Genomic DNA, 175,647 nt, shown 5'->3' on the forward strand with positions numbered 1-175,647 from the left:
TGTCTTCTGCGCAAATGAGCAAAACAGACATGACAAACAGAAAAGTCCCGGTCACATTCAAAAGGATTCTTTCCCAGCGTTTGAGGCTGCGAAATTGGATTTCCCTTTTAAATTTTATCCGCCACTGTTTTCCTTTCCACCAGAAGATCAGGAGGGCAAGCCAGAAAATAGCGTCGACAGCGATTGCGGCTGGAAATGAAATGTCCAATTCCTTTTGTGTGACCATGTAAGAAATGCTGGATACGAGAGAGGCCAGGGCAAAAACCATTCCTGCCACAGGGACCACCACAAACATGCCGCGTATCCGTTTGGTCCGCCGAGCGAGAAACACATAGAGGCAAAGATATAAAAAAGGGATCAGGATATAGGTATCCTCAGGAACGGCACTGATGCACAGGGAAACCAGCAGGGTTGCAAGGAAACATCCAATAAAACCAATCCGGTATTTTTTGCTTTTGAGCTCCGGCTCCAGATAAATATAGTGCAGGATCAGCCAAAGCCAGAGCATTGTCTCAATTCCCGCATAAAAATTATAGATCACTTCTGTCCACATTCCCTATCTTTGCTCCCTTAGATAATGCATCATGTTTTCTTTAAATTCCCTAGACCGGCTGCTGCTAACCGGTATCCTGGTTCCTCCCCGAAGCAGAATCTGTTTTCCGTCATAAGACCGGACATGGAGAAGGTTCACGATATAGCTTCTGTGTACTTGGGAAAACAGCACTTGGGGAAGCTGCTGCAGCTGTTCCTTGAGTTTTCCCCGTATGAGATAACTTCTGTCTTTTAAAACAACCTGCAGGTATACGTTTTCGCTTTTGATATAATAAATATCCTGATAAGGCAGATATATCTCACCTCCGTCAGAGATAATCTTTATTTTTTTCTGATAAATCTTGGTTTTCTCCACCGCCTTCAGTGCCTCTTCCAGCTTCTCCCGCTGCAGTGGCTTGGATAAGAAACGGAATGCCTCTACTTCATAGCCGCTCATGGCGTATTCCGTATGGCTTGTTAACAGGATAACCGGAATATGGGCATGGCTTTTTTTTAATTGCCTGGCTGCTTCAAGCCCATCCATCTCATCCATTTCGATATCCAGGAATACACATAGATATCCTGCCGGATCATCATCGACAGCATTCAGCAGTTCCTGTCCGGACGCGAAAGTAAGCGCGCTGACATCCAGGCGCTTGTAATAATTTTCAATTTCTTTGTACATTTGCTGCCGTGTGCGATATTCATCATCGCAAATCCCTATTTTCATCCTGACACCATCCCAAGCTAACTTGATTCCCCGGCCTTTGACAAGAAGGGGCGTATTATATCTCACCTGAATTATATCATTAATGATTTGTTTACAAAAGCAAAATAAGCTGCCGGATACATTAAACGACCCGGACGCAGTCATAAAGTTAACAACACGCAGTCATAAAGTACTTGCGTCAAGCAGCCAAATCCGCTATACTATAAGAGTCGATTTTCTAATGCGACATGCAATTTCAAATTTTTTGGAGAGTTGTCAGAGTGGTCGATCGTGCAGCACTCGAAATGCTGTGTCCTTAACCGGACCCAGGGTTCGAATCCCTGACTCTCCGCCAATAAAAATATCCTCGTTTTGCGAGGATATTTTTTATTGGTGGAGAAATATCAAACAGAAGGGATTCGAACCCGAAAGGGTGCGAGCGTAAAGTGAGGCAGCCCGGCGGGCTGCCGAATAGGGAGCGGTCCAAAAAGTCTGCAAGAACTATCTGAAGCTAAGCAGGGAATGCAATTCTCTCGCCTATGATACAATTTATGAAATACACATTATTGTCATACTGTTGCAGAATAACCCATTACTGTTCATCGAGCGCATATTACATTTTTATAACAAAAATCAAAGCAAAGTCTGATTATCCCTTGAAAACACCGTGTTTATTGGCATTTCAGACGGGTTGAAAAGCCTCATTTTACTACAAATTTACTACTCACGAATGAGCCTTGACACGCCGAAAATCCGAGAAATGCAAAGTTATGGATACGGTACGGAAAATCGGAGGGCACACCGTCCTCCGCATGACAACTGAATATTGACCGGGTTAAGCCGGTTCAGTGCCATAGGTATTCATCCTGCTCCTATGGCACTTTTATTTGATTGCGCGGGTACAACAAACACGCAGACTATCTGGGGCTTCAAAAATGTATCAAAAAGGGTTGAAAATCCCTTCTTTTTTCCTCTGTAACGGTCCTTTGGAACAAGGGGCTTAGGATTTCCCACGCACGAAAAGAAAAGAGAACGGAGAGGTCGTTTAGAGCGAAAATCGACACTTTGAAATTGATCGCATATGAGTACGGTGAACCTATACGGGAAAATCCAATATAGGTAAACCCAATATAGGGTAAGCCTATATTGGAAAACCCCGCACAATTAAATACTAAAGAATAAAGTAACTAATAATCAAATAAAGAATTATCAAGTACGGATACATCAAATCCTATCCTATCCATCCGGGCACAAAGGCAAGGATGGGAAGGGATTGCATTAGAGGGTATGTAACGAACCGTTATGTGCCGTAGTGCGTAGCTTGATTACCGATAGCTGAGGGAGCCTTGAAATGGGGCTCCCTCAAATTGTTGCAATGATCTTCTTGGAATTGCTCCCATACTGTTCCGACATGGCAAGGGGAGAACGAAACGTGACACCCTTTATCTATGCAGCCGCATCAAAACTGTATCAATTAGGGTTGAAAATGGGCTGTAAAATCCTCTGTGTCGGCGTTGGAGGTGGAGACCCTTATGATTTCCTATGTGGAGAACGCCGGTCCGTTACGGACGAATAAAAGCTAATTTTTCAACACTTTCCATAACGCAAAGAGGGAGTACCGCTTCTCGGTAAAATATCCGTGAGCTGTACTCCTGTTTTTTGCGTTTATACCGGGGCACACCTGTACCCCATTTCCATTCGTAAGGGTTTGGGATTATCCCAACAAGCATTTTTCATTTTCGGGCAAGGGACCTGAAAATCCGAAAAATCGCAATCGGGTACTCGGTTGCTGTGCTTGCTATCGAAACCTACCTTCAATTTCTCCCTCTACTAATACTACAATTTGAAGCGTAGATTTTGGCTTTTTGGAGAAAATATATCAGATGAATTGACAAAGAAAACGCCAGAGAAAAGTCCCTGACGTTCATTGGCTATTACTTGTGTGCTATTTTCCGATAATCTATCGGCAAAATTCCTGTGCTTTTACGGAACAGCTCTGCAAAGCGGCTGGATGTGGAATAGCCGATCATTTCCGCAATTTGCCCCATCGTAAAATCTGTATCTATTAGTAAGTGCTCGGCCTGACTCATGCGGCGCTGTTGAACATACTCTGTGATTGTACAACCTTGTAATTGCTTAAAAGAGGTTTTTAGTTTGGTTGTTCCCATGCAAGCGATCTTAGCAAGCCGTTCTAATGGAACATCAAAGGCGTAGTGATCGTTTAGGTAGGCGATCACATTTTCCAGATGTGCTATGTCTTGATTGGTTAGTTGTTTCTCCTTGCGAGAAAGAAGGTTTTTCTGCTTTTCAACTACAAGGGAAACTGCCTCGGCAACTTTGGCTTCGTAAAATAAAGCCGCAGCAATGCCATCCCCATGATAGAGTTTTACTTCATGGAGCAACTTTGCCATAGATGGAAAATCTGTTGTCTGATCCACCTGTTTGAACGCCGCAAGAGGGCTGATATAGTCAACCGGATATTGCTTTTTCAGATAACCTTCATAATATGCAGGCATTACCTCAATGCCGATAGAACGAATAGGAATCTTCTTGTGAATCAACGCTTTATAAGGCTTATCCCCTCCGATAAAGGTTTTGATACAGCCAGCAGAAAGACGCCGGTATGGATTCAGCTCTTCCCCGGAGATGGATTCATATTGGGTAATACTTAAACATTCTGGTAAATTAAATTCCATAAAAAAGTCATCGTGGAAATAGAAATCGTGGATCTTTATGTCATAAAGGTCTTTTTGAGCATAGACCCAGTAGAAGCCCTCTCCAAACTCAGAAGAAAGCCTCCAACATTGTCCAGCAGAATTAAAGCTGTTGTTTTCATCTGCTGGAATAAAATGATTATCCGTTAAAAGCGGCTCATAATAGTCCGCAATAATTCCATTCTCCAAATAACAGCCTCCTTTGAAACGATTAGACAAACCTTTGCAACGAAAGGACGAACATCCCCTCGAATTATTGCATAGCGTTCGGTCTGTGAGTATTATAGGAACATGGTTAGCGACAACTAATCACACTATAACAGATTCGGGGCGAAAGGTCAATCGCTCTTGAAGCAAGGAGGAAAATTTTATGAACAATCAAGTAACTGTGAAAAAAGGATTGTCCGTTAAGGACTTGGTAACGACAGGAATCTTTACGGCGCTGCTGTTTGTTTTTACGATGGTGGGTGGCGTCTTTTTCGCAACAAACCCGGTACTTACTTTCTACATGCCAGCAGGCAGCGCCCTGCTCTGTGGGCCGATTTACTTATTGATGATTGCTAAAGTGCAAAAGCGCTGGAGCCTGACGATTATGGGGGTCTTGATTGGTATTGTTTGGTGCGTGACAGGGATGCATTGGGCTTTTGCTCTTGGATATATGATTATGGGTATCGTCGCTGATTTTGTCGCTGGCGCAGGACAATATAAAAGTAAAAAAATCAATATCATTTCCTATATTTTGTTCTCTCTCGGTGGAACTGGCTCGTATCTCGTATTCTTTGCAGACCCAGATGGTTGGGCGCAGACCATGTTGGGAAATGGAACGGAACAAGGTTACATTGATACTATGCAAGCAACAGCAAATACCGGGATTCTGATTGCAATGTTTATAGCTGTACTTGTGACGGCGGCAATCAGTGCCTTGTTGGGAAACCGGATGTTGAAAAAACAGTTTGAAAAAGCAGGTATTACAGCATGATGGGTGAAAACCGTAAGAAAGGGTTCTGGCTTGATCCACGAGCCAAACTCTTTCTTATTCTGATGTGTGTACTGGCATCTATGTTTGCCCCATCTCTTATATACCAGTTTGTACTTGTGCTGCTAATTGCACTACTGGGAGTAGTGTTTAGAAAGTGGAAGTATGCTGCAAAAGCAGTATGTTTCTATGCAGTTATTTGTGTTTTGACGATGTGGATCATGGCAGAAATGACCGGCACATTACGGACAATGTTCGTGGCGTTTCTTGGTCTGTTCCATAAGGTTTACGCCTGTGGTATGCTTGCTGGAATTGTGTTGTCCACAACGAAAGTTAGCGAATTTTTATCTGCTATGAACCAGCTTCACGCACCGAAAAAGCTAGTTATCCCATTGGCGGTCATGTTGCGATACATTCCAACCATTCAAGAGGACTGGCGCTTTATCAAAGACGCTATGCGTATGCGAGATATTTCTCCAACGCCAGCCGGGGTTCTTAAAAATCCGGTAATGACAATCGAGTGTGTTTATGTGCCGCTGATGATGGCGGCTTCAAAAGCAGCAGACGAACTTTCCATCGCTGCTATTACTCGCGGCATAGAGAATCCAAATCCTCGCACCTGTCTTGTCCAGATAAAATGCAGAGTTGGGGATTGGGTTGGAATGGGCGTTGCTGTTTCTTTCTTCATACTTGAATTATGTGTGCGGGGAGGTGTCATCGGTTGATTGAATTTGACAATGTATCCTTTTCTTATGATGGGCAGGAGCATGATGGTCTGCATGACATCAATCTAAAAATTACAGATGGAGAATGTGTTCTGTTTTGCGGGCGCAGCGGATGTGGCAAAACAACGATTACACGCTTGGTCAACGGATTGATCCCGCAGTTTTATCAGGGGGAAATTCATGGCCGCGTGCTGGTAGATGGTCAGGAAATCAGTAATCTTCCTATGTACCAGATTGCCGCAAAGGTTGGTTCAGTCTTTCAAAATCCACGGACACAATTTTTCAATGTAGACACAGATAGCGAGATTGCCTTCGGTATTGAGAATGAGGCCCTCCCTCCCTGGAAATTGGCCGAGAGAGTAGAACAGACAACAGAGAACCTGCATATCCAGAAGTTGCGGAACAGGAACATTTTTGAATTATCAGGCGGTGAAAAGCAGAAAATCGCTTTTGCTTCTGTCTACGCTATGAATCCGAAAATTTATCTACTGGACGAGCCGTCTTCTAACCTGGATATGACTTCCATTCAGGAATTAAAGGAACACCTGCGACTGATAAAAAGCCAGGGAAAAACGATTTTAATTGCGGAGCACAGGCTGTACTACCTAATGGAACTTGCCGACCGCATTGTTTATCTGGAAGAAGGGCAAATCAAAAAAATTTATACGCCGGAGGAATTTTGCAAGCTACCAGAATCCGAGCGTGAACACATGGGTTTGCGGGCAGTAGATTTAACAGAGGTACTTCCTCCGCAGAAGTGCCTGCCTGTTTCAGCTCCCATACTTGAACTTCAAGATGTAACACTCCGCTACAAAAAGAGAACGATTTTACATCATATTGCCCTCTCTGCCGCGAAGGGAGAAGTTATCGGAGTAGTTGGTCATAACGGGGCAGGCAAAACGACCTTTTCCCGCGCCTTGTGCGGGCTGCATAAGGACTGTGATGGACAATTCCTGTGGGATGGCAGGCCGCTGGATCGAAAAGCGAGGCTGAAGCAGTCTTATATGGTCATGCAGGATGTGAACTACGAATTGTTTGCTGATAGTGTTAAGGCAGAATGCTCCTTTGGTATTCGCAATCCCAATCAGAATTTAGTTGCGGAAACACTGGTGGAATTGGGGCTTGCTGCTTACCGGGAACGACACCCGAACACCCTGTCAGGCGGTCAAAAACAGCGGGTGGCTGTGGCGGTCAGTATGATCTGCGGAAAAAATCTTCTGGTATTTGATGAACCGACCAGCGGCCTGGATTTTGACAGTATGGCACAGGTGGCAGGGCTGATCCGGCGATTGTCTGACATGGGAAAGGTTATTCTCATCGTTACCCATGATTTTGAGTTTGTCTGCCGAACCTGCTCCCGCGTCCTGCATTTTGACGAGGGCGAAATGCCCGATGATGTACCTGTTGTAATGGATGCCCTCCCGAAATTGAGAGAGCTGTTCTCTGTTTCAGATGGAAAGGAGGGGTAATCTATGAAACAGAAAAAAGAAAACAGAGTAGTTTTGCTACTCCACTGGGCCGGTGAGCAAAAAATCTGGCTGTTCCTGGCGATTTTTCTATCGGCGGTCAGCGGCCTTTGCATTATCGTTCCTTACATTGGAATTTACCGGTTGATGGACGCCACATTCAATCATACCTGCACGCAGGAATTGGTTGTGCAGACCGTAGCAATGATTGCAGTGGCGGTAACCTTGCGGTTTGCCCTGTTTGGCTGTTCTGGTGTAGCAGCCCACAAAGGGGCCTATGGCGCTCTTTTCAAAGTGCGCTGCATGGTTGCAGAACACATGGCCAGAGCGCCTTTGGGGGCCTTGAATGAACGGCGCATCGGAGATATAAAAACGGTTCTGAATGAAGATATTGAAAAGCTGGAGCTGTTCCTGGCTCATAACCTTCCTGACCTTGTGTGCTATCTGGTTGGGCCGGTGGTCATCTTTATTTATCTGATGACCGTCAATATTCCTCTGGCATTGATTTCCCTGGTTCCGCTGATCCTTGCTGTTGTTGTAATGGGAATGATGTTCCGCAACACGGATGACCTGATGGAACGAGCCAATCGCTCCATTACCACACTGAACTCGGTTATGATTGAGTACATCAGTGGTATGAAATTGAGTAAAGCCTATAATATGGGAAGCAAATCGTTTCAAAAGTTTTCAGACGCTATCCAGGAAGAAAACGCCATGTGGAATGAAACTTCTCGGCGTATGGGGCCACCTTATGCGGCTTTCGTAGTTATCATCGAATGTGGGATGTTGCTGATGGTTCCAATCGGCGGAATGTTTTTCCTGAAAGGCTCGCTGGCGGCCAGCGCATTTTTGCTGTTCGTCTATGTAGGTTCCATGTATCTGACGGAAATCCGCCCCCTGCAGGAACTGGGGACTAATTTTGCCAATGTGCTGAACGCTGTTACTAAGGCCAAAGAAATCCTGGATATTCCTATTTATGAGGGTGGAACGGACTTTCCCCAAAATCACGATATTGAACTTCGGAATGTTCGGTTTTCCTATGATGGCAAGACCGATGTGCTGCAAGGCGTCAATCTTAAAATTAAAGATGGTGAACGCATGGCCCTTGTGGGACAGTCTGGTGCCGGTAAAAGCACCGTGATTGAACTGATCTCCCGGTTCTATGATGTGCAGGAGGGCGAGGTGCTGATCGGTGGGAAAAATGTAAAAGAACTGGACTACGATACCATTTTGAAAAATGTTGCTATTGTGTTTCAAAAGACCTTCCTGACCCGTGACAGCGTTTTAGAAAATATCCGCATGGGCAGCAACGCCACTCTGGAAGAAGTGCGGGCCGCCGCAAAAGAGGCGCAGATTGATGATTTCATCATGTCTTTGCCGGATGGATATGACACGAAGGTAGGCAGCTTCGGCTCCCGCTTCTCCGGCGGTGAAAAACAGCGGATTGCCATTGCCCGCGCTATCCTGAAGAACGCCCCCATTTTGATCTTAGACGAGGCCACAAGCGCCTCTGACCCGGAAAATCAGATGGAGATTGACAAAGCCATTCAAAATCTCTGCAAGGGAAAGACGGTCATTGTGGTAGCCCATCGTTTGAGCGCGTTGAAGATGTGTGAGCGTGTAGCAGTGGTTGAAAATCACACAATTACCTGTGTCGGAACCCATGAGGAAGTCCGAAAGAACAATGCTTACTATCGGAAGGCGTGGGAGGACTACGAAACAGCCCGGAATATTACTTATCAGTTGGAGGGAGGCGAGCAGCATGAGTGAGCATGATGTATTGAAAAAGAACCGTAATTTTTATATTGGCGTTGGCGGGACTGTTCTGGAAGGGCTTCTCTCCGGCAGCTTGTTCATGCTTCTTTACTCTGTCATGCAATTTCTGTGGTCAGGGCAGTTTGACATGAACCGGGCATTGATATTGACTGGTATAATTGCGGCCATTTTCCTGCTTCGTATTTTGATTTACAGTTATGGTTATACCAAAGCGCAGATTGGCGGCGCAGAGGTCAGCAAAAACATCAGGCTTTTTATGGGCGACCATTTGAAGCGTATCCCGCTGTCCCGGTTTACTCTGGGGCAGACCGGCGATTATATCAATACCATCACAAGCGATGTAAACAACTACGAAAAAATCCTGACCCATAAGATCGGTGATCTGGCAAAGAGTTTTGCGCTTTCGCTCATGCTGATTATTTTTGTGATGACCATTTATGTACCTGCCGGAATTATTCTGCTGATTGCCGACCTACTTTTGATCCCCGGACTGTGGCTTTCCTTCCGTATGGTTCGGAAGTATGGTAAAGAAAAGAATGATATTTGTGCGGAGAATGTCAGCAGCATTGTGGAGTATATGTCTGGTATTCAAACTTTCCGGGCCTATGGTGTAGGTGGATTGAAGAATAAAACCGTTATCAACGCCATGCGGGAGTTCTGTCGGATCAGCTTTGTGTACGAAGCGAAAGTCCTTCCTATCGGCGCTGGATTTGGCATTTTAAGCTGGCTGTCCTGCCCGCTTGTTATCTGGACAGCTTATGCGCCCTGGGCGGCCGGAACACTGGATACAGTATCTTATCTTCTGATCTGTATGCTGCCGTTGTTCTGTGCAAAGCTGGCAAACTCTATTTTTGTAGACCTGACAAGCTATAAGAGCCTGATGATTTCCAAAAACAAAATCCTGGGTGTGATGAACGAACCAGAGGAAACTGGCAGTATGGAGCTGCTTCAAACGGCCACCCATGAAATCACCTTCGACAGTGTGGACTTCTCGTATGTACCCGGAGAGCCGGTGCTGAAACACGCCACCTTTACGGTGCCAGACCAGAAGCTCACTGCCATTGTCGGGGACTCCGGTTCCGGCAAATCCACCATTCTGAACCTGATTGCAAAATACTATGAGGCGAATGGAGGAACCATTTCAATCGGCGGCAAACCGATTAACCATGTGGCCGCAGAGCGTGTACTGGAACAAATCTCTATGGTAGACCAGGATGTATTTCTCTTTGATGATACCATCCGGGACAATATCCGGCACGCCCGCCCCAATGCCACGGACGAGGAAATCGAGGCTGCTTGCCGGGAGGCTAATTGTGACGGCTTCATTCGCAAGATGGAAAAGGGATATGATACGCCGACCGGCGAGAACGGAAACCTTCTCTCTGGCGGTGAGCGTCAGCGAATTTCCATCGCCCGCGCTATCCTGAAAAACAGCCCGATCCTGCTTTTGGATGAAGCAACAGCGTCCCTTGACATCGAGAACGAGCTGGCAGTAAAGCAGGCCATCGCTAATCTGCTGAAAGAGAAAAAGACTGTGGTAATGATTGCTCATACCCTTTCCATCGTCAAAAATGCAGATCAAATCCTTGTGGTATCTAACGGGAAGATTGCTGAAGCCGGTACTCACGATGAATTGCTGGCTAAAGGCGGAAAGTATGCAGCTATGTGGAACGCTGAGCAGAAATTATCTGCATAAAGGAGGTTCAGATGAAGATTCATGCGTCCGGGGAGGATTATCTGGAGGCTGTGCTGATTCTCCAAAAGAAGCAGGGCATGGTTCGCTCCGTTGATCTTGCCCGGCACATGGGATTCAGCAAGCCCAGTATCAGCCATGCGGTGGGGGTTCTGCGAGAGGGAGGCTTTCTCACGATGGATGGGGATGGATTTCTCCATCTGACCGACATAGGCCGGGAAGTGGCAGAGAAAATCTATGAACGCCACTTGTTTTTTACGGAGCAGCTTGTGGCCGCCGGCGTTGATCTGGAAACAGCGGAACAAGAGGCTTGCCGGATGGAACACGCCATTAGTGATATTTCCTTTCAGAAATTGAAGGAAAAAATACAGAAAACCGATTAGCGCACATCGGCTCTGTACTACATAATGAATGATCTGCCCCCGGACGGGGAAAGAAAAAAACCGTTGGTTTGGGGCAGATGATTTTGTGCGCCCATTTTAGAAATACCATCCTAACCGGCGGTTTTGAAGAACATTTCAAGGCCGCCGTTCCTTTTGCCCTTAAAGGGGATGACGCGCTGACGCTGACAGATACGGCGGCTTACAGGAGGGAGCCGCCATGACACAACCTAACTGCCGACAAATTCTGACGGGATTTTTACTACCGTCAAAAAAAGCCTGACCGCAGAATGGGGGAAGTCTGGCAGCGGTTGCGAAAATCGTCGCTTTTTAACTGAATATCGTGCTTTTTGCGCTCGAATAGCTTCATGCTGTCCGGGCGCTTTTCTGTTGCCCCGGTGCCGCTCCCCGCCCCTTCGTTTCGATCCGGTCCTATCAACCCAAACGAAAGGAGCACATACCATGAGCGGTAAAGAAATTTTCTTGAAACTTTTCCAGGAGAACCAGCCAAAAGAGGCATCCAGCAGACGAGTAGTGGGCGAAAGGGGAAGAAATGACCTGCCTCCCGGCAAGAAGGGAGGTGAGACAATGACACCTGACCGCCACTATGAATACAAGCAGCATACCTTTGACAGCTTCTGCAAGAAAGTGTTGAAGTGCGAGGCCTACAACGGCTATCGGGAGATCAGCCGCAGGAAATCGCGCGAAGTCGCTTTCGGCGAGCTGCCGGAGGGAACGATGGAGCAGCTTGCATCCTATGACCGGTATCCCTGGGAATACACATCTTTCCCCATCGGGGGAGATGTGATCCTGATCGAAAACGACCGGCTGGCCGAGGCGCTGAACGCGCTGCCCCAGGATGGACGGGACATCCTCCTGATGTACTTCTTCCTGGATATGGCAGACCGCGAGATCGCCGAGCGTATGCACATGGCACGCCGGACGGTCAACGCCCGCAGGCAGAAAGCCTATCGGCTGCTGAAGGAGCTGATGGGAGGTGATGTGGATGCTTAAATCTGCAAGCACACGGGCGGCCCTGCTTCCTTACCCTGTTATCGCCGCCGCTGTCCGGGGAGAGCCGGATGCGGTAAATGCGATAGTCCTCCACTATTCCGGTTACATAGCCGCGCTTTCCACGAGGACAAGCTATGACGTTCACGGCTGCCCTCATTCCTATGTGGATGAAGAACTGCGCCGCAGGCTGGAAACGAAGCTGATTATCGCCATCCTGGATTTTGACCTGAACTGATCCGGGAATGGGGCATTGTGCGTTCCCCTTTCCGCACAACGCCCCGCACCTTGACAAAGAAAGCCCGGCGGGAGGCCGCCGCGCAGCATAAGGCAGACGGATACATTCTGTCCTGTATCGAGCCATACGGCCGGTGCGCCATGAACCTCCCTCCTGGGAGCGAGCGATCCACACCAGGCCGCAAAGCGGGCGTGGCAGCCTGCGGACGTATAGGGCAGGTCAAAGATACTCGCGCGTTGAACGCCCACAAAGCATTGCGCGCCGCACCCATCAGCATGGGCCGGGGTGAGATTCCCGTGGAGCTGCGCCAGCAGCCGTCCGTATTTGCCTCTTTAATAATCAACACCGTCCTCTTGAAAGGGGGACGTTACATTATAACAGGAGGTGTTGTATTTTATGAACACGAACGACATTCCTATCTGGGAAAAATACACGCTTACCATCGAGGAGGCGTCTAAATACTTTCGTATCGGGGAAAAGAAACTTCGCAAGTTAGCTGAAGATAACCCTGACGCGGGCTGGCTGATTATGAATGGCAACAGGCTTCAGATCAAACGCAAGCAGTTTGAGAAAGTGATCGATTCTATGGAGGTCATTTGAGAATAACGGCTGACAATGAGCCGAAAGCGCGGTATAATTTATGTATAGCGTATCAAGGCTCATTCCAGGAATGGAAAGGAGCTTACCATCATGTCAGAGAAAAGACGCGATAGCAAAGGTCGAATTTTAAGGACTGGAGAGAGCCAGAGAAAAGACGGAAGATACGCTTACAAATATACGGACGCATACGGGAAACCTCAATTCGTGTACTCCTGGAGGCTGGTCGCCACCGACAAGACTCCGGCCGGAAAGCGGGATGACCTCCCGCTCCGGGAAAAGGTGAAGGAAATCCAACGGGACCTTGACGATGGCATTGACACCATCGGGAAGAAAATGACAGTCTGCCAGCTCTATGCAAAGCAGAACAGCCACCGCAAGAATGTCAAGCGGAGTACCGAGAAGGGCCGTGAGTATCTGATGGCGGTGCTGAAAGCTGATCCGCTGGGAGCCAAAAGCATTGATACCGTGAAGCAGTCGGACGCCAAAGAATGGGCGATCAGGATGGACGAAAAAGGCTATGCCTATAAGACCATCAACAACTGGAAACGGTCATTGAAGGCGGCCTTCTACACGGCGATTGAGGATGACTGTATCCGCAAGAACCCGTTTAACTTTGCCCTGGATATGGTCCTGGAGGATGACACGGAAGAAAAAATCGCTTTGACTCAGGAGCAGGAGGACAGCCTTCTTGCTTTTGCAGCCGGTGATCCGGTCTATCGGAAGTATTGCGACGAGATCATTATTCTTCTGGGAACCGGCCTCCGTGTTTCCGAACTCTGTGGCCTGACGGTTAATCTTGATTTTGCCAACCAGCAGATCAATGTGGATCATCAGCTTTTAAGAGACAGTGAGACCGGCTACTATGTGGACGCGCCGAAAACCAAAAATGGTATCCGGCAAATCCCCATGAGCGATAAGGTCTATGAGGCGTTGAAACGGGCTGTGAAGAACCGGGGAAAGGCAGCAGCGGTCAATATTGACGGTTACAAGAATTTCCTGTTTCTCAATCAGAACGGTTATCCCAAAACGGCGTCCAACTATGAAAGCATGTTCAGGGGGCTTGTAAAAAAGTACAACAAGAACCACAAGGAGAATGAAGCTCTCCCGAACATCACTCCCCACACCATGCGGCATACTTTCTGTACTCGTTTAGCCAATGCGGGAATGAACCCGAAAGCATTACAGTACATTATGGGCCATTCCAATATCACCATGACGCTGAACTATTACGCACATGCGACCTACGCTTCTGCGAAGGCTGAAATGGATAGGCTGGCGGCATAGTAGTAAGGGCAGTTTTTACTACACTTTTACTACTTTTGATTGCCGAGTGAGGCTTGGAAATGCCGAGTTGTGCCGAGTATCTTCCGTAAACGAAAATGCCGGAAAAGCCTGAAATATCAGGCTAAACCGACATTTGCCACCTAATGCAAAGATAATCAGAAATTCGCTATAACTTTTGTTATAAAAAAATGTAATATTTGATGAGGTGCAAGAAGTCCCGAAGGCATTATCAAGCCTGAAATATTTTTTCGAAGACTCACCAGAATATCATGTCATCTGTGCAGGTTTATTGCTTGGCATCGCATTACATGGCGGAACATCTTTTCCTGTTGGAAAAGTAGAGTTCCTGAAGCTCTATCCATTATCCTTCAAAGAGTTTCTAATGGCAATGGGAAAGGAACGATATGTTGAACTGAAAGCAAAGAGCCTGAAAACATATAGAGAAAAATACTCCTCCATTATGTATTTTTACTGACTTTTGTTCCATCCAACTTCTGCCCAGAGATCAAAAATCGTTAAACTACGAACTCGTTGAAATCTAAGCGGGTTCTTTTGCTTTGTGCTGAAATCCTTTGACAATACAAATATCCATAATTTAAAAAAATGATCTTTTTATTGTTGACAGATTGCATATTTCGCATAAAAGAAATATAATGTGATGAAACTAACTTATAAGTTAGTAGATTAAGAGTTAGCTTTAAAGATAGGAGGGGACATTATGTTTTTTGGAAGAAGCGAAGAACTAGAGAGCATGAATAAACGATATAATAAAAATAGATTTGAGTGTGTTATTATCTATGGCAGACGTCGTGTGGGAAAAACTTCACTGATTAGAGAATTTTGCAAAGATAAAAAAGATATATATTTCTCGGCGATTAGAGGAACTGCGCAGGATAACTTGGAGGAGCTGTCAAAGGCAATCTATATGTACAAAGAGCCTGAAAGCCCACAAGCGCCAATTTATGCAAGCTTTGCGGATGCCTTTGATGAGATTACAAATATTGTAAAGAAAGAGCAGGTTGTCTTTGTAATAGATGAATATCCTTACCTTGCCGAGGCTGACGGATCTGTATCTTCCAGATTGCAGCATATTATCGATCATGTATGGCAGGACAGCAATCTTTATTTGATTTTATGCGGTTCATCTATGAGCTTCATGGAAAATCAAGTTCTTGGATATGAAAGCCCTTTGTATGGGAGAAGGACGGCACAATATAAAATCCAGGCAATGAATTACAGAGAAATTACCGTATTTAATCCGGAATTGGATGCGGGTGACCAGGCCTTAGTGTATGGGATAACTGGAGGAATACCCCACTACATCAATAAACTGGATGTGGTAAACGATGTGGATGAAGCGATCATAGAGAATATTTTTGATTCATCGGCTTATCTTTTTGAAGAACCTGAAAACCTGCTGAAACAGGAACTTAGAGAGCCTGCTGTCTATAATTCTATTATAAGCGCAATCGCAGGAGGTGCTTCCAGAGTAAATGAAATTGCGACGAAAGTTGGCCTTGCTACAGGTGCATGCAGCAAGTATTTGAAAGTTTTATTGGATCTTGAGATCGTGAGAAAAGAAACACCGATTACAGAAAAACCTGGAAAGAAAACGATTTATGTTATTGAAGATAATTTCTTCAGATTTTGGTACAGGTTTGTTTCTAAAAACCTGTCGTCTGTAAACGCAGGTAGAATCAAACTAATTTACGATGCGGCAATAAGGAAAAACTATCCTGATTATATGGGTTTAGTTTTCGAGAAAATGTGCAAAGAATATCTGTTATATTATGAAAACAACCCCGATTATGTTATAAAAGAAATCGGACAGTGGTGGGGAACAGATAAGAAAAATCGTAAAGAAATACAGATCGATATTGTTGGCACGGTAGCAGAAGGAAAAGAATATATCATCGGTTCGTGTAAATATAAAAATGAAAAAATTAACATAGATGAATTGCAGCTGCTTCAGGATTATGCAGAAGTATTCGGACTTGGAAATAAATATCATTTCTATATGTTCTCCAAAGGTGGATTTACCGATGCATTGATTGAAAAAGCGGATGCAGGAGAGGTTAAGCTGATATCTTTAGAGGATATGTATTTATAGTATTTTTACCATTGAATACGGCGTTGTCGCAAGGTATAAAATAGTGAAAGATGCTCGACGCGGCTCGCAAGTTATACTATTCTAACCATCGGAATGCGGCGTTGCCGCAAGGTATAGAATAGTGAAAGATGCTCGACGCGGCTCGCAAGTTATACTATTCTAACCATTGAATGCGGCGTTGCCGCAAGGTATAGAATAGTGAAAGATGCTCGACGCGGCTCGCATCTTATAATTTGTTTGCCACGACGAAAAAATTTCACGATATTCCACTTTGAGGCTATGCTGCACTCAATGGACAATAACGTATAACACATCGTGATCTGTGTCTGGCAGCTTTTCCCACGATGAAAAATCATCGCGAACTTAGAGCAAAACAAGCTCAAGCGATCATTTTACGTTTCACCTTTTATGAATCCGGGTCAGAAGGGCCCACTCCTTCGGAACCAGAATGGCGGAGCAACGCCTCTCCGAATGTTTCTGCTATGCTCCCTTCTAGGTAGACAAGTGAAATAACAAAAACTTGTCACTTAGGAGGGAGCATATTTTATGTCTGAAAAAGTAAAAGAACTATTACCAGAACAAAAACTTTGGTCTTTAACGGGCAGCTTCTGCCACTGATAAAAGAAGCTTATGAGGAAAAAAGTGGGATTTTAGGTTATCGTCAAATGACAAGAAAGCTGAACCGGGAAACTGATTTTTCACAGTGATCGTGGATACCAGTATACCTCAAAATCATTTAAGAAAAAGTTGGATAATGCCGGTATAACCCAGAGTATGTCCAGAGTGTCTTGCTGCATTGATAATGGTCCAATGGAAGGCTTCTGGGGGATGCTAAAATCTGAAATGTATTACTTAAAAACGTTTCATACCTATGAAGAACTAAAACAGGCAGTAACCGAGTACATAGATTACTATAATGGCTCACGATATCAAAAACGACTCAACTGCATGACGCCTTTAGAATACAGGCACTACCTGCAAACAATAGCTGCATAAAAATATCTCCAGCCGAACAACTACGGCTGGAGATAGAAAACTTTTTTTTCCATCTGTCTACTTGACAGGGGGGCGCTTCAAACGAATGCGACAGCCCCTCCTTTTTTTATCCTATGTAGCAATTAAGATTATATTCTACAAGTTATTAGCCACTTCAAAGGCATCCCATATGGCATACATAATATTGGAAACGTTGCGCGCATCCCCTAACAGATGCAGGTCCGCATAATCATACTGGATCTCTTCATAGAGCTGCCTGTTGGATTCATAGCCAACGGCAAGGATGACACTATCGCAAGGGAGAACCTTGCTGCCCTGGGCGGTTTCCACGGTAAGCTTTCCCGCCTCATAGGACTTTGCTGCAGCGCCTGTGAGCACTTCAATGCCATGGAACGGGATTAACCGCTCCAGCATTTCACTGTTTGCATGGCAGAGGGGCCCATTGACCGCCAGTACTTTATCCAGCGTTTCTACGATGGTCACTTTTTTTCCTTCCTTGGCAAGCCAAAGAGCCGTTTCGCATCCAACAAGGCCGCCGCCGATGATCACCACTGTATCCCCGCAAGCTTTTTCTTTCATCAGCACTTCTGATGCTGTATAAACGTTCTCCTCATCGCCAAGGCGAAACCGCTTCGGAGTCGACCCGGTGGCCAGAATCACAGCCTCGGCCTTTTCAGCGGCTATTACCTCAGAAGTTGCCTTGGTGTTTAAATGTACCGTAACATTATGAAGCTCCATTTGCTTGGCGAACCAATCGGCCAAGGCAAGGTCATCCTCCTTGAAATCCGGTGCTCCGCCGGGAAGAAGGTTACCGCCCAGCCGCCCGGCCGCTTCGTATAGTACTGGCTCATGGCCCCGAATAGCCAAGACGCGGGCTGCCTCGCAGCCAGCAACGCCGCCGCCGATGATCACAACTTTTTTCTTCTTCGTGATCGGATTATACGCAGCGTAACGCTCGCGGCAAGCTTGCGGATTCACCGCACAATTAAGGGCCGAGTACTCCTGGATCCTGCCCATGCAGCCTTCTTGACAGGAAATGCAGGGTCGTATTTCATCCACCTTTCCAGCACGAAGCTTATTGACGTATTCCGGGTCGGCAAGCAGCGGCCTTCCCAAGCTGACCAGATCACAAGTGCCTTCAGTGACAGCGGCCAGAGCCATTTCCGGGTCATCCATCCTGCCGGCGCAGATGATCGGCACCGCTACCGTCTCTTTCATCAATTTAGCATAAGGCCGGTAGAGCCCCTTTTCCTGGTACATAGGGGGATGGCTCCACCACCAGGAATCATAGGAACCTACATCTGTATCAAGCGCATCGTAACCGTAATCTACCAGCAGTTTTGCCGCTGCCACGCCTTCTTCCAGGTCCCGGCCTTTTTCCTCAAATTCCTCTCCCGGCAGGGCTCCTTCCCGCAAATCTTTAATAAAGCTCTTGGGTGAATAGCGCAAAGTCACAGGGAAATTTTCGCCGCAGGTTCTCTTGATTTCTTCGACGATCTCCTTCGCAAAGCGGAGCCGGTTTTCCAGGCTGCCGCCGTACTGATCGGTTCTTTGGTTAAACAAGGCGATGGCAAACTGGTCGATGAGATATCCTTCATGGACTGCATGGATCTGCACGCCGTCAAAGCCTGCACGCTTGGCATTGTAAGCGCCTTTTCCAAACTGTTCTACTATGGTTTTGATTTCTTCTGCCGTCAGCTCACGGCAAGTACGATCCAGCCAACGGTGTTGGATCGGCGAAGGTGCTACCGGCGGAAAATCGCCAAGGTTTGTGGGAATCGTCACGCGTCCAAAACCACCGGACATCTGCAAAAAAACGTTTGCCCCGTAAGCGTGGATGCGCTCGGTCATTTCCCGAGAGGTCCTGGTGAAGTGGACTGGGTTATGGGTCGAGCATGGGACATTGGGCATACCGTGTTCCTCTACCACATTGTCAACAAAGCTGACGCCGGTAATGATCAACCCGGTGCCACCTTTGGCCCGCTCTGTGTAGTAGTCAATCCCCCGTTGGTTAAAGCCGCCTTCGGCATCGGCAAGGCCCAGGGGCCCCATGGGAGCCATGGCAAAACGATTTTTGATTTCTAACTTTCCTATTTTTACAGGTGTAAAAAGCGTTCGATATCTGCTCATTTTAGAATCCTCTCTTTCTGGTTGCAGAATAACATATAACTTTGAACGTGTCAATATTTACATGTTTGCTTTGACAAAAAAGATTGCAGGCGGTGAAGCCCTTATGTTAAAATAGAACAAGTTCTAGGAGGAGATTGGATGCGTACATTAAAATATGCGATTTTAGGCCTGCTGAGCCGTGAAGATATGACCGGATACGATATAGCGAAAATTTTCAATGCCGAGTTGGCGAATTTTTGGAATGCAAAGCACAGCCAGATTTATCCGGAGTTGAAACGCCTGACAGAAGAAGGCCTGGTTACCTTTCATGTGGTGGTGGCCGGAGACGTGCTGGAAAAGAAAATGTATTCCATCAGCGAGCGCGGCCGCAAAGAACTGCACACCTGGCTCATAAAAGACGAACTATTAGAACCTACGCCCAAGGACAAGTTTCGGCTGCGGGCCTACTTTGGTGACCAAATGGATACGCAGGACCTGTGCCAGCTGGTAGAAAGCCAGCTCCGGCAGCGCCGCCTGAAGCTGGAATTTCTTTCGCAGCGATTAAGCGAATATGTAAAGGTTCCCAAAGCGGGGACGGACCGCTTTGGAGATTATATCCTATTGGAAGGTGCGGTCATGCGGGAAGAGACTTATATCGCATGGCTGGAAAAAGTCCAGGGGTATCTGCTTGTGTAGTTGTAGGGCAATGTATCGTTTGACTCAACAATTGGGGAAACAACTTAATTGTTGAGCTAATTGTTTCGCACCGTAGTGGACAGCGTTATAATATAGGGTTTGAAAAAATGTGTTTTTTGGCGGATAAATTCTAGGAAAAATGTGCAACGTAATGCGTTTTCAGATTTGGTAAAATGGAAAAACAGTGAAGAACGTAAGCCGCTGGTTATACTCTCTTGTACCGGATAAGCTGCTGGCTGCTCTGGAAGTCTATCACTGCGGAAAACTCTATCAAAAGACAGAATGATTTTGTGCTTCAAAAGAGATGGCGGCTGTTTGCACCAAAGAACTTAAAAGTACTGGCTGATCAAGGGGTAGGTGATTATGATGCAACAGTGCTGTCCCAATTGATCAAAAAAATATCCTGTTTTCATATTGACTAAAATTCGTGTGATCTAAGAAATAGGGCTGCTGCATGAAAAGCGATTTGCTTCATGCAGCAGCCCTATTGGTGTGCGTCCGGCAGCACATGCTTTTGCGAATTAAAGACGGCATATGTTTTTCGGAATAAACTTAATTCCTGCACCGGTTCGAGTATACTCACTATTTAAGATAATCAAATAAATAGAGCAATCCAAAAAAAGTTAACAAATTAATAGTTGACATATCAATTAAAATAGATATAATAATATTTAGAAAAATCAAACAACAGAGAGGGATACCAATGAAACGAGAACATAAAATACTTTTTACTCCTTTTAAAATCGGAAAGCTTCAGCTTAAAAATAGAATAGTCATGACCGCAATGACGGGGACCGCACTCATCAACAAAGGAAAGTTCAACAGCAGTGTCACCGAATATTACATAGAACGGGCAAGAGGCGGGGTCGGCCTGATCATTTCAGGCTGCTCTGTGGTATATGACATGTTTGGACGTGATTACTGGGTGAATGATGCTGTTGACGTATTTGAGGGACCCATAAAAACTCTGATGGAGCAAATACATGATGCCGGAGCAAAATTTTTTATGCAGATTGGAGCGGGGCTTGGCAGGGTTGCCAACCTGGAAGTGGGCCAGAAATTTGCAGGAGCAGATGTTAATAAAGTGCAATTTGCACCCTCGCAGCTTCCTAATGTTTGGAATAGACAGCGCATCCACAGAGAAATGAACAAAGAAGAGATCGAAAAGATCATCGCTGCTATGATCGAGACTGCTGCCTTGGCAAAGTCCGCCGGAATCGACGGTGTAGAAATACATGCGGTTCACGAAGGATACTTACTCGATCAATTTGCCATTGCAAATACCAATCATCGAAAGGATGAATATGGCGGAAGCCTTGAAAACAGACTGCGGTTTGCAACGGAGATTATAAAAGGCATCAAGAGGGAATGCGGAGCGGATTTCCCGATCATGGTAAGGTATGGCGCAGTAAGCAAAATGAAAGGCTTTAATTCGGGAGCACTTCCTGGCGAGGATTACGTGGAGTTCGGCAGGAACCTGGAAGAAAGTCCGGCAGTAGCAAGGCTTTTGGAAAAAGCAGGTGCGGATGCGCTCGATGCGGATAACGGATCCTACGATTCCTGGTACTGGGCGCACCCACCGGTATATATGCACAAAGCATGCAATCTGCCCGAGGCAGAATACATAAAAAACTTTGTCCGGATACCAGTCATATGCGCAGGCAGAATGGAGGATCCGGATCTGTCGGCAAAGGCGATTGAAAACGATAAGATCGATGCGGTTGGAATCGCAAGACAATTTCTTGCCGAACCGGAATACGTGGAGAAAATACGAAAGGAAGACTTTGAAAATATCAGACCATGCATCGCATGCCATAACGGATGTTTGGGATCATTGCTCGCCGGTGAAGGCGTTTCCTGCGCATTAAGACCTGCTACCATGAGAGAAAAGGAATATGAGCTGATTCCTGCAGAAAAGAAACGAAACGTCATGATAGTAGGAGGAGGTATCAGCGGCATGGAGGCGGCAAGAGTTGCCAAAAAGCGGGGACATGAGGTGGTGATTTATGAGAAGAGCGGTCGATTGGGCGGCGCCTTTACCGCTGCCGCAGCGCCGGCGTTTAAAGAAGCTGATAAAAAGCTGATCGATTGGTATAAACATCAAATGGAGGAAAACCAGATCCCAGTCGTGATAAACACCTGTGTCAATGAGGCACTGATCCGGGAAGTAAATCCGGACGTTCTGATCAATGCCTGTGGAGCTTTTCCAAGGCAAGTGCCAATCCAAGGGGCAGACAGCAGTCATGTTATAGAAGTCAAGGAGCTGCTGCTGAAAGGATGCTGCTTAGATGGGAAAACCGTGGTAGTTGGAGGAGGCCTGTCAGGATGTGAGGCGGCCTACCAGCTGGCCCTTAACGGAGGATGTGTGAGAATCATCGAAATGGCCGAGGATATTCTACAGGGAAAATTCCTCAGTATGGCAAACTCCTCAATGCTCCGGGATCTGATGAAGCGGCATGATATCGAAGTTCTTACATCGACCCGGCTGCGCAGAATTCTCAATGGAGAAATCGAAATCGAACAAGAGCATAAAATCATGAAGATTCCGGCAGATCACGTGGTCATGGCAACCGGGTATCTGCCGAAAGAAACGTTTTTTGACAGATCTGAAGTGAAAGAAGTATATACGGTTGGAGATGCGGTAAAAGCTGGCAGTTTAATGGATGCAATCAAGGATGCTTATCAAATCGCATTGAAGATATAAAAGGAAATGTATTTCTTGTATGAAGGAGGTTTTGTAATGAAACACAGTAACCAAATGACAGTCAGCAGCATCGATAAAAGACGCTGGATCGTTCTTGTTCTCCAGATGCTGGTGGGATCGGTAACGGCTTATGTATACAATCTGACGATTTACATAGGCCCGATGAATGAAAAGCTGGGCTGGGACCCAAGCGTGGTCATCCTTGTCTGGACCGTTATGATGGTAGTGGGGCTTCCGGGGTCCTTGATCGGCGGCAAACTCAATGCAAAATACGGAAGCAAATTCGCGCTCAAAGTCGGAGGCATCGCTTTCGGCGCCGCAGTGATCCTCAGCGCCTTTTCCACCTCGGCGATCATGTTTGTGATCACAGACAGCATCGCATGTCTGTGTATGTACGTGGTCTATGTATCCCAGCTGGCAAACGTAGGAGCTCTTTTCCCAGACAAAAGCGCTTTTGCCACCGGGCTCTTTATTGGCGCCACTTCTCTGGGCACCGCCCTGCTGGCTCCCTTTATCGAGTGGCTGACCAGAACCATGGATCTGATGCACGGGATCGCGCTTCAGGGAATCATCTATGGAGCAATCGTATTCATTTGCGGATTCCTGATCGTAGAAGCTCCGGAAGGCTATGTTCCGGCCAATATGGAAAAGAAACTGGATGAAGAGGAAAAATCCAAATATATCGATCGGCCTGATTATACAGTCGTACAGATCCTTAGGAAACCTTCTTTCTGGCTGCTGATTATAGGCGTTGTCGTAGGCACTGCATTTTGCAATGGCCTTTCCGCAAACTTGTCGCTGGTGGCGCAGAACGCGGTAGGAGTAGGGACGACCGCAGGAGCGCTTTTCTTCTCTGCCTGGCAGATTTCCTGCGGTGTTGGCGGCATCGTTGTCGGTTTTATGTCAGATAAGTGGTTTGGACCGGTCAAATCTTTTATGCTTTTGTGCATTGTCTGCGCAGCAGCGGCGCTGATCCTTGTGGCGGTTGGGGTTGATAAATACGCCTTATTCCTGATTATCATCATTATCCTGGGACTTGGCGCGGGTGCCATCCTCACATTGATCCCCGATACATCCATGCAGGTATTTGGCGAAAGGAATTTTGGATTTACTTACGGCATCCTGGTATTTGCAGGGGCAGGAGCTGCGTTGATCGGAACTCAGGTAACGACAAGATGCACGTCTGTCATGACCTTTACTTACGGCGCAATCCTTTGCCTTGCAGGTGCAGTGACCTTCTTCTTGATCACGATGCTGCTTAAAAAAGAAAGCAGGAAGGAAGAAGCTGTCAGGGTTGGTGCGGAAAAATGAGAAAAAAACTGCTTACAAATGGAAGGATATATACGGTAAAAGGAGATTCTTGGAACAAGAAGCCGCAAAAGAATATGCTGATCCGCGCAGACGGAAGAATCGAGCTTGTAGGCGAATTGCAAGCGCCAGTAACAGAGGATGTGGAAATCATCGATCTGCAGGGAAAGACGGTGCTGCCCGGGTTGATCGATTCCCATGTCCACGTTCCAGGCATGTCTCTGACAGAATTGTTGGAAGCGGATCTTTTTTCTTTAAAGAGCAGGGAAGAACTGAGGGAACGCATTGGCAGCTTCCTGAAAGAACATCCAAAGCAGGATACCCTTTATGGAACCGGGTTTGATATGAGCATCCAGGATGAAGAGGGGAATCCTCCCTGTGCAAAATGGATCGATGACCTGGCTGAAGATAAGATGATAATCCTGCAATCCGGTGATATGCACTCGATGCTGCTCAATACAAAAGCAATGGAAACGATCGGTCTTCTGAAAAAAGACTTTGTGTATGAAGGTCCGGGGCGTATTCATAAAGACGCAGCAGGCTGTCCCACCGGGCTTCTGACCGACACTTGGGACATCGATATTCCGAAGCATGTGTTTTCTAAGGAGGAAATAACAGAAGCTTTATTGGATTTCCAAAAGAAAATGCTGGCATGGGGCTACACGGGGATCATGGCCGCGGCGCCTTTTGCCAAGGGGCTGCCCATAGAAATCCTCCAATATCCAAAGGACAAACTGGGTATCCATATCAACGGCAGTATCTTGATCCGGCCGAAAGAGCGCAAATCACGGATGGACCAGCTAATCAAAGCGAGGGAGGAAATGAACCGCAGTGGACTGAAAATGACAACGGCAAAATATATGATCGATGGCGTTATAGAAGGCAATACGGCATATCTGAAACATGCGTACTGTAACAGAGAGGGCTTTACCGGAACTCCCGTGTGGAAATACAGTGAACTGACAGAATCCTTTGAGGAAGCCATAAAGAACGGGTTTCAAATACATGCGCATGTGATTGGAGATGCAGCAGTTCAGATGACCTTGGATGCGATTATTGAGGCCCGGAAAGCTGCAGGTAATACCGATCTGCGCCATGTTCTCACCCATTTGCAGCTTGTCGATGAAAAGGATTTCCACAAGTTCGGTGCCGCTGGTATCATTGCCGCGGTACAAACGTTCTGGCATTACAAAGAACCCGGATTTTATGAAAATATCGAAGTACCTGCCCTTGGCCGGCATCGGTCAGAGAACATGTACCCGCTCAGAAGCCTGAAAGAAAACGGTGCGGTTATTACAGCTTCAGGAGATTATCCGGTATCGCCGGACAATGATCCGCTCCTGGGAATCCAGATGGGAATTACGAGGAACGCCTGGAACATGGGAGTCGCGGATCCGGATGATACAGCTTATCTTTTGAGCAAAGAAGAGCGGCTGACTGTAAAAGATATGGTGGAAGCCTATACGATCAACGGCGCGTATCAATTGTTCAGGGAAAAAGAGATCGGAAGCCTGGAAGCTGGAAAATTGGCTGACTACATAGTCCTGAGCGACGACCCTTTTGAAGTGGAGCCTATGAAGATATCAAGAATTAAAGTTATGGAAACCTGTTTGTCCGGTAAAACAGTATATAAAATCAGATGACTATGTTATAATTGATATAACAACAATATCAATGTAAAAGAGGTTTGTTATGCAGCGAAATAGAACAGAATTAAACGCAATCATATACAGGATCAATAAACTGCTGAAAATGCAGACACAGGATGCAGTAAGGAAATTCGGCATCACCACCGATCAATGGATCGTGCTTGGGCGGATTTACAACTCAGAAGAAAATATGAATCAAAAGATGCTTGCTGAGTCCTGTTTTAAAGAGAAGGCAGCGATCACGCGGATCCTGGATATCCTGGAAAAGCAGGAGCTGCTGGAAAGGCGGGATTCGCCTGCAGACCGAAGGGAATATCTGATCTATATCACCAAAAAAGGCAGAGAACTATATGAGCAGAGTCTTGTGGAAATTGAAAAACTGGAGGGGTATGTGAACGAAACCTTCAGCAAAGAAGAACTGAAAGAAATCATGACACTGCTCGCCAGGCTGGAAAAGGCTTTAATGACCTGGAATTAAACAGGACCTAAAAGCCCATCGCCGTCAGGAACGTTAAACGGCGGTTATATTTTGAATTTATAGTTGATATATCAACTGAAAGGAACATAAAATGGATAAAAATGATTTTTATGAAACAAGCAGAATGCTGTGCTGTCAGGGTTATGGCAGGAGCATCGTGGAAACCCTGCTCAGTTATACATCGTCCCCCATCGGATTCAGACTGGGAGGCACGGAGGCAGAACATAAAACATCAAAGTTCATTGCAGACGAATTGAAAGAAGCAGGGCTGAAGAATGTCAAACTGGAAGAGATTCCGGTAGATGCATTTGAATTAAAAGGAGCCAGGATCCGGATCGACGGATCCCCCGGCTCAGATGGAAAAAGGATACCAAAACGGCTTCTGACAGCATCCCAGTTTGCAGGTTTTCAGGGAACGGCTGGAGAGATCAGGGCGCAGGCTGTTTATGTAGGCAGAGGATTTAAAGATGATTATGAGGCGATCAGCAAAGAACCTGATTTTTTCAAAGACAAAATCGTGGTGCTGGATGGCAGTTTTGATACTGTGTGGGTCGGCTGGCAATCTGCAGAGGCCACTGTGCGCGGCGCCGTGGCCGCAATCTATACCACATGTCCGGAAAACAAGGAAGGGACATATTTAACTTATGCACCGGATATGTTAATCGGAGCGGACGGGGAAAATAATTTTGAAGATATCCCTGCGGTATTTATCAGCCGGCAGGATGGTGCCTGGCTCAAAGACCAGCTGAAAGATTCGCCGGAAACGAGCATTACTTTGGAAAGTAAAGTACAGGTGACGTTAGCAAAAGAAGGCGGTATCGGATACAATGTCATTGCAGAAATTCCTGGGAAAAGAAGTGATAAAGTCATTCTTCTGGCTGCTCACCAGGATGCACATTTAAAAAGTGCGGCAGATGATACCGGAGCAGTAGCAACTGTAATGACAATCGCCAAGGCAATGATAATGTCCGGATATGAACCGGAGGCTACGATCAGGCTCCTGTTTACGTCTTCAGAAGAATACGGCAAGATCAATACTGTGTACGATTGGCAGCATGGTGCAGTTGAAGCCATGATAGCCCATCCGGAGTGGAGGGACGAAACGGTAATCGTCCTCAATTATGAGGTGATGCCGGAAAAAGGCGCAGTGACTATGTTTCGAGGAGTGCCTGAAGTAATGACACTTGTAGAAAAATGTGCGGAAGGCATGAAGGGTGAACATTACCCTGCTGTTGTTCGAACTCTGGAAATGCTCATTTCGATTGCAGATGAGTGGACCTTTTGCGCGCATGGAATCCCTTGCCTTTCTGTGACTTCTATGCGGGAGGATTATCTGGGCCGATACCATACGAATTACGACTGCGTAGAAAATCTTGATTATAAAGCCATGGGTCAGATCGCCAACGCCAGCTTCGATCTCATAACTGCCTTTGATGAGGGGCTGATTGATTTCAGTCTGGAAAGAAGAGTTGCAGATTTTGATGCCTGGTACAGCGATCCGGCGACTTCCTCACTGGAAAAGGAAGTTCAAATGGGCATGTCGAAAGAGGAATTTGAAAAAATCGATGTGGAGCCTTTACTTGTGGAGAAAGTCGATCAGGCTTTAACAGCATGGACCGCTTCTGTTGAAAAATTCAATACCGCTAAAGGGGATATGGCAAACATAATAGAAGCAAACCACAAGTTGATTCAGTATAACAAGCATGTTCTGAGCAGCTGCATCGCATCGAGCGTGGGACAAAATACCATCTATCCCTATATGCAGACCCAATCAGATGCCGCAGCTCTCAAAATGGCAATTGAGGAACTTGACAAAGACAGGCCGGAGAAGGAAGCTGTTTTGGCTGCCCTCGATAAAGTCAATCTGGATCTCTTTGGATGGGTGCCGCTTACAAAGTTTATCAACTGGTTCAGTCTTGAAACGTGCAGAAGGATGTTTGAGCTTTACAAACCCATGGAAGGAACCTGGGGGTATTACGGCAAACTCTCGCCTATGCCGGATATCTATGAAGAATATATCGAGGTGAGAGATTCACAATCGCCGGATTACAAAAAAATCAAAGCAGCGATGATCGAGCATTATCAGTTTCTTACAAAAGAACTCGCCCTTAGATTGGATAAAACAGCAGAAGATATGAAGAAAGCAGCAAAGCTGCTGGATGATATTAGATAGAGGTGAAATTTTGGATATTAGAAAAAACGCCAGAGGATGGGCCATCGTAGCAGTGTCATTTTTGATCCTGATGTTCATATTCGCGACCTGTATAAGCTGCATGGGGGTGTATGTAAAGCCTGTATCCGAGGATTTGGGAATCCCCAGAACTTCCTTTACACTTACCATTACCATACAAGCTTTTGCCATGATGCTTTCCTCTATGCTGGCAGGAAAGATGCTGGAAACGTATAATATGAAACGTTTGATGATGGCTGGAACAACAGCAAGCGCCGTATGTATGTTTATCTTTTCGGTTGCTCCTTCCATTACATACTTTTATCTGGCTGGCATACTTATGGGAGTATCGGTTGCCTTTACATGCAACATTCCCATTTCAATCCTTATAAAAAACTGGTTTGATGAAAAAAAAGAAGGCTTTGCCTTGGGGATTGCATTTGTGGGCAGCGGCGCCGGGGCAATGGTTTTAAATCCGCTGTATACGTTCATAATAAACAGCTACGGATGGAGAGCCTCTTATTTTACAGCAGGAGCTTTTATGCTGGTGGTACTTATCCCCTTGATCGGGTTCATTGTTGTAAAAAGTCCGGAAGAATTAAAATATACAAATGGTACTAAAACATTCACATCGGAAGAGAATCCTGCAAAGCAAATCAGAGAGGATGATTTTACCCTGTCAGACGCCTTAAAACAACCTCAGACCTGGGCCGTATATATCGGGTACACAATTCTAACCTTGGCCAGTATGGCCTTACTGAATCATGGTATTCCTTTTATGACCGATTATGGAATGCCGTCGTCTGTTGCGGCAGCAGTGATTTCGATCAGTTCCGCTGCGTTGATTCTTGGAAAAGTCATTTCCGGCGCATTGTATGACAAGTATGGCGTACGCAGGGTTACCATATTTGAAATGATTGTCGTTACGTTATGTATTACTGGTTTTTGGATTAATGGAATGATCGACTCGATGGCAATGATTGTGTTATTTGTTGTTTTATACGGAATTGGAATCCCGGTGGCAACGCTGTCTATGCCTTTGATCCTGCCGATTATGTATGGGAAATCTAATTTTGGCTCCATAATGGGAATGTTCAGTACAGCTTCCGGTTTGGGCGGGATGCTGCAGGTTATTATCAGCCTGATCTATGATTCCACCGGGAGCTATTACCCGGCATGGATTATTCTGAGCGTGCTGTGTCTGCTCAATGTGGTAATCTTCGCAGCTTATGCAAAGTCGCTGAGAAAACATGCAATCTGACCCCGCGGGAATCCAGGCAGGGAGTTTTTTTCAGGAACGAATGGAATAACTTGTCTGTGGCGCCACAAGACGAAGATTAAGAGTTTGGTTCAACAATTGAGGAAAACAACTCATTTGTTGAGTTAAAACACAGGCTTGTAGGCTGTCCAAATGGAAAACACCTCTTATATTAAAGCCTTTGTCAGGAATTGTAGCCTGTAGGCACTGGAAAAGTCTCAACAACAAGCAAAAAATAATACATTGTTGAACCAATTCTCTTATTCGACAATTTTCGACACCACTCTCGGCAGGGCTGTCCCAATTGCTCATTTTCATGGAAAGGTTAAAGCAGATAAAAGAAGCTTCGGAAGAAGGAAAATAAAGAACTTCTCAGACCGAGGTTGCCGGCCATACCCTTTAATGTGTGGGCCGTGTCAAAAGCAGCGGGGTAGTCGCCGGCCTGTAATGTCTGGCCCAGTTTATGTAGATTCTCATCCCGTGGCAGCATGGAGAGTATCCTCAAATACATCTGTTCGTTGCCCATAAATCGGGCCATTGTGGTTTCATAGTCTCCACCGTATTTCTGAAAGACTTCTCTTAGATCTGCCATTTTCTATTCCTCCTCCCGGCCCAAAATAAAGTCGTAGAGAACCTGATACAGCCGCTCCGGTTCAATGGGTTTGGCCAAATGCGCGTTCATGCCGGCCGCCTTACTCTTTTCCATGTCGTCGTCAAATGCATTGGCGGTCATGGCGATGATGGGGATGGTTTTGGCGTCGGCGTTGCTCATGTGGCGGATATTATTGGCTGCCGTCAGCCCATCCATCTGCGGCATCCGGATGTCCATCAAAATGGCGTCATAAAAGCCCGCCTCGGTTTTGCTGAACAGCTCGATTGCCCGCAGCCCGTTTTCCGCCGTGTCCACGGCAAAGCCCTTGCTCACAAGCAGGGCCACCGCTACCTCGGTGTTGATGGCGTTATCCTCAACCAAAAGAATCCGGCGCCCGGTAAAATCATAGACTGATGGCTTATTCCCTGCACTGATTTCCTCTTTTTCACCCAGCGCCTTGGAGAAGGCGGAGATTAGAGAGGACTTGAACATAGGCTTGCTCATCAGCAGATTGACGCCCGCCAGCGTGGCCTCGTGCTCGATGGAAGCCCAGTCGTAGGCCGTCATAATAATGATGGTGACATCCGGCCCCACGATAGCGCGGATGCGCCGGGCGGTCTCGATTCCATCGATATCCGGCATCTTCCAGTCGATGAGGATCATGTCGTAATGCTTTCCTGTGTCCCACATCGATTGTACCCGTTCGATGGCCTTGCGTCCGCTGTCCACCCATTCGGCGGTGATCCCCATTTCCTTGAGCGTGGCCACGGCGCTTTCACATACCGCCACGTCGTCGTCCACCACCAGAGTTTTCAGAGCGGAAAAATTGGGGAGTGCCTTTTTCCTGTTGTGACGGAGCAGCTCCTCCTCCGTGATGCCCAACTGCACATCCACCGTGAACTCAGACCCAATGCCTTTGATGGAGCGCACCGTGATTTTGCCGCCCATCATATCAATGATGTTTTTTGAGATGGACAGGCCAAGGCCGGTGCCGCCGAACTGGGCGGTGGTACCGATGGATTCCTGGGAGAACGGCTCAAACAGGTGAAGGAGGAAGCCGTCACTGATGCCCACGCCGGTATCGTTGACGATAAAGCGAAGCGTGGAGCCGTTCTTGCTCTTCCTGTGCAGTGCTGCAGAGAAGGTGACCTTGCCGCCCTTGCCAGTAAATTTAATGGCGTTGGACAGGATATTGAGCAGCACTTGCTGCAGTTTCATGGCGTCCCCAATATAAAAATCGTCCAGAGTGGGATCTACAATGCACTCGTATTCCATGCCCTTTGCCGCCGCCTGGCTGTAGCAAATGGCGTTGAGGCCGTTTATAAAGTCTTCTGTGGGGATTTTTTCATTTTTGAGCAGCATTTTTCCGCTCTCGATTCGGCTCATGTCCAGAATATCGTTGATGAGGGAGAGCAGGAATCGGGAGGAGATGCCAATCTTTGAGATGCACTCGGCCACTCGCTCGTCGTCTCCGACGGCTTGGGCGGCGATGGCGCTCATTCCGATGATAGCGTTCATGGGAGTGCGGATCTCATGGCTCATACGGGAGAGGAAGTCCGTTTTCGCCGCGTTGGCCTGCTCCGCTGCGGCAAGCGCGGCAGCCAGCGCCTCCTTTTGCTGCTGTTCCTGCCGGACGATGTTCGTCACATCGGCTCGGGTCATGCACACCCGTCCCAGCTCCTCGCCGATATAGAAAACTTGGAATCGTTTGACCCGTCTTTGGCCGTCTTGCCGCAGCTCCAGCACGAAGGTGTAGGAGCTTTGCCGGGCAAGCTCCCGCCGCATGTACGCAGGGTCCAGCTTCTCCAAAAATTCCTGCTGCTCCGCCTCATCCATACAGCGGGCCGCCACCTTTCGGATTTCCTCCTGAAAGTCCCCTTCCAGAGGGACGGTGGGACTCCACTCACTGCCACAGACCACCAGACGGTAGGCGCCGCTTGCCAGGTCGATCTCCGTAATGACGTCGTAATCCAGGCTGGAGACCCGCTCCAGCATCCGTTCCAGCATTCTCTGCTCCGTCACATCAAGGGTGTAGAAAAAGGCGATGACATCGCCGCTTTCCGGGTTGGTATGCAAGCGGAAGCTGGTGCTGCATAAAAAGACGCCGCCGTTCTTCTTTTTGCGGAGAAATTCAAAGTGGTAATCGGCTTTTCCATTGGAAAAATCGTTTAACACACAAGTCCGGTTAAGCACGGTGCGAATGTAATGACCATATTCGGGGTCCACGGCGGATTCAGCCAGCCGTTCCACGGCAGCCCCATAGGAATCCCCCCGCCGGAAGAGTGCCAGGCCTGTGGTGGCCTGGTAGCTCTCCACATAGTCTAGGGTGATGTTGAGCCGCCCTTGAATGCTCCCCTTCGCCGAGGCAGTCTGGGCAAAATAGGCCATCTCCTTCTCGTAGAGCTCCCTGACCCGCGCCTGTACCTGCTTTTCCTCTGTAATATCCACAAAGACGCCATAGAAATATTGATTTCCGTCGTCCTCTGTGAGCCGCTGGGCCTTTAGGGATATCCATTTGACGCTTCCGTCCCTGCAGATCAGCCGGTGCTCGTCCTGAATTGTACAGCCGCGATCCCGGTCCAGCTCCAGCCTAGCCTGCACAGAACCCAGATCCTCCGGGTGGACCACCTTTGACATCCGGTTTCCCAGAGCGGCAAATTCCTCTCTGGTATAACCCAGGAACTTGTAAAGGCCGTCGTTGGCGCTTACGACGGAAAATCCTTCGTCATACTGGCAGCGGAATACTGCGCCGGGGACGTTATTGTACAGGTGCATGACCTCTGCCTGGGCCATTTTCTGTGCGGTGATGTCAATGCACACCGATATAATGGCCGGCTTGCCGTTTTCCGCCGTGATTTGGCGCCCCATATCATGGACCCAGATGTAGGAGCCGTCCTGCTTCTTCATGCGGTATTCCACCACATATTGGCCGCCCCCGGCCATCTGACTGTCTACCTCGGCGTCCACCATGGCCCGGTCGTCCGGGTGCATGCAGTTTGTGACCAGCCCCCTGATGTCGGCGACAAAATCCGCCTCGTCCGCATAGCCAAGATGCTCCAACATTCGATTGTTGACGAAATAGAAGGGGAAGCCCTCTTCTATATACCCGCCCATCATGCCTCCGGGCAGGGAGTCGTTAAGCAGGTCCTGCCGCTGCTTGGCCATGTTTTCCATCACCAGGGTTTTAGGATAGTGCTCTTCGCCCCGTTGGCTGCTGCTGGGTTCGGAAAACCACAGGGTGCGCAGCCGCCAGGACTTTTGCCGCCGGACCAGAGTAAAGAATCCCCGCAGCCGCCAGCGATACTGGGTATTCTTGAGGATCATTCCCACGGACAGGTTGCGGATGTCCGCATCGATCTCCTGCTCCTGAAAGAGCGTAAGCTCCACCGTGAAGGGTTCAGGGATCTCCTGAATGTCCCGGGCCAGATAATCCCTCATTTCTTGGGGGCTGTGGGCGAACTCGTCCTCCCCGGTGCCCACAAAGCAGAACTCATCGCCTAAAAAGGGATAGACCTCCTCGGCGTTTCTCCGTTCGAACCAGGCGCTGCAAAAAGCCTGAAACGTCTCCCAGGCAGTCATCATTTTTTTCATCGATTTCATCCTTTCCAAGACCAACAATGGTCTTACTCGCGCCGGTCGCCTCCAGTACCTTGAAGCAGTCAGAAAAAGTCCTGCGCACCTGAGTACGGTATTCCTCGTTCTCGTCGGCCACCAAAAGAAGCCTGCCCATGTGGTCCACAGAGCTGACAGACCGGCTGCTTTCCACGTCTGCGGAAGGGGCCTGCGCTGTCAAGACCGAAACAAAATTCTCCACAGGCATGGGTTTGGCAAAATAATACCCCTGAGCGTAGTCGCATCCATTGTTTTGAAGTCTCTCCAGCTGTTCTCGAGTCTCCACACCCTCCGCCACTACGCTCAATTTCATCCAACGGGCCAGATCGACGATAAAGCGCAGGATGCCCAGGCCGGCAGGTTTTGTAATCTCCGTCTGGATAAACTTCATATCCAGTTTCAGCACGTCGATGGGCATTTCCGTGAGCATATTCAGCGAAGAGTAGCCGCTGCCAAAATCGTCCATCTCGATGACGAAGCCCAGTCTGCGCAGAGCGCCCAAGGTTTCGATCAGCTGTCGGGAAGTATCCGTGTACGCGCTTTCCGTTATCTCCAGGTGCAGACGGGAAGGAGAGAGGCCGTACCGCTGTATGAGCCTCGTGAGAAGGTCCACCAGGTCTGTGTTGTAAATATCCATCCGGGAGACGTTGACGGAAACGTTAACGCTGGGATAACCTTTCTCATCCCACGCCTGCATCAGGGCGCAGGCCCGCTCCCAGACATATTGGTCCAGCTTGGTGATAAAGCCGTTGCGTTCAAAGATGGGGATGAACTCCGCGGGCGACTGCAGGCCCCAGTCCGGATGATTCCAGCGCACCAGCGCCTCAGCTCCCGCCAGCCGGCCGTCCCGGATCTGGTACTTGGGCTGCAGGTAGACCTCGAACTGCCCCGTGGCCAGAGCCGTCTCCATGCCGTCCGTGATGGCCTGCCGGCGCAGCAGCGTGCCCCGCAGCTTGTCGTCGTAGAGGGCAAAGTGTTTGCCATACTTTCCCTTGATACTGTGCGCCGCCAGCAGCGCCCGGTCACACATCTGTTCTACGGAGATTTCCCGGTCCTCCACCGTGTAGATGCCGTATTTCATGGTCACATTTTGATCGCCAAAGCCGCTGTTGATCCTGCTGTCAGACTGGGTGAACATCTCGTCCGCATAGTCTTCACGGTGCTCCAGGAGGCAGGCAAACTGGTCTGCGTTCAGGCGGCCGCAGATTCCACGCTCTCCTAGCCGCTGGCCGCAGAGCTCCGCCACTTGCCGCAGTAGGCGGTCCCCGGCGGCTATGCCGAAGGTGTCGTTGATCAGTTTGAAGTCCTCAATGTCAGAACAGAGGATATCATATTTCACATCCGGGTTCCGAAACAAGATATCCCTGACCTGCTGGCAGAAATATTCCTTGCTGTACACCCCGGTGAGCCGGTCATACTGGATCTGGTGGATGAGGGCGGAGGTCTCCCGCAGGCGGATGATACCGGCTGCCCGGTGTAAAATGACCTGGGCGCGGTAGGGCTTGGTGATAAAGTCAGTGGCCCCGTGGGAAAGCGCAGCCCGGTTAATTTCATTGTCTTCAACCACTAATATTTTTCTCTCTAATAACATGATTCACACTCAATCCTTCAGGTTATCTACCTAATATATATACATAATATACATATTGCTCTGATTTCGGATGACATATATTTGTCATTTTCAATGACATGATTTTCAATTTAAGACTATCGTATTATAGGATACTTCTTTTTTAGGCAAAATTCAAGGGATTAGTCATAATTGACAATGACATTTATGTGTCATTTATAATGACACATAATGCGAATTTTGTTGCAAACTTATTCATTTTACGATACACTGGTATAAAAAAGGAGGATGAGACTTTGCAGTTCTATGAAAAGCTAATTTTTGTCATGAATTTGACACAAACGACGAACCGGGAGCTGGCTCAGGCAGCGCAGGTAGACCCCTCCATCATCAGCCGTTTCCGCAGTGGGAAGAGAGGGCTCCCACGCAATCTGGAACCGCTGCGCAGCATGGCGGATTTCCTTGCCGAACGCTGTACTGGCGAATACCAGAGAAGAGCTCTGTCAGAGATGGCGGGGATCAGACGGATCCTTATGGACAAGAAGGAACAGCTGTCAGAATTTCTGTTTTGCTGGCTGTGCGGTGACGCAGATGGAGTGGATCGCTTCATGCGCGGCTTTGAATCGCTGACCATTAAAGGTATTGCGTCCAACTCCACCTTGGAGGCTGCAACGATCAGCCGTAAAGGGAATTTTATTCATTTTGGAAATGAGGGAAAGCGTGCCGCGGTGCGGTCTATGTACCAACACCTGCTGGCCCGGCAGAAACCGGGTACGATCTGCATTCTTGCCGATGAGACCGACGACTGGCTGATGGAAGATTATGATTTTACCTCCCAAATGCAGGCCTGGCTGCTGGACTGTATCCGGCAGGGCTTTCAGATCTGCCATATCATACCGCCGATCTACTCGGGCGATCAGATTCTGGAATCCCTGGCCCGCTGGATCCCGCTCTACATGACCGGCAAGGTAAAAGCCTACTTTTATCCCCATATCCGCGACCGCCTTTACCGGCACACCATTATCATGGAGCCCGGACAAATCGCGATCGCGTCCCATTCCATGGCGGGCGATCCCACCAGCTACGCCACGATGCAGACCACAGACCCCGGGCTGCTCCGCGCGATGGAATCGGAGTTTGAGGCCTACCTTGCCCTGTGCCGGCCTATGCTGAATACCTACTCGGAGCCCCAACAGCTGTTCCAATGCTTTATGAAATTCCTGTCGCCCCAGGGATTCCGCATTCAAAAGCTGATCTCCTTGTCCGCAGTGACCGCGCCCTTTGAACTTGTTGCGGATTCCATAGGAAAAAGAGAGGATCCTGAGCAGAAACGCCTGGGCGAGCTTTATCTTCAGGAGATGAAGCGGTTGGAACAGGAGCAGGACCAGTACAACCTGATTGATATCGTTCACCTGGCCAGCGCCGATCAGGTCCGCTCCGGTACGGTTCCCATCACTGCTACCTGCTGGTCGAGCGGGGCTATTTACTATACCCCGGAGACCTATACCCTGCATTTGAAGAAGATCCTGCATATTTTGGACACCCATGAAAACTATCACTTCGTCCCCCTGGAAGGAAATGTTGAACAGGAGAGCTCCCTTTTGGTTAAGGAAAATCACAGAGCGCTTCTGGTGCATGCCTCGGAGCCCTTTACCGTCTTTGAGATCTCCCAGCCTGAGATCGTGGCACTATACCGGGAGTACCTGTTTCGCCTGGCGGAGAAAGTGGGATATAAGGGTATTCACCGAACGAAGATTAAGTCCCGGCTCCGGGAACTGATCCGGGAGCTGGAGGGGTGACACATGAAAACGTGACGATAATACCAGCCTTTATTGGCTGCCGTTAAAGCAGTAGGGGGAAAAATTGATATGAAAAACAACGATAATTCAATGAATTCCGGGCAGAAACATAAAGTGCGCCGAGCGATCCGTTTCCCGATGCTGCTTATGAGCTGTATCGCGGTTTTTTCCGTTGTTATCCTGTTAACGTTTTTGTTCTACCATTCCCTGGAGCGGGAAATCTACAAGGAGCGTGCTGCTTACATGACAGAGATTTCGGCGCAGGTGGTTTCCACCACAGACACGGTTGCCAACGCACAATGGAATCTTGCGGCGATCCTGGCAAATCGCATGAAAGCATCCCAGATATCCGGCACGGCGGAACTGACGGAGTGGATCGTCTCTGAGGTCAAGATCCACGATCAGGATGAGTTGAGTTTTCTCGTGTTTGACAATGCAGGCAATTATTATGACGCCGCTGGAATCCGGGTACGGTGGCAGGGAAACCTGATGTCAATCCAGAATGATTCACCAAAACGGCAGGTGGAGGTCATAACCCTGTCTACAACGCCCAAGAATACCGATGAGATGGTGTTTCTGCTGCGCATGGAAACTCCGGTCGTGTTAAAGGCCGAAGGCGTGACCCTCACACATGTTGCAGTGGTGCGGGATATGGATTTATTTTACGAACAGTTCCAGGTACCCTCCTTTGAGGGCTCAGGAGAGAATTTTTTTGTAAGCAGCGTGGGGACGCGGGTTTATCGGGGCAAGTCGTACAGCAAAGTGATTGGAGACGTTTACAACGTACTCAAGCCTCTGGAGAGGATGTCCTTTCGCTTTGAGGGCTCTTATGAGAAGCTGAAAGACATTATTGCAAGCCGGGAAAAGTGCTGTATGGAATTTTCGGACACGGAGAATACGCACTATTATGTCACCAGCGTGCCTATGGGCATAAACGACTGGTCCATTTTGAGCGTGGTGCCATCCTCTGTGGTCAGCGCACAGATGCAGCATTTTCTGAATATGACGCTCTTCGGCATGGGTGCCATCGCATTGCTGGTGCTTGCGGCAATATCCACGGCAATTCTGCTGATTGTCCGTTATCGGACCAGCCAGGAGCTGCTGCACCAGCAGGCGGAGATGAATGCCGCTCTGCAGGAGGCCGCGCAGACCGCGGAGGAAGCCAGCCGCGCCAAAACAGTATTCCTCTCCCACATGTCGCACGATATCCGTACTCCGATCAACGGCATCATGGGTATGACCGACATTGCGGTGCGCAATCTTGGCGACATCGGCCGGGTGGCGGATTGCCTAGGGAAAATTGCAGTATCTTCCAAACATCTTTTAAGCCTGGTGAATGACGTACTAGATATGTCACGGATTGAGAGCGGAAAAGTCAAGCTGGAACACAAGCCGTTTTATGTGGAGGCGCTGCTGGATGCCTGCTACAGCCTGGTGGCGGGTCAGGTACAGGAACGCGGCCTCACGATGAAAAAGGAGTTCTCCGGGGTGGGACAGCTGGTGCTGTCGGGTGACGAACTGCGCCTGCGGCAGATCATAATCAACATTCTGGGGAATGCCGTCAAATTCACGCCGGATGACGGGGAGGTTGTATTCACCGCCTGCGGCAAAGATGTGGGCGGTGGAATCTCTGAACTCACGCTGATCATTCAGGACAACGGGATCGGCATGAGCGAAGACTTCCAGCAGAAGATTTTCGAGCCCTTTACGCAGGCGGAGGACAGCCCGAAGAGCCGCTATAAAGGAACCGGGTTAGGCATGTCCATTGTCAAGCAGTTCCTGAACCTGATGGGCGGCAGCATTGAGTTGCAAAGCGCGCCGGGCCAGGGCAGCAAATTTGCCGTGAGGCTGTGCCTGCCCAACGTGACAGCCCCGCTCCGTCAGGAACATGCACCGGATGATGATGTGTCCTTATTAAGAGGATTGCGGGTGCTCCTGGTGGAGGACAATGAACTGAACATGGAGATCGCCCGGTACATTCTGGAGGAGTGCGGCATGGAGGTAACAGGAGTGGAGAACGGCCTGCAAGCTTTGGAAATTTTTGAAGACCGCCCGGAAGGAAGCTTTGATGTGATTCTGATGGATGTGATGATGCCTGTGATGGATGGTCTGGAAGCCACAAGAGCTATCCGCACCGGCAGTCATGGCGATGCAAAGACCATACCCATCATTGCCATGACTGCCAATGCCTACGCCGAGGACCGGAGGGCCGTGTTTGAGGCCGGGATGGACAGGCATCTGGCAAAGCCGATCGAACGCGAAGAGCTGCTTCATGCTTTAGTCGAACTGCGTACCAGAACAAAGGATTAGTATACAGAGCAAAAGTAAAAAGGCCGTACGAGGAGGATTAAAAAATGAAATTGAAAAAGCCGATTGCAATGATCACGGCCGTGATCATGATGTTATGTCTTGGTTTGACCGGCTGCCGGTCCACCGACGAAAACACTTCCGGTGACGAGCATGAGCCGCTGACGCTGCTTTCTCTCAATATAGATCAGCCAGCCTTCCTGGCGGCGTTGGAGGAGAACTGTCCCGGCGTCCGGCTAGAATTCATAAGTTATACCGGGGGCAGCGGCACCGGTTACTCACAGTATCTGCTGGACAAAGGGCATCCCCCCGACATTTATACGATATCGGTATTCGGGATGCTGGATAAGCAGAAAGAGTATCTTTTGGACCTGTCGGGATACGAATTTTTGAATAACTACAATACGGTCGATATCAATCAGGTCACACTGGACGGCGCCGTTTATATGCTTCCGACCAGCGCCGCAATCATGGGTTTATACTACAACAAGACGATGTTTGCGGAGCACGGCTGGGAGGTGCCGCAAAATTTTGAAGAGCTCAAGGCGTTGGTCAAGGTCATCAGGGAGGCCGGAATCGACCCGGTAGCGGCCCAGTTCAAACTGCCCGGAAACGGCTTCTTCGACGTATTTACTATGGCAAAGACAGGATTCCTGTCCACGCCGGAAGGCCGCCAGTGGGAGGAGGACTTTAAGAACGGAGACGCAACGGCGGCGGAGGGGCTGTCGACGGCGGTGGAAGCGATCCAGGAACTGATCGACTGTGGATTTCTGGATGCGGAGGACACAAAGCGCAGCAGCAGTGAAACAACCAATTACTTTTATGACCGCGGGGCGGCTATGTATCTGAATGCCGGCACCATTCCCAGATATACACAAAACGAAGACGGTACAGGTGATGTGTATGGCATTATGCCGTTTTATGGCCCGGGGACGGACAATATGGTGCTGATTCAACAGCCCCAGAGATATTTTGGCCTGTCGAAGGAACTGGAGGAGCCGGGCAATGAGCAGAAGCTTGAGGATGCGCTGAGGGTCATGGAGTTTTTCTCCACGCAGGAGGGCCAGACAGCTCTTCTATCGAAAAAGGATAACTATGTACCGCCATTGAAAAACAGTGAGATTCCGGAGGACTCTCCGTTTTATGAGGTGGAACAGGCCATACGGCAGAGATATGTCTCTACCCTTGCCTATGCAGGGTATGAGCCCGTCATTATAGGAGTCGGGAATAAGGTGCGTGACTGGGTGCAGGGAAAATGTACCAGAGCCGATGTGCTCGCCTGCATGGATAAGCTTCAGGCCGAATATCTCAGTACCGGAATGCCGGTTGAAGGTACCGCAGCTTGTGATTTTACCCATGAGGAAACCGTGCAGCTTCAGGCAGAGGCAATCCGGCTCGCGGCAGGGACGGATTTCGCCATGATCTCGATGGGCGTGATGCGCGGCGGCAAGGAGAATATGGGGGGTGCCTGCGGGCAGATCTTCGAGGGGGATATCAATGAGGACGCGCTCATCTCGCTGCTGCCAAATTATTGTACGGATGTACTCTATGTGCTGACACTGTCCGGCGCCGACATCACGGGCCTTTTAGAAACCGGATTGGTGACAGACGGGGGGACCGAGGGCTTTCCCTACATACCTGCGGGACTAACGGTCGAGATGAATAAGGACGGGACGGTGAAGGTGGTTACGCTGGCGGACGGCTCACGGCTTGACGAGAACGCCGGCTATACCGTGGCCTTCAACAAGAGGGGATTTGCCGATGAAATCGGAGAGAGAGGAAATGCATACGAGACAGATATCCCCATCATAGATGCCATGCGCGGGTACTTGAGCACCCACTCGCCGCTCACCCCGCTGGAGCCGTCTGTTATAAGGCCGTAAAACAGCAGATTTGAGGCCAGTCAAATGGCGCCATACATCAGTCTGAATGAATAGAGCAGCTGGGCGAGGTCCGAACATATTTGGAGATCGGCGCTCTAGGACCCTCGTGATTCTTGGAATAACTCGATGCTCTTTGTGGACAGTTCACGCTCTATACAAGTCTTTTCCTTTGAGTGGCCCGTTCCTGAGCTATTCCTGCCCTTCCAGCCACTTACAGCCGGAGATATTTACAGATTCTTCTGAAATCGATTGAGGCGGAAACGCTCCTATGATAAAATCAGAGCAGGAGGTGCGCCATGGACGAACAAACAAGAAAGGACCTGATCGATCAGCTGTACTTCGGCCGGGAGGCTGCTCAGTATCTGGGTGTAACCATGCAGAGGCTCGAAGAATTGGTTGGAGACGGCCAGCTGAGCCCGGTAAAAAGGAGCCCCGGCGAAATGATCTTTCTTCGTGATGACCTGGATGGATGCAGGACCCATCGGCCCAAGCCTAAGAAAAAAATAATTCACAAAGAAGAAATCGATTTAAGACAGCCCCATTTGCAAAAGGCTGTCAATTACTTTGCCCTACGCTGTTTTTGCCAGGGATCGGATCAAATCGCAGAACCAATTTTTCTCAGGGCTGTTGAAAAAACCCATCTGACCCGGCCCATTGAGGAGATCGGAGCTGTGCTGGCAAACGCGTTGGACATTTCTGAAGAAGCTATCATTATGAAAGGAAGGCAGATCCGCCAATCCTTTAAAACATTGGAGCAGGATGATCTGGTCATCGACCGGGACGCAGAAGAATACCCCAGCTTGATGCGCAGCAAAGAAAATGCTCCTGCCTATTTGTTTTTAAGAGGCGATGCCGGCCTGCTGAAAGAGACTATTGTCGCCATGAAGGACCGCAATCATCTTGGAACGGAAATCAGCGAAAAGGCGGCCCGTCTGGCAAGGGCGCTGGAAAATGCCGGTGTAGTGACAGCCAGCGCCGGGCGAACAGAAGGAGAGCGAGCTGTTCTTGAACACGGGCACCGGCCGATTTTGGCAGCCGGTACGCCCCTGCCCGATGAAGCCATGCAGCGGCAGGATGAGCTTTTGGGGCAAGTGGGAGAACGAGGCTTAATTGTTTCCATACTTCCGCCGCCGCTGTCAGAAAGCGGAACGACCGATCCGGCCGCCGCAGAAACGATTCTCAGTGCCCTTTCCCTTGCGGCTCTGGACCTGGAGAGCGATAGAACCGATGGGGAGATGGTGAGCAGACTTCAAGAGTATCTCATGCAGGCAGTAAAAAAGAACATGATCGATACCAGTGACAAACGTGCGAGGATTTTTTCGAAAGGAATAAGGGCAGAATATGTTTATAACATTAAATGATTGGAAGGGAATCGTTGTGGACATAGATGCGATTCCAGAAGAATGGGACTCCAAGTGGGAACTGCTGCCGGAGATCGGGAAAAAGAAAATTTTGCTTTGCGGAATAAACAAAGAACGTTTGAAAAAAATAAAAAGCAATGGAGAAGCGCTTCTTATCAGTGAAGAGACTCCTTTCGAACCGCTGCTCTTTTATCATAAAGCTTATGCCCATATCTTAGAGCTGCTTGGCAGCAAATCGGCTCAGACTGTAGTGATCACAGGCTCACGCGGAGCTTTAAAGCAGGCGCAGAACTGCGGAATTTCCAGCATATTCTACTGCAAGGAAGAAGAGATACCGGCGGAGCTGATTACCATGCTGCCGGACCATATTGCACAAAGCTGGGAAGATATTGAGAAAATCATAGGACAAGAGTGTGCGGGTTATCTGGCCGAGCGCCGTGTTCAACGGTACGCAAATCAGCAGAAAGACCAGGATACCTTGATGCGGACAATCCAAACAGAGCTGGAAATTGATGAAACGCACACCTGTCCGTTAATCGCAGCAGGCAGATATTTCAGTCAGAACGACCCCAGAGCTTACGGCCATCAGCTTTCCAAACGGGTTCTACTGCACAAATGGGAGGATACAGCGCAGACTGAAATCTTTACGGAAATTTATCGGGAGATTATCAAGAGCGCCGCTTGGGAGAGCATCGACGCCATTACCCGAATTCCGCCTAAGGATAGCCGGCAGTTCGACCGCTTTGCGGAAATTACAAAGGCAATTGCCGCGGATACCAGCGCCGAAGATCTGTCTGACAGCTTGATCTGTGTGAAAAAATACGGCTCTCAGCGGACCTTGAACCGAGCGGAACGGGAAGCCAACGTGCAGGGAGCCTTTGAAATGAAAAAAAGGGTCGATGGAAAACAGATCGTTTTGCTGGATGATATTTTAACGTCAGGGTCTACGGCGCAAGAGGCGGCCAAACAACTATACGTGGCAGGAGCCAAAAAGGTGACGGTCGTGGTACTAGCGATCAAGCAGGACATCAACCGTTTTTTGGAGGACGCTCTGCAGCCGATTCGATGCAGAAAGTGCGGCGGTGAAATGCAGCTTCGGATTAACCGGACGACTCAGGAAGCCTTCTTTGGATGCAGAGAACTCTATAATAAAGAGGCTCCGTGTACCTATATTGAAAGTTACCAAAAGGGCTTGGAACGGAGAAATCTGGACGCCGGGTTCTTTCATGAACAGGAAGACCGATACTTGTTCTGAAGACTGCCAAAAGGACGCTTTATATGAAAATAAGGTGTCCTTATTTTCATAATACCCTACAAAAAGCGCTTCAAAAATGATATCATAAAAGCTATGAAATTATTTTAAAGAAAGAAGACAGCAAAATGATTTATGATAATGTTTTAGCGGCAATCGGCCATACGCCTATGATACGCCTCAACCGGATGAACGACCCGGACAGCGCCCAGGTGCTGGTTAAGTTTGAAGGACTCAACGTGGGCGGATCCATTAAAACCAGGACCGCGTATAATATGCTTTTACAAGCGGAAAAACAAGGGCTCATCGACGAGCATTCCATCATCGTAGAGCCCACCAGCGGCAACCAGGGCATCGGCCTGGCTCTCATTGGAGCGGTCAAAGGGTATAAAACCGTCATCATCATGCCCGATTCGGTCAGTGAAGAGCGGAGAAAACTGGTGCGTCACTATGGAGCAGAGGTAAAGCTGATCCATGATAAGGGCAATATCGGCGACTGCATCGACGAATGCCTGAGGACGGCGCTGGAAATGGCAGAAGAAAATCCCAAAGTCTTTGTACCGCAGCAATTTGAAAATGAGAACAATCCTATGGCCCATAGGCATCATACTGCCCTTGAAATCATGGAACAGGTGGAAGGTGAGATCCACGGGTTCTGTTCCGGAATCGGTACCGGCGGCACGATCACCGGCATCGGAGAAGTGCTCAAGGCTCAGAATCCTAATTTGGAGATTTGGGCGGTGGAGCCTGAAAACGCAGCTATTCTAGCAGGTGGAAATATTGGAACTCATTTGCAGATGGGCATCGGCGACGGAGTGATCCCTAAGATACTCAACAAGGAAATTTATGACCATATTTATATCGTCACCGATGCTGAAGCGATTGACACTGCCAAAAAGCTGGCTAGCATGGAAGGGCTTATGTGCGGTATATCCAGCGGAACCAATGTAGCGGCAGCTCTCAAACTAGCGAAAAAACTGGGTAAGGGAAAGACTGTGGTTACAGTTCTCCCGGATACAGCTGAGCGATATTTTTCAACGCCCTTGTTTGAAGACTAAAAATTTACGAAAGAAAAAAGAGATGACCCAAGAAAAAAGAACAGAATTATTTAAGAAGCTCCCGGAGGCGCTGATTCCTTGGTATCGGGAAAACGCAAGAGAACTTCCTTGGAGAAAAGACAGAGAGCCCTATCATATATGGCTCTCTGAAATTATGTTGCAGCAAACCAGAGTTGAAGCAGTAAAAGACTATTATCATCGTTTTCTGAAAAAGCTGCCGAGGATCGAAGACTTAGCCCGCTGTGATGAAGCCGATCTTTTAAAATTATGGGAAGGCCTGGGCTATTATAATCGGGCCAGAAATTTGCAGAAATCCGCAAAGATGATCGTATTTGAAAATAACGGCGTATTTCCATCCGAATACAGTGAGATACTAAGACTGCCGGGAATTGGCGAATACACTGCCGGAGCAATCGCGTCCAACTGCTTCGATGAACCGGTTGCTGCCGTAGATGGCAATGTCCTGAGAGTGATTTCTAGAATTATAGAGATGTACGACGATATCCTCAAGCCTGCAACCAAAAAGTATGTAAAAGCAAAGCTGGAAAAGGTGTACCCAAAAAAAGATTGCGGAGATTTCACCCAGAGCCTCATGGAGCTGGGTGCGATTGTCTGCGTACCTTCCGGGCCTCCAAAGTGCAAGCTTTGCCCGGCAGAAGCATTTTGCCTTGCTCATCAGCATGGAACAGAGGCAGAACTGCCGGTCAAAGAAAAGAAAAAGCCGCGGCGTATCGAAGAGAGAACTGTTTTTCTTTTGTCTTGTGAAGGCAAAATCGCAGTGCGAAAAAGGGATACATCCGGCCTGCTGGCAGGAATGTGGGAGTTCCCCAATGTGGAGGGAAAACGATCGCCATCGGAGGCGGCGGCTGTGGCCGAAAGCTGGGGATGCAGTCTGGCTGAACTGGAAAGAGAAACCTTTCGCAAACATATATTCAGCCATGTGGAATGGCATATGTCCTGCTACTATTTTCGGTGCAATGAGGCTTCAGATAATTTTTACTGGCCCAAGATACATGAATTGTACAGCAGAATTGCGCTTCCCACCGCTTTTCGTCAATTCCTGACGGATGACCCTGAACATTACCTTAACAATGCTTAAAAAACGAAAAAGGTGGTATAAAAGAACATAAGTTTATGTTATAATGTGGGCGATTCAATAAAAGAAGATTTATAGGGGGAAAACATGGTAGAAACAAATGCAGAGACAAGAAAAGTAAACAGAATGCAGCAACAGCAGAAAAAGAAAAAGCTCCATAAAATACTCGCCGTTCTTTTGATCATTGTGTGTGTGATTGCAGCGATCGTAATTGTAGCAGCTTTATTTTCAAGTGACGGCTATAAAGATGAAAAGAGCTTTAAGGCGTATGCCTCGTCCTTTTTTAAAGAGATCGATGAACCGAAAGGCGTAGGTTCCGCAAAAGAAGTGGTAGAATACGGTACGCCCCTTTCCACAGCGATGGAATATCCGGTAGTGGGACAGGAGGTGACCGATACTTATATTAATGGCATCGTTAAAGATCTGCGTACCCAGTTTGCCGAGGCGCATAAAAAGGCTACGGATAAAGATAAGATCGCAATGCTCATGGACTATGATACTTACAAATCCGATCTGGGGGCGGTAGGCGTAGTTTTTTCACAGGAACAGAGAGCGGAAAAAGAACGGCAAATGCAGACCGTTTCTTCGAATGTATACACTTATAATTTTTCTTCTGCCACAGGACGGCCCCTGACGGCGATTCAAATTTTCAATCCGGGATACAGGAGCTTCTGTTCCCAGTACTTTAACAAGTATTTTCAGGACAAATACAAGGACAAATTGGTTAAGGGATATGAAAAAGCCCTTGCAGATTCAGAAGAGAATTTTAATAAATTTGTCCTCACCGATAGCGGTGTCAAATTTTATTTTGATGCGGGCAGCGTGATAAACGCAGAAGAAGGGTCGATATCCGCAGAGATCAGTTATAAGGATTTAAAAGGAACGATTCGAGAACAAATTGCCACCCGCGCGATTGATCCATCAAAGCCAATGGTGGCCTTGACCTATGACGACGGACCGCTACCTAAAAGCAGCAACCGGATTTTGGATTGCCTGCAGAAGTATGGCGTTGTCGCAACCTTCTTTGAATTGGGACAGAATGTGTCCATGTATCCGGAGGTTGTTAAGCGGGAAGCAGAGTTGGGCATGGAAGTGGGCAGTCACAGCTGGTCCCACCCAAATTTGAAAAAGTTGTCCGATAAAAAGGTGAAGGAACAGATCGATAAGACGAATGAGGCTTTGAAAAAAGCCTGTGGGCAGACCTCATCCGTATTCCGGCCGCCGTATGGTAACAGCAGCAAGGCCGTAGAAAAATATGCAAAGGCGCCGATAATACTTTGGTCTGTGGATACACTGGACTGGAAGAGCAGAAAGGCCAAAAGTGTTATAAAAGTCGTAAAAGGCGTCAAGAATTTAGATGGAAGGGTAATCCTCATGCACTCCATCTACGACTCGACGGCAGAAGCGACGGAAAAACTGGTCCCATGGCTGCTGGAAAGCGGCTATCAGCTGGTTACCGTCAGCGAGCTTTTACAGTACAAATATAACGAAACTCCTAAAAACGGAAAGCTATACGGATACGGATATTTTTACTTGAATAAATAGGACAGCCAGTTCCAGCATTTACAGGCAATGCGCGGCCGCACTCTGGAAAATGCTAAGAGTGCGCCGCGCAAAAGATATACAAGAGTGATAGAAAGGTATCGCCCAAAAGTTTCGCTAGTATTTTTGGACGATACCTTTCCTTGCGGGTAATTTTATGAGGAGTTGCATCCAGGCGGCGGACCGGCTTCACAGGTTCGAGACCCGTTGATACAAGGAGTTTTTTGAGCCACTTTTGCCGAAAAAAGGCACGTAAGAAAGTCTTAAGAAAGAATTAAACGAATATAACTTGACAGTGTATTACAAATAGTAGTACACTTGGAATAACAGAGAGGTAGTGTGCTCTGTCAGAAATTGTGTGAATGCAGATAAGTTGAAGGGAAGTGAATTAAGATGAATATTTTAAATCGTTTACATTTCTATGCCCAGAATCATGGGCAGGACATTGCAATCCAATCCGGAGACAGCTTTTTCACTTACGCGCAGCTGGACGATCTTTCCAGCCGTCTTGCAAGCTATATCGAGGAACGCTGTAGGGGCAGCAAAGCCCCTGTAGTTGTTTACGGCCACAAGGGGATATACATGATCCTCTGTTTTCTTGCGTCTGTAAAATCGGGCCGGCCATATTGCCCGCTGGATATTTCCATTCCGGACACAAGAGTGGAGGATACGATTAAAACTGCGCAGCCATCCATGGTTTTTGCCCTCGAAGAAATGACAGCCGACGTGAAAGGCGTTATTTCATTGGAGGAAACAAAAGCGATCATCGAGCGGACCAAGGAACCGATCGACGAGAGCTGCTATGTGAGCGGAGAAGATGTATTCTATATTATTTTCACATCCGGAAGTACCGGAACGCCTAAAGGCGTACAGATTACCACAGATAATCTAAACCATTATCTGGATTGGTCAGTGGGGCTGGGAACCTGCGCTGCGGACAAGTTGGGAAAAGTTTTTCTTAACCAGGCGCCGTTTTCATTCGACCTTTCCGTGATGGATCTTTATACGTGTCTGGCGAGCAGAGGCACCCTTTATCTTCTGGATAAAGAAGTGCAGCTGGACTTCAAGAGGCTCATTCCAGCTTTGAAGGAATCGGGAGCCGCAGTATGGGTATCCACGCCGTCCTTTGCAGACATGTGCATGGCGGATAAAAGTTTTTGCCAGGAACTGATGCCTAAGATGGAAACATTCCTCTTCTGCGGGGAAACGTTGACCAACTCAACGGCGCTCAAACTGCTGGAACGTTTCCCGCAGGCGGTAATCATGAACACCTACGGACCGACGGAATCCACAGTGGCTGTTACGGAGATACAGGTTACCAAAGAGCTGGCAGAAACGGTTCAGCCGCTGCCGGTGGGCGCTGCCAAACCAGGCACCTTCTTTGAAATACACAGGGAAGACGGCAAACTGGCCGATACTGGCGAGTCGGGAGAGATCATCATCGTCGGCGATACGGTCAGCGCCGGATACTTCGGAAGAGAAGATCTGAGCAGAAAGGCATTTTTCAACTGTATGAAGAACGGCAGAAGCTGCCGCGCATATCGTACCGGCGACAAGGGATATCTGGATGAACAGGGCAATCTTCACTATCAGGGCAGGATCGACCTGCAGATTAAGCTCAACGGATATCGAATCGAGATCGAGGACATTGAGAAGAACATTGCCCGTCTGGAAGAAGTATCCCATGCGGTCGTAGTACCCAACATAAAAGAGGGGAAAGTGAAGAGCCTGACTGCCTTTGTAACCGGATGTGCCAAGCCGGAGAGTGGTTTTAAATTTTCAAAAGAGATGAAAGAACGGCTCAAGGCGTTCCTGCCGGCCTACATGATTCCAAAGAAAATCGTACACATGGAAAACCTTCCCATGAACAATAACGGCAAGGTGGACCGCAAACAGCTGGGAGGACTTGCATAATGAGCTTCTTTGGAAGTATACAGTTTTTTCTATTAATGATTTTGCTTTTTATTCCTGCCGCGGTTTTGGGACTTAGGGGTAAGTCCCTCCGCGGTTACAGGACGGCCGCATCCGTACTTATGATCGGACTTGTGATGTGGCCCAATAAAGAACAGCTTCTGTTTTTAATCGCTTTTTATGTTCTGGAGTTTGTGCTGGTCAAAGCTTATCTGAAGCTGAGGCTGGCCCAGGGGGACAACCGGAGCGCGGCGGTTTACCGGATCTTTCTTTTTTTGAGCATTTTGCCCCTCATTCTCTGCAAGATTTCCGAGGTGTCGGGTGAATTCTCATTGGGGCTGTTCCAATTTTTAGGCATATCTTATTTGACCTTCCGGGTGGCCCAGATGATCATCGAGATCTACGACGGCATTATCAAGGAAGTCAGATGGCTGGATTTTACCGATTTCCTGCTGCTGTTCACCACGTTCAGCAGCGGACCCATCGATCGCAGCAGACGCTACATAAAAGATGGGGAGGCTCATTATACCAGGGAGCAATACTTGGACCTGCTGGGCGATGGGCTGCTGAAGATCTTAATAGGGGTTATTTATAAATTCATTCTGGCGACATTGGTCCATAAGGGCGTGGTGTTTTTTCAGGATCCGCAGAGCTTTTTGGAATATGCGGGCTATAGCTACTGCTACGGCATCTACATGTTCTTCGACTTTGCGGGCTACAGCGCGATGGCCATAGGCGCCAGTTATATCTTGGGAATCAAAGTACCGGAAAACTTCAACAAGCCTTTTATCAGTATTGATATGAAGGATTTCTGGAACAGATGGCACATGACCTTGTCCTTCTGGTTCCGGGACTTTATCTTTTCCCGTTTCATGATGCTGGCCATAAAGGGGAAATGGTTCGCATCCAGGCTGACCGGCGCGTCCGTTGGCTTTATTATCAACATGTTTGTTATGGGAGCCTGGCATGGGCTTGCCATTAACTATATCTTATACGGGCTGTATCATGGCGTGCTTCTGGCCTTGACTGAAATCTACCAGAAGAAGTCAGGCTTTTATAAGAAGAATAAAAAGAAGACGTGGTATAAAACGGTGTCATGGTTTATCACGTTAAATATGGTGATGTTTGGATTCCTCCTGTTTTCAGGAGAACTAATTTAGAATTGAGGTGTATTTAAAATGGAAGAAAAAGTATTGGATTTATTAGAAGAAATTTGCGAAGACGATGTAGTGAGAGAAGATCTGGATATTAATCTTTTTGAGGAAGATCTCATGGACTCCCTGGCTTTTACCGAGCTGCTGGTGGGCATTGAAGAAAACTTCGGAATCGTGATTTCTCCGTCGGAAGTAGAACGAAACGATGTGGAAACGCCAAACAAGATTATCGCCCTGATCAAAGCAAGGAGCTAGTCAGGTGAAAAAGGTAACCGCATTTTTTATAGCACTGGTCTTGTTTTTTGGGACAGCCTGCGGGATCCACTTTTTTGTTGATAAAAATATCAAGTTTGATCCTCACTCTTTTGGAGCCTGGATCAACCAGCATAAATTTTTTGCCGGTGACGAAATTAAAGCCAACATCGATCCAAATACGATTCTTGTCTTGGGCTCCTCAGAATTTCGTCATGGGACGAATATGTCCACCCATCCGGTCAACTTGTTTAAAGACAATTCCATGCACATGATGATGGTGGGAGCCGGGTATTACCAGTCTCTTTTCCATTCGGTTGAGCTGGCGGCTGTGGAAGACGGCGTAAAAAACAAAAAGGTTGTGCTGATCTTATCCCCGCAGTGGTTTAAAAAGAAAGGCGTTCTTGCGCCTGCATATGCTTCCCGTTTTTCTGAGGATAATTTTATTGCCATGCTGCAGAACAAGCACATCTCCAAAGAATCGAAGGAATACATCATAAAACGCAGCAAAAAGCTGCTGAAGGGAGATCCTCCCACTTTGGAGCGGGTGGAAAAATACGAACGTATTTTTATGACCGGAGATGCATCTTTGGCGGACAGGCAATACGTACGATTTTATCGGAAATTTCTAGCAGAGAAGAGCAAGTTAAGTATATATGCAGCTGCTAAGGTCAAAAACGTGAAAGAATATAATCCCAATAAGAAGTATCGTACAGAAGAGCCGGATTGGAAGGCTTATAATGTGAAAGCCGAAGAAGAGGGGATCAAGGCCGTAAAGGACAATCCTTTCTACGTGGATCACCGGGTATATATGAGAGAAATTCTGCCGGAACTTAAAAAGAAAAAGGATTCTGCGATTCATTCTTCATACGCTAAATCGCCGGAATATAACGATCTGCGATGTTTTCTCAAAATCTGTCAGGAGACGGGCATTGAACCGATGCTGGTCCTTCAGCCGGTAAACGGATATTGGTACGACCATCTGGGTTTTCCAAAGGAAGAACGGGAAATCTATTATCAGAAGATCCGCGAGCTGGCAAGCGAGTTCGGCGTGCGGGTGGCGGATTTCAGCAAGGAAGAATATACACGCTACTACTTTATCGATAAGGTTCACTTGGGATGGAAAGGATGGCTGGATGTAGATGAAAGCATTTACGACTTTGCGGCAAAAACTAAAAAACAGTAAAGTGTGGGCGTACGGTAAATATGTGCTGCTCTTTTATGCCTTGATGATGATCATTTACGGATACTTTATGCTGGCCAATCTGTCAACAGCACCAAAGTTTATCTACGCACAGTTTTAAGTTTGGATATGCAATTGAAAAAACTGCTGCCTGAAGCAAGATGATTCGCTTTGTGCAGCAGTTTTTTTATGGGTAAAAATGGGCGGGCGGCTCATATAATCTTAGAGGATTTGCCGGCAATGTTTTTTGAGCACATCAAAGGTTTCATCGCTGATGTGATGTTCGATCTTGCAGGCATCGGTTCGGGCCGTTTTTTCGCTGACGCCCAGGTGAGTGAGAATTTTAATCAGCGTATTATGACGGTCAAAGATGGACTCGGCGATTTGCTTTCCCGGAGGGAGCAGAGAAATGTATCCGGCAGAGTCCCGTTCAATATATCCGTTTTCCTCCAACTGCTTCATAGCCACACTGACGCTGGGTTTTGAGAAGCCCAGCTCATTGACAACGTCGATGGAGCGAACCTGTCCTTTTTCTTTTCTGATCATTAAGATGGCTTCCAGGTAATTTTCTGCTGATTCCTGTATTTTCAATGGTTTCCCTCCTTAAATCCTTCAATTTCATAAACTAAGTATACCACAAGGACCCTATAAAGAAAACCAACAAATCCATTGACAGAGGGTTTTTATTGTGCTATTGTATTAATTGATTAGTACATAAGGACAAACGAAAGAACTTGGAGGAGGGAAATGGATAAAAAATTAAAGGATAGCAGCCCTATTTACGTTCAGATTATGGACAAAATACGCCAGAGCATCATTGCAGGAGAATTAAAACCAGGCCAGAGAATCCTGTCGGTCCGGGATTGGGCGCTGGAATTCGGAGTGAACCCCAATACGGTACAAAGATCACTGACAGAACTGGAACGGGAGGGAATCATCCAATCGGAGCGGACCATCGGCAAATTCGTGACTAAGGATATGAGCCTGATCCAACGGGAGCGGCAAAAAGAAGCTGAGCTGGCTGTCCATCAATTTCGGGAGCGGATGCAGGCCCTTGGATTCACGGAGGAAGAAACGGCTGCTTTTTTTCAAACGGAATGCAGGGAAAGGATAGGCTGATATGGAAACAGAAAGAAAATTGACCCTGGTTGAGGAACCGCCGGTGGCGGTTATTGAGGGACTGTCCAAAACTTTTGGAAGTATCCGTGCCTTGAGAAATATTTCTTTAGAGCTTCCCCAAGGCCGTATCATTGGTTTGCTGGGGCCCAACGGAAGCGGAAAAACGACCCTCATTAAAATCCTGGCCGGTCTTTATGTTCAGTATGAGGGCCAAGTGCGGATTTTAGGGGAAAAACCATCCCACAAAACGAAAGCTTTGGTCTCCTATGCGCCGGACAGAAACTGTTTTCCAGCTCAAATGACATGCCGCCAGGCCAGCGATCTTTATAAAACCTTTTTTGAAGATTTTAATGAAGACACCTGGGAGCATTTGCTGGATTGCTTTAGCCTTTCACCGCAGGCCCAAATACGGCAAATGTCCAAGGGTATGATCGACAAATTGCAGATTTGCCTGGCCATGTCCAGGAATGCCAGACTCTATCTTTTGGACGAGCCCCTGGCGGGGGTGGATGCGGGAGCCAGAGACGTGGTTTTAGAACAGATTCTGGAAAGCTTTAATCCAAAAGGCACCATCTTGATCGCTACCCATTTAATTGCGGAAATTGAGCGCTTGTTTGATACGGTTATTTTTCTCAGTCATGGAGAACTGGTAGAGTTTGGAGAATGCGACTGCATCCGGCAACGGCATGGAATTTCGCTGGAGGATCTGGTTAAAGAATTGTCTTAGGAGGACAGAAATTATGTGTGTATTGAAAAAGATAAAATGGATTTATGTTGTTTTGGCGGCTTTGATTGCCATCACAGCGGGAACCAGCGTATATGCGGGGGTATCGGCAAAACGGATCGATCAAGAGCTGGAGCTGCTGAAAAAGCAGGAATGGGTGATCCCTCTTGGAAAATATGAACAGATATCGGTCATTGAAGGCGCCAAGGGGCTTTATGCAGCGGGCAGTGAAAAAGAAATCGGTCTCATTGACGCACAAGGGAAGGTGATGCTACCGGAAAAGTATCAGGCGTTTAACCCCGTCTGTGTCAATGATCGAATTCTGGTTGTTCAAAACGGGCTCACCGGATACGTGGACCAAGAGGGTAAAGAAGTGATTGCGCCCCAATATGATGCGGGCTATCCATTTAGAAATGGCTATGCATCCGTAAAAAAAGATGGGATTAGAAAAATAGTGGATCCCCAGGGAAAGGTCATGTTTGAATGCCGGTCTGCCGAAGACGGATCGGATGAACTGTATCCCAGCAATAAAGAGGATTGTATCATCATGCAGAGTAAACCGGATGAGGAGTCCGGGACCAGGCAAATTCGCGTGATCAATATTAAGTCCGGCCAGACGCTTTTTAATTCGGATGAATATGCTTATCTCGATGATTACAGCGAAGGGTTTTGGAGCGCCCAAACCGGAAGCGGCTATGTCCTTCTCAATGAAGACTTTCAGCCTGTCAAAGAAATGGAAGAAGCGGCGGCTTTCCATGAGGGGCTGGCCAAAATCAAGGAAGGAAAAACACTGACCTACATCAATAAAGAGGGGAAGGCCGTTATAAAAAAAGAGGCGGGGCTGGGAAGCGACTTTTCAGAAGGCATCGCTTGCATCATACGGCAGCAAAAAGGGATCTTTTTTGATCAAGAGGGAAATACGCTGTTTACGGTGCCTTGTTATAGCAGGGGCGGGTTTGCAGATCCGGAATACCCGGTTGGATTTCAGGATGGCTATTGTCTGTGGCGCGGCGAAAACGGAAAGTACGGATATTTGGATCATAAAGGAAAGTATGTGGTGCCTCCCTGTTTTGATCAGGCGGGAGCTGTAAACCAGGGCGAGGCAGAAGTGACTTATGGAAAGCAGTCAGGCGTACTCAAGCTGCCTGCCAGGTAAAGGGGGAATTCACATGTTATATAAATGGATCGCTTTAAATATTCGAATGACCAAAAGAGAATTCACCGCATCGATGCTGCTGCTCCTTGCAGCAGTGATCATACTGCTTATTGCGTCGGGGCAGAGTTCTCTTGAGACAGACAGCCGCCTGTTTATAGGAGTTCTTTCGGCAATCCTGGGAGGGGCAGTCGCGTTCTTTCTGATGGGAGCGGCAAAACTCTATTACAGCAGCATGCTGGGAGAAAACGCCAGCTTGTATATGGTCCTGCCGGTTTCGTACCGGAAAATGGTCTGGGGTAAGGTGCTGACCGGAGGCTTTCAGCTCTATCTGCTCCAACTGGCGGGACTGTGCGGACTTGTTCTGGCTTCGGCCTCGGCGGCTTCCTATGGAATGAGGCTGCCGGTCATGCTCGATATGGATTTAAAGTCTGTAGTTATGGGAGGGATTTTGGCAGAGCAGATTGGTTTCATCTGTCTGGAATTATTTGGGATTCTTTTGCTGGCGGACATGGTCTTTTGCGCTTCCATTCTATTGGCAGCAGCGATCGTTCACTCCATAAGGCCGCATGGAATAAAGGTGCCCTTGGGCATATTGATCTATGGGGCTGCTCTGGCAATTCCAGTATCTGAGACCTGGCTTGGGGTTTTGATCATAGAAAAAGCCGCCGGACCATATGTGCTGCTCAGCCTGACTGGAGTAGCTTTAATGGGCGCGGCGACACTGATATTTCTAATCTATTTGATTCTTCGACTGCTTTCAAAACGATTGGAAGTAAATTAGCAGGTTATTCAACAGCCATTTCCAGAGCCAATTTCATCATATCGGTAAAGGATTTCTGACGCTCTTCGGTGGTGGAGCGTTCACCGGTAACGAAGTGGTCGCTGATGGTCATCATGGCCAGAGCGTTGACCCGATTGTAGGCAGCGTTCATATAGAGAGCGGCCGCTTCCATTTCTACGGCTAAGATGCCCATTTCAGCCCATTTTTTCCACCAGTCGCCGAACTCGTAGAAGACGTCGCAGGAGACGATGTTTCCGGCTTTAAAGGGGATTTTGAGCGCTTCCGATGCATCGCGCGCTTTGGATAGGAGCTTGTAGCTGGCGCAGGGCGCATAGTTTCCCGGCACGTTGAAGGCATGAATATAATTGGAATCCGTGGAAGCGGCTACGCCGATGACCAGGTCTTTGATCTTGATGTCCTCATGGAAGGAACCGGCGGTGCCGATGCGGATCAGATTCTGCACGTCATATTCTGTGATCAATTCCCAAGAATAAATCCCCATGGAGGGCATGCCCATGCCTGTTCCCTGGACCGATACCGGAACGCCCTTATAGGTACCGGTGTATCCCAGCATTCCCCGCACCTCGTTATAAAGCCTGGGGCTTTCCAAAAAGTTTTCGGCAATGAATTTCGCCCGCAGCGGATCGCCCGGCAGCAGGATTGTTTCCGCGATATCGCCTTTGCTTGCGGCATTAATATGTGTACTCATAAGTTTCATCCTTTCTCAATTTCGTATACGTTTATCATACATCATCCATACCGGATCTTTCAAGAACTTCTGTCCTTTCTCAGAAACAGGGCAGAGACTGCTCCGCCTGCGGCCGCAAAGATCATCCAGCCAAAGCCAAAATCCGAAAGAGGCAGATGGGATACGAACTCAAAAGAAACTCCCAGACTGTAAAGGACTTCGCAGAGGCTGCCGATAATGGCGCCTATGACAGCTCCCCGTATGATATTGTCGTTTCGTATCTGCCTGGGGAAAAAGGACAGAAAGATCAGCGTGAGCGCGCCCGGATAAATCAGACTGAGAATCGGCTGGGCGATGGTGACGATCTGATCGATGCCGAAATTAGCTGCAAACGCGCTGAAAAGGCAGATGGCGATGGTTAAGCTTTTGTATCCCAGCTTTCCTTTTGATAATTGGGAAAAATAGTCGGCGCTGGCGCTGACCAGGGCCACGGCTGTGGTCAAGCACGCTAGAGCTACCACAATTCCCAGAACCACCACTCCGGTTTTTCCCATCAAATGTTCAATGATGTCGATGATCAGCTGGGAGCGGTTGACATCCAAGTTGTAAAAGGTGGATGCGGCTGCGCCCAGGTAAGTAAGGCCGCAATAGACCAGCAGCAATCCCAGTGCCGCAATCAGGCTGGAATTGCATACGACTTTATATTTGAGCCGGGTATCGGTATATCCTTTTTCTGTGACGGTTTTGACGATGATAATGCCAAAGGCCAGAGCCGCCAGCACATCCATGGTCTGATAGCCGGCGTTGATTCCGTCAACGGCCACATTTTCCAGCATAGGCGTCTCGGAGATGGGGCCCATGGGGGTGACGATGCCCTTGATAATCAGAATGATCAGGCCGATAAACAGAGATGGCGTCAAGAATTTGCCGATAATATCAATAACAGAAGACTCACGGATCGTCAGCAGGAGAACGATCAAAAAGAATACGGCGGTGGGAAGCACAGAACCGATGCGGCCGAAAACAGGGGCCGCAAACATCTCGTAGGTAGTAGCTCCGGTCCTGGGAATGGCGATCAGGGGGCCGATACACAGGATAATGGCCGCGAACATGATTTTTCCCGGAATACGCCCGATGCGGCCAAGGATCCGGTCCACATCGCCGCCGTTGCGAATGATGGCAAAGATCGCAAATACGGCCAGGCCGATATCCGCCAGATAATAGCAAAAGAAACCGCTGAACCAGCTGCTGCCCGATCCCATGCCCAGGTAAGGCGGAAAGATGATGTTTCCTGCCCCGAAAAACATGGAAAAGAGGGCAAAACCTACGACCAGCTGATCGGTAAATCGTTGTTTCATAATGTCGAAGATCCTTTCTGAATTGGATGTGATGTCTAAAGTCTTAGTATGTACAGTTTCAATACCGTTAACCAAATTACGGTATCATATACAGGCATCAAAAGCAATAAGAAAATTCATTGCTTTCACAAAAGAAAAATGATATATTTGTATAAACCCGGCGAAACTAAACATGAATGCCGGGTTTTTCAAAACGGCAAACGAGAGGAGACAAGAACTATGACCGAAGAATTGTACCAGGTGCGGGAGATCAAGGATCTGCGGGACATGATCCGCACAGGAGCAGAATTATATAAGGAAGCACCGGCTTTTCTCATTAAGAGGCAAAAAGGGGGAAAGTATCACGAAGTCACTTATAAAAAATTGGAAAAGGATATGAACGCCCTGGGAACCAGGTTGGTGGATTTGGGGCTTGTGGGTGAAAAGATCGCCATAATTGGAGAGAATTGCTACGAATGGATCCTTTCCTATTTTGCCATCGTAAACGGAGTGGGGACCGTTGTTCCGCTGGACAAGGAATTGAGCCGGCAGGAAATTGCCAATTTAGCCGCTGCCGCAGGATGCAAAGGAATCTTTTACGCTTCATCTTATGAAAGCTATGTACAGGATCTGGATATTCCCGTCAAGATGAAATTTGAACTGTACCGCAATGAGGATGTGCCCTTTGATGAAAAGGATATGGCAAGCCTGCTCTTTGAGGGAAGAAAGCTTTTGTCAAGAGGAGACCGGAGATATCTGGATGCTCAGGTTGATTCTGAAGCTGCGCGGATCATGCTCTTTACATCTGGAACAACGGGGGTTCCAAAAGCCGTGATGCTCTGCCATCGCAATCTTTGTTCCAACATTAAAAATATCAGCAAAGTGGTGCAGATTCGGCCGGAGGACAGAACCCTTTCCATTTTACCAATCCATCATACCTTTGAATCAACGGTGGATATCATGACCGTTTTGTATCAGGGCGGGTCGGTGGCTTTCTTTGAAGGACTCAAGCATGTAACCAAAAACATGGTGGAAGCGCGGGCCAGCATACTGGTGGGCGTGCCCCTGATCTTTGAATCCATCTATGCCAAGCTGTGGAAGCAGGTGGAAAAGACCAAACGTGTCAAAGCACTGAAGGCAGCCATTAAGCTCAATCGATCCCTGCAGAGGATAGGAGTCGATAAACGTCAGAAATTGTTCCGGGATATTTACGACAATTTTGGAGGGCGGCTGAGGATGATCATAACCGGCGCCGCAGGTATCGATCCAAAAGTATTGAGAGGGTTTCATGATCTGGGCCTGGAGGTGGCTCAAGGCTACGGGCTTACAGAAACAGCGCCGATCATTGCCGGAACGCCGGACGGCGAACAGAAGTATAAAAAAACAGGTTCTGTGGGCAAGGTGATTCCGGAGGGCGAGATTAAAATCATAGATGCCAATGAAGAGGGAATCGGTGAAATTCTCTATCGCGGACCCAATGTCATGCTGGGCTACTACGGCATGCCTGAGGAGACGGCCCAGGTCCTGGAGGACGGTTGGTTTCACACCGGAGATCTGGGATTCATGGACCCGGAGGGGTGGCTTTACATTACCGGAAGAAAGAAAAATGTAATAGTAACCAAGACCGGAAAGAATATTTATCCGGAAGAACTGGAGCAGCTGGTGAGCGAAATCCCCTATGTGGAAGAATGCATGGTCTATGGCCTGGAAGGTGTGGAAACGGGGGACGGAACCACGGTGGCCGTCCAGGTTCGGCCTGATTACGAGGCGATTAAAGAAGCCTTCCCCAATGGGGCCGACGATGAACAGGTCTACGATCTGATCAAAGGCATCATCTCAGAAATGAATCAAAAGCTTCCTAATTACAAACGGATCCGCCATGTGGTGATCCGGGACAGCGAATTCGTTAAAACGACAACCCATAAAATCAAGCGGCAGGACAACCTGTAAAGGCCATACCAGCTCAGCCTGAAAAATGAAGGCTGAGGCGGTCAGTATCAAAGCTTGCCTCCGCTCCCAGAGGGATGGTGATCTGGGGGTCAATGTGACCGGCCCGCAGGTTGTAAAGGGTAGGCTTTTCCCATGGTCCTATGATTTCTTTAAACATATTGGTAAGATGAAAAGAGCTTTCGGCAGTTTGCATGCGGTTTGAATCCGCTGCTGCCGGGGGCTCTTGACATTTTGTAAAGGAGCCTAAAAGAATGCCGCTGCAATCGCGGAGCTTTCCTGACAGCGAAAGAGCAGTGAGGGCGCGATCCAATCGGTAAGGCTGCTCGCCGACTTCTTCGATGAAGAGAATTTTGTCCTTAGTATCCACTTCGTAAGGAGAACCAAGAGTGGAGATCAGCAAAGAGAGGTTGCCGCCGACCACGGCGCCGGAGGCTTGGCCGGGGAAAAGGACGTTCAGAGGATGGCCCGGCGGGTTGATGACAGCTCCCTGGGGCTGGTCTGAAAATAGATTTTTCTTCAGGCTTGCGACGGAAAAAGGATCGAGCCGGTTATACCCGGCGCCGGGCATGGGACCGTGAAAGGTGACAAAGCCGCACAGCTGGTTGAAAGCCAGGTGAAGCGCCGTAATATCGCTGAAACCGACAAAGACTTTCGGATGCCTTCGGATGGCGTCAAAATTCAAAAGGGGCAGCAGTCTGGCGCAGCCGTACCCTCCCCGGATACAAAAGATCCCTTGGACAGCAGGATCGGTGAAAGCGCGGTTGATGTCATAAGCCCGCTTTTCATCCGGGCCGGAAAGATAGCCGCAGGAGAGAAAGCAGCTTTCCATAATCAGCGGCTCAAGTTCCAGGTATCGGATGGAGTCTGCGGCCAGAGCTGCGGCCTCTTTTGAAACCGGGGAAGATGGCGCGAGGACGGCGATCTGATCGCCTTTTTTTAATGGCTGGGGTCTTCTAAGCATAGTTCAACACTCCTTTTCTTAATATTTCTAATTATATTTTTTTATGGTGGAAAATAGAAGATGAGAGTAGTATAATAGTCAAGATATACTGAAATGAGGTGATAGAATGGAACAAAACAGAAACTTTATTTACGAAGAATATATTGATGTGACGGAAGATGACAAGGGAGCGCTTCAATCCATTCAGTTTAAAAATTACGATAGATTCAACTTTGCCTTTGATATTGTGGATAAATTGGCTCAGAGCCAGCCGGACAAACTGGCCATGCTCCATATCGCAAAGAACAAGCGAACGCGGGAGCTGACCTTTGATGACATGAGCAAGTATTCATCAAAAGCAGCGGCCTATTTCCAGTCCCTGGGCATCAAAAAAGGGGATCGGGTGATGCTGGTTTTAAAGCGCCATTACCAATTCTGGTTCGCGATCCTGGGTCTTCACAAGCTGGGGGCGGTGGCGATCCCGGCTACCAACCTGATGAAACAGCACGACTTTGAATATCGTTTCGAAGCGGCGGGAGTGAAAGCCATCGTCTGTACGGCAGACGATAACGTGGCCTATCAAGTGGAGCTGGCTCTGGAAAACACGAAAAACAGTGTGATAAAAATCATTGCCAGAGGAAAGCGGGAAGGCTGGGAATCCTTTGATCGGGGGATTCAGCAGTTTAGCGAGCCCTTCGTACCGGAAGAATATGCGGGAGGCACGGATCCATCCATTATGTTCTTCACATCCGGCACCACTGGCTATCCCAAAATCGCCACCCATACTTTCCAGTATCCACTGGGTCACTTTATAACGGCCAAATATTGGCATCAGGTGGATCCGGACGGACTCCATTTTACCATTTCCGATACCGGATGGGGCAAAGCACTTTGGGGAAAGCTTTACGGCCAGTGGCTGTGCGAAGCGCCGGTATTTACCTATGATATGGACAGTTTTGATGCGGGAGAGATCATGGACATGATCGCCAGATATAAGATTACAACCTTCTGCGCGCCGCCGACCGTCTACCGGATGATGATTAAAAAGGATTTTTCCAAATACGATTTCAGCGCCTTAAAGCATGCCACCACAGCAGGAGAAGCACTCAACGCCGAGGTGTTCAACCAATTTAAAAGCGTAACCGGGCTGTCGCTCCACGAGGGATTCGGACAGACGGAAATGACGCTGGCCATCGGAACCCTGAAAGGTACCAAGCCCAAAGCCGGTTCCATGGGAAAACCAACCCCTCTTTATGATATCGATCTCCTTGGAGAAGACGGAAAACCTGCCAAAACGGGAGAAACGGGAGAAATCGTAGTCCGCACCAATAAGAGAATCCCAATCGGTCTTTTTGACGGTTACTATCAGAACGAGGAAATGACTCGCCAGGCTTGGCATGATGGGATTTACCATACGGGAGACACGGCCTGGCGGGATGAGGACGGTTATTTCTGGTACGTGGGCCGGGATGATGATGTCATCAAATCAGCGGGATATCGGATTGGACCCTTTGAGATTGAAAGTGTCTTGATGGAGCTGCCTTATGTGCTGGAATGCGGAGTCACTTCCGTACACGCAAAAATCCGCGGACAGGTCATTAAGGCATGTATTGTACTCATTGACGGTGTTGAGGGTACGGACGATTTGAAAAAAGAGATTCAGCGCTATGCCAGAAAGAAGATGGCAAGCTACAAATATCCGAGAATTATCGAATTCTGGGAAGAACTGCCCAAGACCATCAGCGGAAAAATTCAGCACAATAAACTTTAGAGGAGACCATGGTTTTACTTACATGTGAGCATATTAAAAAGAGTTATACAGAAAAGCCTTTGATTACGGATGTGAATCTGACCATTTCTGACACCGATAAAATCGGTTTTGTCGGTGTCAATGGTACGGGAAAATCCACCCTTTTGAAGATCGTTTCCGGCGCGCTGGAGCCGGAAGGGGGAACCTTGATTAAATCCAGGGAGCTGATGATCGGATATCTGCCTCAAAACCCCGATTTTGACGGATCGATGACGGTTTTGGAGCAGGCGTCTTTCTATGTCCGCCGGGCTGAGGCAAAGAACGGACCTGGCCGGGAAAAGACGGAAGAATATCAGATCAAGGCTATGCTGGGGAAGCTGGGCATGCAGGATACGGAGCTGAAAATGAACACCTTGTCCGGCGGCCAGCGCAAACGGGTGGCGATGGCCGCTGTGCTGGCGCAGAAAAGCAATCTTCTCATTCTCGATGAACCGACCAACCATATGGATAACGAGATGATCGAATGGATGGAGGGCTTTCTCAAGAAATATAAAGGCGCTATTTTTATGATTACCCATGATCGGTATTTTCTGGACCGGGTGACAAATCGGATCGTGGAAATGGACAAGGGCAGACTCTACAGCTGCGAGGGTAATTACAACGCTTATCTGGAGGCCAAGGCGGCCCGCCAGGAAATGGAACTGGCATCAGAGCGTAAGCGGGCGGCGATTTATAAAAAAGAACTGGCTTGGATCCGCCGGGGAGCACAGGCCCGGAGCACCAAGGCCAAAGGCCGGATACAGCGCTTTGAAGAGCTGAAAGAGGCCAAGCTGGAGCTGGATGATTCTTCGCTGGAGCTTTCTGCTGTCAGCAGCCGATTGGGTAAAAAAATCATCGAGCTTTCGGATATTAGCAAGAGCTATGGAGATAAAACGCTGATCCGGGATTTTTCCTACACAGTACTGCGCAACGACCGCATCGGGATCATCGGCCCCAACGGATGCGGCAAATCCACTTTGCTGAAAATCATTATGGGACAGGCAGAGCCGGATGGGGGCAGGGTGGAAATGGGCGATACGGTAAAGATCGGATATTTTTCACAGGAAAACGAGGCGCTGGACGAGGACAAGCGAATCATCCAGTTCATTGGGGAGATCGCAGGCAGCGTTCGCACGGAAGAAGGGATCTTTTCCGCCTCCCAGATGCTGGAACGGTTTCTCTTTCCGCCCCATATGCACAGTGTAAAGGTGGGAGCATTGTCCGGAGGTGAAAAAAGGCGGCTCTATCTGTTGAGCATTTTGATGCAGGCACCCAATATCCTGGTCTTCGACGAACCCACTAATGACCTGGATATCGATACATTGACCGTACTGGAAGATTATCTGGACGGGTTTTCTGGGGCCGTGATCCTGGTTTCCCACGACCGCTACTTTCTCGACCGTCTTGCGGTACGGACCTTTGTCTTTGAGGGCGAGGGAAAAATCGGCCATTATCCGGGAGGTTATACGGACTGGCTCATGCGGGAAAAACCATTGAAAAAATCAGAAGCTAAAGAAGAGCGTCCCAAGGCCAGACCCCAGCCTGAGAAAAAGAAGAAATTAAAATTCTCCTATAAAGAACAGCGGGAATATGATTCCATTGAGGATGATATTTCAAAGCTGGAAGAAGGCATCGCAGAAGTACAGCGGCAGATGGCGGCAAACGCCACCAATTCGGGGGAGCTGGCCAGGCTGGACAAGGAGCAGCAGGAGCTTGAGGAGCAGCTGCTGGAAAAAATGGAGCGATGGGAATATCTCAGTGAGCTGGCAGAAAAGATTGAAAATCAAAGAACAGAATAGAAGAAAAAGGCTGGAAGACGCGGCTATCAAAAGTATAGCTGCGTGCTCCCAGCCTTTTTCTTCTTTTATTTATAACGATCACCGGCCGACTCGGATGGAAACCTTGGTTACGTGATCCTTTTCTTCAGGAGTCACGTGGTTGCTGATCAGTTCATCCACATAAAGGGGGCCGGATGGTTCCAGATTGAGAGCTCTCAGCTCTTCACACAGCCTGCGGCAGGATTCCGCTGCGGTGTCGATGCTGCCATAATGAAAGAGCATCCCATAGCGGCCCGCCCGCTTGGTGTGGATATCTTGCTTTTCAGAAGGTTCATCCAACTTTCCGGCGATGTATTTGATGGCGTAATCGCCCGCCGAATAGCTTTCCTCAGGGACCACGTAGCTGTACGGATATTCGCCGATGAGGGGATTTTCGGCAGAGTGGGCCCAAAATTGCGAGAAGGCGTCCAGCAGATTTCTTTTGTTTTCATAGTCGGATTCTTTAATGGGTACAGTCAGATAATACTCCGTTTTGCAAGGGACGATTGTCAACTGAGTTCCATCGTGGGTGAGTCCCAGGCTGGCCAGAGAAACGGTGTTTTCCACCACTCGCAGCATATTTTCAATCTTTGCCTTTTTTCTGAGAAGGCGTTCTTTGCTGCTGTCCATCAGCTTTAGAAAACGCTCTGTGCTGTGGGCCTGGAGATATTCGCGGATTTGTTCCAAACTGTTGCCGGCATAGATGAGAAGGCCGATTAAATCGAACTCAAAGAACTGCCAGGCTTCATAATAAAAGTAACCGTTTTCCCCCTTTTTTTGGGGCATGAGAATTCCCTTGTTATGGTAATGGCGCAGCGTTTCTTTGGTTGTGCCGCACAATTTGGCAAATTCTCCCGATGTAAAATAAATTTTTTCTTCCATCTTTCCTTTTCCTCTTGACTGCGTTGTTACAACACACTCTATAATACCATTTGTCCGTGACGGATGCAAGATTTGTTATTGGAGGGAATAAAGATGAGTGTAAATTATTTGACAGAGGGAAATGTGTACAAAAAGTTAATTCAGTTCGCAGGGCCGTTCTTGCTGGCCCAGCTGCTGCAATCGTTATATGGCGTCACTGATTTGCTGACCGTGGGCAATTTCGCCTCCACGGCGGATGTTTCGGGCGTAACCATAGGCAGTCAGGTGATGATGATTTTTACCCAGTTCATAATCGGGCTGACCATGGGCATAACCGTTCTCCTCGGCCAATATATGGGTTCGAAGAATGAGAAGGCCTTGCGGGAAACGATGGGCATCACCATCATTACCTTTGCCCTGATCGGTGCAGTCCTTACAATCGGGCTGCTGGCAGGCAAGGATGCCATCGTTTTATGGATGAATACGCCCCAGGAGTCGGTTGCAAATACGGGAGATTATCTCTTCTACTGTTCGCTCGGCGCCTTTTTTATTACCGGCTACAACGTGGTCTGCGGAATCATGCGGGGTCTGGGCGATTCCAAATCGCCGCTGCTCTTTGTGGCCATCGCCTGCGTTGTCAATGTCGTACTGGATATCGTACTCATTCGCTATATGGGTATGGGCGCGGCCGGCGCTGCGATTGCTACCACCTTTGCTCAGGCAGTAAGCTTTCTCTTCTCCGTAGTATTTTTGCTCAGGAGAGGGCTGGGATTTTCCTTTTCTGTAAAGGATATCCGCTTTCATAAAGAGCAGTTTCAGCAGCTTTTCAAAGTGGGAATTCCCCTGGGAATACAGGATATTCTGGTGGGCGTATCCTTTTTGCTGATCGTGGCCATCATCAATCCCTTTGGCGTGGTGGCATCGGCTTCGGTGGGTGTAGTGGAGAAGCTGGTTGAGTTTCTCTTTCTGGTGCCCATTGCCATGAATGCGGCAGTATCGGCCATGGTAGCGCAAAATTACGGCGCCGGGGAGTATGTGAGAACGAGAAAGTGTTTGAAGGCTTCCTTATGGATGACCGGGACCTACGGGTTTTTGGTGGCGGCTTACTGCCAGTTTTTCGGCACCACCTTGACCGGAATCTTTACCCAGGATGGGGAAGTCATGCATTTGGCAGCAACCTATCTCCAATCTTACTCCTGGGATGTTTTTCTGGCAGGGATCGTTTACTGCCTGGGAGGCTATCTCAATGGATACGGCAGGACCATCTTCAATATGGCCCAGAATCTGGCCGCTACTTTCCTGGTCCGGGTTCCTTTGGCGCTGCTCCTCAGGCAGGCCGTGGGCACGTCCTTATTTGCAATGGGGATCGCTTCACCCGTCTCAACGATCTTTTCATTGATTATCTGCCTGATTTATCTGAGAAGAATGAACGCCAGATATGACGATAAGGCGCTAGATCGGCTGCCCCAGGCCGCATAGAAGAACTTCTTGACAAAAAAAGTTTGTATTGCTAAAATAAAAATACCGAGTGGCAAAGAATGCGTAAGTCCAGGTAAGGACCGGCGCATTCTTTTTTTGTACAAAAGACAAGGAGGATAAAGGAAAAATGCCTAAAACAAAATTTCAGAAAGTGATCTTCGGTATGATGATGGCCCTGGCAATGGTCTACGGGATGGAGGTTTATAACGCGTTGCTGAGAAACAAAGGCTTATCTGCGGATTCATTTGTTGTTCCTGTATGGGAGATGGCGGTGTTGATGCTTATTGTGATTGGTTTGGAATCGATCATAGCGGGGCCTTTGGCCAGATGGATCGCTTTTAAAATTGTAGATGTGAAGAAAAGCCGGGAGATTACCGTTATTCTTGCTGTTTCGATCGCGACAGTATGTTTGATGTGTCCGCTGATGAGTCTGACGGCCACAATCCTGTTTAACGGTTTGAGTAAAACGATGGCGACAGTCTGGCTTCACACGTTTGTACGTAATCTGCCGATGGCTTTTCTCTGGCAGCTTTTGATCGCAGGGCCGGTGGTGCGCCTTGTTTTTCAAAGCATATTTAAAAGACAATTAAGCTGCGGGCAGGAGCAGAACTTGACTGTCAATTAAAAATGATGCACGGATCAGGAACACTGGACGGGCGATCGGCATAGTATAAGGTAAGTGCTTGAATCTTTGACATTTTGCACTCCTTTAAATCAACGAGCGAAAACTCCTCAGCAATGGGGAGTTTTTGCATTGAATCATGCGGCTGGCGTGGGCAATGTTCCGAAGCCAGCCGCAAGAGCCCGGAGCCCGGAAAATTTTTATGAAATTTTTTGTTTTTTTCGCAAAGTTATTGGTTAGCGGGGCCTGATCTTGGCAAAAAGTAGAGTTTCCTGTTTCAAGCCGAGTTTGAGATGGCTCAATCGTTGAAAACAGTGTAAATTTCGTATATATTTTTTGCCTCTCACGCAAAAACTCCCATTCCTTCAAAAGTGGCATCTTTGCTCTCATTAACAAGAGATTTACATAAACTTAACCGGGGTTTAATTGTAATTGAAACCGCCCGGCAGTATAATTGCCTCGAAAAGAAGATCAGAGATCAGGGGAGAGGATTTCCCTGTTGGATATAGCAAAGGAAAGGAAGAACAATTATGCTGATACTGGAACATGTAAAAAAGATTTATGATAACACAGTGGTATTGGAGGATATCAATCTGGAAATTGAAGAGGGAGAAATCATATCCATTCTCGGACCATCCGGATGCGGCAAGACCACCCTGCTGAACCTGATTCTAGGCATCACGGAAAGCGACGGGGGAAAAATTATCTTTGACGGCAAAGATCTGACCGATGTGCCTATGGAGAAACGGGGCTTTAATATCGTTTTTCAGGATTACGCACTCTTCCCCAATCTCAACGTATATAAGAACATTACCTACGGATTGAGAAATAAACCGGATATTTCCACAACAGAAGAAGTGGGGGATCTGATCCGCTTGCTTGAACTGGAGCCCCATCTTGATAAAAAAATCGATCAGCTTTCCGGAGGGCAAAAACAGAGAGTGGCACTGGCAAGGACGATGGTAATGAAACCCAAAATTTTGCTGCTGGATGAACCGCTCAGCGCTCTGGACGGGGTCATCAAAGAATCCATCAAAGATAGAATCAAAACCATTGCAAAGGAATACCATCTGACTACGATCATCGTTACCCACGACCCGGAAGAAGCCCTGACCCTGTCCGACCGGGTCATGATCCTCAACGAAGGCGGCATTTCACAGTTCGGCAGGCCGGAAGATATTATCATGGCTCCGGAAAATGCCTTTGTGAAAAACTTTATTTTGAATCAGCTGGAAATCAAAAAGAACAATATCTACCGCCTGTTTGCCGCCCAGATAAAGGCAGCCCAAAGCCAGACCCAGGTGCAGGCCAAGCTTCAGGGAATCCGGGCAATCTAAGGGGGCGGCGGAAAAATCATGGAAACAAAAAAGAATCGTGAATTAAAGCTGATTTTCATCGCCCTGTGCATCGTCTTTGCCATCTTTTTGGCCGTACCGATGATCCAGCTGCTGATCAAGTCCTTCTATGGAGATGATGGGCTTTCTATCCAAAGTTACATGGATGTTCTGTCGGGGAAAGGATTCTTGGAAGCGCTGGGCAACAGTTTTCTGGTAGCTGCCAGCAGCGCGGCGCTGACAACCTGTATCGCTTTCTTTCTTTCCTATACCGTGAACTATACCAGAGTCGGACAGCGATACAAAGACCTGATCCGAAAAGCTGCCGTACTGCCCATGCTGCTGCCGACCATTACCTACGGTTTCGCGATTATCTATTCCTTCGGCAAGCAAGGTCTGCTGACTCGGATCTTCGGACATCCGTTCTTTGAGATTTACGGTTTCAACGGCCTGCTGCTGGGTTATACGATTTATACATTGCCAATTTCCTTTATGCTCATCAACAACACGATGGGATATATTGACAAGCGATTTATGATCGTATCCAGGATCATGGGGGATTCACCGCTGCGAACCTTTCAGGCAACCATACTCCGGCCTCTCTTGGGAACGTTGGCTGCTTCGTTTATTCAGACCTTTTTTCTGTGCTTTACCGATTTTGGTATACCGGCCTCAGTGGGCGGGGAATTTCAGGTCATCGCCAGCCTTCTTTATAATGAAATGCTAGGCAGCATCCCCAATTTCGGTAACGGTGCCGTAGTGGCTCTGGTGATGCTGGTGCCTTCCGTGGTCAGCATTACAATCCTGCGGTATCTGGAACGTTATAACGTCCGTTATAATAAAATTTCTGCCATAGAAATCCAGCCCTGTAAGGGAAGAGATGTGGTCTGCGGTGTAATGAGCGGGTTTCTGCTGGCAGGTATCCTATCCATCTTTGCGGTCATCTTGATCATTCCCTTTGTAAAAGACTGGCCGTATTATACGGATTTCACTTTGGAACATTTTCAATCAGTTTTTAGTGATCCCAGCCTTTCGGGCGTGTATGTCAATTCGCTGGCAGTTGCCCTGGCCACAGCGGTCATAGGAACTGTGATCGCATACGGTTCAGCGCTGCTGACGGCTAGAAGCAGCGTCAGCCAAAGGCTGAAAAGCATCATTGAGGGAATTGCACTGATAACCAATACCATACCGGGCATGGTGCTGGGGCTGGCGTTTTTATTCAGCTTTTCCGGAACCTCCCTGCAGAATACGTTGATCATTCTGATCATCTGCAATATCATTCACTTTTATTCCACCCCCTATCTGATGATGAAGAATTCCCTTTCCAAGATGAACGCTTCCTGGGAAACGACGGCCATGCTCATGGGAGATAATTGGCTTAAAACCATCGCCAGAGTGGTGACGCCCAATGCGGCGGCGTCCCTTTTAGGAGTTTTCAGTTACTATTTTATCAATGCGATGGTAACCGTCAGTGCCGTGATCTTTATCGCCGGCGCCAGAACGATGGTCATCACGACAAAGATAAAAGAACTGCAATACTTTAATAAATTTAATGAGATTTTCGTACTGTCGCTGCTAATTCTGGCAACCAACCTGGTCTTCCAGATCGTATTCAATCGACTGGCGGAGAGATCACAAAACACTGAAAAAAAGGAGAGAAAAACAAAAATGGTGAAATCAAAATTGTTAAAGAGGGCAACGGCTGTAATGCTGGCGCTGATGGTCGGAACCGGTGCCTTTGCCATGACCGGATGCGGCGGAAGCAGTGATGAACAAGTAATCATCTATGCCAATTCCGATGATGAGGCTGTAGAAGTTATGAAAAAGACTTTGGATGACAATGGCTTTGAAGGCCAATATCTGTTTCAGACATTCGGTACTTCTGAGCTGGGAGGCAAACTTATCGCAGAGGGAGCAGATATGGAAGCCGACCTGGTAGCCATGAGTTCCTACTATTTGGACAGCGCACAGGAAAAAAATAAAATGTTCAAGGATTTAACCTTCGAAGCAAAGACCATCGACGAGCATCCGTCCTACGCGGCTCCAATTATCTGCAATGCCGGATCGATCATTGTCAATACGGAAGAAATGAAAGCCAATGGCCTGCCTGTTCCCAAGTCCATCAAAGACCTAGCCGACCCGGTATATAAAGGAAAGGTTTCCGTAACAGATGTGGCATCCTCCTCTACAGCTTGGCTGCTGGTTCAGGCGCTGGTTTCGGAATATGGGGAAGAGGAGACAAAAACAATTCTGACTGGTATCTACGAAAATGTCGGACCTCATCTGGAAGAATCAGGATCCGGCCCTCTGAAGAAAATACGAGCTGGCGAAGTATCTCTTGGCTTTGGACTGCGGGCTCAGGCTGTGGCAGATAAAAAGGAAGGGCTTCCCATCGATTACATCGATCCCACAGAAGGGAATTTTACTCTGACTGAGTCGGTAGCTGTTTTAGATAAAGGTGACCAGTCCAAGGAAAAAGCCATGGAGATGGCCCAGTGTATCGTAGAAAAGGCAAGAACAGGCCTTATGGAATACTATCCGGTAGCGCTTTATGAAGGGGAAACGGTAGATTCAGAGAATAAGCTGGGTAACCCCAAAACCTATAGTCAGCCGCTGACAGTAGATTTGCTGGAGCAGCATCAAGCCTTATCGGAGAGCTGCAAATAATCATAATGCTTTAAGATTGACAAACAAGGAGAGACAAGATGTACAAATTATTAACGCCCGGTCCGCTGACAACCACGGAGTCTGTCAAACAGGCCATGATGATTGACCATTGTACCTGGGACGACGATTATAAATCGATCACCCGGACGATCCGTAAAAAATTGCTGGAGCTGGCCCATGTGGATGAGCAGGAATATACCTCTGTTCTGATGCAGGGCAGCGGCACCTTCGGAATAGAATCAGTACTCACAAGTACTGTCGGTACAAAAGAAAAATTGCTGATCGCAGCCAATGGAGCTTATGGTCTGAGAATGGCGGATATCGCCGGTCATGCGGGGCTGCACTGGGAGCTTTACTTGGAAGAAAACGATCGCATCCCGAATGCCGGCAAAGTGGTGCAGATCTTACAGCAAAATCCGGATATCACTCACGTGGCTATGGTCCATGGAGAAACAACCAGCGGCATCCTAAACGATGCCCGGGCAGTGGGCCAAGCGGTGAAAGACAATGGGCGTACCTTTATTCTAGACGCCATGAGTACCTTTGGCGGTATTGATATTCCAATGTCCGACTGGGGAATTGACTTTCTGGTCAGCAGTGCCAATAAGTGTATTCAAGGCGTACCTGGATTTTCTTTCATCCTGGCGCGCAAAGACTCCCTGCAGGCGGCGAAGGGTAAGGCAAGAAGCCTGTCGCTGGATTTGTATGCCCAGTGGGAGGCCATGGAAAAAGACGGTAAATGGCGTTTTACATCGCCAACCCATACAGTGCTGGCGTTTGCGGAAGCATTGAATGAACTGGAACGGGAGGGCGGAATCCCGGCCAGAAATAAACGCTATCGGGACAGCAACCGCCTTTTGATCAGTAAAATGAAGGAAATGGGCATGCGGCCGTATATTGAGGAAGCCCATCAAGGGCCAATTATTACAGCATTTTATTACCCGGAAAATCGTGAATTTTCTTTTCAGGAGATGTATACCTATATTAAGAAACGGGGTTATGCCATATACCCTGGAAAGGTAACAGAGGCCGATACCTTCCGCATCGGCAATATTGGAGAGATCTATAGAGAAGATATGATTAAGCTCTGCGAGATCATAAAGGATTTTTTGGAGGAAAGTAAACATGCATAAAGTCGACGCAGTAATACTAGACTGGGCCGGGACCACAGTTGACTATGGCAGCTTTGCTCCGGTACAGGCCTTTATGGAGGTTTTTAAACAATATGGGGTCCTGCCTACTATAGAAGAGGTCCGAATTCCTATGGGTATGCTCAAGATCGATCATATCCGTACCATGCTTAAAATGGAAAGGATTCGAAATGCATGGGTGAACTTACATGGAAAGGAACCTGGAGAACAGGATGCGCAGGCTCTGTATGCAATCTTTGAAGAAAAGCTGATGACAATTTTGGGTCGATTTGCCGATCCCAAGCCGGATGTTCCGGCTGCGGTGGAGCGGCTGCGGCGGATGGGAATTGCCATTGGCTCCACCACCGGCTATACGGATCAAATGATGGCGGTCGTTGCCCCGGCTGCAAAAAGAAAGGGCTATGCTCCCGATGTGTGGTTCAGCCCTGATTCCACGGACAAGAAGGGGAGGCCATATCCTTATATGATTTTTCGAAACATGGAAGCGCTCGGTTTGGGCGATGTACGGAGAGTATTGAAGATCGGCGACACCATTTCCGATATTAAGGAGGGGAAAAACGCCGGAGTTTTGACAGCGGGTGTAATTGTCGGCAGCTCGGAAATGGGCCTTTCCCATGAGGAATTCAGCAGCCTGCCTGCCGGCGAGAAAGACAGGCTCTGCAGACAAGCAGCGGCCAGTTTCCGCCGGGCGGGTGCAGATGAGGTGTTTATGACTTTGAAGGAAATGGTTGATTTTGTTGAATAGACGATTAAGCCCTTTTAAACTGACTTTTCAAAAGTCAGTTTCTTTACATTTGAGGTTAAGGGATATTCTGACAAGTTCCCCTCCCATTCTCATGAATACTATGAGTTTGGGTACCTCATATCTGAAGGCACACGAAGCGTTACCTATATGGGAAACCGTTTTCACTGGCAGAATGTTACCGTAAAGGATGACGGCCAATGGCATATAAATGCGGAAATATATGCCGAGCGCATATAAGAATCATGTAAAAGGCTTTTTTCTTTTTCAGCGATTCCCAATACTGGCACATACCCTTTCTTACGGCCACATATATTAGTGGATGGAAAGGGGTGTATGAATATGATTATACAAAACCTGCAGGAATACATTTTGGAGGCGGAGCGGGTCGCCAAAGAGGTTTTTGAGGAAATACACAGCTGGCCGGAATTGGGCAACGAAGAATTCAAGACATCCACTTTGATCGGGAGAAAATTGAAGGATATGGGACTTGCGATTTATCGCCCTCTGGCAACTGCGGTGGCGGCGGATATCCAAGGCAGTGGGGATTATAAAGAAAAAAGAACAATCGCCTTTCGCGCTGATATTGATGCGCTGCCCATCTCAGAAGAAGCCTTGGTCAGCTATCGATCAAGAAGGGCAGGGCTTATGCATGCCTGCGGTCATGATGCCCATGCGGCCGTCTTAGTTGGACTGGCCCAAGTGCTGTGCAGGATGAAAAACGTGCTGCCGTGCAATGTGCGGCTGATTTTCCAGCCGGATGAAGAGGGCGAAGGCGGCGCCGACCGATTGATCGATGTGGATATTTTGGAAGGGGTGGACCAGATCTTCGGCTTTCATGTAAAACCGGAGCTGGCTGCGGGAACCATCGGCATCCAATATGGAACTGTTCACGGCGAATCGAGGATGATGGAGGTTTGCGTCAAAGGAACGCCGGCACACGGAGCAAAGCCGGATTTGGGGCGTGATGCTGTTTATGGAGCCGCAGAATTTATATCTTTATGCCAGGGAATCCTGTCCCGGGATTTGGACCCAGTGAAAGCAGGGCTTATTTCCTTTGGACGCATACAGGGCGGCGAGGCTGGAAATATTTTAGCCAGGCAGGTTAACCTGGATGGTATCGTTCGGGGTGAGGATTGTCAGGTCTGTGATCTTTTGTGCGAGCGGATTCGTATCATCGCCAAAGGGTTGTCGCAGGCTATGGGCCTTGCCATTGATGTGAACTTTGCCCAAGGCTATAAAGGGCTGGTCAACGACCGTCAATCTGTGGAACAGGTTCGGGCAGCAGTACCCAAGCGAGTGATCGAACTCAATCGGAAATCGATGACGGTTGACGACTTTTCTTCTTACTTACAGGTTGTTCCGGGGGCCTACTTCTTCCTGGGATGCGGATTTGAGGGCCGAGAGAACAGCGGCTTACATACCAGCAGATTCCAAGTAAACGAAGAGTGTCTGGCTGTGGGCATTGAAACTCTGGTAAGAATCTGCATGAATACCCTATATCAGTAAAAAAGTGTCGAAAATTGCAATATTCTTGTGCCTCCCCGGGGAAAAGGCTAAAATTATTCCGGAATAAACCTGTACAAAATAGGAATAAGGAGGAAAGCGGAATGACACCGATAAGCACCAGAAACCATATTGTCCTGGACAAAGAAAGCCTGCAAAAATATGCGGCTTCTCTGGGATCGGAGTGTATTGTGATTTTTGAGATTGATCTGAAAGAAGATGTATTTGGGACGCTGGTCCAATTAGGGGGAGATTATTTGGCCATTAAAAGCGGTTTCTGCAAGGGTTTTCTTGAAGAAGCAGCAAGCCGGATCCATAAAGACGACTTGCAGAACAACAAAACATACAAAAAAGAAAAAACGATGGGAGACACTGCCATCGTTTTTATTTGCTCATTTGCATGTGTATTTAACTTATACACGGGTGGGGACGGGTGAGACTTTACTGTGCGGCTTTCGCCTGATTGAATCTCTTTGTTAATCTGGATACTTTTCTAGATGCGGCGTTCTTATGAATCGTGTGCTTTGCAGCAGCCTGCATAAGTTTTTTCTCAGCCAGCGTCAGCTTTTCAGCTGCTGTTTCCAGATCGCCCGCTTCGATTGCCTCATCAAAGTTCTTTAAGATTGCTTTCAGATGGGATTTGATCCTTCTGTTTCTTGCAGTCTTTTTGTCGATAACACGGATTCTTTTCTTTGCGGATTTAATATTTGCCATTAAAAATTACCCCACTTTCATATTTTTTAGCTAAATTCGCAAGTTTTAGTATATACGAATAAAATAGGATTTGCAAGGGGAAAATAGAAAATACTCAGAAGTGACATAGAAAAATGCGGCATATTTCGTAAGGTCGTCCACTGTGGCCAGTTCCAACGGTACTTGTTGCAGATGGTGTTTCTGGTGTAAATCCAAGCCTGCCATGTTTCCCATACATATCTAAAAAAGAAAGGCGGTACAAAATGAAATACAGAACAGACCTGGCCATCGAGCGCAAAGAGCTTCTCGATGAAGCCAGAGGCAGCGCCAAGGATATCGAAGGCGTTTCCCTGGAAAAGATCAAATACGATGAGGATATTACATCCACCAGAATTAAAATTTTAAATCCAATCGGTGAAATGCAGCTGGAAAAGCCTATGGGCAATTATATTACCATTGAGGTGGACGGTATTCTGGAAGAAAAGGATGAAATCAAAGAACGGGCGGGCAAAGCCCTTGCCAAGGAATTGGCGGAACTGATTAAATTCCACTATCATCTGAAGGTTTTGGTAGTTGGCCTGGGCAACGATAAGGTCACACCGGATGCGCTGGGGCCGTATACAGTTTCCAAAATTAAAGTGACCCGTCATTTTTTCATTATGTATGAGGCGGACGGGGATGATGAGCTGGGCTGTGTCAGCTGCTTTATTCCCGGCGTCACAGGTTCCACCGGTATGGAAACTGCAGAGCTGATTAAAGGCGCCGTGGAGCTTTCCAATCCGGAAGTGGTTATTGTGGTGGACTCTCTGGCAGCTAGAAACATAGACAGGGTCAGTACCACCATTCAGATCAACGATACCGGCATTGATCCGGGCGGCGGCATGGGAAACGTGCGTACCGGCCTTTCCGAACAGACCCTAGGCCGCAGAGTCATTGCCATTGGCGTACCGACGGTCATCGATTCGAGAACGATCATCCGCGAAGCTTTGGAGGCCAATATGCCCCAGGCCCAGAAGGTGGACGATTACATCGAGGAAAAGGGCCAGGATATGATCGTCACTTCAACGGATATCGATCAAATTATCAAAGATTTTTCCGATATAATTGCAAATGGCATAAATAAAACCCTTCATCCCGGCATATATTCGTAAGAGCAACTGATGGAGGAAAACGATGAACAAAAAAACAATGGCGGTCATATGCGGAGTTTGCTTTCTTCTTTCCACCTTATTTTTCTGGCAGCGTTTGCAGGAAGGACGTCTGCCGGAATTGAAGGTGAGCGGATCCGATCTGGGAAAGTTATGTGTTTCCCAGGTCTACCCGGCCATTGACCGGGGCGTGGAAAGAAAAGAGACCAAGACTTCGCAAAAAGCCACAGAAAAAACCGTGCAGGAAACCGCCCGGCCGGCAGAGGAAACGAACCAGCCTGAAAAAGAAACAAAAAAGGCTGATAATAGCAAGCCTTTGGTAATCATATACCATACCCACAGTACGGAATCCTATCAGCCTTATTCGGAAAGCAATTTTCACAGAGAAAAGGAAGAGGGGACGGTGCGGGACGTGGGCAATGTGCTGACTTCAGAATTGCAGAGCCTGGGGATCGGCGTGGTCCACGATAAAACCATCCACGACAGGCCGTCCTATAATCAGTCCTATGACCGCTCTCTGGAGACAATTACGGCACTGATGAAAAAATATCCAACCGCTAAATACATAATCGACCTGCACAGAGATGCTGCCGCATACGCAGGGAATGTAGGCAAGACTACGACAATTAATGGTGAGACCGTAGCCAAATTCAGTCTGGTGGTCGGTCAGAACAATGCAAACTTCAGCAAGCTCAAGTCTTTTGCAAATAAAATTAATAACAAGGCAGAGGCCATGTATAAAGGGTTCGGCGGCAGAGCTATTGAGAAAACATACCGATACAATGAATATATTGCCGATAAATATCTTTTGCTGGAAATCGGAAACAATCAGAATAATATCAAAGAAGTAAAAGCCACTGGCAAATATTTTGCCCATGTACTGGCTGCTGTTATCGAGGAGGATGGAAAATAGCATGTTAAAAAAATGCATCGCGATATTTATGGTTTTTTTTCTAGGGACAAGTGCATTGATCGCTGTCGATCGATCATGCAGCGAGACGACCGGCCGCGGAGGAAACAGCGGACTTGCAGTAACCAAGACGGAAGACGGCAAAATAGGCGTTTCCTTCTTTGGGCTGGAGGGCAAGCTTTAATAGAAGTTTCCCCGGATCTGTGACTTATGGTGTGGCCCCGGACCCCGGCGCCAGCTTTTTTGAATTTTCAGATGCACTCTCCCCGAGGAGTTTCTACAGCCGCAGAGAGGAAGTATCAGAAAAGTCGCTGCTGATCGTGAATTCTGACAGTCAGCCGGTGGTCTCCTGAACGCAGCTCTGGATAGTCACATAATAGGCCAAAAACTGTCTGAAATGAACGCGGTTTGGTAAAATTTTGATCGTGGACATGCAATTGCTGGCGAGCAGGTTGCAAAAGCAAGTTTAATTAAGAAGGTAGAATTGATCGCTTTGTACCTTGAATTTGGACCGTTTTTCAAGTAAAATGAATGAGAACTTGAAAAGAAGAGAGGAAACCATGAATTCATATCAGAAATACATTCGAAATTTTAGTATTATTGCGCACATTGACCACGGAAAATCCACTTTGGCAGACCGAATCATCGAAAAGACCGGCCTTGTTTCCCAAAGAGAGATGAAGGAACAATTTCTGGACAATATGGAACTGGAACGGGAACGGGGAATTACCATCAAACTGCAGACCACGCGTCTGGTCTACAAGGCGAAGGATGGAAAGGAATATATTTTTAATCTGATTGATACGCCGGGGCACGTGGACTTTACATATGAAGTCTCCCGCAGCCTGGCTGCCTGTGAAGGGGCAGTGCTGGTGGTGGATGCCACCCAGGGGGTCGAGGCCCAGACCCTGGCCAACGTGTACCTGGCTTTAGACGAGGACTTGGAGATCCTGCCCACCCTGAACAAAATCGATCTGCCCAGCGCCAGACCTGACGAAATCAAAGCGGAAGTAGAGGAAGTGATCGGAATCGATGCTTCTGCGGCGCCGCTGGTTTCTGCCAAGGAAGGTATTGGTATCGAAGACCTTTTGGAGGAAATCGTGGCCAAAATTCCGGCGCCGTCTGGGGATTTGGACGGGAAGCTAAAAGCGCTCATCTTCGACTCCTATTATGACAATTACAAAGGAGTCGTCATTTATACCAGGATTTTTGACGGCAAAGTGAAAACCGGTGATTTTATCCGTTTGATGAACACCGGAAAAAAATATGAAGTGACAGAAGTGGGCATCTACTCACCCGGTCCAGTTGCCTGCAAGGAACTGAAAGCCGGCGAGGTAGGCTATATCTGCGCCAGCATTAAACGGGTGGCCGATGCCAGAGTGGGCGATACCATTACCTTAGATGAGGATCCGACGGACAAGCCTTTGCCCGGATATAAAAAAGTTCAGCCCATGGTTTACTGCGGAATTTACCCCGCAGAGGGTGAAAAATACGAAAACGTAAAAGACGCTCTGGAAAAACTCCAGGTCAACGATGCAGCGTTTCACTTTGAACCGGAGACGTCCACTGCGCTTGGATTCGGATTCCGCTGCGGATTTTTGGGACTGCTCCACATGGAGATTATCGTTGAACGGCTGGAACGGGAATTTGACCTGGCGGTCATTACCACTTCGCCCAGCGTTATCTATAAAGTGATCATGAATGACGGTACGGAAGAAATGGTGCAGAATCCGTCCAATTTGCCTGATCTGATGGAGATCGACCACATCGAGGAGCCTATTGTAAAAGCCGACATTATGATCCCCAAGGATTATGTGGGCAATATCATGGAAATCTGTCAGGAGCGCCGGGGCAAGCTGATTCACATGGAATACATTACTGAAAGCAGAGTGCAGCTTCATTACGAAATGCCTCTCAATGAAGTCATCTACGACTTTTTCGATGCCCTCAAATCCAAAACCAGAGGATACGGCTCCCTGGACTATGAATTCCTGCGCTACGAAAAGTCCAATGTGGTTAAGATGGATGTGCTCCTCAATAAAGAACTGGTGGACGCGTTCTCCATGATCGTACATGAATCAAAAGCCTATGCAAGAGGGCGCTTCGTCTGCTCCAAGCTGAAAGAAGTCATCCCCATGCATCAGTTTGAGGTGCCCATTCAGGCGGCTATCGGGCAGAAAGTCATTGCCAGAGAAACCGTGCGCGCATATCGTAAAGACGTAATCGCCAAATGCTACGGCGGCGATATCTCCCGAAAGAAAAAGCTTCTGGAAAAGCAGAAGGAAGGGAAAAAACGCATGCGTCAGTTCGGTACGGTGGAAGTACCGCAGGAGGCGTTCACAGCGGTACTCAAGTATGATGAAAATAAATAGGGAAAAAAAGCCGGCAGGCCTTTATATTCACATCCCCTTCTGTTGGAAAAAATGCGCATACTGCGATTTTCTCTCCTTCGGGGGATCGGATGAAGCGCTTCAAAAAAGATATACGGAGGCTTTGATCCGGGAACTTTCCCTGTACCAGGGGAAGCATATAAAATTGGATACAGTGTTTATCGGAGGGGGAACTCCGTCCCTTCTTCCGGCAGACCATATAGAGCGAATCATGGAAGCGGCGGAAGCCGCTTTCTGCGTTGCGGATACGGCGGAAGTGACCATGGAAGCAAATCCCGGCACCTTGACCGCAGAGAAATTGAAGGTATATCGCAGGGCCGGGATCAACCGCCTCAGCATGGGCGCTCAGTCTATGGATGATGGGATGCTTTCCCTGCTGGGAAGGATTCATACCGGCAGGGATTTGACAGAAAATTTTTTGGCAGCCAGGGAGGCGGGGTTTTCTAATATCAATGTGGATCTGATGTTCGGCCTGCCAAAGCAAAGCGGGCAGGTGTGGCGCGGCTCGCTGAAACAGGTCCTGGAGCTTTCGCCTGAACACATTTCCTTTTACAGCCTGCAATTGGAAGAAGGCACGGAGTTTTGCCGCATGTATCGTGACGGGAAAATGGACTTGCCGCCGGTGGAAGAAGACCGGGCTATGTACCATGAGGGGATCCGTTTGCTGGAGGAGGCTGGATATGAGCATTATGAAATTTCCAACTGCGCCAAACCGGGCTTTGTCTGCCGCCATAATATGAAATATTGGAATTTTGACGAATACTACGGAGCGGGACTGGGAGCCCACGCTTTTTCATACGATCAGGGCAGACGCTGCAATGTTTCTGATTTAGACTCATATTTTGAACAGATCCGTGAGGGACGGCTGCCAGTCGATCCATCGAGCAGCGGAGAAGAAACTCGGCAGGAGCTGATTGGCGAGTACGTGTTCACAGCTCTGAGGAAAATGGAAGGTTTGGACATGGCGGATTTCCGGCGGACATTTGAAGCTGACTTTTTTTCGGTTTATAAAGATCAGCTGCCGGCGATCCAGGAATACGAGGAGGCGGGATATCTGACCTTGACCGATATGCGTTTAGCGTTAACTGAGGCGGGCATCGACTGCTCCAATGAAATCATGGCGGAGTTCTTATAAATGTTCGCTTTTATAATAGTTTCCCGGCGGGCCAGTTGCGCACAGGCCGGTTTTGAGCTGAAAACTACAGGAGGTAATCATGAAAACATACATAATGGCATTGGACCAGGGAACGACCAGCTGCAGGTGCATCCTGTACGATCGTCAGGGACGGACGGTAAGTGTGGCCCAGAAAGAGTTTCGGCAAATCTACCCGCAGCCCGGGTGGGTGGAGCACGATGCCATGGAAATCTGGTCCACACAGATGGGGGTGGCTCAAGAAGCGCTTTTAATGGCAAACGGAACTTATGAAAACGTGGAAGCCATAGGGATCACCAATCAAAGGGAAACTACAGTGGTATGGGACAAGCATACCGGAGAACCGATCTATAACGCCATCGTCTGGCAGTGCCGCAGGACAGCCGAATACTGCGATGAGCTGAAGGCGCGGGGGTTGACTAAGAGCTTTCGCGAAAAGACCGGTCTTTTGATCGATGCCTATTTTTCAGCTACAAAGCTGCATTGGATCCTGGAGCATGTTTCCGGAGCCCGGCAAAAGGCTGAAAACGGAGACCTTTTATTCGGAACCATTGAGACCTGGCTGATCTGGAAATTGACTGGCGGAAAGGTACATATTACGGATTATTCCAATGCGTCCCGAACCATGCTGTTTAATATTAAAACTTTAAAATGGGACAAGGATATCCTGACGGAACTGTCCATACCGGCTTGCATGCTTCCCGAGCCGCGGCCATCCAGCGAAATTTACGGCAAGACGGATCCTAATATTTTTGGAGGACAGATTATCATAGCTGGTGCTGCCGGAGATCAGCAGTCCGCGCTGTTCGGACAAACCTGCTTTAAAGACGGAGAGGCAAAAAATACATATGGGACAGGGGGCTTTCTCCTTTTAAATACAGGAAAGGAACCGGTGTATTCAGAAAATGGCTTGTTGACGACGATTGCATGGGGGCTTTCCGGTGAGGTATATTACGCGCTGGAAGGTTCAATCTTTGTCTGCGGAGCGGCAGTTCAGTGGCTCCGAGACGAGTTGGAAATCCTTCATAGTGCGCCGGAATCGGAAAAAATGGCCAAAAGCGTGAAAGACAGCAATGGTGTCTACGTGGTGCCCGCATTTGTCGGACTGGGAGCACCCTATTGGGATCCCTATGCCAGAGGAGCAGTCCTTGGCATAACGCGAGGAGCCAATAAAAACCATCTGGTTAGGGCCACACTGGAATCCATGGCTTATCAAACCCACGATTTAATCCATGTGATGATGCAAGATACAGGCAGGGAACTGGTAACCTTGAAAGTAGACGGAGGAGCTTGTGCCAACGATTTTCTCATGCAATTTCAAAGTGATATGCTTAACAAGACTGTTCTCAGGCCCAAATGCATTGAGACCACGTCCTTGGGGGCGGCTTATCTGGCAGGCTTGGCTGTTGGTTATTGGAACGGTACGGAGGATATTCTCAATAACTGGAAGATTGATCGTGAGTTTGAACCATCGATGAAAGATGAAACGAGGAAGAAATTATTAGAAGGCTGGGAAAAAGCTGTAAAATGCGTTCTCGGCTGGGCTAAGTAGGAGATTAGAAATATGGCAAATGAAACACTTAACAACACAGCGACGCAGGCAGGAGGAAAGAAGGAACGAAGCTATTTTTTCGATACGTTTCGCGGTCTTTTGATTTGGACCATTCCTATTTCCCATTTTACAATGGTGGGAGGCAATTTTCATCAAGCATCCTTTGGAGGCGTAGTATATATTACGATAAACGTCTTTGTAATGCAGGCATTTGTTTTTCTTTCCGGCTATTTTTCAAAAAAACCGCAGAGAGCCAGGGAAACGGCATTTAAAACTTTTATTTTTCCTTATATTGTACTGGTACCGTTTTTTTTCGGTGTCCGCTACCTGATCAATGGGGGTGCCCATCTGACCTGGATCGATCCGCCGCTGGCCCTTTGGTATTTGGTGGCGCTGTTTGTCTACCGATTTTTTCTTGTGGACTTTATTAAAAGTAAATATATTGTGCAGATCAGCATCATCATCTATCTTATCGCCGGACTGATTCCATGGCTGGACGGAACTTTGGCCGCAGGGCGGGTAGTCAGCTACTTCCCGTTCTTTATGCTTGGATATTTCTGCCAGAAAGAACATATCGCCAAGATTCAGAGTCTAAAAAACTGGCATTGCGTAATTTTGGCAATCGTTCTTGTCGGCATTAATATTCTCTTGGCATATAAATGTCCCGTATCCGTTGAATTTTATCTTCTCCGCGGACCCGGAGCCGCCTTCGGACTCACCTGGTATTTAGACATCATAATGCGGATCGCAGACTTCATTATCCCATGCGCATGGATCGTTCTCATGCTGAATATCCTGCCCAAGGGAAAGAACTATTTGACCTACGTAGGCATGAACACCATGTCTGTTTACATTCTCCATTTGATCGTCCGCCAGCTGGTGAAAAAGTTCGATCTGCCGGACCCCAACATGTTTGTTTATTATATCTGCCTGTTTGGATTGGCATCCTTATGTGTTGTGGTATTTTCCAGCCCGCCGATTTCAAAAGGGTATAACTGGATCTTCGATTTTCTTTATGACAAGGTTTATCTCAGCCTAAAGAAATTTATAAAATGGATGCTGGGGATCGAAACGAACCGGGATAAGGCGTTGAAGGAGGCGGAAAAAGAGAAATAAATTTGCTATGCCTGTTAGAGATTATCATAAATACATAACAAATAATTATTAATATATAAATAAATATAATTTCAAATTATTTATATTTGATGGTATGATACTAGAAGAAAAAGAAAGTGAGGTACTTATCAACTATGGAATTTTTTAAAAAAACCGGTCCAGGCATTCTTCTATGTTTATGTATCGCGATTCCCTCTTGGTTTCTCGGCAGCCTGGCACCGGTTATAGGCGGTCCTGTTTTCGCAATTTTAATCGGTATGGTCGTGACTCAGGTACTTAAGAAAAAGGAACCCTTTAAAATAGGGGTTGCGTTTACATCGAAGAAGATCCTTCAGTATGCAGTCATACTGCTGGGCTTCGGTATGAATCTTTCGGATATATTAATGCAGGGAAAACAATCGCTGCCGATTATTGTCTCCACCATTACCACGTCCCTTATTATTGCCTTTGTTATGTACAAAGCGCTGAAGATGCCTTCAAAGATCTCCATCCTGGTGGGGGTGGGCTCTTCCATCTGCGGCGGATCTGCCATAGCGGCCACTGCGCCGGTTATTCGGGCGGACGATGAAGAGATCGCCCAGTCTATTTCCGTAATTTTTCTTTTCAATATTATCGCGGCATTGATCTTCCCCACCCTGGGCGGGATTTTAGGCCTTACGGATCAGGGATTCGGACTGTTTGCTGGTACTGCGATCAACGATACTTCTTCTGTTACAGCGGCAGCTACTGCATGGGATGGCATGCATGGGAGCAATACGCTGGATACAGCGGCGATCGTAAAATTGACACGGACGCTGGCAATCATTCCAATCACATTGATCTTAGCTTTATATCAGACTAAAAAAGCAAAGAATGCTTCCGACGGATCCAAGGTAAGCATGAAAAAGATTTTTCCTTTTTTCATCCTGTTCTTTGTTCTGGCTTCGGTGATTACTACGGTATTCAGTCTTCCCGCAGCAGTTACCGATCCGATTAAGACATTGAGCAAATTCTTTATCGTTATGGCCATGTCCGCAATCGGACTCAATACCAATATTGTAAAATTATTTAAGAACGGGGGTAAACCGATTCTTATGGGCCTTTGCTGCTGGATCGGAATTGCAGGCGTCAGCCTCTTACTGCAGCATGTACTCAATATATGGTGATTTGGAAAGCGAGGGTAATATGAATAACTATGTGATTACAATTGGAAGACAGGCAGGCAGCGGCGGATCGATTCTTGGGCGCAACCTGGCAAAGCATTTTGGATTTCATTACATTGATAAAGATTTGATTAAAAAAGCAGCCGAAGAGCTCAATGTCCCAGAAGAGGAGCTGGCGCGGATGGATGAAAAGGAATCCATTGCTGACCGCCTTCTCCTTCAGACTGGAGGGTATCCAATGGCGTATATGTCGGAGGATTGGAAGACTTCCACCGGCGAAGATGTCTTCAAAACAGAATCCAAACTCATCAGGCAAGCGGCTGAGCAAGCTTCTTGTGTAGTCGTTGGACGCTGCGGATCCTTCTTATTTACAGGATATGAAAAACATATAAGCCTGTTCTTATACGCGGAGGAGGAAGCGCGCGCCCGGAGATTGGGCGGCCATCTGGGAATGGCTGATGAAAAAACCATAAAGATGATTCGAAAGCTGGATAAAGAACGAGCACGCTATGTCCGTACTTACACGGGACAGGAATGGCAGGACCCCACCAGCTATGATCTGACCATTGATACAGAAAAACTGGACGATCAGCAGCTTATGGACGTAGCGATTCATTATATTTGCTGCAGATTTCCTGAGCTGAAAAAATAGCTGGGGATCATAAGGAAAGGAAGGACGGTTATGCTGGATTTTAGACTGAATACGTTTCTGACTGTATGCAAATACATGAATTTTACCCGTGCGGCGGAAGAACTTAATATCACCCAGCCTGCGGTCTCTCAGCATATCCGATATCTGGAGGAACTGTTTGAAGTTAAATTATTTGATTATCATAACAAAAAGATCAGCCTGACAGAGGCCGGAACCTTTCTGCAAAGCACGGCGACGACGATGGTTCATGATGTGATGCATCTGCAAGACAAGCTGCGACAGTTGCAGGGAGAAAAAAGAGAGCTGGTATTCGGTGTGACCTTAACAGTGGGAGAATTCGTAATTCCGGCGCCGGTCGCCAGCTATTTGAAGGCCCATCCTGAGGCAGCTGTTCACGTGACCGTTGCCAACACTCAAGAGCTGCTGAAAAAGCTTAATGACGGGCAGATTGATTTTGCACTGGTAGAAGGCTTTTTTGCCAAAAGTGAATATGACTCCAAAGTCTATTCCAATGAACCTTATATTGGGGTATGCGGTCCCTCGTATCAGCCTGCGAAAAAAATGATGCGGATCGAAGATACTTTTGATGAACGGATTATTGTGAGGGAGGAAGGCTCCGGGACCAGAGAAATTTTCGAACGTTACCTTGAAAGCCGCAATTTTTTAATCAGCGATTATAAAAGTATATTGGAAATTAGTAATATCAACGCTATTAAAGCCTTGGCCGCGGCTGGATGCGGAATTACCTTCCTCTATGAGGCAGCGGTAAAAAAAGAGCTGGAAACAGGAGAACTGATAAAAATTCCTCTGCTGGATTTCGACCTTACACACGACTTTACATTTATCTGGCGAAGAAACAGTGTTTTTTCGCCAGACTATATTGAGTTGTTTCAACAGTTAAAAGATGCCAGAGAAGGCTAACATACAAAGGAAAACAGATATAGTGCTCCAACTCCTATGATGGCACAGATTACGGACAGGCGCCAGATCCGGTATTCCCGGTCCATCTTTGCCTGTTCTGCATCAGAAGGCACATCAAACTCATGGTCAGTAAAGAGAAATTCGGTTTTCTCTTTTTTCGTTTGCGCATTTTTTTGCAAACCATTTCTAGCGAAAAACAGAACCAGGCCAGCTAAGGACCACATAATGCCAGCAGCGATGGCTTCCGGGGAAAGCTGTGTCATTAAAAGTAGATAAACGGCAATACTGGCCCCTGCGCCTGCGGAAAGGCCGGGCGTGCGGAAAGGCCGGGAAAGATCCGGGTATTTTTTTCGAAGCCCCAGAGCCGACAGCATGCCGATCACATAATAAAGAAGGGTCGCAAAGAGAGACAGGGAGGCGATATAGGTGATGGAACCAGTTGATACTAAAAGGATCATCAAAAGGCCTAGGCAGATCAAAGCGATAAAAGGGCTCTGAAAGCGGGGATGGATTCTCCCCAGAATGGGAGGAATTGCGTTATCTCTGGCCATGGTGAACAGATAACGGGCCGGCGCGGCAATGGCGGCGTTGAGGGTGGAAAAATCACCGCCAAAGGTAATCCCCAGGCATAAAAGTATCAGCGGGAGCCCTACGATTCCGGCTGTTTTCATGGCGTGAGCATAAGGCGCATCTGCAGTCGCCAAAGCTGCCAGGCTGTCAACAGGCGTGATGCTGACCAAGGCCCATTGGAATAATGCCGTTACAATAAAGACGATGAACGGCGCTAAAAACAAAGCGCGGGGCAGATTGATCCGGGGAAAACAGATCTCCTCTCCCATGGCACAGCAGGTTTCAAAGCCGGCAAAGCACCACCAGATCATGGCTACACATGGGAAAAAGTCTTTAATAGAAAGGCTGTCGCTAGCTGTGGATATGGAAAAAGAATCCAAGTGGAAGACCGGCAGCATGGTGATAAACCAGATAATAGTGATTCCCCAAAAAAAGAACAAAAAGCCATTTTGCAGCCTGCCGCTCATCTCCACTCCGCGGACAGCAAGGACAACGAAGAGTAAGATGGCAGCAGAGGCGATCACCGGATCGCTGAAGGGCAGCGAGAATCCCAACGCTTCGAAAAGCGTACGCAGATAGAAACTGAAAGCCAGCGCCTCCCCGCTGGCAACTGATACCATGGAGATGATAAAGTTCCAGCCGGCCAGCATCCCAAAGGGCCTTCCAAGTCCAAGGGATGCGTATTGGTAAGTTCCGCCGGCAAAAGGCAGCGCTCCGCCCATTTCGGCATAGATCAGAGCCGGGTAGATACTGATGATGAGCGCGGTTAAAGTGGCGAAAATCACTGCCGGACCTAGAATGCCGGCCGCGCCGGAGCCGACTGTAAAGAGGCCGACGCCGATGACGGTTCCTACTGTGATTGTAACGGACTCGCGCATGCCGAAACATCGTTTCAGTGATGCGGTTTTATTGATATGTAAGTCTTTCATAATTCAATCCTTTCATTATAGCTTCTCTTTTTATGCTATGTAAAGTCAGAAAATTGGTGTTTGCCTTTGACGAATGGAAAATAAAGGAGTAAAATAAAGAAAAAGCACTGTTTGGAAAGTGGGGTGGAATCATGAATAATTATGTTATTACCATCGGCAGACAGGTTGGCAGCGGAGGCTCGGTTCTTGGAAAAGCTATCGCAGAGTATTTTGGATTCAGCTACATTGATAAAGAGCTGCTGAAAAAGGCAGCTGAGGAGCTGAACATTCCACAAGAGGATCTTGAAAATCTAGATGAACAGGAGTACCGGGTAGGAAAGTCTCTGTTCCAGTCCAGCATTTACAATTTGCCCTATATGACAGATGCATGGCTGGTACCGACGGGGGCAAATCTCTATCAGATTGAATCGGAGCTGATCCGTCAGTCGGCAGATGAAGGGCCTTGCGTAATTGTGGGACGGTGCGGATCTGATTTGTTCCGCGGCTATAAGAAGCATGTAAGCTTTTTTCTCCATGCTGACGAGGATGAAAGATTGGAGCGGCTGGAAAACACCCTGGATTTTTCCCACGAAAAATCACTGAAAATGATCGAAAAGGCCGATAAGGCAAGAGCGCGGTATTACAATACGTATACCGGAAGGAAATGGCTGGATCTGACCGGATACGATTTGTGCATCGACACCGGAAAACTGAGTGATGAGCAAGTGAAAGAAATCGCAGTAAACTACATTTGCACCAGATTTCCCGAACTGAAAAACAGACTTTAATACTACCGTCAAAGGACGGGCCGGGCTTGCGGCCCGGCAGGATTTATGGACATGAAATATTACACCAGGCAAGGGACTGCCGCATGAGGCAGTCCCCTTTTTGCGGAGTGCCGCCGGTGTTACTTTATCAGTTTACATCAAACTTGTGCATGTTCAGCCCGTGCGTCCTCAATTTTCGCCTCGAATCCCGGCCGATGGGAAATCGGGTCAGCCCATTTAATTTTCGGGAAAACCCTAAGAAAAATTTTCAAGAAATTTTTTAAAAGAGTGTTGACAATACTACATAAGAGTGGTAAATTTAAACTGTAATTAGCACTCACTTATAAAGAGTGCTAACAGGAGGGGCTATCATGGATTTAAGTGAAAGGAAACTGAAAATATTACAGGCTATTATCAGCGACTTCATTAGAACAGCAGAGCCGATCGGTTCCAGAACACTTTCCAAAAAGTTCGACTTGGGGATAAGCCCGGCAACGATTCGAAATGAAATGGCTGATCTGGAAGAGATGGGATATCTGACTCATCCCCACACATCAGCAGGTCGTGTTCCCTCTGAGCTGGCATATCGTCTTTATGTAAACGATATGATGAAAAAATATGAATTGAGCGAAGATGAAAAAAATGCCATCGCAAGCAAGCTTTATGAAAACGTGACGGAACTTGAAAAAACGGTACAGCACGCAGCGAAAATTTTATCGGATATTACCAATTTAACGTCGTTCGCCCTGACACCGTCGCCGGATGAAGATACATTAAAATACATTAACCTGCTGCCGGTAGACGAACATACCGTTGTTCTGATGATCGTTTCCCACAGCGGTAAGGTATCTAACACAGCCCTCAAGCTGAAGGTACCTTATACAGAGGATGGTCTGGAGCTTTTAGCCAAGACCATGACTTATAATTACCGAGGCAAGACCATCAGCGAAGTACTTACCTTAGATATTATCGAAAGCTTTGAGACGGATATCGAAGCCATGAGCACTTTGGCAAGGAAGGTCGTACCTAACTTCATCAAGACCCTGGAAGATATGCTCAACGTCAACTTGTACATGGATGGACTGACCAACATCTTTTCCATTCCTGAGTACAATGACTTGGATAAAGCAAAAATGTTTCTGGAAATGCTCAATAAAAAAGAGGACTTTACAAAGACATTGATCAACCGGGAAAACGGTGTAATCATAACCATTGGAAAAGAGAATGCCGAAGACATCATGCAGGATTGCAGCCTGATTACCGCCACTTATCATGTGGATGGAAAGCTGGCCGGCAAGATCGGCGTGATCGGGCCCACGCGGATGCGATACGGGCAAATTACTTCGGTCGTTGAATATTTGACGGAGAATATAAGCAATACGTTTAAACTGTCAGGAGGAGGTAAGGATGACGACTAACGAGCAAAAAGAACGCGAAATGGCTGAAGAAATAGCCGAAGAAAAAAAGGAGCAGCAAACAAAGGAAGCTGAAGCGTCCTGCGATGACGAAGCAAAAAAGGAAGAAAACCAATCCCAGGAAGGCGAGGAAGCGGAGAAACAGGAAGAATGCAAGGAACCTGAGGAGGACGAAAGTTCCCGCTATATGAGGTTGATGGCTGATTTCCAGAACTACAAAAAACGAGTAGAAAAGGAAAAAAGCGATATCTATTCCTATGCCAATGAAAAACTGGCGATTGAACTTCTGGCCGTCCTCGACAACTTTGAGCGGGCGCTGGAGCATAATGCCGATGACGCAAGCTTTAAAGAAGGCATGGAAATGATTTTCAAACAGCTTTTCGATGTGCTTGAAAAGGCAGGGCTGAAAGAAATACCTGCCCTTGGAGAAGAGTTTGACCCTAACTTCCACAATGCGGTGATGAATGAAGAAACCGATGAATATGAAAGTGGTAAAGTTTCCGGCGTCATGCAGAAAGGTTATACGCTCAACGGCAAAGTCATCCGCCCGTCCATGGTGAAGGTGGCCAGCTGATTAAATGGTTAATGTTTAAAAATTTAAATACATGAGAAATACAATATAAAAGGAGAGATTAACATGGGAAAAGTAATAGGTATAGACTTAGGTACAACAAACTCGTGCGTAGCAGTATTAGAAGGGGGAGAACCTGTCGTAATTGCCAACGCAGAAGGAAACAGAACCACTCCATCCGTAGTTGGCTTTGCCAAGAACGGTGAAAGATTGATCGGTGAAACCGCCAAAAGACAGGCCATCACCAACCCGGACAGAACCATTGCTTCAATCAAGCGATACATGGGTACTGACCACAACGTAGAAATTGACGGTAAAAAATACACACCGCAGGATATTTCCGCAATGATTCTGAGCAAACTGAAGGCGGATGCGGAAAGTTATCTGGGCGGTACAGTAACAGAAGCCGTCATCACAGTTCCCGCTTACTTTACTGACAGCCAGAAGCAGGCTACGAAAGATGCAGGTAAGATCGCCGGACTTGATGTAAAGAGAATTATTAACGAGCCGACGGCTGCTTCCTTAGCATACGGTCTTGATAAAGATGAAGCGCAGCATAAAATCCTGGTATATGACCTGGGCGGCGGCACATTCGACGTTTCCATTCTGGAGCTTGGCGACGGCGTATTCGAAGTACTGGCTACAAACGGAAATAACAAGCTTGGCGGCGATGACTTTGACGAAGCCGTGCTCAATTATCTGGCAGATACATTTGCGAAAGAAAATGGCATTGATTTGAGAAATGACAAGATGGCGCTGCAGAGATTGAAAGAAGCTGCTGAAAAAGCGAAGAAAGAATTGTCCAGCGCGCAGACCACCAATATCAACCTGCCGTTCATCACTGTAAATCAGGACGGACCGCTGCACATGAACATGGACCTGACAAGGGCCAAGTTCGAACAGCTGACCGCCGATCTGGTTCAGAAGACCATCGAACCAATGCAGAAAGCTATGAACGATGCCGGTGTTAACAACAGTGATATTTCCAAAGTAATCCTGGTCGGCGGTTCCACCAGAATCCCGGCTGTACAGGAAGCAGTTAAGAAAGTGACAGGAAAAGACCCGTTCAAGGGAATTAACCCGGATGAATGCGTAGCAATCGGCGCTGCTATTCAGGCAGGCGTACTGACCGGTGAAGTAAATGACGTACTGCTGCTGGACGTAACTCCGCTGTCCCTTTCCATCGAAACATTGGGCGGCGTAGCGACCAAGCTGATTGAAAGAAATACAACGATCCCCACCAAGAAGAGCCAGATCTTCTCCACAGCGGCGGATAATCAGACAGCTGTCGATATCCACGTCATGCAGGGGGAACGTGAAATGGCGGCCGGAAACACCACATTGGGACGCTTCCAGCTGACCGGTATTCCTCCGGCTCCCCGCGGAGTACCTCAGATCGAGGTTACCTTCGACATCGATGCCAACGGAATCGTAAATGTACACGCAAAGGATATGGGTACCGGCAAAGAACAGAGCATTACCATCACTTCTTCCACAAAACTGTCCGACGATGAAATTCAGTCTAAGGTAAAAGAGGCTGAACAGTACGCGGAAGAAGACAAGAAGAGAAAAGAAGAAGTTGAAGTTCGCAACCAGGCAGAAACGCTGGTATATGAGACAGAAAAGAACCTGAAAGAAATCGAAGGAAGTCTGTCAGAAGAAGAAAAAAATGCAGTAAACGCAGCTAAGGACGATCTGTCCAAGGCGCTTGAGGGCACCAACATCGACGAGATCAAGGATAAAACGGAAAAACTTACTGAACAGTTCCACGCTATTTCAGCTAAGATGTACCAGCAGGCACAGCAAAACGGCGGAGCAGGCGGCGCGGGATTTGACCCCAACATGGGCGGCCAGGCAGGCGGCGGCGCAGAAAACGGCCCTGCAGGAGACAACGTAGTAGACGCTGACTATGAAGTAGTGGATGAGGACAAGAAAGACAACTAATCCAACTCTGACAGAGCACTCCTTTTACAGGGAGTGCTCTGCCCGAGTATAATACTTAAAGTGAGGAAAAGGCTATGGCAGAGAATAAGAGAGATTACTACGAAGTCCTTGGACTGCAAAAGGGCGCCAGCGATGATGAAATCAAAAAAGCCTTCCGAAAGATGGCCATGAAATATCATCCGGACAAAAATCCCGGGGACAAAAAAGCCGAAGAACAGTTCAAACAAGTCAATGAAGCATACAGCGTTTTATCCGATCCTGAAAAGAAAAGCAAGTACGACCGTTTCGGACATGCAGGAGTAGATCCCAATGCCGGATTCGGCGGTGCGGGCGGCGGTTTTGGAGGCTTTGGCGCGGGCGGCTTTGAGGATATCTTCGATATGTTCGGAGGTATGTTCGGCGGAGGCGGCTCCCGACAGAGGCGGAGAAACGGCCCCATAAAAGGTAATGACCTGCAGAAAGCGATGACCATTACCTTCGAAGAAGCTGCTTTTGGTACAAAGAAAGAAATACAGATTAATAAATATGTGGAGTGCGAGACCTGCAGTGGCACCGGTGCACAGCCCGGTACTTCAAAAAAGACCTGCGGCAAGTGCGGAGGAACCGGAGAGGTTCATACGACACAGAGAACACCGTTTGGTACATTCCAGAGCTCATCCCCATGCCCGGACTGCGGAGGTACCGGACAGATCAACGAGCATCCGTGCGGCGACTGCGGCGGAACTGGGAAAGTGAGAAAGTCTGTCACCATTTCTGTGGATATTCCAGCCGGCGTTGACAACGATTCGGTCATATCCATCAAAGGACAGGGCGAACCGGGCAGCAACGGCGGCCCCAACGGAGATTTGTATGTTGTATTGACCGTAAGGCCGCATAAACTATTTGAACGAAAAGGCCAGGATCTGTGGCTGGAAATTCCCATCACTTTCGATCAAGCGGCTCTTGGAGACGATATTACCGTCCCAACCTTAGAGGGCAAGGTGTCCTATAAAGTTCCGGCGGGAACACAACCGAATACCGTGTTCAGGCTGAAAGGAAAAGGCGTAAAATCCGTACGCTCAAGTAGAAAAGGTGATCTGTATGTAAGAGTGATTTTGGAGGTTCCAACCAAACTGAGCGGCAAGCAGAAGAAAGCGATTCAGAACATGGCAAAAGAAGTGAAGAACGATTGCTATAAAAGGAAAAGCGGATTTTTAGACTCCATGAAGGAGTTCTTCAGTTAAAAAGATTATATAAAAGAGACTGGGTGCATTTGTTGCCCAGTCTCTTTTACTTGATATTATTGTTGTAATTTTTGCAATTTTGCAACAACTATTGACTATATGGTAACCGGATCGTTTATAATAAACTTGTTGACTTTATAAAAGGAAGTGTCAAAATGAAATTAAATCTGAAAACCAAAATTGCATATGGCCTTGCCGGTGTGGGAGATTCGGCGCTTTATAGTCTGGCGGGAACATTTTTGCTGTTTTTTCTGAGCACAGTGGTCGGTATTAGCCCCGGTATTGCAGGAACGCTTGCAGCCATCGGCTCAGTGTGGGAAACGATCTGCGGTGCTATCGTTGGTTATCTTTCCGATAATACCTATACCAGATTCGGAAAGAGAAAGCCTTATCTTCTGATTGCAGCCTTTCCACTGGCGGTATTGACAGGCCTTTTATTCACGACCATCAATGCTAGTGAAATTGTCCGCGTACTCTATTATGGAATTGCCATACTGCTTTTTTGGACCTCGTTTTCGACCTTCTTTGTTCCCTATTTGGCTTGGGGAGCGGAATTGACCCAGGATTACGATGAACGGACGGTTTTGCGGGGATATACCTATTTTTTTAATACCCTTGGTATGGCCATCGGTATGATTCTTCCCAACATTATCGTTGATTTCCTTTTGAATCAGGGTAAAAGTTCGACCCAGAGCTGGCAGCTGATGGCTGTGTTCTGCGGAGTTTGTTCAGCTCTGACGATTTTAATCGGAGCGGCAGGGATCAAAGACCGATATGAGAAGGAATACGCTCAGAAAAAAGCTGCCGGCACGCTGCCGGAGAAGAAGAGGAATAAGGTAAAACCAAAGGAACTTTTGCGCATGGCCTGGGATATGGTGCGAAACTATGGACAGATTCTAAAGCTGCGCTCCGTTCGTTTTATTGTTGGCACCAGTGTTTTTTACTTGATCGCTTACGCCATTTTCTGCGCCGACAGAATGTATTTCTTCACTTATAATATGGGACTTTCCGCGGCGGGAATTACCTTTATCCTGGCCGTTATGACCTTTGCTTCTGTGGTGTTTGTGCCGGTTATTCTGCGGGTCAATCAATACTTTGATAAACGAACCATGTTTATTTTCGGTATGGGGTTCTGCGCCCTCATCATGGCCTTGTTCGGCATTACCGGCGTTTCATCCATGATCATGCTCTGCCTCTTTTCCCTGGCATATTGCGTGGGGAGCATTTGCTACTGGCAGCTGGTGCCGGCTATGATCTATGATGTCTGTGAAGTGGATCAATTGGCCAACGGAAAAGAACGCGCCGGGCTGGTGATTTCACTCCAATCCTTGTCAGAGTCTTTGGCCAATGCGGCTGGTATGCAGATTTTGGGCCTGATTCTTCAATTTGCCGGATTCAACGGTGAAGCCGAGGCTCAATCGGATCTGACACTTGTTTGGATGCACTTATCCTTTACCGTGATCCCAGCGTTTTTCATGGTGCTGTCAATCATTATGGTCATAAAATACCCGATCACCAAGACGGTATACAATGAGGTTTTGGAAGCTTTGGGACGCCGTCAAAAGGGCGAAGATATTGATCTTGAACCCTTTAAAAAATTGATCTGATCATGCTTTGTAAAGAGGTAGAGATAACTTTACCGTGTAATTGTCATATCCGTTAGCGGACATTTCATCCAACAAAAGATCTTCATAGATATGCGTCCCCGGCCGATATCCGCAATCGTCTGCATATTGCAGCAGGCGGGCGCAAATGGTTTCTACGTTATCATAGTCTTTATTATCACAGCAGACAGCGAAATCGCCCGCCGGGCAGACAACTACCTCACCCGAATTCGAACAATCGGTGCGGGTATAAAAATGGGAATAGATATAGCTCTGGCCGGGGACGATGCACTGGATGGGAATCATGCCGCCGATGGCGTATGCACTGTAGATATCCAGGCTGTGGCAGAAGTTGAGATGCTCTGTAACCGCGGCAGCGATATCCTTGTCTACGTCAGCGCCCACATACTCGGTGGCAATCAGATATTCCTCAGGCCGCGTTTCTAGAAAAATTTTGTTGATCGGCACAGTTAATCCTTCCCTGGTAATGTCCAGCTTGGTGTTAATAAAACGCTTGAGCCATAGAAGGTCCTGAATTTTTTCTTCAACCTCCAGCTGCTGTTTTTCCAATAGGTCAATAAAGGCTCTTGGGCTGCGGTGATCCAAATATTTTTTGATGTCGGATAGAGGCATTCCCAGCTCTTTGAGCATGGAGATGGTGTAGAAAACTTCCAGCTGCATATAGGAATAATAGCGATAGCCATTATCGCCCACAAGCTCCGGACAAAGAATGCCAATATCATCATAATGGAATAACGTCTGCTTTTTTACATTACAGAGTCTGGCGAATTCGCCGGTGGTAAAATAATCCTTTAGATTTTTTTCCATTTTTTTGTTCCTCCTATTGACTATATGGCTACCATATACTTTATCATATTTTGAGTAGAAAAGAAATGAGGTTTTAGCATGTTTGATTATACCAATTTTGAAGAAGCATCGTGGCTCAGATGGGCTGCTGAGGATAAAAGTCAGGCAAAAGTCTGCATTATGGGAATTCCATTTGATAATGCGGTGAGTCTGAATAAAGGCGCTGCTAAGGCGCCGGAAAGGATCCGATCGCTGTCGGTGGACTTGTCCGATACCACGGAAGACTTTAAGGAAATTAAAGAAGGCATCCTGTATGATTTCGGCGATCTCCATGTTCAGCTGGATTGGGAGAGCTATTTTTCCCAGGTGGAGGAGAGCGCGCTTACTGTCATGGAAACAGGGGCTTTTCCACTGTTTATCGGCGGAGATCATTCCGTGACCATACCTCTGCAAAAGGCATTCGCCAGGTACAACCAGGGCAAAAAGATCGGTATCATCCATTTTGACGCCCATTATGATTTGTGTCCATCTTACGACGAACATAAATGGTCCCATGCCTGCACGGAAGCCCGGGCTTTGGAAGATGTCTGCGGCGGCGGGGATCTCTGCTTTGTGGGCATTCGAGTGGCAGAAATACAAGAACTGGAATTGATGAAACAGCATCCTGGGATTACAACCTACCGGGCTGTCGATGTGTACGAAAAGGGCGCCGTAAACGTAGCGAAAGAATTGATCCGTAAATATACAGATTACGATGGGATCTATCTGACTTTGGACATTGATGTCCTGGATCCGGCCTTTGCGCCGGGGACGGGTACGCCGGTGGCCGGCGGGCTGTCCAGCAGAGAGTTGATTGAGATTTTTAAGCGGCTGATCAGGCAGGCGCCTGTGAAAGCGATGGATTTGGTAGAAGTTGCTCCTCCCTTGGATGTAAATGACGTGACATCCTGGGCAGCGCTTCGAATTATACATGAGGTGCTCGCCAAAGCATCTGAGTAGATATCAAGGAAGAGGTGTGAATTTATTATGGAACATTTATTTGATAAAGAAGTAAAGCTATCGACGTTTGTCAAGTTTGTAACGCCGTCTGTGATCATGCTCATTGTCATAGGCCTTTACTATATCATTGACAGTATTTTTGTAGCCAATTTCGTGGGTTCCGACGCCTTGGCTGCCATGTCCATCGTCTACCCGGTTCAAGGGCTGGTCTGGGGTGTATCGGTCATGCTGGCCGCTGGCTCCAGCGCCATTGTCGCCATCAAGATGGGCGAAGGCAAGCAGCGGGAAGCCAACGAAAAATTTACATTGATCTGTATTGTCTCGGCGGTGATCGGCGCGGCTATGATTGCGATCGGATATCTGTTTATCGATCAGTTGATTAGTTTTCTGGGGGCCACTGACCGACTATGGGATATGTGCAGCGGCTACATTCGCATTTTGATCCTGGGAGCCCCGGCAGCGTTTTTGGGCGTACTTTTTGAATATTTTATCCGTGTTGACGGCAGGCCCGGCTTTACGCTGGCCTTGTATTTGTCCGGCGGTATTGTTCATCTGGCACTGGACTATGTGTTTATTGTGGTTTTAAATTGGGGCATTCAGGGCGCCGCATGGGCAACCTTGGCGGGTCTGGTTACGGTTATGCTTTTAGGCGCTGCCTATTTTGTGGTCAGAGATACTAAACTGAAGATCGTCAAGCCTAAATGGGATGGACGCTACATCGCCCATTCCATGCTCAACGGTTCATCGGAGATGGTTTCAGAGGCATCTGCAGGAATCACGACTTTTGTATTCAATATGATTGTGATCCGCCTGGCTGGAGAGGACGGCGTAGCGGCATTGAGTATCGTACTCAATTCCCACTACCTGCTCATATCGGCTCATTTGGGATATATCACAGGAGTGGCTCCGCTGATCAGCTATTACTATGGTGCCAAAGAATATGTGAAGGTCAATATCTTCCTCAAGTATTCGAGAGTATTTATCCTAGTATCATCAGCAGCTATTGCCGTATTATGCTTTATCTTTGCTCCCCTCATAGCCCAGGCCTTTGAACCGAAGGGAACGCCGGTCTATGAGATGGCGGAAACAGGAGTCCGCTACTTATCGGCGGCATTCCTTCTTACCGGTGTCAATATCTTTGCGTCAGGGTTCTTTACTGCTTATGGAAACGGACAGATTTCAGCGCTGATCTCTTTCAGCCGGGCGCTGATTATGGTCATCATCGGCGCTGTTGGGCTGTCGTGGCTCTTCGGTCTCCATGGAGTATGGATGACGCTGGCCTTTGCGGAAATTACCACTACCGGTCTGGCGCTCTTTATGTTTAAGAAATATAAAGACAAATATCATTATGATCTGCTGTACCGGGGAGACGGAAGCGAGTTGTTATCGTCTGCAGGCATCAAGGCGAAGACGGTTGAATAGGCGGACGGCTGTTAAAGCGTTTGTTGAAAATAGGGACTGCTGTATGAAATGATTTGCTTCATGCAGCAGTCCTTTTTTAGACCCGATTGATTAATTCGAGCAAACGCAGCACCTTGCCTGACAGCAAACTTTGTCGTATAATAGAAAAGATAATATGAAAACAGAAGAGAGGGTAATATGAAGTACATCAAAGTAAAGATTTATACCAGCCAGCAGGGGATCGAGCCTCTGACAGCCATGCTGATGGAAAAGGGCATAACTGGCGCAGTTGTGGAGAATCCCGCTGACATCGAAGACCTGTTGAGCAAGAAGAAAGAATATGAATGGGACTATATCGACAAGTCGGTTCTCCAAGGACAGGACCAGGAGCCGGTCGTCTCCGTTTATTTTGAAGATACCGACGAAGGCCGTGAAAAGGTCCAGGAGCTGAAGATCGCGGTCATGATGCTCAAGAGCAAGGAGATGGAAGGAGTCTTCGGCTGGGACGCCAATCTGGGCAGGTTGTACGCAGAGGATGTGCTGGTGGACGACGAGGACTGGAAGGATAAATGGAAAGCGTATTTTAAGCCGGCAAAAGTCACGGAAAAGCTGGTGGTAAAGCCGACCTGGGAGGATTACCAGGCATCCCCCGAGGAACTGATCATTGAGATTGATCCGGGAATGGCCTTTGGGACCGGCACCCATGAAACGACTGGCTTGTGTCTGGGCCTGATCGAAAAATATTTAAAAGAAGGGCAGAGCCTGATGGATATCGGATGCGGTTCGGGAATTCTTTCCATCGCGGCAGCCAAGCTGGGAAGCGGCCCTGTTCTGGGCGTGGAAATTGATCCCGACGCAGCACGTACAGCTGAAGAAAATGTAAAAGCCAATCACGTGGATGATAAAGTTACGGTGAAGATCGGCGATCTGACAAAGGACGTGGATCAGAAGACGGATCTGATCGCGGCCAATCTCATCGCTCCGCTGATCATTGAGCTGTCCCAGGCCGCCTTTGATCATTTAAGCGACGGCGGGGTGTTCATTTCCTCCGGTATTCTGACCGAGAAAAAAGCTGTCGTTGAAGAGGCCATCGTGCAAGCCGGATTTGAAATTTTGGAAACACAGGAAAAGGGAGAATGGTGCGCCGTCGCAGCCCGGAAGGCGTAGCCGATGAGCAGGTTTTTTGTCGATGCCTCCGATGTGGGAGAAGGGACCATTCAGATTGTTTCCAAAGATGACATCCGTCATATAACGAAAGTCCTGCGCCTTTCTGCAGGAGACCGAATCGAAGTGTCCGATTCGACCCAGTGGGAATACGAAGCGGAAATCGTCTCTATCGAGGATACTTGTGTAGAGGCAAGAATTCTCGATAAACAGAAGTTTGCCAGAGAACCGCAGGTGCAAGTGACCTTGTTTCAAGGTATACCCAAACAATCCAAAATGGAGACTGTGGTTCAAAAATGCGTAGAGCTGGGCGTCTATTCCATTGTACCGGTCTTTACGGAACGGACGGTTGTGGCGGATAAGGGCAACTTTGACAAGAAGCGTCAGAGGTGGCAGAAGGTCTCGGCAGAAGCGGTCAAGCAATGCCGCAGAGGCATCGTTCCCCAGATCGGGCAGGCCATTGGATTTCAACAAATGACAGAGCACCTCAGGGATTTCGACCTGGTGCTCTTTCCCTATGAAAATGAAACAGGAAGGACGATAAAGGAAAGCTTGCGGGGACTGGCCGAAAAGCCAAAGAATCTCGCCCTTATCATTGGGCCGGAAGGCGGATTTTCTGATACAGAAGCTCAACGCTTGAAAGCGTTGGAAGCCGACTGCGTCACATTGGGAAGAACGATTTTAAGAACGGAAACAGCCGGCCCTGCGGCGTTGTCCATGATTATGTACGAATTGGAGCTATAGAGGAGGGAAAGGTATGATTTTTGGTTTACTAAAAGATAGAAAAAACGGAGAGTACCGTACGATTGCCACGCCCACAGAGATTTTGACCATCGCAGGGGCCGGTCATACGGCGCTGGTCCAGTCGGGGGCCGGTGAAAAGGCCGGATTCGAAGACGAGGCGTATAAAGCCGCCGGCGCCAAGATCGTCGAAACGGCCGAAGAGATATACGGGCAGTGCGATCTGGTGACCAAGGTCAAGGAAATTGAACCGCCGGAGTATGATCTTTTGCGGGAAGGTCAGATTCTGCTGACCTGCATCCATCCTGCGGCGCACCCGGAAGAGGTGCAGGCTTTGCTGGACAAAAAGGTGATCGCCTTTACAGCGGAGGATTCACATCGATACGGCTCCCCCAACTGTGAGGCGGCGGGCAAACAGGGAGCGCTTTCCGGCCTCCATGCCATGCTGACGACAAACGGCGGCAAAGGAAAATTTGTCAGCGGCCTTGCGGGAGCGCCGGGCATGAACGTGGTGATTTTGGGAGCGGGTGTGGTCGGACGCTCGGCCCTGGGCGTGCTCCATGCTCTGGGTGCCAAGGTGACGGTTATGGATATTAGCCTGGGCGTGCTCCGGGAAATCGAAGCCCAATATCATAATGCCGTGGATACGATGTACTGTACCAAGGAGAACATCCGCCGTCTGCTGCCTGCTACTGATATGATTTTGAACTGCGTAAAATGGCCGAAAGGCAATCCGGAATTTCTGGTGGACAGAGAGATGCTCCAGCTGATGGAAAAGGGCTCGGTTCTTGTGGATATCAGCAATGATCCGGGCGGCGCCATTGAATCCTTTCACGAAACCACCCACGAGGATCCCACCTATGTGGAAAATGGCGTGATCCATTACTGCGTCAGCAACATCCCGGGAGCGATCGCAGGATCGACCACCGTGGCCTACGCGGCCGCGATGCTGCCGCATTTTATGAAAATCCTCAATGACGGCGTGACGGAAGCTTGTGTCAAAGATGGTTTCCTGCGCAGGAGTCTGACGGTATACAAAGGCTTGCTGACCCATGAGGAAACCAGCGCTCTCCAGCAAAGACCGTGGATACGGCCGGAAGATGTTCTTGGAATTGCAGAGCGGGATCTGGATCCTGCGCCTCCGGCCACGATTACTCGTTCTAATAACTTTATTGTTCTTTAAGATCCGATTCGATTTTTTTAAAAAAGTCTTTGCTCGATTTTTTAGGAGTCCGCAAATAGCGCTTTATTTTATAAAGACTGCCTTTGTCTCCTTTTGTTATGGTATTAATCCCTTCCATACAGCCTAATGAGGCCTTGAAGCCCAGCTCTTTGACTACGTCCATACTGCTGTCGCTGACAGCGCCAAAGGGATAGGTGAAGGTGGTCGGCGTGACTCCAGTCATTTCCTGCATGCGCTTTTGCAGTTTCAGCAGATCTTTGCGCAAGAACTTTGCGTAAGCATCGTCGCTTTCGCCGGAGAGCTTTAAAACGCCCTTTCGGCCCCCCTTATTGTCGTGGGAATCGTAGCTGTGGTTTTGAATCTCCACCAGCCCCGAAGCCAGCATCTCCTGAATCTGTTTCCAGGTGACATGGGAATAGGTCGCGTGATTGTCGTCCACCTTGCTGAAATCGTCCGTATGCTTGCCGATGATGGATATAACGGCTTTCATTTTATACTTTTCCAACAGAGGAAAGGCGTAGAGGTAATTGTTATAATAGCCGTCGTCAAAGGTGAGCAGGACCGGTTTTTCCGGCAGCGGCGCGCCTGTTTCCACAAAGTCGATCAGATCGGACATGAGAATGGTCGTATAACCATGTTTTTTCAAATATTTGAGATCCTTTTCAAAGAGATCCGGACTGATGACATAATCGTTTTGCATCTTAGGGTCTTTCAACAGACCGTGATACATGAGGACCGGTACTTTAACCTGGCTTTTTTTATCCTCCTTGGCCGAGGCCAAGTAATAGCTTTCCTCGGAAAACCCGTACTTGCGCACATATTCCTTCCCCTTTTTGACCACTGTGGAAGGATGATTGGATAGAAGTCCAGTTATGGCATAGAGATCGATCCAGACTTGATTGGGGCTGTCCTTGGCCTTTTCGTCCAGAACCAGCTGCATGCCGAAATGGAGATGGGGCGTATCGATGTTATTGGTGTTTTCCTTCAAGCTGTAACCGGTCTGGCCCACGTAACCCACAACCTGCCCGGGAGAAACGGTCTGGCCGATGGTCAGGTTCTCCGCATAAGGATGGTCCTTGCGCAGATGAGCGTAATAATAGTAGCGCTCCTTGTCAAAGCTGCGGATGCCCAGCCGCCAGCCGCCGTACTGGTTCCAGCCCAGGGCTTCCACCACGCCGCCTTCCACAGCGACCACGGGGGTGCCGGTGCCGGCCATCAAATCGTGTCCCAAATGCTGCCTGCTGTAGCCATAGCTGCGGTTCTGGCCGAAGTCATCAAAGTGGGTATACCAAAAGCCTTCAGCGATGGGCGAAAAGGCTTTCAGTCCGTACCGCTCCACCCAGCGGGTGCCGCCCGCCTCATCGGGAACCTCCAGCTTGTAATAGCCCAGGAAGCCGCCCAGAACAGCGCCATAAGCTTTCTTGTAATAGGGAAAGTATTTCATGTTTTTTGTGAAGTCTTCCAGATCCTGGCCGCTCATCAGCTTTTCTTCAAATTTCTTTAGATCGGATTTCTGGTAGCTTTTAAAATCTCCGCCGTATTTTGCTCCCAAATAAGCCAGAGAATCGATCCAATCGATATGGATTTCCTGGTCGTGGGTCCTGATATCGCTTTCCATAGTATCTTTCAGCGCCTCGTAGGTAACGTTAAAATCGACCCATTTGATGCTGCCGCTGCTTGTGGCGGCAGGCTGGCGGTCCGAATGAAAAACGAAAAGAAAAACGCCTGCCGTAAGCCCGAGGACGATCAGGGCCAGTATTTTCAGTGTGCTTTTGCTCAAGAGAAACCTCCTTTGTATCATAAACTTGCTGCCGCAAGCAGTATGCGGTGTTACTTTTTTTTCCTGTGTAACGCACAAAGCATCAGGCTTGCTTTCTTAATTGTATGTTGAGACGATTTACAACATGAGTCGGGCATGGTAAAATACAAAAATATTGATTGTGCATGATTGAATTGTCAGAAAAGCGTGTATAAACCAATAACTGGGAAGGAGATAAAAAGGCAATGAAGGTAGCATTCCATACTTTAGGGTGCAAAGTAAACCAATATGAAACAGAAGCGCTGCGCCTCAAGTTCAGAGAGCGGGGCTATGAAATCGTTGGGGAAACGGATCCGGCGGATATCTATGTGATCAATACCTGCACAGTGACTTCTCTTGCGGACCGGAAATCACGCCAGTATATCCGTAAGATGAAAAAGCAGAGCCCTCACAGTGTGGTTGCTGTGACAGGGTGCTATGCCCAGATCAGCCCCGATGAGGTTAAGGCTGTCGAAGGCGTCAATATCGTTGCCGGCACCAATGAGAAGGGGAAGCTGATCCAATATATTGAGGAGTTTTTATTAGAGCGCAGGTCTCAGCTCCATGTGAAGCCGTATGAAGAATTGGATCGGTATGAGGAAACCGGGCTGGTGACCGCTACCGAATCCAGGACCAGAGCTTATATCAAAATCCAGGAGGGATGCGACCGGTTTTGTTCCTATTGTGTCATTCCTTATGCCAGGGGCAGCGTTCGCAGCAGGGAACCGTCGGATGTGCTGGCGGAAGCAGAAGGACTGATCGGTCAGGGATTTAAAGAACTGGTTTTGACTGGAATCAACACAGCCCTCTATGGAACGGAAGAAGGATTTTCGGGCCGGTCGGACAACCTTTCGGGGATTGAAACGATCATCAGCAGGCTGGACCGGCTGCCGGGGGATTTTCGTATCCGTCTGAGTTCGTTGGAGCCTGCAGTGGTCAATGCGGACTATGTGAAACGGCTGCTTCAATACAAAAAACTGTGCCCTCATCTGCATTTGTCCGCCCAGAGCGGCAGTGACCGTATTCTGAAAGCCATGAGCCGGCCCTATAACAGGCAGGATTACCTGGATATCATTAAGACGGTGAAAGCCTTTGATCCGGGCTATGGGATCACAACCGATCTCATTGCCGGTTTTCCCGGGGAAACAGAAGCGGACCATCAGGACAGCGTGGACCTGATCCGGGAGGCGGGTTTTTGTAAAGTCCATGCTTTCAAATACTCCCAGCGGCCCTTTACCAAAGCGGCCTCTATGGCGGATCAGATTCCAGCGCCTTTGAAAAAAAGCAGGACGAAGGAACTGATCGATGCGGGAGAGCAGGCATCGCACCGCTTTTTCCAGGAAAACCAGGGACGTGTCAGAAGCGTGCTCATAGAGGAGCACGCACAGGATTACGGCTGTTTAACCGGCTACACGGACAACTATATTCGTGTTTATCTAAAAGGCGGAAACAAAAAGATGATGAACTGTTTTCAGGAGGTTAAGCTTCTGGAACCGTTCGCCGATGGAATGAAAGGAGAGATTCAATGAAACGTAAAAAGGGGAAGCTGCTTTTTGCAGTGATGCTTCTGACGGTGACCGTGATGGTTTTATCAGCCTGCGGCGATCAAGGCGGGGAGGATAAAAGCGGCGGTGATCAAAGCGCCGCGGCGCAGCAAGCCTGGACGCTGCCTGAGGAGCAGACAGAGGGGAAAGATTTGACCAGCTTTAAAACACTGGACTTGACGGGAACGGAAACGGATCAGAGCGTTTTCGCAAATTATAAGTACACGTTGATCGATGTTTGGGGTACTTATTGCAACCCTTGCATCCGCTCTATGCCGGACAATGAAAAATTGTATCAGGCGTTTAAGGATAAGGGCCTTGGCGTAATGGGAATCGTAGTGGATGCGCTGGATCAATCCGGCTCTGTGGATATGGATCAAGTGGATTATGCCAAGGAGCTTTTGGATAAGCAGGGGGTAACTTACCCGGTTCTGCTGCCATCGGAAGGAGTGATGAAAAATCTGGTCAATCGTATATCGGTGATCCCGTCGTACATTTTCGTGGATAGTAAAGGCAATATCACCAGCACGGTCTATGAAGGCGGCCGGAGTTATGATGAGTGGGTGAAGATCATTGAAGAGGAAACTGGTATTTAGCTTGCTGCTGATCCTGGCGGCAGGTTTCATTGCCGGAGGCTTGATGCGGGGCGAAGGCGCGCTCGTACTCACAAAAGCAGTCAACGTATGTTTGGAGTGTATCGGAATTGGATAAGAAGCGGGTAAAAAAGCAGGAACGTTTTCGGACCGGCTTTCAGCTGGCGTTTACTGCGCTGACAAATGGATATGTACAGGGGTTCGTACAAGGCAAGATTTATCAGGGGCCGTCCAAAGAAGTTTGTCTGCCTGGGCTGAATTGCTATTCTTGTCCGGGCGCGCTGGGGGCCTGTCCCATCGGAGCCATGCAGGCGATCGCCAATGATCGGAATTTTACCATGCCCTTTTATGTTTGGGGATTCTTGATCGGGGTGGGCGTGCTGCTTGGCCGTCTGGTCTGCGGATTTATGTGTCCCTTCGGACTGGTGCAGGATTTGCTGTATAAAATCCCGATCCCCTGGAAGTTCAGAAGGATTAAAGGCGACCGCTTTTTGAGATTCTTAAAATACGGAATCCTATTGGTGTTTGTCCTGATTTTGCCCATGTTTTTCGTGGGCGCTTTCGGGCAGGGGGATCCCTGGTTCTGCAAGTATATCTGTCCTTCCGGTACGCTGATGGCGGGCTGGCCGCTGGCGCTGTTTAATGAGGGATTGAGAACGGCTCTGGGCTTCCTATTTGTCTGGAAATCTGTTATACTAATAGTACTAATTCTATTGTCCCTGATGATCTATCGGCCCTTTTGCAGATATCTTTGCCCGCTGGGAGCCGTATATGGTTTGTTTAATAAGTTGTCGCTTTACCGGCTGCGGGTGGATGAGGCCCGATGTACGGGATGCGGGGCCTGCAAAGCAAGCTGCAGACTGAATATCGATCCCCGCAAAACGCCCAACAGCTTAGAGTGCATCCGCTGCGGCAGATGCGTGAAGGCCTGCGATGCAGGTGCTCTTCGGAGGGGGATAAAATGAGGAATAAAAAAATAAGAAACATTGTTCTCTGCCTGGCGATCGTAGTTGTGGCAGCGGTGCTGATCAGAGCCAGCGGTCTGGATAATTTGCAGGGCGTGGCAGCTCCCAAATGCGAGGGCAACGGCACCTGTGGTATGAAGTATTTTAAAAAATTGCTGGATGAAAAGCCGGGAAGCTTTTAGCCGCAGCTCCATTAGGAGGAGAGACGATGAATAAAAGGATAATGAGAAACGTGACAGTCGGGCTGGTGCTGGTAGTCGCTGTGGTTACAGCGGTGCAGCTGAGCGGACTGGGGGATTATTTGAGAAGCAATGTGATGCTCAAGTGCAGCGGCGAAGGCACCTGTGCTATGAAGTATTATAAAAACTATGTAAAGGAGAAATAAACGATGGGAGATTGTATTTTCTGCAAGATTGCGCAAAAGGAGATTCCGTCCAGCGCAGTTTATGAAGATGATCGGATCCTTTGTTTCCACGATCTGGAGCCCCAGGCCCCGGTTCATGTTCTGATCATACCTAAAAAGCACATCGAATCGCTGGATGCGGTTACTGATGAGGACAGGGATCTGCTGGGCTATATTATGACAAAGGTGAAAGACATCGCACAGGAGCTGGGCCTGGAAAACGGTTACCGGCTTGTGAACAACTGCGGCGAGGATGGATTTCAGACCGTGAAGCATCTCCATTTCCATTTGCTTGGAAAGCGGAAGATGACCTGGCCTCCGGGCTGATAAAAAGGGGAACGCCAGGATGGAGCAATCCTTTTTTCGATGAATTAGGCATAACATTCTGACCAGTGAGTGCGGCGTTGCCGAGAGTGATGTCGAAAATTGTCCAATGAGAGAATTGATTCAACAATGTATTAACTTTGGCTTATTGTTGAGATTTTTCCAACGCTTACAAGCTATACTTTCTGACAAAAGCTTTATTATACAAGGTGAATTCCTCAATGCTTAATTTCGCAACTTTGGCATTTTCATTCTAGGGGAGGCCCAGTTTTTTTATTCAATCGCCAGACTCTGATCGGTGACAGGCTTTGTACAAAAAAACCTTGCATAATTGTGCAGAAAATAGTATAATAGCAATGTTATAGATAGGACCGTTCTCATAGCATCTATGTGATTTCAGAACACGTCAGGAGGTGAAACGGAATATGGCACAGGTAATTGTTAGAGAAAACGAAAGCTTGGAAAGTGCTCTCAAGAGATTTAAGCGCTCTTGTGCGAGAGACGGCGTTATGTCGGAACTCAGAAAAAGAGAACACTACGAAAAGCCGAGTGTAAAAAGAAAGAAGAAGTCTGAGGCTGCAAGAAAAAAGGCTAAGAAATACTAAGCTTTTGCAGTAGGGATTCGAGGTGTTTTAAAAGTGACCTTAAAAGAACAACTGATGGCTGACTTCAAAGAAGCTATGAAAGCAAAAGATGAAGTCAAAAAAAATACGATCAGCTTTGCTCGTGCTGCTATTAAACAGTACGAGGTAGATAACAGGGAAGAGCTGGATGATGAAGGCATTATTGCTATTTTATCAAAACAGGTTAAGATGAGAAAAGACGCCCTCGCTGATTTTGAAAAAGCTGGACGAACGGACTTAGCTAATGACTATAAGGCAGAAATTGAAATTCTGAAACGTTACTTGCCCGAGCAGATGGATTCGGCCAAGATCAAGGAAGTGGTACAGGCTACCGCGGCAGAGCTTGGTATTGAAGGTGGCAAGAAAAATATGGGCAAGCTCATGGGTGCTGTCATGAAAAAGGTCAAGGGCCTGGCTGACGGTAACGATGTGCGCAAAGCGATTGAAGAGTTTTTAAGTGAATGACTTTACTTAGGAGCAGGCGACGAGCCTGCTCTTTTTGTTATGCAGGAGCGATTGCCGGCAATCGCTCCTGCATAACAGCAAAAACCGCTTCTTTTATGAACAGGCGGAAACCGGCTGGATTGGATCCAGACTAGTGGGACTTGGAAGCGGGGATGGACTTGTGATTTTGCAATTGAGAGCGCCCAATATCATAGTTCCGATCATAAGCCTCCGATTCTTGTAGTTTTTGGCTCCACACGCATCGGATACGAGCTGCTCCAAATCGAAAGTATCGTAATTAGTTCGAATTTGCTTGGGTTTGATAGTTTGCCAATCTTTATAAAACTCTCCCAGAATAAGAATATCAGAATCCTTTATAAGAACACCTGTTCCTGATAATTGCCTGAACGAAAAAGATTGACCTTCATTTGACGAAGCGTTTCCTGAGAGAACCTGGCATGGATTTTCAAAAAAAAGAGATAAAACAAAAATTTAACTTGCAATCAGGACAACTTTTAGGTATACTAAATCTTGTCGGTTAGGAAAGTCGACCATATGCGGATATGGCGGAACTGGCAGACGCGCACGGTTCAGGTCCGTGTGAATATTACTTTCGTGGAGGTTCGAATCCTCTTATCCGCACCAATGTTAAATAACGCTCGTATGAGCGTTATTTTTTTATAACGCAGGAAATTATCGATGCAATCGATATTGACGGAGTTTTAAAGAACGTACCTCATATGGCAGGCATTACAGCCGAGACAGCCGTTTACTTCTTCTTTTAAAAGCGACACGATTTCAACTTGATGTCCGGCCTCTTCTGCGCCCCTTACAAACTGCTCAACCAGCTTCGAAGTATTTCCTTTCGGCCGCCCGCCGCCTTGAACTACGAATATCCTTTTCATATATGAGTGCTCCTTTCCAGGTTGTTTTAGATAGTGTAGAATATCAGCGGCGTTTTGTCAATCGTGATTGGAATTTCGGGCGGCATAGGGTTTTGGGGTGTTGGAAGGTTTGGGAAAATAATTAAATCCAATCTGGTGTTTGGCCGCTTTGACGATCACATTCATCACTCATTTGATGCGATCACCTTTTCACACCAGCCCGATGAGCGCGGATGCCACACCGGCCAAAAGCGTCAAAAGGATCGGGCCCATCCTGGTTTTGTAATAGAGGCAAAATGTCAGAACAAAGAGAGTGATCTGTATCGGATCAAGCCGGGACAGAAAGCTTGCGGACAAAATGGGCCCGGTGAACATGCTGCCTTCCGCCAGAAAAAATCCGGAAACCCCAATCAAAGCAATGCCGGCAATCTTCATCTTATGCAGGATCATATTCATTGCAATGGCGCTTTCATTTTTTTTGAGGACGGTTACAGCGATATAAGTGAACAGTGCGCACGGAAGGCAGACGGCCAGACTGATGAGAATGGCGCCGGGCCAGCCGTAGGCGGCAAAGCCGGCATAAGTCGCCGTATTGATCGAGACTGGACCGGGAGTGATTTGCGAAATGGCTACCAGGTTGGAAAAAACCTCCTTTGTCATGATCCCATATTCGGCTACAGCCTGATAGATGATTGGCAGCATGGCGTAACCGCCGCCCACACTGATGCTTCCAATTTTTAAAAAAGCGATAAATAGCTCAAACATGATCTTTGCTCCTTATCCGATTGATTGAGTAATGTATGACGCCCAGCAAGGCGAAAAACAGGACTAACAAAATTGCGTTTGTATCAAAGAACATAGATGCAGCAAAAGCTGCGGCGAAAAGAAATAGATCCAATTTTGTCGATAGAACTGCTTTCCCCATGCGGATGACCGTACACACAATCAAGGCAACGGAAGCCGATTTGACTCCTTTTAATCCATCATTTAAAACAGCCTCCAGAGGAAGCGCATCCAGCAGCGCAACGACCAGCAGGATACCCAGTACTGCGGGGATGACGGAAGCGGTGACTGCGACTATGGCACCGCAGACCCCTTTCATGCGATGACCGATAAAAACCGCAACATTCACCGCAACCACTCCCGGCAGACTCTGAGCCAGAGCAAAACACTCCACCAGCTCATCCTCGGTAATCCAACTGCGCTTCTCCACAACCTCCTTCATTAAAATAGGCGCCATGGTCACACCGCCGCCGAAGGTGACAGAACCAATCTTAAAAAACAAAACAAATAATTTGAGTAACAATTTACCGCTTTTCATACCTTATCCTTTATTAAAGAAAACTCAAGTTGATATTTCCATTGAGCTCAACAAACCGAATTAAGAGCTGGGTTGTCTTAACTGCATCGTTGATGTTAAGAAGCTCAATGGGCGTATGGGAATAGCGACGCGGAATGGCCAACGTTGCCGCAGGAGTTCCCTGACCGCACATATGCATAATACTTTCTTCAGTAATATACACATTTTCACTGATGACCAGCTCCTGCAAATCCATACCCAAGGTTTCCGCCGCATCGTAGAATCCTCTTCGGATTTGTGGATGCATACACGAATAGCGCATGATCGTCGGATCTCCTTGAGCGATGATCAGGACTGGCCCTCGATCCATGTAAACGGGAAGCTCTTTTGCTGTATCCACATCCGGAACATCGCCGCAGGGGACGGTATCCAATGCGATTACATAGTCGGGCTTGATATGGTTTACCGGTCCGATCATACCGGCGATGGTCGTTTCCTCCAGCACAGAAAAGACTGCTACCAGTTCGCCGCCCAGCTGAGACTTGTCGACCGATTCCAACAGACTGAGAATAATCGCACAGCCTACCCGATCGTCCAGAGACTTCGTACAAACCAAATCCGGATTGGACATTTCCATAAAATCGCTTTGAAGGACAATCTTATCACCCAGCCGAATACCGTAGGATTCGGCTTCAGCTCTGGAAAAGGCGCCTACATCGATATAAGATTGTTTGGCTGTCTGAGCGCGAACGGCTTCTTCCGGAGTCATAATGTGAGCGGCCCGCAGCCCGATCACTCCGGGGACTCTGCCTTTTTCCGTCTGAATCCATACCTTTCTTGCGGGAATAACCTTGTTGGAATAATCGCCAACCTTTTCAAAGAGAATGAATCCATCCTCAGTAATGTTTTTTACCATAAAGCCGATTTCATCAGCATGGGCAGTAATCACGGCCCGTTTACCGGGAAGATCGCCTTTCAAATAACCGATCACTGTCCCCATGGGGGAGACTTCCACCTGATCGCAGACGGATTCCAGCCGTTCCTTCAAATACCGGCCCACCTCCGCTTCGGAGCCGTCTACGCTGATCATTTGTGTCAAATTGTGAATGTCATTTAATAATTTTTCTTTCATATTCATTTCCTATGTAACCTTTCTTTTACTAGTTTTCCGCACCGTCCTCTTTGCCGAAGAAGCCTTTTTTATAGAGGAGGCGTGCGAGCAATACCGGAATAATGACAGCTGTAATCATCATCAAGCCGTAAATGTGTGCCAGCAGCAGGAAGATCACAGTTGTAATTGCAATGATAAAGCTGAGCTTTGGTTCAAATTTGCAAAATTGAATGTATACGGCACTGAACACTGCCGGCACAGTATATAATTTAACTGCAGTGAGCAGTTTTTCGGGAAAGATTTCGATGATGGAGGTTCCAAAGACCGCGGTTATAAAAACGACGACCAGGGTTGTGAAAACAGACCCGGCTACGCCGATCGTAGAAACGACCGCGCCTTCATCGGAACCATATGGAACCCCTACGGCTTCCTGCGCTACTGCGGAAGCGGGCATCCGGATATCTGAAATACTGCCCGAAGTAAACGCCATGTAAGTGCCGGAAAGCCCCAAAATCGGATAATAGGACAGCGGCTCAATAATATAATAGGCTCCAAATGCGGCGGCAATGGTTCCCCAGGAGGAAAGGGCGATGGACCATTCCGGAAAAACTCCGTAGCGCACTTTCAAGTAGATGACTGGCAGGAACATGCTCAGCATGATAATTGGGATCATGATCGTACCAATTCGAGTTACTTTTTTCCTCCACAATTCGTTAAAGGACATATTGTTATTCATGATTGATTCCTCACTTTCTGCTCTAAAGGATCTGTTTTACACATCAAAAGATCATGGATGAAGCAATGCCTGCCACCATGGCCAAGCCCAGAGAATACTCTTTGAGCCACTTGTAGCGTTTTGACAGATACAGGAGCGCCCACATGGAAAGGGCGGACACGGCCATGACCAGAAGAACCTTAAAATCTGTGCTCCGCACGCCGTTTACCATATATTCGCTGCAAAAGGCGCCGAAGATTCCCAGGGTGGCTGCGCTAGAAAAGATTTCCATCCAGCGGCTGTCCCCGCCGCCGATTTTGTGCCTCACTTTTTCCATCCTGCTGGCAAATACCCAGGTTACGATCAGCCATCCGCAGGCATTGATGGTCATCGTCCACCAGGCATTGGAAAGTTCCACCATGGATAATGCCTGTGTGATATCGCCGCCCAGAGCCTTGACTCCTACTGAGGCGGCGGTCAGCTCCGTCGTGGCCCCGCCAATGACGGACAGACGCAGCCAGGAGATTGGCCCGCCCAATACGGCCACAAGGCCGATCATGACAATAAATACCCCAAAAGCAGGTCCGATCGCCGAGACGACCCCGGCCCGCAGCGCTCGATTGCACTGCTTTTTAGTCAGATTGACTTCTCCGATTTTCGAAGCCCTTCTGGCAAGTCTAAAGAATAAAATGATTTCAACAAAAACCGCAGCAACTGCGATGGCTGCCAGACCCCATATGGCAGGGCTGTTGGCAACTTCTAAAGCATTGATATTTTCCATAACATCGATTCCTTTCTTTTGCAAAGGGTGTAAGGCGTATCAAATAATTCCTGATTTTTTCAAATCATCCAACTGCCGGACGCTAAGTCCCGCCAACTCCTGATAGACATTGCTGTTATCCGCGCCCAGCGAAGGCGCAGCCTTGTAGATACTTCCCGGAGTCAGACTCATTTTTATGGGAATCCCGGCAATTACATTTTTCCCTGCTATGGGATGATCCACTTCCACGATCATATCTCTGGACTGAATCTGTTCGTTTTCCAGCACCTTGTCGATGGTATTGATCAGACTACATGGTACGCCGGCTTTATCCAGTATTGCCGCCCATTCCTCAGCCGGTTTTTCTGCAAGCCGAAGGCAGAGCAGCGCAAACATTTCATCGTGATTGAAACCCCGTTTTGGGTTGGAACAAAACCGTTCGTCCTCCGCCAACTCCGGACAGCCAAGAGCGTCACACAGTTTACACCAAAGCACATCGTTTCCGGCAGCGATCATGATATCCTCCGTTTTGGTAGGGAAGGTCTCGAAGGGAAAGATGGACGTATGGGTATTGCCGGTTGGCCCGGGGACTTTGCCAGTAACCGTATATCTGGAAATGGCATTTTCCAGGATTGCAACCTGAGAATCCAGCATTGCCACATCGATATACTGTCCTTCACCCGTTTTCTTCAGATGGATATATGCCGCCAGGATTCCAGTTGCACAGAACATTCCGGCAATAATGTCGCCGATGGATGAGCCGATTTTAACAGGCTTTCCGCCTTTTTCTCCCGTAATGCCCATGATCCCGCCCATAGCCTGGACAATCCCGTCATATGCGGCCCTTCTGCTGTATGGACCGGTCTGGCCGAAACCCGAAATGGACGCATAGATAATTTTGGGGTTGATCTGGGAGATCGTTTTATAATCCAAACCCAGCTTTTCCATAGTGCCGGGCCGGAAATTTTCTAAAATCACATCGACCTGTCCGGCCAGAGTCTTAAAAAGCTCCTTTCCTTCCGGTGATTTCAAGTTTAGGGTAATGCTTTTTTTATTGCGGTTCACACTCATAAAATAAGCGCTCTCCTCATTGGAAAAAGGGCCGAAATGCCTGGAATCATCGCCGATTTTGGGCTGCTCCAGCTTGATTACCTCCGCGCCCAAATCCGCCAGCATCATGGCGGTATAGGGGCCGGAGAGAACCCGGGTCAAATCCAGAATACGGATGTCAGTCAAAGGACCTTGTCTGCAGGTGCCCATAAATATCACTCCTCTCTATGGTTCAAAATCTGTAAAAGCGTTTAAGGCAAAACCGGTTTTGCTGTTGACGCAATTATAAATAATGGAGGCAGGTCCACCGCAACTGGTAAAATTTAAATCTTTTGAATATTTTGTTAAAAATTTTAGGGATAGGAAGCAAATGAACAAATCAAAGCAAAAATCTTCAGTGCAATTTAACTTTTATAAGATTCTGTTGCATTTGTAAAAAAACTTATAGTAGGGTCTAAGTTTCGGGAAAAAACAGGCACCATAATAGTCAGAATTTTATTGAAACATAGTATGCACTGTTATATATTTAAACAAGTGTTTGAGATGATGGTTTGGAGGTGAATGTGTTGAAGATCGGTAAATTCTGCGAGAAATTTGATATCTCACCGACCACGGTACGCTTCTATATTAAATCTGGGATTTTGGCGCCCAACAAAAAGAATTCTCAATACGACTTTACCTCTGCGGACATGGCGGAAATGGAAATCATCTGCAAGCTGAAAGAACTATCTTTTAACTTGGATGAAATAAAGCAGTATTTACAGATTATCAGAATGTATGACATTCAGGACGAACATATCAGAGAACATCTTTTGCCTCTCTATGAGCTGAAACAGCAGTCCCAGGAAAAAGAAATACAAGTAATCAGAAGGTCCATCGCTATTCTTCAAAGTGAAATAGAAGCCTTGCGGGAAGAAAAGGAAGTCGCCACGTTTTTCAGCGGCATTCCCCTGGATTTTTCGCCGTTTTTCGCATGTCCAAAATGCAACAGCCTTTTTAATTTATCTGATCTGCAAGTCAGGGGGAACAAGATTTACAGCGGGAAGCTCAAGTGTCAGTGCGGCTATACGGCGCTGATTGAAGATGGGATTTTACTGGCAGAAGCCGAGTCTGAATACTATCAGAGCCCGGAATTCCATGTGCTCCACTATCGGGAGAGCCATGTGGATGAACCTGATTTCGTTTTTTTTCAATACATGCACGATATTACTTCTGAAGCCACATCTCTGATCTACAAATCCTACCTGTGGATCGATTCGGTTATCAAACCCTACAGCTTTAAAAACAAGGTGATCTTTGTCCCTGATTTGGCGAGCCATTTTTTGTATAAGCACATAAAAAAACCATACTTTCGAGATGCGTTTATTGTTGTGTCCGGTTTCTCCAAGGAAACTATTATGTCCATCAAATCCCATATTGATTTGATTGCGCCGGATGCAAAAATCATCTACATCGCCAACACAATTTATGATCTGCCCATTAAGAAAAAATTGTTCGATTTATGGATTGATGCCATATCTTCCTATAACTTTTCCTTTTTTCATAACGATTCCCTTCACAGGAAGATCGATCCGTATATGAAGCAGGATGCCCGTACAGTAGGGCTGACAAAGTACTATGAACGGGGCTGCCGATCACTAGCCAATATTGCAAGATTGTATCCCAATGTCATGAAAGATCAATCTTTGCTGGACACATTTAAAACCATCATGGACGAGATGGGATATCATTTTCTAAAAGAATCCCTAATCGGCGAAACCGTGGACCCGGGCCCTTACTACGAATATCATGCACCGGGGGATCATCATTGTTATTATGCATTCTTTGCTGAAAAAAAGTAGGAAACCCCAATCAAAGCTAGCTATGAAATTTTTCTGGCGCCGCTCTTGGCGACAAAATTTTCTCAGAACGACATCTAGGATAAAAGGTGAAAAATTCGTAACCTTTCGTTATTTATTTCTTCTTTATGGTATTATTGTTAAGAAATGGGCGCATTCAGAACAGAAAGCTTTTCAAATCAAAAGGCTTTCTGTTTTCTTTCTACTATAGAGAAATCAATTTAATCTGCCTTTGATTATATTGCTATGCTAGTCGCTTCTGCTCTTACATATTCCCATATACCTGAGACGGTGAAAGATTCGCTTGCGCAAAAGCCTCGAAAGGCGGCGTTCGAGTAAATATGACAGATAACGGCGAAGGCATTGTAGCAAATTTGCTGCCCATGTGTTCGAACGATTCAGCTGGCAAAGGAGGAAATTTGGGATGAAACAGACGGGCGTAATTTTACTGGTGGAGGATGATAAAACGATACTGCATACCAACCGGCGTCGCTTGGAACGAGAAGGATTCACAGTGTTGTGTGCCCGAACGGTCCGCGAGGCGCGAGCTTTATTGAAAAAGCATTCACCCGACGCCATGGTTTTAGACGTTATGCTTCCCGATGGCAGCGGTGTTGCTTTTTGTGAGGAACTCCGGCAAGTTACGTCTGCGCCAGTATTATTTTTAACAGCGCGGGATGAAAAGCGCGATGTCATTGAAGGGCTTCTGGCCGGCGGCAGCGATTATATTTCAAAACCCTATGATATGGATGAGCTTCTAGCTCGCATCAAGGTACAAATTTATCTGGCGCAAAGGAAGCGGGCAGCCCGGTGCAATCGGCTTCAATACGGCGATTTAGTTTTGGATTTAGTGGCGCAGCGAGCCTATCTCAATGGTGAAGATCTGCTTCTGACCCAAAAAGAATATTCGCTACTGCTTCTTTTAGTCGAAGCCAGAGGAAAGATTCTTTCTGGCAAATATCTCTATGAGATGATATGGAAATCACCTATGGCTGGAGATAATCGTACTTTAAAAAAACACCTTTCCACTGTGCGAAAAAAGTTGGAAGACCGAGAGGGCGGATATACGATCAGTGCTGTATATGGGAAGGGATATTATTTGGAGAAATTAGTATGATGTATAAATTTGCAGGAGGTAGAAGATGATCGGGACTGAACTTTTAAAGCTGGTGGAGGAAAAAGAACGTTATCGTCGGCTGGCGGAAGAGGATCGCTTGACCGGGCTCTATAATCGGGGCGCTACAGAAGAAAAAATAAATGAACGGCTGGACCAATACAAAGAAGGCGTTTTGTTTGTGATTGACGTCAACCATTTTAAAAAGGTCAATGACCGGTACGGACATCTGATCGGAGACGGTCTTTTGCAGGAAATTGCAAGACGTCTTCTTTCCATGTTTTTAAAATCCGATGTAATTGGCCGTATCGGCGGTGATGAGTTCGTTGTTTTTCTGTCTGTAAAGCAAAGTGAAAGCTTTGCCACTGAACGTGCCAAGCAAATCAAGAGATTAATGCGGAATATGGAAGTAAAAACATGTCTTCTGGATATAACGGTTTCAGTGGGCTACAGCGTATACAGGAAAGGCGATCATTACCAAAGCCTGTTCGATCGGGCGGATCAAAAACTGATCGCGGAGAAGCGGGATCGAAAGAAAAGCGGCTTTCGCAAGTTTACGGCAACAGAAGGAATTGAAATGGATGTTCTCCGCATTCAAAGTGAACTAAAAGAGTATAAAAATCCCACAGGCGCTTACTTTCAAGGCTATGACAGCTTCAAAAATATTTATCGATTTGTGGATAGGCGGCTCCAGCGTTTAACCGGGAGCGCTTATATTGTTCTTATGACACTTACAGACACAGAGAAAAATCTTTTGCCTCTGGATGAGAATACAAAGTGGATGAAATGCCTAAAAGAAATCATCGGCGGCCAGCTGAGGGCAGGCGATGTTTTTGCACAATATAGCAGCTGTCAGTATCTGATCATGCTGGCCGATGTATCGGCCGATGAGTCGGAGTCGATTGCAGATAGAGTAACTGCAGCCTTTTATGAGCAAGCAAAGAGCGTTCATCAAAAACTGCTGCTGCATCACTGCTTTCCGCTGGACGGGGGAATCGCGGGCGGTACCAATCTCGATTAGCGGACAGGCTTGTAATGATCGAAGCAGCCTGCGCGGGTAAGTGGATTTTGCTGGAATTCAGTCTCGACTTTTCTGCCGTTTTCGTGTTAAAATAGCATCTATGCAGAATACGCAGGAAAGGAACACATGGGCTTTGAAAAAACTGATCATCGCAGAAAAACCGTCTGTAGCGCGGAACATTGCTGACGCCTTGGGAATCAAGGGGCGAAAGAACGGATATATGGAGGGGGAGAAGTATGTTATCACATGGGTGTTCGGCCATCTTCTCCAGCTTTATGATGTCAAGGACTACGATGAGACCAGGAAAAGCTGGCGCATGGAAAACTTCCCCTTTATACCGGAAACTTTTCGCTATAAAATAAAAAGCGACCCTCGTAACAAGAATAAGGTGGATGAGGGGGCGGAAAAACAGATTGGAATCATTAAATCACTAATGGAACGGGACGACGTGGAAGGGGTAGTTTCTGCTACGGACTATGACCGGGAAGGGCAGATTATTGCAGACGAAATTTTTCTCTATACGGAAACCTCCAAACAGGTGGAGCGGCTGCTGCTCAACGAATGGACCAAGGATGAGGTGCTGGCCGGTTTGCAGCGGCTGTGCCCCAACAGCGATCTGAAGCCGATGCAGGATGCGGGATTCGGCAGACAGCTGGCGGACTGGCTCATCGGCATCAATCTGACCTCCGTAGCTACCGTTAAATACCGCAATGCCAACCATGATCAAGTGCTCAATATCGGCAGGGTGCTGCTGCCGACTTTGAAGATCATTTATAATCGGGATAAGGAAATTGAAAGCTTTCAAAAGTCCAAATATTACAAGCTGATAGCGCCTTTCCTTACGGAAGAGGGGGAAATCATCGAAGCCCTTTATATGGAGAAGGACAGCGAAAAGTTTGAAGATCAATCCTATTTGGAAACGATCCTTGACAAAATGAAGGGTCAAAAAGGCTTGATTACGGAAAAGGAAGTGGAGCGCAAAAAAGAATATGCACCCTATTTGTTCAATCTTTCCAATCTCCAGGGATTTATCACCAGCAAGTTCAAGGGCTGGACATCGGAAAAAGTTTTGAAAACAGCCCAGGATTTATACGAAAAAAAGATCATTACTTACCCGAGAACGGCCAGCAGCGTTTTGGATGAAAGCTTAAAGGAAAAAGCGGCTAAGGTTCTGCAGGCCGTAAAACGTGGGATGCCCTATGAAGAGGAGATCAAATTCAGCGATTCCAAACGGATTTTCGACAGTAAAAAGGTGGAGAGCCACTCGGCCATTATTCCCACGTATGTGCTCCCAAAGAATTTGACGCCGGATGAACAAATCGTGTATGAAGCAGTGCGGAACCGGTTTTTAGCTCAATTCCTTCCGGTGTCGGAGAGCGAAGAAACCCGTCTGGTCATTCGAGCAGAAGGTGCAGAGCTTCCGGGTACTTTTACGGCCAAAGGTAAAGTGCAGCTGGTGGAAGGCTGGAAAAAGGCGGAGTCCGTTTCCACAAAGGAGGTCATGATGCCGCCGCTGGAGAAGGGAGCACTTTTGCAGGCGGGAGAACTGGCGGTGAAGGAAGTGGTCCGCAAACCGCCCAAACACCATACGGAAAAAACTCTGCTCCGGGTCATGGAAACCTGCGGCAAAAGCTTTGAGGAAGAGGATTCGGAGGAAATGATGATGGCCATCCTCAGCGGCTTCAGCATTGGAACCCCGGCAACCCGGGCCGAGACCATCCGTAAGCTGAAGGATGTGGGATACATAACGACTAAGGGAAAATCCCTGCTCTGCACCCAGCTGGGGAGGATGATGGTGGAAACCTTTCCTGTCAAGGAACTGTTCGACCTGGAGTATACTGGGCGCCTGGAAAAAACCCTTTCTGATATTGAGAAGAATAAATTCCAGCAGCAGGATTTTCTGGAAATGATCAAGGCATTTACTGCCAAATCCGTAGAAGCCATCAAAGGGGATAAAGTGTTTGCTTCTAAGGTCAGTCTGCCGGATTCGGTAGAGGTTCTGGGAATGTGTCCAGAATGCGGCAATCCGGTCATCGAATCTGAGAAGGCCTATGGCTGCAGCAATTGGAAGAACGGCTGCCGCTATGCTATTTGGAAAGACGACAAGTTCATCGAATCCCTGGGCAAAAAGGTCTCTCCGGAAATGGTCCGTCTGCTATTGCAGAACGGCAGGGTGGGGTTTCACGGACTCCAGAGCAAAAAAGGCAATCGTTTCAGCGCTTATCTTCACTATGAGAAGGATCCTCAAAAAGGATTTTACAGCTGGAAATTGGAGTTCATCGACTGAGAAAAAATTGTGGATTTTTAGAAAAAAATGCAGCTTTCCGATTGACAAATCCACTGATTTGATTTATTATAGAAAAGCTGAATCAAGTCAGTGAAAGTTGTATGCGGATATGGCGGAACTGGCAGACGCGCACGGTTCAGGTCCGTGTGAATATTGTTTTCGTGGAGGTTCGAATCCTCTTATCCGCACCAATTAGTAAAAAAATGACGTCCAATTGGACGTCATTTTTTTATAGAAACGGATAAGAGGATTCGAACAACTGAAAAAGTACCACGGGCCAAAGGCCCTGTACTTTCTGTATGGCACCTGCCGCAATTTGCTATGCAGCAAATTGGGCTAGGATGCGCATGAAAAGGCGCGACCGTAAAGCGAGATGGTCCGGTGGACCATCGAGTAGGGAGCGGGTCAACATACGCAAGCGCATTCCAACATGCCTGTGGCATGTTGCTGTCCGTTTTTCCAATGCAGCTAAAGCTGCGGAAAAAAGGCAAGGCGACTGAAGGATGAGGCGCAGACCGGCAGATTTGTGAAGGAAATCTGTGTAAATCCTTATCCGCACCAATGTTAAATAACGCAGGAAATATCGATGCAATCGATATTGACGGAGTTTCAAAGAACGTACCTTGCGAAGCGTCGCTGCTTGTCAGCGACATGTGTGCATAGGAAGCTTTGATTCCGTCATGCACGCGTTTTTTACGGATAAGAGGATTCGAACAACTAAAAAATAAATTAGTGTAAATTTTGTGGGCGTCGGCCGCTGGTCGGCCGCCAAGGCTACACCAAAAACCATATGCCCGACGCATTTTTGGGTCTGCATCCCTTCTAAATTGCCTTTCAATACCTTCCTTATCGCCCGGCAGCGAATATCTGCCAATCTCGATCCAGCTGTTGACATCCTAATACGCGCTTCATATAATCGTTATAAATCACAAGTTACAAGAACATGGAGAGGAGAAGATTTTGAGAGCAGACAGCACATCAGCCAGGAATATAGACCCATTGACAAACGAAGGCCGGGAAGAGAATCGGAACCCGGACTGCCCGTGCAAACGAGCAAAATGCGAAAATCACGGAAACTGCAGGGCCTGCAAAAACAAGCACCATAACGCAGGCAGGGATACTCCGACCACATGTGAACGATTAAACAGGAAAAAAAGCAGGTCAAAATGGAAAGATAAGGGGTGAGAAAGATGAAGCAGGAGATACAGAATATTTTAAAAGAAATCGAAGAGCGTGAACAAGTAACAATCATCATGGCCGTAGAATCCGGGAGCCGGGCTTGGGGATTTGCTTCTGCAGACAGCGATTATGATGTGCGTTTTCTTTACATAAGAAAGCTGCGGGATTACTTAAAGCTGGAAGGCACCAGAAATGTGATCGAATGGCAGCTTGATGAGACCTTGGACATCAATGGCTGGGATCTGCAAAAAGCGCTGCGCCTTTTGATGAAATCCAATCCTGCTGTTATTGAGTGGTGCGCATCGCCGATCTTTTACCGGCAAAGCCATGCTTCCCAGCGCTTTTGCCAGCTGGCGCAGGACTATTTTTCTCCGAAAAAAGGAATGTACCATTATTATCATATGGCAAAAGCCAACCAGCAGGCGTTAAACGGGAAGGAGCAGGTTCGCGTAAAAAGCTATTTTTACGTGCTGCGCCCTGTACTGGCTGCCCGCTGGATCATGGAGCGGAAATCCGCGCCGCCTGTTCCTTTTCAGCAGCTGGTCGCCGACCAGCTGGAACCTCGGCTGATTCCGGTTGTTGATCAATTAATCGAGATGAAAAGCAAGGAGCCTGAAACAGCGGTGACCGGCCAAATTCCTCAAATAAACCAATATATTGAAGAACAATTGAAGGAAATTGAAAGAGCATTAGAAGTCATGGAAGAGGACGGACGCCAAGGGTATGATGAGCTGAACCGCTTCTTCTATGAATCGCTGGGCGTGTAGAGGGGAGACAAAGGTGGATATTATTCGAGAGATGTACAAAGACGAAACGATCCGAAAAACAGTGTGCTTTATCTTTGAAGCCCACGAAGGGCAAAGGGATAAAGCTGGCGTACCATACGTTTTTCATCCCCTGCACGTGGCCTCTGCCGTGGGAAAAGACAGAGATTGCATCCTGACAGCGCTTCTCCACGACGTACTGGAAGATACGGACTATACGCAGGAAGATTTAAAGGGGCTTGGCATATCCGATCAAGTCCTGGAGGCCCTGGCGCTGCTGACCCATGATCCTCAGACTCCTTATCCGGAATACATTCAGCGTCTGAAAGATAACCCGATCTGCGCAGCGGTTAAAAAGGCTGATCTGGAGCATAATATGGACCTGGGGAGGCTGAACCAGGTGACAACAGAAGATAAACAGCGGGCAGCAAAATACAGAGAGGCATATCAAATTCTAACTGACGGCCAAGTGACAAAACTGTAAGGTTGGTGCAAGGTGATTCGATTTTATTTTCTGGCAAATCCCTTATACTTAAAAAGGAATCTGCTGAAAATAAAGGAGAACACAACATGAAATTAAATGGTTTTCAAATCAAACTAATCGCATTAGTCTTTATGATTTTGGATCATGTGAACAAGACCTTTTACGGAGTCTTGCCGGCGTGGGTGGAGTTTCTGCCCCGCTTTGTAGCGCCGCTCTTTGTCTATCTGATGATCGAAGGTTTTTTTCATACCCGCAGCCGGAAAAAGTATCAGATTCGGCTGTATGCTGCTGCGGCTGTCATGCTCTGCGGCAATGTAATCATTAACTTTTTTACACACACGACAGACCCTATGACCGGGAAAATGACCTTTTTTTCTCTGATGTCCGGAAATAATATCTTCATGACCCTGGCAGTGCTGTTTTCAATTGTCTGGCTGCTGGATTCCATGCGCCGGACGAAAAAGCTTGCTGCTGCCAAGGGACTGCTGACCCTGGGGCTGATGGCGGCGTGTCTGGTGTGCGAGGGCGGGATTTATTTGCTGCCCATGGCCCTGATCATGTTCCTATGCAAGAATAAAGCCCGTCTGCAATATGTGCTGATCCTGCTGTTTTGCGGAATTCTTCTGGCAAAGGCGATCTTCAGCTACGCAGGCATGACCGATATTTATTCCAGCCTTTATCAGTATCTGACCTTTGACAGTCAATTTATGATGGCAGCTGTCATTCCCTTTATGATGCTGTATGATGGAACCAGGGGATACAACGGACGCTTTGCCAAGGACCTGTTTTATATCATCTACCCGGCCCACCTGTGGCTGCTGATGATCATCGGCAATACGCTGGTTTGATCGATTAAACCGCCGTCAGTTCCTTCGCAACTTTTTTTCCGTGATCAGTGGGATGCGGGCAGGTATACTGTTTTGTGAGAGGAGGGCGACATGATAGAAATAAAAGGATTATACAATAGCGCCTGCGTATACACAGATGAACTGGAGGAAAATGCGTCGTCGCAGATTCGGACGCTCTGCGATCAACCGTTTGTCTCGGAAAGCAGGATACGCATTATGCCGGATGTTCATGCGGGCGCAGGCTGTACTATTGGTACCACCATGACCATCAGCGATAAAATCGTTCCCAATCTGGTGGGCGTGGACATCGGCTGCGGCATGGAAACGATTAAACTGGCCCAGCGGGAGCTGGATTTTGAAAAATTGGACCGGCTGATCCGTGAAAAAATACCGTTCGGGCGTGGGATACGCCAGACTCCGCATCCCTTCAATGACAAGGTCGATCTGGATCAATTGAGATGCAAAGATAAGGTGAGCCTTTACCGGGCAGTAAAAAGTATCGGAACGCTGGGCGGAGGCAATCATTTTATTGAAGTGGATAAGGACCAAGAGGGCAGCCTCTATCTGGTGATCCATTCCGGCAGCCGCCATATCGGCAAAGAAACGGCCCAATATTACCAAAAGGAAGCTGTAAAGCAGCTTTCCGGCAATACGAAGCGCGATGTGGATGCCTTAATCACAAAACTAAAAGAAGCGGGCAGACAGGAAGAGATTTCCTGGGAAATAAAGAAGCTGCGGCAGCAGACCCAGACCCAAGTTCCCTATACACTTTGTTATGTGACCGATTATCTCTTTGACGACTACATGAACGACATGGGGATTCTGCAAAGGTTCGCAGACCTGAACCGCCGGGCCATGGCCAGCGAAATTTTGGAGGGTATGGGGCTGACACCAGTGGAATCTTTTACTACGATTCATAATTATATCGACCTAGAGAGCCGGATTTTGCGCAAAGGGGCCGTATCTGCCAAGGCGGAAGAGACCTTTCTCATTCCCCTCAACATGCGGGATGGAAGCCTGATCTGCATTGGAAAAGGAAATGAAGAATGGAACTTTTCAGCGCCCCACGGCGCAGGACGGCTCATGAGCAGAAAAGATGCCCGCCAAGGGCTCTCGATGGAAGAGTTTGAAGCGCAAATGAAAGGCATCTATACCACCTGCGTCAATGGGGATACATTGGATGAAAGTCCGATGGCTTACAAGGGAATGGAAGAAATTATACGAAATATTGGGCCCACAGCCCAAGTGAAACAAAGAATCAGGCCGGTGTACAATTTTAAAGCTCAAGAGTAGAATTTTATTTGTAAACGCAAAAAAATATTGACACACTGTCTGCCGGATGCTATACTAAAGAAGTATTAAATGGATAACAGTGATTAACGTATAGTTTCGAGGTTTTTCTGTTGAAATGCCTAGGAACTATATTTTATTATATGAGATCTATGCGATATAATAAAAATAGGAGGTACCACTATGCATACAGGTACAGTAAAATGGTTTAACGAAGACAAAGGATTTGGATTTATCACAAACAACGAAGGCGGCGAAGATTTATTCGTACATTTTTCCGCAATCGTGGGAGAAGGATTCAAGACACTGAAAGAAGGACAGCAGGTTACGTTCGATATCGAACAGGACCCGCAGCGCAACAAGTTTAGAGCTGCTAACGTTTGCGCGGCATAGTTTTTCAAATCAGAGAGCTGCTTTCTTTTTAGGAAGCGGCTTTTTTGTTAGGAGGAGAAAATTTGGCAATCAATAAGTGGATGAAGGCGGCGCTGAAGGCGCTAACCTATTCCGAGCCGGACTTAAAAAAGAATTACAAGCTTTATCGGGCGGTCAACAACGTGGTGGTTACCCCGGTTAAAGGCATTTACAAGATGAACGATTATAAGATTCGACTGCGGGGGGCAGAAATCCCTGTGCGTATATTCACCCCCAAAGAACGCACGTCGGATGAAGCCTTTCTCTTCTTTCATGGGGGAGGATGGGTCACCGGCAACATCGACTCATATACCAAACCGTGCGCTTCCCTGGCCAATGCCACCGGAAGGCGGGTTTTGTCCGTGGATTACCGGCTGGCACCGGAGCATCCGTTTCCGTGCGGGCTCAACGACTGTTATCAGGCAGCGCGGACGATTTTTAAAAACAGCGGCGCATTTGAGCTGGAGAAAAAAGACATAATTTTAATGGGCGACAGCGCCGGCGGCAATTTGGCCGCTTGTGTCAGTCTGCTGGCCAGAAACAGAGGTGATTTTGCGGTAAAGCGGCAAATCCTCCTTTATCCGGCCACTGGCAATGACCACAGCGATGATTCGGAATTTTTGTCTGTCCGCCGCTTCGGCAAAGAATACCTCTTGACCTCAAAGCGGATACGTGATTATATAGATTTATACTTACCAGATAAACATGATTTGAACAACCCGTATTTTGCGCCTCTATTGGCTGAAGATTTGACCAGGCAGCCGCAGACGATGATCATAACGGCTGAATACGATCCCTTGAGGGATGAGGGCGAAGCATATGGAAAGAAGCTAAGAGAACAGGGTAATCAAGTCGTCATTCACAGAATGAAGGATGCGCTTCACGGCTTTTTCACATTGCCGCAGCGGTTTGTTCATGTCAAGAAAACCTATCAGATGATCGAAGATTTTTTGTTAGAGGAGAAAGAATGAAAAATAATTGGACCTCATTGGACAATGCCGCCAAAATCTTTCCGGCAGGTGTCCATAAAACAGAAACCCAGGTCTTTCGTTTTTCATGCGAGCTGCGGGAACCTGTGAAAGAAGGGTGCCTTCAGATGGCACTGGAGCAAACTTTGGAACTGTTTCCCACATACCAGGTTGTGCTCAAACGCGGTTTCTTTTGGTATTATCTTGAGGAGAGCCAGATCCGTCCCATTGCGGAGCCGGAGGTTCATAAGCTGTGCAAGGATATGGGATGTACCAATACGCAAAAGCTTCTTTTTGAAGTGACCCACTTTAAAAATCGAATTAATTTGGAAATCTATCATGTGCTTTCTGATGGAACCAGCGCTATGGAGTTCCTGAAGGTTTTAGTGGTTAAGTACTTGTGCAGCGTGCATCATTTGAATGAACCCGTGTCCGATCGGGATGCATCTTACAGCCAGAGCCGTGATGACAGCTACAACCGTTATTATTCAGGAGAAAAACAAAAACGGGAGAAGCAAGTGCCGGCTTGCAGAATACAGGGCGGGAGGTACGGCGAATCGATCCTGCGAAATATTACCGGGCAGACATCTGCCAAGGCGGTGAAATCGCTGGCAAAAGAGCACCAGGCTACGATCACAATTTTTTTGACCGCATGCCTGATCTGTGCCATTGGCGAACATGTTTCCCGAAAAGAAAAAAAGAGACCGATCGTTCTCTCGGTTCCAGTCAACCTGCGCAATTATTTTCCTTCTGTTTCCGCAAGAAACTTTTTTGGAACCATTACCGTCTCCTATGATTGGAGCCAAGGGGGAGGTGAATTTTCACATGTGCTGAAAAAAGTGGAGCGGGACTTTCAAGAAAAGCTGACGGAAGAGTATCTTTCCCGGCAGGTAGATTCTTATGGTACGCCGGCCAATAATCGTTTTGCAAAGATCGCGCCTTTGTTTTTAAAGAATTTAGTCTTAAAAGGCGTCTACAGGAAAAATATGAAAAGTGTGACTGCGACGATATCCAATGTGGGTAAAATGGAACTTCCGCCGGAAATGGAACCATACATTCGTTCCTTTGATGTGTGTGCTTCCACCAATAAATTTCAGGCGTGTATCTGTTCTTTCGGAGACAAGCTCAGTATCAGCTGCACAAATCCTCATATCAGTACGGATATTGAACGGAGTTTTTTCCGTATGCTGACGGCCCAAGGAGTGCCAGTAGAAATCATGTCTAATTTAACCGGGGAGGAGGATGACATATGAAATATTGCGATAAATGCAAGGTGACGGTCCGCGGCGATGTTAAGTGCTGTCCGCTGTGTCAGAGGACGTTAAGCGGTCAGGCCGAGGAAAGCATGCTGTATCCGAAAGTTCGCACCATGTACAGACAGTATCGGGAGTTTTTTAAAGTGTTGATCTTTTCTACGGTGGTAGCCGCTGTCGCAGCCTGCGCGGTCAATTTGATCCTTCCCTGGACCGGCCATTGGGCACTGTTTGTTGTGATTGGTATTGCCGGCTTGTGGGTGAGTATGTATTTTGCTGTGCATCAAAGAAACAGCCTTCCTAAAAATATTACCTACCAGGCCATTTTTATTTCTGTATTCAGCGTGATCTGGGACTTGGTGACCCATTGGCACGGATGGTCCGTTACATTTGCCATACCGTGTACTTTTGCAGTGGCGATCATTTCCATGACCGTTCTTGCCAAGCTGATGAAAATTCCGGCGGGCGAATATTTGATTTGTTTGTTCATCGATATCATTTTTGGCTTTATCCCGATTATTTTCTATGTAGTGGGAATGCTTCAAGTAAAAATACCTTCAATTATTTGTATTTCCTGCAGTATTATTTCTTTGGCAGGGATTATTATTTTCCAGGGAAAAGAAATAAGGCTGGAATTAGTTAGAAGATTTCATCTATAAAGACATATTTTATTTGACATTTTTCGATGATCCGTTAAACTAATATATGGCGGCCTTAAACAAAATGGCTGTGTCGGCAATTTTAGTTTATATAGTAAAGAGAAGGGTTATCATGAGTATTATTAGAACATGGAACAGCATTAGTCTGGTAAAGCGGATTATTGCAGGATTAATTGTAGGAATTATTTTAGGTTTGATTGTCCCCAAAGTGGTCGTAATCGGTATCTTGGGAGAGTTGTTCGTTGGTGCCTTGAAAGCGCTGGCGCCGCTTTTGGTGTTTTTCCTCGTTATGCATGCACTGTGCAGGCATCAGAAGGGAAACAGCAGCAATATGGGCAGGATCATCGTGCTCTATCTGATCGGTACGCTGCTGGCGTCGTTTACTGCAGTGGTCGCAAGTTTTTTGTTCCCGTCAACGGTGGTTTTGCCGGCCGGCGCTGAGGCAGCCGCGCCCGGAGGCATTGCTGAAATCCTGAAAAACCTGCTGCTGAATGCGGTGAGCAATCCCATCGGCGCCATCGTGGATGCAAACTATATCGGCGTACTGGTTTGGGCGGTTATTTTCGGACTGGCCCTCCGTGCAGCCTCCGATCAAACGAAAAACGTTCTTGAGAACATTTCGGATGCGTTATCGACGGCTATTCGCTGGGTGATAAACTGTGCGCCTTTTGGTATTTTGGGACTGGTTTTCACGACTATTTCCACTACTGGAATCAAGGCGTTCGCTTCCTATGGTCATATTATACTGGTTTTAGTGGGATGTATGTTCTTTGTCGCCTTCATTGTCAATCCCATCATTGTGTTCTTAAATATCCGGCAGAATCCATATCCGCTGGTTGTGAAATGTATTAAGGACAGTGGGATCATGGCTTTCTTCACAAGAAGTTCTGCCGCCAACATTCCGGTGAACATGTCTCTGTGTGAAGAACTGGGCCTGGATGAGGAAAAGTATTCGGTTTCTATTCCTTTGGGCGCGACGATCAATATGGCAGGCGCCGCCATCACGATTAACGTACTGACACTGGCCGCGGCCAACACTTTGGACGTTCAAGTGGATTTTGCGACTGCTTTGCTTTTAAGCCTGGTGGCTTCGGTAGCCGCCTGCGGAACATCGGGTGTTGCGGGCGGTTCGCTTTTGCTGATCCCTCTGGCATGCAGTCTGTTCGGTATTTCTAATGATATCGCTATGCAGGTTGTGGGGGTTGGATTTATTATAGGCGTTATTCAGGACTCCTGTGAGACTGCCCTTAATTCTTCTTCCGATGCGCTCTTCACTGCTACGGCTGAGTTCAGAAACTGGAAAAAAGAAGGAAAATCTGTATCTATAAAGCTCTAAGATGTGAGCCGGATCAAGCATCCATCCCAAAGCTGTTTTTTTAAAGGTTAAGCCCTCTCAAATTGGATTTGAAGCAGGGCTTTTTTCTTTTCTTCAAGATAAGGACCTCTTATACATCATATACCTTGCAATGCGCATAGCATTTCAAATTGACTAGCATACACCATTTGCGCGCTTATTCATAGAATAAAGTATTCACAAAAAAGGAGAGATTATTTTATGGATAAGCATATTATTGACAGTCGCGATTGTGGTAAGGGAATGAATTCCTGCCAGAGCTGTCAGCCTTGCTGCCCAAGGCCATCGGGCATCACAGGTCCAACGGGCCCAATTGGTCCGACAGGTCCTGCGGGAGAACGGGGGGCTACCGGTCCAACGGGCCCGCAGGGACCAATGGGGGCCCAAGGCCCAATGGGAGTTGCAGGAGAAAGAGGGATTGCAGGAGCCACTGGACCGACCGGACCGACAGGAGCCACTGGTTCGATCGGACCGACAGGAGCTGCTGGGCCAGCCGGAGTGACAGGAGCCACTGGTTCGATCGGACCGACAGGAGCTGCCGGGCCAGCCGGAGTGACAGGAGCCACTGGTTCGACCGGACCGACAGGAGCTGCCGGGCCAGCCGGAGTGACGGGAGCCACTGGACCGACCGGACCGACAGGAGCTGCCGGGCCAGCCGGAGTGACGGGAGCCACTGGTTCGATCGGACCGACAGGAGCTGCCGGGCCAGCCGGAGTGACAGGAGCCACTGGACCGACCGGACCGACAGGAGCTGCCGGCCCAACCGGCCCAACCGGTATTACCACACAGGCATTTGCCTCATATGCCAATTATGGCGAGCGCTATGTAGATGCTGCGCAAATCCCGCTTTATCCGGTGATAACTGATACAACAGGAAATATTACAGAAGCTTCACAAACGGCAATTACGCTTAATCCTGGGTACTATCATATCACGTTTCAGGTAAGTATGCTCCTTGCAACACCGGGTTATGCTCAGATCACCCCCTTCTACGATGGCGCGCCGCATATCGAATTTGGCATTTATGCTAAGACGGGGGACAATAACGTGACGGCCGCCGGTTCGACGACCGTGATTGTTGGTATAACCAGTCGTTCGAATTTTTCACTCACGTTTAATTCGCCGGTTACCAATTCGGAGGCACAGCTGACTTTATCCATTGTCAAGATGGAGCGATAGTCGAATCGTGTAAAGAATCATTTTCAGCATAGGAACAAATAAATCCTCTCATGATTATTCTTATGGTCGTGAGGGGATTTTTCGTTTGTACTGCCATGTTGCTGCCGATCTTTTCTTATTGTAGAATACAATGGATTTCTGGTATAATACATCTAATAAGAAGGGAGGCTAACCTTATGTATCTCTATCAACATAAAATCGATACCGGGAAATCCCAGCAAATGATAAAGGTCACTGGAATGGTACAGGAAGATATTCAAAAAAGCGGTATAAAAGAGGGAATTGCCGTAGTCTTTTCTCCCCATACCACCGCAGGCTTTACCATTAATGAAAATGCAGATCCGGATGTGGTGTCCGATATGCTTTATAGTCTTGAAAAAACTTTTCCCGCCCAGGACCAGCAATATCGCCATGCAGAGGGAAACTCCCATGCGCATATCAAAACAACCGTATGCGGACCTTCACAAGTGCTGATCATCCATGAAGGTGCTATTGTTTTCGGAATCTGGCAGGATTTATATTTCTGTGATTTCGATGGACCAAGACACAGATCATTTTATGTGAAGATCATAAAGGGGTAGCAGTATGACTCGGATGGTCCCATCCTTTTGCAAAGCAGATGAACGGGTGGTAATAATCTTTCCTAATGAAAAAAAGTCCCGGACCTTGGACTTTTTGATCCAATGCCGGGCCTTTATGTTTCAATTAGTTTATTTAACGTTTCCGAGATGTTTTTTAATGAAGATAGAAAGGTGCGCAGTTCGTCGTCACTGAGTTTATTAAAGGAGGATAGCAGCAGGTCCAGATAAGTTTCTTTAATATGAGCCAGATACCTGCGTCCGTCATCGGTCAGAGCCATGTTGATCTGACGCCGGTTGAGCTCGTTGGTATCCCTGCTGATCAACTGTCTGCGGACCAGAGGGGATACGGCTCTGGAAGCCTGTTCTCTGGATGTGCTGATTTTTTCCGATAATTCACTCATAGTGATACCCGGATAGCGGCTGAGAGCAACTATGACCATTAGCTGCGTCTTTGTGAGATGATATTGCCGAATATCGAGGAAATTATTGAAGCACTGATTGTAATTAAGAAGAAGTCCCAGAAGAGACATAATAATCTGTTCTTTCTCCACTTTTTCAGCATGATTCATGGCAGTATCCAATCCTTTCAGTCCTAATTACTGTTTTCAGTATATACTATCCCGTGACATATGTCAAATAATGATTACAATCAACAATTGACAAAAGTTACATAAATGGTATAATGTCCATATAAAAAGGAGGTAGGCTTTGTATGAAGAAAATCGATGAGTATATGAAAGAACGTTCCAAGCTGTGTAAAGAGAATGATTTTATCAGCGGCGACCTGTTCCATGACCACCATGTTAATAGAGGCCTGCGGGATAAAAACGGGATTGGAGTGCTAACCGGGCTCACTTCCATATCGCGCATAGAGTCGTATAAAGAATATATGGGTCATAAAGTACCTTGCAAGGGCAAACTGTTTTATCGGGGATACGATATCGTAGATCTGGTCAAGGGACCAATTCATGAGGAACGCTATGGATTCGAAGAAATGGCGTATCTGCTGATCTTTGGAGAACTGCCTACGGAAGATGAATTGGTTGAATTTCAGGAGGCTGTAGGAACTATGAGGCGGCTGCCTACCAATTTTGTACGTGATGTGATCATGAAAGCGCCGGGAAAAGACATCATGAACATTATGACAAAGAGCGTGCTCACACTCTCGTCTTATGATCCCAACGCCTCGGATCTTTCCATCGAAAATGTTCTCCAGCAGTGTCTAATGCTGATTGGTGTCTTTCCGATGCTGGCTGTTTATGGATACCATGCTTACAATCATTATGAGCAGGATGACAGTATGTATATTCACCGCCCGGATCCAGCCCTTTCAACCGCGGAGAACATCTTGCGGCTGCTGCGCCCTGACATGAAATATACTGAGCTGGAAGCGCATGTGTTGGATATCGCATTGATGCTTCACATGGAGCATGGCGGCGGCAATAATTCCACCTTTACCACTAGAGTTGTGACATCCGCGGGCTCAGACACCTATGCGGTCATTGCGGCGGCGTTATGCTCGCTGAAAGGACCCAAACACGGTGGAGCAAACATCAAAGTTGTGGAAATGATGCAAGATTTAAAAGAGACCGTAAAGGATACGTCTGATAAAGAAAAGATTAAAAGATATTTGGAAGATGTGGTTGATAAAAAGGCGTTCGATGAGCGGGGATTGATCTACGGTATGGGACATGCTATTTACAGCGTATCCGATCCACGGGCAGAGATATTTAAAGGCTTTGTAAAGGATCTGGCAGAGGCTAAAGGGTATCAAGAGGAATTTGCGCTGTATTCGGCTGTAGAAGAGCTGGCGCCCCAGGTGATCGCAGATAAACGAAAGATTTACAAAGGGGTCAGCGCCAATGTGGATTTTTACAGCGGCCTTGTTTATCGCATGCTGGATATTCCGCTGGAACTGTACACACCCATCTTTGCCATTGCCAGAGTCGTAGGCTGGAGTGCCCACCGCATTGAGGAACTGATTAATGTGGACAAGATCATTCGACCGTCCTATATGAGCGTAGGCGAAAATCGAATTTATAAACCGATTTCAAGGAGAAATGTGATCGAACTTGCGGGAAGCGATCCTTCCAAATACCGATTAGAAGAAAACTTTGACCATCCAAAGAAATGATATGGAGGTTAACTGAAGAAAAAAGAGTCTGAGCACGAGCAAATTTCGAGCTCAGACCCTTTTTGATGAGGATCAAAAATAATTTCCGTTAAAGATGTTCAATATTGCTCTGGAGCCGGATCATAATGTTTAGCAGCGCTTCACTGTCTTCCAGACTGAAGCCGTTGAAAGCGATTGCACACCACTCGTTGAGCGCTGCAAGAACCTGAGGTTTGACTTGGCGGCCTTTCTTGGTCAGTACAAAGATCCATGACCGGCCGTCGTCAGGGTTTTTGCGGCGCATCAAAAACTCATGTTTCTCCAGAGACTGCATGGTACGCGTCATGACACTTTTGTCATAATGAACTCCTTCAAGGAGTTGATCCTGGCTCTGACCATCCTTTTCGTACAGCAGCATCAGCACCATCGCTTCGGCCATATTCAGCTCTGCGGGAGCGAGGGCTTTTTTCATAAAAGTTCGAAACTGTTTTCCATAGGCCATCATCAAACGGCCGATTTCTGAATAAAGCTTACCGTTCATCTCGTCTTCTCCTGTCTCGATAAAGTAAAAGCAGCAAAAGTCCTATGGCAGAGGCGACTGCTACAGTCGCGTAAATCTGCCGGAAACCTTGATTGAGTACTTCTTGGAAGGTACTTTCTATTTTAGCAGAAGATGCGTCAATTTGCTTCAAATAATTTTTCAGAGCAGTATCAAAGGCGCCGGGAACGGCTGCTTTCATAGTATCCATCTTTTTTAGCGTTTCCTGAGCTTCCTTTTTTCCTTGTCGGATCCCGGCAAGACCTTGCTTCAGTTTGTTCCTGCTTGTTTTTGTTTCCTGTAACTTGGCAGTTGTCTGGTTGATTCCGCTTTTTATACCATCGATGCCGGAAGCAATTTTTTTAATTCCAGTACTTAGGTCGGAAGATTTTTTCTTCATCGTCGATATGTTGGTTGTACAGGCAGATATGGCTTTGTCCAGTTGACTGAGGCTGGTCATCTTTTTCAGCTGGGCGACTGCAGGCGGAGCAAGCTGCTGTTTCATTGCGTCCGGGAGCATCTGATCCAAGGTCATGCCTTCCATCTGAGGCATTTTTGACAGTACGGTGCGAACTCCGCTCAGTTGGCCCTTCATCATTCTTTGAAAACCGATTCCGTCTTTGATTCCCGATAATCCTTTTTTCATCTGGGAACGGCTGCTTTTCATTTTTGTCAGCTGGCTTTTTTGTTTCTGAACGGCAGTAGTCATTCCTGCAATACCCTGATCCATACCGGTGATAGCTTTTTCCATGGATGCAATATTTTTGTTCATATTCTTTATGCCGCTTTCAACGCCGTCGGTGCCTTTATCGATGCCTGTATTAATCTTATCTTTGATTTCAGGAGTCATTTGATCAAACATGGTTTTGGCAAAGGTCTTTGTATTGGAGACTATAGTCGTTACATCGGAGTTTTGCATTAGTTCCAGCATATTTTCCGGGATTTTGAAATCGCTTTCCTGATTCATGTCGATCTTAATACTGGTCATAGCAGTCAGGTCCGGCATTCCTTCTATATTCTGTTTCTTCATTTCTTTCTGAAGTTCTGTTGCATAAGGAAGCTGAGGGACTGTAATTTCTTTTGGAAGCAGATCCATGATATCGCCCTGAACGCCCATGCCTGCATGGGATAGAAAGCCTACCATAATGGCCGGCGCAACGACGGTTCCCAAGGAACGTACCAGTGATAGAGTCGCGAGGGCGGAATTGGATTCTGCGGCTTCAGTATGATCCAGCATCATATAGTTGAGGGGCGTTCCCATGGTAAAACCGATACCAAGACCGATCAGAATCAGACTGATGATTACCGTGGCCCAGCCGGGATAGCGGGTCATGACGAAAATCAGAAAGAGTGAACCGGCCAGAGACGACAGAAAGCCGATGGCCAGGATAGGCTTGGCACCCCAGCGATCAATCATTTTGCCGGATACAGGAGCACCGACCCCGGCAAAGATTCCCAGGATAATGACAAAATAGCCGCCGCTGCCCGATTCAACCTTCATAGCATTTTCACAGAGCTGGGGCACGAAGATCAGGCCCATGAGAATAACGCCGGTCATAACAGAGAGGATCAAAGTGACGAGAATATCCTTATTTTTAAAATAGGAAAGGTTCATTACCGGATCTTCTGCCCGCTTCTCCGCCAATATAAAGAGGGGAAGGAGGACTGCGAAAGCTGCTACAAAGGGCCATACGTTCCGGCTTGCTGCGGTACTGATGAATTCAAAGAAATTAATATTTTTCAACCCGTACATCAAACTTAGAATCATGATAACCAGGAGCACGGTTCCTAAACCGTCAATCTTTGTTACAGCTTTTTCCTTTGTGTTAGGGAGGGAAACAAACCCGGCAATTAGAATGAATATAGTGATCGGTACATTCACATAAAAGATAAACTGCCAGTTGTCGCTGCCGAATAAATCCAAAATGGCGCTGCCGGCGCTTGCTCCGAATATGTTGGCGATTCCGTAGACACCGCCTACCATGCCCAAAGCCATTCCGCGTTTTTCTTTGGGGAATGTGGTGCCGAATTCAGCAGTAGCTACCGGAACGATGCCGCCGCCGCCAATGGCCTGGATGGCACGGGATATGAGGAGCATGGTGAAGCTGCCCACATCCTGAGATAGTCCGCAGAGGAACGATCCGGCACCGAATAGGAAAATGCTGGCCAGGTAGACATATTTTCTGCCTGCCCGGTCAGCCAGCTTGCCCATGACCGGAATGCTGGCGGCGTATGCCAATGTATAAATGGTGATCATCCAAACGCCGAGATTATCACCGACGCTCAGATTATTCTGAATAACCGTTCTTGCAGGTGTCACGATGCCTGTGTCCAAAGCGCCCATGAAGATGCCAAGCAAGTAAACGGCCATGATCAAACCGTAATGTGTTTTTTTCTCTTTCATAATGGATACCTTTCTATAAACAAATTAGTTGCATTTACAACTAATCCATAGAATATCACAAATTAGTTGTAAATGCAACTAAAAATCAACACATATTCAACACTAAAACAATATGGGATTACATGGGATTGACACGCATCAGCCATGGAACATTCACGCTGATTGGGTATAAAAGAGGGGAAGATGAAAAACCAGACGTCCGGCAGGCGGTTTTTGCGAGAAAATCTGGGATTGTACGGAAGGGTTGGTAGAATGACAGGAGGAAATATGGAGCTGACAGAAAAAAAGAAAAAGCAGGGAGACACAGGTAAAAGGATGTTAAGAAGGGCAAACGTGCGAGGGAAAAAGTTCCTGGCCTCCTTTGGCAAGCTGCCGAAAAAAAAGAAAATAATCATTGGGCTGGGAGTGCTTTTGATCGCAGGAATCATCTGCACTGGGGCTGTCGTTTTCGCGGGCAAAGAGGTTAACGCTCAGATCGTGCAGGAGGCAGAGGCAGCTAAGGGTACGATTTCCAATACGATTGCGGGTACAGGCAATTTAGAATTGGGGAGCAGCACCCAGATCGAGATTCCTTCGGGAATTACCATCCAAGATGTCCTCGTGGAAAGCGGCGACAAAGTGAAAAAGGGGGATACCCTGGCAACGGTGGATCGGGCATCGGTTTTATCGGCCCTATCCAATACCCAGGAGAAAATTGGTGAGCTAGATACCCAGATCAATGAGAAAAAAGGCGAAACCGTATCTTCCCAAATAACTGCGGGAGTCAGCGGCCGGATTAAAAAAATTTACGCTAAAAAAGGCGATTCGGTGCTGGAGAGCATGAACGACCGTGGAGCGCTGATGCTCTTATCGCTGGACGGTAAAATGGCAGTATCCATCAGCGATGCCGGGGGGCTTTCCGAAGGGGATTCTGTTACCGTGATTCTTTCAGATCAGAAGACGAAAAAGACTGGAAGCGTGGAAAGTGTTACCGATGGAACCGCTGTCATTACGCTGACGGATAATGGGCCCAAATTTGGTGAAACGGTGACTGTGAAAAAAGGAAACAGCTCTATCGGCAGCGGAAAACTATACATTCACAGCCAACTGGCTGTGGTTGCTTCCGGCGGCACGGTGAAAACGCTTCATGTTTCCCAAAATCAGTATGTCAGCGCCGGCAAATGCTTATATACGCTCAAAGATCTTCCGGCATCTACCGAATATCAGCAGCTGCTGGCTCAGCGGCAGAAGCTGACCGATGTCCTGGCAGATCTGGCGGCCATGACAGCATCCAATTCCATAACAGCATCGGAAAGCGGGACGATAGAAGCGGTCAAAATTTCATCCGCATCGGAGTCCGGCAGTCAAACGGAGAATTCCAATGCTTCTGCGGAAAATACGACGGGCAGCAGCACCGCTGCCGGAGTTGCTTCAAATCAAACAGGGACTTCTGTCAAACTCATGTCTGACACTGGAGATGAGAAGAAAAGCCGGGGTGATGAAAGTGCATCAGCACAAACCTGGAATGACAGCGTGAGCGCCAGTAAGGACGAGATCGACGCTGCTGCGCAGGCTGACACAGTAACCTCAATTCCTTCTGTCAGCATTTCCATTGCTGCGCCAGATAAAGGAGGTTTGCCACAGCAATCCATTGAGGCATCTTCCCAATATACAGGCATCATTTCCTGGAATCTCAAAGATAAGGTCTTTCAGGCGGATTCCACTTACACTGCCAGGATTACGCTTACGGCCCAGTCCGGCTGCCGATTCACACAGGCTACCGCTGTTTCCGTAGATGCTTTGGGTGCTGTCATTTCTGGAATCAGCACGGATGGGGAAGGCGAGGGAAATACGATGACCTTTACCGTAACCTTTGCAAAGACACAGGCCGATTCCACCAAATCGGATTCTGCTGCTCCCAATAAGCAAAAGAACGCTTCCTCAGGGAAAGCCGCAAGTCAGACAAGCAAAATTTCAAGCAGCGGAGCGGCCAGTGCATCGTCAGCTTCCGGCAATACCTCCGGCGCAAGTTCCGCATCTGAAAGCAGTTCTGCTACAGAGGAAATCCAGACCGTAGCCGCATTTACCTTATGTTCGGATGAAACAATGGTTCTTCCGATTAATGTGGATGAGCTGGATATCCTTTCGGTAGAAAAAGGGCAGGAAGCAGAAGTAACCTTTGATGCCATAGAAGGAAAGACCTTTACCGGTAAAATTACTAAGGTTTCCGGTGCGGCGACGGTGAGCGGCGGTACGGCCAAATACAGTGTAGAGATAACATTGGATGCGGAAGATTCCATGCGGCTGGGGATGAACGGTGCGGCGACAGTAACTACCAGCAGCAAGGAAGATATCCTTATAGTGCCGCTGAGCGCTCTGCAGGAGTCAGGCGAAAAAACCTTTGTTTACACGCAAAAGGGTGAGGATGGTACGCTGTCAGGCAAAAAAGAAGTGGAAACTGGCATTTCCAATGATGAGAACGTTGAAATAACCAGCGGTCTCAGCCAAGGAGAGAAGGTATATTATCTGCGATCGGGATCTGTTTCTCAAAGCGGTTCATCGGACTCCATGATGCCGGGACAGGGCGGCGGTTTTGGTGATGGCAGCGGCGGCCGGCAGCAGATGCCGTCCGGCGGCGGTATGCCGCCCAGTGGACAGTAAGGCGGTGGAGAGATGATTCTATTTGAAAATGTATGTAAAACCTATCTGATTGGCGGGGAGGAAGTACGGGCGCTGGATCACGCCAATCTGCACATACAAAAGGGCGAATTTGTCAGCATCATCGGACCTTCCGGGAGTGGAAAATCAACGTTAATGAATATTATGGGCTGCCTGGATATCCCTGACAGCGGGAGTTACCTGTTAGACGGCCGCTCGGTGGGCAGCCTTTCGGAGAAGGAACTGACCGGAATCCGAAGCCGGAAAATCGGTTTTGTATTTCAGGATTTCAACTTAATTTCCAAAATGACGGCGGAAGAAAATGTAGGGCTCCCCTTGGTATACCAAGGGTTCAAGCAGGCAGCCATTAAAAGATATGCCGCTGAGGCGCTGGAGCATGTCAATCTGACCAGCAGAAAAACACACAGGCCGGCTCAGCTATCAGGAGGCCAGCAGCAGAGGGTGGCCATCGCTAGAGCGCTGGTTACAAAGCCAATTTTGTTTCTGGCCGATGAGCCTACGGGAAATCTGGATTCCAAGACAGGAAGCGAGATTATGGATTTGTTTCACCAGCTTCATGAGCAGGGCAATACCATTGTACTCATTACCCACGATCAATCAGTGGCAATGCAGGCAAAACGCCGAATTACCATCAGCGACGGTCGAGTAGAGGAGGATAGCTTATGATCCTGCAATGTGTGAAAATGGCCTGGGAATCCATCCTGGCCAATAAAATGCGATCCTTTCTGACCATGCTGGGAATCTTTATCGGGGTGGTATCGCTGGTGGTGCTGGTCTCCATTGCCGGAGGAGCCACATCTTCGGTCAGCGATCAAATTTCCAGTATGGGGACCAACCTTTTGACCGTTACCATCAACGATGATAAAGAAAACCCGCTGCGCCTTTCCGAATTGTCTGAGATCGCAGAAAACAAAGAGATCGCCATGGCGGCGCCGATTGCCAGCACCACGGTTACCTCAAAATGCGGATATGTCAGCGATGACAGTACGATCCTCTATGGCACGACCGGTCCATATAAGGATATACAAGGGCTAACACTGGCATCGGGCAGATTTCTTCTTTCGCCGGATGTGAACAACAGCTCCTATGTGGTTGTGCTCAGTTATGATGCAGCAGTGGAACTGGTAGGAAGGGCGGAGGCCGAAGGAGAAACGGTGACCTTAAATGGGAGAGCCTTTACCATAATCGGAGTCCTGGAAGAAGATGAAAGCTTGAACGCTTCCTTTGGAGCTGACAGCGACAGTTCTTCTGTGACTTTGGAAGCTTATATCCCATATACGACTCTTTCTAAAATCGCAGATGACGTGCTGTATGTCAAACAGTTTACGGCTTCTGCCAGCAATGAGGAAAGCATGGATGCGGCGGAGCTGGCTTTAACGGATATGATGATGAAGCGCTTTGGGCAGGATGAGGATGCGTTTACCATTCGCAATCAGTCGACAATTATGGAGACTATGAACAGCGTCAACCAGACCATGACCCTGATGCTGGGCGGGATCGCCGCGATTTCTCTTTTAGTAGGCGGCATCGGCATTATGAATATCATGCTGGTTTCGGTGACGGAGCGAACAAGGGAGATCGGCATTAGAAAGGCCATCGGAGCCGGACGGAAAAGCATTATGCTCCAGTTTTTGATTGAAGCGCTGATGATCAGTTTGATTGGCTGCCTTTTGGGAATTCTCCTGTCCTGGATCATTTTGCAGGTTGCTTCCTTTTTCATGGATTCTATGACATTGGAACTGTCCCCCAAGGTGGTGCTGGCATCCGTTCTTTTTTCAATGGTAATCGGCGCGGCTTTCGGCAGTTATCCTGCCAGCAAAGCTGCATCGAAAAAACCCATCGAGGCTCTTCGCTATCAGTGATGAAAGGCAAGAAACTCCTTCTCCGCCATAGGGCGGGCGTAATGGTAACCCTGAATGCGGTCTGTACCCAGAACCATTAAAAGATCCGCCTGCTGCTGGGTTTCAATCCCTTCTGATACCACTTGAAAACCTACGCTGTGAGCCAATTCGATCATAGTCTGTACAATGGTGCGGTCCTTTTTGCTCACCAGCAGTTTATCAAAAAGGCTCCGGTCCAGCTTGACACATTCAAAAGGCAGGTGCATGATGCTGGAAAAGTTGGAGTAGCCAATACCAAAATCGTCCAGATAAAAGCCAATGCCGACCTGAGCAATACGGTCCATGACGGAACGGATGTAGGGCAGATCGTAAGCGATGACCCGCTCAGTGATCTCAATTTTCAGCTTATCGGGCGGAACCTGATAGCGCTGCAGACAAGCGGTGATCCGTTGACATATATGGAGGTCCAGGAATTGCTGCATCGACAGATTGATCGAAATGGATTCCACTTCCAAGGCCGGATTTTCACCCAACAGGCGGCAGACTTTCTCCAGTACAATCCAACTCATTTCATCGATGAGACCGGTTTCCTCCGCCAAAGGTATGAATTCACCCGGCGATATGGGTGTGCCGCTGTAGTCGCTTAGGCGCAATAAAGCTTCTGCGTGGGTAAATTTTTTGGTCCTGCAGTCTATTACAGGCTGGTACCATACTTGAAAACGATCTTCTTTTATTGAGTGCTTAAGCAGCTGGGTTAATTCTTTTTTTCGTTCGATTTTCTTTTCGATGTCCGTGGTGAAACGCAGACATTCGGTGTCTTCCCGCTTTGCCATCACGTTCATGAATTCCAGGTATTCGATTACTTGATCGGCCTGCCAATCCTGATCCTGATGGATCAGTTCGCTGAAACAGGCCATGATGTCAAAATGAAGGTCGCCCAGCGTCCATCCATCCTGAAAGCGCATCTGGATTTTGTCCAGGTTGCAAGCAGCTTTGTCCTGGGACAGGAAAGGAGATACCAAGGCAAAGGACACGTTGCCGAAGCGGAATGCACGGCTGGACGGGTCGCATTTATCCAGCCAGGAAGCTATGGCATAAAGAAAATCGTCTCCTTTCTGATAGCCGAATCTTTGATTGACCACAGCAAAGTGTTTCAATGAAATCGTGATGATCTGAAATTGCTGTTTGCCGGCGATCCGAAGGGCCAGCTCCTGATAAAAGCTTTTGCGGTTGCCGATATGAGTGAGACTATCGGTTCCCACCTGGTAATTCTGGAAGTTTATGAAGAGCACCAGATCGGCAAAAGCGATGGTGATTCCGTTGAGTAAAATCTGAGGATAGCATATTTGAAAAAGGGCCAGTCCTAAAATAATCGGGGGCAATGTATGAATCACTTGCTGAACATTTTTACTGACACTGGAGCGATTGCGCAGATAGCAAATGATCACCATGCATAGTTCAATGAACATGACAACATATCCGGCTCTATTGAATACGCCCCGGTGATATCCACCGTCAGAATCAAACAAGAAGAGTATTCCGGTCTGAAGATTGACAATAACAAGAATAAAAAACAGCGCATTGAGTAGGAGTAAGCCGATTACAGCATTGGTGCGGCAATGCTTTTCATAAACATGCTCCAGCAGAAGATTGAAAATGTAAAGAGCCAAAATTGAACTGACCCATACGCTGGACAGAAAATATAAGCTGTTGAGCAGCATGTTCAGCCAGTGGGGTACATGTTCATATTGGCTGATGGTAATAACGCAGACAGCGTTGAGGGCAATTTCAAAAATAGAAAGGACTAAGCAAATCCAAAACAAGGTTCTGCGGCGTGATCGGGTCTGTCTTCTATCGTGAAAATACAAACTAATTAAAAATAGTAAAATTAGTGCAAGGAATTCAGCTATCTGTGACCAAACTATCATCTATTTTTACCTCGCTTCTATCATTATTAGAGTGAATTATGAGATAAGGACGGACCGTGCATATTATGGCTGTTGGCCTTTTTTATTGTAATATATATTCTCTCTGCATACAAGAAATAGGAAATAATTTTTCCAAATAATGAGCAATACAAAAGAGACCTTTCCCGAAAGGAGCGATCTCTTTTGTATTTAAGTCGTTATATAGTGGTTTTGAAAAGTTTGCTTTTTAGGATAAGGTGGAGCCGAAGATGAACAGCACAACCGCAACAGCGAAGAAGATATAAGCGATTATTCTCCATCTCTTGTACTGAGCGTCCAGCTTGGCCTTTTCTTCCGGTGAAGGATCCTTTGTCTTGAGAGCCAGCAGTTCTTCGTCAATGGCTTCTTCCGGAATCGGTCTGTTCCTTACAAAGATCAGAATGTAGAGAATACAGATTACTGACAGCCCGATGTTCCACCAGATGGCCGTCCAGTCAATGGCCAGGATGGACAGTGCTGCGTAAAGAATAATGCTCACAACAGCCCCGAATTTACCGGCAGGAGCATGCCATGGTCTGTGAAGATCCGGCTCTTTCTTGTACAGCAGCAGGTAGGACAGATATCCGATAATATAGCACAGCATTTGTGAGAATGCGCACATGGCAGAGATGATTACGATGGAACCTGTTGAAATCAGAAGAATACCAACCACACCTACGACAATTACGGAAACATAGGGGCTTCTGAATTTCGGATGAACCTTTGCGAATACTTTGGGGAAACATCCGTCAACAGCCATGATATACATATATCTCGCAGCGCCTGCGGTACATGGTACCATGGAGCTGAAGTCTCCGCCGAAGGTGATGCCAAGGCACAGCAGTATAAACGGGAAGCCGACGATACCTGCCTGCGTCATACCTTCAACAAAAGGAGCATCTGCAGTTTCCAGAAGGTGCTGTCCAGCCAGAGGAGTCAGACCAACCAGGAAGAACTGGAATAACGCGTTTACAGCAAATACGATGAACGGCGACAGAGTCAGTGCTCTGGGCAGTGTGATCTGGGGAAATTTAACTTCCGCGCCCATGCCTACGCAGGTTTCAAATCCGGCGAAGCACCACCATACCATAACGATGCATTTTGCAAGTGCAGTGAATTCGGTCGGGATGCCTGAGAAGATCGGCGCGAAATTGGAAAAGTCCAGATTCTTCATAACCATGATCATCCAAACGAAGGATGCGGCCCAGAAGAAGAACATAAAGCCGTTCTGCCATCTTCCGGAGAACTTGATGCCTCTGTAATTGATGATGGTAAAGAGGATCATCAGTGCCGAACCAAGAATTCTCGAATCGATGACGAATCCTGCGCCAAGGGCGTTCAACAGGTATGTAAAGTAGCTGGCGAAGGCCAGTGCTTCACCGCCGGCGATACCGATCTGAGCGATGGTATAGTGCCAGCTGCAGAAGATGGCTACCGGCCAGTTGATGGCTCTTTTAGCAAATGAATAGGTACCGCCTGACAAGGGAAGGGTAGCTCCCAGTTCGCCGTAGATGGCGGCAGGCCATAATACCATTAGAAAAGCGATAACGGATGCGATGATGACCGAGCTGCCCATGGCGCCTACCTGTGAGGAACCTACGGTAAACAGGCCTACGCCTATAACCGCTCCGGCGGTAATGGTGACGCATTCAGGCAGTCCAAGTTCCCGGACTAATCCTTTTTTCTCGTCCATAAAAATAACCTCCTAAAAATGTGAAAAAGATATAAATTTGTCTATAATAATGACAATGGTGTTGAATGTAAAATCAAAAAAATACATTCGAAAAAAGCAGAACGGAGTAAAACAGTAACCTCACATTACTATTTCAAACTTCCAAACAAATCCTTCTCTGCGAATGTAACGCTTTGTTTTACCTCCTCTATTTTAATTTTTTCTTAAGGAATTGTACTAGCATAAATCGGAAGTTGACCAAAATATTTGTTAGTGTTATGATTAAAATATAAAAAGTGAGGTTCCGATTTTTACTAAAACGATTTAAAGGGGAATATTATGTCATTTTTTATCAGCGACAAACAACATTTGGCTTCTGCCGAAAGGCGCTCCGATTATAAGCCGTTCAAAGTAGATGATGAAAATTGTCAGCCGATTGGGATTGATGTCAATTTCGGTCATCCTCTTTATACAGCTGTGTCGGATATCTTTGCCGTAAAGTGCAATGTACTTCATAACATTACCCTGCCGGTGATTCCGGATGGCTGCATAGCCATGGTGTTTTACGGAAGAGAAGAGGATATGAAGGGCAAGCTTTGCGGGGCCATCGATGAGATAAAAAAAATTGAACTAAGGCCGGGAGAATTGCTGCTGATGCTTAAATTTCAGCCCAGCGCCACCGCTATGATCCTCCATGAGCATGCCAGCAGTCTCACCAATACGGTATACGATATCAAGGAATATATGAAAAACGGAGAGCAGATCGTGTCGGCCGCATGTAAAGACTTGCCGGTACAAGAAAAGGCGATGCTTTTATCCAAGCTGATCCGAATCAGAATGAAAGAAGACGATTCCAGTTACCTGATTCGCTATTGTACGGACCGCATTTATGAAAAGCATGGAAATATCAAAGTCAGCGAGCTGGGAATCGAGACCGGATATAGTGAACGTTATTTGGGAAAAGTATTTGAGAAGTATGTAGGTGTTTCACCCAAGATCTATTGCGAGATCATGCGTCTGCAAAATTCCCTGCAAAAGCTTTCGGACAGTTCCAACTATGAGCCGTTGATCAACCTGGCTCTGGACAGCGGCTTTTTCGATCATGCTCACATGAATAGGTGCTATAAACGGTTCCTCCACTGTTCGTCAGGAACCTTGAGAAAACACGGCTTCTCCTGTTTGGATTACAATAAAATCGATCCATATTTAGTATTAAATTAACAGAGAAAGGTTGGAAAACAATGACGAAGAAGTATTACCTGGGTATGGACCAGGGTACGACAGGGACGACGACCCTCCTACTGGACGAAAAGTGGAATCTGGTGGCCAGAGGATACAAAGAACACCATCAGCATTATCCCAATCCGGGCTGGGTTGAACATGATCCCATGGAGATTTGGGACGGCGTTCTGGGTTCCATCAGAATGGCTCTGGACATCGCAGGAGCAAAGCCGGAGGAAATCGCCTGCATTGGAATCGACAATCAGGGCGAAACGGTTATGCTTTGGGATAAGGACACGGGCGTTCCCGTTTATAACGCCATTGTCTGGCAGGATCGGCGGACGGCCAGATATGCCGATAGTTTGACGGAAGAGTACGGCGTGCAGATTCGGGAAAAAACCGGATTGATGATCGATGCCTATTTCAGCGCTACCAAGATTAAATGGATTATCGAACATGTTGACGGAGTGAAGGATAAAATCAAGGCAGGCAAAATTCTGGCAGGAACGCTGGACTCTTGGGTTATCTGGAAAATGACCCACGGCAGAGTGCATATCACCGACGCTTCGACGGCATCCCGTACTATGCTGATGAATATACATACGGGTAAGTGGGATCAGGATATCCTAGACATCTTCGAAATCGATAAAAGTATTCTGCCGACTATCTGCGACAGCTCCATGGTATACGGAAATACTGATCCTTTGGATTTCTTTGGAGCATCTATTCCTATCTCCGGCTCCATCGTGGACCAGCAGGCGGCACTGTTCGGACAGGCGTGCTACTCTCCGGGAGCTATAAAATGCACGTACGGGACAGGGTGTTTCATGCTGATGAATACGGGCGATAAGCCGGTCTATTCTAAAAACGGTCTGTTGACTACGGTGGCCTGGAGCATCGATAAAAAGATGACCTTTGCCCTGGACGGCGGCATTTATATCACCGGAGCAGCAACCCAGTGGCTGAGAGACGGAATTAAGATCATCAAGGATGCCAAAGAGACGGAACAGATGGCATACGACGCCAAATCCAACGGCGGCGTTTACTTTGTACCGGCCTTTGCTGGCCTTGCTGCTCCTCATTGGGATTCTTATGCCAGAGGCACGATAATCGGTATTACCGGCGGTACTACAAGGGAGCAGATCGTGCGGGCAACGCTGGAAGCGACGGCTTACCAGGTAAAAGATAATTTGGATGTGATGAATATGGATGCCAGCATCCCCATCCAGATCATGCGTGTGGATGGGGGAGCAGTTGTAAATCAATTTTTAATGCAGTTCCAGGCGGATATTCTGGGAATTCCGGTGGATGTGCCGGCCATTAATGATACCACGCCTCTTGGCGCAGCTTATCTGGCCGCACTGGGAATTGGTGATTTTGGTTCTATGAGCGAGCTTGCGAATAACTGGAAATTGAGCAAACGCTATGAACCGAAAATGAGTGTGGATGAACGGGAAACATTGCTCTATAACTGGCACAAAGCCGTTGAGCGGGCAAAGAACTGGGTCGAAGATTGAAGGCCCGATTTAAATGAGATTATAGGATTCTGAAAGGAGAATTTAAAATGAGTAAACCAATGTTATTCAGTCCGGGACCGATCATGGTAAAGGACAATGTGCGCGAAGCCATGATGCACTATGATATCTGCCACAGGGGAGCGGAATTTGAAGCTCTGTTCGCTGATACGGTGAAGAAGATCAATCAGCTGTTCAACGCCGACGATTCTTATCAGTCCGTTATTATTTCCGGATCCGGGACTTCTTCCAACGAGACTGTTCTGTCTTCTATTTTTAAGGAAGGCGAAGAAGTGCTGCTGGTCAGAAACGGTGTTTTCGGTGAAAGACTGCAGGAAATCATTGAAAAATATCAAATCCCATATGTGGATGCATCTTTTGAGTGGGGTGATTATCCGGATGTTTCCAAAATTGAAGAATTGATTAAGGCCAACCCCAAGGTAAAGGTGGTAGCTATGGTATGTCACGAAACCTCAACCGGCATGATTAATCCGGTGAAAGAAGTGGGACAGCTCTGCAAAAAATACAACAAGTGGTATTTTGTCGACTGTGTCTCTGCGGCAGCAGGTGAATATATCGACATTGTAGATTTTAATATTACCTTCGCTACTTCCGTAGGCGGAAAGTGTCTGGGAGCATTCCCAGGATCCGCATACATCTGCGGAAAGAAAGAAGCCTTTGAAACACTGACGCCGGAAATGGGCAAGAATGTTTATCTGAATCTGGCAAAACATTACCAGAGTGCAGTGACGAAAAACCAGACTCCCAACACGCCTAATGTGAATCTGTTCTGGGCGCTCAATCAGGCATTGACCAACATTCTTGAAGAAGGCGTGGAGCATCAGCTGAATCGGTATGCACAGTGCGCGGGAATCCTGAGAAAAGGCATGGAGGCTATGGGGCTGAAGCTGCTGCTTTCTGAGCACATGGCCAATACGGTAACTTCCGTGTTCCTGCCGGAAGGCAAGGATCTGAACAAGTTCCTGGAAGCAATGGAAGAAAAGGGCTACGTGGTTTACAGCGGCAAGGGCAAATACGTGGAAATGGGTATGTTCCAGGTTGCCAACATGGGTGAAATTTACCCCGAGGATTGCGACAAATTCCTCGAGGTGCTGGCTGAATGCATTAAGTAAAACTTGTGATAACATAAAAATGATACATGCGAAAAACGGGTGCTGCTTTCCTGCAGGCCTGTTTTTTGCGTGATCTGAATTCAAAGGGGTTAAATAACACGGTTCTGATCCTGTTTTGGCGGGGAGGGCGGAATTTCATACATGCCCCTGGGGATGCGACTGGAAAAGGGTATGTGATAATATGATAGTGATAATTTCAATCCACGTATCTCGTATGGAGATGTGCCTTTTAACTCCCTTTAAAGACTCTTCTTTTCGAGTCTTTCAATCCACGCACCCCGTATGGGGATGCGACACAGCCAATGATAAAATATAAAATAGATGTCTTTATTTCAATCCACGCACCCCGTATGGGGATGCGACATGATAATATGCCAATCGTCAAAATTGTAGGAGTAATTTCAATCCACGCACCCCGTATGGGGATGCGACTACGCCGATCATCAAGGCGATTAATGCGCTGTTAGGATTTCAATCCACGCACCCCGTATGGGGATGCGACGTGCTCTCCAAAATCCTTTCCCCCAGGACTAAATATTTCAATCCACGCACCCCGTATGGGGATGCGACTGCATAATAGTACATTTTATAGCTTTTTTCATACTATTTTGCTCATAGTATACCATGTTTTGAGCCCAATGTACATATTCGGTAGGTTTTAAGATAGTAAGAGTGTTCATACTTGGTGCGAAAGACCTAGGAATTTTATGTTTGCTTCCCATTCGCACTAGTGTTGGTGTGGCCAGTTTGCATTTATTTTGCTGATTTATATTCGAAATGGGTAAAACGAGAGTGAATGTCCATAGAAAATTACCACATTTTACCATTATTGATTTTGCTTAAAGACTAGTTTGCTTTGTTTTCAGGAATCATACATATAAATTTGCACAAATATGGGTTTAACTGTATGATTTTGGAGCTGATTCTGCGCAAGAAGGCGGAATTTATATGGACATCGCTTCCAAATTGCTGCGTTTCGAATATAAAAGGAAGTAATTTACATTTTGACAGCGCACCAAGTGCCCATCTTACAGCTTATGAAATTCTGGCTTTCGTTTTCGAAAGGTACATTGATACTTGAAACCCAAATCTTTTGCTAGTTCGTGGGCTTCCGCAAAGTGATCCATAAAATGAGAAGGATCGTGAGAATCAGAACCAAAGGTAAGGATTTCACCGCCAAGCTCTTTGTAGAGCTTTAAGATCTCTTTGCGCGGCAGCCAGATGCCGGTCTCGTATTTAAAGCTGGAAGTGTTTATTTCCAATCCTTTTCCATCGTAAATGATCGTCTTGAGTGTATCTTCGAAAATATCCATATATGGTTTGTAATCGTAGATCTTACCAATATAACGGTCAATAATCGTCAGGTGTCCGGCGATGTCGTAGTCCTTATATTCTTTCAGACAACGGTTGACATAGGTATAGAATTCTTCAAGCTTGATAGGTCCATCTACTTGAGAAAAATCGTAGCGGTAAAGATCATCCTTTCCCAGGCAGTGAAACGAACCTATGATGATGTCATAGGGGAAATCGCGGACAGCTCGGCGGCATTCCGCAAACTGTGTCTCCATGATGCCGATCTCCATTCCTTTGATGATGGACAGCCGGCCCTGGTATTGTTTTTCCGCATCCCTAAGAGCCTTATAATACTCTTCAAAATCAAGGGTGAAAGGAAACTCAGGATCTTCGTATCCGGGGTCGTAGTGATCTGTTATCGCAAGCTCCTTAATACCGAATTTTACTGCGCCTAAGAGCATTTCCTCCATTGGAACATCACAGTCATCAGAAAATGCTGTGTGTGTGTGATAATCGTACATGCTTGCCTCAGTCCTTTCTTTTTTATCTATGTCCTTGATTTTGCCATAAAAAGCGAATGGTTGCAATAGTCCTTTTGTGAATAAAGCTAAGTATAGACTGAGCTAGCAAAAAATTCTACAATAAAGGAACTTCAAAGCTAGAAGAGAGGTTATAGCAGGATGTATAATAGTCAAATGGAGATGAAGAGCTATGGATAAAAACAACTTGTCAATCAAAGCATTGATGATATAATTCAGCATTTTCACGAAGATTTATCCCTTGATACGGTAGCTGCTCAGTTTTATATATCATACTATCACTTCAGTCGAATCTTCATGGAAGAGGCTGGTGAAAGCACTTATGGGTTTATTAAACGATGCAAAATTGATCAAAGTCAGAAAAATTCAAGAAAACGTAATTTAGAAATCTGTCAAATCTGCGAGCGAAGTAGTCTACGGTAGTGAAGAACCAGTAAATAGAGAAACCAATCCAGAGTGGGTGAATGTTACCATGTGCCGCTTAGAAAACAAATTTGAAAATGAGACCGTAAAGAAAATACGAATGAACTGTCAATGCGGCTACACAATGGATGAAAAACTGGCACTCGTAAAAGAATTGATGTCAACGGCAGGGAACATGGAAGCGTTTATAAATTCAGAAAAGGCAAAAACGCCGGTCTTTTCTACGGAGTTGGGGAATTTTTACTGAAATTTCATTTTTACCCATGCTTAATCCCAACGCTTATAGAAGTAGAAACCTTAGAGATCGTTACATGGTGTCTGTGCACCATCGGTTACAGCAAAGTTCTTTTGGAAAAGGCCTTCGGTCTAAAAAAGCTGTTCGCATCGACAAAGCAAACAGCTTTCCTTCCTTTTTCTTACCAGTGAACAATGACCGGCGTACCCTTGCTGGCCAAATTGTTAAACAGCTTTTTTGCTGAAGCCACCGGCATATTGACGCAGCCGTGGCTGCCGCCGCCACGATAAATGCTGCCGCCGAAGGCTCCGCGCCACGATGCATCATGCATTCCATAATTGCCGTAAAACGGCATCCAATAGGAAACCGGACTCGAATAAGAGGTACCATCAGCGTTATTGCCTTTCAGTGTCGCGCCTCTCTGCTTGTAAGTGAGACTGAAAGAACCGGCGGGCGTGTTATAGCCGGATAGAACATTCCCTGTGACAACCGGGCAATCGACCAGCTCTTTTCCGTCTTTAAAATACCACAGATGCTGCTCTGCCAGAGAAACTTCCACATATGTACTTCCGATATCATCCTCTTTGTTATAATCCGTAAAACCGGTCATCAGCCAAATGGGTTCCCGCTTTACTTCCTCGCCGCTTTTCAAGTCTTTGATCAGCTGCTCCGTTTCCTTATCCACGCTGAGCGCCCAGCCGTAGTCGCCGCCAGACACCTTAATCTTACGTCCGCTGAGGGACGTGAATTCACGAGTTTTGCCCAGAGTGTTATATTCTTTTGCAAATTTTTTCACATAACTGCGGACCGCATCCTCATCAACTGTGACTTTGGCGGCGGATTTTTCAGCTTCATCCTTCTCAGACTCGCTGGGAGCGCCGCTTTCCACCATCTCGATATCAAAGATCTTCTCCAGCTCTTCCGGCGGAATCTTGACTTCGTCCTTGCCCATAAGATAAGTCACTTTTGAAGTTAAGTATTTTTTGCAGAATTCCTGGCGTTCTTTGATCTCTTGACTGTCCGAGGTCACCTTAGGTTTTTGATAAAAGTCGGATGCCTTGTATTCAAGCGTGAACTGATTTTTGGCAATCAGGCCGGTGATCTTTTTCAGCAGAATATCATAATCGATGTTATTGCCTTGTACTTCCGGAACAATCTTAAAATCCTCCGAAGACAGGTCCACATATGCATCCTTCGTCTCCACCGGATCACCGCTTTCTTTCAGATAATCAGCGCTTTTCAACTCTTTTTTAAAGGCCTTATTGACTTTTTTCACTGTCATGTCCATCGAGACATCAAAATCAGCATGAAAAAAGTAATTGAGCGCAGCGCTGAAAAAATGGTCTTTTTTGACACTGGCGATTTCATTGTCAATGTCATAATCAAAATGCAAATCCGAAATGGCGCCTAACTCTTTACTTTGCCTGGTGAAGCTGAACACCTTGCTATTCCATTCCTTGATAAGTTTTTCTTTGGCTTTTTCTGTTGTCAAGCCGCTGCAGTCGACGCCGTTGATCGTGGTCTTCTGCGGAAACTGGTCAACAGAAAAAACGTTGGCCTCGAGGACATTCCATACGGCAAAGCCGCCTCCGGCCAAACAGAGTACAATAATAAGTGGGATTAAAAATTTTTTCATAATTACTAGTACCTCGCAACCTCAATATTTTACAATATTTTATGCATTTTTGAAAGCATTTTTCGTATTTTATGGTAAAATAAAATGGATCGCATATTTTTGTAAGGATTGGGAGAAATAAATGGCATTTACACATTTGCATGTACATACAGAATATAGTCTATTGGACGGCGCCGCCAGGATCAAAGATTTGGTGGCAAGGGCAAAGGAGCTGGGCATGGAATCAGTGGCGATTACGGACCACGGAGTCATGTTCGGGGTCATTGATTTTTATCGGGAATGCCTGGATAAGGGGATAAAGCCGATCATCGGCTGTGAAGTATACACCGCGGCCAGAACCATGGCGGATAAAGACGTGGATAAGGACAAATACCAGGGGCATCTGGTGCTGCTGGCCAAAAACAATCAGGGCTATCAGAATCTGATCAAAATCGTATCAGCAGGCTTTGTCCAGGGATTTTACTACAAACCACGTATTGATAAAGAAGTGCTGAGGCAGCACAGTGAAGGGATCATCGCATTGTCAGCCTGTCTGGCCGGCGATGTGCAGCGAAAGCTGTTAAATCGGGATTACGAAGGAGCCAAGGAAGAAGCGCTGGCACTTCGGGATATCTTCGGAGAAGAAAACTTCTACCTGGAACTGCAGGACCAGGGTCTGGAGGAAGAGGCGGCGATCCTGCCCGATATGGTCCGGCTCCACGAGGAAACGGGGATTCCGTTCGTGGCCACCAACGATGTCCATTATGTGCGCAGAGAGGACGCAAAGGCCCACGATGTCCTCCTTTGCATCCAGACAGCTGCCACCGTCGATGAAGAAGACCGGATGCGCTTCCCCAACGACCAGTTTTACCTCAAATCCGAGGAGGAGATGCGCAAAATCTTCGCCAACTTCCCGGAAGCCTGTGACAACACAGCAAGGGTGGCCCAGCAGTGCGACGTCACCTTTGAGTTCGGGCATCTTCATCTGCCGGAATTTACGGCGCCTGAAGGAAAAACCAATCAACAGTATCTGAGGGAACTTTGCCGGCAGGGATTGGAAGAACGTTACGCAGATCAGCAAGACGCCGATATGGCAGCCCTTAAGGAACGGATGGAATACGAATTATCCATCATCGAAAAAATGGGATATGTGGAGTATTTTCTTATTGTATGGGATTTCATCAACTACGCCAAACGCAATAAGATTATGGTGGGGCCGGGGCGAGGCTCAGCGGCCGGGAGCATTGTTTCTTACGTGCTCAAGATTACGGATATCGATCCCATTCGCTATCGTTTGATTTTCGAGCGTTTTTTAAATCCGGAGCGAATCAGCATGCCGGATATCGATATTGACTTCTGCTATGAAAGGCGGCAGGAGGTTATCGACTACGTTATTGAGAAATACGGGGAAGATAAGGTCTCACAGATCATCACTTTTGGAACCATGAAAGCAAAGGCTGCTGTCCGTGACGTGGGCCGTGCGCTTAATGTGAGCTATCCTGAGACCGATGCCATTGCCAAAGCAATTCCCTTTGACCTGAAAATGACCATCGATAAAGCCCTTGCTATGAATCCGGAACTAAAGGCTTCTTATGAAAGGGATGAAAAAGTCCGTCAGGTATTAGATATGGCCAAGGCGCTGGAGGGTATGCCGCGCCATGCCTCTACCCATGCCGCAGGCGTTGTAATTTCAAAGAAAAGTATCGATGAATACGTTCCGCTGTATCTTTCCGACAAAGGCGTTTCGACACAATTTACTATGACCACGATTGAAGAGCTGGGGCTTTTAAAAATGGACTTTTTGGGCCTGAGAAATCTGACCGTGATCCGAGATGCTTTAGAAATGATCGAAGCTAATTATGGAAAGACGATTGATTTTTCCAAGATGAACTACGACGATCCCAAAGCCTATGACGTCATTGCCAAGGGAAATACTCAAGGGATCTTTCAGCTGGAGAGCGGCGGTATGACCCAGTTTATGAAAAATCTCAAGCCGGACTGCTTTGAAGATATCGTGGCGGGCGTAGCCCTATACCGGCCGGGCCCTATGGCTTCCATACCCACTTACATCGAGAACAAGAAGCATCCTGATCAGATCACCTATATTCACGAAAGTTTACAGCCGATTTTATCAGTTACCTACGGCTGTCTGATTTATCAGGAGCAGGTTATGCAGATTGTCCGTGATTTGGGCGGATATACCTATGGCAGGTCTGACCTTGTACGCCGGGCAATGGGCAAGAAAAAGATGGAAGTCATGCTCCAGGAAAAGGAGTATTTCATTCACGGTAAAGAAGATGAGGACGGCAATGTGGAGATCAGCGGATGTGTACGCAACGGCATACCGGAAAAGATTGCCGAAGAAATCTTTAATCAGATGGTAAGCTTTGCCGAATATGCGTTCAACAAATCTCATGCTGCGGCCTATGCGGTGATCGCATACGAAACGGCCTATCTGAAAGCCTACTATCCGGTGGAATTCATGGCTGCTCTCATGACCAGCGTCATGGGGGATTCCAGTTCCATCGCCAAATATATACGCAACTGTACGGAGATGGGAATTCAAGTCCTGCCGCCGGATATCAACGAAAGCGGCAAAAAATTTACGGTCAAAGATGGGAAAATCCGCTTTGGACTCTTGGGTGTCAAAAACGTTGGAGAGGGCGCGATCGAGGCTATCATCAAGGCGCGGGAAGAAAAAGGAGCGCCTAAGGATATTTTTCAGTTCATCAGTAATGTGGATATCCATGAGGTCAATAAAAAGGCGGTGGAAAGCCTGATTAAGGCGGGAGCGCTGGACAGTCTCAATGAAAATCGAGCTGCCCATATGGCCGTTTATGAAAGTTTGATCGAGTCTGCACAGAATGATTCACGAAAAAATATTGAAGGTCAGATGTCGCTTTTTCAGCTGAACGCGGAACAGATGGAACTGGAAGAGGCCTCAGCGCGGCTGCCTGAGACAGCTAACTTCCCCAGAGAACTTTTGAGCAGTATGGAAAAAGAAATGCTGGGTGTGTATATTTCCGATCATCCTTTGAAAGATTATGAAGAGCAGATTCAAAAATTGATCGACGTTACGGCCGAAGATCTGGCCCATGCAGCCGACCAAGAAGAGACCGGAGCTGCTGCCGCTGCCGGAAATGGACCGGTGCTCTTTGACGGTATGCGGGCAACCATGGCCGGCATCATCAACAGTAAAAAGACGCTGGTGACCCGCAGCAATAAAATGATGGCATTTGTCGATATGGAAGATCTTTACGGAAATGTGGAAGTGGTGGTGTTTCCCAACGTATATGAGCGGTGCTCCCAATTGATTCAGGAGGATTCGCTCATTGTTGTCAAAGGAACGATTAATTTTAAGGAAGGAGAACTGCCCAAACTCCTGGCAAATGAAGTGCTGGATCTGCGGGAAAACAGCCGGGGAGCCAGGATGGCGGCCCAAAACGTAGTCAAAATTCGGATCCCGGACCATATGGAAAAGGGGCTGGAACAGATTCGGGAGATTCTGGCCCAGTATAAAGGCAGCACGCCGGTCATCATTTATCTCGGCAAGACAGGAAAGGCAATGAAAACAAAACCGGATCTTTGGGTCGACGCCAATGAAACTTTCTGTGAGAGCGTTTCTGAGTTGATCGGCGCAGAAAATCTGAAAATATAAGGAGGCGGAGACATGAAGCGAATAGGAGTACTGACGAGCGGAGGAGATGCTCCGGGAATGAATGCGGCGGTACGGGCCGTCGTACGCTGCGGACTGGACCGAGGAATGGAAGTCTACGGCATACAAAGAGGATATGAAGGATTGATCGATGGAGCGATCAAAGAAATGGATATGTCCTCGGTGGGGGATATCCTACACAGGGGCGGAACCATCCTTCGAACGGCTAGAAGTGAACGTTTTAAGACGGAGGAAGGGCAGAAGCATGCTATTAATGTACTGTCTGCTTTCGGCATTGAGGGAATCGTGGTCATCGGCGGAGACGGCTCTTTTCGAGGCGGTCTGGAGCTTTCCCAGAGAGGGATTACGGTGATGGGCCTTCCGGGAACTATTGATAATGATCTGGGCTATACTGACTTTACCATCGGGTTTGATACGGCGGTCAATACGGTGCTATCTGCAGTGTCCAACATCCGCGACACCTCTTCTTCCCATGAGCGGGCTACTGTGATCGAAGTAATGGGCCGGCACTGCGGCGACATCGCCCTTTACGCCGGACTCACCGGCGGCGCCGACAATATTCTGGTGCCGGAGATGCCCTTTGATATTAATAAAGTCTGCCGAAAGATCATACAAGGAAAGAACCGGGGAAAGATGCACGACATCATCATGAAGGCGGAAGGCGTTGGCGTGGATGCTAAGGAACTGGCCCAGCTTGTAGAAGAAAAAACAGGAAAGGAAACCAGAGTGGTAATTCTGGCTTACCTTCAGAGAGGCGGTTCACCTACGGCAAAGGACCGGATGCTGGCCAGCAGAACAGCCAGTAAAGCCGTGGAACTCCTTTATGATGATGAGAGCAGCAAGGCCATTGGTATCTGCGGCAGCGAGATTGTCGCTTATGATTTGGAAAAAGCCCTCACCATAAAACGGCCCTTTAACGCGGACCTTTATCATCTGGCGGATGTGTTGTCAAAGTGAAAAATCGATTAAAATATAAAATAAAAAGCAGAATTAAATATGTTCGTATTTTTATAAAGAGCTTTTTCAAGTGGCTGCTGATTGCCGGCGTCGTTGGCGTCATCAGCGGAGGGGTGGGAACGCTCTTCCGCCTTTCGGTAGAGAACTCCAATGTCTTGAGGCAGGCGAATCCCTGGCTGATTTTCTTGCTGCCGCTGGGCGGGCTTTTGATTGTGAGCTGTTACCAGCTTTGCGGGATCAAATCCCCCATCGGAACTGACCGGGTAATCGGGTCGGTTCGGGCCGAAGAAGAGGTGCCGGTTATCCTGGGGCCGCTGATTTTTATCAGTACAGTCATCACCCACCTTTTGGGCGGATCTGCCGGCCGTGAAGGCGCGGCGCTCCAGCTGGGAGGCAGCATCGGCACCCACGTGGGAAAACTATTCCGTTTGGACGAAAAGGATATGTCGCTGATCGTACTCAGCGGCATGAGCGGCGTCTTCGCCGCCCTCTTCGGAACGCCGCTGACTTCTGTGTTCTTTGCGCTGGAAGTGATTAGCGTGGGCGTCATCTATTATTCCGGCCTGGTGCCTTGTCTGGTTTCCGCGTTGGTAGCATACAGTATTTCCGGCTATTTTGGCTTTGATCTGGAGATTGAAAAAGTGCTGGCAATACCGGACTTGGGACTCTTTCCTGTCCTGCGTGTAGCAGTCCTAGGCGTTTGCTGCGCTGTGATCAGCATTGTCTATATCTTTACCATGGATCGCATTGACGACGGTTTTGAAAAACTGTTCCGCAATCCGTATTTGCGCATTTTAGCAGGAGGAGTGATTTTGGTTGGGCTATCAATGCTGTTTCCATCGGGAAATTATAACGGATCGGGCATGGGAGTGATCTTTCAGGCGTTGGACGGACATGCGGATTGGTGGGCCTTCCTGGTTAAAATTCTGTTTACTGCTATTACCCTTGGAGCAGGGTTTAAAGGCGGAGAGATTGTACCGACTTTCTTCATCGGCTCAACGATGGGATGCTGGGTTGGAAGCCTTTTGGGGCTGGAGCCTGGATTTGCAGCGGCTATCGGCCTGATCGCTACCTTTTGTGCGGTGGTTAACAGTCCGGTAGCATCGATTTTGCTGGGGATTGAGCTCTTTGGCGCTCAGGGTTTAATCTTTTTCGGTATCGCCTGCAGCATCAGCTATATGCTTTCCGGCTATTATGGGCTGTACGGAAGCCAGAAAATCATGTATAGTAAGACTAAAGCAAAATATATCAATATAAATGCAAGATAATAAGGAGGATGTTATGAAAATCGCTTTTGTAAACGGGCTTCTGATTGACGGCAACGGCGGAGAACCTGTAAAAGATTCATTGGTGCTGGTGGAAGACAAAAAGATCGCTTATGCGGGCCCGAAAAAGGAGTTTGACGGCAGCTACCAGGTGCGGGACATTTCCGGCAAGACGATCATGCCGGGACTGATCGACACACATCTTCACTACAGCGGAAACCTGAGCGATAACGATACGGAATGGGTCATGGAGCCGATCTTCCAGAAAGCGGTAGTAGCTGTGGCTCAGGCCAGAGAAGCGCTGGAAAACGGTCTGACCTCCGTAGGCGAAATCTCCCGTTTTGGCCCTTATATCAGAGATATGATTGAAGCGGGCGTTGTCCCAGGTCCGAGAACTGTGACCGCTGGAGTTGGATTCTGCAGGACTGCCGGCCATGGCGATTCTCATAAACTGCCTTTGGAATACAATGAGGCGTCACACCCCTGGGCGGAGCGGGTGGACGGCCCGTGGGAACTGCGTAAGGCAATTCGCCGCAGAATCCGCGAGAATCCGGACGCTATAAAAATCTGGTCCACCGGCGGCGGAATCTGGAGGCACGATGCAAAGGCGGATTCCCATTACACGATGGAAGAAATTCAAGCTGTGGTAGATGAAAGCAATATGATCGGACTTCCGGTCTGGTCCCATGCCGAAGGCTACGAAGGAGCCCTCAATTCCTGCAAAGCGGGTGTTTCCGTTATCATCCACGGCCAGGAACTGAACGAAGAATGCCTGGAGATTATGAAGGAAAAGGACATCACCTTCTGCCCGACCTATCAGTTCTTTACAGAATGGTTTACTGTTTATGAACCGCCGTACCGTCCGATTCACGATCAGTATCCAGGAGAAACGACGGCGGAAAAAGAGCTGAACCGAATTACCGACAACCTGCTCAATGCCAATCAGAAAGGCATCCGCATTACTGTGGGTTCGGATTCCTTCTGCAGTACTTTGACTCCCTACGGGAAGTATGCGATTACGGAGATGTATGCTCTCAATAAGGCAGGAATGACCAACATGGAGGTGCTGGTGGCAGCGACTAAAAACGGCGCTGAAATGCTTCGGATCGATGACATTACCGGCACTCTGGAGGAAGGAAAATTTGCCGATTTGCTGGTGCTTGACGGAAATCCGGCGGAAGATATGAAGGCTGTTTCCACTGATCATATGGAGGTGATCATGAAGGAAGGGGCCTTTGTAAAGGGATGAGTCTGGAGAAAAAATAGAATATCACTAGTGAAACTATAAAATAAAACTTGACAAAGGGAAGCGGCGTTCGCATCATTATTCTGATGCGAACGCCGCTTCCCTTTTGTTAAAAAGGGAAGCGGCGGTAGTACAATAGAATTACGAAAAACTTATTTCCAAAACTTGAGAAAGAAGGTATAATTATGTTTATCAAACAATTAGACGGCTTTACCGCAAAACACCAGGTGGGCTCAGATAGCTGCTGGATTTGCACTTCCATGATGATCGATAACTATTATCGGCATCAGGATGGAACCACTCAATGGAACTCAGAAACAGATTTTAAAACGGCGCTTGAAGCTGCGGATCCAAACCTGGCGGCAAACTACCACAAAGAAACTGGAAAGGTGCTGAACTGGAATGGACAGGGTTCAGCTCCGACTATTCTGCTCTTTGCAGGACGCGGCTCTAATACGGACGATCATTCGGTACCGGATTTTTATGAAATTATGCAGGCAATTTATGATGGTATCCCGCTGCTTTCTTGTGTGGGAACGAGACGCAAAAGCAATCGGACGCCTAAGTTATCAGTACCCAACGGACACTGGATTGTGATCATTGGCGCCCGCTGCGCACAGGATCCGGGCAGCAGACCTTCAGATGATAGCAGCATGGGAGATCCCGGTCAATTTGAACTGATTGTGGCAGATCCAGATGATGCAGACGGAAATTTACAAATTATACCTTATAATAGCTTGGTTTACCAAAGAAATGGGATCACGGCGCAATATTGGGAAAACACCAGCTATGTGGATAAAACCGTCTGATGGACTCAAAAGTAGAAGTGCCGGCAGGCGCTAGAAGAAAAAAGCCTGTAATCACGGACAAACAGTTTTTGGAGCTGGACGAACTTCTCTATGCGCCTCTTGGGGCGCTGTCTCATTCCAATATGCAGCTCCATAGCTCTGCCATTGACGCCATCCGCAGCATGGGAACGGTGAAACAAATTGGGCCGGAGGAAGTTATTTATCTCAATAGTCTCAATATAGCCTATAACCAGTTAAAATCCCAACCGGATGAAGGCTGCAGTCTGGAAACGCTTCAAATGAAGGTGCCGTTGCTCTCTCTGATCCCGGTTAGTAATCTCAATATAGAAAAGGCAGAACTGGACTTTTCTACGGAGATACAGATCACGGATGACCCCGAAGACGGACAAAAAATTAAAGCCCGTATCTGTGCGCCGGAACAGAGAGAAACGGACTTCCTGCCGAAGGTAACATATAAAATGAAAGTCCGATCCATTTCGCCCCTGGAAGGCCTGCTGCGCATAACCGACCTTTTAAATTCGGCGCCGGTAGCCAAACGGCTGGACTCCATACCTTTATCACCGGAAGGAGCGGCGCGGGATGAACAGTTTAATCAGCTGGCAAAGCAGAGGGAAAAGTTGAAAAATCAGGAGAAAAAGTTGAATGCCCTTTATCAGAGAATTGAGGAAGCCATGGAAAGTCAAGAAAAACTTCAAGAATTATCCGGCTGTGAAGAGAGGGCAGACGGCTTCCAGTTTGATCGAGAGAAATATAAGGGACTGCAGGAGAAAATTATGGAGGATCTTATGCGGCTGAAGGAGCAGATTCTAAAACTGGAAATCCGCTTAACGGAGGAGGACATGGGTTGAACGGAAAACTAGAGGAAGTGCTGAATTTAAGACTTCTTTGTGACTGCCTGACCCGTATTCAGCACGAAACAGAACATACATCGGTTCTTTGGCTAACATGGGAGGAGAAACGGATTCCGCTGATGCTCCTGCTTTTCTGGCTCTCACGGGAAAGCGCCCTTTGGGTGGAAGAACTGCAAGTAAAAGATGAGGAGGAATTAAGATGGCAATAGGTGATCAATTTTCGGGATTGGATATGAAAAATCTCATAGGCGGGCCGCTTTCTGCAACGGCGGATGCCAGTCTGGCTCTTGCAAACAGTACCGCTGAATTTATTAACAAGGTTGGTTTTGACGGAGAAGGAAATCTGCGGACCGCAGCCTTTAAATATGAACAGAAAAGTTTTAATGATGACGGCACGACCAATTTGGATGAGATGAAGGTCGATGTTCCCCTGCTGGCGATTACTCCGATTCCCAATCTGCAGGTGGACGAGGTCAATATCCTGTTTGACATGGAAGTAAAGGAGAGCATGAAAAGTGAATCAGCCACGGATCTTTCGGCATCGGCCACGGGGTCGCTGAATCTAGGGATTTTTAAAGTATCCATTTCAGGAAGCGTCAGTTCCCATAGTTCCAATACCAGGAGCTCGGATAATTCTGCGAAATACCATGTGGATGTCCGCGCAACCAATCACGGTACTCCTGAAGGCTTGGCGAGGGTCTTGGATATGATGGCAGCCTCTGTATGCCCGGCTTTAGTGGGTTCAACGCCAAAAGATGCCAACGGTCAGGACCTTTCCGCGGAAAGAAAAGCAAGGACAGAGCGGATCAAACAAATGCGTCAGGAAATGATGCAGCTGGAGAACACATCCAGCGCAGCCCAGGGGGCGCTGGACAATCGTATCGCCCAGCTGAAAACCGCAGGATCAACGCAGCAGAAAGCCTTCCAGGCCCAGCTGGTAGCGCTGGTAGATGGTGAGGAAGATGAAACAAAAAGACAACAGTATTCCGCAAATTTGGACAAGCTGAATCAGAGCTGGGCCGAGTTCCAAAACAGTGCCGGACGAGTCGTTCAAATGTTAGCTGCGGCAGGAACTGCTAAAGAAGGAAGCGTTTCCGATACGTTCGGACTGAAAGGCGTTAATAGCAGCAATGAAATCGTACCGTACACCGAGGGAACCTACTACAGCCAGATGGCAGCGGCTCAGGCCGATGCCGTGGATGCCCAGACAAAGGCGGAAATAGTTAAAAAGACCTTGCAGGACAAGAAGAATGAGTATAATAATGCCATTATGAACAATTCAGCGTCGCAGCTGCCGGAGGGCGGAAGTGAATAAAGGTGAGGAACAAAGACCAATGCCGGCGGATATCCGGTATGTCAAACTAGTGACCATAGGCGGGATCAATCCCAATGCGCCTTTGTCCGAAGAGGCAAGAAAACAGCAGATTATGCTTCTGAATCGATGTCTGAACGACTATCCTAAAGGCATTATTCTGTCAAAAGATATTTCTATAGGAAGCTACATGGTGGGAGAACACCAGCTGACTATGGAGCGTATTACCTACCACATCGGTTTTCCAAGAAAACCGATGTGGGATCAAGGTGATTGAAAGGAGATCAAACGTGTTTCCAATATGTGAAAAGGAATTTCTGGGCACTGAACGAGACCTTGTTTTTCTTAATTTCAGCGAAACCGAACCTGTGTTACAAAATTGGGAGAGATGGTTATCAGTGCTGCAGGAAAATGAGATGTTCAGCAGATGGTTTGGCAATCTGGACTGCCCGGCCTGTACCTTTGAGCGAATTTATGTGCTGGATCCATGCAGAGAAATGGATCCAGAGGCCGGCGGCTATTTCGATCTACTAGAACGGGAGCTTGGATCTTACGTGGCTCAAGTGATGACGCCCAATACTCGTATCGGGATCGAGACAATGAAAGAAGCGCGGACAGTTCTGGGAATGCAGTTTAAGAATGTCATTCTGGTTGATACGCGATATGTCCGCAGCCGCTATCAGTCCATAGGGGAGAAAATTATGCTGTCAGTTATTATGCATGAAATTACCCATATAATTGAACAATGCCTGACGATGACAAGCACAAATCCGGAGGGGAGTTTTCTGGGAAATCTCATTAAGGATCAAGAGAGAATGACGGTCTATTACAAGCATCTCTTTCTTGATAAAGATGAAATTGTGAGACAATGTCCGGGGCTGGGACCAAGAACCCTGAAATACGTTGAAGATTCAGCGATGTGCCAACGAAGAAATGGTTATGAGCATGAGAGCTTGACTACGGCAATCGAATTCTTCACTTCTGCTCTCCTTGACGTAAATGATGCAGGGGCAGGCCCGGGTCTATGCCGGGCGGCAGATCAGCTGCAAGATCAGATTACTGCGGCATTGGAAATGACTGGAGGTGTTCTAAAATGAAAAATAGCAGGCCTGTCTATTATATGCAGACAGATTCCAAGTGGGCGGGTTTGGATTATTCAGCAAAAGGGGAGCATACAACTATAGGCCGGGCGGGTTGCGGCCCCACCTGCGCTGCGATGGTGATTGCAACCTGGAAAGACAAAAACGTAACGCCCCCTAAGACCGCTTCCTGGGCCTTGAAATACGGCTATAAAGCGGCTGGTCAGGGAACCTATTACAGTTATTTTACCCCGCAGGGGAAAGTGTACGGCATTGATGTAAAAATGCTCAATTCAGTTAATTTACGTACCATGGATAAAACAAAGAGAAAAGAATATGATCAAAAAGCACGAGCTGCTGTCAAAACGGGAAATCTGGTCATTGCCTGCATGGGACCAGGACTTTGGACCCATGGCGGCCATTATATTCTCTGGTACGGGATGGACGAAGAACATGTGCTGATCAACGATCCTGCCAGCAAGTCGCCTGAACGGTTGAAGGCTCCCTGGAAAACATTCCGTGATCAAGTCAAGTATTATTTTCTTTGCAAAAAATAAATTTATAGGTCTGGAAAAGCAGACATTGGTCTGTTCCCATTTGCGAAAAAATGTGATAAACTATCGATAGTTTCATATTTCTGAGAGATAAAAACACGGTCCGGCTGGTAGTCCGGGCGCAGAGCATCCGCTCTGTCAGTAACCTGCCTCCTTTGGTTGTCCATTCTCTTTTTTGAAAAAAGAAGGAGGATTTTGTCATGCAAAAAATCAGGGCTACGTTTACCGTGTTTTTTGAAGAACCTTTCTGGATCGGCGTTTATGAGCGAATCTGTGAAGGGCAGTATCAAGTCTATAAAGTGACTTTCGGCGCCGAACCGAAAGATTATCAAATCTATGAGTTTTTATCCGAGAATTGGAGAACGTTTCGTTTCAGCAAGCCGCAGCCAATGGAAAAATTTCCTGAGCGGCGCATCAATCCAAAACGAATGCGCAGGGCAATCGCAAAGGACCTGTCCCAAACAGGGGTGGGGACAAAGGCGCAGCAGGCCCTGAAACAGCAGCAGGAGGAACGCAAAGCAGAGACGAAAAAAACAAATCGACAGAGAAAGCAGAGAATGAAGCAGGAGCAGTTCCAGTTAAAGCAGAAAAAGCGGAAAGAAAAGCATAAAGGGCATTAATCGAGAGTGGCCCAATCGCCTATATCAAACCGGTAAACAGCTGGTTTATTCTATTCGGTTGTCATCCAGATCGATACCGATGTCGTTATTGATCACTCGGCCGAAGTTGATGGCATTGTCGCCGAACTTGGCCCGGATATTGTCGATGGTACGTTCAATCTTTTCCTGTTCCTGGCGGGCATGGCCCTCCAGATCAAAGAGAGAGAGCTGTTCCGATTCGTTTTCATCGCATAAGTTGATCGCCGTAATGGTCAGCATGCGGATCGGATCCCGCAGACGCCAGGATGAAGCGATGATCTCAATGGAAGCGTGAAAAATCTCTTCGGCCAAATTGGTCGGCGCAGACAGTTGTTTTTGCCTGGAAATTACCTTAAACTCCGGGTCCTTGATATCCACTTTTACACCAAACCCTTTCATCTGATATTTGCGCAGCCGGCTGGCTACTGTATCGGAAAGGGCTGTAACAGCGACCTTAATATCGTCCATCCCCTGAAGGTTGCGGCGAAAGGTGGTTCCGTTGCCCACTGATTTTATTTTTTCCCGCTCGCTGTAGCGGCTGACCGGACTGCTGTCCAAACCGTTGGCGTATTCGTAGAGCATGCTTCCCTGCTTGCCCAAGAGCGCGGTCAGCAGCGTCCGGTCAGCACGGGCCAGATCGCCGATGGTTTGGATCCCTGTCTTATTGAGTTTGTCTGCCGTAGCGGCGCCGACAAAAAACATGCTTCGAACATTCATCGGCCACAAAATATCTTTATAATTGTCTCTGCTTATCACGGTTGTACCGTCCGGCTTATGATAATCGCTGCCCATCTTTGCAAAGATCTTGTTGAAGGAAACGCCTACGGAAAGGGTAAGTTCCAGCTCTTTTTTGATGGTTTCCCGCAGAGTATCCGCGATTTCCCGCCCTGTTCCAAAAAGCTTAAGGGAGGCTGAGACATCCAGCCAGGATTCGTCGATGCTGAAAGGCTCCACCATGTCGGTAAAGCGTTGATAAATTTCATTGATCTTGAGGCTGTATTCTTTGTATTTATGATGATGAGGCGGCAAAAGCTGCAGCTTCGGACATTTTTTCTTCGCCTGCCATACGGTCTCTGCTGTCTTAATTCCATATTTCTTCGCTTGGGCGTTTTTGGCTAATATAATACCGTGACGGTTCTCCGGATTCCCGCAGACCGCTACCGGGTGATTCTTTAATTGAGGATATTTTAATAATTCAACAGAGGCGTAAAAGCCATCCATGTCGCAATGAAGTATTGTTCTGTCCATGTCTTTATTATAGCTGATTTCGCCGCAGGTATCTACGGTAAGTTGCAAGATTGATCATATGCTGCTGCACCGGTTTCATGATGTTTTTTTGTGAATAATATCAAAACAGCTGAAATTATGATATACTAAAAAGGCGAAGTCTGAATAATCAAACAATGAAGTGGAGGAAGGAATAATGGATCGCAAAGAAGATGCACGCAGCAAAAAGATTATTTTCGTGTCCAGTTGTCTGCTGAACACCAACAATAAAGTCCTGGGCCTGGCCAGATATCCAGGGATGTGCAAAGAGGTATTCGATACATTACATAAATATGGACTAGGGATCAACCAAATGCAATGTCCGGAGACCCTTTATCTGGGAATCAAACGGTGGTGGGCGACCAAAAATCTGTATGACAATCATGGCTTTCGCAGCTTTTGCAGAGAGCTTGCGGAGCAGGCGGTCACATATATGGAAGAATATGAGCGGGCCGGATATGAAACGGTCGGCGTTCTGAGCTGTGACGGTTCTCCCACCTGCGGCGTGGATATAACCAGCTGGGATGATCGGTGGGGTGCCAGCCCGGTTGACCTTTCATACAATGATGCCATTGTTGAGGGCTCAGGTGTTTACATAGAGGAATTGAAAAAGGCAATTCAGGCACGGGGGCTGAAGATGCCGCCGTTCTATGGCTTGGCGCTGGATGACGAATCTGTGGATATGAATCAGATCCTTTCTGATTATGAGGCGTTTATTAAAAGCATTTGCGAATAAGTGGATTTTTCGTGAAAGAACCGGATAGGGGTAGATGAAACAGCTGCATGTGTGATATAATCTTAAATAGTTTCGATCAATTGTCCCGTGCTTGAAATGGGACAAGGAATAAGAATGCTTAGATGAGAAAGGGTTGATGAGATGTTAAAAAAGATCAATAAGGTACTTAGAATTATATTTATTGGATTTATTTTGATTTATGGAATCATTAAAATATTTGATGTCGTTCCCAAGGAAAAGAAGGAGAAGCGAGTAAGACACGTGGATAAGACTACCAGTGAATTTGACGAATTATGGTAGCAGTATTAGGGCTAAGGGGATATTATGAAAAATGTGATGGTGTGTGTTACGCAGCAGAAGACCTGTGACCGGCTTATACGGTACGGACATGAGGTTTTGAATGGACAGGACGGAGAACTGTTCATTATTCATGTTGCGCCGAAGGATTTTAAAATCCTGGGAAGTTCTGAAGAAGGGGAAGCTTTGGATTATCTGTATGGTAAGGCCATTGAATATGGCGCCAATCTGACAGTGGTACGTTCCAACAATATTTTGGAAACGCTGGTAGATTTAGTGGAAAAAAATCAAATTACTCAGGTGATCTTAGGAAAATCCGGACAAGTAAAAAACGAAACGAACCTGATTTCGAAATTTGGAGAAAAGATTAGTGAGCAGGCGGAACTGATTGTCGTTCCGTGAGCCTGACAGCAAGGGAGGACATAAATTTGAGAGTATTGACGATTATCAGCGGTATACTATTGGTTTTAACGGGTGTTTTCTGCTTTGCCAATCCGGGAGAAACCTTTTTATCGCTGGCATTTGTGCTGGGACTGATTATGGTTATCAACAGCATCATACAAGGCATCGCTTACTGCTGGGGCAGGAGCGGTCAAAATGATAATAACGGCTGGATCCTGACGGAAGCGATTATAACGTTTATTCTAGGCATTTTGGTATTGAGCAACCAGATTGCGGCTGACGTGGCTATTCCCATGGTGTTCGGAATGTGGGCGATGTTTTCCGGCGTGCTGCGGGTCGTTACGGCGACGATGATTGACCGGGCGCATAAGAAATTGAATTTTGCTTGGACGTTGATAACAGGAGTTTTGTGCGCGCTGGGAGGTATCTATGCTTTCCTGAACCCAATTATCGCAGGTCTTGCCATTGCCGTGCTTCTAGGCATTATGTTTATGCTGCAGGGGATCAGTACCTTGGAGCTGGGAATACATATGCCCCATGAAAAGAAAGTGAAAAAGCCGAAAACCAAGAAAGATAAAAGAGCAAAGAAAAAGCAGCAAGCTAAAGAAGCTGCAGAAGTGATAGATGATTATTCAAACAAATCCGATGAGCCGGACTCTCCGGTCAAGGCGGGAGAATTTTCAGTTCAGCAAATTGCTGAGGAGAACAGTACTCCAGCAGCAGAGCCTGTCCAGGAAATGGCACAGCCAGCTATGACGTCAGGTGTTGAACCTACGGAAAAGAAGGCGGCTGAGCCTGACACAGCGGTTTCTCAGGAAAAGGAGAACGCTGATAACGCACCTGTTGATCCTGTGCAAGAGGAAGAGGATCGAATTGCTGCTGCCATTAGGCAGGCGGAGGAAGCGCAGATAGCCGCAGCGCTAAAGAAAGCTGCGTCCATCAAAAACAGTGCAGACGTTAAAGATGACGATCGGCCCGATTTTTCTAATATATTTAAGGATTAAATTGATAAAGTATATGGAAAAAGCCTGTACCTATTTAGCGGAGGACAGGCTTTTTTATTACGTTCGATTTTTTCTTTTCCCACGATGAAAAATCATCGCAAACTTAGATCAAAATAAGCTGGAGCGATCAGCCAAGCACTCTTTTTTGCCTAACATGAGGCCCCGCAAACTCCTCGCTGGCTAGAGCAGTATGGGGATTAATCAGCGCTCACCGGGTGAAATGGTGATGTATGTCAGTTCGGGTACAGCTCCCAGCCTTGCAGGTATTTTCGTGGTTCCAAGGCCGGAGTTGACGTAGAGGATCGTCTTGTTTTTGTTATCCAGCTTATACTCACCTTTCACGTACTTTTCGCCGTAGGAAGGAAGATACTTTTCCGTATAAAACGGAATCCGAATCTGCCCGCCGTGGGTGTGGCCGGCTACCATATAATCCGTATTAGAATTTAAAATCTTGTCAACAATATCCGGCTCGTGACATAATACCAGGTTATACATGGACGCATCCGCACGATTGACAACGGATGGATCGCCGTAACCGATGAGCAGATCATCGATTCCGATCAGCCGCAGATTGTTTTTTTGGAAGGTAACCGTTTCATTGACTAGGACTTTAAACCCGCCCTGATTCATAATGTTTTCGTATTTATATTCAGCGCCGCCGCCGTAGTCATGATTGCCAAATACTGCGTATTTCCCCAAGTTCGCTTTCATCATGGAAAGCTTTCTTGATATTTCTGAAGTGTCTCCGGAATATTGGTTGAGATTGTCGATTAAATCGCCTGCGAAAAGCAAGATGTCCGGCGGATTTTCATTGACCTTGTCAACGACTTTCTGGAACATATCCGTATCATATTGAAAGCCGAAGTGCGTATCTGCGAATACTGCAACGGTGATCGGCTCTTCCATGGAATAACTGGTATCCTGTGTTTCTCTGACTGTAAGGCGGTTCGGTTCGATAAAATGGGCGTAACCTACACCAAGAACGCCGACGAGCACGATGATGATTGCAAATATAAAAATCCATTTCAAAAGCTTCCCAATTGCTTTTAACATTTCAAAACCCCTTTTCTGTCTTACTAAAACTGCTCTATTATAATACCACTTATTATGTCCTGGTTCAATGCGCCGCAGGTGGTAAAAGCTTAAATTCTGTGGTATAATTCATTAACATTTTATGAATGATTGTGGAGGAATTATGTGGGATATTGGTATTATCGGCGGCGGAGCCTCTGCCATGGCGGCTGCAATTGCTGCTGCTTCACAATGCGAAGGGCTGTCCATTTGCATTTTGGAAAAAAAAGATTCGCTTGGGAAAAAACTGACGGCCACAGGCAATGGCAAATGCAACCTGACCAATGCGGCATGTCCCAACGTGAGGGAGACGCTGGAGTTTTTTTCTTCCTTGGGTATTATAACAAGAACCGATGAACAAGGGCGGATTTATCCCTACTCCCAGCAGGCAGCGGATGTGGTTTATGGAATGGTGCGGCAGTTGAAGGCCCTGGGCGTTCAGGCGAAGTGCGGCTGCGGGGCCCAGCAGGTTGACAAAGATGCAAATGGTTTTGCTGTCACCTGCAGCGGCGGAGAAAAGCTGTCTGCCGGACGCCTTTTAATTGCGGCAGGGGGAAAAGCGGCGCCCCAGTTCGGTACATCCGGCGACGGCTATTCTTTTGCCAGACGGCTGGGTCATAAGGTTACCAGGCTGTCGCCGTCCCTGACCGCTTTGGATGTGCAGGAAGATTTTCGCCGGCTCAAGGGCATCCGCGTCAGGGCTGCTGCAGGATTGTGGAAAGATGATCAATTGGTTTCTCAGGAAGAAGGCGAAGTCCAGTTTACAGCCGATGGCGTTTCTGGGATCTGTATTTTTAATTTAAGCCGCTTTGTCAAATTGGAGGAGCATGAATCCTTCCTCGAGGGAATCGGACGATATCGGATCTGCCTGGATGTTCTGCCCCATATGAATTTGCCCCAGACGGAGGATTTTCTATGGGAACGACGCCGTATTTCTCGATTGAAAGCAAAAGACCTGCTGCTTTCTGTCGTACCGGCGGCTTTGGCTGAAAAGCTGATGAGCACAATCCAGACGGACGGAGATATGAAGGCAGCGGACCTTTCCCATGAGCAGATTGCTTCTTTGGCGGGAATTTTAAAGCAATGGAACCTGCATCTTTCCGGTGTGAAAGGGTGGAAACAAGCCCAGTGCACTTCCGGCGGAGTGGATCTTTCCCAAGTTAATGAAATGACTATGGAATCGCGCCTAGTCAGCGGGTTATATTTCGCTGGCGAAGTCCTTGACTATGACGGGCCTTGCGGCGGGTTTAATCTGCAGAACGCATGGGAGACCGGGATCAAAGCGGGAAAGGCCATGGCTGTCAGCCTGCAAAGTGAAAGAGCCTAAAAAGGGCAAATTTGGATAGCCTGGGGTTTGAAGAAATAGGAAGACTCAGGACAGAGAACGAACCTCTGCCAGGGGTCTTTTTTTGTGAATAAAGGGCAGATTTGGAAGGGCGCATTCCCTCGGAATCCCTTGATATTCCTTGATTTAGGAACTTACACTGCAGAAAGACTCCGTTACTTAAAATTGATGCAAAAACATGGAAAGATCGGGAATGGAATTCGGGCCGATGATCTTACAAAAGGATAATTGAGTTTGCCCCAAAAAGGATAAAAGGGGTTGCCCGGAGACAATGGCTGTCAGCGAACAAAACGAAAGAGCCTGAAAAGGGCAAGCGCGGATAACTTAGTGAATCTGACAATTCTCACAGTTTTGCGTTTTTTTATTCCATCTGAAAAGGTGTTATGTTAAACTAAAATATATAACTTTATGATATAATAGGAAGCGATCCTGCTTTCTGTTTTGCTAATTCCACAGAGGAGGAAAAACGTGAAGCTGCCTGATCATCAAACAATTCGCAGACCGGAAAAACTGCTGCTTTGTATCGCGCTGCCGCTGATGCTGCTTTTCTGTGCCGCTACATGGTTGATCCAGGGCAGCGTGCCAGTGACGACCGTTCACTCAGACAACGGTATATGGGATCTTCGTGATGTGGATTTTCAGTCAACCAATGTGCGTTTTTCTGGTCCTGTCGAATACATTCCGGAAGAATTGCTGACGCCAAAGGAGTTCTCCGCTCGCCAATCAGAGGCAAAGATCGTCGATACCTATCAGTACCCGGCCGCTTATGGTACCAGCCGGATACGGCTGCGCGTCCCACCGGGCACACATTATGTCGTGTCCGAAAGCTCCCCCTTGTCTTCGGATCGTTTCTATCTGAATGGACAGTGGGTGGAAGATATTGGAAATCCCGGTGAAACTGCTGAGTCCACGACAGAGGGAGATGTCCTGTTTTCCTATACCGTCGCGCCTAAGGACGGTACAATCGAGATCGTACAGCAAGTGTCCAACTATGCCCATCGAAAAAATGAAAGCCATGCTGGTTATGTGGTTGGGACTGTGCCTATGATGCGAGCCTTTGTGGCCTGTACCTATGGTGTGGCGGCCCTGCTGATCGGCTGTTTTATAACGTTGTTTTTGGTGCATATTACCCTCTGGTTTTTATTCCGGGGATACCGGGCGAATCTGTATTTTTCCCTGTTCTGCCTGACTTTCGTGTTTCGTACCTTTGTTACCGGGCCAAAGCTGGCGACGGCTTTGTTCCCTGATTTTTCCTGGTTCGTGGCCTTTGCCATTGAATACTGCACCTTGCCGGTGGCATCGGTGCTCTATGTGCTGATTTTTCATTCCATGTTTCCCGGTACGATGCAGCGGTGGTTCCGTATCTTCCTTATCGCGGCATCGGGCTTGTTTATTGGGTGCCATTTCGTATTGGATTCCATGACAATCTCCAGGCTGCTGATCTATTACCAGGCGGTGATGGGCATTACCATCGTATACGTTATTGTCCGGGCTGTCATGAAGCTTCGAAGGATCGCGCTGCCACAGGCTTTGTTCCTCGCCGGCGGCGGAATCATGATGTATGCGACTGTGCGCGATATCCTTTTTTACCGGGATATCTTCATCCCTCCCTATGGCAGTTATGCCAACGCGCCGCTATCAGAAATGGGGCTGCTGCTGTTCGTATTCCTGCAAATGACAGCGGTGTTTATCGGCACGATTCGAGAGATGGACGCAGTGCGGGCAAAGGAGCAAAAGCTGCAGGCAGAAAACGCAGCTTTGGATCGGGTGAATAAGCTGCGGGCCGATTTGCTGGACACCCTTTCGCACGAATTGCGTACTCCACTGGCAGTAATGATGGGTTACGCGGAGCTTGCAGTCAAGGAACTCAGGATGAAAGGGATTGACGAAGAGACGACTGCAGACCTGGATGCGATTGCAGCGGAAGCAGGGCGCCTGGCCCTGCTGGTAGAGGAAGCGCGCCGCCTCACGCTTTCCCGTGATGTGGCAGAGCACAAGCGGCCTTTTTCTCCGGAAGGGATTATTCGCCAGACGGCACGGCTCTATCAACCGATCCTAGAACGGAGGGGCACGGCGCTTTCTCTGGACTTAGCGCCGGAATTACCGAAAATCTACGGCAGCGCCGATGAGCTGACTCAAGTGATGTTCAACTTGCTGACCAATGCGGGCAAGCATACGGAGGATGGCAGAGTTTGTGTTACGGGAGAGCAGGGGGATCATGTCATTACTGTGACGGTATCGGATGATGGCAGCGGAATCGCGCCGGACTTTCTGCCTCATGCGTTTGAACGATATGCACATGACGATAGAGACGGCTCGGGATTGGGCCTTGCCATCTGCAAGGAGATTATCGAGGGGCACGGCGGTAAGATTGCCCTTGAAAGCCAGCTGGGCAAAGGAACGACCGTTACCTTTACTCTGCCTGTGTACAAGGGGGAATAATCGATGGAAGAAAACAAGATAATCCTGCTGGTAGAGGATAATAAACATCTGAATAAAATCAACAGCCGAGCGCTGACGCTTTCCGGCTACAAGGTACTGACTGCTATGACTCTGGCCGAGGCCAGGGAACATCTTGCAAAGACAGAACCCGACGCGATCATCCTGGACATACTGCTTCCGGATGGCAATGGAGTGGAATTTTGCCGTGAAATACGGGAACAGACAGCCGCTCCCATCCTCTTTCTGACATCGGTGAGCGGGGTAGAACAGGCATTGGAAGGCATCCGGGCCGGAGGAGACGATTATCTCAACAAACCCTTCCACATCGAGCTTTTGCTGGCCAGGATTGAGGCTTTCTGGCGCAGGGATGCCATCAAACAACGTATGAAACCCGAAGGCCTTACTATGATTGGCCCATTGATGCTGAATGAAGTGGCAAATGTAGCCTATCTGTATGGCGAGGATATGCTATTGACGACCAAAGAATTCGCGCTGCTGCGATTGCTTGTACAAAATGAAGGGCGCACGATCTCCAAAGAAGCTCTTTACGAAAAGGTATGGGGGCAAGCGATGGGAGGCGACAGCCAGGCACTGTACGCAGCAGTGTCCAGGCTGAAAAAAAAGATGGCGCCGGGTAAGGATTCCATTCGGCTGCAGGCAGCGCGCCCGGAAGGCTACCTGTTGTCGATCAAAAAAAACAAAAAATAAATTGTTATCGAAAGAGCCAACCCTGTGAAACTGACAATTCTGCAAGGTTTGAAGGGCTTTGATTCCTTTCGGAATAAAAGCCTGATAAACGAAAAAGATAAAAGGCTTTATCGATTTTTTAAATATAGGCTATATTGTAAACAAAACGGAGGAAAAAGGAATGGACGGTAAGAAGAGAAAGACGGCAGTTCTTGCAATGGCAGCAGTGCTCAGCGTTATGATGATCGCCAGCCCACTGGCTGTCATGGCAGAGGAGACTGCTCCCGCTGCCCCGGAGGTCACGCAGGACGGGAACGTACAGAAGGAAACAGCCCCAGCCATCCGCTTGCCGGAGAACCTGCGGGCGAAAGCCGGAACAGCATTGAAAGACGTGGCGCTTCCGGAACCTTGGACCTGGGCGGACGACAGCACAGTTATTCCGGCAGGAACGGCAGAATACCCGGCAAGGCTTTGCGTAGAGGACACCGCATATGATTACAGCAAGGTAGAGGGATATAATGTGGGGGGTCTTACGTAGAGAGGATGGTTACGGTCACTGCAGAAGGAGCGAAAGCAGAAGCAGCAGGTCCAGTAAAGGGGAAACCACGCGGATTGCCTGGGGATCCCCCTACAACCTATGCTGTGGGGGATATAGAAATCAATGCAGACAACTTTCCGGACGCAGAGTTTCAGAATTACATAAGAAACAATTTTGACAATGGTGACGGCAAGTTATCTGCAGCAGAGATTGATGCTATTACAAGGATAGATGTTCATGGTGAGACCGGCATTAAAAGCTTAACAGGGATTGAACATTTTACGGCTCTGGAGACCTTGATGTGCACTAACACCGGGATCGGAAGCTTGGATGTCAGCCACAATGAGAAGCTGACTTTCTTGTCTTGCGGTGATAATGCAAGCCTTACAAGTTTAACCGTAGACGGTGCTGCGGCTCTGACTGACTTGAATTGCGCTAACACAGGGATAGGAAGCTTGGATGTCAGCAGCAATATGAAGTTGGAGAACTTGTATTGCCCAAACACGCCAAGCCTTACAAGTTTAACCGTAGAAGGTGCTACGGCTCTGACGTACTTGTATTGCGCTAACACCGGGATCGGAAGCTTGGATGTCAGCAGCAATAAAAAACTGATGACCTTGCGTTGCGAGAACAATGCAAGCCTTACAAGTTTAACCGTAGAAGGAGCTGAGGCTCTGACTAAATTGTGGTGCTATAACACCGGGATAGGAAGCTTGGATGTCAGCAGCAATAAGAAGCTGGAGTACTTGTCTTGCAGTGATAATGCAAGCCTTACAAGTTTAACCGTAGAAGG

General features: G+C 47.5%; 153 protein-coding genes, 3 tRNA genes, 1 pseudogene and 1 CRISPR repeat array (1 of these 158 only partly in view). Of the genes and pseudogenes, 125 read left to right on the forward strand and 32 right to left on the reverse strand.

Annotated elements, in window-relative coordinates; all coding sequences use genetic code 11:
- Together LG211_RS04140 and LG211_RS04145 are read right to left on the reverse strand one after the other, a co-directional pair.
- Positions 1-553, reverse strand: partial view of a sensor histidine kinase gene (locus LG211_RS04140; RefSeq protein ID WP_227755009.1) — the start only. Its footprint begins 764 nt before the window's first position; 553 of the gene's 1,317 nt are visible here — the first part of the coding sequence; the start codon lies at positions 551-553; its stop codon lies off the left edge, out of view.
- A gap of 3 nt (positions 554-556) precedes the next feature.
- The gene (locus LG211_RS04145; protein WP_269477037.1) at positions 557-1,261 is read right to left on the reverse strand and encodes a LytR/AlgR family response regulator transcription factor; all 705 of its coding nucleotides are present in this window, start codon (positions 1,259-1,261) and stop codon (positions 557-559) included.
- A gap of 246 nt (positions 1,262-1,507) precedes the next feature.
- Between LG211_RS04145 and LG211_RS04150 the strand changes: the two genes are divergently transcribed.
- Positions 1,508-1,595, forward strand: a tRNA-Ser gene (locus tag LG211_RS04150).
- A 996-nt stretch (positions 1,596-2,591) separates the two neighbouring features.
- Positions 2,592-2,816: a hypothetical protein gene (locus tag LG211_RS04155; RefSeq protein ID WP_227755011.1), complete on the forward strand. Its 225-nt coding sequence runs from the start codon at positions 2,592-2,594 to the stop codon at positions 2,814-2,816.
- A 358-nt stretch (positions 2,817-3,174) separates the two neighbouring features.
- On the opposite strand, the gene LG211_RS04160 is transcribed toward LG211_RS04155, so the two are convergent.
- The gene (locus tag LG211_RS04160) at positions 3,175-4,143 is read right to left on the reverse strand and encodes a helix-turn-helix transcriptional regulator (RefSeq protein ID WP_227755012.1); all 969 of its coding nucleotides are present in this window, start codon (positions 4,141-4,143) and stop codon (positions 3,175-3,177) included.
- Positions 4,144-4,324: 181 nt separating this feature from the next.
- On the opposite strand from LG211_RS04160, the gene LG211_RS04165 reads away from it, so the two are divergent.
- From LG211_RS04165 to LG211_RS20100, 13 genes are all read left to right on the forward strand, one after another.
- Positions 4,325-4,933 carry an MptD family putative ECF transporter S component gene (locus LG211_RS04165; RefSeq protein WP_269477038.1) on the forward strand — a complete coding sequence of 203 codons (609 nt, stop codon included), beginning with the start codon at positions 4,325-4,327 and terminating at the stop codon, positions 4,931-4,933.
- Positions 4,930-5,655, forward strand: coding sequence for an energy-coupling factor transporter transmembrane component T (locus tag LG211_RS04170; protein ID WP_227755014.1), 726 nt, complete (start codon positions 4,930-4,932; stop codon positions 5,653-5,655). Before LG211_RS04165 ends, LG211_RS04170 begins: the two co-directional genes overlap by 4 nt.
- Positions 5,652-7,124: an ABC transporter ATP-binding protein gene (locus LG211_RS04175; protein WP_227755015.1), complete on the forward strand. Its 1,473-nt coding sequence runs from the start codon at positions 5,652-5,654 to the stop codon at positions 7,122-7,124. The genes LG211_RS04170 and LG211_RS04175 overlap by 4 nt, the downstream gene beginning before the upstream one ends.
- Before the next feature lie 3 nt (positions 7,125-7,127).
- Entirely contained in the window at positions 7,128-8,891 is a 1,764-nt protein-coding gene (locus tag LG211_RS04180; RefSeq protein WP_269477039.1) for an ABC transporter ATP-binding protein, read from the forward strand.
- A complete protein-coding gene (locus LG211_RS04185; protein WP_227755017.1) occupies positions 8,884-10,593 on the forward strand; it encodes an ABC transporter ATP-binding protein in 1,710 nt (569 codons plus the stop codon). Before LG211_RS04180 ends, LG211_RS04185 begins: the two co-directional genes overlap by 8 nt.
- Before the next feature lie 11 nt (positions 10,594-10,604).
- Complete coding sequence (locus tag LG211_RS04190; RefSeq protein ID WP_227755018.1) at positions 10,605-10,973, forward strand: metal-dependent transcriptional regulator; 369 nt, start codon at positions 10,605-10,607, stop codon at positions 10,971-10,973.
- A gap of 459 nt (positions 10,974-11,432) precedes the next feature.
- The gene (locus LG211_RS04195) at positions 11,433-11,984 is read left to right on the forward strand and encodes an RNA polymerase sigma factor (RefSeq protein WP_269477040.1); all 552 of its coding nucleotides are present in this window, start codon (positions 11,433-11,435) and stop codon (positions 11,982-11,984) included.
- Positions 11,977-12,219, forward strand: a complete 243-nt coding sequence (locus LG211_RS04200; protein ID WP_269477041.1) for a helix-turn-helix domain-containing protein — start codon at positions 11,977-11,979, stop codon at positions 12,217-12,219. The genes LG211_RS04195 and LG211_RS04200 overlap by 8 nt, the downstream gene beginning before the upstream one ends.
- 396 nt (positions 12,220-12,615) lie before the next feature.
- Positions 12,616-12,819, forward strand: a complete 204-nt coding sequence (locus LG211_RS04205) for an excisionase (RefSeq protein WP_227755022.1) — start codon at positions 12,616-12,618, stop codon at positions 12,817-12,819.
- Positions 12,820-12,909: 90 nt separating this feature from the next.
- Positions 12,910-14,103, forward strand: a complete 1,194-nt coding sequence (locus LG211_RS04210) for a site-specific integrase (RefSeq protein ID WP_269477042.1) — start codon at positions 12,910-12,912, stop codon at positions 14,101-14,103.
- Between the two features lie 193 nt (positions 14,104-14,296).
- Complete coding sequence (locus tag LG211_RS04215; RefSeq protein ID WP_148395342.1) at positions 14,297-14,578, forward strand: AAA family ATPase; 282 nt, start codon at positions 14,297-14,299, stop codon at positions 14,576-14,578.
- Positions 14,579-14,821: 243 nt separating this feature from the next.
- Positions 14,822-16,213 (forward strand): ATP-binding protein, encoded by a 1,392-nt coding sequence (locus LG211_RS04220; protein ID WP_227755024.1) that lies wholly within the window; start codon positions 14,822-14,824, stop codon positions 16,211-16,213.
- Between the two features lie 747 nt (positions 16,214-16,960).
- The gene (locus LG211_RS20100) at positions 16,961-17,209 is read left to right on the forward strand and encodes an IS3 family transposase (protein ID WP_148394635.1); all 249 of its coding nucleotides are present in this window, start codon (positions 16,961-16,963) and stop codon (positions 17,207-17,209) included.
- Positions 17,210-17,344: 135 nt separating this feature from the next.
- Here the strand turns inward: LG211_RS20100 and LG211_RS04230 are convergent, their stop codons facing one another.
- Positions 17,345-19,339, reverse strand: a complete 1,995-nt coding sequence (locus LG211_RS04230) for an oxidoreductase (RefSeq protein WP_227755025.1) — start codon at positions 19,337-19,339, stop codon at positions 17,345-17,347.
- A 138-nt stretch (positions 19,340-19,477) separates the two neighbouring features.
- Here LG211_RS04230 and LG211_RS04235 point away from each other — a divergent pair, with 138 nt between their 5' ends.
- From LG211_RS04235 to LG211_RS04265, 7 genes are all read left to right on the forward strand, one after another.
- Complete coding sequence (locus LG211_RS04235; RefSeq protein ID WP_253019563.1) at positions 19,478-20,014, forward strand: PadR family transcriptional regulator; 537 nt, start codon at positions 19,478-19,480, stop codon at positions 20,012-20,014.
- A gap of 703 nt (positions 20,015-20,717) precedes the next feature.
- On the forward strand, positions 20,718-22,718 hold the full coding sequence (locus tag LG211_RS04240; RefSeq protein ID WP_148394641.1) for an oxidoreductase: 2,001 nt from the start codon (positions 20,718-20,720) through the stop codon (positions 22,716-22,718).
- 36 nt (positions 22,719-22,754) lie between these two features.
- Entirely contained in the window at positions 22,755-24,029 is a 1,275-nt protein-coding gene (locus LG211_RS04245) for an MFS transporter (RefSeq protein WP_269477043.1), read from the forward strand.
- Positions 24,026-25,669 carry an amidohydrolase gene (locus tag LG211_RS04250; RefSeq protein WP_269477044.1) on the forward strand — a complete coding sequence of 548 codons (1,644 nt, stop codon included), beginning with the start codon at positions 24,026-24,028 and terminating at the stop codon, positions 25,667-25,669. Before LG211_RS04245 ends, LG211_RS04250 begins: the two co-directional genes overlap by 4 nt.
- A gap of 49 nt (positions 25,670-25,718) precedes the next feature.
- The gene (locus LG211_RS04255) at positions 25,719-26,153 is read left to right on the forward strand and encodes a MarR family winged helix-turn-helix transcriptional regulator (protein WP_269477045.1); all 435 of its coding nucleotides are present in this window, start codon (positions 25,719-25,721) and stop codon (positions 26,151-26,153) included.
- Positions 26,154-26,244: 91 nt separating this feature from the next.
- Positions 26,245-28,326, forward strand: a complete 2,082-nt coding sequence (locus LG211_RS04260; RefSeq protein ID WP_269477046.1) for a M20/M25/M40 family metallo-hydrolase — start codon at positions 26,245-26,247, stop codon at positions 28,324-28,326.
- A 10-nt stretch (positions 28,327-28,336) separates the two neighbouring features.
- Positions 28,337-29,584 carry an MFS transporter gene (locus tag LG211_RS04265; protein ID WP_269477047.1) on the forward strand — a complete coding sequence of 416 codons (1,248 nt, stop codon included), beginning with the start codon at positions 28,337-28,339 and terminating at the stop codon, positions 29,582-29,584.
- Between the two features lie 322 nt (positions 29,585-29,906).
- Here LG211_RS04265 and LG211_RS04270 read toward each other — a convergent pair whose 3' ends face one another.
- From LG211_RS04270 to LG211_RS04280, 3 genes are read right to left on the reverse strand one after another with little or no spacing between them, the layout of a single operon-like run.
- Positions 29,907-30,173 carry an Hpt domain-containing protein gene (locus LG211_RS04270; RefSeq protein WP_269477048.1) on the reverse strand — a complete coding sequence of 89 codons (267 nt, stop codon included), beginning with the start codon at positions 30,171-30,173 and terminating at the stop codon, positions 29,907-29,909.
- A 3-nt stretch (positions 30,174-30,176) separates the two neighbouring features.
- Positions 30,177-33,764, reverse strand: coding sequence for a response regulator (locus LG211_RS04275; RefSeq protein WP_269477049.1), 3,588 nt, complete (start codon positions 33,762-33,764; stop codon positions 30,177-30,179).
- Positions 33,664-35,376, reverse strand: a complete 1,713-nt coding sequence (locus LG211_RS04280; protein WP_253019569.1) for a putative bifunctional diguanylate cyclase/phosphodiesterase — start codon at positions 35,374-35,376, stop codon at positions 33,664-33,666. Before LG211_RS04280 ends, LG211_RS04275 begins: the two co-directional genes overlap by 101 nt.
- Before the next feature lie 275 nt (positions 35,377-35,651).
- Between LG211_RS04280 and LG211_RS04285 the strand changes: the two genes are divergently transcribed.
- The 13 genes from LG211_RS04285 to LG211_RS04345 all read left to right on the forward strand — a co-directional run bounded on the left by LG211_RS04285 (position 35,652) and on the right by LG211_RS04345 (position 52,274).
- Positions 35,652-37,154: a hypothetical protein gene (locus LG211_RS04285; RefSeq protein ID WP_332108594.1), complete on the forward strand. Its 1,503-nt coding sequence runs from the start codon at positions 35,652-35,654 to the stop codon at positions 37,152-37,154.
- 69 nt (positions 37,155-37,223) lie between these two features.
- Positions 37,224-39,464 (forward strand): ATP-binding protein, encoded by a 2,241-nt coding sequence (locus tag LG211_RS04290; RefSeq protein ID WP_269477050.1) that lies wholly within the window; start codon positions 37,224-37,226, stop codon positions 39,462-39,464.
- A gap of 44 nt (positions 39,465-39,508) precedes the next feature.
- Positions 39,509-41,344, forward strand: coding sequence for an extracellular solute-binding protein (locus LG211_RS04295; RefSeq protein WP_227755037.1), 1,836 nt, complete (start codon positions 39,509-39,511; stop codon positions 41,342-41,344).
- Between the two features lie 296 nt (positions 41,345-41,640).
- Positions 41,641-42,705, forward strand: a complete 1,065-nt coding sequence (locus LG211_RS04300; protein WP_148394662.1) for a DNA-processing protein DprA — start codon at positions 41,641-41,643, stop codon at positions 42,703-42,705.
- Positions 42,686-43,960 (forward strand): ComF family protein, encoded by a 1,275-nt coding sequence (locus LG211_RS04305; protein WP_253019574.1) that lies wholly within the window; start codon positions 42,686-42,688, stop codon positions 43,958-43,960. The genes LG211_RS04300 and LG211_RS04305 overlap by 20 nt, the downstream gene beginning before the upstream one ends.
- Before the next feature lie 125 nt (positions 43,961-44,085).
- A complete protein-coding gene (gene cysK / locus LG211_RS04310; RefSeq protein ID WP_148394666.1) occupies positions 44,086-45,015 on the forward strand; it encodes a cysteine synthase A in 930 nt (309 codons plus the stop codon).
- A gap of 22 nt (positions 45,016-45,037) precedes the next feature.
- Positions 45,038-46,114 (forward strand): A/G-specific adenine glycosylase, encoded by a 1,077-nt coding sequence (mutY, locus tag LG211_RS04315; protein ID WP_269477051.1) that lies wholly within the window; start codon positions 45,038-45,040, stop codon positions 46,112-46,114.
- 84 nt (positions 46,115-46,198) lie between these two features.
- Positions 46,199-47,656 carry a polysaccharide deacetylase family protein gene (locus LG211_RS04320; protein ID WP_227755041.1) on the forward strand — a complete coding sequence of 486 codons (1,458 nt, stop codon included), beginning with the start codon at positions 46,199-46,201 and terminating at the stop codon, positions 47,654-47,656.
- A 390-nt stretch (positions 47,657-48,046) separates the two neighbouring features.
- The gene (gene dltA, locus LG211_RS04325) at positions 48,047-49,567 is read left to right on the forward strand and encodes a D-alanine--poly(phosphoribitol) ligase subunit DltA (protein WP_227755042.1); all 1,521 of its coding nucleotides are present in this window, start codon (positions 48,047-48,049) and stop codon (positions 49,565-49,567) included.
- Positions 49,567-50,724, forward strand: coding sequence for a D-alanyl-lipoteichoic acid biosynthesis protein DltB (gene dltB, locus LG211_RS04330; protein ID WP_148394674.1), 1,158 nt, complete (start codon positions 49,567-49,569; stop codon positions 50,722-50,724). The genes dltA and dltB overlap by 1 nt, the downstream gene beginning before the upstream one ends.
- A gap of 18 nt (positions 50,725-50,742) precedes the next feature.
- Entirely contained in the window at positions 50,743-50,973 is a 231-nt protein-coding gene (gene dltC / locus LG211_RS04335) for a D-alanine--poly(phosphoribitol) ligase subunit DltC (RefSeq protein WP_148394676.1), read from the forward strand.
- Positions 50,974-50,977: 4 nt separating this feature from the next.
- Positions 50,978-52,156, forward strand: a complete 1,179-nt coding sequence (gene dltD / locus LG211_RS04340) for a D-alanyl-lipoteichoic acid biosynthesis protein DltD (RefSeq protein WP_148394678.1) — start codon at positions 50,978-50,980, stop codon at positions 52,154-52,156.
- Entirely contained in the window at positions 52,113-52,274 is a 162-nt protein-coding gene (locus LG211_RS04345; RefSeq protein WP_227755043.1) for a hypothetical protein, read from the forward strand. The genes dltD and LG211_RS04345 overlap by 44 nt, the downstream gene beginning before the upstream one ends.
- A 101-nt stretch (positions 52,275-52,375) precedes the next feature.
- Here LG211_RS04345 and LG211_RS04350 read toward each other — a convergent pair whose 3' ends face one another.
- Entirely contained in the window at positions 52,376-52,744 is a 369-nt protein-coding gene (locus LG211_RS04350; protein WP_148394680.1) for a metal-dependent transcriptional regulator, read from the reverse strand.
- 156 nt (positions 52,745-52,900) lie between these two features.
- On the opposite strand from LG211_RS04350, the gene LG211_RS04355 reads away from it, so the two are divergent.
- From LG211_RS04355 to LG211_RS04370, 4 genes are read left to right on the forward strand one after another with little or no spacing between them, the layout of a single operon-like run.
- The gene (locus tag LG211_RS04355; protein WP_148394682.1) at positions 52,901-53,272 is read left to right on the forward strand and encodes a GntR family transcriptional regulator; all 372 of its coding nucleotides are present in this window, start codon (positions 52,901-52,903) and stop codon (positions 53,270-53,272) included.
- Between the two features lies 1 nt (position 53,273).
- A complete protein-coding gene (locus LG211_RS04360) occupies positions 53,274-53,999 on the forward strand; it encodes an ABC transporter ATP-binding protein (protein ID WP_148394684.1) in 726 nt (241 codons plus the stop codon).
- A gap of 13 nt (positions 54,000-54,012) precedes the next feature.
- On the forward strand, positions 54,013-55,152 hold the full coding sequence (locus tag LG211_RS04365; RefSeq protein ID WP_269477052.1) for a WG repeat-containing protein: 1,140 nt from the start codon (positions 54,013-54,015) through the stop codon (positions 55,150-55,152).
- A 13-nt stretch (positions 55,153-55,165) separates the two neighbouring features.
- Positions 55,166-55,933: a hypothetical protein gene (locus LG211_RS04370; RefSeq protein ID WP_148394688.1), complete on the forward strand. Its 768-nt coding sequence runs from the start codon at positions 55,166-55,168 to the stop codon at positions 55,931-55,933.
- Positions 55,934-55,937: 4 nt separating this feature from the next.
- Here the strand turns inward: LG211_RS04370 and deoD are convergent, their stop codons facing one another.
- A complete protein-coding gene (deoD, locus tag LG211_RS04375; protein WP_148394690.1) occupies positions 55,938-56,642 on the reverse strand; it encodes a purine-nucleoside phosphorylase in 705 nt (234 codons plus the stop codon).
- A gap of 59 nt (positions 56,643-56,701) precedes the next feature.
- Complete coding sequence (gene brnQ, locus LG211_RS04380; RefSeq protein ID WP_227755045.1) at positions 56,702-57,979, reverse strand: branched-chain amino acid transport system II carrier protein; 1,278 nt, start codon at positions 57,977-57,979, stop codon at positions 56,702-56,704.
- 219 nt (positions 57,980-58,198) lie between these two features.
- On the opposite strand from brnQ, the gene LG211_RS04385 reads away from it, so the two are divergent.
- Positions 58,199-59,908: an AMP-dependent synthetase/ligase gene (locus tag LG211_RS04385; RefSeq protein ID WP_269477053.1), complete on the forward strand. Its 1,710-nt coding sequence runs from the start codon at positions 58,199-58,201 to the stop codon at positions 59,906-59,908.
- A 13-nt stretch (positions 59,909-59,921) separates the two neighbouring features.
- Here the strand turns inward: LG211_RS04385 and LG211_RS04390 are convergent, their stop codons facing one another.
- A complete protein-coding gene (locus LG211_RS04390; protein WP_227755047.1) occupies positions 59,922-60,869 on the reverse strand; it encodes a S66 peptidase family protein in 948 nt (315 codons plus the stop codon).
- A 106-nt stretch (positions 60,870-60,975) separates the two neighbouring features.
- On the opposite strand from LG211_RS04390, the gene LG211_RS04395 reads away from it, so the two are divergent.
- Positions 60,976-62,619: an AMP-binding protein gene (locus LG211_RS04395; RefSeq protein ID WP_148394698.1), complete on the forward strand. Its 1,644-nt coding sequence runs from the start codon at positions 60,976-60,978 to the stop codon at positions 62,617-62,619.
- Positions 62,620-62,627: 8 nt separating this feature from the next.
- Positions 62,628-64,436, forward strand: coding sequence for an ABC-F family ATP-binding cassette domain-containing protein (locus tag LG211_RS04400; RefSeq protein WP_253019579.1), 1,809 nt, complete (start codon positions 62,628-62,630; stop codon positions 64,434-64,436).
- Between the two features lie 78 nt (positions 64,437-64,514).
- Here LG211_RS04400 and LG211_RS04405 read toward each other — a convergent pair whose 3' ends face one another.
- Positions 64,515-65,336, reverse strand: a complete 822-nt coding sequence (locus LG211_RS04405) for a MerR family transcriptional regulator (protein WP_253019580.1) — start codon at positions 65,334-65,336, stop codon at positions 64,515-64,517.
- Between the two features lie 93 nt (positions 65,337-65,429).
- On the opposite strand from LG211_RS04405, the gene LG211_RS04410 reads away from it, so the two are divergent.
- From LG211_RS04410 to LG211_RS04445, 8 genes are all read left to right on the forward strand, one after another.
- Entirely contained in the window at positions 65,430-66,794 is a 1,365-nt protein-coding gene (locus LG211_RS04410) for an MATE family efflux transporter (RefSeq protein WP_227755050.1), read from the forward strand.
- Between the two features lie 127 nt (positions 66,795-66,921).
- Complete coding sequence (locus LG211_RS04415) at positions 66,922-67,419, forward strand: DUF2798 domain-containing protein (RefSeq protein ID WP_148394726.1); 498 nt, start codon at positions 66,922-66,924, stop codon at positions 67,417-67,419.
- Between the two features lie 527 nt (positions 67,420-67,946).
- Positions 67,947-68,753: an ABC transporter ATP-binding protein gene (locus tag LG211_RS04420; protein ID WP_148394728.1), complete on the forward strand. Its 807-nt coding sequence runs from the start codon at positions 67,947-67,949 to the stop codon at positions 68,751-68,753.
- Between the two features lie 18 nt (positions 68,754-68,771).
- Positions 68,772-71,417, forward strand: coding sequence for an extracellular solute-binding protein (locus LG211_RS04425; protein ID WP_253019581.1), 2,646 nt, complete (start codon positions 68,772-68,774; stop codon positions 71,415-71,417).
- 38 nt (positions 71,418-71,455) lie between these two features.
- On the forward strand, positions 71,456-72,550 hold the full coding sequence (gene phnW / locus LG211_RS04430) for a 2-aminoethylphosphonate--pyruvate transaminase (RefSeq protein ID WP_148394732.1): 1,095 nt from the start codon (positions 71,456-71,458) through the stop codon (positions 72,548-72,550).
- Positions 72,543-73,313, forward strand: a complete 771-nt coding sequence (phnX, locus tag LG211_RS04435) for a phosphonoacetaldehyde hydrolase (RefSeq protein ID WP_227755053.1) — start codon at positions 72,543-72,545, stop codon at positions 73,311-73,313. Before phnW ends, phnX begins: the two co-directional genes overlap by 8 nt.
- Positions 73,314-73,652: 339 nt before the next feature.
- Entirely contained in the window at positions 73,653-74,819 is a 1,167-nt protein-coding gene (locus LG211_RS04440) for a M20 metallopeptidase family protein (RefSeq protein ID WP_269477054.1), read from the forward strand.
- A 101-nt stretch (positions 74,820-74,920) separates the two neighbouring features.
- Complete coding sequence (locus LG211_RS04445; RefSeq protein WP_269477055.1) at positions 74,921-75,253, forward strand: hypothetical protein; 333 nt, start codon at positions 74,921-74,923, stop codon at positions 75,251-75,253.
- A gap of 4 nt (positions 75,254-75,257) precedes the next feature.
- Here the strand turns inward: LG211_RS04445 and rpsT are convergent, their stop codons facing one another.
- A complete protein-coding gene (rpsT, locus tag LG211_RS04450) occupies positions 75,258-75,530 on the reverse strand; it encodes a 30S ribosomal protein S20 (RefSeq protein WP_148394740.1) in 273 nt (90 codons plus the stop codon).
- Positions 75,531-75,772: 242 nt separating this feature from the next.
- Here rpsT and gpr point away from each other — a divergent pair, with 242 nt between their 5' ends.
- The 10 genes from gpr (at position 75,773) to LG211_RS04500 (ending at position 86,493) form a co-directional block, all read left to right on the forward strand.
- On the forward strand, positions 75,773-76,660 hold the full coding sequence (gene gpr, locus LG211_RS04455; RefSeq protein WP_148394742.1) for a GPR endopeptidase: 888 nt from the start codon (positions 75,773-75,775) through the stop codon (positions 76,658-76,660).
- 22 nt (positions 76,661-76,682) lie between these two features.
- Positions 76,683-77,570, forward strand: a complete 888-nt coding sequence (gene spoIIP, locus LG211_RS04460) for a stage II sporulation protein P (RefSeq protein ID WP_148394744.1) — start codon at positions 76,683-76,685, stop codon at positions 77,568-77,570.
- A gap of 1 nt (position 77,571) precedes the next feature.
- Positions 77,572-77,751, forward strand: coding sequence for a hypothetical protein (locus tag LG211_RS04465; RefSeq protein WP_148394746.1), 180 nt, complete (start codon positions 77,572-77,574; stop codon positions 77,749-77,751).
- Positions 77,752-78,127: 376 nt separating this feature from the next.
- Positions 78,128-79,939, forward strand: a complete 1,812-nt coding sequence (gene lepA, locus LG211_RS04470) for a translation elongation factor 4 (RefSeq protein ID WP_148394759.1) — start codon at positions 78,128-78,130, stop codon at positions 79,937-79,939.
- Entirely contained in the window at positions 79,923-81,092 is a 1,170-nt protein-coding gene (hemW, locus tag LG211_RS04475; RefSeq protein WP_227755055.1) for a radical SAM family heme chaperone HemW, read from the forward strand. Before lepA ends, hemW begins: the two co-directional genes overlap by 17 nt.
- Positions 81,093-81,171: 79 nt before the next feature.
- Positions 81,172-82,662 carry a glycerol kinase GlpK gene (gene glpK / locus LG211_RS04480; RefSeq protein ID WP_148394761.1) on the forward strand — a complete coding sequence of 497 codons (1,491 nt, stop codon included), beginning with the start codon at positions 81,172-81,174 and terminating at the stop codon, positions 82,660-82,662.
- Positions 82,663-82,674: 12 nt separating this feature from the next.
- Positions 82,675-83,778: an acyltransferase family protein gene (locus tag LG211_RS04485; protein WP_269477056.1), complete on the forward strand. Its 1,104-nt coding sequence runs from the start codon at positions 82,675-82,677 to the stop codon at positions 83,776-83,778.
- 134 nt (positions 83,779-83,912) lie between these two features.
- Entirely contained in the window at positions 83,913-84,923 is a 1,011-nt protein-coding gene (locus LG211_RS04490) for a YeiH family protein (protein ID WP_148394765.1), read from the forward strand.
- Between the two features lie 19 nt (positions 84,924-84,942).
- A complete protein-coding gene (locus LG211_RS04495; protein WP_227755056.1) occupies positions 84,943-85,572 on the forward strand; it encodes a cytidylate kinase-like family protein in 630 nt (209 codons plus the stop codon).
- Positions 85,573-85,602: 30 nt separating this feature from the next.
- Positions 85,603-86,493, forward strand: a complete 891-nt coding sequence (locus tag LG211_RS04500) for a LysR family transcriptional regulator (RefSeq protein ID WP_227755057.1) — start codon at positions 85,603-85,605, stop codon at positions 86,491-86,493.
- On the opposite strand, the gene LG211_RS04505 is transcribed toward LG211_RS04500, so the two are convergent.
- Positions 86,490-87,992, reverse strand: coding sequence for an APC family permease (locus LG211_RS04505; protein ID WP_227755058.1), 1,503 nt, complete (start codon positions 87,990-87,992; stop codon positions 86,490-86,492). The genes LG211_RS04500 and LG211_RS04505 overlap by 4 nt on opposite strands.
- Positions 87,993-88,123: 131 nt before the next feature.
- Here LG211_RS04505 and LG211_RS04510 point away from each other — a divergent pair, with 131 nt between their 5' ends.
- The 6 genes from LG211_RS04510 to LG211_RS04535 all read left to right on the forward strand — a co-directional run bounded on the left by LG211_RS04510 (position 88,124) and on the right by LG211_RS04535 (position 95,498).
- Positions 88,124-88,759: a cytidylate kinase-like family protein gene (locus tag LG211_RS04510; protein WP_148394773.1), complete on the forward strand. Its 636-nt coding sequence runs from the start codon at positions 88,124-88,126 to the stop codon at positions 88,757-88,759.
- A gap of 350 nt (positions 88,760-89,109) precedes the next feature.
- Positions 89,110-90,156, forward strand: a complete 1,047-nt coding sequence (hrcA, locus tag LG211_RS04515) for a heat-inducible transcriptional repressor HrcA (protein WP_148394775.1) — start codon at positions 89,110-89,112, stop codon at positions 90,154-90,156.
- Complete coding sequence (gene grpE, locus LG211_RS04520; RefSeq protein WP_227755059.1) at positions 90,146-90,727, forward strand: nucleotide exchange factor GrpE; 582 nt, start codon at positions 90,146-90,148, stop codon at positions 90,725-90,727. Before hrcA ends, grpE begins: the two co-directional genes overlap by 11 nt.
- 63 nt (positions 90,728-90,790) lie before the next feature.
- Complete coding sequence (gene dnaK / locus LG211_RS04525; RefSeq protein ID WP_269477057.1) at positions 90,791-92,668, forward strand: molecular chaperone DnaK; 1,878 nt, start codon at positions 90,791-90,793, stop codon at positions 92,666-92,668.
- A gap of 74 nt (positions 92,669-92,742) precedes the next feature.
- On the forward strand, positions 92,743-93,891 hold the full coding sequence (dnaJ, locus tag LG211_RS04530) for a molecular chaperone DnaJ (protein ID WP_148394781.1): 1,149 nt from the start codon (positions 92,743-92,745) through the stop codon (positions 93,889-93,891).
- 155 nt (positions 93,892-94,046) lie between these two features.
- Positions 94,047-95,498, forward strand: a complete 1,452-nt coding sequence (locus tag LG211_RS04535; RefSeq protein ID WP_253019584.1) for an MFS transporter — start codon at positions 94,047-94,049, stop codon at positions 95,496-95,498.
- On the opposite strand, the gene LG211_RS04540 is transcribed toward LG211_RS04535, so the two are convergent.
- Positions 95,499-96,323, reverse strand: coding sequence for a MerR family transcriptional regulator (locus LG211_RS04540; protein WP_269477058.1), 825 nt, complete (start codon positions 96,321-96,323; stop codon positions 95,499-95,501).
- Between the two features lie 78 nt (positions 96,324-96,401).
- Here LG211_RS04540 and speB point away from each other — a divergent pair, with 78 nt between their 5' ends.
- From speB to LG211_RS04565, 5 genes are all read left to right on the forward strand, one after another.
- Complete coding sequence (speB, locus tag LG211_RS04545) at positions 96,402-97,301, forward strand: agmatinase (RefSeq protein ID WP_269477059.1); 900 nt, start codon at positions 96,402-96,404, stop codon at positions 97,299-97,301.
- A gap of 27 nt (positions 97,302-97,328) precedes the next feature.
- Positions 97,329-98,723: an MATE family efflux transporter gene (locus LG211_RS04550; protein ID WP_227755063.1), complete on the forward strand. Its 1,395-nt coding sequence runs from the start codon at positions 97,329-97,331 to the stop codon at positions 98,721-98,723.
- A gap of 177 nt (positions 98,724-98,900) precedes the next feature.
- Positions 98,901-99,869, forward strand: a complete 969-nt coding sequence (gene prmA / locus LG211_RS04555; RefSeq protein WP_269477060.1) for a 50S ribosomal protein L11 methyltransferase — start codon at positions 98,901-98,903, stop codon at positions 99,867-99,869.
- A 3-nt stretch (positions 99,870-99,872) separates the two neighbouring features.
- Entirely contained in the window at positions 99,873-100,610 is a 738-nt protein-coding gene (locus LG211_RS04560) for an RsmE family RNA methyltransferase (protein ID WP_253019587.1), read from the forward strand.
- Between the two features lie 13 nt (positions 100,611-100,623).
- Complete coding sequence (locus LG211_RS04565) at positions 100,624-101,790, forward strand: alanine dehydrogenase (RefSeq protein ID WP_227755065.1); 1,167 nt, start codon at positions 100,624-100,626, stop codon at positions 101,788-101,790.
- Here the strand turns inward: LG211_RS04565 and LG211_RS04570 are convergent.
- The gene (locus LG211_RS04570) at positions 101,777-103,570 is read right to left on the reverse strand and encodes a polysaccharide deacetylase family protein (protein WP_227755066.1); all 1,794 of its coding nucleotides are present in this window, start codon (positions 103,568-103,570) and stop codon (positions 101,777-101,779) included. The genes LG211_RS04565 and LG211_RS04570 overlap by 14 nt on opposite strands.
- Positions 103,571-103,794: 224 nt before the next feature.
- On the opposite strand from LG211_RS04570, the gene mtaB reads away from it, so the two are divergent.
- The 10 genes from mtaB to LG211_RS04620 all read left to right on the forward strand — a co-directional run bounded on the left by mtaB (position 103,795) and on the right by LG211_RS04620 (position 109,129).
- Complete coding sequence (mtaB, locus tag LG211_RS04575; RefSeq protein ID WP_227755067.1) at positions 103,795-105,117, forward strand: tRNA (N(6)-L-threonylcarbamoyladenosine(37)-C(2))-methylthiotransferase MtaB; 1,323 nt, start codon at positions 103,795-103,797, stop codon at positions 105,115-105,117.
- The gene (locus LG211_RS04580; RefSeq protein ID WP_269477061.1) at positions 105,114-105,728 is read left to right on the forward strand and encodes a TlpA family protein disulfide reductase; all 615 of its coding nucleotides are present in this window, start codon (positions 105,114-105,116) and stop codon (positions 105,726-105,728) included. The genes mtaB and LG211_RS04580 overlap by 4 nt, the downstream gene beginning before the upstream one ends.
- Entirely contained in the window at positions 105,706-105,843 is a 138-nt protein-coding gene (locus LG211_RS04585) for a CD1871A family CXXC motif-containing protein (RefSeq protein ID WP_253019588.1), read from the forward strand. Before LG211_RS04580 ends, LG211_RS04585 begins: the two co-directional genes overlap by 23 nt.
- Entirely contained in the window at positions 105,836-106,690 is an 855-nt protein-coding gene (locus LG211_RS04590; RefSeq protein WP_148394805.1) for a 4Fe-4S binding protein, read from the forward strand. Before LG211_RS04585 ends, LG211_RS04590 begins: the two co-directional genes overlap by 8 nt.
- Positions 106,687-106,872, forward strand: a complete 186-nt coding sequence (locus LG211_RS04595) for a hypothetical protein (protein ID WP_148394807.1) — start codon at positions 106,687-106,689, stop codon at positions 106,870-106,872. The genes LG211_RS04590 and LG211_RS04595 overlap by 4 nt, the downstream gene beginning before the upstream one ends.
- Positions 106,873-106,898: 26 nt before the next feature.
- Positions 106,899-107,075 carry a hypothetical protein gene (locus LG211_RS04600; RefSeq protein ID WP_227755069.1) on the forward strand — a complete coding sequence of 59 codons (177 nt, stop codon included), beginning with the start codon at positions 106,899-106,901 and terminating at the stop codon, positions 107,073-107,075.
- A 3-nt stretch (positions 107,076-107,078) separates the two neighbouring features.
- Positions 107,079-107,420 carry a histidine triad nucleotide-binding protein gene (locus LG211_RS04605; protein WP_148394809.1) on the forward strand — a complete coding sequence of 114 codons (342 nt, stop codon included), beginning with the start codon at positions 107,079-107,081 and terminating at the stop codon, positions 107,418-107,420.
- Between the two features lie 422 nt (positions 107,421-107,842).
- The gene (rpsU, locus tag LG211_RS04610; RefSeq protein ID WP_022146591.1) at positions 107,843-108,022 is read left to right on the forward strand and encodes a 30S ribosomal protein S21; all 180 of its coding nucleotides are present in this window, start codon (positions 107,843-107,845) and stop codon (positions 108,020-108,022) included.
- Positions 108,023-108,055: 33 nt separating this feature from the next.
- Positions 108,056-108,505, forward strand: coding sequence for a GatB/YqeY domain-containing protein (locus LG211_RS04615; protein WP_148394812.1), 450 nt, complete (start codon positions 108,056-108,058; stop codon positions 108,503-108,505).
- Between the two features lie 536 nt (positions 108,506-109,041).
- Positions 109,042-109,129, forward strand: a tRNA-Leu gene (locus LG211_RS04620).
- Positions 109,130-109,206: 77 nt separating this feature from the next.
- Here LG211_RS04620 and LG211_RS04625 read toward each other — a convergent pair.
- The 7 genes from LG211_RS04625 to LG211_RS04655 all read right to left on the reverse strand — a co-directional run bounded on the left by LG211_RS04625 (position 109,207) and on the right by LG211_RS04655 (position 114,514).
- Positions 109,207-109,389, reverse strand: a complete 183-nt coding sequence (locus tag LG211_RS04625) for a flavodoxin family protein (RefSeq protein ID WP_148394814.1) — start codon at positions 109,387-109,389, stop codon at positions 109,207-109,209.
- Positions 109,390-109,578: 189 nt separating this feature from the next.
- Positions 109,579-110,133 (reverse strand): chromate transporter, encoded by a 555-nt coding sequence (locus tag LG211_RS04630; protein WP_148394815.1) that lies wholly within the window; start codon positions 110,131-110,133, stop codon positions 109,579-109,581.
- On the reverse strand, positions 110,126-110,689 hold the full coding sequence (locus LG211_RS04635) for a chromate transporter (protein WP_148394817.1): 564 nt from the start codon (positions 110,687-110,689) through the stop codon (positions 110,126-110,128). The genes LG211_RS04630 and LG211_RS04635 overlap by 8 nt, the downstream gene beginning before the upstream one ends.
- A gap of 13 nt (positions 110,690-110,702) precedes the next feature.
- Positions 110,703-111,800, reverse strand: coding sequence for a M42 family metallopeptidase (locus LG211_RS04640; protein ID WP_269477062.1), 1,098 nt, complete (start codon positions 111,798-111,800; stop codon positions 110,703-110,705).
- 28 nt (positions 111,801-111,828) lie between these two features.
- Entirely contained in the window at positions 111,829-112,515 is a 687-nt protein-coding gene (locus LG211_RS04645; RefSeq protein WP_148394821.1) for a hypothetical protein, read from the reverse strand.
- Positions 112,516-112,558: 43 nt separating this feature from the next.
- Entirely contained in the window at positions 112,559-113,275 is a 717-nt protein-coding gene (locus LG211_RS04650; RefSeq protein WP_227755072.1) for a DUF5058 family protein, read from the reverse strand.
- Positions 113,276-113,314: 39 nt separating this feature from the next.
- Positions 113,315-114,514 (reverse strand): CaiB/BaiF CoA transferase family protein, encoded by a 1,200-nt coding sequence (locus LG211_RS04655; protein WP_269477063.1) that lies wholly within the window; start codon positions 114,512-114,514, stop codon positions 113,315-113,317.
- Between the two features lie 356 nt (positions 114,515-114,870).
- Between LG211_RS04655 and LG211_RS04660 the strand changes: the two genes are divergently transcribed.
- The 16 genes from LG211_RS04660 to LG211_RS04735 all read left to right on the forward strand — a co-directional run bounded on the left by LG211_RS04660 (position 114,871) and on the right by LG211_RS04735 (position 131,534).
- Entirely contained in the window at positions 114,871-116,145 is a 1,275-nt protein-coding gene (locus tag LG211_RS04660) for a MerR family transcriptional regulator (RefSeq protein ID WP_269477064.1), read from the forward strand.
- Between the two features lie 421 nt (positions 116,146-116,566).
- Entirely contained in the window at positions 116,567-117,259 is a 693-nt protein-coding gene (locus LG211_RS04665; RefSeq protein ID WP_148394829.1) for a response regulator transcription factor, read from the forward strand.
- 25 nt (positions 117,260-117,284) lie between these two features.
- Positions 117,285-118,277 (forward strand): GGDEF domain-containing protein, encoded by a 993-nt coding sequence (locus LG211_RS04670; protein WP_148394831.1) that lies wholly within the window; start codon positions 117,285-117,287, stop codon positions 118,275-118,277.
- Between the two features lie 133 nt (positions 118,278-118,410).
- Complete coding sequence (locus LG211_RS04675; protein ID WP_148394833.1) at positions 118,411-120,564, forward strand: type IA DNA topoisomerase; 2,154 nt, start codon at positions 118,411-118,413, stop codon at positions 120,562-120,564.
- Between the two features lie 103 nt (positions 120,565-120,667).
- Positions 120,668-120,755, forward strand: a tRNA-Leu gene (locus tag LG211_RS04680).
- Positions 120,756-121,754: 999 nt separating this feature from the next.
- Complete coding sequence (locus LG211_RS04685; RefSeq protein WP_148394835.1) at positions 121,755-122,510, forward strand: nucleotidyltransferase domain-containing protein; 756 nt, start codon at positions 121,755-121,757, stop codon at positions 122,508-122,510.
- 13 nt (positions 122,511-122,523) lie between these two features.
- Positions 122,524-122,991, forward strand: coding sequence for a GTP pyrophosphokinase (locus tag LG211_RS04690; protein ID WP_253019592.1), 468 nt, complete (start codon positions 122,524-122,526; stop codon positions 122,989-122,991).
- Positions 122,992-123,077: 86 nt separating this feature from the next.
- A complete protein-coding gene (locus LG211_RS04695; RefSeq protein WP_269477065.1) occupies positions 123,078-123,839 on the forward strand; it encodes a TraX family protein in 762 nt (253 codons plus the stop codon).
- Positions 123,840-123,929: 90 nt separating this feature from the next.
- Positions 123,930-125,132 carry an RtcB family protein gene (locus LG211_RS04700; RefSeq protein WP_269477066.1) on the forward strand — a complete coding sequence of 401 codons (1,203 nt, stop codon included), beginning with the start codon at positions 123,930-123,932 and terminating at the stop codon, positions 125,130-125,132.
- Between the two features lie 180 nt (positions 125,133-125,312).
- Positions 125,313-125,522 carry a cold-shock protein gene (locus LG211_RS04705; RefSeq protein WP_148394841.1) on the forward strand — a complete coding sequence of 70 codons (210 nt, stop codon included), beginning with the start codon at positions 125,313-125,315 and terminating at the stop codon, positions 125,520-125,522.
- A gap of 62 nt (positions 125,523-125,584) precedes the next feature.
- On the forward strand, positions 125,585-126,511 hold the full coding sequence (locus LG211_RS04710) for an alpha/beta hydrolase (protein ID WP_253019594.1): 927 nt from the start codon (positions 125,585-125,587) through the stop codon (positions 126,509-126,511).
- The gene (locus tag LG211_RS04715; RefSeq protein WP_148394843.1) at positions 126,508-127,761 is read left to right on the forward strand and encodes a condensation domain-containing protein; all 1,254 of its coding nucleotides are present in this window, start codon (positions 126,508-126,510) and stop codon (positions 127,759-127,761) included. The genes LG211_RS04710 and LG211_RS04715 overlap by 4 nt, the downstream gene beginning before the upstream one ends.
- Entirely contained in the window at positions 127,758-128,420 is a 663-nt protein-coding gene (locus tag LG211_RS04720; RefSeq protein ID WP_227755079.1) for a DUF6320 domain-containing protein, read from the forward strand. Before LG211_RS04715 ends, LG211_RS04720 begins: the two co-directional genes overlap by 4 nt.
- 109 nt (positions 128,421-128,529) lie before the next feature.
- Positions 128,530-129,756, forward strand: coding sequence for a serine/threonine transporter SstT (sstT, locus tag LG211_RS04725; RefSeq protein ID WP_227755089.1), 1,227 nt, complete (start codon positions 128,530-128,532; stop codon positions 129,754-129,756).
- Between the two features lie 219 nt (positions 129,757-129,975).
- Complete coding sequence (locus tag LG211_RS04730) at positions 129,976-130,953, forward strand: collagen-like domain-containing protein (protein WP_269477067.1); 978 nt, start codon at positions 129,976-129,978, stop codon at positions 130,951-130,953.
- Positions 130,954-131,129: 176 nt separating this feature from the next.
- On the forward strand, positions 131,130-131,534 hold the full coding sequence (locus LG211_RS04735; protein WP_148394852.1) for a secondary thiamine-phosphate synthase enzyme YjbQ: 405 nt from the start codon (positions 131,130-131,132) through the stop codon (positions 131,532-131,534).
- A 113-nt stretch (positions 131,535-131,647) separates the two neighbouring features.
- On the opposite strand, the gene LG211_RS04740 is transcribed toward LG211_RS04735, so the two are convergent.
- On the reverse strand, positions 131,648-132,103 hold the full coding sequence (locus LG211_RS04740; RefSeq protein ID WP_148394854.1) for a MarR family winged helix-turn-helix transcriptional regulator: 456 nt from the start codon (positions 132,101-132,103) through the stop codon (positions 131,648-131,650).
- Between the two features lie 143 nt (positions 132,104-132,246).
- Here LG211_RS04740 and LG211_RS04745 point away from each other — a divergent pair, with 143 nt between their 5' ends.
- Positions 132,247-133,668 carry a citrate/2-methylcitrate synthase gene (locus tag LG211_RS04745; RefSeq protein ID WP_148394856.1) on the forward strand — a complete coding sequence of 474 codons (1,422 nt, stop codon included), beginning with the start codon at positions 132,247-132,249 and terminating at the stop codon, positions 133,666-133,668.
- A gap of 88 nt (positions 133,669-133,756) precedes the next feature.
- On the opposite strand, the gene LG211_RS04750 is transcribed toward LG211_RS04745, so the two are convergent.
- Both LG211_RS04750 and LG211_RS04755 read right to left on the reverse strand, forming a co-directional pair.
- On the reverse strand, positions 133,757-134,188 hold the full coding sequence (locus LG211_RS04750; protein ID WP_148394858.1) for a MarR family winged helix-turn-helix transcriptional regulator: 432 nt from the start codon (positions 134,186-134,188) through the stop codon (positions 133,757-133,759).
- Positions 134,178-136,589: an MDR family MFS transporter gene (locus tag LG211_RS04755; protein ID WP_269477068.1), complete on the reverse strand. Its 2,412-nt coding sequence runs from the start codon at positions 136,587-136,589 to the stop codon at positions 134,178-134,180. The genes LG211_RS04750 and LG211_RS04755 overlap by 11 nt, the downstream gene beginning before the upstream one ends.
- A gap of 183 nt (positions 136,590-136,772) precedes the next feature.
- Here LG211_RS04755 and LG211_RS04760 point away from each other — a divergent pair, with 183 nt between their 5' ends.
- From LG211_RS04760 to LG211_RS04770, 3 genes are read left to right on the forward strand one after another with little or no spacing between them, the layout of a single operon-like run.
- The gene (locus tag LG211_RS04760) at positions 136,773-139,229 is read left to right on the forward strand and encodes a permuted SH3 domain-containing protein (protein ID WP_269477069.1); all 2,457 of its coding nucleotides are present in this window, start codon (positions 136,773-136,775) and stop codon (positions 139,227-139,229) included.
- 12 nt (positions 139,230-139,241) lie between these two features.
- The gene (locus LG211_RS04765; protein ID WP_148394863.1) at positions 139,242-139,913 is read left to right on the forward strand and encodes an ABC transporter ATP-binding protein; all 672 of its coding nucleotides are present in this window, start codon (positions 139,242-139,244) and stop codon (positions 139,911-139,913) included.
- A complete protein-coding gene (locus tag LG211_RS04770) occupies positions 139,910-141,109 on the forward strand; it encodes an ABC transporter permease (protein WP_148394865.1) in 1,200 nt (399 codons plus the stop codon). The genes LG211_RS04765 and LG211_RS04770 overlap by 4 nt, the downstream gene beginning before the upstream one ends.
- On the opposite strand, the gene LG211_RS04775 is transcribed toward LG211_RS04770, so the two are convergent.
- Together LG211_RS04775 and LG211_RS04780 are read right to left on the reverse strand one after the other, a co-directional pair.
- Positions 141,103-143,016 carry a GGDEF domain-containing phosphodiesterase gene (locus LG211_RS04775; RefSeq protein ID WP_148394867.1) on the reverse strand — a complete coding sequence of 638 codons (1,914 nt, stop codon included), beginning with the start codon at positions 143,014-143,016 and terminating at the stop codon, positions 141,103-141,105. The two genes, LG211_RS04770 and LG211_RS04775, sit on opposite strands and share 7 nt — an antisense overlap.
- A gap of 226 nt (positions 143,017-143,242) precedes the next feature.
- Positions 143,243-144,727 (reverse strand): APC family permease, encoded by a 1,485-nt coding sequence (locus LG211_RS04780; RefSeq protein ID WP_148394869.1) that lies wholly within the window; start codon positions 144,725-144,727, stop codon positions 143,243-143,245.
- 318 nt (positions 144,728-145,045) lie between these two features.
- Here LG211_RS04780 and LG211_RS04785 point away from each other — a divergent pair, with 318 nt between their 5' ends.
- Genes LG211_RS04785 through LG211_RS04795 form a run of 3 tightly spaced genes read left to right on the forward strand, consistent with a single transcriptional unit; the run spans position 145,046 to position 148,574 of the window.
- Positions 145,046-145,927, forward strand: coding sequence for a helix-turn-helix domain-containing protein (locus LG211_RS04785; protein ID WP_269477070.1), 882 nt, complete (start codon positions 145,046-145,048; stop codon positions 145,925-145,927).
- 20 nt (positions 145,928-145,947) lie between these two features.
- Complete coding sequence (gene glpK / locus LG211_RS04790) at positions 145,948-147,444, forward strand: glycerol kinase GlpK (RefSeq protein WP_148394873.1); 1,497 nt, start codon at positions 145,948-145,950, stop codon at positions 147,442-147,444.
- Positions 147,445-147,491: 47 nt separating this feature from the next.
- Positions 147,492-148,574, forward strand: coding sequence for a pyridoxal-phosphate-dependent aminotransferase family protein (locus tag LG211_RS04795; RefSeq protein ID WP_148394875.1), 1,083 nt, complete (start codon positions 147,492-147,494; stop codon positions 148,572-148,574).
- A gap of 193 nt (positions 148,575-148,767) precedes the next feature.
- A CRISPR array of direct repeats spans positions 148,768-149,144; the repeat unit is 34 nt; unit sequence ATTTCAATCCACGCACCCCGTATGGGGATGCGAC.
- A gap of 458 nt (positions 149,145-149,602) precedes the next feature.
- Here LG211_RS04795 and LG211_RS04800 read toward each other — a convergent pair.
- Entirely contained in the window at positions 149,603-150,388 is a 786-nt protein-coding gene (locus LG211_RS04800) for a histidinol-phosphatase HisJ family protein (protein WP_148394877.1), read from the reverse strand.
- Between the two features lie 424 nt (positions 150,389-150,812).
- On the opposite strand from LG211_RS04800, the pseudogene LG211_RS04805 reads away from it, so the two are divergent.
- A pseudogene (locus tag LG211_RS04805) lies at positions 150,813-151,255 on the forward strand (DUF6144 family protein); the annotation flags it as partial.
- On the opposite strand, the gene LG211_RS04810 reads toward LG211_RS04805, so the two are convergent.
- Positions 151,246-152,700 carry a L,D-transpeptidase family protein gene (locus LG211_RS04810; protein WP_253019600.1) on the reverse strand — a complete coding sequence of 485 codons (1,455 nt, stop codon included), beginning with the start codon at positions 152,698-152,700 and terminating at the stop codon, positions 151,246-151,248. The pseudogene LG211_RS04805 and the gene LG211_RS04810 overlap by 10 nt on opposite strands.
- Before the next feature lie 121 nt (positions 152,701-152,821).
- Between LG211_RS04810 and LG211_RS04815 the strand changes: the two genes are divergently transcribed.
- From LG211_RS04815 to LG211_RS04870, 12 genes are all read left to right on the forward strand, one after another.
- Entirely contained in the window at positions 152,822-156,337 is a 3,516-nt protein-coding gene (locus LG211_RS04815) for a DNA polymerase III subunit alpha (RefSeq protein ID WP_148394881.1), read from the forward strand.
- 12 nt (positions 156,338-156,349) lie between these two features.
- Complete coding sequence (gene pfkA / locus LG211_RS04820) at positions 156,350-157,312, forward strand: 6-phosphofructokinase (protein WP_148394883.1); 963 nt, start codon at positions 156,350-156,352, stop codon at positions 157,310-157,312.
- Positions 157,309-158,580: a chloride channel protein gene (locus LG211_RS04825; RefSeq protein ID WP_148394885.1), complete on the forward strand. Its 1,272-nt coding sequence runs from the start codon at positions 157,309-157,311 to the stop codon at positions 158,578-158,580. The genes pfkA and LG211_RS04825 overlap by 4 nt, the downstream gene beginning before the upstream one ends.
- Before the next feature lie 13 nt (positions 158,581-158,593).
- Positions 158,594-159,826, forward strand: coding sequence for a metal-dependent hydrolase family protein (locus tag LG211_RS04830; RefSeq protein ID WP_269477071.1), 1,233 nt, complete (start codon positions 158,594-158,596; stop codon positions 159,824-159,826).
- Positions 159,827-160,008: 182 nt separating this feature from the next.
- A complete protein-coding gene (locus LG211_RS04835) occupies positions 160,009-160,632 on the forward strand; it encodes a hypothetical protein (protein ID WP_227755277.1) in 624 nt (207 codons plus the stop codon).
- Complete coding sequence (locus LG211_RS04840) at positions 160,632-161,480, forward strand: DUF2589 domain-containing protein (RefSeq protein ID WP_227755276.1); 849 nt, start codon at positions 160,632-160,634, stop codon at positions 161,478-161,480. The genes LG211_RS04835 and LG211_RS04840 overlap by 1 nt, the downstream gene beginning before the upstream one ends.
- Complete coding sequence (locus LG211_RS04845; RefSeq protein WP_227755275.1) at positions 161,477-161,692, forward strand: hypothetical protein; 216 nt, start codon at positions 161,477-161,479, stop codon at positions 161,690-161,692. Before LG211_RS04840 ends, LG211_RS04845 begins: the two co-directional genes overlap by 4 nt.
- A complete protein-coding gene (locus tag LG211_RS04850; RefSeq protein ID WP_227755274.1) occupies positions 161,683-162,798 on the forward strand; it encodes a DUF2589 domain-containing protein in 1,116 nt (371 codons plus the stop codon). Before LG211_RS04845 ends, LG211_RS04850 begins: the two co-directional genes overlap by 10 nt.
- Positions 162,791-163,072, forward strand: coding sequence for a hypothetical protein (locus LG211_RS04855; protein WP_227755273.1), 282 nt, complete (start codon positions 162,791-162,793; stop codon positions 163,070-163,072). The genes LG211_RS04850 and LG211_RS04855 overlap by 8 nt, the downstream gene beginning before the upstream one ends.
- A 121-nt stretch (positions 163,073-163,193) precedes the next feature.
- On the forward strand, positions 163,194-163,892 hold the full coding sequence (locus LG211_RS04860) for a hypothetical protein (protein WP_227755272.1): 699 nt from the start codon (positions 163,194-163,196) through the stop codon (positions 163,890-163,892).
- On the forward strand, positions 163,889-164,431 hold the full coding sequence (locus LG211_RS04865; protein ID WP_269477072.1) for a C39 family peptidase: 543 nt from the start codon (positions 163,889-163,891) through the stop codon (positions 164,429-164,431). Before LG211_RS04860 ends, LG211_RS04865 begins: the two co-directional genes overlap by 4 nt.
- 197 nt (positions 164,432-164,628) lie before the next feature.
- Positions 164,629-165,048 (forward strand): YjdF family protein, encoded by a 420-nt coding sequence (locus tag LG211_RS04870; RefSeq protein ID WP_227755270.1) that lies wholly within the window; start codon positions 164,629-164,631, stop codon positions 165,046-165,048.
- 45 nt (positions 165,049-165,093) lie between these two features.
- Here LG211_RS04870 and dinB read toward each other — a convergent pair whose 3' ends face one another.
- Complete coding sequence (dinB, locus tag LG211_RS04875) at positions 165,094-166,362, reverse strand: DNA polymerase IV (protein WP_227755269.1); 1,269 nt, start codon at positions 166,360-166,362, stop codon at positions 165,094-165,096.
- A 127-nt stretch (positions 166,363-166,489) separates the two neighbouring features.
- Here dinB and LG211_RS04880 point away from each other — a divergent pair, with 127 nt between their 5' ends.
- From LG211_RS04880 to LG211_RS04890, 3 genes are all read left to right on the forward strand, one after another.
- Positions 166,490-167,068 carry a CD3072 family TudS-related putative desulfidase gene (locus LG211_RS04880; protein ID WP_148394891.1) on the forward strand — a complete coding sequence of 193 codons (579 nt, stop codon included), beginning with the start codon at positions 166,490-166,492 and terminating at the stop codon, positions 167,066-167,068.
- Between the two features lie 324 nt (positions 167,069-167,392).
- Entirely contained in the window at positions 167,393-167,767 is a 375-nt protein-coding gene (locus tag LG211_RS04885; RefSeq protein ID WP_148394893.1) for an adenine nucleotide alpha hydrolase family protein, read from the forward strand.
- Between the two features lie 26 nt (positions 167,768-167,793).
- Positions 167,794-168,771: a DUF308 domain-containing protein gene (locus LG211_RS04890; RefSeq protein WP_253019604.1), complete on the forward strand. Its 978-nt coding sequence runs from the start codon at positions 167,794-167,796 to the stop codon at positions 168,769-168,771.
- Between the two features lie 201 nt (positions 168,772-168,972).
- Here LG211_RS04890 and LG211_RS04895 read toward each other — a convergent pair whose 3' ends face one another.
- Positions 168,973-169,824, reverse strand: coding sequence for a metallophosphoesterase (locus tag LG211_RS04895; protein WP_227755266.1), 852 nt, complete (start codon positions 169,822-169,824; stop codon positions 168,973-168,975).
- Positions 169,825-169,966: 142 nt separating this feature from the next.
- Between LG211_RS04895 and LG211_RS04900 the strand changes: the two genes are divergently transcribed.
- The 5 genes from LG211_RS04900 to LG211_RS04920 all read left to right on the forward strand — a co-directional run.
- Entirely contained in the window at positions 169,967-171,169 is a 1,203-nt protein-coding gene (locus tag LG211_RS04900) for an aminoacetone oxidase family FAD-binding enzyme (protein ID WP_269477073.1), read from the forward strand.
- 486 nt (positions 171,170-171,655) lie between these two features.
- Positions 171,656-173,629: a sensor histidine kinase gene (locus tag LG211_RS04905; RefSeq protein WP_269477074.1), complete on the forward strand. Its 1,974-nt coding sequence runs from the start codon at positions 171,656-171,658 to the stop codon at positions 173,627-173,629.
- Positions 173,630-173,632: 3 nt separating this feature from the next.
- Entirely contained in the window at positions 173,633-174,337 is a 705-nt protein-coding gene (locus LG211_RS04910; RefSeq protein ID WP_269477075.1) for a response regulator transcription factor, read from the forward strand.
- 160 nt (positions 174,338-174,497) lie between these two features.
- Positions 174,498-174,854 carry a hypothetical protein gene (locus LG211_RS04915; protein WP_269477076.1) on the forward strand — a complete coding sequence of 119 codons (357 nt, stop codon included), beginning with the start codon at positions 174,498-174,500 and terminating at the stop codon, positions 174,852-174,854.
- A 5-nt stretch (positions 174,855-174,859) separates the two neighbouring features.
- Positions 174,860-175,647 (forward strand): leucine-rich repeat domain-containing protein (locus LG211_RS04920; protein WP_465250775.1); only part of this gene is annotated, 788 nt, incomplete at its 3' end.

It is taken from the genome of Hominibacterium faecale (assembly GCF_020734085.1).
Taxonomy (GTDB): Bacteria; Bacillota; Clostridia; order Peptostreptococcales; family Anaerovoracaceae; genus Hominibacterium; species Hominibacterium faecale.

What these genes read in the sequence shown, in the direction of transcription:
- LG211_RS04145 (WP_269477037.1), bottom strand. Translation starts at nt 1,261, where the DNA reads ATGAAAATAGGGATTTGCGATGATGAATATCGCACACGGCAGCAAATG.
- LG211_RS04155 (WP_227755011.1), top strand. Translation starts at nt 2,592, where the DNA reads ATGGGGCTCCCTCAAATTGTTGCAATGATCTTCTTGGAATTGCTCCCA.
- LG211_RS04165 (WP_269477038.1), top strand. Translation starts at nt 4,325, where the DNA reads ATGAACAATCAAGTAACTGTGAAAAAAGGATTGTCCGTTAAGGACTTG.
- LG211_RS04170 (WP_227755014.1), top strand. Translation starts at nt 4,930, where the DNA reads ATGATGGGTGAAAACCGTAAGAAAGGGTTCTGGCTTGATCCACGAGCC.
- LG211_RS04180 (WP_269477039.1), top strand. Translation starts at nt 7,128, where the DNA reads ATGAAACAGAAAAAAGAAAACAGAGTAGTTTTGCTACTCCACTGGGCC.
- LG211_RS04185 (WP_227755017.1), top strand. Translation starts at nt 8,884, where the DNA reads ATGAGTGAGCATGATGTATTGAAAAAGAACCGTAATTTTTATATTGGC.
- LG211_RS04190 (WP_227755018.1), top strand. Translation starts at nt 10,605, where the DNA reads ATGAAGATTCATGCGTCCGGGGAGGATTATCTGGAGGCTGTGCTGATT.
- LG211_RS04195 (WP_269477040.1), top strand. Translation starts at nt 11,433, where the DNA reads ATGAGCGGTAAAGAAATTTTCTTGAAACTTTTCCAGGAGAACCAGCCA.
- LG211_RS04200 (WP_269477041.1), top strand. Translation starts at nt 11,977, where the DNA reads ATGCTTAAATCTGCAAGCACACGGGCGGCCCTGCTTCCTTACCCTGTT.
- LG211_RS04205 (WP_227755022.1), top strand. Translation starts at nt 12,616, where the DNA reads ATGAACACGAACGACATTCCTATCTGGGAAAAATACACGCTTACCATC.
- LG211_RS04210 (WP_269477042.1), top strand. Translation starts at nt 12,910, where the DNA reads ATGTCAGAGAAAAGACGCGATAGCAAAGGTCGAATTTTAAGGACTGGA.
- LG211_RS04220 (WP_227755024.1), top strand. Translation starts at nt 14,822, where the DNA reads ATGTTTTTTGGAAGAAGCGAAGAACTAGAGAGCATGAATAAACGATAT.
- LG211_RS04230 (WP_227755025.1), bottom strand. Translation starts at nt 19,339, where the DNA reads ATGAGCAGATATCGAACGCTTTTTACACCTGTAAAAATAGGAAAGTTA.
- LG211_RS04235 (WP_253019563.1), top strand. Translation starts at nt 19,478, where the DNA reads ATGCGTACATTAAAATATGCGATTTTAGGCCTGCTGAGCCGTGAAGAT.
- LG211_RS04240 (WP_148394641.1), top strand. Translation starts at nt 20,718, where the DNA reads ATGAAACGAGAACATAAAATACTTTTTACTCCTTTTAAAATCGGAAAG.
- LG211_RS04245 (WP_269477043.1), top strand. Translation starts at nt 22,755, where the DNA reads ATGAAACACAGTAACCAAATGACAGTCAGCAGCATCGATAAAAGACGC.
- LG211_RS04250 (WP_269477044.1), top strand. Translation starts at nt 24,026, where the DNA reads ATGAGAAAAAAACTGCTTACAAATGGAAGGATATATACGGTAAAAGGA.
- LG211_RS04255 (WP_269477045.1), top strand. Translation starts at nt 25,719, where the DNA reads ATGCAGCGAAATAGAACAGAATTAAACGCAATCATATACAGGATCAAT.
- LG211_RS04260 (WP_269477046.1), top strand. Translation starts at nt 26,245, where the DNA reads ATGGATAAAAATGATTTTTATGAAACAAGCAGAATGCTGTGCTGTCAG.
- LG211_RS04270 (WP_269477048.1), bottom strand. Translation starts at nt 30,173, where the DNA reads ATGGCAGATCTAAGAGAAGTCTTTCAGAAATACGGTGGAGACTATGAA.
- LG211_RS04275 (WP_269477049.1), bottom strand. Translation starts at nt 33,764, where the DNA reads ATGAAAAAAATGATGACTGCCTGGGAGACGTTTCAGGCTTTTTGCAGC.
- LG211_RS04280 (WP_253019569.1), bottom strand. Translation starts at nt 35,376, where the DNA reads ATGTTATTAGAGAGAAAAATATTAGTGGTTGAAGACAATGAAATTAAC.
- LG211_RS04290 (WP_269477050.1), top strand. Translation starts at nt 37,224, where the DNA reads ATGAAAAACAACGATAATTCAATGAATTCCGGGCAGAAACATAAAGTG.
- LG211_RS04295 (WP_227755037.1), top strand. Translation starts at nt 39,509, where the DNA reads ATGAAATTGAAAAAGCCGATTGCAATGATCACGGCCGTGATCATGATG.
- LG211_RS04300 (WP_148394662.1), top strand. Translation starts at nt 41,641, where the DNA reads ATGGACGAACAAACAAGAAAGGACCTGATCGATCAGCTGTACTTCGGC.
- LG211_RS04305 (WP_253019574.1), top strand. Translation starts at nt 42,686, where the DNA reads ATGTTTATAACATTAAATGATTGGAAGGGAATCGTTGTGGACATAGAT.
- cysK (WP_148394666.1), top strand. Translation starts at nt 44,086, where the DNA reads ATGATTTATGATAATGTTTTAGCGGCAATCGGCCATACGCCTATGATA.
- mutY (WP_269477051.1), top strand. Translation starts at nt 45,038, where the DNA reads ATGACCCAAGAAAAAAGAACAGAATTATTTAAGAAGCTCCCGGAGGCG.
- LG211_RS04320 (WP_227755041.1), top strand. Translation starts at nt 46,199, where the DNA reads ATGGTAGAAACAAATGCAGAGACAAGAAAAGTAAACAGAATGCAGCAA.
- dltA (WP_227755042.1), top strand. Translation starts at nt 48,047, where the DNA reads ATGAATATTTTAAATCGTTTACATTTCTATGCCCAGAATCATGGGCAG.
- dltB (WP_148394674.1), top strand. Translation starts at nt 49,567, where the DNA reads ATGAGCTTCTTTGGAAGTATACAGTTTTTTCTATTAATGATTTTGCTT.
- dltC (WP_148394676.1), top strand. Translation starts at nt 50,743, where the DNA reads ATGGAAGAAAAAGTATTGGATTTATTAGAAGAAATTTGCGAAGACGAT.
- LG211_RS04345 (WP_227755043.1), top strand. Translation starts at nt 52,113, where the DNA reads ATGAAAGCATTTACGACTTTGCGGCAAAAACTAAAAAACAGTAAAGTG.
- LG211_RS04355 (WP_148394682.1), top strand. Translation starts at nt 52,901, where the DNA reads ATGGATAAAAAATTAAAGGATAGCAGCCCTATTTACGTTCAGATTATG.
- LG211_RS04360 (WP_148394684.1), top strand. Translation starts at nt 53,274, where the DNA reads ATGGAAACAGAAAGAAAATTGACCCTGGTTGAGGAACCGCCGGTGGCG.
- LG211_RS04365 (WP_269477052.1), top strand. Translation starts at nt 54,013, where the DNA reads ATGTGTGTATTGAAAAAGATAAAATGGATTTATGTTGTTTTGGCGGCT.
- LG211_RS04370 (WP_148394688.1), top strand. Translation starts at nt 55,166, where the DNA reads ATGTTATATAAATGGATCGCTTTAAATATTCGAATGACCAAAAGAGAA.
- deoD (WP_148394690.1), bottom strand. Translation starts at nt 56,642, where the DNA reads ATGAGTACACATATTAATGCCGCAAGCAAAGGCGATATCGCGGAAACA.
- brnQ (WP_227755045.1), bottom strand. Translation starts at nt 57,979, where the DNA reads ATGAAACAACGATTTACCGATCAGCTGGTCGTAGGTTTTGCCCTCTTT.
- LG211_RS04385 (WP_269477053.1), top strand. Translation starts at nt 58,199, where the DNA reads ATGACCGAAGAATTGTACCAGGTGCGGGAGATCAAGGATCTGCGGGAC.
- LG211_RS04390 (WP_227755047.1), bottom strand. Translation starts at nt 60,869, where the DNA reads ATGCTTAGAAGACCCCAGCCATTAAAAAAAGGCGATCAGATCGCCGTC.
- LG211_RS04395 (WP_148394698.1), top strand. Translation starts at nt 60,976, where the DNA reads ATGGAACAAAACAGAAACTTTATTTACGAAGAATATATTGATGTGACG.
- LG211_RS04400 (WP_253019579.1), top strand. Translation starts at nt 62,628, where the DNA reads ATGGTTTTACTTACATGTGAGCATATTAAAAAGAGTTATACAGAAAAG.
- LG211_RS04405 (WP_253019580.1), bottom strand. Translation starts at nt 65,336, where the DNA reads ATGGAAGAAAAAATTTATTTTACATCGGGAGAATTTGCCAAATTGTGC.
- LG211_RS04410 (WP_227755050.1), top strand. Translation starts at nt 65,430, where the DNA reads ATGAGTGTAAATTATTTGACAGAGGGAAATGTGTACAAAAAGTTAATT.
- LG211_RS04415 (WP_148394726.1), top strand. Translation starts at nt 66,922, where the DNA reads ATGCCTAAAACAAAATTTCAGAAAGTGATCTTCGGTATGATGATGGCC.
- LG211_RS04420 (WP_148394728.1), top strand. Translation starts at nt 67,947, where the DNA reads ATGCTGATACTGGAACATGTAAAAAAGATTTATGATAACACAGTGGTA.
- LG211_RS04425 (WP_253019581.1), top strand. Translation starts at nt 68,772, where the DNA reads ATGGAAACAAAAAAGAATCGTGAATTAAAGCTGATTTTCATCGCCCTG.
- phnW (WP_148394732.1), top strand. Translation starts at nt 71,456, where the DNA reads ATGTACAAATTATTAACGCCCGGTCCGCTGACAACCACGGAGTCTGTC.
- phnX (WP_227755053.1), top strand. Translation starts at nt 72,543, where the DNA reads ATGCATAAAGTCGACGCAGTAATACTAGACTGGGCCGGGACCACAGTT.
- LG211_RS04440 (WP_269477054.1), top strand. Translation starts at nt 73,653, where the DNA reads ATGATTATACAAAACCTGCAGGAATACATTTTGGAGGCGGAGCGGGTC.
- LG211_RS04445 (WP_269477055.1), top strand. Translation starts at nt 74,921, where the DNA reads ATGACACCGATAAGCACCAGAAACCATATTGTCCTGGACAAAGAAAGC.
- rpsT (WP_148394740.1), bottom strand. Translation starts at nt 75,530, where the DNA reads ATGGCAAATATTAAATCCGCAAAGAAAAGAATCCGTGTTATCGACAAA.
- gpr (WP_148394742.1), top strand. Translation starts at nt 75,773, where the DNA reads ATGAAATACAGAACAGACCTGGCCATCGAGCGCAAAGAGCTTCTCGAT.
- spoIIP (WP_148394744.1), top strand. Translation starts at nt 76,683, where the DNA reads ATGAACAAAAAAACAATGGCGGTCATATGCGGAGTTTGCTTTCTTCTT.
- LG211_RS04465 (WP_148394746.1), top strand. Translation starts at nt 77,572, where the DNA reads ATGTTAAAAAAATGCATCGCGATATTTATGGTTTTTTTTCTAGGGACA.
- lepA (WP_148394759.1), top strand. Translation starts at nt 78,128, where the DNA reads ATGAATTCATATCAGAAATACATTCGAAATTTTAGTATTATTGCGCAC.
- hemW (WP_227755055.1), top strand. Translation starts at nt 79,923, where the DNA reads ATGATGAAAATAAATAGGGAAAAAAAGCCGGCAGGCCTTTATATTCAC.
- glpK (WP_148394761.1), top strand. Translation starts at nt 81,172, where the DNA reads ATGAAAACATACATAATGGCATTGGACCAGGGAACGACCAGCTGCAGG.
- LG211_RS04485 (WP_269477056.1), top strand. Translation starts at nt 82,675, where the DNA reads ATGGCAAATGAAACACTTAACAACACAGCGACGCAGGCAGGAGGAAAG.
- LG211_RS04490 (WP_148394765.1), top strand. Translation starts at nt 83,913, where the DNA reads ATGGAATTTTTTAAAAAAACCGGTCCAGGCATTCTTCTATGTTTATGT.
- LG211_RS04495 (WP_227755056.1), top strand. Translation starts at nt 84,943, where the DNA reads ATGAATAACTATGTGATTACAATTGGAAGACAGGCAGGCAGCGGCGGA.
- LG211_RS04500 (WP_227755057.1), top strand. Translation starts at nt 85,603, where the DNA reads ATGCTGGATTTTAGACTGAATACGTTTCTGACTGTATGCAAATACATG.
- LG211_RS04505 (WP_227755058.1), bottom strand. Translation starts at nt 87,992, where the DNA reads ATGAAAGACTTACATATCAATAAAACCGCATCACTGAAACGATGTTTC.
- LG211_RS04510 (WP_148394773.1), top strand. Translation starts at nt 88,124, where the DNA reads ATGAATAATTATGTTATTACCATCGGCAGACAGGTTGGCAGCGGAGGC.
- hrcA (WP_148394775.1), top strand. Translation starts at nt 89,110, where the DNA reads ATGGATTTAAGTGAAAGGAAACTGAAAATATTACAGGCTATTATCAGC.
- grpE (WP_227755059.1), top strand. Translation starts at nt 90,146, where the DNA reads ATGACGACTAACGAGCAAAAAGAACGCGAAATGGCTGAAGAAATAGCC.
- dnaK (WP_269477057.1), top strand. Translation starts at nt 90,791, where the DNA reads ATGGGAAAAGTAATAGGTATAGACTTAGGTACAACAAACTCGTGCGTA.
- dnaJ (WP_148394781.1), top strand. Translation starts at nt 92,743, where the DNA reads ATGGCAGAGAATAAGAGAGATTACTACGAAGTCCTTGGACTGCAAAAG.
- LG211_RS04535 (WP_253019584.1), top strand. Translation starts at nt 94,047, where the DNA reads ATGAAATTAAATCTGAAAACCAAAATTGCATATGGCCTTGCCGGTGTG.
- LG211_RS04540 (WP_269477058.1), bottom strand. Translation starts at nt 96,323, where the DNA reads ATGGAAAAAAATCTAAAGGATTATTTTACCACCGGCGAATTCGCCAGA.
- speB (WP_269477059.1), top strand. Translation starts at nt 96,402, where the DNA reads ATGTTTGATTATACCAATTTTGAAGAAGCATCGTGGCTCAGATGGGCT.
- LG211_RS04550 (WP_227755063.1), top strand. Translation starts at nt 97,329, where the DNA reads ATGGAACATTTATTTGATAAAGAAGTAAAGCTATCGACGTTTGTCAAG.
- prmA (WP_269477060.1), top strand. Translation starts at nt 98,901, where the DNA reads ATGAAGTACATCAAAGTAAAGATTTATACCAGCCAGCAGGGGATCGAG.
- LG211_RS04560 (WP_253019587.1), top strand. Translation starts at nt 99,873, where the DNA reads ATGAGCAGGTTTTTTGTCGATGCCTCCGATGTGGGAGAAGGGACCATT.
- LG211_RS04565 (WP_227755065.1), top strand. Translation starts at nt 100,624, where the DNA reads ATGATTTTTGGTTTACTAAAAGATAGAAAAAACGGAGAGTACCGTACG.
- mtaB (WP_227755067.1), top strand. Translation starts at nt 103,795, where the DNA reads ATGAAGGTAGCATTCCATACTTTAGGGTGCAAAGTAAACCAATATGAA.
- LG211_RS04580 (WP_269477061.1), top strand. Translation starts at nt 105,114, where the DNA reads ATGAAACGTAAAAAGGGGAAGCTGCTTTTTGCAGTGATGCTTCTGACG.
- LG211_RS04595 (WP_148394807.1), top strand. Translation starts at nt 106,687, where the DNA reads ATGAGGAATAAAAAAATAAGAAACATTGTTCTCTGCCTGGCGATCGTA.
- LG211_RS04600 (WP_227755069.1), top strand. Translation starts at nt 106,899, where the DNA reads ATGAATAAAAGGATAATGAGAAACGTGACAGTCGGGCTGGTGCTGGTA.
- LG211_RS04605 (WP_148394809.1), top strand. Translation starts at nt 107,079, where the DNA reads ATGGGAGATTGTATTTTCTGCAAGATTGCGCAAAAGGAGATTCCGTCC.
- rpsU (WP_022146591.1), top strand. Translation starts at nt 107,843, where the DNA reads ATGGCACAGGTAATTGTTAGAGAAAACGAAAGCTTGGAAAGTGCTCTC.
- LG211_RS04625 (WP_148394814.1), bottom strand. Translation starts at nt 109,389, where the DNA reads ATGAAAAGGATATTCGTAGTTCAAGGCGGCGGGCGGCCGAAAGGAAAT.
- LG211_RS04630 (WP_148394815.1), bottom strand. Translation starts at nt 110,133, where the DNA reads ATGTTTGAGCTATTTATCGCTTTTTTAAAAATTGGAAGCATCAGTGTG.
- LG211_RS04635 (WP_148394817.1), bottom strand. Translation starts at nt 110,689, where the DNA reads ATGAAAAGCGGTAAATTGTTACTCAAATTATTTGTTTTGTTTTTTAAG.
- LG211_RS04640 (WP_269477062.1), bottom strand. Translation starts at nt 111,800, where the DNA reads ATGAAAGAAAAATTATTAAATGACATTCACAATTTGACACAAATGATC.
- LG211_RS04645 (WP_148394821.1), bottom strand. Translation starts at nt 112,515, where the DNA reads ATGAATAACAATATGTCCTTTAACGAATTGTGGAGGAAAAAAGTAACT.
- LG211_RS04650 (WP_227755072.1), bottom strand. Translation starts at nt 113,275, where the DNA reads ATGGAAAATATCAATGCTTTAGAAGTTGCCAACAGCCCTGCCATATGG.
- LG211_RS04655 (WP_269477063.1), bottom strand. Translation starts at nt 114,514, where the DNA reads ATGGGCACCTGCAGACAAGGTCCTTTGACTGACATCCGTATTCTGGAT.
- LG211_RS04665 (WP_148394829.1), top strand. Translation starts at nt 116,567, where the DNA reads ATGAAACAGACGGGCGTAATTTTACTGGTGGAGGATGATAAAACGATA.
- LG211_RS04670 (WP_148394831.1), top strand. Translation starts at nt 117,285, where the DNA reads ATGATCGGGACTGAACTTTTAAAGCTGGTGGAGGAAAAAGAACGTTAT.
- LG211_RS04685 (WP_148394835.1), top strand. Translation starts at nt 121,755, where the DNA reads ATGAAGCAGGAGATACAGAATATTTTAAAAGAAATCGAAGAGCGTGAA.
- LG211_RS04695 (WP_269477065.1), top strand. Translation starts at nt 123,078, where the DNA reads ATGAAATTAAATGGTTTTCAAATCAAACTAATCGCATTAGTCTTTATG.
- LG211_RS04700 (WP_269477066.1), top strand. Translation starts at nt 123,930, where the DNA reads ATGATAGAAATAAAAGGATTATACAATAGCGCCTGCGTATACACAGAT.
- LG211_RS04705 (WP_148394841.1), top strand. Translation starts at nt 125,313, where the DNA reads ATGCATACAGGTACAGTAAAATGGTTTAACGAAGACAAAGGATTTGGA.
- LG211_RS04715 (WP_148394843.1), top strand. Translation starts at nt 126,508, where the DNA reads ATGAAAAATAATTGGACCTCATTGGACAATGCCGCCAAAATCTTTCCG.
- LG211_RS04720 (WP_227755079.1), top strand. Translation starts at nt 127,758, where the DNA reads ATGAAATATTGCGATAAATGCAAGGTGACGGTCCGCGGCGATGTTAAG.
- LG211_RS04730 (WP_269477067.1), top strand. Translation starts at nt 129,976, where the DNA reads ATGGATAAGCATATTATTGACAGTCGCGATTGTGGTAAGGGAATGAAT.
- LG211_RS04735 (WP_148394852.1), top strand. Translation starts at nt 131,130, where the DNA reads ATGTATCTCTATCAACATAAAATCGATACCGGGAAATCCCAGCAAATG.
- LG211_RS04740 (WP_148394854.1), bottom strand. Translation starts at nt 132,103, where the DNA reads ATGAATCATGCTGAAAAAGTGGAGAAAGAACAGATTATTATGTCTCTT.
- LG211_RS04745 (WP_148394856.1), top strand. Translation starts at nt 132,247, where the DNA reads ATGAAGAAAATCGATGAGTATATGAAAGAACGTTCCAAGCTGTGTAAA.
- LG211_RS04750 (WP_148394858.1), bottom strand. Translation starts at nt 134,188, where the DNA reads ATGAACGGTAAGCTTTATTCAGAAATCGGCCGTTTGATGATGGCCTAT.
- LG211_RS04755 (WP_269477068.1), bottom strand. Translation starts at nt 136,589, where the DNA reads ATGAAAGAGAAAAAAACACATTACGGTTTGATCATGGCCGTTTACTTG.
- LG211_RS04760 (WP_269477069.1), top strand. Translation starts at nt 136,773, where the DNA reads ATGAAAAACCAGACGTCCGGCAGGCGGTTTTTGCGAGAAAATCTGGGA.
- LG211_RS04765 (WP_148394863.1), top strand. Translation starts at nt 139,242, where the DNA reads ATGATTCTATTTGAAAATGTATGTAAAACCTATCTGATTGGCGGGGAG.
- LG211_RS04770 (WP_148394865.1), top strand. Translation starts at nt 139,910, where the DNA reads ATGATCCTGCAATGTGTGAAAATGGCCTGGGAATCCATCCTGGCCAAT.
- LG211_RS04775 (WP_148394867.1), bottom strand. Translation starts at nt 143,016, where the DNA reads ATGATAGTTTGGTCACAGATAGCTGAATTCCTTGCACTAATTTTACTA.
- LG211_RS04780 (WP_148394869.1), bottom strand. Translation starts at nt 144,727, where the DNA reads ATGGACGAGAAAAAAGGATTAGTCCGGGAACTTGGACTGCCTGAATGC.
- LG211_RS04785 (WP_269477070.1), top strand. Translation starts at nt 145,046, where the DNA reads ATGTCATTTTTTATCAGCGACAAACAACATTTGGCTTCTGCCGAAAGG.
- glpK (WP_148394873.1), top strand. Translation starts at nt 145,948, where the DNA reads ATGACGAAGAAGTATTACCTGGGTATGGACCAGGGTACGACAGGGACG.
- LG211_RS04795 (WP_148394875.1), top strand. Translation starts at nt 147,492, where the DNA reads ATGAGTAAACCAATGTTATTCAGTCCGGGACCGATCATGGTAAAGGAC.
- LG211_RS04800 (WP_148394877.1), bottom strand. Translation starts at nt 150,388, where the DNA reads ATGTACGATTATCACACACACACAGCATTTTCTGATGACTGTGATGTT.
- LG211_RS04810 (WP_253019600.1), bottom strand. Translation starts at nt 152,700, where the DNA reads ATGAAAAAATTTTTAATCCCACTTATTATTGTACTCTGTTTGGCCGGA.
- LG211_RS04815 (WP_148394881.1), top strand. Translation starts at nt 152,822, where the DNA reads ATGGCATTTACACATTTGCATGTACATACAGAATATAGTCTATTGGAC.
- pfkA (WP_148394883.1), top strand. Translation starts at nt 156,350, where the DNA reads ATGAAGCGAATAGGAGTACTGACGAGCGGAGGAGATGCTCCGGGAATG.
- LG211_RS04830 (WP_269477071.1), top strand. Translation starts at nt 158,594, where the DNA reads ATGAAAATCGCTTTTGTAAACGGGCTTCTGATTGACGGCAACGGCGGA.
- LG211_RS04835 (WP_227755277.1), top strand. Translation starts at nt 160,009, where the DNA reads ATGTTTATCAAACAATTAGACGGCTTTACCGCAAAACACCAGGTGGGC.
- LG211_RS04840 (WP_227755276.1), top strand. Translation starts at nt 160,632, where the DNA reads ATGGACTCAAAAGTAGAAGTGCCGGCAGGCGCTAGAAGAAAAAAGCCT.
- LG211_RS04850 (WP_227755274.1), top strand. Translation starts at nt 161,683, where the DNA reads ATGGCAATAGGTGATCAATTTTCGGGATTGGATATGAAAAATCTCATA.
- LG211_RS04865 (WP_269477072.1), top strand. Translation starts at nt 163,889, where the DNA reads ATGAAAAATAGCAGGCCTGTCTATTATATGCAGACAGATTCCAAGTGG.
- LG211_RS04870 (WP_227755270.1), top strand. Translation starts at nt 164,629, where the DNA reads ATGCAAAAAATCAGGGCTACGTTTACCGTGTTTTTTGAAGAACCTTTC.
- LG211_RS04880 (WP_148394891.1), top strand. Translation starts at nt 166,490, where the DNA reads ATGGATCGCAAAGAAGATGCACGCAGCAAAAAGATTATTTTCGTGTCC.
- LG211_RS04885 (WP_148394893.1), top strand. Translation starts at nt 167,393, where the DNA reads ATGAAAAATGTGATGGTGTGTGTTACGCAGCAGAAGACCTGTGACCGG.
- LG211_RS04895 (WP_227755266.1), bottom strand. Translation starts at nt 169,824, where the DNA reads ATGTTAAAAGCAATTGGGAAGCTTTTGAAATGGATTTTTATATTTGCA.
- LG211_RS04900 (WP_269477073.1), top strand. Translation starts at nt 169,967, where the DNA reads ATGTGGGATATTGGTATTATCGGCGGCGGAGCCTCTGCCATGGCGGCT.
- LG211_RS04910 (WP_269477075.1), top strand. Translation starts at nt 173,633, where the DNA reads ATGGAAGAAAACAAGATAATCCTGCTGGTAGAGGATAATAAACATCTG.
- LG211_RS04915 (WP_269477076.1), top strand. Translation starts at nt 174,498, where the DNA reads ATGGACGGTAAGAAGAGAAAGACGGCAGTTCTTGCAATGGCAGCAGTG.